Below are 227951 nucleotides of genomic sequence, written 5' to 3'. Positions count from 1 at the left end.
GCTGCTGCATCTGACGACGCGGCCGGACGCGTGGGAACAATGGCTGACGCTGCACGGCGTGGATGCCCATGCCGTCCATGGCATGCTGCTGGACCAGTTCGCCACCGCATCGCAGGCGGCAATTTCCGGGCTGGGCGTCGCGCTGCTTCCCGAATTTCTCATCGAGGAGGAGCTGAGCACCGGCAAGCTGGTACGCGCCCTTGATTTGCCGATGAAAAGCGCCGAGGCCTACTATCTGGTGTGGCCGACGGATCGGGCGTCCCATCCGCCACTTGTTGCCTTCCGGGAATGGCTTCTTTCCGAAACGGCGCCAGACCGCTGAAGGAGTCCTGCCCCGACGAGGTCAGGTCTCCCAGCGCGCCCTCAACCCCCAGCCACTTTGGCCTTGGCCACCAGTCATTCATCGCTGGAATGACTTGTTGAACTTCTATCGTTTGAAAACGCCGGGCTATTGTCCTCCTCTATGCGGATGGGACATCACCTTCAAGGCGCCGCCCCTGAGAACGATCGTAACCTTCTCAAGCCAATCGCTGACAGCAGCCCCTCTGAAATCAACGCGAGCCCTCGGAAAGAGTCCTCATGTCAGACAAACAATCCGCCCAAGCCAAAGACTTCTCGCTCAAGGCCGAGGTCGACGTGCTTTTGGTGGAGCTCGGTGTCGAACCCGCCAGCTATACCGGCGGCACGCTGGTCGCTAAAACCCCGATCACCGGCGAAACCGTGGCGCATGTCAGGGAAGTCGACGCCGCCGGCGCGACTGCGGCCATCGAAAAGGCTCACGCGGCATTCCTCGAATGGCGTCTGGTCCCTGCTCCCAAGCGCGGTGAACTGGTGCGGCTGCTTGGCGAGGAGCTGCGCACCAACAAGCGCGCCCTCGGAAGGTTGGTTTCCATCGAGGCCGGCAAGATCGAGTCCGAAGGACTCGGCGAAGTCCAGGAGATGATCGACATTTGCGACTACGCCGTGGGGCTTTCCCGGCAGCTCTATGGCTTGACGATCGCCACGGAGCGCCACGAGCACCGGATGGCGGAGACCTGGCATCCGCTCGGTGTCACCGGCATCATCTCGGCATTCAATTTCCCGGTCGCGGTGTGGTCATGGAATGCTGCGCTGGCACTGGTCTGCGGCAACAGCATCGTCTGGAAGCCGTCGGAAAAGACACCTCTCACGGCTTTGGCAACGGACGCGCTGTTCGGACGCGCTCTGGGGCGATTCAAGGCCGAAGGCGGCGCTGCACCCGATGGGCTATCCGCCGTGCTGGTCGGAGGACGTGAGATCGGTGAGGCCCTCGTCAACAACGCCAGGGTTCCCCTGGTCTCGGCAACCGGTTCGACCGCGATGGGACGTGCCGTCGCACCGAAGCTCGCCCAGCGCTTCGCCCGTGCCATTCTGGAGCTCGGCGGCAACAACGCGGCGATCGTTACGCCGACCGCCGATCTCGACCTAACGCTGCGCGGCGTCGCCTTTGCGGCCATGGGCACGGCAGGCCAGCGCTGCACCACGCTGCGCCGCCTCTTCGTTCACGAGAGCGTCTATGAAAGCTTCGTGCCGCGTCTGAAGAAGGTCTATCAGTCCGTCTCGGTCGGTAACCCCCTCACCGGCAATCTGGTTGGCCCTCTCATTGACGGCCTCGCTTATGAAGCGATGCAACGTGCCCTCAGCGAAGCCAAGGCCTCGGGTGCTGCCATTGTCGGCGGAGAGCGCGTCGCCGTCGCAGGCGCCGACGAGGCGTTCTATGTCCGCCCCGCGCTGGTCGAGATCAACGGACAGACCGGAACGGTCGAGCGCGAGACTTTTGCGCCGATCCTCTATGTCATCAAATACAGCAACTTCGATGCCGTGATCGAACTGCACAATGCTGTCCCGCAGGGACTGTCGTCTTCGATCTTCACCAATGATCTGCGCGAGGCTGAAGCCTTCCTGTCGGCGCGCGGCTCCGATTGCGGGATCGCCAATGTGAACATCGGCCCCTCGGGCGCCGAGATCGGTGGCGCATTCGGCGGCGAGAAGGAAACTGGCGGCGGCCGTGAATCCGGGGCGGATGCCTGGAAGGCCTACATGCGCCGCGCCACCAACACGATCAATTATGGCAGCACGCTGCCGCTCGCCCAGGGCGTCAAGTTCGACGTGGATTGAACGGAAATCGCCGTGAACGCGCCGCTGCAGACATCATCGCATTTCCGGCCGGCCTCCCGGCTTTCGTCGATCGGGGTATCGGAGATCCTGAAGATTACCGGCCTCGCTACGGATCTGAGACGCCAGGGCAAGGACGTCATCATCCTCGGCACAGGGGAGCCAGATTTCGACACTCCGGCCCACATCAAGGACGCAGCAGCGCGCGCGATGCGCGCGGGAGCCACGAAATACACTGCGCTCGATGGAACGCCCGAACTCAAATCCGCCATCCGCGCCAAGTTCGCGCGCGATAATGGCATTAAGTTCGCCCAGGACGAGATCACGGTTTCAAGCGGTGCGAAGCAGGTTCTCTACAATGCGATGATGGCTTCGCTCGATCCAGGCGACGAGGTCGTCATCCCGACGCCATTTTGGGTGAGCTACGCCGACATCGTCCTCATTGCAGGAGGTAAACCGGTTCTGGTGCCATGTTCGGAAGCCAACGGCTTCCGGCTCACCGCTGGTGATCTCGACGCGGCGATCACGCCGCGCTCGCGCTGGGTTATGCTGAATTCGCCGTCGAATCCCACCGGAGCCGCCTATAGCGAAGCTGACTATCGGCCGCTGTTCGACGTGCTATCGCGACACCAGCACGTCTGGCTGATTGTCGACGACATCTATGAGCATATCGTCTACGACGATTTCCGCTTTCTCACACCGGCCGCCATCGAACCGCGAATTGGTCACCGCATCCTGACAGTCAACGGTGTTTCCAAGGCCTATGCGATGACCGGCTGGCGCATTGGCTACGCCGGCGGGCCAAGCGCGCTAATTCGTGCCATGGCCGTCGTTCAGTGCCAGTCGACGTCCTGCCCATCGTCGATCAGCCAGGCCGCGGCTGTCGAAGCCCTCAACGGTCCACAGGACATCGTGCGGGACCATTGTCGGTCGTTTCAGGCGCGCCGCGATCACGTCGTTTCCGCGTTGAACGGGATCAGCGGTATTACCTGCCGCGTGCCCGAAGGGGCGTTCTACACCTTCGCCAGCTGTGCGGGCTTGATCGGCAAGAAGGAGCCCGACGGCGGTATCATCGCGAGCGATACGGCCTTTGCGGAATATCTGCTGCGGACCGCCGGCGTCGCGGTCGTTCCTGGTTCGGCATTTGGCCTCGCACCGTATTTTCCGCATCTCATATGCAACTTCGACCGCGGAACTCGAAGAGGCCTGCCGGCGCATCGCGGCGGCGTGCGCCCAACTGTCCTAGAACGACTAATCATAGGAAGCGTTCGAAGACACACACCTGCAGAGTTCTGAAGCACGCGGTGGCGCTGCTTCGAAATGGCACTCGAGCCCGCGTTGGTTGTCGCTGGATTTTCTTTGATCTCTCGGTGCACACAACGTGGACAGCCCGCCCTCTAACACATTGAAAAAATTAGACTCTCGCTCCAATCCATCATGGGCGCGATGGAAAATCGATAATGCCGTGACTTCAATGAATTGTCTCATACGGAGTCGCAGGCTCATCCTAACCACGGGAAAGCGGCTCGCTCCTAACTTTCGTCCGAACGGGCTTCTGCTTCAATTGAAATAAACATCAGGGACCGAGAGGGAAAAGCTATGCAGTTCAAAAGTGATGGGCCGAGAAGAATCAGGGTCTAGCGTCAGCGCAGTTGGTCAAAACCTACAACAATCTGTGAGCATCCAGCCTACATTGGGCTAACCGGCACAAACCGATGGACCAAGATAATGAAGCCCGAAAGTCCGGCGGGCAGGCTCAGCTGTGGCGCGCCCGTACAGAGTGGTAGGCGCGGCCAAGGTAGATCAGGTTCTCCGTCGGACCAGTCTGCAGTGCCACAACGCGGCAGAACAATACATCGTGCGTGCCGACCGTGGTGACATTCGCGATCTGGCAGTCGAAGGCAACCGCACAGCCGGCGAGAACGGGGGCACCCGTCTCGAGCGTCGACCACACCGCCGCCGCGAACCGTTCCCTGGCGGGCACCTTGCCGCCGAACAACCGTGACAATGGCTCTTGCTGAGCTGATAGCACGTTTACACACACTACGTTGTTGCCCGTCACGCTTACATACGCCGAGGATGCGCGGTTCATACACACCAGGAGCGTCGGAGAATCGTCGGTAACACTGCAGACGGCGGACGCAGTGAAGCCGGCGCGACCTGCGGGACCATCGGTCGTGACGATGCTGACCGCGGCACCGAGACGTGCCATCGCATCGCGATAGTCCTCTCGGGCAATTTCCGTCATCCTCCCTCCTCACGCCCCGCAGCGAAGGACTGCCTGGTGAACGCAACCTCTCGCAGCACCTGCGCCAGGACAGACGCGCCGGCGGCGACATCAGCCGGCTCGGCCCATTCGTCCTCCACATGGCTCGCACCGTCCCGGCAGGGGATGAATATCATCGACGCCGGACAGACTTTGGCCAAATGGCGCGCGTCGTGACCGGCAGACGACAGGATACGCATGGCCGAAAATTCCTGGTCGCGTGCGGCCTGCGCAATCAGCTCGCGCAGGCGCGGATCGAACTCGTTCGAGGCTGCGTCGACCAGTGGAGTCACCGTAACCAGGCACGGCGGTGCATGCTGGCCGCAGAGCGCCGCGATGCGCGCACCCGCCGCGTCAAGTACGGAATTGTTCGGATGGCGCAGATCGATGCTGAAACTGACGCGCGACGGCACCACCGAAGGCGCGTTGGGCTGGACGGAGAGGCGGCCGATCGTGAATTTGATGTCGGTGTCGATGGTGCCGATCTCACCATGAAGCGCCGTTGCGATGCGCGCAAAGGCCGCGAGCGCATCACGCCTCTCCTGCTGCGCGAGCGTACCTGCGTGTCCCTCCGCACCCTCGACAACCACCTGAAAGGTCTTCTTGCCTTGGATGCCGATGACAACGCCGATCGTGCAGGCGGCCGCCTCCAGCAGCGGTCCCTGCTCGATGTGCAATTCGAAATAGCTCTCCACGGCAAAGCCTAGCGGCCTGTGCGGCAGATCGGGAAAGGCCCGAAAGAGACAATCGAGCGCTTCGCCAACGCTGACGCCGTCTGCATCGCGCGCCGCGCGGATCGCCGCCATGTCACGTTCGCCCGTAAAGGCCTCCGAGCCCATCATGCCCGGCGCGAAGCGCGAGCCTTCCTCGTTCATCCAGGCGACGACGATGACGTCGCGCGCCGGCCTCTCGCCTTGTTCGGCTAGCGAAACCGCCGCCTCGAGTGCCGCCATCACGCCGGCCGCACCGTCGAATTTGCCACCGGTCGGCTGGCTATCGAGATGACTGCCGAGCAAGAGCGGCGGCGCGGCGCGATCTTGGCCCGCCAGCGCCAGAAACAGGTTTCCCGCGGCATCTGTCGACGGCGTCAACCCCGCTTCGAGCGCCCAGCCAATGACGCGGCGCCATGCGGCGATCTCGCCGTCACTCAGCGCCTGACGGTTGACCCCGCCGGCGGGCGTCGCCCCGATCTCGGCAAGCGCCATCAAGCGGGTCCAGAGTCGATCGGCATCGATCAGAGGTCGGGGCATCATCGATCCGCTACTTCGTGCGCATGATCTGGTCCGGCAGCGCACGCGGATCGCGCGGCAGCCAGCGGCCGGCCTCGACCTGGGCGATGAACTCGGCGAGCAGCGCGTTGAACGCCGCCGGCTCTTCCAGATTGAGGGTGTGGCCGGTCTTGGGGAAGACGGAGAGACCGCAGGCTGGAATGGTCTTCTTGAGGAAGATCCCGGGCTGGAGACAGTGGTCGTCCTCGTCGCCGACGACGACCAGCGTCGGCACCATCATCTTCTTCAGACTGTCCTCGAGATCGTAGAACGACGGCCGCCGCGCCTGGACGCCGCGCATGGTGTTGGCCGCCCCTCGATCGGAATGGGTAGCGAGACGATCGGCAAATTCCCGCCAGCCGCGCGGATCCTTGTTCTGGAACTGCACCCGGCTCGCGCCGAGCGCATAGATCTTGGAGAACTCTTTCGCGCCCTGCTTCTCGAAATTATCGGCAACCTCGAGGGAGACGCCGCGAAAATACTCCTCGTGCTCCTTCTCGCAGCCATAGCCGGCGCCCGCAACGGTCAACGACAAGGCACGCTCGGGCGTACGCAGACCGACATGCACCGTGCAAAAGCCTCCCATCGAGAGACCGACGATGTGCGCTTTCTCGATCTTCAGCGCATCGAGCACTGCAACCGCATCGTCCGCAGCAAGCGCCTGCGAATAGGCCTCTACGCTCTCCGGCACATCCGATGGCGGATAGCCACGTGCGGCATAGGTGATGCAGCGATGGCGCCGGCTGAAAAAGCGGAGCTGCGGTTCCCAGCTCGCGTGATTGCCGCCGAATTCATGGATGAAGAGGATCGGTGTGCCCTCGCCGACCTCCTCCACGTAGAGCTTCACACCGTCCCTGGTCGTGATCATCGTCATCGGCATCACCCTAGAATTGCGGCGGCAGGTCGTTGAGCGTGCGCGCCTGCGCAACCATCTCCGGCAACAATGTACAGAGCTTCTCGACCCAGGACTGAGGCACGGAGGTGCTGATCTTCACGAAGCGGTCGCCGAAACGCTGCGTATGGTAAGTGCCCTGGCGGATCATGATGCCCTGCCGACGATAGCATTCGACCAGCGCCTCGGGGCGGATGCCCGCCGCGACGGTTTCGAGCACCAGGAAGTTGCCGTGCGATGGCATGATCGGTAGTGCCAATCCGTCGATCGCGACAGCCGCCTCCTGGATCATCGCCTTGTTGGCCCGGTCGGCGCTGCGAACCTTCTTCATCCATTCGGCCTTGACCGAAAGCCCCGCCTGCGCCGCACGCTGGGCAATGACACTTGCGCCCAGAACACTCGTGGAGGTCTGCGCCAGCTCTTCGAACAGGTTCGGCGCGGCGATGAGAGCGCCGATCCGCAGACCCGCAAGGCCCAGCCATTTCGAAAAGCTGGTCGAGACAACCGAGCCTTCCGGAGCCACGTGAAGAGCAGGCGTGTGCCCATCGGCAAAATCACGGTAGGTGCAGTCGTGCACCAGCAACGCGCCGCAATTCCGCGCGATCGCTGCAAAGCTCTCGATCTCCTCGCGCGTGTAACGAATGCCGAGCGGATTGTTGGGATCGACCAGGTAGATGATCGCTGTGCGCTCGTCGACATGGGCCTTCAGCGCCTCGGGCGTCAGGCGGTAGTTGCAGGCCGGATCATAGATCGGAATCTCGATCACCTCGGCGCCCTGCTGGCGCGCGAACAGGCACGGCCATTTCCAGGTCGGATCGGTAGTCACCAGCGTCGTGCCGGGCTTGCAGCGCGCACGGCAGATCATGGCCAGCGCGTTGACGCCGCCCTCGGTCACCAGCGCCTCTGCACCGGGCGTGCCGAGGTCGGCGACGATCGCGGCGCGCAGCGCCTCGAAGCCGAGCGGCGGAGCATAGGCATTGAACTCGCCGGCCTCGATCGAGCGCAGCATCGCCTCGCGCACGGCGGGATGGCTCTCGACGTGGTTGGTGTTCTGGCCGAGCCAGTAGAGCCCCGGCGTCGCCGAGAGCTCGTCGAAATAGCGGTTGCGCAGGAGCGCCGCGGATTGAGGTCCTGACATCGACGCCTCAGATTACCGAGCCGCGCGCGGCGATGCCGCCGTCGATCGTCACCACGGTGCCGGTAATATAGCCGGACCGGGGCGAGGAGAGGAAAGCAACGAGATCGGCGACTTCCTCTGAGGTCGCGGGCCGCTTGCCCGGGTATTTGTCGAACAGTTCCTCCCAGCGGCCCTCGTCGCCGAGCATGTCGATCGCCTTGCGCTTCATGATCTTGAGCATACGGTCGGTGGCTACCGGCCCCGGATTGACCGCGACGACACGCACCCCGTGATCGAGGCTCCTGCCGCCGAGCGCCTTGGTGAAGGACATCAGCGCCGCATTGCCGGTGCTGCCTGCGATGTAGCTCGCATCCCAGTTCTCGCCGGAATTGCCGATGATATTGATGATGACGCCGTCCTTGCCCTTCATGCGCGGATAATAAAGGCGCGACAGTGTGATGTAGCCGAACACCTTGAGGTCGAAGCCGCGCCGCCACGCAGCGTCATCAAGGACCTCGAGCGAACCGGCCGGGATATCGCCGGCATTGTTGATGAGGATGTCGATGTCACCGACCTCGGCCGCGAGCTTCTCCATCGCAGCTGTGCTCGACAGGTCGAGCGCATGGATCCTGATCTTCACGCCGTGGCGGGCTTCCAGTTCCCGCTTGGCCTGGAGCATGGCCTCGCCGTTGCGGGCGGCCAGATGCAGATGGCCCCCCTCCGCGGCGAAGAGCTCGGCCACCGCAAGTCCAATTCCTTTCGACGCGCCCGTGATCAGAACGGTCTTGTTCGTTAGCTTAAGGTCCACTCCGGATCTCCAGGATGCAAACTCGATATGCAAAGTCTAGCAATTTGCATACCAAGCGACCGGAAGGTCATTCGAAGGCGGCCAGGAAGTCCAGAAGGTTGTCGCCGAGCAGGTTGACGTGATCGCGCATGGCGCTGTGCGCCCGCTCGGGATCGTGGGCCAGGATCGCCTGCATGATCGCCTCGTGCTCGCGGACGGTATCGGCGATCCGGTTCGGCATGCGCGTCACCCGGCGGCGATACGCCGCCACCTGATTGCGCAGCTTGCGGGTCTGCTCGGCCAGGAAGGCGTTGCGCGAGGCCTCGTAGATCGCCTCGTGGAACTCCTGATTGACGTCGTAGAAGACGTCGATGTCGCCAGCATCGCCAGAAGCCACAAGCCGCTGATGAATCTCCCCAATTTCGTTACCCCAGGCCTGCGAGACACGCCGCGCGGCAAGCCGGGCGCAGAGGCCTTCGAGCTCTGCCATGACCTGGAACATCTCGATCAGCGCCTGGGCCTTGATGCTGCGAACCGTTGCTCCCTGTCGCCCGCGCAGTTCGACCAGATGGTTGGCGGCCATCAGACGGAACGCCTCCCGCACCGGTGTGCGCGAGACGCCGAAACGCTGGGCGATCTCCTGCTCGTCAAGCCGGCTGCCCGGCTCGAGATGGCCTGCCGCGATCGCGCCTTCAAGCTTCTGGCGCAAGCTCTCGGCGAGCGTCATGCCGGGGCTTGCCATCAAGGATTCGTGCCCATTTTTCACGCGCCTGCCTCCGCTGTGTGCACTTGCGGCCGCCATTATGTTTCTCCGATATCAATATACGTATACAAAATGACACCGATCTTCCAGCGAAAGAGCGAGTTTTCTTCCGAGAAGCGCACAACGCCGGACCTCTTCTCGCAAGTCTTATGCCTGATTTTCGGGAAAATCGCGCTGGCACACGAGTTGCTAAGAGATTTCGACGCGGTCTGCTTTCGTATGCGAATGACCGTTGCCATTATACAAGGACAATCCCGGTGCAGGCTGCCCGCCTTCCCAATCCCGGACCGACCACCAAAGCCCCGCAGGCGCACCCGAAGCCTGAGCCGCTGCTTGAACTACGTGCGGTGACCAAGACCTTCGGCCCCGTCGCCGCGCTGTCGGGACTTCAGGCGAACATCGCCCCCGGCGAGTTCGTCACCGTCGTCGGCCCGAGCGGCTGCGGCAAGAGCACGCTCTTCAACATCGTCGCCGGATTGGAAGAGCCGGACGCCGGCGGCATCCTGCGCTTCGAGGGCAAGAGCTGCCACGCGGCCGATCTGCTCGGCCGCGTCTCCTTCATGCCGCAGCGCGACCTGCTGTTTCCATGGCGGAACGTGGTCGACAACGCCATTCTCGCGCTCGAGGTCGAGGGCATGCCGCGCGATCAGGCGCGCGCCAAGGCACTGAAGATGCTGCCCGAGTTCGGGCTCGCCGGCTTTGAGAAGCAATATCCCAATCAATTGTCGGGCGGCATGCGCCAGCGCGTGGCCTTGATGCGCACGTTCCTGTTCGAACGCGACCTGATGCTGCTGGACGAGCCGTTCGGCGCGCTCGACGCGCTGACGCGAGCGATGATGCAACGCTGGCTGCTCGACGTATGGCAGAAATACCGTCGCACCATTCTTTTCATCACCCACGACGTCGACGAGGCGATCTTCCTCGGCGATCGCGTGCTCGTCATGACGGCCCGTCCCGGCTCGGTGAAGCTCGAACAGGTCGTCGATCTCCCCCGCCCGCGCCGGCCCGAGATCGTCACCGCCCCCGAATTCGTGCGCCTCAAGCGCACGCTGCTGGATGCGATCGAGGAGGAAAGCATGAAATCATTCCAATCCTCCACCGCGCAGGAGAAGACGCAGTGAACGCGATGTCAGCAAGAGAGCCACACGCCGCGGCGCACGGGATCGAGCCAGCCGAATGGGATGCCCGGGTCAAGCTTGCGGCCTGCTATCGCATGGTCGCAAAGCTCGGGATGGACGACCTGATCTACAATCACATCTCCTTGCGCGTTCCCGGCCACGACGATCAGTTCCTCCTCAATCCCTACGGGCTGCTGTTCGACGAGATCACGGCGTCGAGCCTGGTGAAGATCGATACCAACGGCAACAAGCTCGACGACACACCGCACGCCGTCAACGTCGCGGCCTTCGTCATCCATGCCGCGATCCACACGTCGAACCACGACGCGGCCTGCGTGCTGCACACCCATTCCGACGCGAGCGTCGCGGTGTCTGGGCAGGAGAAGGGCCTGTTGCCGCTCAGCCAGTTCGCGATGCGCTTCTACGACAGGCAGGCCTTCCACGACTACGAAGGCGTCGCCATCGATCTCGATGAGCAGGCGCGTCTGGTGCGGGATCTCGGCCCGCACAAGGTCATGCTGATGCGCAATCACGGCATCCTCACCGTCGGCCGGACGCCCGGTGAGGCCTTCATGCTGCTCTATTATTTCGAGCGCGCCGCCCGGATCCAGCTTCAGATGCAAGCGGCCGCCGCGGCCGGCGCCACTCTCGTGATACCGCCGCACGAGGTGTGCGAGAAGGCAGCCCGCCAGTTCTGGGAATTGCAGGGCGACATCCTCGTGCCCGGCGAACGCGAATGGCCGGCGCTGATGCGCCAGCTCGACCGCACCGATCCATCCTATCGCAATTGATTTTCACCGTCTGGAGTATGACCATGATGAGCCGACGCCACGCCTTCTCAGTCCTCTCCGTCCTCGCGCTGGCGACCGGCTCGCTGATCGCGGCTGCGCCCGCATCGGCCGAGCCGCAGAAGGCGAGCCTTCGCCTGAAATGGCTGCCGCAAGCCCAGTTCGCCGGCTTCTACGTCGCGCAGGCCAAGGGCTACTACAAGGCCGAGGGCATCGACCTCACCATCAATCCCGGTGGCCCCAATCTGCTGACCGAGAATCTGGTCGCGACCGGCGCCGATACGTTTGGCCTGTCCGGTGGCACCGACAGCGTGTTCGCCGCCCGCGACAAGGGACTCCCCATCGTCTGCATCGGCGTGTCGCATCAGGTCACGCCGTTCATCTTCGTCACCCGCAAGGACGGGCCGGTCAAGACGCTGCAGGATTTCAAGGGCAAGACCGTCACCACCTGGTTCACCGGCGCCAACCATGTGCTGAACGGCATGCTGGCCAAGGAAGGCATCAAGCCGGATGAGCTGAAGATCCAGCCGCAACAGGTGTCGGTGACGCCATTCGTTGACGGCAGTGTCGATGTGGTCACGGCGACCTATTACAACGAGTTCTACACCATCCAGTCGCGCATGCCGAAGGACAGCCTGAAGACCTTCGTCGCCGAGGATTACGGCATCACCTTCCCGCGCGACACGCTGATCGTGGCCGAAGCCACCGCCAAGGAGAAGCCGGAACTCGTCAAGGCGTTCCTGCGGGCTTCGCTGAAAGGCTGGAAGGATGCCTTCGCCGATCCGAAGGGCGCCGTCGACACCGTGATGGCCGCAGCCCCCACGCTCGATCGCGCGCAGCAGGAGTTCATGCTGACCGAGGTGAAGCGCCTGATGACGGCCGGCGCAGCGGCGAAGAACGGCAGCTTCTGGATCGATGCCGACGCGGTCAAGACCGCGCACGATTTCTTCCTGAAATACGGCGTGATCTCTAAGCCGCTCGATCTCGCCGCCGCCTATGACGCAAGCTTCATCCAGAGCGTCCCGCTGGCGGACCGGTTGCCGTGAACGATCATGCGGCAACGTCGCTCGGGCAGGGCCAGATGGCGACACGGCCAATCGTAATGCCGGCTTCGCTGCGGAAGCTGATCCGGCTCCTGCTTGGCCTTGCCATCGCGGCGGTGATCTGGGAAGGCGCGGTGCGGCTGTTCGGCATCCGGCCCTACTATCTGCCGCGCCTCAGCACGATCCTGATGGCGATTGCGGCCACGCCTCGCGCCTATGTCGACGGGTTCCTGCGCACGCTTGCCGAGACGCTGATCGGCTTTGCCGCCGGCGGCGCGTTCGGCGTGCTCATAGGCATCGCGTTCTTCCGCATGCGTGCGCTGCGCGAGATGGTGTTTCCGATCTTCGTGGTGTCGCAGACCATTCCGGTCATCGCGTTCGGCGCGCTGGTGGTGCTGTGGTTCGGCAATACACTGCTCGCCAAGGCGATCATCGCGTTCTATCTGACCTTCTTTCCGGTGACGGTGAACACGCTGCTTGGCCTGGAGACGGTCGATTCCAAGCAGGTGGCGCTGATGCGCAGCTTTGGCGCTTCCAATCGCCAGCTTCTGCTGCGCCTGCAGCTTCCGACAGCGTTGCCGCAGATCTTCGTGGCGTTGCGGCTCGCCGCGTCGCTGAGCCTGGTCGGCGCCATCGTCGGCGAATGGTTCGGCGACACCACCGGACTCGGCGTCCTGCTGCTCCAGGCGATGTTTACCGAGAACGTCGTCGCGATCTGGGCCGCCCTGCTCGCCGCCGCCCTGCTCGGCACCGGCTTCTATGCGGTCGTCGCCGCGGTGGAGCGGCGTCTGGTATTCTGGAACGCCGAGCAATGAGCCGCGCGCTCGCCTTCCCTTCGCTCGCCGTCCAGCGCGGCATCCTGGGCGCCATCCTCCTGATCGCGTGCTGGGAAGGCGTGGCGCGCGGACTGCATCTGCCGGCCTACGTTCTCCCTGCCGTCAGCAACATCGTGGCGGGACTCTGGTCCAAGCGCGCAACGCTGGTCGACGCCGCCGGCTATACCCTTGTCGAAGCGCTGGTGGGCTATGGGCTCGGCTGCCTGATCGGTATCGGCCTTGCCGTTGCCATCGCTTTGGTGCCGGCCCTTCGCACCGCAATCCTGCCCCTGGCGACCGCGATCAACTCTGTGCCTGTGGTCGGTTATTCACCGCTGATCCTGCTCTGGTTCGGCATCGGCGTCAGCTCGAAGATCGTGATGGTCGCAATGGCGGTGAGCTTCACCATCCTGCTGTCGATGCTGGCCGGACTCGATCGTGTCGATCGTCGTGCCATCGATCTCATGCGCAGCTTCGGCGCAAGCCGCTTCGGCGTGCTGTGGCGCCTGCGCCTGCCGACCGCCTTGCCGTTGCTGCTCGCCGGAATGCGCGTCTCCACGGTGCGCAGCGTCATCGTCGCGATCGTCACCGAAATGCTCGGCGCGCATGGCGGGCTCGGCTGGGTCATCTACCAGGCCGTGCTTCAGATCGACTTCGTCCAGGTCTGGGCGGCGATCTTCGTGGCGTCCGCGGCGAGCCTCGCCTTCTTCGGCCTGATCGGCTTTCTCGAGCGTAAGATCCTGTTCTGGACATGATGCCATGAAACGACAGATGCATCTCGGCCTGTTCATCCTCGGAACCGGCAGCCACGTCGCAGGCTGGCGCTATCCCGGCGCGGTGGACAGCTTTCAGGATTTCGCGGCGATCCAGGAGATCGGCCGCACCGCCGAGCGCGGCAAGTTCGACCTGATCTTCATGGGCGACAATCTCTATGCCGACGCGGCCGCCCATCCCTCCTACACGCTGCGGCTGGAGCCGCTGACCATGCTGGCTGCGCTCGCGACATCCACCAGCCATATCGGGCTCGGCGCGACCGTCTCCACCACCTACAGCGATCCGTTTTCGGTCGCGCGCGTCTTCGCCTCGCTCGATCACATTTCCAAAGGCCGCGCGGCGTGGAATGCGGTGACGACGGCCAATCCGGCGACCGCTGCGAATTTCGGCACCACCCATCCCGACCATGCTCGCCGCTACGAAATGGCGGGCGAGTTCCTCGACGTCGCCAAGGGCCTGTGGGACGGCTGGGCCGATGACGCCATCGTCGCGGACCGCACGGGCGGCCTCTACATCGATCCGGCCAAGCTGCGTCCGATCGACCATGACGGCACGTTCTTCAAGGTGAAGGGCCCGCTCAACATCGGCCGCAGCCCGCAAGGCCATCCCGTCGTGCTTCAGGCCGGCGGCTCCGAGGCCGGCCAGGCGCTTGCCGCGCGCACCGCGGACATCGTGTTCTCGGTGGTGCAGGATATCGAGGAGGCCAAGACCGGCTATGCCTCGCTGAAGAAGCGCCTGCCGGCGTTCGGCCGCAGGCCGGAAGATGTCACGGTACTGCCTGGCGTGATGCCGGTCGTTGGCCGCTCCGACAAGGAGGCGTTCGAGAAGCTCAACGTGCTCCAGAGCTTCGTCAGCGGCAGCAATGCGCTCGCCATCCTGTCCGACCGCTTTGGCCAGGACATGTCGGCCTACGATCTCGACGGGCCGATCCCCGACATCGCGCCGTCCGACAGCTATCACGGTTTTGCAAGCGTGATGCTTGCCAAGGGCCGCCGCGAGAACATGACGCTGCGCGATCTCTACAATCTCACCGCTGCGGCCCGCGGTCATTGGGTGCTGTGCGGCTCGGCCGAACGCATCGCCGACACGCTACAGCTCTGGTTCGACGAACACGCTGCCGACGGCTTCAACGTCATGCCGCCCTATTTTCACGAAGGGTTCGAAGATTTCGTCCAGCTCGTGGTGCCCCTGTTGCAGGAACGCGGACTGTTCCGCGCGGACTATGAGGGGACGACGCTGCGCGAACATCTTGGTCTCGCGCGGCCGAACAACCCGTTCTTCCAAGCCTAGCCCGCACCTCAATTTGGCTTCATCATTGACCGGCCAGCCGCAGGGCCAGCTCGAGCGCATGAAGCTCGTCCGGCGTCACCGGCGGTTGCGGCGGCCGCACCGCATCGCATGAAAGCCTTCCGAGCAGTTTCAGGCACGCTTTGAGCCGCGCCGTCGCCCGTCCTCCGGGCGCATCGCGATAGATCGCGGCGACCAGCGGATACAGCTTTTCGTTCGCGGCGCGAACCCGCTCCCAGTCGTTGGCTTCGGCTGCATTCCAGAGGCTGACCACGAGCTCCGGCACGACGCAGGCGAGGCTGACCTGGCTGCCCGCCGTGCCAACGAGATAGCTCGTCATGAGATGTTCGTCTCCCGAGCCGAGCACGACGAACTCCGGCCGTAGCTTCCGGATCAGCCTAAAATTCTGTTCGTAGGCTGCGACCTCCCAACTGCCTTCCTTGATCGCGACAAAGCGGCGGTCGGCGACGAGCTGCTCCAACAGCGGCGGTGCATAGGCCATGGCCCCGGCGCCGACGGGTGCCGCGTAGAACATCAGGGGCGTGGTCGTTGCATCGCGGATGCGGCGGTGATGCTCGATGACGCAGCCGTCGGCGTGAGCGAGGGCCCAACTGTTGGGAGGAAACACCAGGAGCCCGTCCGCGCCCGCCTGCTCCAGCGCGGTCGCCTCGCGCGCGGCCTCCAGGCTCGATTCATGATTGACCCCGGAGACGATCAAACAATCCTTCGGAGCATGCGCACGCGCAAGCTCCACCACGCGCCGTTTCTCGGCCAGCGACAGCACGAAGTTCTCTCCGGCGTGGCCGTTGACCAATAGCCCATTGATGCCGGGCACGGACGCCACTGACGCAATATGCGCCGCCAACGCCGGCTCATCGATCTGGAAATCGGACATCATCGGCACGATCGTCGCGGCATGAATGCCGCAGAGCCGATCGCTGAATGACTGCGACGTTGCCATCTCGCCCGACACCGCCGACACGCGAACTAGTGAATGATCTGGTCGAGGAACGTCCTTGCCCGTTCGGACTTCGGATGGCTGAAGAACTCCTCCGGCGCGGCCTGCTCGACGATCTTCCCCTCGTTCATGAACACGATCCGGTCCGCGACCTCGCGGGCGAAACCCATCTCGTGCGTCACGCACAGCATGGTCATGCCCTCTTCCGCGAGCTTCTTCATGGTCTCCAGAACTTCCTTGACCATCTCCGGGTCCAGCGCCGAGGTCGGCTCGTCGAACAGCATGATCTTCGGCCGCATGCACAGCGCGCGTGCGATGGCAACGCGTTGCTGCTGGCCGCCCGACAACTGCCCTGGAAATTTGTCGGCCTGCTCTGGAATACGAACCTTGGCCAGGAAATGCATGGCGAGGTCCTTTGCCTCTGCCTTCGTCATGCCGTTCACAGTCATCGGCGCCAGGACGCAGTTCTCCAGCGTGGTCATGTGCGGAAACAGGTTGAAGCTCTGGAACACCATGCCGGTATCCCGCCTGATCGCATCGATGTTCTTGCGCTGGCGATCGAGCTCGGTGCCGTTGACGTAGATCAGGCCTTCGTCGTGCTTCTCGATGTGATTGATGCAGCGGATCAGGGTCGACTTACCCGAGCCGGAGGGACCGCACACCACGATCTTCTCGCCCTTGGCGACCTTGAGATCGATCTCGTTCAGCGCGGTGAAGTCGCCGTAATGCTTGTAGACGGCCTCCATGCGAACCGCCGGCACGTCGCGCAGCCGCGGCTGCACAATTTCACCCTCGATACTGGCCGCCATCGCTGCGTTCCCCGGTGATGCGCTCATGCTCTGGCCTCGACGCTCGCCTGTGCAACCGGCGCCCTCGCCACAACCCGCCTGGACTTCGCAGCGTTGGATCGACCAAAATGCTTCTCGAGCCGGCGCTGAACCGCATCCCAGACCGAGGTGAGGATCAGGTAATAGGCGGTTGCAGCCGCATAGACTTCGAGGATCTGGAAATGCTCCTGCATCAACATGTCACTGCGGCGCATGATCTCCTCGACCGAGATGACGGAAGCGAGCGAGGTCGCCTTCAGAAGTGAGTTGATGGAATTGCCGAGCGGGGGGATCATCAGCCGAAACGCCTGCGGCAGGGTCACGCGACGGAATGTCACCCATGGCGACAGGCTCAGGGCCCAGGCAGCTTCGCGCTGCCCGGCCGAGACGGCCATGAAGCCGCTGCGCACGATCTCGGCGAGATAGGCCGCCTCGTTGAGGATCAGGCCGACGAGCGCGCAGGTGATCACGCTGAACTTGATCCCCAGTTGCGGCAAGCCGCTGTAGATTACGACCAGCTGGATCAAGAGCGGCGTGCCGCGGAAGAACCAGATGTAGAACCGCGCCGCACCTGATAGCACCGGGTTGGACGACATGCGCATCAACGCGATGCCCATGCCGAGGATCAATCCGCCGATCACAGCAGCCACCGTCAGCCCGATGGTGACGAGCACACCCTTCATCAGGAAGTAGTTGAAGAAGTAGTGGACGGCGGCCGTCGGACTGAAATAGCTCATCAGCTCTTCTCCGTGTCTCAGGCCGGACCTGGGCCGGCAATCGCCAGCGGCTGATCAGCCGGCAGGCTGGTCAGGCCGAACTTGTCGAACAGCGCTTGGTAGCTACCGTCGGCGCGCATTGCGTTCAGCGCCTTGACCACGGCATCGACCACGGGCTTATTGCGAAAACCGAGCGTCGTGCGCGCCGTGCCGAGGCCGCTCAGCACTTCCTTGACGCGGCCGCGCCCGACGAGATCACGTGCAACGCTATCGACGAGCAGCGCATTGTCCACCTGGCCCGCGAGCAGCGCGCTCACGACGTTGGTCGCGGTCGGAAACGTGCGCATCTCGACGGCTGCGCCGCCCTTTGCCACGCTCGCATCGCTGAGCTTCTTGAGCCAGTTCATCTGGTAGGTGCTAACCTCGACGGCAGACGTTTTTCCAATCAAGTCTCCTTCGGTAGCAATTTTTGTGCCGCTATCAGGCGCGACCACGACCGAAATGGCCTGAATGGCGTAGGGCACCATGTACATCAGCTTCGAGCGTTCCTCGGTCCAGAACATGCCGGTATCGATGCCGTCGATACGGCTCGCGGTCATGGCCGGAATCATCGCCGGAAAATCCATCCGGACGAGCTCGACCGGAAGACACAACCGCTTGCCGAGTTCGGCGGCCAGTTCCACGTTGAGGCCCTGCAATTGACCGTCCTTGTCGACGAATTGCTGCGGTGGATTGGTCGGATTGATGGAGAGCTGCAACTTTCCGGGCGCAATCAGATTGTCGTCTGTGATCGCAGGCGTGCATGCGGCATGCACAGCAGTGGATGCGAGAACGAGTGCGGCAGCGGCACTCAAGCGAAGCAGTGTCGAGAGCATGTGATACCTCCAATAAGACGCAAATAACCGATGCAGTCCCTCGCTCGGCCTCCCCTCAATGTTTTTGGATGCGGCCGGCCGGATCTCGCGACGCGGCAGGCTGCATCATCATCGATCCCCTAAAACCGGTCCGGACGACGGCTTGAGCTGAATGCGCATGAAATTCTTCACCAGATTCTCGAACGGACCGAAGCCCCTCACCTTCAAGAACTCCGGCGTCTCGAAAGCCCACCGTCCCGCGACTTCGTACATGGCCGCGTATTTCGGCCCGTCGCCGATCGAGACGAAGCGTTTCGCCGAAAGCCAGCCGGGACAGCCGAGCAGGTCAGGAAAATGCGTGTGCTCGTACCAGGCATTGAAAGCGTCTTCGTGCTCGGGATCGATGTCGACCCGCACGATGTGGAGAACGGCCTCGTCTGGCATGAGCGCCTCCCTCATGCCAGACGAATGTCGCCGGCCGCGCGCGCCGCGCCGACGGTCGTTGCAATGGTGTCGCACAGCGCGGGAAGGACTGGCAGTAGCGGCGGCCGCGGATCCGCATTGCTAATCAGGCCGAGCGCCTTGAGCCCGACTTTCATCCGTGTATGCATGTCCATGATCGGTGCCGGCCCATAGATCGCGCGAACGACCGGATAGAGCCGTTCGTTGACGGCGCGCATCGCCTTGAGATCGTCGGCGAGCGCAGCCTGCCAGAGCGCGATGAACAGGTGCGGCGCGAGACTGACCAGACCGGACAGGATGCCGTCGCCGCCGACGGCAAGCTGCGGCAGGAACCAGTTGAAATTCGACGGCAGGAGCGCGACGGACGGATCGGCCTGCTTCACCGCCCGCCGATTCTCGTCATAGGCAAGGATGGCATCGCTGCCTTCCTTGATGGCGATGACACCGTCAAGCGCCGCGATGTCCGCAAGCGTTTGCGACGAATAGCCGAAGCCGGACGCCAGCGGATACTGGAAGATCGACACCGGAATCCCGATGGCGGAACTGACCGCCCGTACGAAAGCCACCGGCGCGCGCGAGGTGGCCGATGCACCGCCACCAAGCGGCGCCGGCGGGAATAATACCGCGCAGTCCGCGCCGGCAGCCTCGGCGAGCTGCGCCTGATGGATCGCTTCCGCGGTCGAATGCGCGATGATGCCGGCCAGCAGCGGCTTGCCGCCGATATGCCTGCGCGTGCGTTCGATCACCGCCTGGCGCTCGTCGTCCGAGAGCGATCCGCCCTCGCCGGCATGTCCATTGACGAACACAGCCGCGATTCCGTCCGGGCAGGCGCAATAGTCGAGCAGGCGAGCATAGCCGTCCCAGTCGATCGAGAGATCGTCCTTGAAGGGCAGCACGGTCGCGACCGTGACGCCGCGCAGGTTCGGTTTCTTCATCAGCTCGCTCATGACGGTTTGTGTCGGGGGAATTTCAGGCTCGCACGCGCCTTCAGCACCTCGAGGCCGTTCTCGTTGCGGGCGCTCGCCTCCCAGATGATGGTTCGGGTCTCGTCGTGCTGCTCAGCGATCCAGACGTCGAAGGTGAGCGTGTCGCCATAGAACACCGGCCCCGTGAACCAGAAGCGATCCTCCACCGACACGCCGATCGTGCCGACCAGCTCGCTGGTGAGGATGCTGGTGCAGAGACCCGCGACCATGATCCCCGGCGCCAACCGGCGGCCGAAGCGCGTCGCGCCCGCATAGACCTCGTCGACATGGACGGGACCGAAATCGCCGGTGGCGGCGATGTAGAGCGCGCCATCCGCCTCGGTGATGGTCTTGCTGAGGCTGACCCTGTCGTTCACCTTCAGCTCGTCGAAGGACTTTGGTTCGTACATGGCTCAGGCTTTCGCGAAGGGAACGAGCGTCGCGGTGCCATCCACCACGGTCGCGCCGGACGGCGACAGTGTGCAGGTGATCCGGCAAGTCGCTTCGTCGCCGGCGACCGAGACGATCTCGGCCATGGCCTCGACGGAATCGCCGACGATCACGGGCGCTGCAAAATTCAGCGCGATACTGCCGATCCGCCGCGTGGGTCCGCCGAGCTGGCTGAGACAGGTGGTGGCGAGACCGCCGACTGCGAGTTCGAAGGCGACCATGTTGGACGCGCCCGCCTTCTTGGCGCGGACGGCATCGACATAGAGACCACCGAGATTGCCGCTGATGCCGGTGAACATCGCCTGTTCGGCGACCGTCATGGTCTTGCGGAACGCGAAGGCGGCACCGGGCTTGAGAAGTGCGTGAGACATCGACCTTTCCCTAGAGCTGCAAGCCGTTCTTGATGGTGCTGCGCGCGACCAGCATGCGATGAATTTCGGAGGTGCCGTCATAGATGCGAGTGACCCGCGCATCGCGATACATGCGCTCCAGCGGCAGGTCCTTGCTAAAACCCATGCCACCGAACACCTGGATGGCGCGGTCGACCACGCGGCCCTGCATCTCGGACGCTGCGACCTTGATCATCGAGACCTTGTCGCGCGCATCCCGACCCTGATCGATCTCCCAGGCAGCATTCATCACCATCATCTTGACCCCGAATATCTCGGTGGCGGAATCGGCGATCAGCTTCTGCACCATCTGGAAGTCACCGATCGCCTGACCGAACTGGCGCCGCTCGCCGGCGTGCTTGCGCATCATCTCGAGTGCGCGCTGCGCCATACCGACGGCGCGCGCGCCGATATGGGCGAGACGAATCTGGAGCACGCTCTGCATGATCAGCTTGAAGCCGCCACCGACCCCGCCGAGCACGGCCGCCTTCGGAATGCGGCAGTCCTCGAAGGTCAGCTCGGCATGGCCATAGCCTCGATGACCCATCATCGGTTGGGTGCGGGCAACCTTGAAGCCTGGCGTGCCACGGTCGACAAGGAACAGCGTGATGCCGCCGCGCGCACGCTTCTCCTTGTCGGTCAGCGCCATCAGGATCACATAGTCGGCGATATCACCATCGCTGATGAAATGCTTGGTTCCGTTGAGGACCCACGCGTCGCCATCGAGGTGAGCCGTCGTGCTGATCGACGCCGCGTCAGAGCCGGCCCCCGGCTCGGTGATCGCCATGGCGCAGATCTTGTCGCCCTTCACTGTGGGCAAGAGATAGCGGTCGACCTGATCGCCCTTGCAGGCCATCAGCATCGGATAGACTTGGCCGAACACACGGCGGATCAGCGCATCGGAGGTCTTGCCTAATTCCTCCTCGACGAGACAGTGCTCGACGCAGGACAACCCGCCACCGCCGACATCGGCCGGCATGTTCATCGCGTAGAGGCCGAGCTTTTGCGCCTTGGCCTTGGTGACCGCCAGCGCGCCGGCCGGCACGGTCGCCGTTCGCTCCACCTCGTCCTCGAGCGGCTGCACCTCCGTTTCCACGAAGCGGCGGACAGTGTCGACCAGAAGGCGCGTATCCTCGGGCAGCGAAAAATCGATCATCGCGCCACTCCAACAGCTTTGCTGGAAACCATCGCCTCAATGTCCGCAGAGCCGTAACCGATCTCGCCGAGCACCTCGCGCGTTTGCGCGCCAAGCGGCTGCGGCACCAGCCGCACCTCGGGCGTCTGACCGTCATATCGCGCAGGATGCATCACCATCCGGATCGGCACGCCCCCTGCACTCTCGGCGGTCTTGAACACGCCGAGGTGCCTGAGCTGGGGATCGGCCTCGAGGTCGCGATAGTCCTGCACAGGCGCGTGCCAGATCCGCGCGGCTTCAAGCATGGGCAGCCATTCAGCAGTCGATTTCTGCTTCAGCCGCGCCGCAACAATCCGGGTGATTTCCTCGCGCTGCGAGAAGCTGTCGGCATCGCCGAACTGCTTCAACGCGTCGCTGCCAAGCGCCACCGCTAACGCCTTGGGCGAGGCCATCGAGATCGCGAGATGCCCGTCCGCCGTCGCATGAATGCCGTAGGGCCCGGGGCTGAACCATGCCGCGATGCCGGCTGGACCGCGCGACGTCGGCGACGGTGCGCCGTTCAACCAGGCGGTCAATGGCTCGACCTGAAGATCAATCGCGGCCTGATAGAGATTGACCTCGACAAGCTGCCCTTTTCCGGTCTTCGTCCTGGCGAACAGGGCCGCGAGAATGCTCATGGCGTAGAGTGAGGCTGCGTGCTGATCGACGACCACCGCGCCGACCGCGGTCGGCTCGCCGTCGGCTCGTCCAGTCCGCATGGCGAGACCGGACATCGCCTGGAGCAGGAGATCCTGGCCCGGACGGTCCTTGTACGGCCCCTCCGATCCGAACCCGGTTGCGACCGCATAGATCAGGCCCGGGTTGATCGGCTTGAGCGTGTCGTAGCCGAGGCCGAGCTTGGCCATGGTGCCCGGCCGAAAATTCTCCATCACGACATCGGAGGTCGCGACCAGCTTCTTCACCGCGGCGATGCCGTCGGGATGCTTGAGATCGACGGCGAAGCTGCGCTTGTTACGCCCGGTCGCCAGATGATTGACGCTGTCGCCCGCTACGAAATGATTGGCGACCGCCCAATTGCGCTGAAACGCGCCTTCGATCGGCTCGACCGCGATGACGTCGGCGCCGAGATCGGCGAGCGTCTGCGCGGCAAGCGGCCCTGCGAGATAATGATTGAAGCTGAGGATTTTGACGCCGTCGAGCAGGTTCATTCGTTCACACCATGCAATGCAGTCATGCGCTTACCCGTGATGACGTTTTTGCAGTCGGCCAGGCCAGCCCAAACTGCCTGACCAGCGCGAGCGCGGCCGCGTCCTGTGCGGCCGGCAACGGCAGACGCGGCGGGCGCGGATTGCCGACGGCGAAGCCCATGTGGCCGAGCAACGCCTTGCTGCCTGCGACATAGGCCTGACCGCCGACGAATTCGATCACCGGCAGGAATTTCAGGTAGAACTCGCGCGCCTCCTTGATCGCGCCGTGATCGGCGACGAGGCTGAAGATACGTGCCATCTCGGATGGTACCACGTTGGAAGCGACCGCCACCCAGCCCTGCGCACCCTCGACGAAGGATTCGAAGCCGAGGATGCCGCCGAACACCGTCATCCTGTCACCGCAGAGGCGGATGATGTCGCGCACCCGCGTCACCTCCAGCGTCGACTCCTTGATATAGAGACAGTTGTCGATCTCGGCGATGCGCGCCACGAGCGGCGGCTTGAGATCGACATTGGCGGTGGCGGGATTGTTGTAGACCATGATCGGCAGTGAGATTGCATCGGCGACCGTCTTGTAGTGATGGACGAGTTCGTCGTTGGTCGGAGTCGAATAGAACGGCGGAATGATCATCACGCCGTCGGCGCCCAGTTTTTCGGCACGGCGGCTGAGCCGCACCACCTCGCGGGTGTCCTCGGCGCCGGTGCCGATCAGCACGGGCACGCGTCCTGCAGCCTGAGTAATGACGACCTCCGCCACCAGCGCCTTCTCGTCATCATCCAGCGACAGGAATTCTCCGGTCGAGCCGAGCGGGATCAGCCCATGGATTCCTTCGGCAATCTGCCAGTCGACGAACGCGCGCAGCGCCGCGACATCGACGTCGCCCGCCGGCGTGAACGGGGTGATCATGACGGTGTACGTGCCGCGAAACATCTTCATCAGGGAGCTGCCGGGTGATCGGTTGAATTCAGGAAATGACGATGCTCTGCGGAATATCCGCAGTAGTCCTGCAAACGATTGCGTAACTGGCTCTGCATTGAGCACCACCATCCATTTTTTGGGCTTGATCCATGTGGAATTGGCCCATAACGTCCCTGCAATCGTTTGCAGTCTATCGGCAGGTTTGATGAGCGTCACGCTCAAAGATGTGGCACACGCGGCCCGCGTTTCGATCAGCACCGCCTCGCGCGCGCTGACCGGGACGGGCCTGACCAGTGAGCGCACACAGCAGCGCCTGACGCGCATTGCGCGCGAGCTCGGCTATCGGCCCAACCCAATCGCGCGAGGCTTGAAGACCGGGCAGTCGCGTCTCGTGGCGCTGCTGGTTCACAACCTCACCAACGCTTCGTTTCAAGTAATGGCCGAAGTCGTGCAGGCGCGCCTGAAGGCGCTGGGCTATCAGATGCTTCTGTGCATCGGCGGCGATGATCCGCAGCAGGAGAGCGACACCCTCACCACGCTGGTCGACCATCGCATCGACGGGCTGATCGTCGTGCCTACCGGCAAGAACGGCGCGCAGCTCAAGGCATTGGCGAAGGACGTCCCGATCGTCTGCCTGGTACGCCGCGATGACGCGACCGACCTCGAGACCGTGCTCGCCGACGACCCGCAAGGTGCCTATCTCGGCACGCGCCATTTGATCGAGCTCGGGCACAGGCGCATCGGGCTGATCGTCGGCCGCCAGGACACCACGTCGGGCCGCGAGCGACTGTCCGGCTATGTCCGCGCGCTGCGCGAAGCCGGCATCACCCTCGATGGCACATTGATTCATGCCGGTCATTTCGTCCCCGAGACCGGCGCCGCCGGCTGCCGCAGGCTCCTGGATCTCCCTCGCCCGCCGAGCGCGATCTTCGTCGCCAATCATGAGGCGACGCTCGGCGCACTGCGCGTGACGGCGGAGCGGAACATCGCGGTTCCCGACGATCTCTCATTGCTCTGCTACGAGGACATGCCGTGGTTCGAATGGCACCGCCCGGCCATCAGCATCGTCGACAACGGCGCGCGCGATCTCGCCAATCTCGCCGTCGACCGGTTGCTGCAGCGCATGGATGCGAAGGGCAACGGCAATGACGGCGTTCGCGAATATCGCGTGGGAGCCCGGCTGGTGCAGCGCGATTCCTGTCGCAGGATCGAGGCCGCGAGCATCGCCAAGTCCAGCAAACTCAAGCCATCCCTGTCCAAATCGTCTGCGGCCAAGTCCGCGAAGGTCTGATCGATGCCCTATGTCGAAGTGCTCGCCCCGCAAGTTCCGCCCCAACGCAAGGCCGCGCTGGCGAGGTCCGTGACCGACGGCCTGATGTCGGCGTTCGGCGTCGGAGCGGAGACGGTCACACTCTATTTCCTTCCGATCTCGCCAGACGACTTCGCTCATGCCGGCGTGATGGGACCTCAGGACGGCAACCAGCGCATCCTGCTCAAGGTCCATGCGTTTCGCCGCAGCGAGGCCGAGCGCCGCGCCGCAGCCATCGCCCTGACCCGCGGCGTGAGCAGCGCCTACGGCGTGCCGGGCGATGACGTCGCGGTCTATTTCCTCGATCGCGACAAGAGCGAGGTTTCCCACAATTCCAAGCTCGCCAGCGACTGACGAGGGCCACACGCCATGGACCGCTTCTATACCCAAGACCAGAAAGCCCTGCGCGAGACCGCCCGGCGCTTCGCGCAGACGGAAATTCTGCCCCGCGCGGCCGCGATCGATCGCGAGGATCGCTTCGACCGCATGCTCTACAAGGGCATGGCCGATCTCGGCCTGTTCGGCATTTGCCTGCGCGAAGGCGCGGGCGGCGCCGGCCTCGATGCGATCGCGGCCTGCATCGCGATGGAGGAGCTGGCGCGCTGCTCCGGCGCGGTCGCAAATGCATTTGCTATTCCCGTCGAAGCGGTGCTGTTCTTCGACCAGCACGGCACCGACGCGCACAAGGCGTTGATCCCGAAGATTCTCAGCGGCGACATCATTCCCGCCACCGCCGTCTCGGAGCCCGACCACGGCTCCGACGTCGCGGGCATCCGCACCAATGCGGTACGCGAGGGCAATGGCTGGCGGCTCAACGGCACCAAGGCCTGGGTGACGCTCGGCGGCGTCGCCGACCGCATCATGGTATTCGCCCGCACCGGCCCAGATGCTGGCCATCGCGCCATCTCCTGCCTGCTGATCGACGGCGCCCTGCCCGGCATCGCCCGCGGCAAGAACGAAGAGCTTCTGGGCATGCACGGCCTTGAAGACTGTCAGATCACGTTCTCCGACGTGCGGCTGCCCGCGGACAGCCTGATGGGTCCCGAGAACCAGGCCTTCAAGATGGCCATGAGCAATTTCAACTTCAGCCGGCTGATGATGGCCTCGATGGCGCTCGGCATGGCGCAGGCCGCGTTCGAGGACGCCACCACCTATGCCCGCGACCGCAAGCAGTTCGGCCAGGCGATCATCGGCTTCCAGGCGGTGCAATTCATGCTCGCCGACATGTCGACCGACATCGCCGCCGCGCGCCTTCTGATCAATCACGCCGCGCGCCTCCATGATGCCGGCGAGCCGATCGCCAAGGAGGCGGCGCAGGCAAAGCTGTTCACGACCGACATGGCGATGAAGCACGTCTCCAATGCGCTCCAGATCCACGGCGGCAACGGCTATTCGCGCGAGTACCGCATCGAGCGCATCTTCCGCGACGTGCGCCTTGCCCAGATCTACGAAGGTACCAACCAGATCCAGCGGCTCATCATCGCCCGCCAGGTCGAGAAGGAGGCCGCGTGATGGGGTGCGTGCGGTCATGCTGAGCATCATCACCGCGGTACAAGCCGCAGGCCTGATCCGCGACGCCGACACGCTGATTGTCGGCGGCAATGGCGGCACCGGCGCGGCCGAAGCGATCCTCGACGCGCTGGAGCAGCGCTTCCTCAGCGGCCAGGGCCCGCACGGGCTGACGCTGATCAACATCACCGGCGTCGGCGCCGTGACCGAGAAGGGCCTGTGCCATCTCGCCCATGAAGGCCTCATCGCGCGTGTGATCGGCGGCAATTTCGGCCTCCAGGTGCCATTCATGCGCCTGGTCCGCGATGAGTTGATCGACGCCTACAATTTTCCGCAGGGCGTGATGAGCCAGCTCTGCCGTGCCATGGCGGCGAAACATCCGGGCGTGCTCACCCATGTCGGCCTCAACACCTACATGGACCCGCGCCAGGACGGCGGCCGCATGAACACGCGCACCACGGCGCCGCTGGTCGATCTGCTCGAGCTGCACGGCCAGTCGTGGCTGCTCTACCGCGTCCCCGCACCGCCGGACGTCGCCATCATTCGCGGCACCTCCGCCGACGAGGACGGCTATGTCAGCATGGAGCACGAAGGCACGACACGCGAGGATCTCTCGATCGCACAGGCCGTGCACAATGCCGGCGGCACGGTGATCTGCCAGGTGAAGCGGATCGTGAAGCGGGGCTCGATCCATCCGCAGATGGTCAAGATCCCCGGCTTCCTGATCGATCACATCGTGCTCGAACCCGAGCAGATGCAGACCTACGGCACGGCCTATGACCCGGCGCGCTGCGGTGAGACGCGCGTGCCGGTGGCGCTAATCGCGCCCGATCCGCTGACCGAACGGCGGGTGATCGCCCGCCGCGCGGCCTTTGAGCTGCGCCCGCGCGACGTCGTCAATCTCGGCGTGGGAATTTCCGCAATGATTCCCAATGTCGCGGCCGAGGAAGGCATCTCCGACCTGATCACGCTGACGGTGGAATCCGGCGTGGTCGGCGGCGTGCCGGGCCACGCGCGCGAATTCGGCACCGCCATCAATCCGCGTGTCATTCTCGACCAGGCCTATCAGTTCGACTTCTACGACGGCGGAGGGCTGTCCTGTGCGTTCCTCTCTTTCGCCGAGGTCGACGAGGCGGGCAACGTCAACGTCACCCGCTTCGGCGAGCGCCGCGACGGGTCCGGCGGCTTCATCGACATCACCCAGAACGCGCGACGGCTGATCTTCAGCGGCACCATGACCGGCGGCAAGTTCGACATCGGGGTCGAGAACGGCCGCCTCGCGATCCGGCGCGACGGCGCCTTCCGTAAATTCGTGCCACAGGTCGGCCAGATCAGCTTCAGTGCCTCGCTTGCCGCGCAGCGCGGCCAGCAGGTGAGCTACGTGACCGAGCGCGCCGTGTTCGAGCTCGAGAACGGTAGCGTGACACTGACCGAGATCGCGCCGGGTGTCCGCCTCGAGGAGGACATCCTGGCGCATATGGGCTTCCGACCGCGCATCAGCCCGCAACTGAAGGATATGGACGCGCGCATCTTCCGCTCCGGCCCGATGGGGATCGCACAGAGCTTCAAGGCCCTGCCGGCGCGACCGCGCAAGGTTGCCTGAGGGGATACGCCCATGGACACCGCCGCCACCCCCACCAATCTCTGCTACGAGGACATCGCGCTCGGCGCGGAGTTCGAGACCGCCGCGCATACAGTGACGGAGGCCGACATCGCAACCTTCGCCAACGTTACGCGCGACCATCATCCGCTTCATGTCGATGCCGCCTATGCGCACTCGCGTGGTTTCCCCGCGCTGATCGGCCATGGGCTGTTCGGCCTGTCGCTGATGGAGGGACTGAAGTCGGAGCTGAAGCTCTACGAGGAGACCTCTGTCGCCTCACTCGGCTGGGACGAGGTACGATTCAAGGCGCCCATCGTTTCCGGCGACGCCTTGCGCGTGCGCTTCCGTTTCGTCGAGAAGCGGCCGACGCGAAATCCCGAACGCGGCATCGTCATCGAGACGCTCGACCTCGTCAACCAGCGCGACGAAGTGGTGACGGCGGCCCGCCACACCTCGCTGATCCTGACCCGGCAGGCCGATCGCGGCGTGCCGGCCGCCACATGACGCGCCAATGAAGAAGACGTCGGACCGGAGACGGCTCAACTGCCACCCACGATTTGACAGGAGTATTTTGATGCGATTTCTCGAGACCTTCTCCGCCCTCGCTCTGCTAATCGGCCTATCCCAGGCGGCCGATGCCCAGACCTGTACACCGAAGGTGCCGGCGTCGAGCCTGATCGAGGCGCCGAAATGGCAGATGTCGATCAACCCGACGCTGCCGCCGCAGCAATTCGTCGACGACAAGGGCGAGTTGCAGGGGCTCAATGTCGAGCTCGCCAGGGAGATCGCCAAGCGCATCTGCGTCGAGCCGGTGTTCCTGCGCATGGACTTCCCGCCGATGATCCCGGCGCTGCGCTCCGGCCGCTTCGACGCCATCAACACCGGCCTGTTCTGGACCGAGGAGCGCTCGAAGATGCTCTTCCTTGTGCCCTACGCACAGCAGGCGATCAGCATCTACACCGATCCCTCCTCCAGCCTGAAGCTCGAAAAATTCGAGGATCTTGCCGGCCGCGTAGTCGGCGTCGAATCCGCGACCTATACCGAACGCAAGGCGCGCGAATTCAGCGCCGAAATGGTCGCGAAAGGTCTCAAGCCGATCGAACTCCGCACCTTCACCACCGTCACTGCGACCTCGGCGGCGCTGCGCGCCGGCCAGCTCGAGGCGGCGCTCAACATCAACGAGACCGCCAACTCGCTTGAGCAGAAGGGCATCGCCAAGATCTGGGTCCGCGACATCGCCGGCACCGACATCACCTTCGCCTTCCGCGACAAACTGCTGGCGCAGGCCGTGGCGGAGGCGTTGACGGCGATCCGAGCCGACGGCACCTATGACAAGCTGTTCGATAAGTTCGGCATGACCAAGCTGAAGCCCGCAACCTTCGCAATCCGCGGCGATGGGCCCACCAATTGATCCCGCACGCCGTCGCATACCCGCGGCAGCATCCCTGAACTACGGACCCCATGGCATCGCGTGTGAAACCAGATCAGACCAGGCTCGACTTGCCGCGGCTCAACACTTCACCCGCCCCCTTGGGGCCGACGATCTTGCCCCGCTCATAGACGACACGTCCCCGCGCGATGGTCGTGACCGGCCAGCCGGTGACATCAAAACCTTCCCACGGCGTGTAGTCGGAGCCGTGGTGCAGATCGGCTTGCCGGATCGGCTTCGTCAGCTTCGGGTCCCATAGAACGATATCGGCATCGAAGCCAACGCCGATCGAGCCCTTACGCGGGTAGAGACCGTAGATACGCGCATGGTTGGTCGAGGTCAGCTCGACGAATTTCTGGCGAGTGATCCGCCCTTTCGACACACCTTCGGAAAACAGGATCGGCAGCCGCGTCTCGACGCCGGGAATGCCGTTCGGCACCCAGCGGAACGAGGTGCGGGAGTTCGGTGTCAGCTTGCCTTTAGGATCATCATAACGGAACGGGCAGTGGTCGGACGAAAACGTCTGGAACACGCCGGTCGTGATTCCCTCCCAGATCGCCTGCTGGCTTTCGATGTCGCGCGGCGGCGGCGAGCAGACATATTTGGCGCCGCTGATGTCCATGTTCAGGCCCTTCATATCGTCGGCCGTCAGCGTGATGTATTGCGGACAGGTCTCCGCATGCACCGGCAGGCCGCGCTGCTGGGCCCAGCGCACCTGCTCCATCGCCTCGCGCCCGGAGACGTGGACGATCATGATGGGAACGCCGACCACTTCGGCATGGCTGATGGCGCGATGCGTCGCCTCCCGCTCGACGGCCTGGGGCCTGGACACGCCGTGATAGTAGGGGGCGATGTGACCTTCACGTTCGAGCTTCGCGGTGAGGAAACGGATGGCGTCGTAGCCCTCACAATGGACCATGACCAGCGCCTCCTCGCGGCGCGCCACATCGAAGACCTCGAGCAACTGTTGGTCGCTGAGCACGAGGTCGTCATAGGTCATGAACACCTTGAAGGAGGTGTAGCCGTCTTTCACCAACGCCGGCAGCTCCTGACCGAGCACGACCGCGGTCGGATCGGAGATGATGAGATGAAAGGCCGTATCAATGTAGCACTCGCCTTCGGCGAGCTTGAGGAAGTTCTCGACGCAAGCTCGCAGCGAGGTACCCTTCTCCTGGAGCGCGAAGGGCAGCACCATGGTGTTGCCGCCGGCGGCAGCAGAGCGGGTCGCCGAGGCAAAGTCGTCAGCCATGACCACGTCGGGGCCGGAGGGCTGCGAAATGTGGACGTGGCTGTCGATCCCGCCCGGCAAGGCGAGCAGCCCGGTCGCATCGATCTCGCGCGCCGCGCATTCAATGCTGTCCGCTATGCTGACGATCCGGCCGTCGCGAATGCCGACATCGGCACAAAACTCGTCGCTGGCCGTCACGATGGTGCCGCCGCGAATGGCGAGATCGAGCTGTGTCACTTAGGTCTCCATCACTTGACGAGCGCCGATGGCTGGAAGATCCGGCCCCAATCGGCAAGAGCCCCGATGTCGCCACCGGCAAGGTCGAGGGTCCGCCACAACGTGACCGCCACCGAATCGAGCACGGCAATATCCAATTCCTGTTCGAGCGAGGCCGCAAGCGCGGCACCGTCGAGATTGGTGCAGAGGACGACGACGGCATCGGCGCCTTCCGCCGCCACCGCGCGGATCATGCCAATGATCGTCGCAGGCGCAACCTCGCCGAAGGAGAAATTGTCGCGCAGCCCGAGATGCCGCTCGGCATGCGGGGCGATCCCCTCCTCGGCCCAGACGTCTGCGATCCGCCGCTGCACGTCATCCGTATAGGGCGAGACCAGACCGACCCGTCTGGCGCCGAGCGCGCGTACGGCTTCGATGCAGGCGAGCGTCGACGTCGTTGCGGGCACGCCCGTGCGCCCTGTAATCGCCTCGCAAAGGCTCCTGTCGCGATGGACGCCAAGCCAGCTCGCCGAGGTGCCGTTCCAGGCGATAGCATCAACCTTGGCATCCGCCAGCAGATCGGCCGCCGGCAGCATCACGGATGCGTCGAATTGATTCAGCGCCGCGGCGTCGAGTGCAATCTCGGTGACGCGGAAGCGTGAGAAATGCGAGGTAACGCCCTCAACACCGGTCAGCATGGCGCTGGTGACCGGCTCGAGCACAGAGTTGGAGGACGGCGTGATCATGCCGAGACGCTTGCGCATGGCTATACTCTACGACGCCTGCGCAAGGCGCGTCGACTCCTCCCGGATCAGAGCCAGGATGTGGCGCTTTGCGTTGTTGAATTCGGGGCTGGTGATATCTCGCGGGCGCGGCAGGTCGAAATTGACGGCATCGCGGATCCGGCCCGGCCGCTTCGTCATCACGACGATCTTGTTGCCGAGCACCAGCGCCTCGTCGACGCTGTGGGTGACGAACACGATCGTGCAGCGGCGCTTCTGCCAGATCGCGACCAGTTCCTCCTGCATCTCGAGCTTGGTCTGCGCGTCCAGCGCCGCGAACGGCTCGTCCATCAGGATGACACTTGGATTCATCAGAAGCGCACGGGCAATACCGACCCGCTGGTTCATGCCGCCGGACAGCTCCGAGGGATGATGGTGCTCGAAGCCGCGCAGGCCGACGAGATCGATGAACTCCATGGCGCGATGGTGCCGCTCGGCCTTAGAGATGCCCTTGAGCTTGAGATGGAAGGCGACGTTGTCGATGGCCGTCAGCCAGGGCATCAGGGTCGGCTGCTGGAACACCACGCCGCGATCCGACCCCGGCCGCTCCACCTGTTTTCCATCGACCAGCGTGCGCCCTGACGTCGCCTGCTCGAAGCCGGCGATGATGTTGAGTAGGGTCGACTTGCCGCAGCCGGACGGGCCGAGCAGGCAGACGAAATCATTGGCTTCGATGTCAAGATTGATGTTGTCGAGGGTCAAAAGATCGCGGCCGCGCCGCTTGTCTGAAAACACCTTGACGATGTTGCGGAGCTCGATGGCCGCCATCAGCCGGTCCTGCCTTGCACGGTGGTCGTCGTCTGCCAGCGCAGTGCGCGGGCCATGATGGCCTTGAGGCCGAGATCGGAGAGATAGCCGAGCAGCCCGATCGAGATCATCGCCGCGAGCACGATGTCGTAGCGCAGGAAGTAATAAGAGTCCCACAGCACGTAGCCGAGCCCGCTCTTGACCGCGACCATCTCGGCCGTGACCGTCAGCATCCAGGCCGACCCGACCGCGATGCGTAACCCTGCGAAGATCGAGGGCAGCGCCGCCGGCAGCACGATATCGGTGAGCATCTGCCGTTCATTCGCCCCCATCATCGCGCCGGCGCGCACGAGATTATGGTCCACCGTCTTCACACCATGAATGCTGTTCATCAGCACGGGAAAGAAGGCACCCAGGAAGACGAGGAAGATCGCGGGCTTGTCGGCAATGCCGAACCAGATGATCGCGAGCGGTATCCAGGACACCGGCGGAATCGGACGCAGCATCTGGAGCGTCGGCTCCAGCGTCTTCTCGAACAGGCGCGACCAGCCGATGGCAACCCCGGCGAGGATTCCGAGCAGGCTCGCCAGCGCAAAGCCGCCGAAGACGCGCAAGGCGCTGGCGAGCGCGTCGCGCAGCCAGTGCCCCGAATAGGTCTGTGTGGTCTCGTCGAATCCGAACACCCAATCGCCGAGCGCATGCAGCACCGCGCTCGGCGCCGGCAACAGCGCCGGCGGCAGCATGCCGCTACGGGCGACGGCTTCCCAACCCGCGATCAGCAGTGCAGGAACGACGACGCGTTCGAGTCCCTGAAGCGCGCGGGCCAGCCGAAACGCCGGCTTGGCCGGCGAGACGTCAATAGCCGAGGTCATTCTTGGATTTTCCCGTCGCCTGCTCGAGGAACGAATAGTCCATGTTCTTCTCCGCTTCTGCGGAGACGTCCTTCGAGATATATTTGAGGTCGCGCATCATCGCGGCGATCGCGAGCGTCTGCGAACGATGAATCGCCGGGTCTGGCGCGGCATTCTTGAGCGCCTCGGTCGCCACCGTCTTGTCGAGGCCGGTGAGCTTGTTGATGACGTCGATCCACGGCGCCTTGTCGGCGATCAGCTTGTTGTCGAGTTCGACCACGGCGGTGACGACGGCCTGGACGCCAGCGCGCTGACTGGCAATGACATCTGAACGCGTGACGATCAGGTTCGTCAGATTCCCCGCGGCCTGGTCATAGGGTAGCACGAAATGCTTGCCTGCACCGGCAAGCCGGACCTGCGAGGCGAACGGCTCGACCGTGCAGATCATGTCGACCTCACCGCGCTGCAACGCCGCGAGATGGTCGGACGGATTGGGGATGTTGATGAACTGGATGTCCTTGTTGGGATCGACGCCCTGCTTCAGGAAGGCGCCGCGCATGTGAATGTCCTGCGCGTTGCCGCGGGAGGCCGCGACTTTCAGCGGCTGGCCGTCGCTCTTGGCTTTCGCAACGATCGCCTTGAAGGCGGCCCAGTCCTCAGGCGGAAGGTTCAGCTTCGCGGAGGAGAGACATTCCGAGCCACCATTGATTTGGCCGGACACGGCGACGACGTCGAAGCCTTTGTCGAGCGCGGTGATGTAGTGGAGGTAGGTGACCTGCGCGACCTCGATGCTCTTCGACACCAGGGCGGTGAGGACGTCATTGCCCGAGTTGAAGCCGGTGGCATCGACCTCGACGTTCTTGGCCATTCCCGGGATCAGGGACATCGGCAGGCAATGCGCGCATTTGGCGAAACCGAGCTTGATCTTTGCGGTCTGCGCGGAGGCGAGATGGCTCGTGCCCAACGTCGCCGCCATCAACACGAGGCCCAGTCGCAAGGTCGTCCGCATCGCTTACTCCGTTTCGGAAGGCGCGAGGTCTCGCGCGTCTTGCAAGATCATCAGCCGCCATTTGCGGCAGCGCAACGGGGATTTTGCATGCTGCATACAATTTGCGCGTTGTGCTATTGTTTTCAGCCATATACGTCGGTATTTTGGGCAAGTCAAAGGACTGGAAACGGCTAAGATGAAGTCGAGCGGTGAGGCAAGTGTGCAGCAGAAATCCGAAGCGCCGAGAGGACGAAAGTCGCCCAAACTCAAGCGGATGGGTCTGCATGAGCGCGCCGCCGCGCGGATGCGGGCGATGATCATTCGCGGCGAGTTGCCGCCGGGATCCCAGACCCAGGAGACCAAGCTGTCGAAGTCGCTCGGCGTGTCGCGCACCCCGCTGCGCGAGGCGATGAAGGTGCTCGCGGCTGAAGGACTGATCGAGTTGCGCCCCAACCGCAGCCCGCGCATCGCCGATATCGCGGTCGACAGCATCTCGGAATTGTTCGAGGCGCTGGCCGGCATCGAGCGGCTTGCCGCCGAACTCGCCGCGGAGCGCGCGACCGACCGCGATCTCGCCCGCCTGCGCACGCTTCAGACCCGCATGGAGGGTCATCATCGCAACGGCAAGCTCGACGACTATTTCGCCATCAACGGCGAGATCCACAGCATGATCGTCCGCATGGCCCGCAATACGCCGCTGCGGGAGGCGCATGAGACGCTGATCTCCCGCGCCGAACGCGCGCGCTATCTCGCGCTCGGCGCCGATCGCCGCTGGAGCAATTCGGTTGACGAGCATGCCGATATTCTGGCGGCGCTCGAGGCGCGCGATGGCGCGGCGGCCGGACGCCTGCTCGGTGCCCATGTCCGGCGTACCGGCACCGCGCTGCTGGAAATCCTCGCCACCTCCACGCTCAACCGGACGGCGGCGTGGCAATGAAGCTGCTCCTGCTCAACCCCAACACCAGCGCCGGGGTCACCCGGCTGATGATGGATGTCGGGCAGCGCGCGGCTTCGCCCGGCACCGTGCTGGTCCCCTGCACCGCGTCCCGCGGCGTGCCCTACATCGCAACGCGGACCGAGGCTCAGATCGGCGGGGCGATCGCCCTGGAAATGCTGGCCGAGCAGCATCGTGAGGTCGATGCTGCGATCATCGCGGCCTTCGGCGATCCCGGCCTGTTTGCCGCGCGGGAGACGTTCGACATTCCCGTGGTCGGCATGGCGGAAGCCGCGATGCTGACGGCCTGCATGGCCGGACGGCGCTTCGCAATCATCACCTTCGCTCAGGCGCTGGGCCCCTGGTACGAGGAATGCGTTCGCGCCCACGGGCTGTGGGAGCGCTGTGCCGGCATCCGCATGCTCGATACGCCGTTCCAGGCGATCTCCGAAGTCGGCACCGAGAAGGAGGACGTGCTCGTCGCGCTCGCGCAGCGCGCGATCGTCGAGAATGAGGCCGACGTCCTGATCTTCGCCGGCGCGCCGCTCTCGGGCCTTGCCGAGCGGGTTGCCGACCGGATCCCCGTCCCCGTCATCGACCAGGTCGTCGCCGCCGTGAAGCAGGCCGAGGCGCTGCTGGCGCTGCGCCTGCGTAAGGCGACGGGGGGCACGTTCCGCCGCCCCGCGGCCAAGCCCACCACCGGTCTCGCCGAGGCGCTCGCCGCCCGGCTCGAACATCGCGACAGTTGATCAGGCAGGCGGTCGGCGATGCGAAAAACCCAGCGTCTTCTCGATGGTCCGGCCAAAGGCAAACAAGCGGGATTCGCATCCCGGCGGCGCAATAATCTGGATGCCGAACGGCAGCTCATTCGCCTTCCGGCGCGTCGGCACGGTCAGGACCGGAAAACCGACCAGCGAGACAATGAAGGTAACGGCGAGATAGTCGATCGGCGTGTCCGACGTCGTGCCGTCGATTGCCGTGACATCGCTGACCTCGTTCGGCCAGGGGAAGACGGACGCCGCCGGCGCGACCAGGAAATCGGCACCGGTGAACAGGTCGCGGAAGCTGCGGTAGATCGACGTGCGGCGGCGCTCCGCATTGAGATAATCTTCGGCCGAGAGCTTTGCGCCTGCCTCGATATTCCAGATCACGGTGGGCGTGAGCTCGTCGCGACGCGTCTTCAGCAACTCACCAAAACCGTTGGCGATGTGCGCGGCACGCAACGTGCGGAAGGTTTCGATTGCGCCGCCGCAATCGGGCGACGACGGCACAATATCAGCAACGCGCGCGAGCGCCTCGCAGGCCACCGCAAAGCGTGTCCGAACGTCGCGGGCAACCGGTGCCACGCCGAAATCGGGCGTGGCAGCGATCCGGGGACGTCCTGCGCGTGTTCGATCGTCGCCGAGGCCTCCGGTCGAGAGTGGATCATGCGCATCAGGTCCCTCACACACCGACAACGCAAGCTCGAGGTCGTCGATGCTGCGGGCGAGGAAACCGTGGGTGGCCAACATGTCCCAACCCAGCGGGCGGCGCGGCGACGGAATGCGGCCCGGCGTCGGCCGGATCGAGGCGACGTCGCAGAAGCTCGCGGGCGTGCGCACAGATCCGCCGAAATCGGTGCCGTGCGCCAGCGGCACCATACCGGCCGCAACGGCAACTGCGGAGCCGCCCGACGATCCGCCGGAGGTCAGCTCGGGATCGAAGGGATTGCGCGTCGGCCCGCACAGTCGATTGGTACAGACCGCACCGAAGCCGAATTCCGGCGTGTTGGTCTTGCCGAGAATGATCGCGCCGGCGTGACGCAGCCGAGCGACCACGAGATCGTCCTCCACCGGTACGTGGTCGCGAAACAGAACCGATCCATAGGTGGTCGCGAGCCCGCCGGTGTCCGTGAGGTCCTTGATCGCGACGGGCACACCGTGCAGCGGGCCGGTCGGCGCGGGCGCTGCATCGCAGATCTGCGCCGCACGGCGGGCACCCTCCGCATCGAGCGTTACGAACGCCGCCGATTGCGCGTCGCGGCTCGCGATCCGCGCAAGATGCGCCTCGACGACGTCACGCGACGACAGCTCGCCATTGGCAATGGCGCGCGCAAGGGTCGTGGCGGTGAGCTCGCAAACGGATTGATCCGACATCATCGGGCCACAATGCCAAAACTCGCATCGAAAAGCGACCGGCTCGGGCACGAGACTTGCTTTCTCTTTTGGGGCAACGGGAGGCAACACCATGGCTGATGCGCAAAGCGGCCGTTCGCTCGTCGTCGACGCCGTCACCCACCGCTATCCGAGCGGCGCGCTCGCGGTCGAGAATATCAACCTCGACATCAAGGGCGGCGAGATCATCGCGCTGCTCGGCCCCTCCGGCTGCGGCAAGACGACCCTGCTGCGGATCATCGCCGGCTTCATCGCGCAGAGCCAGGGACGGATCATCATCGGCGACGACATCGTCGATGCGCTGCCGCCGAACCGCCGCGCGGTCGGCATCGTGTTCCAGAACTATGCCCTGTTTCCACATCTCACCGTCACCGAGAACGTCGGCTACGGCCTCGCCGCCCGCGGCATCGACAAGGCGACGCGCCAGCGCGAGGCGAAACGGCTGCTCGAGCTGGTGCAACTGCCGTCGATGGCCGAGCGCCTGCCGCGGCAGCTCTCGGGCGGTCAGCAGCAGCGCGTCGCGCTCGCGCGCGCGCTAGCGATCAAGCCGTCGATCCTGCTGCTCGACGAGCCCTTTGCGGCGCTGGACAAGAACCTGCGGCTCGACATGCAGATCGAGGTCAAGCGGCTGCAGCGGGTCTCGGGCATCACCACGCTGATCGTGACGCACGACCAGGAAGAGGCGCTGTCGATGGCCGACCGCGTCGCAGTGCTGAGCCACGGCAAGCTCGAACAGTTCGGATCGCCGTCGGACGTCTACGACCGTCCGCAGACCCTGTTCGTGAATACCTTCGTCGGATCGAGCAACCGCATGCCCGGCGTCGTGATATCGGCGGACCGCACCGCCGCAAAGATACGCCTCGATGCCGGCGCGGAGATCGTCGCACGGCCCGCGAGTGGCACCCTCGCCGAAGGCGGCCGCGTCACCGTATGCATCCGCCCCGAACACCTGCAATTCGTCGGCGACGAAACGGGCTTTGCCGGTGTGGTCGGCATGTCGTTACCGTTAGGTGCCACCGTCGTCCATGAGGTCACGACCGCCGACGGCTCCGGCGTAAAAGTATCCCAGGCGCGTATCGGGGAGACGCGCGCGCTGGAGAACGGCGCCGCGGTGCGCCTCGCACCGCTCGCGCCATCACTCGCCAACGCCTTTCCCGCAACGCTTTAGACCCAGTCATAGTCCACAGGGAGTTTGCCATGATCCTCAACCGCCGAAGCCTGATGACGACCGCACTCACACTCGGCGCCATGAAGGCGTTTCCCGGACTGAGCTTCGCCCAGGCCCGTCCGCTCGTGTTTGCGACCTTCACCGGAAGCTGGGAGGAAGCGCACAAGGCGGTGCTGGTGCCGGCCTTCCGAAAAGCGAACGCCGACGCCGCAATTGTGCTCGATCCGATGCTCTCGGTCGACCAGATCGCAAAAGTGAATGCCGCCAAGGCCAACCCGCCGATCGACGTCATGCTGCACGATCCCGGCCCTGCCCTCGTCGCCATCGGCCAGGATCTCGTCGAGCCTTATCCGGTCGAGAAGAGCGCCCACTACAAGGATCTGATTTCCGAGGCGCAGGAGCCGATGGGCCCCGCCCCGTTCTTCCAGGTCGTCGGCCTCACCTACAATCCCGAGGCGATCAAGACACCGCCGACCTCCTGGGCGGATCTCTGGAAGCCGGAGTTCAAGGGTCGTGTCGGCATCACCAATCTCAACTCGACGCTGGGCACCGGCTGGCTGGTCGAAATCGCCAAGATGCGCGGCGGCTCCGAGGCCAATGTCGATCCCGGCTTCAAGGCGCTGGAAGAGCTCAAGCCCAATCTCGCCGCGGTCGCCGCCAATCCGGGCGCGCTCGCAACCCTGTTCCAGCAGGGCCAGATCGACATCTCCCCGGGCAATTTCAACGCCATCCAGATTCTCAAGGCGCGCGGCGTGCCGGTCGAGTTCGTGGCACCAAAGGAAGGCGCCATCGCCTTCAAGACCACGATCCACATCGTCAAGAATTCGCCGAACCGCGAGCTCGCCTTCAAGCTGATCGAGGCGGCACTGACGGCGGAGGTGCAGACCACCCTGATGAACCCGCCCTACCTGATCGTGCCGACGAATTCCAAGGTGACGATGGGCGGCGAGATCGCACGCGTGCTCGCCAAGGATACGGCCGAGCTGAAGCAGAAGTTCGTGTTCCAGGACTGGACGAAGATCAACGAGCAGCGCTCGGCCTGGATCGAGCGCTTCAACCGCGAGATCAAGATCTAGGCCATGGGCGCAGCACCGGCATCACGGGACGTGACGTCCTACGGAATGGGATTGGCGGCGCCGCTGGCGCTGTTCTTCCTGGTCTTCTTCGTCGCGCCGCTGCTGCAATTGTTCTGGCTCTCGCTGCACAACGACACGGCCGGGCTCCATTGGGGGCTCGGCCAGTACCTGCAGTTCCTGACCGATCCCTTCAGCTTGGGCGTGCTCGGCTCGACGCTGCTGCTCGGCGCCGAGGTGACTGCGGTCTGTCTCGTACTCGGCTTTCCCATTGCGTGGCTCTATCAGAGGGTCGGGCCGCGGCTTCAGACAATTATCATTCTGATCGTGCTGCTACCGCTTCTGACCAGCGTCGTGGTCCGCACCTTCGCCTGGATCGTCATCCTGGGTCGCCAGGGCATCATCAATGCGACGCTGCAATCGCTCGGCATCATCGATACGCCGTTGCGGCTGCTCTACACCCAGTTCGGCGTGGTGATCGCGCTGGCGCAGGTGCAAATGCCGCTGATGACGCTGCCGCTGATCACCGCGCTCGGGCGGATCGATCCCAATCTCGACGATGCCTCGTGCTCGCTCGGCGCTGGAAGCTGGCGCACTTTCTTCAAGATCGTGCTACCGCTATCGCTGCCCGGCGTGATCGCCGGGTGCACGCTGACCTACGCCGCCGCGATCACGGCCTTCATCACCCAGTCGCTGATCGGCGGCGGTCAGATGCTGTTCATGCCGATGTATCTCTATCAGCAGGCGTCGACTCTCCAGAACTGGCCCTTTGCATCCGCGATCTCGATCATCTTCCTGCTCGCCGTGCTCGCGGTGGTGTCCGTCTTCACCACGCTCGGCCGCATGTCGCGCGGCTATGGAGGCGCGTGATGGGCGGACGCAAGCGCACCTTGGAGGCGATCAGCTTCGAAGTCGTTATGACCGTGATCGCGCTGATCGCGCTTATCCTGATCATCGCGCCGTCGCTTGTCGTGCTGATCGTCTCCTTCACCAGCGGCTTCTCGCTCAAATTCCCGCCGCCGGGCTATTCGCTGCGCTGGTACGTCGAACTGTGGAATGCCTGGCAGTTGCACTTTGCCGCACGTAACAGCCTGTTGGTCGCGCTGTGGGCAACGGGGCTGACGATCGTGCTCGGCGTCGCGGCGGCACTGGCGATCTCGCGGTCGCGGACGTTGTCGGCGCGATTGCTCGATTCGCTCTTCATGTCGCCACTCGTGCTTCCTGCGCTCGCTTTCGGGCTTGCAGCGCTGATGTTGTTCTCGTTAGTCGGCCTGCCGGTGTCGCCGCTGACGCTGGTGATCGGCCACACCGTGGTCTGCGTCCCCTATGTCCTGCGCAACACGGTCGCGGCGCTGGCGCAGCTCGAGCCGACCCTGCTTGAGAGTTCGGCGGCACTCGGCGCGAGCCGCCTCTACACGTTCCGCCGCATCGTGCTGCCACTGATCCGGCCGGGCATCATCGCGGGCGCTTTCATCGCCTTCATGTCGTCCTTCGACAACGTGCCGGTCTCGCTGTTCCTGCGCGACGCCGCAACCGATATGCTGCCGATCCGGATGTGGCAGGACCTCGAGGGCAAGCTCGACGTCACCATCGCCGCGCTGTCGGGCGTGCTGATCATCGCTACCGTCGCGCTGGTCGCGGTGATGGAGCGCGTCACCGGACTGTCACGGCGGCTGACCAACTGATCAGGCGCCGCGGAACAGCGAATAGCCCCAGCGTGTGAACTTCAACGGCAGATGAAAATGCTCGTCGATATTGTTGATGCGGAAGCGGAACGGCGTCACGGTGAGAAAGCCGTCATCAGCGAAGAACTCGCCGAGGTGAAACAGCACCTCGTATACGCCCGCCGTGATGCCGACGCCTTGCGCGACGGGATGATCGAGCACGCCGTTGGCGCCGAGCCGTCCCTCGGCGAGGCGCACCGAATCGGGATCGATCCGCCAGATCTCGACCCGCAGGCCCTGCGCCGGGCGTCCGCTCGCCACGTCGACCGCGTGAATGGAAATACCGCCTGCCACCTTGCCGTTCCTCATATGAGCGCGCGGCCATGGTAGACGGAAACACTGCCGTTCGGCCAGCGCCCGCGTTGCTGCCGGCCCTGGGGGCGATGACCTCGCTCCAGGCGCTGGTCGCGCTGGCCTTGTTCGCGCCGGGCGTGGTCGCGCCCCGCGCCCATATCGACGTCTGGCAACTTTCGATGTTCTCATGCGCGGTGTTCGCCGTCTTTCAATTACCCACAATTTCTGCACCGACTATGGCCCCCAGCGCGATGTCGGTCAGGCGCGATAGCCCGCGCCACATGACCGTGTTGCCGGGCGGAGGATCGTGGGCGCGGGCGAGATAGCCGCCGAGCCTGGCGATCTTGGCCAGGTAATGTGAGAGGGTTTTCCGTCGAGCTTGCGGTTTGTCATTCACGAGTCGATCGAGCAGGGCGATTTCAGTTGCGGTCAACGCAAGAGTCGGTAGCGCCCCTGGAGCTGCGCGATTGAGCATCGTCATCCAGAAGACCCGCCAACTGAGGATGCAAAAGACAGAGATCAGGTTGGTCAGACGCTGGGCGGTCCGGAGCTTCGATTCCTCAGCTTTGCAGCCCGATTTGAGGATCTTGTGGAAGACTTCGATTTTCCATCTTAAGGCATACCATTCGAGTTTCTCGATTGCGTCGGCGCGTGAGCCCACAGGCAGATCTGTAATCAGCTTCCACTCGATCTTCTTTCTGTTCTTCGGCGTTACGCGCTCTTCGGCATGGATCACCGTCAAGATCAGCGCAGGATAGCGCTTCTGCTTCCCAATTGGCGGCAGGACGCGAATCTTGCGATATCTGATCTCAAGGACGGCTTCATCGGGATCGCCGTTGTTGTTTCTGACGTCGATGCGATGCAGTCCTTTGACGGCGACCTCGTCCATTTCGTCGGCGATCGTGTGATCCCCATCCCCAGCCAAGCGATTAACGCAAGTCCTGATCACGAAATGCGTTCCAGCTTCGCGAGCCGCGCAGAACAGCTCATAGATGTCGCTCTCGCGATCACCGATATGGATGCATCGTCCCGGATCGCGCAGCAGCTCTGTGGATTGCCGGACATTATCCAGCCATCGGACGCTCTCCTTCTTCTCGATGGGAACGCGCGTCGGGTTGATCTTCTTTTTAAGCGCGGCAGTCCCCTTGAATTTCTTTCGGGTCCAGAATTTGACGGCCGTCAGTCCAAGCGGCAGCCCCTCGGTCGTTACCGCCAGGCTCGAGTGCATCAGGATGCCGCAAACCGTGTGCGATCTCAGGCGGCCGGCCTTGTCCCGGCCGCTGTTTATGCTCTTGGTGATCCCGATCGCGTCTGAGTCCTCCCTTCGATAGCTGAACTCGGTTGTATCATGGAGCACCAGAACAGCACCGCCTGTGGCAATCGTGCGCTCACGCGTCGATTGAAAGTGGCCTGCCAGAATGTCCGCCTCACTGACCCGGTCGTTGGAGAAAAAACGATAGGCAGCCTTTGTGTTGGCCCAATCCTGGCAAACCAGCGGAATGCTTTCTCCCATGGCGCTCCCGATCTGCGCCACCAGTTTGCGGAGCCGCTTGTTCAGGCGCTCGTCGGCAAGGCTGCAGCCCGCGAGCTCACGATCAAACCATGCGCCTGCTTCTCCGTCCATTGGCACCGCCCCCGCGAATCGGTGCCAGACAAGGAATCACGGTCGATTCCTGCGATGCAACAGTTTATGCGCTCCCTCAGCCCACTCGGCTAAATGTGGGTAATTGAAAGGTTCGCCGTCGGCATACCGGCGTCGTTGTGGGGCGGTAGCTTCATCGCGCGCCTCGGCTCCTTGCGAATCGCGAGCCTGTGCGCGGCAGCCATCGCCGCCAGCATGGCGCTGGCGTCACTCGGATCGAGTGCCGCATTGCTGGCGGCGGGCCTCTGCCTCGGCCTTGCCTTTGGACCCGAGACTCCCGCGAGCGCAGCGCTGCTGGCAAGGCTCGTGACGACCGAGCGGCGCGCCTTTGTCTTCTCGGTCCGCCAGACCGGCAACCAGATCGGCGCGGTCTGCGGCTCGCTGGCCCTGCCCGCGATCGCCATCTGGCTTGGACCGGCCTGGTGCTATGCGGCGGTCGGCGCCTGCGCGCTGCTCGCAATCCTGCTCTTCGAACGTCTGAAGCCGGCCTATGCCGGCAAAGTCATCCCTCCTCCGAAGCTCGATCTTCGCGCGCGATTGGCGCTCGTAACTGCGGACCGGCGGATCGCGATGCTGGCGCTGGCCTCGATGCCGTTCAGTGCGATGCAGGTGTCGCTCAACACGGTGTTCGTCATGCTGGGAACGCGCGAACTTGGACTGAGCCACATCGAGGCCGGCATGGCGCTCGCCTGCGCGCAGGCAGGCGGCCTGATCGGTCGGCTCGGCTGGGGCTTTGTCGCCATGCGCCTGGACGCCTCGCGCATGGTGCTCATTGTTATCGGGTTGGGCATGGCGTTCTGCGCCGCTTTGCTTGGCCTCGATGGCGTATCGCTCGGCCGCACCGGACAATTTGCCGTCGCGGCCTTGTTTGGCCTGACGGCGTCGGGGTGGAACGGCGTCTTCATCGCCGAGATCGCGCGCCTTGCTCCGCAGGACAGGATCGGCGAGACCACGGGCGCGGTGCTGACCGCATCCTATGCAGGCCTGCTGGCGGCGCCGGCGCTGATTTCTATCTTGGACACCACCGCCAGCCTCGGCGCAGCCTTCTTCGCCATGGCATGCCTCGCCCTCTGCGGAACATTGGCGTTGATCTGGGGAAGCCATGACAAAGCCGGCACATAGCGCGTCCGACATCGCGGCCAATGTCGCCGCCGGGCGGACGAGCGCTGTCGCGACCGCAAAGGCGGCTCTCGACCGCATCGAGGCAGCGAAAGCCTTGAATGCGGTTGTCTCCATCGATCCTGCGCGCACGCTTGCCGATGCCGCAGCAGTCGACGCTCGCCTGAGCGCCGGGGAGAAAATGCCGCTGGCCGGCGTCCCCGTCGTCGTCAAGGACAACATCTGGGTCGGCGGCTGGCGCGTGACGCAGGGCTCAAAGCTGTTCGCAGACTTCGTCGCACCGCAGGATGCGATTGCCATATCGCGGACCCGCAAGGCCGGCGCCGTTGTCGTCGGCATCGGCGCGACATCCGAATTCGCGTGCAAGGGCGTCACGACCTCTCCCCTGTTCGGTCCCACCCGACATCCCCTCAACCCGAATCTGACCCCGGGCGGCTCTTCGGGCGGACCGGCCACCGCGGTTGCAGCCGGGCTCGTGCCTATTGCGATCGGCACCGACGCGGGCGGCTCCAGCCGGAGGCCGCCGGCCCATGTCGGCGTTGTCGGCTTCAAACCGTCGTACGGAGCCATCCCTTATGGCCCCGGCTTTGCCGAGCCATTCTTCGGGCTGTCCGTCATCGCGCCGATCGCCACTACCGTCGTCGACGTCGCGCTTGCATTCGAGAGCATGGTCGGTCTCGATCCGCGCGACCCGGATTCCGCGGTCATCGCGACCAACGATCGCGAACTCAAGAATTTGCGGATCGCCTATTCTCCCCGCCTCGGACTCGACGTTGCGACCGACCAGGTCGTCGCCGACGGACTGGCTTCGGCCGTCGCGCGTCTGTCAACCGCGGGTCTGCGGATCGAAAATCGCGATCCAGTGTGGCCGCCCGAGGCGACCGAGGAGGCCATCATGCCCTTGCAGCACGCTGGCCTCGCCGCCCTCTATGGCAGCGCCTTCCGTAGCGACCCGACCGTCTTCGATGCGGATATCGCCCGGCAGATTGAGCGCGGCCTTTCCTGGACGGGCGCGGAAGTCGGCGCTGCGTTGGGCGCGAGCACAGCCATCGCCAATACGTTCGCCGCGTTTCTCTGCGATATCAATCTGTTGCTGGCGCCGACCGTCCCTTGCCTCGCCTGGCCGCTGAGCCAGCCTGGCCCGACGACGATTGGCGGTAAGGCCGCGAGCCCGCGCGGGCACGCGGTTTTCACGCCCTTCGTCAATCATGCGCGCGTCGCTGCGATCTCAATTCCGTGTGGTACGAGTCCGGACGGACTTCCATTCGGATTGCAGATTATCGCTCGGCGCGGACAGGACCGAACGCTGCTCCGGGCGGCGCAACAGATAGAGGCGATCCTACAAGCGCCATGATCCAGACCCCATAATATTTGATCATGGGGACACTGGCCTCCCGAATGAAGCGAGTACCGACGTTGCCGCGCGCGGCCTCCGCCAGGCAAAGATCACACGTTCGAATCGTGTCGGGCGCGCCATTTCGGTACAAAGCCGGGCACCCCAAAACCTGCCGTTTTTGCGCTTGAAGCCGCGACCAGCGTGCGCAGGAGCACACTTTTCGCCCAGCGTCGCACGCGGCCTCTTACGCGGTCGTACCGTCGATCGAGCGGCGGATCACCCGCTGCACTTCCGCATTCGATAGAAAAAGATCGTGGTTGATGATGCCCCAGCCTTCCTGGGAAGCATCGACCACGCGCACGCCGAGCCGCTCGATGGCGGCCTTCTCGGCGGCACCGACCCTGGTCATTCCACCTGCGATTTGTCCCGACAGCGCCAGTGCGCGATCGTTCGTCGCGGCGATCACGGTGATCTTGCCGGCAAGCGGACCGATGCGGTGGATCGCCGACGAGAATACGTCCATGTCGATATCAGGGGCGGCAAACACGACCGCGCCGATCTTGCTCGTAACAGTGTCGCCGTATCGCGCATAGAGCTGACGCAGGCTTTCGAGCGTCAGCATGGTTCCCATGCTGTGCGCAACGATGTGCACGCGGCCGCCGCCTGAAGCTGACACGAGGGAAGAGAGCACGCGTTCGAAATCGTCGCGGGACCACATCGCGCTGTCGCGGTCATAGGCATAGTCGAACAGTCCTGCCTTGGAGGGCCAGGAGAACACCATGGTCCGGCCACGGAACTTGATCCCATCGGAGAGATGGGCGGCATCGAGCACCGCCGTCTCGAACGTCTGCTTGAAGCCGTGCACATAGATCAGCACGTCTCCTCCGCCGCCGGCCGCGGCAAGGAGATCGCCAACGTCGCCCGGCACCGGTTCGACCCGATCAAGGCGCCAATCGCCAAGTCCGACCGAGGCGAGAGAAAGACGGCTCTCGTCCGGCGCCACCAGCTTCGCCTGCGCGACCGTCATTGTGGTCGCGCGCTCCGGCCCGAACCAGGGTTTCGTGCGACCGCCGTTCACGGGCTTGCGCGTGGTGGTGACGAGCAATGTCGGGTCAACGGAGAGGGACGAGGCGTCGTAGCGCGCGCCAGTCGCGCCCAAGCCTGCGCATCCGCCGAGCGCGAGCGCGCTGCCTGCCGACGCAAGCCCGCCCAGGAGCGCGCGGCGCGATACGAGAGTCTCATGTTGCAGAAGATGTCGGACGATCACACGGAACCTTCGGGAACACTGCCCACCGTTTGCCCCGCCCTGGTAGCTGCGTGAATGATGATGGCGGCGAGAAAAGGGCGGTCCGGTTCCGCTTCAATCAGAACCGATGAGTGCTGGCGCTGATGCGGGCTCCGGCTCGGGATTCTTGCCATGACGGTGTTGCAGATTGCGGATCAAGGCTTCATCCTTGCCACAACTTCAGGCCGGTTCTTCTCGAGCCAGGCCTGAGCTTCCGGCCCGTCGACGACACACTCGAAGGTCTCCCAGGTTGGGTCCTCCAGGGATTCCGATTGCAGCCGCTTCGCCGCATACTCAACGAGGTCGTGCAAGCGTTCGTATCCTCGTCGGTGCTCGAGGGAATCTGCAATCGCCGTGCTGGTCCATCCTCGTTGGGCCAAATCGATAATGCTCGGAGCATTAGCCTCGCTGAACCAGGGTGTGGCATCGAACTCGATGCAGCGGACATTGTCGGCGGTATGGCAAGTAGCGTGGATCATTGACTTCCTCCGTTCGCCGGTAACGACCTGCGCGGGCATTGCACGTCTTGCATTGCTGCCTCACACGCTCTCAGGCTTTGACCAAGTCCCCAAGCAAGTTCGCCGCCACCATCAGCTTGGCGAGCGTCAGGCCACCAGCGGCAATCTCTTCGACCGCACGGCGAATGCGCGTCGCCTCGGGATGAGCTGCAAGCCAGGTCTCCGCAGCCTGCTGACCGGATTGGCCGATGGTCAGCATATCTGCGGCCAAGCGTCTTTCGGCTGCCGCGATCAGCTCGACGGCGCGGTCGATGGCCAGGCGTTCGAAATGATCGCTGGCCGGCACACTGCGCGCGGCGGCGATGATGCGGTCGAGGCGGAAATTGGCTTCGGCGGCAAAGAACGTCGCGGCGGCATCGCCGATGCTGCGACTGGTGCGCTCGGCGACCGTCACGATGTCCGGCGCCGAGACCAGGGCGTCGAGGTTGGCCAGTTCGCCGGCGAGTTCGGTCGGGACGCCGGCATCGGTCAGGTCCTGCCGGCGCTTGCTGCGCGCGGCATGCAAATCCGGTGGCAGGGCGTTGTCGAGAGAGGTTGAGATCTCGCGGATGGCAGGGCCGAACCGGGCAATCACCGCGTTCAGGCCATCCTTGAAATCGACATTGCGCACATACCAGACCATGCGGGAGAGCAGGAGATCCTGGATCGCCGCGTAAAGGCCGAGTTGCAGCTGTCCGTCGATGCGGGTGTCGAGCGCGTCGATCGCGTCATTGAGTCGCCTGAGCTCGTAGATCGCGTCCACCGCCACCTGCGCCATGACGATGGTCGAGATATCGGCGTCGGTCTCGTCGGTCAGGCGCACTATGCAGGCGGGGCCCCCACGGTTGATGACGGCATTGACGAGACTGGTTGCGATGATCTCGCGTCGGAGGCGATGGAGCTCGACCGCGGTCGGGAATTTGTCGGGAACTTCGCGCGGAAAATACAGGGACAGTCTGCGGGCAAGATAAGGATCATCAGGCACGCCGGTAGCGAGCAGGTCGTTGTAGAGTGTCAATTTGGCGTAGGCGAGCAACACGGCAAGTTCGGGCCGTGTCAGGGACTGCCCGCGTCGTGTGCGCTCGGTGATGGCGGCGTCGTCGGGCAGGAATTCGACGGTGCGGCTGAGCAGGCCGCGCTGCTCGAGCGACTGCATCAGGCGGGTGAGGAAGCCGGTCTCGGCCACGCCCTTGCGTTCGGCGAGCGAGAGCGCCAGCGTCTGCAGATAGTTGTTGCGCAGTACGAGCGCACCAACTTCGTTGGTCATCGCGGCAAGGAGGCTGTTGCGGTCAGCCGGATTGAGGCGTCCCTCGCGCTCGGGGCGCGCCAACGCGATCTTGATGTTGACCTCGACGTCCGAGGTGTTCACGCCAGCCGAATTGTCGATCGCGTCGGTGTTGAGCTTGACACCCTTCTGCGCCGCTTCGATGCGGCCGCGCTGGGTGACGCCGAGATTGGCACCTTCGCCGATCACCCTGGCGCGGACGTCTGCGCCCGCTATACGGATCGGATCATTGGCGCGGTCGCCGGCCTGATCGTCGCTTTCCCCCGACGCGCGGACATAGGTGCCGATGCCGCCGAACCACAAGAAGTCCACGCGCGCCTTGAGGATCGCCGTCATCACCTCGAACGGCGTGGCCTCCGGCTTGTCGAGATCGAGCAGGGTGCGCACTTCCGGTGCGAGCGGAATCGCCTTGAGCGAGCGTGAGAACACGCCGCCGCCCTGCGAGATCAGCGCTTTGTTGTAGTCCTGCCAGCTCGATCGCGGCAGGTCGAACAGACGCTTGCGTTCGGCGAAGCTGATCGCCGGATCGGGGGAGGGATCGATGAAGATGTCGCGGTGATCGAATGCCGCCACGAGCTTCGTCGCCGGCGAGAGCAGCATGCCGTTGCCGAAGACGTCGCCGGACATGTCGCCGACGCCGACCACGGTGAAAGGCATGGTCTGAATGTCGGTGCCGAGCTCGCGGAAGTGGCGCTTGACCGCCTCCCAGGCGCCGCGCGCCGTAATCCCCATCTTCTTGTGGTCGTAGCCTTGGCTGCCGCCGGAGGCGAACGCATCGCCGAGCCAATGGTTCTTCTCGGCCGAAATCGCGTTGGCGACGTCGGAGAAGGTGGCGGTGCCCTTGTCGGCGGCGACGACCAAATAGGGGTCGTCGCCGTCATGCCGCACGGTGGAGTCGGGCGGCACGATGTCGTCGCCGTCGAGATTGTCGGTAAGTTCGAGCAGCGAGCGAACGAAGATGCGATAGGCTTCAGTGCCTTCCGCCATAAAGTGGTCGCGATTGGACGGCGACGGTAGGCGCTTGGGCACGAAGCCGCCTTTGGCGCCGACTGGCACGATCACGGCGTTCTTGACCTGCTGCGCCTTCACGAGGCCGAGGATCTCGGTGCGGAAATCCTGCGGCCGGTCGGACCAGCGCAAGCCACCCCGCGCCACCTTGCCGAAACGCAGGTGAATGCCTTCGACACGGGGCGAATAGACGAAAATCTCGTACAGCGGTCGGGGAGCCGGCAGGTCCTCAATCCCGCGTGCGTCGAACTTGAAGGAGATCACCGGACGCGGATGTCCGTCCTGGCCGACCTGCCACAAATTGGTACGGATGGTCGACTGCACCAGATTGGTGAAACGGCGCAGGATGCGGTCTTCATCGAGCGAGGCGACGGATTTGAGCTGCTCCTCGATCTCGGCAAGGAGGGCCGTCTCGCGTGCCGAGCGCTCGGAATCAGTAACTGCGAGGCGTGGATCAAGGCGACCCTGGAACAGCGCGACGAGATTGGCGGTGATCGCGGCGTTCTTGCGCAAGGTCTCCCACATATAGTCCTGGCTGAACGGGGCGCGGATCTGGTGCAAATAGCGAGACAGCGCCCGGATGGTCGAGACTTCCCGCCAGCCGAGGGCCGTGCGCAGGATCAAGGCATTGTATCCGTCAGATTCGGCGCGATCGGTGACCACCGCCATGATCGAGGCTTCCAGGCGATGGCTGAACTCCGGGCTGATCTCGATCGGCTGGCCGTCGCTGATCTCAATCGTCATGTCGTGCAGCCAGACCGGCGCCAGCCTGGTGCGGGGCACGATCTGATAAGTCCGCTCGTTGACCACGCGCAGGCCGTGATTCTCGATCACCGGCACGCGGTAAGACAGCGACAGCGGTGCGGCGTCCGAGAAGACCTTCAGGCCGAAGCGCCTGGGATCGCCCTCGCCATCGTCGCGGTGAACCGAAATCGTCACCGGACGGGCTGGCGTGAGCTTTTCGATGGTGGTGATATCGGCGATCGCCTGTTCCGCCGTGAAAACCTCGGCATAGCCGCCGCTAAAGGCCTGGGCATAGCGATTGGCGAGCATACGCGCCCGCATGCCGTCGGTAGACGCGGTCAGCGCGGCTTTCAGCTTGTCAGCCCAGGTTGCGGCAATCGCACTGATCCCGGCTTCCAGCGTAGCACGCTCGACGACGGGCGTTTTGCCCTCATAGCGCCCGATGATGTAGTGGACGCGCGCTAGCGCCCCTTCAGGGAATGACACGTAGGAGGCGGACAGGGTCCCCTTGTAGACCTGCGACAGAAGGGCACCGACGCGCGTGCGCACATCGGTGTCGTATTTCTCGCGCGGAATGAAAGCGAGGACGGAGACGAAGCGATCGAACTTGTCCACCCGTGCCAGCGCGCGGACGCGGGGGCGCTCATAGAGGATCAGGATCTCCATGACGAAGTTGTAGAGGGTCTCGACGTCAACCTGGAACAGTTCGTCGCGCGGATATTCTTCGAGAATATGCATCAGCGCTTTGCCAGAATGGCTATTCGGGTCGAAGCCGGCGCGCTGCAGCACCTGCGCCACCTTGTGGCGGACATAAGGGATCTGCCGTGCCGAGCGAGTATAGGCGCCCGAGGTGAACAGGCCGACAAGGCGCAACTCGCCCTCGAGCCGGCCGTCGGGCGTGTAGAGTTTGATGCCCACATAGTCCATCCGGATCCGGCGATGAACGCGGCTGCTGACATTGGCCTTGATGACAATGAGGAGGGTCGGCTCCCGCATAAACTCGCGAATTTCCGACGTCATCACCACCATTTCGCTGCCGCGGCGCAGGACCTTCGCATTAGGATCGCGGAGGATGCCGAGGCCTTCCCCGGTCGTGATGTCGTCTGATGCATCGCTGTCGGGCGAGAACCGGTATTCGCGCAGGCCCAGAAACGTGAAATTGTCCGCGCACAGCCACTGCAGGAACAGGTTGGCTTCGGCGACCTCTTCGATCGGCAGCGGCGGCGGATCGGAAGCGAAGGTCTTGATCGCTTTCTCGACCCGGTCGCGCATGGCTCGCCAGTCGGTGATGCAGGCGCGCACGTCGTTCAACGTCGTGGTAAGGTCGTCGATCAGCTTCTTGCGATCGGCATCGGCGTCCAGGCGGGCGATGTGGAGATGAATCAGGCTCTCCCTCGCGCCCTTTGCCCCTTCCGGCAATGCTTCGCCGTGGAAGCGCAGGAGCTGGCCTTTGTCATCGCGCTCCACCGCGATGACCGGATGCGCAACGAGGGTGACTTCGATGCCTTGCTCGACGAGCTCCGCCATGGTGGAATCAAACAGGAAGGGCATGTTGTCGTTGAGAATTTCGAGCACGGAAATCTCGCGCCCATCCGGCATCATCGGATTGACGACGCGGATATCGGCCCTGCCCGCCGTGCGCTGCTGCACATGCTCCCACGCTTGCTCTGCCAGGAAGGCAAGCGAGGAGGCATCGTGATTGGCGAGGTCCTCGATATTGGTGTAGCCGAACAAAAGCTCGGCGAAAGTTCGAGGGCTCTTGCCCGGTTGAACGCTTCCCGCCGCGTCGCGGATCAGAGCTGCCCGGGCTTTGTCGTCACGCCACGCCATAGCGTCCTCCATGTCCCAGCTGACGAACCGCAAATGCAGTCAGGCATTGTTTTTGGAGTGCATCTCCTCGAGCGCCATCATCCTGACCGCGGTTCAATTGCGTACGCGAAGATCTTCGATCTTGCGGCCCCGACGATACTAGCACCCTGGAGCCGCCAAGGCGCGCAGAGTTGTGAGGCGTGCCTAAGGCCGAAATCCGGTGCCGACCGTCGGGCGGCTTGCAAAATCACAAGGAATTTCAATTGTGTAGGAGTTCGTGGTTTTGTTCTGAAAGGCGCGCCATGATATAAGGTTGCTCCACAAGACACCCCGAAGGACGGCGTCGCCGTAAGGCAACTTTTCACCAGCCGGGTCGATCGACCTCAGGATTTGCCGCCTTTCATCGCGACCTCCGCTACCAGCTTGAGCAGACGGTCAAATCTCTCGCCGGCGACCGACACTTGATCGAGGACGCCAGGATCAAGCTCGTCCTTCAAACGCGTCGTCTCGTCACCGAGTCCGCTTTCCTGCTCGCCGTAGGCCATCCTGCGCTCGGTGGCACGCAGGCGGTCCGATAGAAGAATGGCGAGCGCGCGATAAAAGCGGCTGGCGAAGGCGTGATCTCCCGCGATCTTTCGCAGCAGGACCTGCTTGTCCAGGAACAGCGCAACCGAATCGACCTTCGCCGTCACCGTGGCCGAGGGCGGCGCTGAATCGACCAGCGACATCTCGCCAATGAAGTCGCCCGCCTCGATCTGGGCGATCTCGCCGGCGCGGGACACGCTCACTCCCATTCTTCCCTGCAATAGGAGGATGATCGCGTCGATGGGTATGCCTTCATGGATCAGGACTTCCTGTGTTCTGATTCCGCGGCGGGAGCCGGCACGAGCCATCCAGTCGATGTCCGAGTCGTTCAGCACTCCGAATATGAAGAGGACCTTGCGCATGATGGGTGCCCCTAGATCAATTGACGTTCCGCGAAATCGGCAAAGAGGCCCGGCTGCTCCATCAACTCGGCAAAGGTGCCGGTCTGCACGATCCTCCCGCCGGCCAGGACGACAATCCGGTCCGCAGACCGAACTGTGCTGAGCCGGTGAGCGATAACGATACGGGTCAGGTTGAGCCGTGAGATGGAATCGCTGACGATAGCCTGGGTCCGATTGTCGAGCGCGCTGGTGGCCTCATCCATCAAGAGCAGCCGCGGCCGATGCGCAAGCGCTCGCGCGATCAGCAATCGCTGGCGCTGACCGCCCGAGAGCGTGCTCACGCCCTCGGCGACCAGAGTTTGCATGCCCATGGGCATGGCCTCGATGTCGCGATCGAGTCCCGCCAGCCGGGCGATCTCCCAGGCGCGATCAAGCGACAATTGGGCAGCGCCGCAGATGTTCTCATAGATGCTGCCGGAGGCGGGCCTGGAATTCTGCAGCACGACACCGACTTGTCGGCGCAGCAGGCCAATGTCGATGGTCTCGAGCGACTTGCCGTCGACAAAGATCACGCCGGATTCGGGCTTCTCGAAACCGAGCAGCAGACGGACAAGCGTCGACTTCCCGCCTCCGGACGGGCCGACGATGGCGAGGTACTCTCCATTGCCGACGCTCAGGCTGACGTCATCGAGAATCCGCGGCCCGCTTTCGCCGTAGCGGAACGACACCCTGGCAAACTCGATCGATCCGCTGATGTCGCCAACCGACTTGCGGTCATCGCTGATTTCGGTCGCCGTCGCAATGATCGGCCTGAGCCGCTCGATCCTCGGGATTGCGACGAGCAGTTCGCCGGCGGCCTGCGCCCATTCGCCGACCGCGGCGAGCGACAGCCCGAACGCCGCATAAAATGCCAGGAAGGTGCCAAGGTCGTGTCTGAGGCTGGACACATTCTCAGCCAAGGCAAACACGAGCAGCGTCGCCAACGAAGGAAACGCCGCTTCAAGGCTCTTCTGGAGATTTCCCGCACGCTGCGACGCTGTGAAATTCCGCTTCTGCTCGGCGAAACGCTCGACCCAGATTGCCAGCGCGTGCATGGTCGCATTGGCAATCCGCAGTTTTCCGACGCCAGTGAGGAATTGTAGAACCAACCCATCCAGCCATCCCTGCAGACGAAGGCTCTCCCGTTCGTTCGACAGCCGGGCGAGACTGACCGCCGCCACCATTGCGACGCGCAGCACTCCGAGCGCAGCGGCCAGCATGCCGAGCCTGGCATCGAGATACAGCATCACGGCAAAACTGAACGCGCACGACACCAGGGCCAGAAATCCACGGATGGCGCGGCTGGTCACCACCGTGCGTACCGCTTCGATCCCAAGCGCGCGATCCGCGAGGTCGCCAACGGAAAAGCCGCGGAAAAACGTGGTCGGCATCCGCAGAAGACGATCAACAATGGCCGCCTGTAACAGCCCGTCCAACCGGCTCTCGAGCCGGAGCATGGCAATGCCCTGCATCATCTGAAAACTACCGGCGACCAGCGTGACGACCACGAGCGCGATGGCGCAGATCAGCAGTTGATCGACTTCCGCCCGCGGCAGGACGGAATCGATCAATAGCTTGGTAACTAGCGGTGTGGCGAGCGCAAGGAGGCCAAGGCACAAGGCCGCCAGCATGACCCGCAGGAAATCCGCCCGAACCATCGCGGCGCCGAACCCGAGGAGATCGCGAACCATCAGGGCTCGCGACGGCAGCGGGCGATAGAACATCACCGCCTCGGGGGCCAGTTCGGAGGCGGTTGCCCGCGTCAATTCGCAGCACGTGCCGGCGCCGGGGTCAACGATGATGTGGCGACCGCCTGCACCTGGCAGGACCGCGACCGCCCGTCGGTCTTCGCCACGAAACGCGACGAACGGACCAACACTGTTGGTCCACCAGTCCGCTCGCAGCAGCAGGCGCCGGCCACGCACGCGCGACACCCGTGCGATTGTCATTGCGTTCGCGAGATCGTCGCTGCCGGAGAGCACGCTGGCTGGAGATTCAAGCGAAATGCCCATGGAGGCCCCGACTTCCCGACAGGCGGCGAGCAAGAGGTTGGCGCCAATGGCACCGGGGCGCGACGAACCGGGCTCGGCAGCGATGATGCCGGCAAGACGACCGACAATGCGGCTGGTCCGTAGCCGGTTGAGATCCGAGCGCAGACGAAGGCGGTGGGCCTCCGCGAGGGTTTCCTCATCGATCCTGCCACGTAGGCTCTCCATGACGCGTATGTGGAATCGATCGAGCGTGGCCCATATCTCGGCGAGCGCGAAATCCATACTCCCCCGAACCTCCACCGTCGTGTCCTCACGGGCCACGATCCATGTACCCGGTAGCATCGGCAACGGACACTCCCCGGAGCCGTAGGGCTCCGGCATCTCCATCACGCCGATGGTCCCATATTCGATCCTGATCCAGCCGACCCGCCGGCCGGCCAACCGGAGAGTCTCGCCGGACGCCAGTGTGTATCGCGAACCGATCGCTGCCTGCTGCACGACCGCTCCGTGAGGAGGCGTCGCGATGCTCCCGAACACCTGCGCTGTCCACGCGTCGATCGCGACCCGATCGCCAAAATGGCCGCGGTGGTCGATCAAGACCTCGGTCTCGAGACCACCGACTGCAATGACGGCCATCGAATTCCCGCTCGTATCGCTGACACCAGGCAGGCCGAAGACGACACCGCCTTGCTCGACCCGAAGCAAATGATGCCGCCGGCTCGCCTCGCCGTTCGCGGTCTGCGTGACGGCAAACAGATCGACATAGCCGCGCACGACATGCAGGACGAGATCGATATCATTGACCGGCAAGGGCCGATGGCTCTCGAGCGCGATCGGAACGAACGCCAAGCCCGCGTGCCGGGGCGGGGTTTCGAGCGACGGAGGCTGGTAGGCGCTGCTCATTCGCCCGACACCAACTGGACATATTCGCCGCCCTCGGCAAGCAGCGCGTCATGCGTCCCCCGCTGCACGACCCGCCCGTTATTCATCACGAGGATCTCGTCGCAGTCGCGGATCGTGCTGAGCCGGTGCGCAACGATGATGCAGGTGCATCCCCTGCGACGGAGATTGTCGTCAATCGCCTTTTCGACGATCGGGTCCAATGCCGAGGTGGCCTCGTCGAGAACGACGACAGAAGGATTGCCCGCCAGCGCCCGTGCGATCTCGAGCCGTTGTCGCTGGCCGCCGCTGAAATTCCTGCCGTCCTCGGCCACGTGGCAATCGTAGTTGCCAGCGCGGACGGCGACCTCTTCGTGGATCTGCGCATCCTTAAGCGCCCGGGATATGCCGGCTTCCGGCACCGTATCGTCCCAGAGCGTGAGGTTATCGCGGGCGGTGCCTTCAAACAGCAGGATTTCCTGATCGATATAGGCGACCGAGTTGGCGAAGATCTCCTGGGGAATCTCGGCCATCGACCAGCCGTCAATTCGGATGTCGCCGGACCAGGGCCGGTAGAGTCCGCCGATCAGCCGTCCAACCGTGGATTTGCCGCTGCCCGAAGCCCCGATCAGGGCCACCCGGCGACCGGGTTCGACCACCAGCGAGAAATCCTTGATCAGCGGCGGCTCGAGTACGGAATAGCCGAACGAAATGTCTTTCAGCTCGACCCGGCCCGACAGCTTCGCGGGCAGGCCCGCGGGCGCGCCCTCGATTGGCACGAGGGGACGGGCGGGATAGTTGAAGACGTCTTCGATCCGGAACAGGTTGCCCTTGATGGCAACGAAGGCAGTGGTCTGCTGCACAAGCGCATTGATCGGCTCGACCAGGCCGGCGAGCAGCGCCTGCAAGGCGACAAGGCCGCCGATGGTCAACGCACCATTGACGATCCGCAAGCCACCCACGCCCAGCACCACCGCGGTGGTCAATCCGGTCAGGAAGACGGGACAGGCGTCGAGGAAGGTTGAGTAGACGCCAAGATCACGCTCGGCGTTCAGGACCTTGGCCTGGAAGCCCGCCCAGCGCGCGAAAGCGTCGTCTTCCAGACCGCCGGCCTTGATCGTTTCGATCGTGCGGACGATTTCGATGGTGCTTCCGTTCAGCTTGGCGCGTTCGATGACCAGCTTGCGGTTGAGGTCCTCGCGCTGGCGCGCGACCAGCTTGAGGACGAGTACATTGAGGAGAGCCATGGCGATGCTGATCGCGGCCAGAAGGCTGTCGTAGAACGCCATCGTGACGGCGATAAAGATCACCGAGATCAGGTTCAGCGCATTGGCGGCGACCCCGTTGGAAAGCAGCTGGGCGATTTGTTCGCTGGCGGCAACGCGGTTGGCGAGGTCGCCCGAGTGCCGCTGAGTGAAGAACTCCATCGGAAGGGTGAGGACGTGCCATATCAATTGGCTGACCATCGTCACCGTGAGCTTGGTCTGGACACGCAGGAGCAGCGACTGTTGAAACGCCGTCATCAGCCCCCGCGCCACGGCCGTGATCGCCATGCCGATCAGCAAGGGCGTGAACCAGCCCTCGACACGTTTGATCAGGACGTCATCGACAAAGATCCTTGTGAAGGTCGGAACCAGGATGGTGGGCACGACGAGCGCTATGCTGAGTGCGACGAGCAGCAGCACCGCCCCCAATGAATTCGACAATCGCCGCTGCAGCAGCGGAAAAAAATCGGGCTCGCGTCCGCCTGGTTTGAATTCGCCTCCCGGCTCCATCGCCAAAACAACGCCAGTGAAGGCAGCGTCAAACTCCTCGTGGCCGACCTTGCGACGCCCGACCGAGGGATCGTTGATAAAAGCGTAATCCGAATCCAGTCTTACCAGCACTACGAAGTGGTTGAAGTTCCAGTGGATGATCGAGGGCATGGGGAGCTCATGCAGCGTCGCCGGCTCCTTTCTGAAGCCCTTTGCTGTCAGCCCGAATTGTCGCGCGGCCTTGAGCACGTTGCTGGCCTTGCTGCCGTCCCGGGAAACGCCGCAGGCTTCGCGCAGCTTTTCCAGCGGCACCCAGAGGCCGTGATAGGCCAAAATCATCGCGAGCGAGGCGGCGCCGCATTCCAGCGCTTCCATCTGGAACACCGTGGGCGTGACCCAGTGCCGTCGCCCCGGCAGCGGGACGCGCCCGATCCAGTTGCCAAGGCGATCGAGGAAGGCCGGATGCCCGTCGGTTTGCTGCGATGACGCGGTCATGCGCTGCCGATCCTAGCCGCCGATTCCGCTCAGCCGCTTCATCAGTGGGATCACCAGATCGATCGGCGGCTGCTCGCGCGTCGTCACCTCGGCCCGGGTCAAAGTGCCGCTCGATAGCCTTAGCGGAGGCCCCTTGCCCGAGGTCCAGCGATACCCGCTGACGGTTGACGGATCGCGCTCTAGGGTCACCTTAGCCGCATAGGGCGCGCCGTCCTGCGAGAAGCGTTTGACCAATGCATCGTTGTGAAGGTCCGCCAGCATGCCCTGGGGCGTCACGGGGAAGTCCGACACCGTCACCACATTACCGACAATCGAGCCATACTCTTCCCGCTTGACGCTGGTTGGCTCGACACGAACCTCCATGCCCGGCCTGATGTTCTTGCCGCGGTCCGGCGGCATATAGACGGTCGCCTCCAGAAGCTGCCCCGCGATTTCGATTTCGACAACCGGCGTTCCCATCGCAAGCACGGCGCCGCTGGACACCTTGATCTCGACGACACGGCCGTCAGCGGGGCTGACGATCCGCGATCCTCGCTCCAGATCGGCTGCAAGCTGCTCGACCGTCCGCTTCGCATCGTTGATCTTGAATTCCGACTGCAGCCGATCGCGGTCACGCTGGCTCTGCAGATCCAGCCGTTGCGCATTGAGCTTGAGAATGTCACCCTTCGCATCGGTGATGCGCTCCCGCGCATTGTTGAGCTCGACCCGACGGTCCTCGAGATATCTGCGCGTGACAGTTCCGCTTGCCGCGGCAGGCTCGAGCTTAGCCACCTCGTCCGTGAGATAGGCGGTGCGCCGCTCGGCGGCCGCTATCACATTAGCAAGGCCGGCTTCCTGCGCCGCATAGTTTGCGAGTTTGGCATCGATCTCCCGCGAGATCGCCCCGGTGAGCTCGACATGCTCGCGCTCGCGCTCGCGCAGGACGTCCCTCGCCTGCTGAAGCCGCTGCTCGGTCTCGGTCTGCACGACCCGGGCAATCACCTGATCGCGGCGGACCCCGTCGCCGATACCAACGTCGAGCGAGGCCAGCTTTCCGCTGACCGCGGACACGGCGTCGACCAGGCGACCACCACTGCTCAACAAAATGCCGTCGCCGGATACGCGGGTCGGAATGCGGCCCAGCACGCTCCAGGCCAATAGCACGGCAAGGCCCAGCGCCAGCGTCGCAGCGGCCATCCAGTCAAACGGGCGCGTAACGCCGACGACATGGTCGAGCTGCTCGGGATTCGAAAGCCGCTCGATGGCCGCTTCACGAAAGATTCGCTCCGTGCCCCGTTTCATGCTGCCCCCGCGAACACCGAGCCATCCTCGATCGGGCTCGATTTGGCCGGAACGCTTTCGCTTTTTCAAGCAGATATTGCCTGCCAGCACGGGTAAGATCTTGACGGCTCGCTTTCCACAACACGATTGGATCAAGAGCATGAGCCCCGGGCCTGGCCGGCGCTCATGCAGAAACCACTCACACCGTTCCACGAAGGCTCCCTTCTAGATCAAAAGGCAAAGTCCCGAAAACAGCAACGAGCCAAAGATAACTCGTTTGAAGGCTGATTCGTTGATCCGTCCGAACAGGACGATACCTACGGCCGTTCCAGCAGCTAAGGCGGGCAAAGAGATTCCAAAGTCGATCAAAACTTTTAACGAAAGGCTGTGGTGCGAAAGCATGAGAACGAGGGCGAAAAGCTGCATGACCGCTATGTAGGGTTGGACTACGCCGCGCTGCTGATTTTTCGGGAGACCATGGATATCGCACCAGATCGCAGGAAGTGTACCGGGCATCGCTGTCAACCCGCCGACCAGTCCCCCACCAAACCCTACCAGCGCGTTCCTGCTCCGGCTCTCCATCTGACGCGAGTAGGCAGGCGTTGGCCGGATGAAGGCATATGTCGCGTAAAGAGATAAGAGAGCTCCAAAACCCAGCCTGAAGGTCCCGGTATCCACATTCTGCAGGAGATAGATCGCGATCGGAATCCCTAATAGGCCACCGGCGATGAAACCGACACTCGTCTTCCATTGCATGCTCTTGCGTAGCGCGAACAGATTAGCCGCTTGCACGGCGATGCTGCAAGCCATCATCAGCGGCACAGCTTCTATGGGCGGAAAAACGTGTAGCAGGATAGCGCCGGCGACCGCCGAGAACGCAAACCCTGAAAGACCAGAAACGAACGCGCCGGCAAAAACCGCCCCACTGAGCACAAAATAAGCCGCTATATCTGACATGGCATCGCTTCCTGGAGAATGATGATCGCCGTCAAAAGCCCGACAGCATTGGGTCGTCCGAACTCACGCAAGCGACAACAGCCAATCCATCTAGTCGCCGCCGATCGCCGTTGTTGCCGTCTCGATGGATCGGATACTCGGCGTGTGATGCAGCATGTATCCTCCGACGACGTGCAAAATGCCGAAGCCAACTAGGACAACGATTGTCCACACTTTGAGAGGTGACGATGGTCGCCGGGCGTGGGAGCTTAGCCACAGGAGAAACTCACTGGCCTGCATGCTGCTCACCACTGATACCGCGCCACGCCTTTGCCGGCGTAGGAGCGCGTCACGTTGGAGAACTCGCCCTCGAAGGTCGCCGCGGTGGACCAGCCGTTGACCCATTTCATCTCGGCCGCGCCGGTGACAAGCGCGGAGTCGGACGCCTGTGCGGCGCCGTTGACGACGAAGCTTGCGCCGGGCAGCGTCTGGAAGGTAGCGCCGAGGCTGCGGTCCGGATTGAAATCATGCGCCCAGGCGGCGCGGCCGCGCAGGGTCAGCACGCCGTCCTGCAGGGCAAAGGATTTGTCGGTGCGCAGGCCGAGTTCGCTGCGGGTATCGGTGACGCTCTTTGAATTGTAGGCCAGGGCAAAGATGTTGCTGCCCGCGATGGCGGCTTCGGCGTAAGCAGGCAGATCGAAGGTTGTGAACTGGCCGGCGGCATAAGGCGTGAGGCCAAATCCCTGGCTGACGAAGCGATAGCCACCCTCAAGCCGGCCCGACCAGGCGTTTGCCTTGAACTCGGCGCGCAGGCGGTCGATGCCGGCGACCGTGACCGTGCGATCGGTGGTGATGTCCTGCCACCCATACGCCAGTGCACCGGTCAGATAGGCTGCCCCCATCTCGTGACGAATGAACGCGCCGGCCTGGAACAGGTCCGAGCGACCGCCGCCGAGGTTATTTGCAACAGAGAAATTGGTGCCGCCACCAGCGAGCGCAAAACCGACGAGCGTATCCGGCGAGAAGCGATAATCGGCGCCGACCGCCGTGCCGTAGATGCCGCTTGTGGTGTTGTTCGAGCCGAGGCCCACATTGCCGTCGGTGGTCTGCGACCCGCCAAAGCCTGCCGCCCACACGCTCCAGCGTTGTTCGAACGTGAGCGCGCGCCGTGGCGCCTTGGTGTTGATCGCCGCGAATGCGTCGCCCGACCGGCGCTTTTGCGCATAGGCCAACGCTTTTTCATCGGCGTAACCGGCAGCCGTGCCGCCAGCCGAGACACTGTCGCTGCGCCCAGCGACGAACGGATCGGTCATCACGCCGATGAACTGATTCATCGCATTGAAGGTGGCCTGCTGCGAGCCGGTGCCGGCCTCGCCCGAAAGCTGCGTCAGTCCTGGCGGCGTCAGCGCGCCGAACACGATCGGGATGCCGCCGGTGCTATTGAAGAAGTTGACGATGGCGTTGCCGACGTTCTGCTGGTTGGCGCTAAGACCTGCGCCCGGCGGTGGAATGAAGCTGAGCGCGAGATCGAGATACGCATCGTAGGTCTCATAGCTGAGACTTGCGGTGAAGCCCGACGGCAGATCGGTGTTGACCAGCGACGAAAATGTGCCGTGCACCCCGCTGCCCGCATTGAGGATGGTGTATCGTTTCGCAATATAGGTGCCCGGCGCAAAGCTCGCGTTCACCGTCGCGTCGCCAAGCGTCGCCGCGCCCGTGACGTTGGTGCGGTCCGCGCTGACAGGTGAAACTTGCACCATGTAGCTCGCAGTCGCGGTGAAGACCAGGCTGCCTTGCACGGTGAGCAAGCCGATCGAATTGCCGGGCGCCAGCGCACCGCCATTGATGGTGGTGTTGCCGACAGTGCCGTTTCCGCCCAGCGTTCCGCCGGCATTCACGATCACGTCGCTGACAATTGAACCGTTAACCGACAACAAGCCGCCGTTCACGGTGGTAAGACCGGTATAGGTATTGGTACCGGTCACCGTGGTGGCGCCGCCATTCGCGGTCAGGCTCATGCCGCCGCGGAGGCTGTCCAGCGTGCCCCCGGTCGAGGTCACCGCGCCGTTCAACAAGCCACTCTCAAGCGTCCCGCCTGCCAGCGCCACGGCGTTGATGGTCTGCGCGGTGCCGCCGAGATTGACAGTGCCGCCGATGTTGATCGTCGTCGCGCTGGCCGCGCTGAACGAATTGTCGACGACGCTGAACAGGGTGGCTCCGTTGTTGACCGTGGTGGCGCCGGTATAGGTGTTGCCGAAGAGGAACATGGTGGTGCCACCATTCGCGGTCAGATTCATGCTGCCGCCAACGCTGGCGATGGTGCCGCCGGTCGAGGTCACCGCGCCGGCCAAGAATCCGTTGCTCAGCCTGCCGCCCGCCAGCACCACCGTATTGATCGTCTGCAAAAAGCCGTTGAGGTTGACGACGCCGCCGATGCCGATCGTCGTCGTACTGGCGGCGCTGAAGGCATTGACACCGGAGCCCGTCAGGGTCGAGCCGTTGTTGACCGTGGTGGCGCCGGTATAGGTGTTGGTGCCGCTAACGGTGGTGGTGCCGCTGTTCGTCGTCAGGCTCATGCCGCCGCCGACGTCGACCAGATCGCCATCGATCGAGATCACCGCGCCGGTCAAGGTGCCGAAGGCCAGTGTGCCGCCTGCCAGCGTCACCGAATTGATGGTCTGCGCAAAGCCGCCGAGATCGACCGTGCCGCCGGTGTTGATCGTCGTCGCGCTGACGGCACTGAACCCGTTGACGACGCCGCCGAGCAGGATTGCGCCGTTGTTGACCGTGGTGGCGCCGGTATACCCGCTGCTGAAGCCGCCCACGTTGGTGGTGCCGCTGTTCGCGGTTAGGCTCATGCTGCCGAACATATTGATCAGCGTGCCGCCGGTCGAGGTCACCGCGCCGCTCAGTATGCCCTCCGCCAGCGTCCCGCCTGCCAGTGCCACCGCGTTGACGGTTTGCACGGAGCCGGAGAGAAGGAAGGTGCCGCCGCTGTTGATCGTCACCGCGCTGGCCGCGCTAAACCAATTGTCGCCGGGGGTGAACAGGATGGCACCACTGTTGATGGTGGTTGCGCCCGTATAGGTATTGGGGCCGCTCACTGTGGTGGTGGTGCCGGCATTCACAACCAGGCTCATGCTGCCGCCAAGACCGCCGATCCCGCCGCCGATCGACGTGACTGTGCCGGTCAGAGAACCGTTCTTCAGCGCGCCGCCCGCCAGCGCCACGTTGTTGATGGTCTGCGCAGTGCCGCCGAGGTCGACGGTACCGCCACTGATCGTCATCGCGCTGATGGCGCTGAACGCGCCGGCATTGCCGGCCAGCAGCGTCCCAGCACTGACGAGCGTCGTGCCGCTAAAGGTGTTCGTGCCGGTCAGCGTCCAGGTGCTGGAGCCGGCTTTCGCGAAAATGCCGAAGCCGCGATACTGGGCTGCCGCGCCCATCGTGGACACGTCAAACGTCGCATCCGTGGTACCGCCGAGCCGCAACGTGTCGGCGCTGCTGAACGCCACTACATTGCCGGTGATGGTCGAGCCCGCCTGCAGCGCCAGTATATTGGTGCCACCGGTGAACGTGATGGCAAGGCCGCCGGAGCCGCCGGCAATCGTCCCGCTATTGACGACAGTGACGTTCGCGCCCGAGACTCCGGTGCCGCCGACACCACTTACGCCATTGGCGCCATTGAAAAGCCCCGTTCCGCCAAGTCCGCCTGCGCCGGCCGCACCGCCGGTGATCGTGCCGGCGTTTGTCAGGATGCCGCCATTGACCATCAGCACGCCCGTACCGCCGTTGCCGCCATTGCCACCGTTGCCGGCAACGTCGTTTACCGAGAAACCGGCGGCGCCGCCGGCACCGCCGGCGCCGCCCTGAACCGTTGCCCCCGCATTATTGGTGAAGTTCGCGCCACCGGTTAGCGCCACGCCCAGGCCGCCGGCGCCGCCGCTGCCGCCCGAACCCGAGGTAAAAAAACCGTCGCCGGTATTGCCGCCGTTGCCGCCATTGCCGCCGGCAATGGTCGAAGCGTTCGAGCTTGCGGCGAGTCCCGTAAACAGGACGCCGCCACCGCCTTGGCCGCCACCACCGCCACCGCTACCGACGCCACCGTTCCCGCCGGTACCGCCGACCGTTCCGGATATGGGAATCCCGTTCGGGGCGGATGGTATGACCAAGCCGAAATTGCCGCCGCTGCCGCCATCGCCGCTGGGCGTAGCGCCGCTACCAGACTGGACGGTGCCGCCGGTGCCGCCGGCGCCGCCAGCACCCGTGCTGAGGCTGACGCCGCCGCCGCCACCACCGCCGCCGCCAAATATGGTTATTAGGTCCTCGTCGCTCCCATGACCACCGGTTGGAGCTGTCGCGGTGCCGCCGGCGCCGCCGGAACCGCCGACCGCTGGCGCGCCGCCTTGGCCGCCATCGGCCAACGCGGGCGTTATTGCGAGATGGGCCGCGACCAATGTGCCGGTGAGGGTCAGCCCCGCCACCCCGGCCCGCACGATGGCCGTGCTCGCCAACGCTGCCTTGATCGAAAAACGTCGCTTTCTTTGCCTCAAGGCATAGGGGCGCAAGCGGGGCGCGCGCATCAGCTCATTCATCGCTGTATCAGAACCCCTCAGCGTCACCGCCGTCGTGCGAGACTTCCTGAAGCGAAGCCGCGCGTCTTGATAGCCGCCGTCGACGGCACACCCCTGCTCCCAACGGCCGAATTCAAGATCGGCTGCCGTTCAAGCGCGTCCTGTTGGCGTGAAAGATATCGCCGGGTTCACTCGCGAGCGATACGGCAGATGTCGTATTTCGTCGTCGGTAAGGAGGCTGGGCAGCCACACATCCTTTTAGCAACCGCTATCGATTGCATCCTTGCCGTCAACACAGGCTGCAACGATCGCCTCATGCAATTCCTCGCCGGTGATCGGCTTGTGCAGAATATGATGGCCGCTGGCGGTGGCTTCCTTGATCCGCGACGGCGAAGTATCGCCGGTCACGATAACGGCAGGGACCGACCGGCCGATATGGGCGCAAAGAGCCTCGATTGCGTCCAGGCCTGTAGCACCATCTCCGAGACGGTAGTCGGCGATGATCAGATCGACCGGTGCATCGCCGGCCACCATCGCCTCTGCATGAACCTGCTGCACTTCGGCGGCAGACCGGCCAGCATAGACGCGATGCCCCTGCAGCGTGAGCAACTGCACCATGATGTCGAGAATGGGCCCCTCGTCCTCCACGACCATGATCGCGACGGCGATGCCTGCTGGTGACGTCCTGCTATCGGGCAAGGGAGTTTCCACCGCACTGGCTTTCGGAACCGTAACGGAAAACATAGATCCGCGTCCGGTCACGGAGACCAGCTTTAACGGATGTTGAAGCAGCGCGGCGGTGCGGCGAACGATGGCGAGACCGAGGCCAAGGCCTTGCGTGCGATCCCTCGCCGGGTTCTGCAATTGCACGAATTCCTCGAAGACCATTGCGTGCTGATCTGCGGGGATGCCGGGTCCGGTATCCCATATCTGGATTTCCACCGAAGCGCCGCGCCTGCGGCAGCCGAGCAGAACGCCGCCGGATCTCGTGTATCGAAAGGCGTTCGACAGCAGATTGCCCAAGACCCGTTTCAGCATCATGGGATCGCTGTCCACCTGCAAACGGCTTTCGACAACACGCCAATCAAGGCCGCGATCACTCGCCGTTGGAGCGAATTCGTTGCTGAGATGGTAGAACAGTTGGGACAGATTCACCGTCTCCCTCGCGACAGTGACGACGCCGGCATCAAGCCGGGAGATGTCGAGCAGACCATTCAGAAGGCCGCTGAGGTTGCCGACAATGGATTTTGCCTTGCCGGCCAGATCGCGTGCATCGCCGGATTGGACAGCGCCGCGGTGACCCAGCGCCGCGAGCGTGGCGATCAGCAGACTCAAGGCATGGATCGGCTGGCGCAGGTCGTGACTGGCGGCCGCAAGGAAACGCGTTTTCGCACGATCGGCGGCTTGTGCGCGGTCGCGTTCTTCCTGCAGATGGCTGACCAGTTCGACATTTTCCAGGCGCAATCTGATGGCCTCGCGCAGCATGCGGTACGTTGTGCGGCAGTAGTAGAGATTGATGGTCACAAGCCCGGCAAGCAGGGCGAGATATGCGCCGGAGATATCGCCTCCATTGGTAATGGAGCGTACCGTGATCGGCAGCACCGTTGCGATGATCGAGCCGACGAGAGCAGGCGGAAAGGCCGAGAGCGACGGAACCGTGCCGCAGATCAGACCGGTCAAAACAATGACAGTGAATGAAAAAAGAACGGGCTCCTCAGGAAGGAACCCAACCCAGCCGAGCATTCCCCAGAGCAGGCCTGACACGCAGGAAAACGCAGCCGCAAGCCAGGCCCATCGCAACACGGACGCCGGCTCTCTATGCCGAATGATGAAGAACTGGCGCGCCGCCAGGACGCGTATGGCGGTGAGCAGATATAACGCGCCGAGCCATACGATCAGCCAGCTCGCCGATACAGTGCTCCTCAGCACGTACGCTGCCGCCAGCGAGATGAGGATGTTGGCAACCACCACGCCATAGGAATTGCGATACAAAAGCTCGACGAGCGCCGCGCGTATCTTGTCTTCCTGCATCGAAACCTCTCCGCGCGCCGTTAGGTGCGGCGGCTTCGTTCGCGAGTTGCCGCTAGCCCGCTGGAAGGCCGAGACGAACCGCGTAGGCTGTCAATTCGGCGCCGCTGTGCAGATCAAGCTTCCGCATGAGATTCTCGCGATGTTTGCGGGCGGTAAGCGGGCTAATGCCGAGACGGTTGGCGATGTCGCGGCTGGTGACGCCGAGAGGGATCATCCCGAGGATTTGCCGCTCGCGCCTTGTAAGCGTGACCGGAGATATTATCGCAGCCGTGGGCTCCGGGGTTTCGTTGGGGCCGTCATGCTGGTCCACCGCAAAGCGAACCTCCTCCGCCACATAGGTGTTGCCTTTTCTGATGGCATCGATCGCAGCGATGAGTTCGGATGGATCGCCGCTCTTGGTCAAATAGCCATTCGCGCCAGCGGAAAACGCTGCCCGAACGGACCGCGGCTCGACATTGGCGGTGACGACAAGAATCCGCAGCCCCGGCCATGCGGTTCTCAGGTTAGCTATGAACTGAAACCCGCTCACACCCGGCATGCCGAGATCGAGTATGAGAAGATCGGCGGAGCTTTCGTTCAGCAGCCGGTAAACAGCTTCACCGTCCGCCGCTTCGCCACTGACAGTAAGCTCGTCCACGGTCGACAGAAGCTGTTTCAGACCTTCCCGAACGATGGCGTGATCGTCAGCAATGATCGTCCTCACCAGTCCACCCATACATCGCACCCGTCCATGACGGTAAGATATCAATCAACTCCAATCAAGGATTTGGATCCACAAATCTATTTGCTGGAAATACGCCACTTGCCGTATTTTTTGCTTGTGGTCGCTCCGGTAATCTTGCGGCGGTTACCCAGCGCATGGTTGCAACGTCGGGTCTAACCGATCGGCATTGAGGAAAATGGAGATTGAATATGATCAATAGGCAGGACACGAATTCGAAGGTGGAAGCCGAATCGCTCGATAGCCTCAAGGATGCTGCTCAGAACAAGGCATCCCAAATCTCGACGACAGAAAAGGATGCACTCGGCGATAGCTCGCTGGACGATGTGTCCGGTGGTCGCGTGCCTCCTACCCACGGGTTCTGACGTCCGGGCGTAGTTGCTTGGCTTTGATCAAAGCCGGAGATTGGCATGTCCGCTTTGCTCCATACCCGGTGAAGCGGACATGATTAATTTTTGAGCGCATCGCTCAGAGATTGCGGTTCCTTATCGCCGAGCTCCCACGACACAAGAGGGTGAAGCCACGAAACCGTTTTCAATAGCTCTCGACATGTCCCAGAAATGAGCCAAGCGCAGGATTTTAACGTCGGGTTTAACTGATCAACATAGATGAAGATGGAGATTGAAGATGACCAATGGGCAGGATGGGAATTCAACGGCGACGGCCGAGTCTCTCGGGAGCACCAACGAGGCCGCTCAGAACAACGCCTCCCAAATCTCGACGGCGCCTGACAAGGATGCGCTCGGCGACGGTTCGCTGGACGCAGTGTCAGGCGGAAGCTGGCCGTACGCAACCATGGGCTCCGCTCACGTCGGTCCGACCATCTAACCCTGAGCGATGGCGGGATCGGTTTAGATCTTGTCGAGCCTTTACAATGACCAATGCTCCTGCCGGCGGGGCATCGGTCATTTCGTTTTTGCTTGCTGCTGCACTTGGCGCAAACCGACTCTGTCAAACGTCAAACTGCCGTGGATGGACCTTGCGATAGAGGTGACGCCAGTCCACGCAACGCACTCTTCGGATGACTACGGGGTGACCGTCGTTGCCGATTTCCAGCGGTAGGCAGTCGGCAGTTCGATGTTCTGAGTTTCACGCGCTGCACTTCGCGACGAGCATGCTGGGCCCGGGCATCCTATCGTGAGAGCCAGCAGAGATGTTCGATCATGGGGCGCTGCGCATGTGCGTGTAAATGGCTCGGCCAAGCGCATGTCTGCTGATACCGGCGTACGCACGGCAGGATTGCGGAACGGTCGAATTGGCGCCTTTGAACATCTGAACTGTCAGAAGCTGCTGCCCAGAATGAAGACGATCGCGCCGAAGACGCCGAGCATTGCTGCGGGAGCGCTTCGCGGAGCTCTATCCGGCCAAGATCGACTAGATTGAACGGCCGTCCCGAAGGTCCGCGGCCACTTTCGACGGCAGAACATCCATGGACTGGAATTAAAAATCTGCAAAACAACCCCATGCAAAGTAGCGGACGCTCGCAGGCATGCCGTAGCGCTTCGGCAAACATCCTTTGACTCGTCGGGCAAAACACCGGCAACATTCCATCATCGCGGCCGTCGTCCCGAATATCCAGCGACCGGCTGCCTTCTCGGCAGTCGGAATTCAGAGTGTTTGTCACTCACTTCGTTGCGTCTATCCATATCCCCGGCTCCGAACGCTCGCGGATGTAAGTCACCAGGAAGTCGGAAAAGACCCTGATCTTGGCGGGCAGCCCCGCACGATTCTGATATGCGACGTTCATGGTGAGCAGAGGCAGCTCCCAATCCATCAGGACCGGGACAAGGCGGCCCGCTGCGATGTCGCTCTGAACGATGTAGAGCGGCTGGATGAGAATGCCGAGACCTGCGAGCGCCGCTCCACGGATGATTTGACCATCATTGCTCTCGAGTGTCGGCGTGATGCGAACCGTTTGCGCGCCATTGCCCTTTCGCAGACGCAGGGAATACGGGTCGTTCGCAAGATTGTAGACCAGCATGTTGTGACGCGCGAGATCGGCGGGCTGTTCCGGTTGGCCGTGGCTCACGAGATATGACGGCGCGGCTGCCAGCACGCGGCGCATCTGGCCGATACGGCGGACGATGATGTTGGAGTCCGGCTCCTGCTCCCGCGTGCGGATCGCAACATCGATGCCGGCCTCGATGAAATCAGGATAGCGGTTGGCGGCTATGATCTGCACGCTCAGATTCGGATAGAGCGCGCGGAAGGCGGGCAGCATCGGCGCCAGGTAGATCATTGCAAACGACAGCGAACTCGTGACGCGCAACATTCCCTTGGGCGACAGCGCGCGGTCGCTGACGGCGGCCTCGGCCTCGGCGAGCTCGTTCAGAAGCGTACCGCAGCGCTGCAACAGCTCCTGCCCGGCTTCGGTCAGCCATTGCCGACGCGTGTTGCGCTCGATCAGACGGACCGCGAGCCGCTCCTCCAGCGCGCTGAGATGCCGGCTTGCCGCCGCATTCGACATTCGCAAGATCTCGGCGGCCTTGGAGAGGCTGCCGAGTTCGGCCGTTCTGGAGAAAACCTCGAGTTGGAGCAGCCTGTCCATTTTTGCCAAAATCGGAAAAGAGACTTGCAAAATTTGACCTTTATTTCCGATTTCTGCAAGGCAAAATGCCACCAACAAGCAAGATAGCAGGCGAGGAAATCTGGGAAATGTCGGGACCGATCAAGCACATCGTAATGTGGCGGCTGCGCGGGGACACGCCCGCGGAGCGCGCGGCAGCCCGAACCAAGGTCAAAACCCTGTTCGAAGGCCTCAAGGGCCTGATCGACGGCCTCACTCATATTGAGGTCGGCGTCGACGTCAGCGATGTCGATTATGCCTGCGACGTCGTCCTGGTCTCCGAATTCGCCGACAACGCGGCCCTGAAGGCCTATGCCACCCACCCGGAACATCTGCGCGTGCGCGAGGCGCTGGGCGACTTGCGAACCGGGCGCTTCCAGGTCGATTATCCCATCAAAGAGACCGGCGCATGATCGGTTCGTTCACCTTTGAAAACCTGCCTTGCCGCGTCGTGTTCGGCAGCGGAACCTTGGCTTCGGCCAAAGCCGAGATCGAGCGGCTCGGCGGCAAGCGCGCGCTGGTGCTGACGACGCCGCAGCAGGAGGCGCAAGGCAAGAGCCTTGGTGAGGCTCTCGGCCCGCTCTATGCCGGGCTTTTCCCGGGCGCCACCATGCATACGCCGGTCGACGTCACGGAGCGCGCGCTCACAGCGATGAAGGCGTGCGATGCCGACTGCGTCGTGTCACTCGGCGGCGGATCGACGACTGGCCTTGGCAAGGCGCTGGCCTTGCGCACTGGCGTCAACCAGCTCTGCATTCCGACCACCTATGCCGGCTCCGAGATGACACCGATCGTCGGCCAGACCGAGAACGGCCTGAAGACCACGGTGCGCGATGCGGCGGTGCTGCCGGAGACCGTGATCTACGACGTCGATCTCACCCTGACGCTGCCGGCGAGCCTGGCTGCGACCTCCGGCATCAACGCGATTGCGCATGCGGTGGAAGCGCTTTACGCGCGCGACGCCAATCCCGTCACCGCGCTGATGGCGGAAGAAGGCATCCGGGCGCTGGCCCGCGCCCTGCCCGCCATTGCGGCCAAGAGCGACGACCGCGAGGCCCGCACCGAAGCGCTCTATGGCGCCTGGCTGTGCGGCGTGTGCCTCGGCACCGTCGGCATGGCGCTGCATCACAAGCTCTGCCACACGCTCGGCGGCACGTTCGATCTGCCGCACGCCGAGACCCACACCATCGTGCTGCCGCATGCGCTGGCCTACAACGCACCCGCCGTGCCCGACGCGATGGTGCGCATCTCGCGCGCGATCGGTGTTACCGATGCCTCGCAGGGGCTCTACGACCTCGCGAAGCGGCTGGATGCAAAGCTTGCCTTGCGCGATATCGGCATGCCCGAGAGCGGCATCGACAAGGCGGCCGATCTCGCCGTCACCAACGCCTACTGGAATCCGCGCCCGCTCGAGCGCAACGCCATCGGTGACCTGATCGCGCGCGCCTGGGCCGGCGAGCCGCCGGTCGCAATCGAAGCGGCGGCCTGAGGCGATGCGGCGCACGCTGATCAAATCCGCGGTCGTCATCAGCATGGATGACAGGATTGGCGACCTGCGCACCGGCGATGTGCTGGTCGAAGGGAAGCGAATCATCGACGTGCGCCCCGGCATCGACCTCGGTAGCGGCGCGGCCGAAACCGAGATCGTGGACGGCACGGGGCGCATCGTCATCCCGGGCCTGATCAACGCGCATATGCACACCTGGCAAACTGCGCTACGCGGCTATGCCGCGAACTGGACGTTGCTCGAATATTTCCGCCGCATGCATGCCGGCCTTGCAACCGTGTTCCGGCCGGAGGACGTCTACATCGCGACGCTGGTCGGCGCGTTGAACCAGATCAATTGCGGCACCACCACCCTGGTCGACTGGTGCCACAACAATCCGACACCTGAGCATACCGATGCCGCCGTGCGCGGCCTGATCGAGAGCGGCATTCGCGCCGCGTTCTTCCACGGCTCGCCGAAGCCCGAACCGAAGCCGGGCGAGCCGCATTTCTCGGAAGTCCCCCATCTGCGCCGCGAAGTCGAGCGGCTGTTGGCGGGCTCCCTCGCCAACCGCGACGGCCTCGTCACGCTCGGGCTTGCGATTCTCGGTCCGCACTATTCGACGCTCGATGTCGCCATGCATGATTTCCGCATGGCGCAGGAGCTGAAGCTGATCGCATCGATGCATCAGGGCGGCGGCCCGGCGAAGACGCCGGGCGGCTGGGAGAAGCTGATCGAGGCCGGCCTCGTCGGTGCCGGCGTCAACATCGTCCATGGCAACGATCTGCCTGACGATCTCCTCGATCGTCTGGTCGACCTCGGCGTGTCGTTCTCGGTGACGCCGGAGAACGAGATGATCCAGGGGCACGGCTTTCCGATTACCGGGCGGCTCTTGAAGCGGGGCGTTCGGCCGACGGTCGGCATCGATCTAGAATCCGTGCTGGCCGGCGATCTCTTCTCCGCCGCACGGGTCGCGCTCTCGATGCAGCGGGCGCTGGATAACGCGGAGGCGCGCAAGGCCAGCGGCACCATCCCGGCGACGACCACGATTCCCGTGCGCGAGGCGCTGCGCTGGATCACGACGGAGGGCGCGCGCATGCTCGGCCGCGAGGACCAGATCGGCTCGCTGACGCCGGGCAAACTCGCCGACCTCGTCGTCATCAACGCCAGCGATCTCAACCTCTTCCCGGTGCACGATTCCGTTTCCACCGTGGTGATGCAGACGAGCCTCGCCAATATCGAGGCTGTCATGATCGATGGCGTCTGGAAGAAACGGAACGGCCGGCTGCTGGCTGAGGGGCTGGAGCCAAAGAAAGTATTGCTGGCGCAATCCGGCCAGCGGCTGGTGCAGGACATCGAACGACAGGGACGCGCCGCCTGAAGGCGCCAACGGACGAGAACAATGACAGACGCTTCGAAGAATGTAGCCTTCATCGGGATCGGCAAGATGGGCCTGCCGATGTCGGTGCTCATCGCCAAAGCCGGCTACGCCGTGATCGCCTTCGATCAGAACGGGGCACGGCTCAACGATGCGCGCGCGCAAGGCATCGGCATCGCCGCCTCGCCGGCCGAAGCGGTTGCCGGACGCGCCGTGATCGTCACGTCCCTGCCCGATGATACGGTCTTGCGCGCCGTGATGCTCGGCCCCACCGGTCTCATCGGCGCGATGACCCCTGGAGCCGTCCTGATCGAGACCAGCACCGTGAGCGCCGAGGCTTCCGCTGAAGTCGGCGCCGCCGCGGAGGCCCGCGGTGTTGCCTATCTGCGCGCGCCGGTCTCCGGCAATGCCAGCATCGTCCACACCGGCGCGCTGACGTGCTTCGTCTCGGGCCCCAAGGACGCCTTCGAAACCGCAAAACCGTTGTTCGCCGCCTTCACGCGCGCGCAGACCTATCTCGGCGCCGGTGAGGAAGCCCGCTACGCCAAGCTTTCCGTCAATCTGATGATCGCAGTGTCGGCGGCGATGATGGCCGAGAGCCTGGCGCTGGCGCGCAAGGGCGGCATCGCCTGGCAGGACATTCTGAAGGTGCTCGACGACAGCGCGGTCGCCTCGCCGATGGTGAAGTACAAGACCGCCCCGCTCAGGACGCGCGATTTCGAATCCAGTTTCTCCTGCAAGCAGATGGCCAAGGACCTCGATCTCATCCTCGGGGCCGGCCACGCCGTGGGGGTACCCTTGCAGCTCGCCGCGCAGGTACGCGAGACCTACGGCTCGCTGGTCGCGCAAGGCGACGGCGACACCGACTTCATCGCGACCGTCAAGCACATCGAGCGGCTGTCAGGCCTCGGCGAGCCCTAACTCTGATCAAAGGAGGCGCATATGCGAAACTTCAATGAGAATACGATCACGGATGCGGTGCTGGAACGGATCCAGGGCGCGACCGATCCGCGGATCAAGCAGGTCAGTGAAGCGTTGGTACGGCACCTTCATGCCTTCGTCCGCGAGGTCCGCCCGACCCAGAAGGAATGGGAATACGGCATCGACTTCCTGACCCGCACCGGTCACATGTGCGACGACAAGCGCCAGGAGTTCATCCTGCTGTCCGACACGGTCGGCGTCTCCATGCTGGTCGACGCGATCAACCATCCGGTGCCGGAAGGGGCCACCGAGACCACGGTGCTGGGACCGTTCTTCGTCCAGGCTGCGCCGGAGAAGAACAGGGGCGACGACATCTCCGGGCCGATGGAGGGGGACCCGATGCTGGTCACCGGCTCGGTGTCGACCGTCGACGGACGGCCGCTTGCCGGCGCGGTCGTGGACGTCTGGCATTCCGACGATGACGGCTATTACGACGTGCAGCAGCTCGACAAGATCGGCGATCTCGCGATGCGCGCCCGCTTCCACACCGACCAGAATGGCCGCTTCCATTTTTGGTCGATCAAGCCTGCCGCCTATCCCATTCCGCATGACGGTCCGGTCGGCGAGATGCTGGAGGTGCAGGGCCGTCATCCCTGGCGTCCGGCGCATGTGCATTTCATGATTTCCGCGCCCGGCTTCGAGCAGCTCGTGACACATGTGTTCGTCGCCGGCGACCGATATCTCGACAGCGACGTGGTGTTCGGCGTCAAGGACAGCCTGATCCGCGAGTTCGTCCGCCACCCGGCCGGCCGTGCGCCGGATGGTCGCACGGTGGACAGCGAGTATTTCCACCTCAACTATGATTTTGGCTTGAAGCAGGTTGCGAGCAGCGCGCAAGCTGCCTAAGCCAAATGAAGCCGAACCAACAAGAATCCGGCAGCAGACAGGGAGCGAGGATGGGACCGCGGGTCAGCACAGCAACATTGGCCGATCGCCTCACAGGCCTGATCGGTCCACGCGCAAGCGTTGCGCGCGGCGTGCTCGATCAGCATGGGCAGAGCGAATCGCACTACCGCAACCTGCCGCCGGACATCGTTGTCTTCCCCGAGACGACGATGGAGGTGGCCGAGATCGTCAAGCTGTGCGCCGGCGCGAATATGCCGATCGTGCCGTTCGGCGCCGGCACCTCGCTTGAAGGCAACGCAGCATCCGTCGCGGGCGGCGTCTGCTTCGATTTCGCGCGCATGAACAAGGTGCTGACGGTGCACGAGAGTGACATGGACGTCGTCGTGCAGCCCGGCATCACCCGAAAGCAGCTCAACGCCGAGCTCCGTGGCACCGGCCTGTTCTTCCCGATCGATCCCGGCGCGGATGCCTCGATCGGCGGCATGACATCCACGCGCGCTTCCGGCACCATGGCGGTGCGCTACGGCACCATGAAGGACAATGTCATGGCGCTCGAGGTGGTGCTGGTCGACGGGCGCGTGATCCGCACCTCGCAGCGCGCGCGGAAATCGGCCGCCGGCTACGATCTGACGCGGCTGTTCGTCGGGGCGGAAGGCACCCTCGGCATCGTCACCGAGATCACGCTGAAGCTGCATCCCGTGCCGCAGGCGATCTCGGCCGCCGTTTGCAGCTTCGACACCCTGAACGATGCCGTCGACACCGCGATCTCCGTGATCCAGTCCGCAATTCCCGTGGCGCGCATCGAACTGCTCGACGACGTCATGATGCGCGGCATCAATGCCCATGCAAAGCTCGGCTATCGCGAGGCCCCGACCCTGTTCTTCGAATTCCATGGCTCCGAGACGTCCGCGGCCGAGCAGGCCGAAGCCGCGGAGACAATCGCCGCCGATCATGGCGGTCACGGCTTTGCCTGGGCAAAGGCTGCCGAGGACCGCAGCCGGCTCTGGCACGCGCGCGACAACACCCTCTACGCCGGCCTCGGCTTAAGGCCCGGCGCCCGCGCCGTGATCACGGACGTCTGCGTGCCGATCTCGCGGCTCGCGGAGTGCCTGATGGAGACGCGACGAGACGCGGACGAGCACGGCTTTACCGCTCCGATCGTCGGCCATGTCGGCGACGGCAATTTCCACATGCTGATCCTGATCGATCCGGCAAAACCGGACGAGATCGAAGGCGCCAAGGCGCTCCAGGCCCGCATGGTCGCCCGCGCGATCGCCATGGACGGCACCTGCACCGGCGAGCACGGCATCGGGCTCGGCAAGATCGATTATCTCGCTGACGAGCTCGGCGACGCCGTCGACGTGATGCGGTCGATCAAGAGCGCGCTCGACCCGAACGGCCTGATGAATCCGGGAAAGATCTTTGCAAGCGGAGCGCACGCATGAGCACCACGGCACCGGCCGTTGAGCCTTCCTCGCCTATCCCGCTGCTCGAGCTGCGCGGCATCAGCAAGGAGTTTCCCGGCGTCAAGGCGCTCGACGATGTGTCCTTTGCCGTCTTCCCCGGGGAAATCCACATGCTGCTCGGCGAGAACGGCGCCGGCAAGTCGAGCCTGATGAAGGTACTGTGCGGCGCCTATCGCGCCGATGCCGGCGAGTTTCACTACAAGGGCGAGAAGGTCGCGATCACCTCGACCGCGGACGCGCAAAAGCTCGGCATCGCCGTGATCTTCCAGGAATTCTCGCTGGTCCCCCATCTCGATATCGCGCAGAACGTCTTCCTCGGCCGCGAACCAAAGGGCCGCATTCCCGGCACGATCGACCGCCGCAAAATCCTGGCCGACGCCAAGCGCGTGCTCGATATGATCGGCTTCGAAATCGATCCTTCGACCACCGTCGACAAGCTCGGCGTGGCGCAACAGCAGATGGTCGAAATCGCGAAAGCGATCAGCCAGAACGCACGCATCCTGGTGATGGACGAGCCGACCGCGGCGCTGTCCGACCGCGAGACAGAGCTCCTGTTCGCGCTGATCGCGCGGCTCAAGGCCGATGGCGTTTCCATCGTCTACATCTCGCATCGCATGGCGGAGGTGTTTGCGCTCGGCGACCGCATCACCGTCCTGCGCGACGGCCGCCGCATCGATGGCGTTCGTCCGGCCGACGTCACCCCGGACCAGCTCGTCCGCATGATGGTCGGCCGCACCGTGGACATGACTTATCCGCGCAATTTTGCCGACAAGCCCGGCGAGGTGCTGCTCGAGGTCAAGGGCCTGACCTCGTCGAGCGGTATCTCCGATATCAACATCGAGGTGCGCCGGGGCGAGATCGTCGGCCTGTGCGGCCTGGTCGGCTCGGGTCGCAGCGAGGTCGCGCGTGCCATCTTCGGCGCCGATCCCGTGAATTCCGGCGAGATCATCTTTGACGGCAAGGCCATTTCCGGCGAGCCCGATCTCGCCGCACGCCGCGGCATCGCACTGATCCCGGAGAGCCGCAAGAGCGAAGGCCTCGCCCTGCTGCGCTCGGTCGGCGACAATCTCGTGGTCTCGGCACTGCGAAAACTGTTCCCGCGCGGCCTGTTCGACCAGCGCCGCGCGCAGCGCACGTCCGACGGCCTGATCCGGCAGCTCAGGATCGCTACCCCGAGCGCGCGGCAGACCGTCGGCCTGCTCTCCGGCGGTAACCAGCAGAAGGTCGTGATCGGCAAGTGGCTCGCCGCCGGTTCAAAACTCTTCATCTTCGACGAGCCCACACGAGGTATCGACATCGGCGCCAAGTCCGAGATCTTCGCGCTGATCGACCGGCTGGTGGCCGAAGGCGCGGCTGCTCTGATGATCTCGTCCGAGCAGGTCGAGATCTGCCATGTCTGCGACCGCGCCTATGTGATGCGCGAAGGCCGCATTGCCGGGCATCTGACGCGTAGCGAGTTGACGGAGGAGAACATCGTGCGACTGGGGATGCATCATGCGTGAGGCCGCGGTCGTTTCACAGCCAAATCCGCTGCAACGCATTCCCGGCGTTGCCATCGTGCTGGTGCTCCTGATCGCGCTGTTCGGCGCAATCGCGCCCGGATTCCTGTCGGTCGCCAACCTCTCCAACGTGCTGGTGCAGTCGACGATCCTGACCATGCTCGCTCTGCCGATGACGCTGATCATCATGACCGAGGGGCTGGACCTGTCGATGGGCGCTGTGCTGACGCTGACCTCGCTCTGCGTCGCGATCGTATCGCTCGCGACCAAGTCGATGCTGCTTGGGCTGGGCGCCGGCTTGCTGGTCGGCGCGGCCTTCGGCACCCTCAACGGCTGGCTGGTCGCGATGTCAGGCATTCCGCCGTTCGTCGCGACGCTCGGCACGCTCGGCATGGCACAGGGCCTGTCGTTGATCGTCAGCGACGGTCAAAGCGTGGTCGGCATCCCTCACAGCGTGCGCGATATCTATTCGGCGACCCTCCTGGGCGTGCCCGTCCCGATCGTGATGGCGTTCGTGAGCTACGCGGCGTTCCACGGCCTGCTCTATCATACCCGCTTCGGCACCTACATCTTCGCGCTCGGCGGCAACCGCGAGGCGCTGCGCTATGCCGGCCTCTCGCCGAACCGGCTCTTGATCGTCGTCTATGCGATCGGCGGCGCCATGGCCGGCATCGCCGGCCTGCTGATGACCGCGCGGATGAATTCCGGCCATCCGACCGCGGGCCTCGGCCTTGAATTCGATGCGATCGCCGCCGTGGCGGTCGGCGGCACCTCTTTCGAGCGCGGCAATGGCTGGCTGCTCGGCACGGTGCTAGGCGTGATCGCGGTTGGTGTACTGCGCAACGGACTCAATCTGATCTCGTTGCCGTCCTCGGTGCAGGTCGCAAGCGTCGGTGTCCTCGTCATTGTCGCACTGTTCCTGGATGGCCTTCGGAGTCGCGCATGACCGACATCACCAAAGAGGCCATCGCGCCACCCCGCTCCTTCCTGTCGCAGGATGCGACCCAGGTCTTCTACCGCCTGCTCGCCGCACTCCTGATCTGCGCGGTGCTGGCGGTGCTCAGCGATTCCTTCCTGAGCCTCGGCAACATCCTCAACGTACTGCGGCAGGCGAGCCTGACCTTCTTCATCGCCTCGGGCTTGACACTCGTGGTGCTGACCGCGGGCCTCGATCTCTCCGTCGGCGCCAATGTCGCGCTGTCCGCCTGTATCGCCGGGACCGTGATCCACAAGACCGGCTCGCCGGCGCTCGGCATCCTCGCGGGGCTCGCCTGCGGCGGCATCGTCGGGCTCCTCAACGGCGTGATGGTCACCGCGCTGCGCATCCCCTCCTTCATCGCCACCTACGGCATGCTCTGGGTTCTGAACGGCCTGACCTACTGGTACATGGCGGGCGAGACCCTTCACGGCTTCCCGGCAGGCTTCCGCCAGATCGGCAGCGGCTATTTGTTCGGCCTGCCGATCCCGGTCTATCTGCTGCTGGTGTTCCTTGGGATCGGAACGCTGTTTGCCCAGCGAACGATCTGGGGCCAGGAGATCTATGCGATCGGCGCCAATCCCGTCGCGGCCCGACTCTCCGGCATCCCGGTGGCACGTCGCCTGCTGCTGGTCTACGCCGTCTCCGGCACCATGGCGGGACTTGCGTCGATCATCTTCCTGTCGCGGCTCAATTCGGCGGAGGCCGACATCGGCGAAAGCCTGACGCTGCCGGCGATCGCGGCCGTGCTGATCGGCGGCACCTCGCTGTTCGGCGGTGTCGGCACCGTGTTCGGCACCTTCATCGGCGCGTTGATCCTGACGCTGGTCCTGAACGGAATGAACCTCTTGTCGGTCAGCGCCAATTGGCAGCCGCTCGTCACCGGAATCATCGTCATTCTCGCGGTCTGGCTCGACATGAAGACCCGCCGCCGCACGCAATGAGCACTTGAAGATCCAACAAGCAAAACGAGGGATGGAGGCAACATGAGACAACAGAAACTGGGTTACCTGACGCTGCCGCTGCTGATCGCCGCCGCATTCACCACACAGGCCCGTGCGGACGGCGAGACCATCGCCGTTTTCACCAAGAACCAGACCAATCCGTTCTTCCAGACGGTACGGGTCGGCGCTGACAACATGGCGAAGGTGCTGAACGCCAAGACGCTGCAATACATTCCGACCAAGCCGGACTCGATTCCCGAACAGCTCAGCCAGATCGAAGACGTCGTGGTGAAGAAGCCAAGCGCCATCGTCTTTACGCCGGTCGACTACAAGGCGATGGTGCCGGGGGTCGAAAAAATCAACGAAGCCAAGATCCCCGTCGTCAACATCACCGACCGCTCCGCGGGCGGCAAGTTCGTCTCCTTCATCGGTGCCGACGATTACAGCCTCGGGCTCGAAACTGCGCGCCATCTCCTGAAGACACTCGGCGGCAAGGGCAACATCGTCATCATCGAGGGCGTCAAGGGCTCGCTGACCAATGTCGACCGGGTCCGCGGCTTCAACGATGCGCTGAAGGAAAACGCCGGTGCAAAACTCCTGGCCTCGCAGCCCGGTAACTACCAGCGGCTCCAGGCGCTCCAAGTGATGGAGAACCTGATGCAATCGAACGCGCAGATCGACGGCGTGCTCGCCGCCAACGACGCCATGGCGGTCGGCGCGATCGAGGCCCTCGACGGCGCCAACCGTAAGGCGCAGGTGATCGGCATCAACGGCACCAAGGAGGCGATCGACGCGATCAAGTCAGGCAAGCTACTCGCAAGCGGCGACTATAACGGATTTGCGCAGGGTTGCCTCGGCACCATGATGGCGATCCGCGCCCTGCGCGACCAGCCGGTCATCAACGAGATCGTGCTGAAGCCCACCGTCATCACCAAGGATAATTACCAGCCGTTCGACGTGCCACTGGAGCAGCGGAGCTGCCCGACATTCGAGGAAGCCAGCAAGCTTGGCGGCAAATAGGCTTACCAATCGCGACAAGCTCGGGCGGCCGTCCGGTACGGCCGCCCAAAAAACGGAGACACCATGCTGTTTGCAATTCATGCCCTCGACCGCGCCGGCGCGCTCTCGACCCGGCTCGCCAACTACGATGCCCACAAGGCTTTCCTGAGCGACACCTCGCAGTTTGGCGTCAAGATCGTGATGTCGGGGCCGCTCGTGTCGGATGACGGCGCGACAATGATCGGCAGCCTTTTCCTGATCGAGGCCCCCGGTCGCGCGGAGGTCGAAGCCTTCAACCGGGCAGACCCCTTTGCCGCAGCCGGGATCTGGGAAAAGGTCACGATCACCGGCTTTCTGCGCCGTCAGGGTTGAAGGTCGCGAACCGGTTTGAGGCCCCACTCGTGCGATGCTGGAGGATGCAGCGTTGATCCGCTGACGACTAGCGGCGGATGGAGCTGGCCGCATGGGAAGATGCTGCCTCACCTCTCGTCCGGTTCGCTTCGTACCGCATCTAACAGCCGCCCGAGCCTGACCTCGGCCTGCAAGCCATTGATCTCATTGGCTGAATTTACGCATTTGCGACATGCGGTCGCACTTGGCACGCTTGCAAGTTCTAACAACCCTTAAGCATCTCTAACGAGCTTCGAGACGGGACCAGCCATATCGTTTGAGCATCGACTTGCTGCATTCGGCAGTCCGGCGCAACCGGCTCGGCTGCAGCGACACTCAAGAAGCGAGACGAACGATGCTCACCGATATGCAAATGGCCGGCGCATGGCTCAGCCATGAAGCCAGCCAGCGCGAACCGGACTCCCCCCTGGCGACGAGCGCCTTTCCCGACGAACGAAGATGGCGCCAGCCGGAGCAAAATGCCGGTATTGCAGCCGAGGACATCACGATCTCGCGCTGGACCTGCGCGCAACCTGCCGCAAGGCGCGAAGAAGCGACAACGCCCCCCGACAAATACTTCATATCGATCGCCTTGAAGACGACTCGTCTCAAGCTAACCAGGGGCAATCACGTCATTTTCGATGGCATCATGCCGGGGGGCACGCTGTATGTCGGCGCACCCTCGAAGCAGCTCAGCGCGCAGTTCGACGCGCCGTGCGATTTCCTGCACTTCCACGTCTCCGCCAGTTGCTTACGATCCCTCCAATCGGGAACGGAGGTTTCCGCCTCCGAAAGCCTGAACGACCTTGTCCTGCTGCGCGACCCGTTCGCCGAGCAGCTTGCAAAGGCGCTGACCGAACACGGCGACTCGACTGACCAGGAATTCGCGCGCTGCATCGGCCAGACGCTGGTACGGCATGTTGCCCGGCGTGAACTGCCACGCGCGAAGGTGAACGCTCTGCCGAAATGGCGCCTGCGACGCGTCGAGGAGTATGTCGGGACGCACTTCGATCACTGCATCAGCCTGTCCGATCTTGCCAAGGTCGCGGGACTGTCCCGCATGCACTTTGCGGCACAGTTTCGCGCTGCGACCGGATACCGGCCGCGCGAGTACCTTCTGCACCAGCGCATCGAACATGCGAAATCGCTGTTGTCGAATTCCAAGACGTCTCTGGCCGAGGTTGCGCTGGCCGTCGGTTTCTGCACGCAGGCCCATTTCTCGACCGTCTTCAAGCGCATCACGGCCGATACTCCTGCGCGCTGGCGTTGCGCCCGGCGGAACGAACGATCTTCGAGCACGACGCTCGGCGGTGAACCGGCTCCCGCGCGCAACACGTTGTCGCGTACCGCCGCAAGGGAACCGCGTGAATCATGCGAAATGAGAAACGTCCTCGGTTCGTGAAATATTTTATCCGCCAGATCGGCGATGCTGCAAATGTAAGTGACTGAGCCCCCCACCAGTCACGGCTCGTGCCTCTCCTCCCTGGCATACGGGCCTCAGGGCCGTCCTCCCCCAAAAGGACGGCCCCTTTTTTCGTCGCCACCGCGCGCGATCGACGGCGTTGGGGCGCGTTCTTCAATCCCGCTTCAGTCCGATCGACTTGATGATGGGAGCCAGACGCCTCAGTTCGTCCTCCACCAACCACTGAAATTTGTCCGCGCTGGAATCGGCATCCGGCTCCATGCCTTGCGAACGATAGGTTTCCTGCAGCGCCGGATCGGCCATGGCGGTACGGCTCGCCGCAGATATGCGGTTCACGATCTCATCCGGGGTCGCCTGTGGCGCAAACAGGCCGAACCATCCGGCATAGCTGAGATCCGGCATGCCAGCCTCGGTGACGGTGGGAATTTCCGGCGCGCCGCTCAAGCGATTCCCGCTCGTCACGGCGAGCATGCGCAGCTTGCCGGCGCGGTGCAATTGCACGAGGTTGCTCGATACGACGGCGATCATCGCGGGGATCTGGCCGCTGACAAGGTCGTTGGTCGCGGGTGCCATGCCGCGATAGGGAATGTGGACGATATCCACTGCGGTGGCCGATTGCCGCCTGAACATCTCGCCGACGAGATGATTGCCGGTGCCGACTCCGGGAGTGCCATAAGAAATCTTGCCGGGATTGTCGTTCGCGTAAGCAGCCAACTCTTGCAGGTCCCTGACCGGGAGCGAGGGATTCACGACGAAGGCAAGCGTGCTGGTGATGAGGCGATATACGGCCCGGAAATCACGCACCGGATCGTAGGCGGGACGCGCCGAAGACAACGGGATCATGACTTGCGTACTGCCATTACCGAGCAGGAGCGAATAGCCGTCGGGCGCACTCTGGGCCACCACGGCGGAGCCGACCGCCCCGCCGGCACCTCCCATGTTCTCGACGTAGATCGGGCCGAGCAGCGAGGCGATCCTGTCAGCCCAGGGTCGGCCGATCTGATCGCCCGCGGCGCCCGCCGCATACGGGATCACCAGCCGGATCGGGCGAGAGGGATAGTCGTTGGCGCTTGCGCCGCCGAGCCGTGTGGCCAGCACGGCAGCAGACGCGACCGTTCCGAGGACTTCCCGCCGTGACAGAAGGTTCATTTTGCGTACAATTCAGCGGACCTGCACCGTCGTTCTTACAGCAGCAAAGCACGCGGAGATACCGCCCAAGGCGGTGAGCTGCCATCTCCATATTTCTTCAAGGACGCAGCGCAGCGGAGTCGCGATCCCCGCATCGTTCAATGGGTTCGGCCAAGCCCTCGACGCTATGCAGCAGCCCTGGCCGGCCGGCGTCGATCAGGATATCCGAGCCGCCGCAAAGGCATTCGCGCAGCCGTCACTTCGAGTCCTTGCTCAGCTCTATTGCGACCTGCGAGACCCAGGCACCGGGCGCATCCATGACGAACGACTGGTGATTGCCCTTGGTCCGGATTGTCACCAGCGCCGCGACGGTGTTGCCTTCAATTCTTGCCTCGATCAGCCCATCCTCCACGCTCGTTCCGTAGATCTTGCCACCCTGGCGGTATTCGCTCTCGAACCAATTCCCCGAGAAATCCGCCCCGTTCTGCTCCATGTTTGCGGACAAGACCATCTTGTAGGCCTCGCTTGCACATCGCAGATTCAGAGTAATCGATCGGCCCGGCTTCGTGACGTTGTAGGCGACCTTGCAGCGCACCTTCTCGCGGGGTCCATCGGCGGGCTTCATCGAACCCATCCCGGACCACGAGCCGGCCAGACTGTCCAGGGTCGCTTCCGCATAGGACGAGCTCAAGGTCACCAGCGCGAGGCAGGCGACACCGAGACTCCTTTGCTTCACGGACAATTTCAAGGACATCGCGGCGGGCTCCGATTCGTAGGGTTGGAACCGATCCTACCCGCGGTCACCCGATCAAAATTTGGCGAAGATGTTGAGATATGTTGCGGAACATGACTGAAGCCCGCGATGCAGATCCGCTTGCGCGTTCATATGCCACGAAGAAGATGACAGTCTACCCCTGCGGCAGTGCGTCGAGATGGCACGCCACCCACTGGTCGCTACCGTTCGAACGAAGTTCCGGCTCTTCTGTCCGGCAGCGGTCGAAGACGTACGGACAACGGGTGTGGAAGCGGCATCCGCTCGGCGGGTGGATCGGGCTTGGCACGTCACCGCCAAGGATAATGGGATTGCGCTGGGCACCAGGCTCGGGCACCGGCACCGCGGAGAGCAGCGCCTTGGTATAGGGATGTCTCGGCGCGGCAAAGATCTCCCGACGCGGCGCCACCTCGACGATCTTGCCGAGATACATCACCGCAACGCGATGGGTCATGTGCTCGACGATCGCGAGATCATGGCTGATGAAGAGCAGCGCCAGGCCGAACTCGCGCTGGAGATCCTGCAACAAATTGACGATCTGCGCCTTGACCGAGACGTCGAGCGCGGAGACGGCCTCGTCGCAGACGATCAGTTCGGGCTCGACCGCAAGCGCCCGTGCAATGCCGATACGTTGACGCTGGCCGCCCGAGAACTCGTGCGGCCTGCGGCTCAGCGCCTCGCGCGGCAGGCGCACGGTGTCCATCAGCGCCGCGACACGCGCCTCGAGGTCGGCTGCGGACTTCGCGAGGCCGAAATTGCGGATCGGTTCGGCCACAATATCGCGCACGCGCATGCGCGGATTGAGGCTGGAGAACGGATCCTGGAACACGACCTGCACGCGGCGACGCATCTGACGCATCGTGCTCGGCGCGGCGTCGTCAATACGCTGGCCATCGAGGATCACCTGGCCCGAGGTAATGTCGAACAGCCGCAGGACGGCGCGGCCGACCGTCGACTTGCCACAACCGGACTCGCCGACCAGCGACAGCGTCTCGCCGCGAGCGATCTCAAAGGACACGCCGTCCACCGCATAGACCCATTCAGACTTGCGGCCGAACAAGCCGGTCTTGACCGGAAAATGCTTCTTGAGGTCGTTGACCTGGAGCAGCGGAGGGCTCATGCAGCAGCGGCTCCCTTGGCGGCGTAATGGCAGGCGGCGACGTGACGGGGCCCCTTCTCTTCGAGGCCTGGCGCATATTGGCGACAGAGATCGGTGGCGAGTGAGCAGCGCCCTGCGAAGACGCAGCCGGTGATCGGCTTCCTGAGATCGGGCACCTGGCCGGGAATCTCGGCCAGCCGCCTCGCGGTGCCGGTCAGCGAGGAGCCGAGCCTTGGTACGGCGCCGAGCAGGCCTTGCGTATAGGGATGACGCGGCGAACGAAACAGCTCGGCCACCGGCGCCTCCTCGACCTTGCGCCCGGCATACATCACCATGACGCGTTCGGCGATTTCGGCGACCACGCCGAGATCGTGGGTGATCAGGATGATTGCCGCGCCGACGCGGCGCTTCAGATCCAGCATCAATTTCAGGATTTGTGCCTGAATGGTCACGTCGAGCGCGGTGGTCGGCTCGTCCGCAATCAGGAGTTTTGGATTGCAGGCAAGCGCAATCGCGATCATCACGCGCTGGCGCATGCCGCCGGAAAGTTGGTGCGGATATTCGCGCACGCGCCGCTTCGGTTCCGGAATGCCAACGAGGGTCAGCATCTCGATCGCGTGTGTTTCGGCGGCCTGCTTGTCCAGGCCCTGATGTATCATCAGCGTCTCGCGGATTTGGCGGCCGACCGTCAGGACCGGATTGAGGCTCGTCATGGGCTCCTGAAAGATCATCGAGATGTCGTTGCCACGGATCGCACGCATCTCGCGGTCGGAGAGTTGCAGGAGGTCCCTGCCCGCGAAGCGGATGGCGCCTGCGATCTTGCCCGGCGGCTCCGGGATCAGCCGCATCAGCGACATCGACGTCACCGACTTGCCGCAGCCGGACTCGCCGACAATCGCCAGCGTCTCGCCCTCGTTGACATGGAAGGACACGCCGTCGACCGCACGGTTGATGCCTCCGGGCGTACGAAAGTGGGTTTGCAGGTTCTCGACTTCGAGCAGCGCCATCGCGATCAGGCCCTTGACACTAGAGGCTCTTGGCCATGCGCGGATCGAGCGCATCGCGAAGACCGTCGCCGAGCAGATTCACCGCGAGAACGGTGACGGACAGGAAGGCTGCCGGAAAGAACACGATGTAGGGCTTGACCTGCCACAGCGCGCGGCCTTCGGCCATGATATTGCCCCAGGACGGAATAGTGGGCGGCGTGCCGGCACCGATGAAGGACAGGATCGCCTCCGTGATCATGGCGCTGGCGCAGATATAGGTCGCCTGGACCAACATGGGTGCGAGCGTGTTGGGCAGGATGTGGCGCAGGATGATCATCGGCGTGCGCGTGCCGCAGGCCACGGCCGCGTCCACATAGGGCTGCTCGCGCAGCGACAGCACCACGCTGCGCACGAGGCGGGAGACACGCGGGATTTCCGCTATGGTGATCGCCAGGATGACGTTGCCGACGCTACCGCGCGTCAACGCCATCAGCGCGATCGCCAGCAGGATCGGCGGGATCGACATCAAGCCGTCCATGAATCGCATCAGGATGCCGTCCGCCCAGCGGATGAAGCCGGAGACGATGCCGATGGCAAGACCGGCAAACGAGGCGAACGTCGCGACCGACAGGCCGACCGTGAGCGAGACCCGCGCGCCGTAAAGCACGCGGGAATAGATGTCGCGGCCGAGCACGTCGGAGCCGAACCAGAAATCGGCCGACGGCGCGCGGGTGCGCCTGGCGGGCGCAAGCGCGGTCGGATCGACCGTTCCGAGATAGGGCGCCAAGATCGCGACGAGGACGAGGGTCAGCAGCAGCGCGCCGCCGATCGCGACCGTCGGATGGCCCCGGAACAAGCCGACCAGACCACGACGGATCACGACCGGCCGGAGGATCTCAGGCAGTTGCGGCGCGACGACGAGACCGGCCGGAAGCGGTTGCTGATTGATGGTCGTGTCGGTCAATAGCGGATCCTCGGATCGACCAGGGTGTAGGTGACGTCGATCATCAGATTGACGAGCACGTAGACGAAGCTGAACAGCAGCACGATACCCTGGATGACGGGATAGTCGCGGCGCAAGATCGCATCGATCGTGAGCCGGCCGAGGCCGGGAATCGCGAACACGCTTTCAGTCACGACCGCCCCGCCGATCAGGAGCGCGATGCCGATCCCGATCACCGTGACGATCGGCACCGCCGCGTTCTTCAGCGCGTGAATGAACAGGATGCCGCCCTGCCCGAGGCCCTTGGCACGCGCGGTGCGAATATAGTCCTGCTGCAAGACTTCGAGCATGGTAGCGCGGGTGATCCGCGCGACCAGCGCGATGTAGACGCAGCCGAGCGCGATCGCCGGCAGGATCAAATTCTCCAGCCATGGCCAAAAACCTTGGGTGAGCGGCGTGTAGCCCTGCACCGGAAGCCATTCCAATTCGAGTGCGAAGATGTAGGCGAGCACGTAGCCGACCACAAAGACGGGCAGCGAGAACCCGAACACGGCGAACGCCATGATGGCGCGGTCGATCAGGCTGCCGGCCTTCCACGCCGCCACCACGCCGAGCGGCACCGCGACCACGATCGTGAGCAGAAGCGTGACCATCATCAGCGACAGCGTCGGTCCGAGACGCTGCCCGATCATCACCGAGACCGGCAGGTTGGTGAAGATCGAGGTGCCGAGATCGCCGTGCAGGATGCGCCAGACCCAGCTTCCGAACTGAATCAGGAATGGACGGTCGAGGCCGAGGCTCTGGCGGATGCGCTCCACATCCTCCGGGCTCGCTTGGTCGCCGGCGATCACCACGGCCGGATCACCCGGCGCGATGTAAAGCAGGCTGAACACAAACAGCGCGACGATTGCCATGACCGGCAAGGTCGCGACGATGCGCCGGAGGATATAGGAGAGCATATGGCCTCAGCGCAGGATCATGCGGACTTCGATACGCCCCAGAAGAAGGGCAACGGCCCCTTCCCGACGCCGGACACGTTCTTGCGCCACGCGGTGTAGCTCAGGAAGAAGCCGGTTGGCGCGTAGACAACATCTTCGAGCGCCGCCTTGTTGAGGCGACCGGCCGCAGCCTTCTCCTCGTCGAGGTTCTTGGCTTCGAACCACGCCGTGACTTCCTTCTCGGTGCCGGGGCTGTTGGGCCAGCCAAACCACGCCTTGTCGCCATTGGCGCGGATGGCGGTGTAGGGCGCCGGATTGATGCAGTCCGCGCCCGCATGCCAGGTGTGGAACATGTTCCAGCCGCCCTGCCCCGGCGGCGTCTTTGCCGCACGACGGGAGCCGACCGTGCCCCAATCGGTCGCGACGAAGTCGACATTCATGCCGAGCTTCTTCAGGAGGTCCGCGGTCACGTCACCTTGCGCCTTGGTGATCGGCTGATCCTGTGCCACGAGGCAGGTGACCGGCTGGCCGGCATAGCCGCTCTCGGCGAGCAGCTTCTTGGCGGCGTCGAAATCACGCTTGCCCTTCAGGATCTCGCCGCCCGCCTCGGAATAGAGCGGCGTATCCGGTGTGAAGTAGCCGGGCAGCGGCTTCCAGAGCGCAGTGTCGTCGCCGACGATCGCACGCATATAGTCTTCCTGGCTGAGTGCCATCAGCACGGCCCGCCGCGCCCGCACGTCGTTGAAGGGCGGATACAGGAAATTCATGCGGAACGAGCCGACGTTACCGAGGGGATCGCCGATATCGACGTTGATGTTCTTGTTCTTCTTCATGACCGGAACGAGATCCGCGATCGGGTTCTCCCACCAGTCGACCTCGCCGTTCTGCAACGCGGCGGCCGCGGTCGCGGGATCCGGCATCACGATCCATTCGATACGGTCAATCAGCATTTGCTTGCCGCCGGCAAGCCAGGACGACTTCTCCTGCCGCGGCGAATAGTCGGCGAACTTCTCGAACACGGCTTTGGCACCGGGGACCCATTCGCCCTTGGCGAACTTCATCGGCCCGGAACCGACATAGTCGCCGATCTGCTTGAACGGATCGGTCTGCGCGATGCGCTCCGGCATGATGAAGGCGCAAGGTGAGTTGTTCTTGGCCAGCGCGTAGAGCAGCTTCGGGAAGGGCTGCTTCAACACCCATTTGAAGGTGCGGTCGTCGACCGCCGTCAGCTCCTGCTGGAGCGCCTTGATCATCAGGCCCATCGGATCGCGCGCCGACCAGCGCGTGAGGCTGGCGACGACGTCCTTGCTCAGCACAGGCTCGCCGTCGTGGAACTTAAGCCCCGAACGCAGCTTGAACGTCCAGGTCGTGCCGTCGTCGGTTACTTCTTCGGACTCGACCATCTGCCGTTGCGGCCGGAGCGAGGAGTCGATGCCGTAGAGGGTATCCCAGACCATCGCGGCCGCATTACGCACGACGTATTGCGTGCCCCAGATCGGATCGAAATTGGCCAGGTTGGCCTGGGGCACAAAACGCAGGGTGCGCGCCGCCGCGCCTTGCGCGATCGCCGGGGCCGAGAGGCCACCTGTCAATGCCAGGCCGCCCGCGCCAGCCAGTCCCTTCAATACGGTCCTGCGATCCATGAAGTCCTCCCAGTAATGCCGCGATGCCGGCCGTTCGTTGGCCAAGGGCAGGTGAAACTGAAGCCATTAGCGTGCAAATGGTATGCCAGTAACCGTGCTTCGCCAGCGGAATCTCATCGGCTTTTGGGTCGCTCAGACATCAAAGTGCGGCCGCCAGCACCGGCCCGGTCTCGATATGCGGGATCGCCTCGATCAGCTTGCGCGTGTAGTCGGTCTTCGGATTATCGAACAGCGCCCGGCTCTCCCCCTGCTCCACGATACCGCCGTTGCGCAGCACGATGGTGCGGTCGCAGAGCATGCGCACGACGTTGAGATCGTGGCTGACGAAGAGCAACGCGATGTCGTTCTCGCGCCGCAGCCGGTCGAGCAGCTGCAGCACCACAGCCTGCACCGAGACGTCGAGCGCGGCGGTCGGCTCGTCCAGCACCAGGAGCCGCGGCCGGCAGGCGATGGCGCGCGCGATCCCGACGCGGGCCTTCTGGCCGCCCGAAAGCTGGTGCGGAAAGCGCGGCAACAGATCGAGCGGCAAGCCCACCCGCTCCGCGCACTCTTCCACCCGCTGGCGCAGCCCATCACCCGCACGCATGCCGTCGAGCCGCATCAGGGGATGGGCGATGCAGTCGAAGGCGGTGAAACGCGGATTGAGGCTATCGTTCGGGTCCTGGAAGACCATCTGAATGTCTTTGCGGAGCGGAGAGCGGTGGAAATCGCGCGCCGCGACGTGGCCGATCGACTGCCCGTCGAACACGATGTCGCCTTCGCTCGGGTCGATCAGGCGGCAGATCATCCGCGACGTCGTGCTCTTGCCGGAGCCGGATTCGCCGACGAGCCCGACGCTCTCGCCGCCGGCCATCGTCATCGAGAAATCCGCAACCGCCGCAGCGCCCTGGTCGAAACGTTTTGCGAGCTTGCGCACCTCCAGGAGGGGCGGAGTTCCGTGCGCGAGCTCCTGCCTCGGCTTGCTGATCGTCGTCGCATAGCGCTCCCTGTCCTCCTTCGTCACGAGATCCTCGATCCGAGAGGTCGCGGTCGGCGACGCCGCAACCAGGCGCTTGGTATAGGCGTGATGCGGCGCGCTGAAGAGCGTTCTTGGACTTGCCTCCTCAACAATGCGGCCGCGCTCCATCACGGCGATGCGGCGGCAATAGCGCGCCGCAAGCCCGAGATCGTGCGTGATCAGCACCGTCGCCATGCCGCGTGCGGCGGCAATGTCTGCGAGCAGATCCATCACCACCTTCTGCGTGGTGACATCGAGGCCGGTGGTCGGCTCGTCGGCAATCAAGAGCGCGGGATTGCAGGAGATCGCGATCGCGATCATGACACGCTGGCACATGCCGCCGGAGAGCTCGTGCGGGTAGGCGTTCACCCGCGTCTCGGGATCGCGGATCTGGACGGCGCGCAGCAAGTCCAGCGCTTCGGCGCGCGCGGCGTCCTTCGATATCCGCTTGTGTGTGAGGATCGCATCCGCGATCTGCAAGCCGATGGCGCGGATCGGGTTGAGCGCCGCCCGTGGATTTTGGAAGATCATCGACATCGCGGCGCCCTGGAGATGACGAAGGTCGTCGCCCCTGAGTTTTGTGACGTCCTGCCCACAAAAAAGGATCTTCCCGGCAGTGACACGCCCGGCCGCATCGAGCAGCCGCGTGGTTGCAAAACCGGTGACCGACTTGCCCGAGCCGCTCTCGCCGACGAGGCCGAGCATCTCGCCGGCCTCGACCGAGAGCGTGACGCCGCGCACGGCCTCGACCATTCCACGCCGCGTCGAGAACGCGACGTGGAGGTCGTCGATGCTGAGCAGCGCCTGGCTCATGTCCGCATACGCGGGTCGAGAATGTCCCGCATCCCGTCACCGAGGAGATTGAAGCACAGCACGGCCATCATCAGTGCAAGGCCCGGAAAGGCCACCAACCACCACCTGCCGGTCGAGATGAAGCGCGCGCCTTCGGCAACCATGATGCCCCATTCCGGCGTCGGTGGCTTGACGCCGAGGCCGATGAAGGACAGGCCGGCCGCGTTCAGGATGGCCCAACCAAGATTGAGCGAGATCTGCACCGCCATCGCCGGCAGGATGTTCGGCAGCAGGAAGCGCAGCACCACAGAGAAATGGCTCTCGCCGCAGGCGCGTGCGGCTTCCACCCAGCCGACATTGCGCCTGACGTTGACCTCGGCGCGTGCAAAGCGGATGTAGAAGGGCAGATTGATGATCGCGGTCGCGATCACGATGTTCTCGATCCGGTTGCCCAACGCAGCGACCATCGCCATCGCCAGCACGAACAGCGGAAAGGCCATCATCACGTCGACGAAGCGGCCGACGCCGCGATCAAGCCTGCCGCCGGCATAGCCGCAGAACGCGCCGACGACCGCGCCGATCACGAAGGAGATGCCAACCGCGGAGAAGGCAATCGCCAGATCGAGGCGTGCTGCAATGACGAGGCGGCTGAACACGTCGCGCCCGAGCTGGTCCGTGCCGGCGATGTGGGCTGCGCTCGGCGGCAGCAGCGCCTCCGAAACATTCGAGACCACGGGATCATACGGCACGATCCACGGCCCGAAGATCGCGACCAGGACGAACAGGAGAACACCGGCCGCGGCAACGCCGGTGAGCGGATTGCCGCGCAGGATCCAGATCGAGTGGCGGAGGGTTGCGCTGGTCATCCGATCGACACCCTGGGATCGGCGATGCCGTAGCAGATATCGACGACCAGATTGACCAGCACGAAGACGCTCGCCATCAGCAGCACGAATCCCTGCACGGGCGCATAGTCGGAGGACAGCAGCGCATCGAGCGCATAGGAGGCGACGCCCGGCCAGGAGAACACCTTCTCCACCAGAACGTTGGCGCCAAGCATGGTCGAGAACACGATGCCCGCGATGGTAATGATGGGCAGGATCGCGTTGCGCAGCGCGTAGGTCACCACCACCTTGCGCCAGGACAGCCCGACCGAGCGCGCGGTGCGCACGAAATCACTGCCGAGCGAGACCAGCATCGAGGCGCGTGTGATCCGCGCCAGCGGCGCGATCACGAACAGGGCCATGCTCACCGCCGGCAGGATCAACTGCTTGCAGGCCGCCCACCAGCCCTCGACATCTCCGGCCAGCAGGAAATCGATCGACAGGAAGCCGGTGCGCTGCGGCGGCAGCGAGGTGAAGACGTCGATCCGTCCGGTCGGATCAGGCGCCAGCCCGAGCAGATAATAGAAGACATAGATCAACAGCAGGCCCGAGACGAAAGTCGGCACGCAAACGCCGAGCGCGCAGAACAGCCGTACGCCGTGATCGACGATCGACCCCGGCCTCAGCGCCGCAACCACGCCGAGCGGTACCGCCGCAATGAGTGCGATCAGCAGTGCCGCGAAGGTGAGCTCCAGCGAGGCCGGGAGCCGCTCGCGCAGATCCTTCAGCACCGGCTGCCCCGTCATCATGGAGCGGCCGAGATTGCCGTGGCCGATGTCGGAGAGATAGAACACGAGCTGCTCCGGCACCGACTTGTTGAGCCCCATCTGCTTACGGATCTGCTCGATCTCTTCCTTGCCGGCGTTGGGTCCCGAGGCAAAGAACACCGCGGGGTCCCCGGGCAGGACGCGCATCAACAGAAAGGTGAAGACCAGCACACCGAACAATGCCGGCAGCGACGACAGAAGCCGCCTGCCCGCCCGCACCATCGTTGCACCAAGACCGGTCATCACCTTTCAGTATCCTTCTCGCTTAGGCTTTTCACTTGCGGCTCACGTCGCGATAGTCGACCTGCCGGTGAAACTCGTAGGTGTAGCCTTCGATCGACGAGGCCATGACCGCGTCCTGGTTGGGCTGCCACAACGGGATCTGCGGCATCTCGCTGAAATGAATCGCGTTGAGCTTGCGGCCGTCCTCCTCGTACTTGGCCTTGTCCGCCTCGAAGCGAGCTTCCTGCGCGATCGCGGCCAGCTCGGGATTGTTGATCGAGCTGTAGTTCCAGCGCTGATTGCCGGTGTAGAAGTTACGGTAGAAATAATCCGTCGAGGGCAGCCAGGCGACGATGCCTTCGGTAAACAGAGGCAGCTTCTTCTCGTTGATCTGCGTCGACATCTGCGCGTCCGGCAGTTTCTGGATATCGACCTTGATCCCGATCTTGGCGAGTGATTCCTTCACCAAAGCGGCCATCGGCTCGGCGGTCGAGGCCTGGCCGACATTGAAGCTGAAGGTGGTCGAGAAGCCTTCGGGAAGCCCCGCGGCCTTGAGATATTCACGGGCCTTGTCGAGATCGATCTTCACCGGCGCCTGGAACGGATAGATGCCGTTCAGCGGCTTGCCATCCGGCCAGTTTGCGCCAAACAGCGGCGCGCCGCGGCCAAACAAGGCGGCCTTGAACATGTCGTCATAGGGCAGAGCGAAGGCGATGGCGCGGCGGACGTTGACGTTGTCGAAGGGCGGCATCTGGTTGTTCATCGAGACGAAGGTGATCGCGTTGTACTGCGGTGTCGAGACCACCTTGAGCTTGCCCTTGGCCTCGAGCGACTGCACGTCGCTCGCCTGGAGATCGACGACAATATCGGCATCGCCGCGTTCGACCAGATTGGCGCGGGTCGCCGGCTCCGGCACGGACTGCACGATCACGCGCTTGAAGAACGCGGGCTTGTCGGGCGAGCCGCGATTCCAGTCCTCGCTGCGCTTGAGGATCACCTGCTCGCCGGGCTTGAAGGTTTCGACCACATAGGCGCCGCTGCCGGCGGTGTGCTCCTTCAGCCAGGCCGTGGCCCAGGGATCATCCGCCGTCGCATGCTCCTTCGCCATCTTCGAGTTGATGATCATCGGATATACGGTGGCGAGGTTGGGCAGCGCCAGCTTGTCGGGCTTCGGCAACGTCACCTCGATGGTGAAGGGATCGATCACCTTGAACTGGTCGGCCGAGGTCAACGATCCCGTCAAGAGTTGCGCCTTGCCGAGGATCGGCGCGGTGACGCAGCGATCGAGCGACCACTTCACGTCTTCTGCCGTGACCGGCGAGCCGTCCTGGAACTTGGCGTCCTTGCGCAGGCGGAAGGTGAGCTTCAGACCGTCGGGACTGACGTCGTAGGATTCGGCGAGCTCGCCCGTAATCTTGTCGAGATCGAACACCCATTTGCCGTTGAGCTGCTTGCGGCCAAATGCCACCAGCCGGTCGTAGGTGCTCATGCTCAGCGCGAAGGACTCGCGGGTCGAGCCTGGAATGTTGGGATCGAGCGTGTTGACGGATGCGCCGGTCACATAGCGCAGCGTTTCCGCTCTGGTTTGCGCCTGCGAAGGCGCGTTGGCGACGAGCAGCAGCGCGACGGTGGCAATGACAGAGGACGCCGGCCTGAAAGACACAAAACGCATTCGTTTTCCCTTGAATTTCGACAAGAACGCCAGCAAGGCAGGTTAAGAAGCAAGCAAGTTACGCGCCAATCCGAGGGGGACGCTTCGTCGCGGCGGAGCATGGACAATCATCAGGATTCTCCCACGTTTTGCGCCGGCCGCGCGATCACGGCCTGCGGCACGTCATATGCGTTCAGCGAAGCCCAGTGGTGCCCGACATCGGCGCGGAACAAGCCGCGCGTGAGCCCATGAAGCAGCTTGGGCACGGCGGTCGTCATCGCGTTGATCGACGATCCCGACGGACCGAAGCTCATGGTCGAGGCGATGGCGAAGAGGTGAATGTCAGAGATCCACGGTGTCTCGCCCGGCATGCGCTCGGTGAAGGCGTAATCGTCGGCGAGATAGGGGAAGCGGCCGAGCCGCTCGTTTCGTTCGCCCTCCGGCGGCTGGTAGCGATCGGCCCAGGTCGCGATATTGCCGGCAAATTGGCGCAGCTCGCCGCGCTTCGCAAAGTTCATGTCGATGCCGGTGCCGCAGATGACGAAATCCGCCGTGATGGCGCCGCGCGGCGTCTGCAATTCGATTGCCTCGCCGGTTTGCCGGGCCGCCTCGACCGGCGCGCCTTCGTGCAGCATGAAATTGGCGTAGCGCGCGCAGCGATCGTAGGTCGGCTGCGGAAATCCCTCCCGCATCTCAAGGATGGTGCGCATGAAGCGCCAGCGCCAGGCATCATCGAGATCGCTGAGATGACGCAAGAAGCCGCGAAAAGTCAGCCAGCGGTAGGGCTGGATCACCTGAATGTGCGCCCGGCGGCAAAGCAGATGCACCTCGGCGGCGCCCGCCTCTAGCGCGGTTGCCGCATTGTCGAACGCGGACGCGCCGGCACCGATCACGGCGACGCACTTGCCGCGAAGGCCTTCGAAATCGATGTTGTCGGCGACAGTCGCGACCGAACCGGCGGGCAGGTGATGAAGCGGTTCCGGAATCATCCAGCCACCCATCCCTTCCTGCCCCGTTGCCAGCACGATCTTGCGCGCATAAAGCGTCTCGACGCCATCGGCACGTTTCACGTGTGCGGCGAGCAAGCCACCGGCTGCCGGCGCAATCTCAAGAAGCTCGCAGCCGTTGCGCACCGGCAATCCGATCGTGCGGCGCAGCCACAGCAGATACTCGGCCCAATGGCCGCGCGAGATCAGGTCGAGCGTCTGCCAGCTCTCCTTGCCGAAGCGTGCTTCGTGCCAGGATTGATAGGTCAGGCTCGGGATGTCGAGGTCCGGGCCGGTATAGTCCTTCGGGCTGCGCAGCGTCGGCATGCGGGCATAGCTGAGCCATGGGCCCTCCATCCCCTCCTCGGCCTTGTCGAGCAGCAGGATGTTGCTGACGCGGGAGCGCATCAGACCGAAGCCGATGGCGACGCCGGATTGGCCGGCGCCGACGACGAGCACATCCAGCGTCGACTTGCCGTCCGGCCCCGGTTTTGGAGGAAGCCATGCGGCGCCCGGATGCGCGATCCGCGTGAGATCGGCGCGGACATTCGCCTCGAGGTCTGTCAGCGCATCACTCATGCCGCAAGCCAGCCGCCGTCAACCACCATCACGGTGCCGGTCGTGAACAAGGATGCGTCGCTCGCCAGATGCAGCGCGGCCTGCGCGATCTCCTCCGCCCGACCAAATCGCTTCATGGCATGGCGGTTGCGGGACGCATCGCGCACCTCGTCCGCATTGGCGTGCCGAGCAAAACTGCGGCGAAGCATCGGCGTGTCGATCGCTCCGGGTGCGATCGCATTGACGCGAATGCCGTCCATCGCGAAATCCACCGCCATCGTCCGCGTCAGGCTGACGATCGCCCCCTTGGCGGCAATATAGGCGCTGTTGCCCTTGCCGCCGGCAATGGCGAGTTGCGACGCGAGCGTGATGATCGAGCCGCTACCCTGCCGCTGCATCTGCGGCACGGCCGCCCGCGCCCACAGCCAGGTGCCGCCGACATTGGTGCGAAACACAGCGTCCCAATCGGCAGGGTCCGTGGTCAGCACCGTGCCGCCGCAGGAAAAGCCCGCGGCAGTCATCAGGATATCGAGCCGTCCATGTCGCGCCACGACGTCGCCTGCGACGGTCTCGGCGAAATTGGCATCACCGACGTCGCCGACATGTGTCGTTGCCTCGCGCACCAGGCTCAAGGTCTCCTCAAGCCCTAAGGCATCGCGGTCGACAAGAGCGAGACGCGCGCCTTCCCCTGCGAACAGCTTTGCGCTGGCGCGGCCGATGCCCGAGCCCGCACCGGTGATGATGGCCGTACGCCCTTGCAGCCGCATGTCAGATCGCCTCCCGGTGCTGGATCCACCAAGCGCTCATCGCGGCTGCGGACTCAGCGCAGCCGAACCGCGCGCACCAGCCGAATTCATCCGCCATCCGCGCCACCGACAGCGGCGCACGATCCGGCCCATATAGCTTGATGAAGGTCTTTTCGCCCGGCGCCGCCAACCGGCACTCCAAGCCGGGATGCAGCGCCGCAAACGCCTCACCCCATTGCAGCGCCGACCACGCCGCGCCGCTTGAGATGTTGTAGAGCCGGTGCCGCGGCCGCTCGGCCTCGATCAGCACTGCCACGGCTTCGGCGGCGTCGACCGCATAGATCCAGTCCTTGATGCCTGGACCCGGCATGATCGCCGGCGCGCCGCGGCTGAACTCGGCCAACATCTGGAACTGAAGGCTCGGCGTGTCGCGCACTTTGCCGATCCGCTCCCACGGACCGAACACGGCGCTCAGTCGCACGCTCAGGAAATCGCCGCCAAACAGCTCAGCATGGCGCGCCACCGATCGTTCCGAGGTGAATTTGCTGATCGCGTAGAACGAGATCGGATCGCAGGGCGTGTCCTCATCCAGCACCTGATGGCGCTGGCCCGCGGCACCGTAGGCCGACGCCGACGAGAGATTGACGACGCGGCGAACCCCATGACGGATCGCAGCTTGCAGGATCGGAATCTGCGCCAGCACGTTGATCTCGAGAATGCGCGAGGTCGACGCTCTCTCGAGATCATCGCCGGCGGTGATCGCCGCGCCCAGCACGATCGCATCGCAGCCCTCGGCAATGAGGGCGTCGATACCTTCCGCGTCGGTGATCTCGCCCTCAACGATCCTGAGCCGCTCTCGATAATCAGCCAGCAATCGCCGTGCGGATGGCGGGAGCGGCACGCGGTCATACAGACTCACGTGATGCCCCCGTGCAAGCAATACCTCTGCGAGATTGAGGCCGACAAAGCCCGTGCCGCCGAAGATGACGATCTTCATCGGGAGCAACCCATCGTCACAGCAGCTTCGCCCCAAAATTCCGTTCCGGATCCATGTCGGCAACAAGCCGGCCGGTCGGCTTCGCCGCCTCACCGCCGCTGCGCGCAAGGAACTTGCCGCTGCCGGCGTCCGCCAGGCACTTGTTGCCATCGACAATGACGCGCCCGCGCGAGAGCACGGTGATGGGCCAGCCCTTCAGCTTGCGACCTGCAAACGGTGTGTAGCCGGTCAAGTCATGCATCATTTCGTCGGCGAGGGTGACCTCGCGATTTGGATCCCAGATCGCGATATCGGCGTCGGCTCCGACCGCGATCGAGCCCTTGCGCGGATGCAGATTGTAGATTTTGGCCGGCGCCGTCGCGGTCAGCTCGACGAACTTTTCAAGTCCCAGCCGTCCCTTCGACACCATTGCGTCGAACAGCAGCGGCAGCCGCGCTTCCAGTCCCGGCAGCCCATTCGCAACTTGCTTGAAGTTGGGATTGGACCCGGCGCGCAGTTTGCCGGTTTCGTCGAAGCGATAGGGTGCGTGATCCGATGAGATCGTCTGGAGATCGCCGAGCGCGAGCGCTTTCCAGAGCGCCTCCTGGTCCGAATGCGTGCGCGGCGGCGGGCTACACATCCATTTGGCGCCGTCGGCGCCGGGCTTGTCGAGATCGCCGGCGGTGAGAAACAGATATTGCGGACAGGTCTCGGCAAAGACCTTGAGCCCTTGCCCACGCGCGTCTCGGATCACCTTGGCGCCTTCGGCCGTAGAGACGTGGAAGATCATGATCGGCTGATCGATCAGCGCCGCCATGCCGATCAGCCGGGTGAACGCTTCCGCCTCCGACACGCGGGCGTGACTGACGGCGTGATATTTCGGCAGCGTGTAGCCGCGCGCGAGCAGCCGTTTCACCATCCAGGCGATGATGCCGTGGTTTTCGGCATGCGCGCACAACATCGCGCCGGACTGGCGCGCCGCGAGCAGGATGTCGAGCAGCGGCTCGTCGTCGACCTTGAGCCGGTCGTAGGTCATGAAGATCTTGATCGAGCCATGACCCTGCTTCACCAGCGCCGGAATGTGCTCTTCGACCGTTTCCTTGGTCGCGTCGGCGATGATCATATGGAAGGCGTAGTCGATCACGGCGCCCCTCTTCGCCAGCGCGTGATAGTCCTCCACCACCTGCGGCAGCTTCATGCCGACATGCTGGGCGGCGAACGGGATCACGGTGGTCGTGCCGCCGAACGCCGCGGAGACGGTCGCGCTCTCGAACGTATCGGCGTTCATGATGCCGGCGGCGGACAATTGCTCGATATGGGCATGACTGTCGACGCCGCCGGGCAGCACCAGCTTGCCGCGCGCGTCGAACTCGCGCCTTGCGGCCGGGAGCCCGCGGCCGATGGCCACGATGGTCTCGCCGGAGATGGCGACGTCGGCTTCGAACACATCGGTCGTGGTGGCGACGCGCCCGCCGCGGATGATCAGGTCGTAAATAGGTTCAGTCATGAGGCACTCCATGATATGCCTGAGGCAAGTGATCGCCATTTCGCAGGGAAGATCGTCATGTCCCGGCCGCGCATTCTCGTCATCAATCCGAACTCCAATCACAAGGTCACGCAAGGGCTGGAGGACGCGCTGAAGCCGCTCGATTTCGCGAGCGGGCCGGACGTGATCTGCCAGACGCTGGCCGAGGGTCCGTTCGGCATTGAAAGCCAGGCCGACGTCGAGAGCGTGGCGATGCCGCTGCGCCGACTGATAGAAGGCGACAACAGCTCCGCCGCTTTCGTCATTGCCTGCTACAGCGATCCCGGGCTTCAGGTCTGCCGCGAAGGCACCGACCGCCCGGTGTTTGGCATCGCCGAGTGCGGCGTGCTGACGGCTTTGGCCCGCGCTGAGACTTTTGGCGTCATCGCCATCGCGCAGCGCTCGATCCAGCGGCACATGCGTTACTTGCGGCAGATGGGACTGACCGAACGCCTCGCTGGCGAGCGGCCGCTCAACATGAGCGTTGCCGAAACCACCTCGGGCGAAGGAACGCTGGCCAAGATGATCGAAATCGGCCGCGCGCTGCGCGACGAGGACGGCGCCCGCGCCATCGTGATGGGGTGCGCCGGCATGGCGCGTCACCGTCGTCCGCTGGAAGACGCGCTCGGCATTCCCGTGATCGACCCGACACAGGCGGCCGTCACCATGGCGCTGGGTACGGTGCAGTTCTCGCTTCACTAGGCGTCCTTCAACTCTTTAGCGTCCCGGTGCGCGAGCCACTGTGCGTGGCTCTCGCGCGTCAGCGCAAACGTATCCCGTTGCGTCGTATAAAGATTGCCAAACATGCGGCCGATCGGCCGATAGGCGTCGAGATTGACATACATGTTGGCCTCGTCGACCAGACCGTCGCGGGCGTGAACCCTGAGGACTTCACCGACCAGGAGCTCGCGATCGGGCGAGAACGTCAGCACGATCTGGCGCCGGCATTCGAGCGCGAACGGCGCGGCGGCCAGGCGCGGCACCTTCACGTCGACTGACGCAAGTGTAGCAAGCCCCGTCGCCGCAACCTCGCTGTCACCGGAGGGGAAATCGACCGCGCAATCGTTCATCGCCGCCGACAGCGCCTCGTCCACCATGTGAACCACGAACTCGCCATTGCGATGGATGTTACGGGTCGTGTCCTTCGGGCTGTGATCCGGCTTGTGTTGGAGCCCCAGCACGATCAGCGCCGGACTTTCGGAGAAGACGTTGAAGAAGCTGAAGGGCGCGGCATTGACCGCCCCATTCTCGTCCAGCGTCGTCACCAGCGCGATCGGCCGCGGTACAATCACGCCGCAGAGCAGCTTGTAGCGGTCGCGCGGATCGAGCTCGCGCAAGGAAATGCCTGACGTGTCCTTGTCTGCCATCGTTCCTATACTTCCGGCGGCGGCACCGCGCCGGTGCGGCTGGTGATCAGGCCATAATGCTCGATGCGACGGTGCTGCGCGAAGTTGAAGATCGTGGTCTTGCCGAAAATGGTGGCATCGAGATCGCAAGGATGAACCAGGACTTCATCCTCTTCCGTCTTCGCCTCGGCAACGATTTCGCCGTTGGGGTCGACGATCAGGCTGCCGCCGAACAGCGGGTGTCCATCCTCGACGCCGGCCTTGGCCACCGCGATGACCCAGGTCGCATTCTGATAGGCGCCGGCCTGCACGGAGAGGCGGTTGTGAAACAGGCGTTTCTCGACGCCCTCCTCGCTCTTCTCCGCGTTGACGGACGGCGTGTTGTAGCCGATCACCACCATCTCGACGCCCTGCAAGCCCATGACGCGATAGGTCTCGGGCCAGCGCCGGTCGTTGCAGATGGCCATGCCGATGATGCCGCCCAGCGCGCGCCAGACCTTGAAGCCGAGATCGCCCGGCTCGAAATAGCGTTTTTCCAGGTGCTGGTGCGAGCGCTTGGTGTCGAACTCCACATGACCTGGAAGGTGAATCTTGCGATATTTGCCGACGATCTTGCCGGACTTGTCGGTGAGGATCGAGGAGTTGAAGTGATGGCCGTCCGGCGTCAGCTCCGCATAGCCGAAATTCATCGCCATCTGGTGCTGCGCCGCGCGCTCGAACAGCGGTTTCGTCGCCGCGTTCGGCATCTCGCGCTCGAACCAGGTGTCAGCCTCTGCCCGGTCCTCCATGTACCAGCGCGGGAAGAACGTCGTCAGTGCCAGTTCCGGATAGACGATCAGGTCGGCGCCTTTGGCCTTGGCCTCGTCCATCAGCGCGATCATGCGTTTGACCACGGCCTCGCGGCTGTCGGCTTTCTGAATCGGGCCCATCTGGGCGGCGGCAGCATTGACGATACGCATCAGCGGTTTCCTGGTGATCCCTTGGGCGAAGTCATAGATTCAACGACGTGCTGGCGCCGGCAGCATAACGCAGCCTCGAACCGCTTTTCCAGTCCGACAGCTCTCATGCCGTCCGTCCCCATTCGGCGTCCTGCAAAAGCCGCCAATTGATCTTGTTGCTCGCGGTCCGCGGCAACTGATCGACGAAGACGACAGCGCGCGGCGCCTTGTAGCTCGCCATCGCGCCGCGCGCCCAACTCATGACATCGTCCGGAGACGTCGTCGCTCGCGCCGCATCATCCAGCACCACCAGCGCCTTGACGGTCTCGCCGCGATAATTATCCGGCGCCGAGACGATGCAGCATTCCCTGATGGCGCGGTTCTGGTACATGGCCGTCTCCACCTCGGCGGGCCACACCTTGAAGCCGCTGACATTGATCATCCGCTTCAGCCGGTCGACCGCGAAGAAATAACCGTCAGCATCGCGGTAGCCGAGATCACCCGTGCGCAGGAACCGCTTGCCCGCGATCTCGATGAACGCCTCGGCATCGGCTTGCGGCCTGTTCCAGTAGCCTTGCAGCACCTGCGGACCATGCACGACGATCTCGCCGACGACGTTGTCGTCGAGCTCAGCCAGACTCTCCGCATCGATGATCCTCGCGTCGGTCTCATGCACGGCAATGCCAAGGCATTGCCGCTTCGGTGCAGCCATGGGGTTAAGGTGTGTGGGCGACATGGTCTCGGTCATGCCGTAACCCTCGACGAAATCGAGGCCGAACCGTCCTTTCAGCCGCTCAGCCACGGCCGTCGGCATCGCGGCACCGCCACCCGTCAAAACTTTGAGCCTGGCAAAGCACCGATTGCGGAACCGGGCGCTTGCGAGGACGTCCACGATCATGGTCGGCGCGGCATTCCAGAACGTCACGCCATAGGTCTCGAACAGATCCGGCAGCAGATCCTTGTCCCAGCGCGCCATCAACAGCAACGTTGCGCCGGCCACGACCGCCGCATTCATCGAACCCTGCATGCCCGCGACGTGAAACAGCGGCATGAAGCCCGTCATCACGTCGCTGCCGTCGAGCCTGTACCAGCGCGCCTGCAAGACCGCGGTGAACAACGCGCTGCGATGGCTGTGCATGCACGCCTTGGGTTTCCCGGTCGTCCCCGAGGTATAGGGCAGGATCATCAGATCTCCCGGCCCCGCGCTCATCGCACCAGGCCGCAAGCCCTGCGCGATCGAGGATGACCAGGAATGCCAGCCCGGCAATGACGACACGTCAGACGGCGCTTCGTTCACGCACGGCGGCAGCGTATAGGGCGTGGCGGCCGGAACTTCGTCGCGATACTGCGCAACGATTGCGTGGGCGATGGCCCCGCCCACCAGCGGGGCCATCACCGTATTCAGCTCGCTGCCGATGATCGCGGTCCGGGCGCCGCTGTCTGCGGCTAGATACGCGATCTCGGCCGTCTTGTTCATGGGGTTGACGGGCACGATCACGGCGTCCGCCCGCATCACCGCATAATAGGCGATGACATATTGCGGTGAATTCTGAAGGGCGATCATGACGCGATCGCCGCGCTTTACTCCGCAAACGCTTTGCAGGAAGCCGGCCATGGCATCGACCCGGTCGCGCAGCTCGGAATAGCTCAGGCTCGCGCCGTAAAACACCGTCGCCGGATGCGTGGGCCGATCACGTGCGGCCCGCGCTAGCGCGTCGTAGAGGGTTCCCTCCGGCAGCGCGAGATGCCAGGGTTCGTTCGGCGGCCAATTCGGTGACCGGCGCAGCGTTGCGTTCGTTACGTGGTCCGCGCTCACCCGTGCTCCTCGTCGGCAATGTCCAGGCCGTGGTCGAGTGCGTCCAGAAGCCATTCAGCCTCATGCTCGGAGATCACGAGCGGCGGCGCGAGGAACAGCGACGTCTGTTCTCCGCTGGTCCCGATCACCACGCCGGCCTCCAGCGCCCGCGTCGCGACGCGAGATGCAATCGGCACCTCGGTCGTGTCGGCATGCCAGGAGCGCCAATCCGGACCGTGCAGTTCCACCGTCCAGTGCAGCCCCTGCCCGGCCACGCGCTGCACGCTCGGATGCTTCTGCGCGATCGCAAGCAAACGACGGGTGAACAGCTTTTCGAGACTGCGGACGTGCTCCAGAATCTTCTCTTCGGTGACGACCTTCAGGTAAGCGCTGACGGCGGCCATGCTAATGGGATGGCCGCGCAGCGTGCCGTAATTCTGCCAGCTTGTACCGTTGAGCCGATCGACGATCGACTTCGAGACCACAACTGCAGCGACCGCGGCCGCGCCACCGCCGAGCGACTTTCCGAGCGTCACGATATCGGGGCGGCTCGTGGTCCCTTGAAATGCGAACCAGCGGCCAGCGCGGCCTGCGCCGGTGACGACCTCGTCCGCGATCCAATATGAGCCGGCCTGCCGCGCGCAACGCGCCACCTCGTCCTGATACGTGCCGTCGTAATAGATTCCGCCTTGCGTGTAGTCGATGATCGTCGCAGCCGTGTCCGAGAGCAGATGCGTGGCGTCCGCCAGATATTCGCTTGGGGGCGCATTGTTGGCCGGCGCGCCATAGATCGCGCCGTCCGGCGCCGGCAGGATTCGCACCGGCGCCATCGGCGCCGGCCGCTGCGAACCGCCGGCATGTACCGCAAGCCCACCATGCCATTGCGGTTGGACGGTCATGCAGCGCGACAGGCCCGTGAGGCCGTGATAGGCGCGTTCGCGCGTCGCAAGCGCGGGCCGCTGCGTCAAAGCCTGGCACAGCGACAACGCCATGTCGTTGGCCTCGCTGCCGCTGATGCAGAAACGGACTGCGCCGACCCAATCTTCTTCGCCCTTGAACGCGGTGGCCATCAGATCGTCGGCGGCCTGCTCGCGCCCGACCCAGGTCCAGCCTTCGTTCACGACTGGCGTATCCGCCGCGCGACGGATCGCCTCCACCATCGCGGGATGACGATGTCCCAAGCCACCGCCAGTGTTGCTGCCGTCGATGAGCCGGCGGCCGTCCGCAAGGTGAAAGTAGACGCCCTCGCCGCCGACCACGGTCATTGGCGCACTTTCGCCCGCATTCAGCCCGGTTCGCAACAAATTGCTCATCGCAGTCCCTTCATTCCGTGGCCTCGGCGCCGTAACCGCCACCGCCGCAGCTCTCGATGGTGACGAGATCGCCGTGCTGCAACACGAGGTTCGATTTGCCGTCTATCGCCACGTTCGCGCCCTGCCTGATCAACGACACGCGGCAAGGCTTGCCGGGCTCGCCGCCCTGCATCCCGAACGGCGGAATCACCATCCGCTCGATGCAGGTCGTCAGGTGCATCGATGGTGCCAGAATGCGGTAGGCGCGAACCACGCCGTCGCCGCCCCTATGTGCCCCCGCCCCGCCCGAATGGCGGCGAATGGCCTGCTGCTCGACACGGATTGCGTAGTTCGCCTCGATCACTTCGGCGGGCGTGTTCGAGGTGTTGGCCAGATGCACCCGGGTCGCCGATACGCCCGGCCGATCATGCCGCGCGCCTTCGCCGCCGCCGTGAACCTCGTAGAGCATCTTCCACGAACCATCTTGCCGGGGCTCGGCGAAGAACAGCACGCCCGCAGTGGTCGCGCCGCCCGCCGACAGGCGCTGCGGAATTGTGTGCTGCATGGCGCGGAAGATCGCATCGACGATCCGCATCGAGGTCTCGTGGTTGCCGGCGGCAACCGAAGCATTCCAGCCCGGCTCAAGGATCGAGCCGGGGCGCGTGACGATGGTCAAAGGCCGCAGCGCGCCCGCGTTCTGCTGCATGTCGCGGCCGCTCATGATGCGCGCAGCATAGGCCACCGCCGAGCGCGCGATGAACGGCGTCGTGTTGCAGAAATTGGAGACGCGATCGCAGCTTCCGGACAGGTCGAAGGTCGCCTCGTCGCCGACGATGGTGATCTTGACGTGGATCCGCGCCGGCGCGTCGTTGGCGCTGCCGTCGTCGAGAAAATCCTCACCCTCGTAGACGCCGTCCGGCAGCGCGCGGAGCGCCTCGCGCATCTCGATTTCCGAGAGATCATGCAGGCGCGACTGCGCTGCCATGAGGACCGGCTTGCCGTGCTCGCGGCAGAGCTCGACGATGCGCCGCTCGCCGGCTTTGGTCGCCGCGATCTGGGCGAGGAGATCGCCCTCACAGGCCTCGGGATCCCTGACATTGGCCTTGAGGAGCTGCATGATCGGCGCGCTGACGCCGGCGGCTGTCGCGATCAGCACTGGCGGAATGCGCATCGCTTCCTGGAACGTGTCGATGGCCTTGGCAAAATAACTGCCGGGCCAGGTGCCGCCGATGTCGGGCCAGTGCGCCAGGCTGACCGCAAAAGCCACGATCTCGCCGTCGACGAAGACGGGACGCACGACCTTGACGTCGTTGAGATGATTACCGCCGAGCGCGCCGAGATTGTAGATCAGCACGTCGCCGTCGTTCAGGCTGTCGGCCGGCACCACCTTCAGCAGTTCGGGAATCGTGTAGGCCATCGCGCCGAGATGGATCGGGATGTCGCGGCCCTGCCCGACCAGACCGCCGCGACCGTCGGTGATGGCCGACAAGAGATCGCCAGCCTCCCGCAGCAGCGGCGAACGCGCCGAGCGTGTCATCACCAGGCTCATCTCCTCGGCCGCGGCGGAGAGCCCGTGCCGGATCACTTCGACGACAAACGGATCGAGCTTCATGTCGTCCCCCGCGTCAGGAACCGATTACCGCCGACATCGGGCTTCGCCTGCCAGCCGGGCGGCACCACCACCGTCGACCATGCGTCTTCGATGATCGCGGGACCGTTGACCACGTCGGACACCGCGGCGCGGTCGATGATCGCAGTCGCAATCTCGTGAAATCCGTCGAATGAGCAGACGCGGCGGCCCGTAGATGTCGTCCTCACTGCTGTCGCCGGCCGACTCACGACCGTCGTCGATGGGCGGCGCGCCTGCACTCGCACCGATTCGATGACGCAGCTCTCGTTGGTCGCATAGCCGAAGAGTTCGTGATGCCGCGCCAAAAAGTCCTTCTTCAGCCGGTTCAGGTCGAGCGGCAGCGTGAACGGCACCGGAATGGCGTCGTTCTGCGCCGCGTAGCGCATCAGCGCCACCAGTTCGACCTCGATCTCCGCCTTCGCGACACCGTTGGCAATGAGCGGCGCCGACGCATCGTCGATCAATGTCCAGATCCGGTCGGATACGCGAGCGAGATCGATGCCGTCGAGGGCGGCGCGCAAGGTATTTTGTTGGAGGAAACTGAAATCGGCGGTGAGGCAGCCGAGCGCAGAAAACGCGCTCGATGCGCTCGGCACTACGATCGATTCAATCCCGTAGAGATCGGCAAGGCCCGCGGCATGCATGGGGCCGCCACCGCCGAAGGCCAGCAGCGTGCAATCGCGCCCGTCGACACCACGCTCGACCGTAACGCGCCGGAGCGCGCGGGCCATCGTCGCGTTCGCCACCTTGATGATGCCGAGCGCCATTTCGGTCAAACTCAGTCCCAAGGCACGAGCGATCGGCTCGATTACGCGCGTAGCGGCCTTGATGTCGATCCCGATCCGAGCGCCGAGCCTGGTCTCGGGGTTGAGATAACCGAGCACGGCGTTGGCGTCGGTGATCGTCGGCTCGGTCCCTCCGCCGCCGTAGCAGGCCGGCCCCGGCTCGGAACCTGCGCTCTCAGGCCCGACCGTCAGGCCGCCGGGGCCATTGCGCACGATCGATCCACCGCCCGCCCCGATGGAATGAACCGCGAGCATCGGCTGGCGCAGCGGCTTGTCGCCGAGCATGCGGCCATCGGTCATCTCGGCCTGGCCGTCGACGATCAGGCACACGTCGGTCGTGGTGCCCCCCATGTCGAAGGTCAGTATCCGCGACGCGCCGAGCTGGCGTGCGACGCTGACGGACGCCGAGACGCCGGCCGCCGGACCCGACATCGCCATCACCAGCGGTCGCCGCTTCACGGCCGAGATCGGGATCATGGCGCCAGCCGAATGAAATACCTGCAAGCCGGGGCCGATTGGCAGCCGCTGCTCCAGCTCGCTGAGATATTCCACCGCGATCGGCATGGCGGCCGCGTTGAACACAGTCGCCGAGGTTCGTTCGTATTCGCGCGCCTCGGGATTGACCTCGTGCGACAGCGAGACGTGGGCCACGACGTCGTTGAGGCGCTCGTGGAGCATTTTTTCGTGCACCGGATTGGCATAGGCGTGAAGCAGGGCCACCGCGACGCTCTGCACGCCGGTCTGCTTCAGCCACGCCACCAGACGCTCGATTTCCGCCGTATCCAGCGCCTTCAGCACCCGCCCCTCGTGATCGAGACGCTCGGCGAGGCCGAAGCATAGGTCCGGCGGCACCAGCGGAGGCGATTTCGGCGGGATGTCGAGACGGTAGAGATCGCGGCGGCGATAGCGCGCGATCTCGAGCACATCGGCAAATCCTTCGGTCGCGACCAGCGCCACCTTCGGCAGCCGGCCCTCGACGATGGCGTTGGTGACACGCGTGGTGCCGTGGACGAAGCGCTTGACCTCGCTCTTGCGCAAGCCCACCGCCTCGATGGCTTCGAGCATCGCCTGAACGGGAGCCTGCGGGCGTGACGGCACCTTCGCGATCCGCGCCTCCGAGGAATCACGCCGGATCGCGATGATGTCGGTGAAGGTGCCGCCGATATCGGTGCCGACTTCCCAGTGACTGTCGGAATCGCTCATGTGCAGGATCAGCTACGCATGACGTCCGAACCGGACGCGGGGTCGTCCCCCTCCACCGCGACTTCCAACGTCGAACCGAAAGCGATCATCATGCATCCCCTGTCATGCCACCATTGGAGAGCGTGCGACAGAGCGGTCGGCTCGGGATAGAGCCAGACTTGTCGCAAACCTCTAGACCAGCAAGCGGCCGACGTCGCACGGCGCGGCATAGACTGCACGTTTTTGTGCAGCCATGCCCGCGCAAAGGGCACACGAACGAAAAACGGTTTCACGCGAGATAAGTGCACTGCAGCGCAGTTTTTTCGGTGCAAGTCATCATCAAGTCGCATCATCTGCTGCAGTGCGATCGAGGACATCCAGATCGTTTGGCTAATTTGCAGGCGCTCTCGGGTCCTCTGAAACTATTCGGATGCCTATGAGCTATGCACAGACGTCGGCTCAGCCTCTCTTTATTGTGCGAGCACCGCCTGGGACTATTGCCGCATCGGTTGATGCATTGTGGGAGCCGCTGCCGATACAAGCCGCGATTCTCGCAAGCAGTGAAGCCGCATCCTCCACGCGCAGCCGTCCGTAGCCGAACACCAGACCTTGCCGCGTCGGCTGCTCCAGGAAATTCTGCGACAATGGCTGCACATGGATGTCGGCCAGCTTCAGGACTCCGGCCGCCTCGCGGTCGCTCATCCGCGCCTGCATTGCGTCGGTAAACAGCGCTACCAGGTGCAGCCCGGTGACGGCGGAGGACACGGTCAGATCGTCCGGCATCAGCGCTGCGATCGCATCGATCAGCGCCTTTCGACGCGCGGCGTAGATCCGCCGCATTCCCCGCAGATGCCGCAGCAGGTGCCCCTCGCGCATGAATTCGGCCAAAGCGAGTTGTCCGATGCCGGAAGTGTGCACGTCAATCCGCGCGCGGCCCTTCGAGAACCCATCGATGAAGTGCCAGTTGGCGACGATGTAGCCGAGCCGCAGGCTCGGCATCATGATCTTCGAGAAGGTGCCGAAATAGATCACCCGTCCCTCGCGATCGAGCGAACGTAACGACGCGATCATGCTGTCCTGATGCCTGAACTCCGAATTGTAGTCGTCCTCGATCACCCAGACGTCGTTCTTGTTGGCCCAGTCGAGAAGCTCGAGACGCCGCTCCAGCCTCATGCTGACCCCGAGCGGATATTGATGCGACGGCGTGACCACGATCAGCCTAGCGCCTGGCGCGCGCCGGATTCCCTCCGAGACGACCAGCCCCTTGTCATCGACGGGAACAGGAACCAGCTTCGCGCCGGCCGCCGTGAGTGCCCAGCGGGCCTCGACGAAGCCAGGCTCCTCGACCCAGACCTCGTCGCCGGGATCGAGGATCATCCGGCTGCAAAAATCCAGCGCGCCCGAAGTACCGGATGTGACGACAACCTCCTCCGGAGAGCAAACGAGCCCGCGCACCGCGCCGAGGAAGTTCGCGATCTCACTACGCAGCCGCGGATGGCCTTCAGGGGCAAGATCGAGGCACTCCTGTTCTCTCGGGTTCTGCCAGCTCTGACGCAGCAAGCGCGACCAATCCTTGAACGGAAAGCTCGAAATGTCGGGCGCGCCCGGGCTGAACTCCGATGGCCAGTTGGTCTCGTAGCTCGAGGCGAGCAGCGAGCGCCAGCGTTCCGACATGTGGGCCGGTTCGACGCCCAGCGATACGGTCGAAGGCGGCTCCGCATGCGGCGCCGCGACGGATGCCACCATGACGCTGCCGCGCGGCGTCGATTCAAGGTACCCCTCCGCGTAGAGCAGATCCCAGGCGGTCAACACCACCGTGCGCGAGCAGCCCAATTCCCGCGCAACCTCGCGCGAGCCCAGAAATTGCGTTCCGGCCGGAAAGATGCCGCGCAAAATGCAGTCCCGAATATGGGCCGCAATCTGCAAGTGCAGCGGCACAGCCGACGTCCGGTCGATACGCATCCCGGCAAGGGATACGCGCTTGCTTGGGGGATGATCTCTGTCCATTGTCTAGAGGTGAGCTGTTGGATGGCCGGCGAAGGTCGCCGGTGTCAGCTTAAGATGGGCCAAGAGCGGATTCGGGTCCAGCCTTGGTAGGACTGGTCCGAGCTTTCGATCAAGAAACTACGCCAAGGCGCACCCAAGGGAGCTGAACTACGGCACGGTCGGCGTCGGCTCTCGTAGCACCTGGCGGCTGCCTATTTCGAGCAGCTCACGGGCACCGAGATTACCCACGTGCGCGTCCTCTTCGTCGAGCAGGGCGTCGAGCCGCTGGTGCTCGACCCGCAGAGCCTGAAGGACTTCATGGCCTCGGAAACCACGAAATGGGCCGGGATCATCAGGAAGATCGGCATCGAGCCGATGTGATCACTCATGTCGTCCCGGTCGGACGAAATCGCGGCTCACGAGGGCGCACCTAGAACTGCACCCCGCGCGTCAAGGCACCGTCGACGACGAGATTTGTCCCCGTGATGAAGCTCGCCGCGCGGCTGGCGAGAAACACCGCTGCGTTAGCCATCTCCTGCGGCGTACCCATCCGCCCCGTCGGATTGAGCGCCAGCGCGGTCTTATAGAGTTCGGGATTGTTGTCCTTGATCACGTTCCAGACCCCGCCCTCAAAATAGGTATTGCCCGGCGAGACTGTGTTGGCGCGGATACCTTTGCCGGCAAGCTGGTTGGCGAGGCCCTGGGTGTAGTGGATGATCGCCGCCTTGAAGGTACCGTAGGGACCGGCCGCGAAATCGACCTCGCGCCCTGAGACGCTCGATATGGTGACGATTGCGCCGGCACCGCTCTTCTCCAGATAAGGCATGGCAGCGTTCACCAACCGGACCGTGCCCATCATATCGGTCGAGAATTCCTTTTCCCAGCTTTCGTCGTCCTGCCCTATCGCGAGCGCACTGACATTGGCGACGACGACGTCGATGCCACCAAGCTTGGCCGCCATATCGCCGACCCAAGCCTTCAGCCCGGCTGCGTCGGAGACATCGACCGAACCGCCATAGGCCGCGACGCCCTTGGCCTCCAGCGCGGCGACCGTGCTCTCAACCTCGGCCTGATTGCGGGAGCACACACCAACGTTGGCGCCTTCTGCCGCAAACGTTTCAGCGATCGCGCGGCCGATGCCCTTGGTGCTGCCGGTGACGAGAACTTTGGCGCCCTTGAGTCCGAGATCCATGGTCGGTTTCCTCTTCTTTGTTTAGCTCCGTCGATCGCATTCGCCGCCGGATCAGTAGTTGCTCGCAGCCGCCTTGACCAGGCCGCGATAGCTGTGCGGCATGCGCATCGAGACCAGGTCCTTTCGCCGCACCACGTTGGTCGGATAGACGCTGTCGAGATTGCCGGTGTCGACCAGCGCCGTGGCAAGGCCTGTGCCGTTGGCGACGATCGCTTCCCGGCGCGGAAATTCGAATGTGTCCGGCCCGAACACGCCGCTCAGACCGGGATAGCCGCGCTCGGGATCGATGACATTGGCGAAGGCGAGGAAGACGTTGTTCTCGCCAGCGCGCACCCGGAAGTGATGCCAGTGGTGCGGATCGGCTCCCGTCGGAATAAAGACCGGCTGGATTACCTCCGTGCCCGCGTGCGACGAGCTGAAGCGCCCCTTGATCGCCGCGGGGCAGACGATGAGATCGCAGCCGCGAAGTGCGAGCACCCGCCCCGCTTCCGGAAACGATGCGTCGTGGCCGATCAACAGCCCGATGCGGCCGATCGGCGTGTCGACGACGGTCCATCCGTCACCGGCGGTTGCCCAGCTTCTCTCGTCAGCCGCGAGGTGCGTCTTGCGATAAACCGATATCTTTCCGTCAGGCGCGACGAGGCATGCGCTGTTGTGGAGCACATCTCCGTCACGCTCAGCCAGACCACAGACAAGATAGATACCGAACTCGCCTGCGATGCTGCGCAGGCTGTCTGTCGCGGGTCCCGGTATCGGCTGCGCCGATTTCGCGGGATCGGCCAGGCCCGTCACCGCCAGTTCCGGGAAGACGACAAGTTCGGCGCCTTCTTCCTTGGCCGCCCGCGCCTGCGCTTCGATCTGCCGTAGATTTTGAACGACGTCATCGACAGGTGCAAATTGCGCGACGCTGACCCGCGAGGTCTTTCCGGGCGGCCAGGGCTCGTGCTCGTAGAGGCCGAAGAAGTCGCGTGGATTCCAGCTGAAGGTGTCGGTGAGCAGTTCCGGATAGAGCTCCGGCCGTCGCTGCGCGAACACGGCCTCGCCGAGCACACGGCGCGCGCGCGCGGCATCGAGATCGATCTCGGAGAGCAAGATTCCATCGCCCTTGTCGAGCACGGCAATCACCTGCCCGTCCGGCGCGATCACACAGCTCCCACCGCTGAACTGCACCGTGCGCTCGAGCCCCCATCGATTGCTTTCGATGACATAGCAGCCGTTCTCGAAGGCTCGGCTGATCCAGTAAGGCGCCGGCGTGCGCTCGGCCAGCCAGTTCGAGATGTGGCAAATGACGTCGGCGCCGCCGAGTGCCATCAGCCGTGCCGTTTCCACGAAGTGGACGTCCATGCAGATCAGCAGCGCAATGCGCCCGACCGGCGTCTCGAATACCTGATTGTGCAGATCGCCCGCCGCCGCCCATTTTGGCTCGGAGATATAAGGATGCGTCTTGCGGTGACGACCGACGATGCCGTCGGGCCCTATCAGGACGGCCGCGTTGAAGTAGATGCCATCCTCGTCGACCTCGGGCATGCCGACAACGATGTAGCAATCATGCTTGCGGGCCAGCGCCGCAAAGCGGTCGGTGGTCGGCCCCGGGATCTTCTCGACGAAGGGCGCGACCTCGGCACGGTCGTACCAGCAATAGCCGGTCGTCCCCATTTCCGGCGTGACGATGAGCCTCGCACCGGCGGCCGCGGCCTGCTCGCAGAGTTCGAGCAGGCGCGCGACGTTGCGTTCCTTCTCGAACATGGTCGGCTCGAACTGGACGGCGGCGACCTTGTGGATCCCTGACATGACCTGACCGGTCCTCAAACCAGATAGGACTTCTTGATGGAGGCGCCCAGCGTGTATTTGGGATCGACCATGTTGCCGAGGCGGACGCGTCCGGCCTGGGTCAGAAGCATATAGGCGTCGATCTCCTCGAAACCATAATCCGCTGCCATCCAGCGGCAGAGCTCGCGATAGGCGATGCGGGCCGCATCCTCCATCGGCCGGGCCGAGCCGATGGTCATGATGAAGTCCTTGGTCTCGAGCCGCGGCCAGGCAATGGTCCAGTTCTTGATCAGGTCGATCTGCACCGTGGTCAAGGTCGGATGCTCGATGGCGACGCCGCAGAGCTCGCCGTCACCCTGCGCGGCATGGCAGTCGCCGAGATAGAGCAGCGCGCCCTTGGTGTTGACCGGCAGATAGATGACAGCACCGACGCCGACGTCCGGCAAATCCATGTTGCCTCCGTAGTAGTCCGGAACCAATGAGGAAATCGCCTCGATCTCCGGCGAGGTGCCGATGGTGCCGATGAACGGCTCATAAGGCAGCGTGATCTTGTCGTTCCACTTGGTCCCGGTCTTCGCATCGATCACGAGCTTCTTCACCCGCTCCGGCAGCGCCGGGTTGAGCAGCGCGGTCTGTCCCGTGCTGACCAGCCCGCCGAAGTCCGGCATGACCACGGTCGTACCGCACGGCTGCGGCCCGCGCGGCACGATGCTCTCGATATAGACGGCGAGCACATCGCCCTTCTCGGCGCCGTTGACGTGGATCGGCCCGTTCTGCGGATTGAGGAACGGAAAATTGAGAATCTTCGATGGACTGTCGCTCTCGTTCTTGATGGCACCCTCGAAAGCGTCATGGGTTTCGGCAGCGACGACGGCGCCGGGATCAACCGTCAGCACCGGATTCACATAGGGGCCGTAGACATAGTGGTACTTGCCCTGCTCGCTTTCCGTGATGGTGTACTGGGTACCGCGCTCGCCCTTGGCAACGCCCTTGCGTGCCATAATGGAATCGTTTTGCCAGGCCATTGCTGTTCTCCTTGGTTGTGGGCGCCGCTTTCAAACTGCGAGGTGTCGGCGCATCTCCGCTTCGTCGTCGAGCGCCGAGCGATCGAGGCTTGCGACGATGCGACCCTTGTCCATGACGTAGCAGCGCTGCGCCATGGCGCGGATCATGTCGAGATTCTGCTCAACCAGGATGATGGTCACGCCGGTCCTGCGATTGAGCTCGACCATATTGCGCGCGATGTCCTGGACGATGTTGGGCTGGATGCCCTCCGACGGCTCGTCGAGCAGAATCAGGTTGGGATCGGCGATCAGGACCCGTCCGATCGCGAGCTGTTGCTGCTGGCCGCCGGACATGGTGCCGGCTCGCTGATTCCAGCGCTCGGCGAGGATCGGGAACGCCTCGACGATCTTGCGCCGGCCTGCCTCGGGAATCCCACCACCCTTGATCGCGGCGCCGACTGCAACATTCTCGCCGACGGTCAGGCGCGGAAACACGTCGCGCCCCTGCGGCACATACCCCATGCCGAGGCGCGCCCGCTTGTGCGCAGGCAGCGAATCCACCGCCTCGCCGCGATAGACGATCGAGCCGCTCATCGCCGGCACGAGCCCGATCAGACTCTTCATCAGGGTGGACTTGCCGACGCCGTTGCGTCCGATGACGGCGACGATCTCGCCTTCGCGTACCTCGATCTCGAGGCCCTGGAGCACCGGCTTGCCGCCATAGCCGGCGCGCAGGCCCAGCGTGGAGAGGATCACTTCCTTACGTGGCATATCAAGCATGGGCCTGCCCCAGATAGATCGCCGCCACGCGTTCGTCGGCGACGATCTGGTCAATCGTGCCCTGCGCAAAGACCTGGCCGAGATGCAAGACTGTGACGCGCTGGGCGACCTGGCGCACGAATGCCATGTCGTGCTCGATCGCCAGCACCGTCATGCCGTCGGCATTGAGCCGCTGCACCATCGCGCCGGTCATGTGCGTTTCCTCCAGCGACATGCCGGCAGTCGGCTCGTCGAGCAACAGAAGGCGCGGCTTCAGGCTGATCGCCATGCCGATCTCGAGCCATTGCTTCTGGCCATGGCTGAGATTGCCGGCGGTCTGGGCCTGCTCGCTCTCCAGTCCGAGGAAGACGAGCAGCCGGCCGATCTCCGCTTCGAGGTCCGCGCCGCGATGGCGGCTCTGCAATGCGATCTCGAGATTCTGGCGAACCGACAGGCCCTTAAAGACGCCGGGCACCTGGAACTTGACGGAGAGGCCGCGGTGAATACGCGCAAAGGACTTCAGCGCCGTGATGTTCTCCCCTGCAAAGAGAATGTCGCCGCTGCCGGGATAATGCTCGCCAAGGATCAGGCGGAACAACGTGCTCTTGCCGGCGCCGTTCGGGCCGATCAGACAGTGGATTTCGCCGGCTTCAAGCGTGAGGTCCACGGCGTTGGTGACGTGGAGGCCGCCAAAATGCTTGTTCAGATTGCGAAGCTCGAGCAGCGACATCAGCCTGCCCTCTGCGTGAGGCGGATGGCGAGCCGTCCGAGCCAGTTCATCACGCCGAGCACGAGGCCATTCGGGGCGATCAGGACGGTGAGCACCAGCAGCACGCCCATGAAGACGAGCGCATACTGGCTGCCATAGATGGTCAGCGCCTGGAACGCGGCAAGCACCACCAGCGTGCCGATCACGGTCGATGTCAGATCGCTGCGGCCGCCGACTGCGACCCAGATCAGGGGCAACGCCGCCGCCGTCATGCCCATGCTCGAGGGCGTGATGTATTGTCCCCACACCGTGTAGAGCACACCGGATACCCCTGCGAGCGCGGCGCCAATGACGAAGGTGATGAGCTGGTACTTGCGCACGTCGTACCCCAGCATCTCCGCCCGCTCCGGGTTCTCGCGGATCGCGACGATGACGTTGCCGAACGACGAGTTCATCAGAATGCGCAGCCCGAGATAGACGAAGACGAGGAGGCCGAGCACGAGGTAATAGAGACCGATGTCGGCGAACAGCACGATCGGCTCGCCCGGCCACGGGATGGTCAAGGGCGGCATCGCGCTCATGCCGTTGAAGCCGTTCAGCCGCGCGCTGCCGATGTGCCACTCCGGTCCCGCGGTCTGGGCCATGAAGCGCTCCAGCATCAGGGTCACGGCGAGCGTGACGATGCCGAGGAAGACGCCGGCGATACGGCCGAAGAACATGAAGTAACCGAGCAGGACGGCGAACAGCGCGGCAATAGCGACAGCGACCACCATCGCGATCAGCGTGAAGCCATAGGCCGCGCCGAAATTGATGGTCAGGATGCCGTAGCTGTAGCCGGCGATTCCGAAGAACGCGGTCTGGCCGAAGGAGAGCGAGCCGCCATAACCCCAGATCAGGCACAGGCTGAGCGCGATGAATACCCAGACGAAGAAGTAGACGGTGTTGCCGACGGTGTAGCCGTCGCTGAACAGCGGATAGGCCAGCGCGGCCACCAGCACAATGGCGAATAGACCCCAGAAGGCCCGGCCGCGACCGACGGTCTGCGGGCCTTCGAGACGGCGGAACAAGGACAGGAAACCGCTCACGACGCCATCACTCCGTCAGGTGCGCTCACGCAGCACGAAGCCGGAGATGCCTTTCGGCAGAACCCGGACGACGATGATGACGGCGACCAACAGGCCGATCTGGCCGAACAACTGCCCCTGCCACGACGTCATCACCGATTTCACCACTGCAAGCACGCCGCCAGCCGGCGCCGTGCCGAGGAAGACGTCGGCGCCACCTATCACGACCGTGACGAACGCTTCCATGATGAAGGTGGCGCCCATGGTCGGCACCAGCGTCATGGTCGGCGCGTACAGGCCGCCGGCAAGGCCGGCGAGCCCTGCCCCGCAGGCGAAGGTGAGGCTGTAGATCAGCCGCGTGTCGACGCCGAGGGCCGCCGCCATATGCGGCACCTGAATGGTGGCGCGCGCCAACACGCCGAATCGCGTCCAGTTGAACAGGGCATAGAGACCCGCCAGGACGCCGAGCGCGGCGCAGAACAGCACGATGCGATAAATCGAATAGGAGTAGTCACCGACCTGAAAACTCCCGAACGGCGTGCCGACGCCCGCCATGGTGGAACCGACCATGATCAGCGTGCCCTGCGTCGCGATCAGGCTGAGCCCCCAGGTCGCGACGATGGTGTCGAGAGGCCGGTCGTAGAGATGACGGATCACCGCGAGTTCGACCAGCACGCCGACGAGCGCGGATACGATAGTTCCAGCCAGAATCCCCAGCGGCAATGGCAGACCGGCATGCACGGTCGCAGCCGTCACATAGGCGCCGCACATGATGAACTCGCCATGGGCGAGATTGATCACACCCATCATGCCGAAGATCACCGCGAGCCCGCAGGCCGACAGCACCAGGAACGCGAAGGCGTCGCCGAATTGATAGAGCGCCGAGAATGCAAGGGTCGCGATGTCCATAGACCTACCAGACTGGTGAGAGAAGCGACGTTGCCGCCGCGGATGTCCGTGATCGCCCCGGCGTGCCGGACTTGCCGGGGCGACCAACCGCCGTCAGGGTTTCGGCGGCGGATTCGACGGCGTGTACTGGGCCATCGGATCTTTCTTCGTCAGGTCGCAGCCGGCGTCACCGAGCCAATAGGGCTTGATGTCTTCCCAGGTCTTCGGAAAGGAGATCGCGTGATCGGCCCCGACCTTCGCCAGATAGATTGTGTGCGACATGTGCTGGCTCTTCGGGTCGATGCAGACCTTGCCCTCCGGTGCGTCCATGCAAACGTCACCCATCGCGATCACCTTGCGGATGTCCTCGCGCTTGGTCGACTTCGCCCGCTCCACCATCTGCTTGTAGAGATAGACGGCGAGGTAGGAGTTTTCCGCCTCCTGGTTCACATAGGGCTCGCTCGGGAATTTCGCCTTGAACTTGGCGTAGAACTCCTTGCTCTTGGGCGAGTCGATTTCCTCGATGTAGTTGGTGGTGACGTACATGTCCTTCAGGCTCGGCGGCTTGAAGCGCTTGTGCTCGTAGCCCTGACCGACGTTGACCGAGGACGCCATCGGCAGGTTGACGTTGGCGGACGCGGCCTGCTCGTAATAGGAAGCCTGCGCGGTGCCGACCAGCAGCGTGACCACGAAGTCCGGCTTGGCTTTCTGGATGTTCTGGATGCTCTGCGAGAACTGCGACACGCCGAGCGGGATGAACTCCTCGCCGGCCATCTTGCCGCCGTTCTCCTTGACGATCTTGCGCACCCATTCCGCCGAGATCTGGCCGAAATTGTAGTCGGCTGCGAGCGTGTAGACGTTCTTGCCGTACTTCTCCATCATGTAGGGAATGAGCGTGGAGAACTGCTGCTCGGGCACCGCGCCGGTGACGATCATGTGGCCGTCGCAGACGCCGCCTTCATACTGGTTGTTGTAGAAGGCGAAACCGTTGAACTGGTCGACGATCGGACGATACGCCTCGCGCGAAGCCGAAGAGAAACCCGCGAACACGACATCGACCTTGTCGCGCTGGAGCACGCGGCGCATGAACTCCTGGTAGCGGGTGTTGTCGGACTGCGTGTCGTAGGGCACGAGCTCCAGCGGCCGGCCCATGATGCCGCCGGCCTTGTTGATCTCGTCGGCGGCGAGCTGGATGGCGTGGACCTTGCCGATGGTGGCGGCGGCGAAATCGCCCGACTGATCCTCCAGTACGCCGAGCTTGATCGGGTTTTCCGCTGCGAGCGCCAGGTGTGATCCGAAGACAAGCGTCCCCGTGAGGGCTGCGGCGCGCAGCCCCCGCAATACAGACTTGGGCATATTTGGTTCTCCTAGATGGCCTGCTTGTTGCCGCCTTGCAGCGTGATGCCGGTTGTGCGGCCGGACGTGTCGGGCGGCTTCGCCCGCTTGCTCAGAAACTCCTCGCAATAGAGTTCCATATTCTGCCGCGCGCGCATGCTGTCGCGGCGGAGCTGGCAATAGGCCCCCTCCTCGTCGAGGCCATCCTGCTGCATTAGCAGGATGACGGCCCGAATCACCGCGCGGCGCCCGCGGCGACGCTCCTCGAGGCCCTGCAAGCGCTCGTACATTTCAGCGCGCAGCAGGAACTGGTTGATGCCCATGAACAGAGACGTGTAGACCGCGCCGCCATGCACCGGCTTGCGCAGGAACGAGGTCGCGCCGAGATTGACGAGCGCCTTGAGCCGGCTCGGCGCCTCGACACCGACCAGGCCGATCACCGGCACCGGCGGCAGGCGCGAGGCCGGGTTGACCTCGATCGCAACCGCGCCTTCGAGATCGCCGTCGACGAACAGGATGTCACGGTCGGCCTGAAGGCCCGCGACGTCGATCTGCGCGTGGCCGTCGATGATCTCAGGATATTCCGTCGAGACGCCGAGCTTGGCGAGCGTCGTTTCGAGCGCGCTCTCCCATCCCCCTCGCCGGGTGACGACGATCGCGCGGCCGCCCTTGAAGTTCTGTAACAGTCGGGAGCTCATGATTGCACCACTTTCAACAGCGGAGAGCGCATTGCGCTGGCAAAGCGCGGCGACGACTGGACGAGATAGGGATCGGGCGCGATCGGCTCGCGGGATTCCAGCAGCACCTCGAACTGCCCGTTGGCAGCCGAGCGGCCGATGCGCGGCGTAAGCCAGGCGTGAAAGGTCTGCCGGTCGATGCGGACCTCGCCTTGCGGAGCGCGTAGCCGCTGATCGGCCACGGCGGCGCGCACCGTGCGGGCATCGTCGGTGCCGGCCTGCGACAATGCTGCCGCGAGCAATTTGACGGCGATGTAAGAGGATTCAGCATCTGCCGACGAGACCGGTCCGTCCGGAAAGGATGTCGTGTAGGCGCGAATGAAGGCACCGTTTTCTGGCGAATTCAGGGAGGAGAAATAGACACTCGAGGACAGATGTCCGTCGACCGCGTCCGGGCCGATCTCCGGCAATTCCGGTTCCGACAGCGTGCAGCTAGCGACCGGAATCTCCGCAGCCTGATCGATGCCGCGCGCCCGGCAAGCGGCCCGGAACGCCCGAAAAAAGGCATAGGCGCTGGTGCCGATCAAATTGTTGAAGACGAAGTCGGGACGCTGATCGATGATCGCCGTGATGACCTGGTCGACCTCGGTATCGCCGACCGAGAGATAGCGCTCGGCGAGCACGGTGCCGCCCCGCGCGGTCAGCGCCTCGCGGAAGATGCGGTTGTTCTCCCAGGCCCAGATGTAGTTCGAGCCGACGCAGAAGGCGCGCGAGCCGACGCGGGAGGCCAGATAGTCCACCAGCGGCAGCACGTGCTGGTTGGGCGCGGCGCCGGTGTAGATGACGTTATCGGAGCTCTCGAAGCCCTCGTAGTGAGACGGATACCACAACAGTCCGTCGAACTTCTCGAAGCACGGGATCACCTCCTTGCGGCTCGACGAAGTGTAGCAGCCGACCACGTGCCGGATGCCGGAACCGAGGAGCTCGAGGCTGAGCGAACGATAGCGCGCGAGGTCGCCGGACGGGTTGACCACCACCGGCTCAAGCGCAATGTCGTCGTGGCTCGCATTGACTTCCCTTAACGCGAGCAATGCACCGTTGAGGATCGAACGTGCGACGACGCTGTAGGAGCCCGTCGTCGAGAACATCACGCCGATCCGATACTGTTTCCGCGTCATCACTCGATCCAAAAACAAAAAAGCGCCCGTCGGCTGTGAAGCCGAGGGCGCCCTCGCCGCCAACCGAACACGCGACGAACGCGTGGTGTTGGAAATGGTTGAACTTATCGCGTCGATGGGCCGTCTTGCCCTACGCTTGCACATTACGGTCGTTGAGATCGGATACGATGTCAAGCGCGTTGTTAAAGCGAGAACTGCCGCAATTCGTGTCGCCGTGTAGCAAATCTGTGCAGCCCGCGCTCAGAGCTGAACTGTCGCGGGTTTCAAACCCGTCGGGCAATGAAGGAGGACCGCAAGCGGCGCCAGCCGATGACGATACCCGTGACGGAGAACAGCATCCCGAGGGCACAAAGGCTCACGATCAGAACGTCGCGCAAAAGCGGATGCGTCACGAGAATTGGAAAGTCGAGCGTGTGCAGCGCGCTATAGAACCAGCGATAGGCCCGCCGCGACGCATCCAGCCTTTGCAGCACGCTGCCGTTGGCGCTGTCGATGTCGAACCAGAGGTCGCCGCATCGGGAACGGTAGGCGGGCGCTGCCGCAACGATGGACCGAGCGGGATAGTCGTCGTTGACCGCAAGCACGGACGGTGCGTCGCAGCCAGCCGCAAGGCGCGTCGTCAAATCCTGGACCTCGTGTGCGCTCAGCAATCCCGTCTGCCTATCGCGGCCAGCGTCTCCTGCCCTGACCAAAATCTGGCTGCCAAGGGCGACCCGGTCACGACGATAAACATCGCCGTTGAAGGCGAACCATTCGACTTCGCGGGCCGAGGACGATATCGGCTGCCGAACGAATGATGAAACGACCGGCCAGTCCGGCCAAGCGTTCATTATGTCGGATTCAGCCGGGGTCAACTGCCCGCGCGAGAACAGCCGGCCGTGATCCATGGAGAGCCACCCGCTGAAAATCCAGGTCAACACGAAGACCGTCGCAACGAGGCCGATGAGGTGATGCAGCGCATGCCAGCCACGGTATGGCGAGATTTGACGCCCTCGAATTCCGATCCGGCTGATCCCGAGCAACGCTCCCAGCAGCGCTGCGATCGACGCCAGTAGCGACAATGTCCAGACCACGCTGTCCCATAGCGCCCAGTTGCTTCGCAGGACCGTCGGATAGATCCAGTGCAGGACACTACCGACCAGGTTCCATGCACGCTCGTTTCGCGTCGTATCAAGGACAACTTCGCCGGTGAGCGACGAGACATAGACCTCCGTCCCGGCGGCATCGCCGAGGGCCACGCGAAACAGCGGCCGGTGGCGATCAAAACCGTTCGGGACGGTCCATTGATCATAGTCCGCGCGCGCGACGATCACGGCGCCCGCGGCATCGAACCCGCGATTGCGGGCATGCTCCTGCGCGATGGCGAGCGCGATATCAGGAGACGTCACCGATGCGTCGCCTCTGCCCGAGGCGCGGATTGCGCGCAAATGCGATGGTCCCGAGACGATGTAGACCGGTCCGTCGCTCCGCTGGATCAGGCGAACGCGCGTGGCATCCGCAACCCCGCTGGCGGCCACCGCGTCAGAAGCAGGGATAGTGACCTGAGCATGGTCCACCGGCGCAAGCCCGGCAACGCGTTCCGCTTCCGTCAGCGACGGAAACGGAACGAAGTGCATCACGATCCCCGTCGCGAACCACATCGCGAACAGCAGGCAGAACGCGATCCCGAGCCAACGGTGCAACAGGATGATCGCGCCCATGGTCTCAACGCCCTACCATTTGAACGCAGCCGAAATCTCATAGGTGCGCGGCGCGCCCAGCAGGATCTGATCGGGATAGAACGGATCGCCCCAGATCGCGTAGCGCTTGTCGGTGATGTTGCGCACACGGAACGTCAGGCGGGCCTGGTCAACCGCATTGAACACCGTCCTGGGGATGTCGACGAAGGCATAGACATCGGCCACAGTGTAGGCCTTCAGCGTCACCGTGTTCGCGTCCGTGTTGTAGCGGTCGCCGACATGACGGCTGACGATTCCGAGCTCCACCGGCCAGGGCGTGAAGAAACGGTAGGAGGCGCTGGCGTTGGCAACGATGCGCGGCACGTTCGGCGGCGTATTGCCGGAGAACGAGCCGCCGACGAAATTGTAGTCGGCATAGCGCGCATCGACGTAGGCGATATTGCCCCACAGCCGCAACGCCTCGATCGGGCGGACCGAAGCGGCGAGCTCGACGCCCTTGGATTCCTGCCGCCCGGCGATATTGAGCTGCATGCCGCCAGCGGCCGCATAGACGTTCTTGCGCTGGATGTCGTAGGCCGAGAACGACCACTCCGCCCTGTTGTCCCACAACAGATGCTTGACGCCCGTCTCGTAGGTGCGCGAGGTCGTGAGGTCGAGCGGCTGGGTAGGCCCAAGCAGGAAGATGTTGTTGGCCGAGATATCGGCGCCCGTGGCGTACTGGCTGAAGAAGGTCAGGCCGGGAACGGCCTCCCAGGTGTAGCCGATGCGGCCCGTCACCGGCGCCCAGGATTTCGAGAACGGAAAATTAGCCTTCTCCAGCCCGTTCACGTCGGTCGAATTGCGGTCGAGCCCGATATGCTCGACGCGCAGGCCGCCGATCAGCGCAAAGCTGCGCGTCAGTTTTAACCGGTCCTCGAATGACAGCGCCTCGTTGTCGATGCGCGCAGTCTGCTGCTGCGTCGTGAGCAGGCCGTAATAGCCGCGCGCGGGATCGACCAACGAGACGTAGTCGTCAGGGAAGTTGGCCGCGCCCGGCCTGACAAAATCGAGATAGCTTGAGGAAAGCGTCGTGACCATGCGGTTGTCGAAGCCCGCGATATTCGCATCCCAAATCAGGTCGGTGATGTTCCCGACGAGGCGCTGGCTGTGCGCGACGTAGAAGCGCTCGCGATCCACCATGTTCGAGTTGGGGAGGCCCGAACTGGCATTGAACGCCTCGACCTCATTGTTGAACCACGTGCGCTCCGCGCTATAGCCATAGGCCTGGCTCTTCAGCGTCAAGTCAGGTGCCAATTTCAGCTCAAAGCCGCCGCGCAGCCACACCTCCTGGGCGACGTTGCGATTGTCGAGGACGTTGTAGTTGGTGTTGAAAGTGCGGTCATCAATCGTGACCGGTCCGAGATTCGTTTTGTTGAAGTTCGAGATGTAGTTGCCCGAGACGATTCCAGTCGTGGCATGCGAGCCGCTGAAGGCGATCGGCACCAGAGGCGCGCCCCAATAGGCCTTTCCGCGGTCCTCCCTATACTCGATCGCACCCCAGATCTTCAGGTTGTCCGAGATGCGGTAGTTGAGCTGGCCCGACACGTCGAGCGTCTTGGTGTTGGTGTCGTCGGCAAAGCCGTTGAGCAAGGAGCGGCTGATATCGAAGCGGTAGTCCAGCCCCTGAACATTGGTGCTGCCGCCGGAGCCGTAATGCGCGCGGAACGAATTTAGAGAGTCATAGGAAAAGTCCGCCTCGTTCCGGATCGGTCCGGTGTGCGGCTGTTTGGTGACGAAGTTGATCGCGCCGCCGGCGGCGCCCTCGCCCGAGATCAGCGAGGCCGGACCTTTCAAGAATTCCACGGCCTCCAGATTGGCCGTATCTGTGATCCGCGAGGTCATGTTCTGCGGGCCGATCTTGATGCCGTTGTAGAGCGTGTTGATCTGGCTGTTGGTGAAGCCGCGCATCGAAAAGGCCGAGGGCTCGGCCGGGTTGTCGCCCGAGGTGACGCCCACCGCGCCCTGCGCGACGTCTGACACGGTGCGATAGCCTTGCTCACGCATGGTTTCGGCCGAGATCACCTCGAGGGTCGCCGGTATTTCGCGCACCGTCAGGCCGAGGCGCGAGGCGCTCTCGGCGACCGTATTGGTATTGAGCGGCGTCTGCACCGTCGCAGCCGGCACGACCGGCTTTGGCGGGAGCGGCGCGGGCGCGGAACGGCGCGCTGCTGTGCGGCGCGCGCCCTGCCCCTCGCGTCCCGCGGGCCTGGCAGGCTTGCGGGACTGTTGCGGGGCGATCTCGATCGGCGGCAGCGGTTCGCGGGCCTGCTGCGCCAAGGCTACGGGTAGATCGATGGCAGCAAACGATGTGAGAGCGGCGGACGCGAGCAAAAACGCGCGCGGTCGCACAAGACGGACGGAAGACATGGTTTAGGACCTCGGTATGACGTCAGTGGCACGTCACAGCGAACGAGGTCTCACCCTGGGCCTTTCAGCCTTCCGATGAAGCCGAATGTCTGTACTCCCCGACCGACATCTTCGCGTGTGACCACGGCTGACGGCAGGTCTCCTGGCTCGCGGGTCATCACCTTGCGTCGCCTTCCCGGGACCGAGATACCCAGTGGCTTGTGACGCAAGATTCGCCGCTTACAGTTGCGGGGGCAGCCGCGGCATTGGGGACAACGTCCCCGCACCGCATTCCCTTTTCATCCCCGGATGGGGAAACCGTCCTGACCATCTAGGATTACGATCAAGACAGAGTCAATGTACCTGTTGCGGCGTCTTTGCTACAGCGACCAACTTTCCCTGGAGATTTTCGCATGGAAGGCGAGACCTTCCTCTGGCTGATACGGCATGCGACCGTCGACGGCGTCGCGGGAACGATCCATGCGGCCGATGCTCCGGCCAATCTCGGCGATCGCGCGCAATTGGAGGCAGTGCGGCAGCACCTGCCGCGGGACGCGGTGAGCTATGCGAGCCCGTCACGGCGCACGGTCGAGACGGCGCGCGCGCTGGGGCTCGATCCGGTGCTCGTGGGTGAATTCAGCGAGCAGGATTTTGGTGACTGGACCGGCCGGCGGCACGACGAACTCGCCGCGACGGGCGGCGATGCCTATGCGCAGTTCTGGAGCGATCCGGCCCGCGCGCGGCCGCCGGGCGGTGAGAGCTTCGAGGATCAGGTCGCGCGCGTCCGGCTGGGCCTGTCGCGGATCGGGGCGGATTCGTCCACCCTCGTGGTCCATTCCGGCACGATCCGCGCCGCGCTGTGCATCGCGCTGGGTCTCGAGCCGCAAGCCGCCTTGCGCTTCGTGATTGATCCGCTCTCCCTCACCCGGATCGATCGGCTCGCGAGCGGCTGGCGCGTCGTCTCCGTCAATCACCGCGTGGCTTGAGCCTGATCAGACTGGCCGATCCGGCACATTGGCCTGCGCAAACGTCGCCATGTCATTGTGAAGGCTACAGGCCAGCCGCACCAGCGGCAGCGCGATCGCCGCGCCCGATCCCTCGCCGAGCCTGAGATCGAGGCTGATCAGCGGTTGGACGTTCAGGGCACGAAGCACCAGCCGATGCCCCTGCTCCGCCGATTGATGCGACGACAGCAGGAACGGCTGGCACGAGGGATTCAGCCGCACGGCCGCCAGCGCCGCGACCGATACGATGAAGCCGTCGATCAACACGGGAATGCGGCGCTGCGCAGCCGCAATGATCGCGCCGCAGATGGCTGCGATTTCGAGGCCGCCGATGGCGCACAGGATCTTTTCGGCCGAGGCACCGGCAACCCCATGACGCGCGATCGCGGCATCGATCACGCGCGCCTTGTGCGCCCGGCCGACCGCATCGATGCCGGTGCCGCTGCCTGCGATCTCCTCGGCGCGCAGGCCGAGCAGGCCCGCGGCTATCGCCGCTGATGTCGTGGTGTTGCCGATGCCCATCTCGCCAAAGATCAGCAGATCGGGCTGGGCGGCCTCCGCGCGCGCGACCGCGCGCTGGCCGGCTTCGAAGGCAACTGCCAGCTCCGCGGGCGCAAGCGCTGCCTCAACGCTGAAATCGCGCGTGCCGTTGCGCGGCTTGTCCGTGACGATATCGGCGACCTCCGATGGCGCCAGCGTGCCCGCGTCGACGACCTCCAGGCTCGAGCCAAGCTCGCGCGCCAGCACCGAGATCGCGGCGCCGCCCGAGGCAAAATTCGCCATCATCGCAATCGTTACCTCCTGCGGATAGGCCGACACGCCCTGCGCGACGATGCCGTGATCGCCGGCGAAGATGACGATCGGCACCCGCGCGGCACGGGGTTGCTCGGTTGCTTGCAGACCCGCAAGCTCGATCGCGAGTTGCTCGAGCCGGCCAAGCGCGCCGGTCGGCTTCGTCAGTTGCGCCTGCCGCGCGATCGCCGCCTCGCGATGGACCGCGGAGATATCTGGGCATTTCCGGTAGACCCATTCGGGGAGCATGCTGCCTCGCTTGCCTCACGGCCTGCGCTTGAGAATGTAGCTGTCCATGATCCAGCCGTGCCGCTCGCGCGCTTCCTGCCGCACGGCGACAATGTGCGGGCCGACCTCGGCAAGCGCGCCGGACATGACGATCTGATCAGGCATGCCGAGATAGGCGCCCCACCAGATGTGCAGCCCCGCCGGATCGAGCGACTGGAATGCGGTTTCGCCGTCGAGCATCACGACCACGGTGTCGGTGCCTTGCGGCCAACCGCCCTCGCGCAAGCGCCGCCCGGTCGTGACCAGGAACGGCTCGCCGATATCGTTGAGCGGCAGCGCGTGTGCCGCACAGAGCGCCTGGATCGATGTGATGCCGGGGATGACTTCGATCTTCGGCAACGGATCGAGCCGACGCGCAATGCGCAGCGAGGAGTCGTAGAGCGAGGGATCGCCCCAGATCAGCAGCGCGACCTTGCCCTCGCGCCCGAGATGGTTCGCGATCGTTTGCGACCAGGTCGCGGCGACTGCATCATGCCAATCGTCCACGCCCTTGCGGTAATCTGCCTCGCCCGCGTCGCGCACCGGAAGATCGAACTCGACGATGCCTGTCTTGTCGCTGGTGAGCACGTCCGCGCAGATCGTCCGTCGCAGATCGGCGAGATCGGATTTCGCAGTCCCCTTGCGCGGGATCAGGACGAGATCGGCAGCGTTGATGGCACGGATCGCGGCGCGCGTGAGCTGCTCGGGATCGCCGCAACCGATGCCTATCAGGGAGAGCGTGAGCATCTTACCTGCGAAGGGCGGCCGCAACGGCCGCCCATTCGCTTGTCTCTAGGCCGCGTTGTGCAAACGCGGGGTGACGAGGCCGGGCGCGGTAACCCCACGCAACGACTTCGCCAGCGCCAGTACCGCGAGATCAGCCAGCGGCTCGATCACGATAACGAGCGCATAGGACGCTGCGAAGGTTGCGATGTTGGCGAGGTTGGCCGCACCAAAGCCGGAACCATAGAGCGCCCAGAACGCCACCCAGGCGATGACGCCGGACTGATACGTGGTCGAGAGCGCCAGCGCCTGGCGATATTGCAGATCGACATAGGCGGTGTTGCGCGGAATGATCCGCGTGGCGATCGCCTGGATCGCGAACAGCGGCACCAGGATCGTGGTGACGTTCATGCCATATTGCGGCAGATCGGTCGGCACGAAGAACACGCCCTGGAGCAGCAGGCCGAGCGCGAGGCCGAAGGCCGCCGGTGCTGCGCCGAACAGCAGGAACAAGGTCGAGCCGAGGATGAAGTGCACTTCGGACACCCCGACCGGGTAGTGCGGCAGGATCTCGAAGAAGGTGAACACAAGGCCCGTGGTGGCGAGCGTCCGCGCCGCGAACGAACCGATGCCTTGCTCGCGCATCGTCTCGACCGCTAGTTTAAGGGCAACGCCGCCTGCGGCGATGCCCGTTGCATAACTCAACACGAGCTTGGCGCCCGTCACGACTCCGGGTTCGACATGCATGGCTCAAATCCTTCCTGCCGTCACACCCGACGGCCTTGACGTCAAAACACGCACGGCCGGTCTCCTGGCTCGCGGTTCACTGGGGTTCTCCGGCCTTCCCGAACCTTGCGGCCCAGTGGCGGATCGGAGTCCCTCACCGCTTACAGTCGCGGGGGCGGCTGGGGTTTGGGGCGCCGCAACTGGGTCCGCCCATCCCCATTCCCGATTATGCTCCGGCGCTTTGCGCCACGTCGAGCACCATGCGTCTCCTGTGTGCCCCTTTCGCAAGCCGGGCGTCAAGGGGCGACGGGCGGCCGAGGGCATCATGACGGATATTCTCCCGCGAGCGCGCCGAACAGGATGACAGCCGCCGTGGAGGCCGCGCCACCCCGCGCAAGCTGCTCGGCCAGTTCGGCGATGGTGGTGCGGACCAGCCGCTCGTCGGAACGCCCGAGGGATTCGGCGAACAGCGCCGGCGTGCTTGGGGCGAGCCCGTGCCCGATCAATTTTGCGGCAAGCGCCGGAAAGGTCCGCCGGCCCATATAGACCACGGTCGTCGCCTCCGGATCGGCCAGTGCCGCCCAATTCAGGTTCTGCGGCAGTTCGCCGGTGACATCGGCCCCGGTTACGAATTGCACCCGGCGTGAGGTGTGGCGCCGGGTCAGGGGAATGCCAGCTTGCGCGGCCGCAACGCAAGCCGAGGTGACGCCGGGAATGATCTCGTAGCCGATGCCGGCGTCGCGGAGCGTCTCGAGTTCCTCCTCGAGCCGCCCGAAAATGCCTGCATCGCCCGACTTCAGGCGCACGACGCGCAACCCGGTCGCGGCATAGTCGACCAGCAGGCGGTTGACATGGTGCTGCTTGGTCGAGGGCCGCCCGGCCCTTTTCCCCACCGCGACGAGATTGGCGCCGGGCCGTGCCAGATCCAGGATCGCGCCGGATGCGAGGTCATCATAAAGCACGACGTCGGCCTGGCGCAGGCGTGCCGCGCCTTTGAGCGTGAGAAGCTCGGGGTCGCCGGGACCGGCGGAGATGAAAGTGACAAAACCGCTCACCGGTCCTCCGCGATCAGATGGAAGAACGTGCCGGTGGCTTGGCCGCGCCGCGAGCCGGTCTCGGCGATGACCGCACCGGTCGCGTCGTGCACGACCGCTAGCGGCGTATCCGGCTGCGCGACGATGGTCGAATAGTGAAACTCGTGGCCGCGCAGGCGCGCACCGGCCTGATGTCCCGGCATCGGCGCGGCGAGTTCGGCCAGACGGTAGCCCAGATGCATGCGGCGTTTGGCAAAGCTCGTCTCCAGGCCGAGCAGACCCGTCATCTCATGGTGTATGCCGTCGGCATCGGTGAGGCCTGCACCCAGCACCATATAACCTCCGCACTCGCCGTGCACCGGGCGCGTTTCGGCGAAGGCGCGTAGGCCGCCACGAAAGTGCGCATTGGCGGCAATCTTCCCTGCGTGAAGCTCGGGATAGCCGCCGGGCAGCCAGCAGACGTCGGCGCTCGCGTCGGGCGTTTCGTCGGCGAGCGGTGAGAACGGCAGGATTTCGGCGCCGGCTGCACGCCAGGCTTCCAGCATGTGCGGGTAGACGAATGAGAACGCGGCATCACGGGCGAGCGCGATGCGCTGCCCGGGCGGCGTCACGTTCAGGCCCTTCACCGCAGGCTCCGGCGACCAGGCCGCGGCCGATCGCAGCACGGCATCGAGATCGACATGCTCGGCGACGAAGCGCGCGGCCTCGTCGATCAGGCCGCCGATCTCGGCCTGCTCCTCGGCCTGCACCAGGCCGAGATGCCGCTTCGGCAGGCTGATCTCGGCATGACGTGGCAGCGCGCCGAACACGGCAATGCCTGCGTCCGCGAGCGCCCGCCGCACCAGATCTTCGTGGCGCGGGCTTGCGACGCGGTTGAGCACGACGCCGGCAAGACGCAGGCCGGCGCGATAGTCGCGAAGGCCGGCGGCAATGGCCGCAGCTGTCTGCGCCTGCCCGGAGGGATCGATCACCAGCAGCACCGGCCAGCCCAGCATCTCCGCAATGTCGGCGGTGGCACCGGTACCACAGACGCCGCGCGCGGCGACGCCGTCGAACAGGCCCATCGAGCCTTCGGCGAGCACGACATCGGCATCGGTGCCGCGGCCGACGAGATGCACGATCGTCGCGCGGTCCATCGCCCAGCTGTCGACGTTGACGGAGGCGCGCCCTGTGGCAGCGGCGTGGAAGGCGGGATCGATATAGTCAGGCCCGCTCTTGAAGCATTGCACCTTCAGTCCGCGATTACGCCATGCGCGCGCGAGCGCCAGCGTCAGCGTCGTCTTGCCGACGCCGGAGGCCGGCGCGGAGATGACGAGGCTTGCGGCCATCACGACGCCTCCGGAAAGCGCGGCTCGGGGCCAACCGGCCGATAGCGGCGATCGTAGTCGGCGGCGTAGAGGCGGCTCTCGGAAAAATCCGCCGCGCCCAGCGTCTTGCCGACCAGGATGAGAGCGGTACGTTCGAGCTCGGCACCAACCGCAGCATCGAGAGTTGCAAGCGTCGCGCGGACGATGCGCTGATCCGGCCAGCTCGCGCGCCAGACGATGGCGACTGGACAGTCCGCGCCGTAATGCGGCGTGAGCTCCGCAACGACCTTGTCGAGCAGATGGATCGACAGGTGGATGGCGAGCACCGCACCGGTCGCAGCAAATGCACCGAGCTTCTCGCCTTCCGGCATCGCGCTGGCGCGGCCCGGCGTGCGCGTCAGCACCACGGTCTGTGCGAGGCCGGGCAGTGTCAGCTCGGCTTCGAGTGCCGCGGCGGCGGCCGAGAAGGCCGGCACGCCCGGCGTCACGGTGCAAGGAATGCCGAGCGCGCGCAGGCGGCGCAGTTGCTCACCCATCGCCGACCAGATCGAGAGATCGCCGGAATGCAGCCGCGCGACGTCTTTACCTACCGCATGCGCAGCGGCAATCTCGGCAACGATCTCGTCGAGCGACAGCGGCGCGGTGTTGACGATCCGCGCGCCGGGCGGGCAATGCGCCAACACGCCTTCCGGCACGAGCGAGCCGGCATAGAGGCAGACCGGACAGGCGGCGATCAGATCGCGGCCGCGCAACGTGAGCAAATCGGGAGCCCCCGGCCCTGCACCGATGAAGTGCACCGTCATGCGTCGTCTCCTTCCGCGATCGCCGCAGTCGCGGTCCGATCCTGCGAGACCGTCCGCGTCGCAATCAACCGGGCGCGAGGACCGGCCGCCGCAAGTGCAGCAGCTTCGGCAACAGATCCTGTGCCGAACTTTTCGACGATGAGCTCTGACCGGGTCGGCGTCGTGATGCCTGCGAGCACATCGTGCGGAACAGCCTTGATCGGCACGCCGCATTCGCGCGCCAGAAGTTTCAGCGCCTCGGCGTCGGCCTTGTCGCTGACCGTTGCCACCGCCGCGAGGCCTGCGGGACCGCCAGCCGCCAGAAGCGCCTCGCGCAACGACGCTAAGGTGACATCGCGCTTGAACCCGAGCCCGGCGACCTTCATCGGACTGTACTCCACTGCACCACCGGCCGCGCCGCCTCCCAGGACCGATAGCGGCCGAGCGGACCGGCATGGGAGATCTCGACCCGCATCAGCTCGCCGCCGTGGCGCTGATGCAGCTCGCCGAGCACCGCTTCCGTTTCCAGCGTCACCGCATGCGCAACCAGCCGCGTACCCGGCGCGATGCGCGACCAGACCGCATCGAACATCGCAATGTCGAGGCCGCCGCCGATGAAGACGGCATCCGGCGCTTCCAGCCTCGCGAGAGATTCGGGCGCTTTCCCTGCGATGACGGTGATCCGATGCGCTAATCCGAACTCGGCAGCATTGCTGCGGATGTTGGCGGCGCGATCCTCGCGCGCCTCGACGGCGATCGCCGTCCCGCCGCACAATGCCCACTCCACCGAAATCGAGCCTGAACCCGCGCCGATGTCCCATAGCCTCTTGCCGGGAGAGGGCGCCAGTGTCGAGAGCGCCAACGCGCGCACCGGCCGCTTGGTGATCTGGCCGTCGTGAGCGAAGAGATCGTCCGGCAGGCCCGAGCTGCGAGACAAACCGTGCGCCCCCTTCGCCTCCAGCGCCACCGCGACCAGCTTTCCGGCGGAAGCGCGCGTATAGCTCTCAGCGCGACACTCACCGACGCTTTCATGTGGCCCGCCAAGCGCGGCGAGAGTCCAGAATGCCGAGGCGCCCCATCTGCGCTCGGTCAGCCATCTCGCGAGATCGCCGGCAGCCTTGCCATCGCGCACCAGACAAATGATCCGCGCGCCATGCGCGAGATGCGGCACAAGGCGCTCGAATGGCGCGGCGTGAAGACCCACGCACACGACGGATTCGAGCCGCCAGCCCAGCCGCGCGGCGGCAAGCGAGAAGGTCGACGGCGCGGAATGCGCAATCCACTCGCCGGCATCGAGCTTCTCGGCCAGGCTTGCGCCGACGCCATACCAAAACGGATCGCCGGAGGCGAGCACCGCGGTCGGCCGGCCGCGGCAGCTCAGCACGGCATCTGCATCGAATGGCACCGGCCACGCGCGGCCGCGACTGGTCACGCCCGCCAGCACGAGATGACGCTCGCCGCCGAATATCGTTTCTGCATTGGCAAGCGCCTTTCGGCTTGCTTCCGACAGCCCTGCGAGTCCATCTTCGCCGATGCCGATGATAGTCAGCCAGGGATCAGCCATGACGCGCGCCCTCATTCTGGGCGGAACAGCCGATGCGAGCCTGCTCGCGGCGGCAATCGCGCGCGCGGGCATCGCGGCCGTCTATTCCTATGGCGGCCGCACCCGTGCGCCCGCCGATCAGCCGCTGCCGACCCGGATTGGCGGCTTCGGCGGCGTGGTCGGGCTTGCCGACTACATTCATCGCGAAGCCATCACGCATGTGATCGATGCGACGCATCCCTTTGCCGCCGAGATAAGCCGCAACGCGGTTGCGGCTTGCGCGGAAACCGGGACGCCACTGATTGCACTGGAGCGAGCGCCTTGGGACAAGTCGCCCGTCGACAACTGGATCGAGGTCGCTGACGTCAACGCTGCGGTCGCTGCTCTTCCCGAATCCCCGGCGCGCGTCTTCCTCGCTATCGGGCGCCAGCACATTGCGCCATTCGCGACCAGGCCGCAGCACACCTACACGCTGAGATTCGTCGATCCACCGGAAGCGCCCCTGCCCTTCGCGGCTGACGTAATCGTGTCGCGCGGACCGTTCACGCTTGATCGCGAGTTGGAGATGATGCGCGCGCGAGGCATCGCGTGGATCGTCGCCCGCAATTCCGGCGGCGATGGCGCGCGCGCCAAGATCGACGCCGCCCGTGCGCTGGGCCTGCCCGTGATCATGATCTCGCGGCCGGAACTGCCCGAGCGACAGCGGATCGAAAGCGTAGCCGGAATCATGCAATGGCTCGGTCATCGGATCTGCCTCGGCGCATAGACCCAGCGGCCAACGCGGCGCGTCTGCGAGTTGCCGACGATCACGAGCGTGCGCATATCGGCCATCTCGGGCCGCGCGTCGTTCAGTGTCACCGTTTCGATCCGCTCGTCGGGCGCGCTCACCGCGCGCGCAAAGATCACGAGGCGTTCGCCGCAGCCGGCTTCTTTCAGCACGGCAAGCGCGCGGCCAAATCCCTCCGGCCGGCTTGTCGAGCGCGGATTGTACATCGCGATGGCAAAATCGGCTTCCGCCGCCAGCCGCAGGCGCTTCTCGATCACCGCCCACGGCTTGAGATTGTCCGAGAGATTGATCGCGCAGAAATCATGGCCGAGCGGCGCACCGGCGCGCGCGGCAGCAGCCAGCATCGCGGTAATGCCGGGTAGCACACGGATCGGAAGCTCCCGCCATTGCGGCGCCTGTTCGAGCGCCTCGAACACGGCGGACGCCATCGCGAACACGCCGGGGTCCCCCGAGGACACGACGACAACTTGCCCGCCTTCGGCGGCAAGCCGCAAGGCTTCGCTAGCGCGCTGCAACTCCTCGCGGTTGTCGGACGGACGGAGGTTAAGCCCCACCCGCGGCGGCACGCGCGCGACATAGGGCGCATAACCCAGAATGTCGGTCGCAGCCGCGAGTGCGGCAGAGACCTCAGGCGTCACCAGTGTGTCGCTGCCCGGCCCAAGGCCTGCGATGGTCAGCGTGCCCGTCATTCGGCGGCGTCCAGATGCCGGCCCTTGCCGTGCACGAGCACGATCGCGAAATAGGGACACTCGGCGGCATCGATATCTGCGAGCCGCACCACACGCTCGCCCGGCATGGTGCCGCGCTCGACCAGCCAGGCATCGTCTAGCCTTCCGGCGGCAGCGAGCGCGCGGCGCACTTTCTCAAGATTGCGGCCGGTCTTCATGATGACGAGCGCATCGGAATCGCGCATGCGCCGTTCGAGTTGTTTCTCGTCCAACGTGCCCATCAACACCGTCGTGACGTCGTCGCCAAGCGCGATCGGCTGCCCGACCGCATTCCAGCAGCCGGCCATGCCGGGAATGCCGGCGATCACCTCGAGTTCGACGCGGCCTTGCAGGCGCGCGTGCAGATGCATGAAGGAGCCGTAGAAATAGGGATCGCCCTCGCAGAGCACGATGACATCAACCGCGCGCGCCAGCCGTGCCAGGCGCTCCGCCCACTCGTCGTAGAAGCCGGCGAGCAGGCGGACATAGTCGGGACTGTCGAAGGCGATCTCCGTGGTGACCGGATATTCCATCGGATATTCGGTGACGTCGCCTGCGAGCATGCCTTCGACGATGCGGCGCGCCTGGCCCGGCCTGCCCTTCTTGCGGAAATAAGCGACGTGCTTTGCGCCACGCACCGTCCGGTCCGCGCGCACGCTCATCAGGTCGGGATCACCGGGGCCGAGACCGCAGCAGATGATGCGTCCCATCGCTATTCGCTCCGGCTCGCCAGCGCGTTGACGGCGGCAACGGTGATCGCGGAGCCGCCGAGACGTCCCTCGACCGTCAGCGCCGGCACCGGCGGATCGGCCATCAGCGCGGCCTTGGATTCGGCGGCACCGACAAAGCCGACGGGGCAACCGATCACCGCCGCCGGCCGCGGGCAGTTGCCGTCCTCAAGCATGTTGAGGAGATGAAACAGCGCGGTCGGCGCGTTGCCGATCGCAACGATTGCGCCGTCGAGATGCGGCCGCCACAACTCCAGCGCTGCGGCCGAGCGCGTGTTGCGCATGGATTGCGCAAGCGCAGGAACGGCCGCGTCGCCGAGCGTACAGATGACGGCGTTGCCGGACGGCAACCGCGCGCGCGTAATTCCCTCCGAGACCATGCGTGCATCACACAGGATCGGCGCGCCTCTCTGCAGTGCGTCGCGCGCAGCGGTCGCCATGCCGGGCGTGAAGCGGATATGCGCCTCCAGGCCCACCAGGCCGGCGGCATGGATCATCCGGACCACGACCTGCTCCTCGTCGGGCGTGAAGCGCGACAGATCAGCTTCGGCCCGGATGGTCGCGAAGGACTGCCGGTAGATCGCGGCGCCATCGGTCTCGTAGACGTGCGGCATCAGTGCCCTCCCACAAGGATAGAGGGATCGCTGACGATGTCGGCGCCGTTCAGGCCGCGCAACACCGGCTCATCGCGCGTCGAGCCGTCGCGGACGAGATCGAAGCCGCCGCTGGTCGCGACCAACGTCACCGCAGACGCCCCGGAACGAGCACAGCCCTTGGCGCAACCGGAAACGTGCAGCCGCGTATCGGCGGTGATGCGCGGCGCAAGTGCTGCCGCCAGCGCCCGCGCGTCGGCATGCGCCTCGCGGCAGCGCGGGGCGCCGCTACAGGCGATGACGCGCAACGCGGGATCGTAAGGCTCCGTGATGAGGCCTGCCACCCTCGGCATCTCCCGCTTGCCCTCGCTCAGAACCATCCGCCATGGCGTCATGCGCAGCGCATGTCCGCAACCCGCGAATTGATGGAGCGTCGAGTGCAGCATCTGTCCGAACGCGACGCCAACCATTGCCCCCTGCGGGTAATGCCCGGGCCGCAACGCGGCCATCACCGGGGCAGGCTCGGTCTCAGCGCGCAAGCTCTCAGGCAATGCCGCGCCAGCCGCAATGTGGGCCGCCATGCGCCCTCGCCCGCCCTTGGCTCCTCCGGAGACGATGAACCAGTTTGCGAGCGCGAGCGCCGCGCTCACCGCCTCTCCGCGTGCGACGGAGCGGCCGAGCCTCGCGCCATCAGCCCGCACCAGAAGCCGGCCTCCGCGATCGCGCTCAATGCGTACGTCAGCGGAATCGCCGGCCAGCACGCGCGACTTTCCGTCATCGATGGCGAAGCCGAATTTGGTCGGAAGCGCCAGCGCGCTATCAGCAAGCGCTTCTTCGAGCTCCGCGGCAAGTGACTGGGTTTCGTCGCCGCCGATCCAGAACGGCGTCACCAGGATGTTGCGCCGGGCTTCGGTATCAGCGTCGTGGTCAAGCAGCCCCAGATGCGCAAGTCCGTCGAGCAAGAGCCGATGGCCCTGTTCGTCGACACCCCTGATCTGGAGATTCGCGCGGCTCGTCACATCAAGGAGGCCGTTGCCGAAGCGTTCAGCCAGCTCAGCAAGTCCGGCAACCTGGGTTGCTTCAAGACGCCCGCCGAAAGGACGCACCCGGACGACGAGCCCATCGCCCGATTGCATCGGCCGCAGCGCGCCGGGACACCAGCCCTTGACCGCAATTGCACTCATGACGCCTCCCGGAGCCGAGCGGCAATCGAATTGCGGCGGGTTTGCCAGAGAGAGGCCTCATGCAGTCGTGTGAAGCAGATTTCCATCGCGGCGAGCGCCGCCGGATTATCGCGTCCCATGAAGGCGCGGACGTCGTCATTGCCCAGCGTCGCATCGTAGTAGAGATCAAAGAGATGCGGCGGGACGGCGCCGGCCAGATGGGCGAAGGCGGCCATGTGCTCGAGCGTCGCGGTGATCTCGGCGGCCCCACGAAACCCGTGGCGCATCATGCCGGCGATCCAGTCAGGATTGGCCGCGCGCGCGCGAACGACACGCGAAATCTCTTCCGTCAGCGTTCGCGCATGCGGCTGGTCCGGCCGCGTCGCATCGAGATGATAGAGCGACGGTGCGGCTGCGCCGAGATGTGCCGCAGCAGCCGCGACGCCGGCCTCATGCGCGGCGTAGTCGGCGGCGAGCAGCAGATCCGTTTCAGGCAAATCCTGGACATGGACGAAAGCGTCGGCAGATGCGAGCCGCGATTCGATGCCGGCACGATCGGGCTTGATCGCGCCGTCGGCGGAGAATGCCCAGGACGATGCCGACAGCCAGGCTTCGCCGGCCGCTTCGCGCGTATCGGGTGTGAAGGCATCCGGGATCGCCGACAGGCCAACGCCGTATTGTCCGGGACGCGGCGCGAACACCCGGGACGCGCGATGACGGTACGGATTCTCGTCGCCCTCATCCTCGCGCGTCGATAGCGCCTCGGCCGCCGCCTCGAACAATTGCGCAAGGCCGGAGAAGACATCACGGAACAGGCCCGACACGCGCAGCGTAACGTCGATGCGGGGGCGGCCGAGTTCGGCCGGCGCGACGATGTCGTAACCGGTCACACGCCCCGAGGCGTGATCCCAGCGCGGCGCGAGGCCGGCCAGATGCAGCGCCATGGCAAACTCTTCGCCTGCGGTGCGCATGGTCGCCGAGCCCCAGAGGTCGATCACGAGGCCTTTCGGCCAGTCGCCGTGATCCTGCAAGTGGCGGCGCAACAACTCTTCCGCGAGCTCGATTCCCTGCGCATGCGCCGATGGCGTCGGCACGGCGCGCGGATCGACCGCAAAGAGATTGCGTCCCGTGGGCAGCACATCACGGCGCCCGCGATAGGGCGAACCTGACGGCCCTGGCGCGACGCGCCGGCCCGCGAGCGCGGCACGCAGAGCGTCGCGCTCCGCCTCGCCGCAGGCGCCGCGGCCGAACACGTGCAGGCCGTCGCCGAACTGGCTTTCCTTGAGGTCGCAGACGAAGCGATCGATCCGCGGGATGGCTTCAACCGGCGCGGCCGATGCATCGAGGCCGAGATCGCCCTCCAACCCCGCTACGCGCGCCTCGTCGCGGATCGCGGCGATCAGGCGCAGGCGACGTGCGGGATCGAGGCCGTCGGCGGTCGAATATTCGTCGAGGAGCTGTTCGAGCCGGCGCAAGCCTTCAGGCACGGCGGAGGCTGCAAGTGGCGGCGGCAGATGGCCGATCGTGACGGCAGAGGTCCGCCGCTTGGCCTGCGCGGCCTCGCCGGGATCGTTGACGATGAAGGGATAGATCACCGGCAACTCGCCAGTCAGCGCTTCCGGCCAGCAGCTCGATGACAGCGCCACGGATTTTCCGGGCAGCCATTCCAGCGTGCCATGCGCGCCCATGTGGACGACGGCGTCGATGCCCTGCCCTCGGAGCCAGAGATAGAAGGCCACGTAAGCGTGGCGCGGCGTGCGGGCGAGATCGTGATAGTCGGCATCGCGCATGGCCGTGTCGCCGCGCTCAGGCTGGACGGCCACGAGCGACTTGCCACATCGGATCGCAGCGAACTGGAACGCGCCGTCGCGGTAATTCGGATCATCCTCCGGCGTGCCCCAGGCTTGCGCGAGATCGTCCTGCAACGCTTGTGGAAGACGCGACAGCGCCGCGCGATAATCGGCGACGCTCCAGGTCAATTGCTGCTTCAGCATCGTCTCGCCGAGCGCATGGACCGGCGCAACATCGAAACCGGCTTCAGCGCAGTCAGACAGCAGTGCTTCGACCGAGGCCAGCGCATCGAGACCAACCGCATGCGCGATCTGGTGCGGGCGTCCCGGATAGTTCGAGAGCACAATCGCCAGCCGCTTTTCACCGGCTGGCTTCTCCGCGAGCCGCCGCCACGCCGCAACGCGCGCAGCGACGGCCTTCACGCGCTCTTCATCCGGGCGATGAGCAAGATGCGAGAATTGCAGATCGGGATCACGCTCGGCGGCCGATTTGAAGCTCACCACGCCCGCGAACAGGCGGCCGTCGACCTCCGGCAGCACCACATGCATCGCGAGATCGCCGGGCGAAAGGCCGCGCAGCGACTCCGTCCAGTCCTCGCGCCGTGCGGTCGAGAGCGCGACCTGAAACACGGGGCACTGAACGGCATCGAACGGCGTCGCGCCGTCGTCGCCGATCGCGGAGAACGCCGTTGCATTGACGATCACGGCGGGAGGCGTTTGCTCAAGATAAGCTTGCAGCCAATCCGTGACGCCGGCGGCCTTCAGCGACGTGACGAACACGCCGTAAGCATCGAAGCCCCTCCCGCGCAGCGCTGCGATCAAGGCGTCGACCGGACCGGTATCGGCAGCAGTGAGATACGAGCGATAGAAGGTCACAAGCGCGCTTGGCTTCCCCTCGCTCGCCGCGGGCGCTGCGACCACACCGCGTGCGGGATCGTAAAAACCCATCTCCGGAACCGTCATCTCGCCGACGACCGGCCCGGCATAGAGCCCTGAGGCCAGCGCGAGCTGCGCGATCGCGGCTTGGGCCGCGACCGGGCCGCCGGTGTCGCAGAGCACCTTGAGCCGCCGCAGCGTCGAGACCGGCAAGGTCGAGTACGCGTCTAACCGCGTGTCGTCACGACCATCTGCCGGCAGCACAGCCAGCACGATGTTACGGTCCTTCGCCAGTTGATGGAGGGCCGCGAGCCCGTAGGCCCAGTAGGACTCGCCGCCGATCAGGCGCACCAGAATGCCGCGCGCCTGCGAAAGGGTGCGCTCGATATAGGTATCGACCGAGAGCGGATGACGCAGTTCCGCAAGGTTCGCCAGCCGCAGCGAGGGCAGGCAGTCGCGGCCGCGCCGCCAGCCGGCCGCGAAGGCCGCCAAATCAGAATCTGAGAACGAGAGCACCACGAGATCGGCCGGATCCTGGCCGATGTCCCTTGGCGTCGCGGTCTCCTCGAGACCGCGGCTCTCGCGGAAGACGACGTGCATCAGATACCAAGTCCTGAGATCCCAAGTCCCGCCTTGATCGCGGCCTCGTCGATATCGCCGTGCTCGCCGATCACGACGAGCTTTGATTGCCGCGCGCCGACGCCCCAGGGCTTGTCGAATTGGTGCCGCACCCGCTCGCCGACCGCCTGGAGCAGCAGGCGCATCGGCTTGCCGGCCACCGCGATATAACCCTTGGCGCGCAGCACGTTCTGCTCGCGTGCGAGACGCTGGACCGATGCGACCAGCGCGTCGACATCCGCAACTTCCGGAAGATCAATCACCACGGAGGCAAAGTCGTCATGCTCGTGATCCTCCTCGCCGTCATGATGCGAGGGACGCGCGGCGAGATCATTCTCCGCGGCAGCACCCAGGCCCAGAATGAGGCGCGCGTCGATCGCGCCGTCGGTGACCGGCAGCATCGGTACGCGCCGCGGCATCTCGGCGGTGATGGCAGCCTTTGCCGCTTCGAGCCCCGCCGCGCCGGCAAGATCGGCCTTGGTCAGGAGCACGATGTCGGCGCAGGCGATCTGATCCTCGAACACTTCCGACAACGGCGTCTCGTGATCGAGATTTTTGTCCGCTGCCCGCTGCGCTTCGACCGCGTCCGGGTCCGGCGCGAAGCGGCCGGCGGCCACAGCCTCGGCATCGGCGAGCGCGATCACGCCGTCGACCGTAATGCGCGAGCGGATTTCGGGCCAATCAAATGCCTTGAGCAGCGGCTTTGGCAGCGCCAGACCCGAGGTCTCGATCAGGATGTGGTCGGGCCTCACGGGCCGCGACAGCAACTTCTCCATGGTCGGAATGAAATCATCCGCGACGGTGCAGCAGATGCAGCCATTGGCGAGCTCGACGATGTTTTCTTCCGGGCAATTGGCATCGGCGCAGGACTTCAGGATCTCGCCATCGACGCCCTCGCTGCCGAACTCGTTGACGAGCACCGCGAGCTTCTTGCCGTTGGCGTTGGCGAGGAGATGCTGGATCAGCGTCGTCTTGCCGGACCCCAGGAAACCGGTGACGACCGTGACCGGGACTTTTGCGAGCGAATTCATTCGGCGGCCTCCGGCACGACGGCAATGGGGGGAATGCGGGCAAGCGATTGCTTGCGGAATATCTCCGGGCGGCTGCGCCAGGGCACGATGCCGTCGGGCGCGCCGGCGTAGGCCGCAGCACCAGCGATCACGTCGCCCGCATGGGCCTCCGACAGGCGGCCATAGACATAGGACCAGCGGCCGGGCGCGCTCAGCGCAACGGAGCAGCCCTGGCTGCACGCCGACAGGCATTCGACGGGAACAACGGTGACGCCCTCAGGCACGCCGGCGTCGAGGATCGCGCCATGCAGCCGCGCGCCGGGCGCGACCTCGCCCTCCGCGAGCGTCTGGCCGGCACGGCAGGTGATGCAGACATGAAGTGTGACGGTCATCGCCCTTCCAGGATAAACAACGGGAGGCGATGAGGCGCACGAACCCTGACTTGCGAAGGTCCGCTTCCCCGTCGCGGAACACCCCGTCCGCCGGTCCAAATCGTCCGCGCTGGCAGGTCTCCCGGCTTGCGGAGCAGGGTTTTGCCCTTCGATCCCCGCCTTCCCGATCCCCGCAGGGGTCAGTGGCTTCGGGCATCTCTCCGGTCACGGTCGCGGGGGCGGCTGCATTTTGGACCCAAATCTTGCCGATTCGGACCCTATCGCATTCCCTCTTCGCCTGTCATAGGACAGGAACCAACGTCGGCCCACCATTTGCCCCCGACCGCCACTTGTCAAGCCGAAGGACCCGTCCGATGACGCCTGAACCGGATCCCCAAACGGCCGAGGAAACCGACACCCGGCATGCCGCGAAAATGGCGAAGAAGAAGGTCGCCCGCGACAAGATCATGGCGACCAAGAGCGGCGAAAAGGGCCTCATCATCGTCCACACCGGCGCCGGCAAGGGCAAGTCGTCCTCCGCCTTCGGCATGATCGTCCGCTGCGTCGCCCATGGCTTGCCCTGCGCGGTGGTGCAGTTCATCAAGGGCACTTGGGATACCGGCGAGCGGCGCCTGCTCACCGGCCATTTCGGAGATCTCTGCCAGTTCCACGCGATGGGCGAAGGCTTTACCTGGGAGACGCAGGACCGCGCCCGCGACATCGCAGCCGCGCGCGCCGGCTGGGAGAAGGCCAAGGAGCTGATCCTCGATCCGAACTTGCGCATGGTCGTGCTCGACGAGATCAACATCGCGCTACGCTACGACTATCTCGACGTCGCCGAGGTCGTCGATTTCCTGACGACGCACAAGCCGCCGATGACGCATGTCGTGCTCACCGGACGCAACGCCAAGGACGAGCTGATCGAGATCGCCGACCTCGTCACCGAGATGACATTGGTCAAGCACCCCTTCCGCTCCGGCATCAAGGCGCAGGCCGGCGTAGAGTTCTGAGACAATCTCGCGATGGCACGCGCATTGATGATCCAGGGAGCGGGCTCGGACGTGGGCAAATCGCTCATCGTCGCCGGCCTTGCGCGCGCCTTTACGCGGCGCGGCCTGCGCGTGCTCCCTTTCAAGCCGCAAAACATGTCGAACAATGCGGCCGTGACCGCCGACGGCGGCGAGATCGGACGTGCGCAGGCGTTGCAGGCACTTGCCGCGGGCGTCGAGCCGCACACCGACATGAACCCGGTGCTCTTGAAGCCCGAGACCGATGTCGGCGCACAGGTCGTGGTGCAGGGAAAGCGCATCGCGACCGTGCGTGCGCGCGAGTATGCGGCGATGAAACCATCGTTGATGAGCGCGGTGCTGGAGAGTTTCGAGCGGCTGAAGGCGCGCGCCGACCTCGTGCTGGTCGAAGGCGCCGGCAGTCCCGCCGAGGTCAATCTGCGCAAGGCCGACATCGCCAATATGGGCTTTGCCCGCAAGGCCGATGTCCCCGTCGTGCTCGTCGGTGACATCGATCGCGGCGGCGTCATCGCCCAGCTCGTCGGCATCAAGACGGTGATCGACCCGGATGACGCCACGATGATCCGGGGTTTTGTCATCAACAAGTTCCGCGGTGATCCCACGCTGTTCGCCGACGGCTACCGGCTGATCGAGCAGAAAACAGCCTGGCGCGGCCTTGGCGTGCTGCCCTGGTTCGCACGCGCCGGCGAGCTGCCGGCCGAGGATGCGCTGGGCCTAAGCGACGCGCGCAAGCCGGGCCAATGCAAGATCGCCTGCCTTGCGCTGTCGCGGATCGCCAATTTCGACGATCTCGACCCGCTCAAGCTTGAGCCTGGTGTCGATCTGGTGATGGTGCGTCCAGGCGAGGCGATTCCCGGCGATGTGCGTCTCGTCATCATCCCCGGCTCCAAATCGACGCGCGGCGACCTCGCCTTCCTGCGCGCACAAGGCTGGGACATCGATCTGCTGGCGCATCATCGTAGAGGCGGCCATGTGCTCGGCCTCTGTGGCGGCTATCAGATGCTCGGACGCAGCGTCGCCGACCCTGATGGAATCGAGGGACCCGCGGGCGAAACGCTGGGCCTCGGGCTTCTGGATGTCACGACAGTGATGAACGCACAGAAGACCCTGACGCGCGTCTCGGCCGTGCACGCGGCTACGGATCAACCGATCCAGGCCTACGAAATCCACATCGGCCGCACCGACGGGCCGGATCGCGCCCGCCCCTTCGCGAGGCTCGACGGCGCTCCGGAAGGCGCCATCTCAACCGACGGGCGCGTGCAGGGTAGCTATCTGCACGGCCTCTTCACTTCGGACGATTTTCGCAGAGCGTTTCTCGCAAAGCTCAATATTCCCGCAGGCAACGAGCCGTATCACGCCAGGGTCGAGAGCGCGCTCGATGCGCTCGCCGATCACATCGAGACCCATCTCAACGTCGAAGGCCTGCTCGCGCTTGCGCGCTGAGCGCTCAGCGTACAAGAACCTCGGCGAGGCGCGTCCATTCGGACTCGATGCCTGGCAGTCCCAGGCGCAGCCATGTCGGCTTCTTCGTGAAGACGCGCGACCAGATCTGGCTGCGCGCCAGTTTTTCCTGCGCGTCTAACGCGTCGCCGGTCTCGTAGAGACGAAACAGCGGCGTTCCCCCAACCAGTCTCCAGCCCTGCGATTGCACCATGGCGTCGAGCCGAACACCGTCGCGCGCGAGACGTGCTGATGTTGCCGTGGCCCAGGCGTCGTCAAGCAAAGCGCGGCAACCGATCGCGATCGCCGCTCCCGATATCGGCCATGGGCCGGACATCGCCGCGAGCGTGGCGATGTCGGTTGCATTGCCGAGCGCAAAGCCGAGTCGCAGGCCGGCGAGCCCGTAGAACTTTCCAAAGGAACGCAGGATCAACAGCTCCGGCCGCTCCGCTTCCGAAGCGAGCGACAGATGCGGAACGGCGTCGGCAAAACTCTCGTCGATCACGAGGCGGCCGACGCGCGACTGCAGCGCGAGCAAGTCCTCAGGTTCATGACACCGGCCGTCAGGATTGTTGGGATTGACGACGATAGCAAGGTCCGCGCCTGCCAGCGCATCAAGGTCCCTGACGTCTTCGACGTCCCAACCGGCGTCCGATAGGACTGCGGCATATTCGTTGTACGTTGGCGCCAGGATGCGCGCCCGGCCGGGCGGCGCGAGACGCGGCAGAAGCTGAATGGCAGCTTGCGCGCCGCCGATCGCGACGACCGGTGCGCTCGTGCCATAGGCGTGCTGGGCCGCCTGATGCAAGGTTTCGATCTCGGATCGTGACGGCAAAGCACTCCAGGAGTGCGAGTCGATCTCGCCCACCGGATAAGGCAGCCGGTTGATCCCCGTCGAGAGATCGATCCAGTCCTCCCCGCATCCGCCAAAACGCTGCTGGGCCTGATCGAGATTTCCGCCGTGCTCACGCATGCCCTGTTCTTTCACGCGAAAGCCAGGATCGCAAGCAGACCGGCGAGCAGCAGCATGGCGCGGCGGTAGATCGTCAACCCTTGAGTGATATCGGCGGCGAGCGGATCGCGCGCGCCTTCGTTCAGCCAGGGCTCATTCGTGACGCTGCCGTGATAGATGCGCGGACCGCTGAGCCGCACGCCGAGCGCGCCGGCCATCGCCGCTTCCGGCCAGCCGGCGTTGATCGAGCGGTGGCGGCGCGCATGCCGCGTCATGCACGACAAAGCCTGCGACCGCCGCGGCGCGAGCAGCACGAACAGAAAACCGGTCAGCCGCGCCGGAATGAAATTGGCGACATCGTCGATGCGCGCAGCCGCCCAGCCGAAGGCCTCGTGGCGTTCGGTGCGATGGCCAATCATGGAGTCCAGCGTGTTGATCGCCTTGTAGCCGAAGATGCCGGGCAGACCGAACAGCGCGCCCCAGAACACGGGCGCCACGACACCGTCGGAGGCGTTTTCCGCGAGGCTCTCGATCGCCGCACGCGCGATGCCGGCTTCGTCGAGCACCGCGGGATCGCGACCGACAATGCGCGAGACAGCCACGCGCGCGCCGGCGATGTCGCCGGCCTGCAAGGGGTTCGCGACGGCGGCGACATGGTCATGTAACGAGCGCAACGCGACCAGAGGCCAGGCCAGGAGGCCGACCAGCACGACTTGAATCCATCCCAGCGCGAGCATGGACTGAAGCACCCAGCCAAGCGCGGCCGCCAGTGCGATCACAACGAACGCACCGGCAACGCCCGCTGCGCGGCGAACCGCCGGCGGATCGGACGAGCGATTCCAGGCGGCATCGACGACCGCGATCAGCCGGCCGAGCCAGGTCACGGGGTGGCCGATCCACGCGAACAGCGGGGATGGCCAGCCCAACAGGGCATCCACCGCCATCGCCACCACCATTGCGCCCGCAAAGCCCACGCACGTCTCCTGTCCCGCCTGCCCCTGTTGCGCAAAGCTCAGGCCGAGCGCAAGCCCCTCGGCGGCGGATTTCGGCTTTGTCTTTGGCTGCGTTTGGTGATTAGTGCTGGCCGGCAGGAGACTTTTATGGCCGTCATCTTGATCACGGGCGGAGCGCGATCGGGCAAGAGCAGGCGTGCGGAAACGCGTGCGCGCGCCTTTCCCGGGCGGCCCGTCTATGTCGCGACGGCCGAGGCGCTCGATTCGGAAATGGAGGCGCGCATCGCAACGCACCGTGCGCGGCGCGGAACCGACTGGATCGAGCGCGAGGTGCCGCTCGATCTCGTGCAGGCGCTGCTCGCCACCGATGGCGGCGGAGCCCGGCTCGTCGACTGCCTGACGCTGTGGCTCTCCAACCTGCTACACGCGGAACGCGATTGGGAGCGCGAAGTTAAAGAACTCGCCGGCGCTCTGCCTCGCCTGAACAGTCCGGTCGTCCTCGTCACCAATGAGGTCGGTCTCGGTATCGTTCCGGACAACGCGCTGGCGCGCACCTTTCGCGACGCCGCCGGAATCATGAACCAGACCATTGCGGCTGTTGCCGACGAGGTCGAGTTCGTCGTCGCGGGCCTACCGATGAAGCTGAAATGATGCCTGGCGCCGAACTTGTGAAAGACGTCATTGCCGATCTCAGAATCGCGGCGTCATTCGTCACGATCCTGCCGGTGACATCGTCAAAGCCCAGCGCTGCTGGCGCAATCGCGCGCGCGACCTGGGCGCTTCCTGTCGCCGGACTGGTGGTCGGCCTCGCAGGCGCTGCGGCCTATGCGATCGCGAGCAAGCTGGGATTGCCGCCGGGTCCGTCCGCCCTGCTCGCTCTGGCCACAACCGCCCTCGTTACCGGCGCACTGCACGAGGACGGGCTTGCCGATACCGCCGACGGGCTCGGGGGCGGGCGAACGCGCGAGCGCAAGCTTGAGATCATGCGCGACAGCCGGATCGGCACCTATGGCGTCTGCGCGCTGATCCTGTCGTTCGGCTTGCGCTGGAGCGCGCTCGCCGCGATCGCCAATCCATGGGCAGTCGCGCTTGCGCTGTGCTCTGCGCATGCCGCGGCCCGCGCGGGCGTGCCGGCCTTCATGTCGCTTGTGCCGCCGGCGCGGCCCGACGGGCTGTCGGCGAGCGCCGGATCGCCGCCGGGACCAAGCGTGGCCATCGCCTTCGCTCTCGGGACGCTCTGTCTTGCCCTAGCGCTTGGGCCGGGCAAGGCGTTGGTCGGCCTGATCCTGCTGTCGCTCGCCGGGCTGGTTCTGGCCCGGCTTGCCATCCGCCAGATCGGCGGGCAGACCGGCGACATCCTCGGCGCGTTCGAGCAGACCGGCGAGATCCTGATCCTCCTGGTGGCCGCGGCCTTCCAGATGGGGCTATGACCTCATGGTCGAGTTCGACGACATTTTTCGCCGGCAATTGCGCGAGCTGTTCGTGTGGCGCCGCGACGTGCGTCGCTTTCGCACCGATCCGCTGCCGGACGGCGCCATCGCGCGGCTGATCGAGACGGCTTGCCTGTCGCCCTCGGTCGGCCTCAGCCAGCCCTGGCGCTTCGTCACCGTCGATGATGCTGCACGGCGCCGCGCCGTCATCGAGGATTTCAAGGCGTGCAACGCCGATGCGCTAAATGCCTATGCCGGCGAGCGTGCCGCGCGCTATGCCGCGCTAAAGCTCTCGGGCCTCGAACAGGCCCCTAGCCACCTCGCCGTCTTCGCCGACAAGGCGAGCGATATCGGTCACGGCCTCGGCCGCGCGACCATGCCGGAGACAACGGAATATTCCGTGGTCGCCGCGATCACCGCGATGTGGCTCGCCGCGCGCGCCGACGGCATCGGGCTCGGCTGGGTATCGATCCTCAATCCGGATCGTATCCACGACACTCTCGACGTCCCGCAGTCCTGGAAATTCATCGCCTATCTCTGCATCGGTTATCCCGAGGCCGAATGCGACCAGCCGGAGCTCGAGCAGGCGAAGTGGGAATATCGGCGGGGAGCTAACGAATTCACGCTGCGGCGCTAGCGCGGCCGCATATTGCGACTTGCAAGGCTGCGAATGAACATTCACACGCGCTTTTTTTCATCAATTGTGGATGCCGGGCTTTCGCGCTAAGCATCCGGCTTGGGACAAGCCATTGAAACGAATTCCATGACCGAACGGCCTTCCGCTGCGGTGGCGGTCGATCGCCGCGACTTCATTCGCCTCGCGGGCACAACGGCCGCAGGATGGCTTGCGCTCGGCGCAACGCCGGATCGTATCCGGATCGTCGCCTCGCTGACCGGATTGCCGCTCGACGATGAACTGACCCGCAGGAACTTCTCCGACAACATGAACTCGCGCCTGGGTGGGCTCATCGGAGGCTTGAGGCAGCGCGGCTGGGTTGAAGGCGTCAATATCCGCTTCGAGATCCGTTCGACTTTCGGTGGACCGGCCAAGCTCCAGGCCGCGATCCAGGAGATCATCGACCTCAAACCGGACGTCATCCTGACCGGCTCGACGGTCGAAACCGCCGCCGTCATGGCGACCACCAGGACGATCCCGATCGTTTTCGCGACTGCAAACGATCCCGTCGGCAATGGCTTCGTCGAAAGCCTCGCGCATCCCGGCGGCAACGTCACCGGCTTCACCAACAGCTCCGCCGAGATGGGCGGCAAATGGCTTCAGCTCGTCCGGGAGGTTGTACCGGATCTCGCGCGCGTCGGCGTCCTGTTCAATCCGGTGACCACGCCGCGCGCCGGGCGCTTCTTCCTCGACTCCATCGAACAAGAGGCGGCGGCGTCCGGAGTGTCCGTAGTCCCCGCGCCCGTCAACGCGGCAGCTGAGATCGACGCGGCGATAGGCCGCTTTTCCGAAGCGCCGAGGGCGGCGATGATCGCGCTGGTCGACAGCTTCCTGGTGATCAACCGGCAGGCGGTCGTCGCGGCAACCGCCAAATATCGCGTCCCCATGATCTATCCGTTCCATTATTTCATCGATGCGGGCGGGTTGATGAGCTACGGGCCAACGTTGGAGGTGCGCTCGGCCGACTATGTCGACCTCATCCTGCGCGGCACCAAGGCCGGCGATCTCCCGGTGCAATCGCCGCGAAAATACGAGCTCCTGATCAACCGCACGGTCGCTGGGGCGCTCGGGTTGAAGCTGCCGTTCACGCTGCTCGCGCGCGCCGACGAGATCCGCGAGTGAACGAAGCGATCGACCAGGGACATTTGCGAACGCCTCCCGGCCGGCTGTTCCGCAAATATCTCTACTCGATCGTCGCACTCGCCTTTGCCGCGCTTGCCATCAACACCGCCTTCGACGTCTGGTTCTCTTACCGCGAGCAGAAGCAGCTTCTCGCGGCAACCCAGCGCGAGCAGGCTGCGTCCGCAGCCATTCAGATCGGACAGTTTATCGGCCAGATCGAGAACCAGATCAGATGGCTCGCGCGCCTGCCTGCGGAGCTTTCGACCAATGAAGACGAACGCCTGAACGCCATCCGCCTCCTGCGCCTCTCGCCTGCGATCGCGGAAATTGCCGAGCTCGACTCGCAGGGCCGCGAGCAGGTGCGCGTATCGCGCCGCGTCGCGGACAGGATCGGCAGCAAAGCCGATCTCTCCATGGCCTTCCGCGGCGCGAACGAAAGCCGGACCTATTACGGGCCGGTCTACTTCTTGGGCGACACCGAGCCGTTCATGACGCTCGCCGCGCGCAACGTCGGCCGCGATCCCAATGTGATCGTCGCCGAAGTCAATCTGCGTTTCATCTGGGACCTCGTCGCCGGCATCAGGGTGGGTAGTACCGGCAAGGCCTACGCGGTCGACCGCATGGGGCTGTTGATCGCGCATCCCGATTTGTGGCCGGCGCTGCGCCGCACCGATCTCTCCGGGCATCCGGACGTCCGCGCCGCGCTCGATGGCGTGGCGCCGCCGGCAGGCGGGCTGGTGAGGGAGGATTTGTCGGGTCAGCGCGTGCTGTCGACCTATGCGACCGTCCCCTCGCTCGGCTGGGTGGTGTTCGTCGAGCTTCCGCTCAGCGAGGCCTACGCCCCGATCTACGCATCGATCGGACGGTCGACGTTTCTGCTGATCGTCCTGCTCGCCTTCGCGGTCCTGGTCTCCCTCCTGCTCAGCCGGCGCATGACCGTGCCGATCCAGATGTTGACGCAAGGCGCGCGGCGAATCGAAAGCGGCGATCTCGGCCTGCGCCTCGCGATCAAGACCGGTGACGAGCTGGAAGCGCTTGGCGACCAGTTCAACCGGATGGCCGCACATCTTCGCGACTCCTATGCGACCCTCGAGCGCAAGGTTGCCGAGCGGACCGCCGAACTCGAAAAGACCCGCGATCAGGCCCTTGCCGAGCATGACGCCGCCGAGCGCGCGCGCAGCGCGGCTGTCGTGGCCAACGAGACCAAATCTCGCTTTCTTGCCGTGGTCAGCCACGAGTTGCGCACGCCCCTCAACGGCGTCATGGGCGTGCTGCAACTGCTTGACGACGGCAGCCTCGGCGAGGTCCAGCGCCGCCACCTCGCCACCGCGGCCGCATCGGGGGAAACGCTGATCGCGCTGGTCGATGCCATTCTCGAATACGCACGCTTGGAGGCCAGCACCGAAACGCTGGAGACGCGCGACTTCCGCCTCGACCAGCTCATCGAGGCGGCCGCCGACCTGATGCGTCCCCAGGCTTTCGGCAAGGGACTGATCTTCGACCTCGTCTGCGATGCGACGGTTAGCACGTCCGTGCACGGCGACCCGGTACGGCTCAATCGCATCCTGCTCAACCTGATCGGTAACGCGATCAAATTCACCCCGCGCGGCGGGATCGGCTTGATCGCGACGGCGGCGCGGCATGACGATCATGTCCTGCTTCGCATCACGATTCGCGACACCGGCATCGGCATCGCGCCCGACATGCACGAGCGGATCTTTGAGGATTTCGTGCAAGCCGACGATAGCATCGCACGGCGGTTCGGCGGCACCGGCCTCGGACTTGCGATCGCGCGCCGCCTGACGCGCCTGATGCGCGGCGAGCTGACGGTAGAAAGCACGCCGGGCGCGGGCAGCTTGTTCATGCTCACCGTCCCGCTCGCTCTCGCGGCGAGCGGAATCGCTCAGGGTGCCGTCCAGGCGCCATCGCGGCAGCTTCGCGTGCTGCTGGTGGATGACGATCCCGTCAACTGCGAGGTCGGCGAAGCGATCCTGAACCGGCTCGGCCATCGCCCCATGATCGCAAGGAACGGTGCGTCGGCCGTGGAGCTTGCCCGGGATCAATCGTTCGACGTCATCCTGATGGATCTGCACATGCCCGACATGGATGGCGTCGAGGCCGCGTCGCGGATCAGGGAGCTTGGCCTGCAGCGGATGCCCCGCATCATCGCGGTGACCGCCGACGTGTCGCGCAGCGCTCGCGAACGGCTCGCCGGCGCGGGGATCACCAAGGTCGTCAGCAAGCCGATCCTGATCAACGCGCTTCGCGAGGCAATCGAGGACGATCCCCAGGACGAACCGGCCGCGACGCAACTCGCCGCTGGCGCATTGATCGACCTGCACTTTCTCGACGACCAGAAAGAACTCCTGGGCGCCGCGCAAATCGCGAAGCTTCACCAATTGCTGGAAGAGACCGGCGAAAAACTGATCGAAGACATCGTGAAGGCCGCGGCAGCCGGCGATCGCGCGCAGCTCGCGCGGTCCGCGCACCAGCTCGGCAGCGCTGCAAGCGCACTCGGCCTGGTCCGGCTGTTCGAGCACTGCCGTGAAGTGGAGCTGGCGACGGCCTCGATGTCCCCCGCCGAGTGCCAGAGTGCCGCCCGCGAACTCGCCGCACTTCGGCAGGCATCGATGAGCGCACTGGACGACCTGCATCTGCCTGCCGAGCAGCGTTCGGTCACCTAGCTGCGGAGCGTCCGCGCGCGCCTGCGTCGTCGCCGGCGCTGAAACGCTCAACGAGGAAATCGATGAAGAGTCTGACCTTCACCGAAAGATGCCGCGTCGGCGGATAGACCGCGTAGAGCGCGAGCGGCGGTGCAAAGTAGTCTTCGAGCACGGCGCGCAGCTCGCCTTTCCTCAAGGCGTCGGCGGCGATGAATTCGGGGAGCAGTGCAAGCCCCCTGCCCTTGATCGCGACATCGCGCAGCACTTCGGCATTGTTGACGCAGAGCGACCAGGCCGGCTGGATCCAGTGATCGCCGTCCGCACCGGTGAGCTTCCATTGATTGCCGGTGAGCAGGAAGCCATAAGTCAGCGATGCGTGCTCGCGCAAATCCTGCGGATGTTTCGGCGTGCCGTGACGCGCAAGATAGTCCGGCGAGGCGCAAATCATGCGCGCGACTGGCACGATCTTCCGCGCGATCAGGCTTGAAGATTCCAGCTCCGCGATTCGCAGCGTCACGTCAAAGCCGTCCTGGACGGGATCGAGCAGATCGTCGCTCAGCACAAGCTGAAGCTGAAGCTCGGGATATCGCGCCATGAAATCGGCAAGCACCGGCCCGAGCCGCAGGGTGCCGAACGACATCGGCGCATTCACGCGCAACAGGCCGCGCGGTGCCGACTGGAGCTGCGTCACCGCCTGATCGGCTGCCTCGATCTCGGAGAGGATCACGACCGCGCGCTCGAAATATCGCTGGCCGCTCTCGGTCGGGCTCGCGTGCCGGGTGGTGCGGTTCAGCAATTGCACGTCGAGGCTCTCCTCGAGGTCGGCGATGTATTTGCTGATCGCGGAGCGCGAGAGCCGCAATTGGCGACCGGCCTCGGCAAAACTGCCGCTTTCGACCACCTTCACGAAGGCGCGCAGGCTGGCGACCTTATCCAAGGGCCGGCCCCGGCGATTGTTTCCAAATCGTAGACATAGACGTCATATTTGCATGGATTGTCTCCAATTCAAAGCCATCCGATATTCCCACCCAGAGCAAGACCGCTCCACGAGCTTTTGGAGGACGAGCATGTCTGGACTGCACCATGTCACCGCGATCGCCGGCGACCCCATCAGGAATTTTGGCTTCTACACGCGGGATCTCGGGCTGCGCTTCGTCAAGAAGACGGTCAATTTCGACGATCCCGGTACCTATCACTTCTATTATGGCGATGAGACCGGCCGGCCCGGCACCATCCTGACCTTCTTCCCTTGGGCTGGCGTGCCTGCGGGCCGCCGCGGCGTCGGCGAGACGCATCAGACTGCTTTCCGTGTGCCGCAGCGCTCGCTCGGTTACTGGACGCAGCGCCTCACCGAGAAGGGCGTCGCTTACGAAGCACTTGAAAAGCGCTTCGGCGAATCCGTGCTGCCGTTCACCGATCCGGACGGCATGGCGCTGGCGCTGGTCGGCGTGCCCGGCGCCGAGAATGAGCCGGGCTGGAGCAACGGCGACGTGCCGGCCGAGCATGCGATCCGCGGCTTCCACGGCGTGACGCTGCTGCTCGACAGCGCAGCGAAGACGGCGGCCGTCCTCACCGACGTGTTCGGCTTCAAGGAGACGGCGCGCGAAGGCTCCGTGATCCGCTTCAAGGCGCCCGGCGATGTCGAGGGCAGCGTCGTCGATATCTATGAGGCCAAGGGCTTTTTGCGCGGCCATCAGGGCGGCGGCTCCGTGCACCATATCGCCTTCCGCGCGGCCGATGATGCCGAGCAGGGCCGAATGGCGCAGAAGCTCGTCAGCAATCACGGCCTGCACCCGACCGAGCAGAGGGACCGCAACTACTTCCGCTCAATCTACTTCCGCGAGCCCGGCGGCGTGCTGTTCGAGATCGCAACCGATATCCCCGGCTTCGCCGTCGACGAACCCGTCGCGACGTTGGGCCGCGACCTGAAGCTGCCGGGCTTCCTCGAACAGAATCGCAAGCAGATCGAGGACGTCCTGCCGAATTTGGAAGAGAGCGTATCATGACCGAGAGTTCATTCGTCCATCGCTTCGAGCCCGCGAGCAGCGCGGGCTCCACCCCGCTCCTGCTGCTGCACGGTACCGGAGGCGACGAGAACGACCTGCTCGGGCTCGGCAAAATGATCTCGCCGGGCTCCGCCCTGCTCTCGCCGCGCGGGCGCGTGCTCGAGCACGGTATGCCGCGCTTCTTCCGCCGCCTCGCCGAAGGCGTGTTCGACGAGGAGGACGTGCGCCGGCGTGCAATCGAGCTCGGCGAGTTCGTCGAGGACGCGCGGCAACGATACGGCCTCGCGGCGCCGGTCGCGGTCGGCTTCTCCAACGGCGCCAACATCGCGGCGGCGCTGTTGCTGCTGAGGCCGCACGCGCTGGCCGGCGCGATCCTGCTGCGCGCCATGGTGCCGCTGTCGGATCCGCCGAAGGCTGAACTCGACGGCAAGCCGGTTCTGCTCCTGTCCGGGCAGGCCGATCCGATCGTGCCGGCGAGCAACGCGGCACGGCTGGCGGCCCTGCTGTCGGAGGCGGGCGCGAGTGTGAGCCACAGAATCCTGCCGGCGGGCCATCAATTGTCGCAGGCCGACGTGACGCTGGCCCGCGACTGGATCAGCAACGTCGCCGCCGAGGCTGCCTGATTTGGAAGGGGCGCTCCGCTTGATCGTGGTGCGCCCCCTCTCGTGTCCGCGACCTCCCTGCGCCGTGCGCAATCCGGCGCCAATCTTTGCGCGAAATTTCCGCTTGCCCGTTTCCACGCCAGGCTTAGAATTTGGGACATGGTTCCGAATTATGGAACTGACGTGGACAAGGCCCATGAGCGCCCTCACCAACGCCATCGAGATCCTGCGCTGCTTTTCCAGCGCGCGGCCCGATTTGTCGTTCGCCGACGTGATGGCGTTGACCGGCAAACCGAAGAGCTCGACCTCGCGGCTGCTGCGCTCTTTGCGCGATTGCGGGCTGCTCGAGCAGGATCCTCACACCCGCCGCTATCGACCGGGCCTCCTCACCTTCGAGCTCGGCCGGCTGCATCGTGCCCATGACGATTTGATCAGCATGGCCGAGCGCGAGCTGCGCGAGGTCTGCGCGCGCACCGGACATACCGGTTACATCGCCGTGCTCGACGGCTACGAGCAGGTCGTGCTCAGGATCGTGCCGGGCTCCAATCCCTTGCGCGTCGTCAATCCGCCGGGCCAGCGCACGCCGGCGGTTGCCACTTCGAACGGCCGCGCCATGCTCGCACGCCTCTCAGACGACGACGTCCGCGCACGGGTGCCCGCGACCTATCCAAAACTGCCGCGCAACTCGCCGCAGAATTTCAAGCAGTTGATGGCGCGCCTGGATGAAATCCGCCGCACCGGCGTATCCGAGGCGGCCGATGAATCCATCGAGGGTGTGGGCTCGCAGGGCTTTGCGTTGAAGAGCGGCGAGACCGGCGAGATGATCGGGATCGCGGTGTCCTATTCGGTGCAGGCGACCACCGTCGCCGAGCGCGCCAATGTCCGGCGCGAGCTGACGGCGATGGCCGCAAAGCTGCGCCGGCTGACCGGCGATCAACTCGACCAGGTTGTCACCCGCGCTCAGGCGGGGACGCGATGAGCGACGCCGCCACCCAACGCCCCAACGGCCTTGCGCTCTTCATTCTGCCGAGCGTGCTGCTGTTTGCGCTGTTCTTCTTCCTGCCGATCGGATTGATGGCGCTCATGAGCGTGCTCACCGGCAATCCGGTGGTGGCGCCGAAGGTCGCCTTCACCACGCGCCACTATGGCCGCATCATCGACGACCCCTATTATCTCGAGGTGATCTGGACCACGATCCGGATCGGCCTCGTGACCACGCTGGTTGCGCTCGCGATCGGCTATCCGCTGGCGCACTGGATGGCGCGCATCCGGAGCCGCACCGGGCACGCGCTGCTGCTGATGGCAGTGCTGGCGCCGATGCTGACCGGCATCGTGGTCCGCACCTTCGCCTGGATGACGCTGCTGTCGGACAAGGGCGTGATCAACCAGACCCTGATCTCGCTCGGTATCATCAGCCAGCCGTTGAAGCTGATGTACACGGAGACCGGCATCGTGGTCGGGCTCGTCCACATCTACGTCCCCTTCATGGTGCTGACGCTCACCGGCGTGATCGGCCGCATCGACGAACGGCTGGAGCAGGCCGCGGAAAATCTCGGCGCCAGCCCCTTGCGCGCCTTCATCGAGGTGACGCTGCCCCTGAGCCTGCCTGGCATCCTGGCCGGCTCGCTGCTGGTGTTCGCGCTCGCGATCAGCGCCTATGTCACGCCGATCCTGCTCGGCGGCTTCCAGATCATGACGCTGCCGATTCTCATCTATCAGCAGATCTCGGCGAACTTCAACGTCGGCTTCGCGGCGGCGCTCGGCATCGTCCTGCTCTTGATCTCGCTGATGCTCGTCATCGCCTATAACCACGCGCTCGGCCTCGTCTCGGGCCAGCGCGAATTGCAGTGAGGCCGATGATGGGACCCTCGGCCTCGCACAGCCCATCGCTCGTGTCCGATCGAGAGGCCGCGCCTCGCCCCGCGACGGCGCCAATGCGTGCGATCGCAAGCCGACCGCACTATGGCCGATACCTCTATCTCGCCGTCAACATCTCCATACTGACGTTCCTGCTGGCGCCGATCGCCGTCGTCGTCGTGTTCGCCCTGAACCCGACGCCCTTCATCCAGTTTCCGCCGGTCGGCGTGTCCTTGCGCTGGTTCGAAAAATTCTTCGCCTCGCGCGACTTCATGCATGCGCTCGGCTTCAGTCTCGAAATCGCGCTCCTCACCACGGTGTCCGCGACCCTGCTCGGCGCGTCCGCGGCGCTGGCGCTCGCCCGCGGCAATTTGCCGGGCACGCGGCTGATCGTAGCGACCATGCTCTCGCCTTTGATGCTGCCGGCGATCCTGACTGGTCTCGCGCTGTTCCAGACCTATGTGCTGCTTGACGTCGGCCGCCCGACCTGGGGCCTGGTCGCCGGCCATACCCTGGTGACGTTGCCCTATGTGGTGCGCACGACGCTCGCGGTGCTGCATAATTTCGACCTGCGCCTCGAGGAAGCCGCGCGCAATCTCGGCGCAAGCCCGCTGCGCACCTTCTTCGAGGTCACGCTGCCGCTGATCAAGCCGGGCGTGCTTGCGGGCGCGATCTTCGCCTTCATCGTCTCGTTCGACCAGTTCCCGGTGTCGTTGTTCCTGGTCAGCCCGGGCAACGAGACGCTGCCGGTCACGCTGTTCAATTATCTCAAGTTCGATCTGGACGGCACCATCGGCGCCGCGTCGGTGGTTTCGATCGTCCTCGCTTTTGTCGTCGTCATCGGGCTCGACCGCACCGTCGGCCTGCGCTCCTACGTCAAATTGTAACCGCTCATTGGACCCGAAGGGATTCGAGACATGATGAAAGTTCTGGGATCGTTACGGCTCAGCCGCCGCCGCTTTCTGACCGCGAGTGCCTCGTTCGGAATCGGCACGATTGCCGCGCCCTACGTCGCGCGCGCCGACGATCCCACGCTGCGCATCACCGGCTGGGGCGGCAAGTGGGGCGAGGTCATGAAGGCCGAGATCGGGCCGGCCTTCGAGACCGAGTTCAAGTGCAAGCTCCAGACCGATTCCGCCTTCCCCTATCTGCCGAAGCTCCAGGCGAGCTCACGTTCTGCGCCGATCTATGACGTGCTGCACACCAATTCCAACGAGCAGTGGGCGGCGGCCGAGATGGGCCTGGTCGAGCCGAAGATCGACGCCAAGCTCGTGCCGAACCTCGCCGACGTCTATCCCTACGCCATCAGCGACAAGATCGTCGGCGTCTCGATCTTCACCAGTGCCATCGGGCTCGGCCTGCGCACCGACAAGGGCTATGGCAACATCAGCTCCTGGAAGGAGCTGTGGGACGCGAAATACAACGGTGTCCGCGGCGGCTACGTCATTCCCGTCAACAGCCTCGGCCAGGCCTTCCTGATGATGTGCGGCACGCTGTTCGGCAAGGGCCAGACCGATCTCGACGCGGCCTATGCGGCGCTGGAGAAGCTGAAGCCGATCAAGATCGTCGATTTCACCGGTGCGATGGAGAAGATGCTGCTGTCGGGCGAAGTCGGCCTCTGCGTCATCCACGATTCCGGCATCTACCGCTATGACGGGCAGAACCAGCCGATCGATTTCGTCGCGCCAAGCGAAGGCGTCCTGTCGCTCGAGCAAGTCCTGACCATCACCCCCGGCAGCAAGATGAAGGAGCTCGCCAACGCCTATGTGAATTACATGCTGCGCCCGGAGGTGCAGAAGCGCCTCGCGGAAACCGTGTGGTACTCGCCGGCCAACAGGAAGGTCAAGCTCGACGCCAAATACGACGCCAAGCTGCTCACCACGCCGGAAAAAGTCTCGAAGCTGATCCAGGTCGACTGGAAGTGGTACAACGAGCGCAAGGACGAGATCGACCAGCGCGTCAATCGGATCTTCCGCGCATGAGCGCATCGATCGAGATCGCCGGCGTCAGCAAGATCTACGACGGCGGCGTGCGCGCCGTGGACGCGGTCGCCATGGACATCCGGCAGGGTGAGTTCTTCTCCCTGCTCGGCCCGTCAGGCTGCGGCAAGACCACCACGCTGCGCATGATCGCCGGATTCGAAACGCCGAGCTCGGGCGCGATCTGCGTCGACGGTGCCGACATCACCCATGTGCCGGCGCATAAGCGCGACATGGGCATGGTGTTCCAGAACTACGCGCTGTTCCCGCATCGCACCGTCGCCGAGAACGTCGCCTTCGGCTTGCGCATGCGCGGGCTCGACAAGGCAAGCATCGCGACCAAGGTGAAGGCGGCGCTCGCCATGGTCGAGCTGTCCGGCCTGGAGAACCGCCGGCCTGCCCAGCTCTCCGGCGGCCAGCAGCAGCGCGTCGCGCTCGCCCGCGCCATCGTGATCGCCCCGCGCGTCCTGCTCTGCGACGAGCCGCTGGGGGCACTGGACAAGAAGCTGCGCCAGCAGATGCAGTTCGAGCTCAAGCAGCTCCAGAAGAAGCTCGGCCTGACCCTGGTCTTCGTCACCCACGACCAGGAGGAGGCGCTGGCAATGTCCGACCGCATCGCCGTGATGAACGGCGGCCGCGTCGAGCAGGTCGGCACGCCGGCCGAGATCTACAACCGGCCCACGACCCGCTTCGTCGCGGACTTCATCGGCGACACCAACATTTTTCGGGGCGAGCGCATCGCCACAAGCAACGGCGAGTTGGCTCTCGACGTGGGCAAGGGCCTGATCCTGGCGCTGCCGCCTTCCGCGGACATGCCAGGCAGCGGCGTGCTCTCGGTGGCGCTGCGTCCCGAGAAAATCCGGCTCTCGCCGCGCGCCGAGGCCGCAGACGGCGCGTCCGGCGTCACCGCGCATGGTGTCGTCGAAAACACCAACTTTCTCGGCGGCGCGGTACTCTATCGCATCGTGCTCGAGGGCGGACATCGCGTCCTCGTGCAGCAGCCCAATGCAGGCACGAGTTGCCTGTTCGCTCCCGGCAACGGTGTCACGCTCGACTGGACGCCGGCCGATCTCGTCGTATTGAAGGACTAGACCAGACATGAACATGCCATTGAAGCATCAGCGCATCGGGGTGGTGGTGATCGGCCAAAGCCCACGTCCCACCGTCGCGTCAGAGATCGCCGCCGTGCTGTCGCCGGGCATCCAGATCGAGCTGCGCGGTGCGCTCGACGGCATGAGCCGCGCCGAGATCGACGCCATCCCGCCGATGGACGGCTACGACACGCTATTCACTCTGCTGCCGAACGGCGATGGCGTCACCATCAGCAAGAAGGAAGTCGAGCGGCGGGCGAGCCAGCAGATCACCCGTTTCAAGCACGAGGGCGTCGGCGTGACACTGATGGCCTGCACCGGCAAATTTCCCAATCTCGCGGCCGATGGCCTCGTCATACTGCCTTCGGCCATCCTGCATAACCTCGTCGAAGCCGTGCTGCCCCATGGCCGCCTCGGCGTGTTCTCGCCGTTGGTCGAACAGACCGCACTGATCGACAAGAAATGGCAGCGCGAGGGCGTCGAGGTGGTCGGCGTTACGCTTCGCCCCGGCTCGGACGAGGCCGCGGTCGACGAGGCCGCACGCACGATGGCGGAGCTCGAACCCGATCTCGTGGTGATGGATTGCATCAGCTACACCAGCGCCAACAAGGCGCGCGTGCGCACTGCCTATCCCGGTCCGGTTATCCTCGGCATTGCCGCTGCGGCCCGCATCGTCGAGGAGCTGGTGTCGTGAGCAAGCCGGAATTGAAGACGATCAGCCTCGAGGAAATCGAAGCGCTCGCGGTCGGCGCCTGGATCCTCGGCACCGGCGGCGGCGGCAGCCCCTATCTCGGCCTGCTCAATCTGCGCCGGCTCTATGCCGAGGGCCACCGCGTGCAACTGATGTCGCCGCTCGACCTCGATGACGACGACTGGGTCGCGGTGGTCTCCAACATGGGCGCGCCGCTGGTCGGACAGGAACGCCTCGCCGACAGCCGCAACATCGCGCGCGCGGTGCGGATGCAGGAGGAGATCAACGGCATCAAGTTCCGGGCCGTGATGTCGGTGGAGATCGGCGGCGGCAACGGCGTGCAGGCGCTGATGGCGGCCGCCCATCTCGGCATTCCCGTGGTCGACGCCGACTGCATGGGCCGCGCCTTCCCGGAGGCGCAGATGACGTCAGTCGCGATCGGGGGCCTGCGCCCCTACCCCTGCACGCTCTATGATCCGCGCGGCATCGAAGCCGTCGTCACCAAAGTGCCGAGCTGGAAATGGATGGAGCGGGCGAGCCGCAAGATCTGCGTCGAGATGGGCTCGATCGCCTCTACCAGCAAGGCCCCGCGCACGGGGCGCGAGGTGAAGGACTGGGGCATCCATTTCACGACCACCAAGGCGATCCGCATCGGCCGCGCCGTGCAGGAGGCAAATCGCCGTCACGAGGACCCGATCGCCGCCTTGCTTGCAACTGAGGGAGGCAAGAAGCTGTTCACCGGCAAGATCGTCGACGTGGCCCGGCGCACGACGGAAGGATTCTTGCGCGGCTCGACCATGATCGAGGGCAGCGATGCCGACCGCGGCAGCCGGCTCAAGCTCTCGTTCCAGAACGAATGGATCGTGGCCTGGCGCGGCGAGGAGGCGATCGCGACGTCGCCCGACCTGATCTGCGTGCTCGACAGCGTCGACGGCCATGGCGTCGGCACCGAGACGATACGCTACGGCCAGCGCGTCACCGTCGTGGCTCTGCCGGCGCCACCCGTGCTCACGAGCCCCCGGGGCCTCGAATTCGTCGGCCCGCGCGCCTTCGGCTACGACCTCGACTACCGTTCCCTCTTCGCGCCCGCTGAGGCAGGAGCTTAAGATCTCATGAAACGTATTGGCATCGATGTCGGCGGCACCAACACGGACGCCGTGCTGATCGTCGACGAGAAGGTCGTCCATTCCGTCAAGCGCCCGACCACCGCCGACGTGACCTCGGGCATCCTGGACGCGCTGAAGGCGTTGCGCGCCAATCCGGCCGCCGCGGTGAAGGTCGATGCGGTCGTTATCGGCACCACCCATTTCATTAACGCGGTGGTGCAGCGCCGCCACGTCCAGAAGATCGCCGCGATCCGCATCGGCATGCCAGCGAGCGCCTCGCTGCCGCCGTTCTGCGACTGGCCTGCCGACCTCGCCGCGCTCGTCAACGGCGACATCTTCATGCTGGAGGGCGGCCACGATTACGACGGTCGCCCGTTCATGCCGCTCGACATCGCCGCCCTCAAGGAGGCCGCGCGAAAAATCAGGGACAAGGGCCTGCGCTCGGTCGCGGTGTGCTCGAGCTTCTCGCCGCTGGATCCCTCCTGCGAGACCACCGCGCGTGACATTCTCGGCGAAATCTGCCCTGACGTCGCCGTGACGCTGTCGCACGATCTCGGCCGCATCGGCTTGCTGGAGCGGGAGAATGCCGCGCTACTCAATGCTTCCTTGCACGATCTCGCCATCACCACGGTCGCGGCCTTTCGCAAGGCAATCGCCGACAGCGGCATCGATGCGCCGCTGTTCCTGACCCAGAACGACGGCACGGTCATGCAGGCCGAGATCGCCACCGCCTTCCCGGTGATGAGCTTTGCGTCCGGCGCCACCAATTCCATGCGCGGCGCCGCCCACCTCTCCGGCCTCGACGACGCCATGGTCGTCGACGTCGGCGGCACCACCTCCGACATCGGCCAGCTTCGTCACGGCTTTCCGCGCGAGGCCAACGCCGTGGTCGAAGTCGGCGGCGTCCGCACGCTGTTCCGGATGCCCGACCTGCTGTCGATCGGGCTCGGCGGCGGCAGCCATGTCGACGAGGATCCGGTCCGCGTCGGCCCGCTCAGCGTCGGCTACCGGCTGACATCGGACGCGCTGGTGTTCGGCGGCGCGCGCCTCACCGCGACCGACATTGCGGTCGCCGCCGGTCTCATCGAGATCGGCGACCGCTCCCGCGTCGCCAAATTGCCCAAACGCCTGATCGAGGCCGCGCTTCGCGATGCCTGGCGCAAGCTGGAGGAAGACATCGACCGCATGAAGACCGAGGCCGGCGACGTGCCGCTGCTCGCGGTCGGTGGCGGCGCCTTCCTGGTGCCGGATCGCCTGCCCGGCATCTCCGAGATCGTCCGCGTGCCGCACGGCGACTGCGCCAATGCGGTGGGCGCTGCGATCGCGCAGGTCAGCGGCGAAGCCGATCAGGTGTTCCGCGATCTCAGCCGCGAGGATGCGATTGCGGCGGCGCGCGATATCGCGGCCGACCGTGCCGTCCAGGCTGGAGCAGCACGCGACAGCCTCAAGACCGTCGATGTCGAGGACATGCCGATCGCTTATCTGCCCGGCAATGCGCTGCGCGTGCGGGTTCGCGTCGCCGGCGCCATCGCCGATCCGGATTTGCCTGCGGCGGCGTAGCGGGATCATCCCCAGCGTCATGGCCGGGCCTCGTCCCGGCCATCCACGCCTTAATCACGCGGCACGAAGAACGTGGATGCCCGGGACAAGCCCACGGCTGTCCGGTTCAGGCAAAACGGTTGCAACGAGACGCATCGACTCGTAATGAGCGCAAAATTCATTGATGTGACTCACGATTTTTGCGCTCTCGTTTTAGCCGAGCGACCCGCAGCGGAGTATGCTGAGGTCCGCAATGAAGAAAATTTGCGGTGTTCTCGCGAACAACAAGTATTCGCAGCTATGCCCCGACGCCATTAATTGACTCTAGCGACTCGCTTTTTGACGCCGAAGCCTGAACCGGACAGCCGTGGGACAAGCCCGGGCATGACGACCTCCGGTCAAACAAAAAGCGCGAAAACAACCCCATGCACAGTAGCCGGTAATAGCAGAATCAACGGCTTACGCGGGCAGGCAACGAGGCGGTTTGACTCGTCGGGCAAAACAGGGGCATAATGCTATTATTCCGAAATCGACAAGTTCTCCTCCCGTTTGTGGGAAAAGTATTACATTGATATCATTAGCGTTTCGCGGCGGTGTACGGCGGGTGTCAAAAACAGAAATATTTGCTGACACCGCCGCGAGATGCGCTTTGCGGGACAATAGGTCAGTCCCTGACCTGCTCACCGAGCCTTGCTGAGTCTCGTGCCGTGCGCCCCGCGCGCTGCGCGGCTTCTTCCTTGCTACCCGCGTGAGTGATTTCCTTCAGAACGTGGTTCACTGCACGCGGGTTGATCACATAAGCCGCTGCGATCTCGTGCTGGAACTGCCCGCTCCAGCGGCGCAGCCAAACGTCAACAGCTTCTTCGAATGTGAACTTGGTCTTGCGGGGGTGGTTGTCTTGAATGACAGGACTAGCCAAGCTAGGGTCTCCTCCGTGGTAACGGACATGCGAAAGCATCTCCTGTGAGAAACGCCACGGAAAGCCGAGCCCGCCTGCAAAGTGTGCTCGGCTTTTCCATGCGTGATACGGGGATCACGTCGCCCATTAGGCCAAAGCCGTTGGGGTCGCGCAAGGTGGCGCGGACAGTCCCCGGATTCAAGGGATTGAGGGTCAGTTCCCCCACGATTTACAGGCAAAACTGGACGGTCGCCCCTGACGCGATGATGGCGGGAGGACGGAATGTCGGAAGTGTTCTCACCACGAATTGCAAAGCAAATTACCACGCAAGGTAAAAAGCTGGGTCGCGCCGAGGCGATGCTAACGAGGCGCGGCAACCACGCTGCGCCGAAAGGGGGAACGCAATGAAGCCATTCCAAAGACTAAGCCACGGCGACGAGCGGACGGTAACGCTGCAGCTAAGCGGAATTGATACGGTCGAGCTTTTGGATTTTCTAAAATACGTTGGCGAGCATTTCACCGAATGCGCCGACGAGCACCGAAGAAACGGCGAACATGACATGCGAACGGAAAGCACCGAACTCGCAGCAATCGCTGCGAAACACTGGCTGGAAATAAATCACCAGTTCGTTTTCAAAAAGCCGTCAGGGTTTAAGCTGCCGCCTCGTTAGATGAGTTTAGTGCCGTGGTCAGCGGTGTTCGTCGATCCAATCATTTGGCAGCGGGCGCGCGGAGATGCCCGATGGCATTGCCTCGGCGCGACCACCTGACGATTTGCCCTGCGCGGTAATTCGTCGGGCGTTCGACTTCGGCACCTTGGCGACTCCTCGCCAATGCGAGCCAGCAGAGAGGTGCGCTAGAAGCGGGCGATAGGTTTACCGGGTCAAAAGGTGTCGCGCTCGCGCGGATGGATCGGCGCGGCGGCCTCCATGATGGCGGCGAGTTCGGAATCGGAGAGCGAGAGCGGCATTGGGCGGAAATCCTTTCCCGCCAACTAAGGGTTCAACCTTCCGGTTTCCACGATAGCCGCGAGGCTCTCAAGTTGGTGCGATAGCGCTGTCCAGCTACGTGAAATGCTCGTCAGCACGGCGGATCGGCGGGCCGAATTCGCTGGATCAGCTCCGAGGGTATCTTCTCCCCTTGTGGGAGAAGGGTGTTCATATATTTTCTTGATGGTTCAATGGCTTACATCGTTGGCGTCCCTGTGGTGTCCCTAAGGGCTTTCCTCGGTTCACCTGTTTATAACAGCGCTCCACCGGGTCCACACGGATTGATCCAGTATTTCCGAACACGCCATAGTTGCGCGGTATGGCGACTCAAATCCCAGAGCCTTACTACGTCGCTTACATTGATGAGGCGGGCGACGCAGGACTGAAGAAAGTGCGCCCGATTGACGCTGTGGGCGCGACGGAATGGCTGTGCCTTGGCGCGGTGCTAATCAAAGTTAAGTACGAACCCGAAGTGAACAACTGGGTTCGAGCGATCTTGTCAAAGGCTGGGAGCAACCGCGCCGACCTTCACTACAGGCACTTGTCCGCCTCTCAGAAACGGGTTGCTTTGAGCGAGATCGCTCAGCTCCCTTTGCGTGGCTTTGTTCTTGCGTCGAACAAGAAGAACATGCGGGGTCACCGAAATGAGCGAGCCGAGCGTGCTGGAGCCCAGCAATGGTTCTACAACTACTGTCTGCGCCTACTTTTGGAACGCGTAACTGACTTCTGCTACCAGCATGCAGCCAAAGAGCACGCAAAGGATCGTTTCGTGAAGATCCTATACAGCGAACGCAGTATTCATTCTTACGCCCAAACAGCGGCCTACCATGAGCTTCTGAAGATGCAGGCAAGAGCCGGGGCTCTCGTCCTTACGAATCGACGAATTATGTGGGAAGTGTTGGATTGGCGGCTTGCCCAACCAGTATCGCACTCAGCAAGTCCGGGCGCGCAGCTTGCGGATGTTGTAACGAGCGCTTTCTATCAAGCTATGGATACGCTTCCCCACTGTAGCGCGCGCGTGATCTCAAACATGGACGCGGCGGCCGAGATGACGCCGATGCGCTGGGCGCCACCTACGCCGCGCACAGGCCTTATTAGTGCAGTCGCTGATCAGGAAGACGGACCCCGCTCATAAGCGCCAGCTCCTGCTCTAGCTGCTCATTGAGGAGCATGAGCGCTCGAAGCGCATCGTGCAGATCACCGTCACAAGCGGCGACGATCTCATCGACCGTCAGCTCGTACTGATCCAGAGCAGAGTTGGTGCGTTGGCGTGGCATAGCAACAACATACAAACAGAAACCTAAGTTGATCGTGCCGATCCGCTGCTGATTTCCCCACAATTCACAGCCCGCCGGGCTTCCCTCAGTTCGCCCTCATTTGGATGCTGCGAGCCAAAAAACCGTGCGCGTTGCAGATTTACAACCCGCACCGTCATTCGAGATACTAACCTCGTCCATGGAGACGACCAAAATATATTTCATGCTTACTTCAACATAATCGCGGGGGCGAAATGTATGATGTCTATCGCAATGACAAGCGCGACTTGCTCGTTCTAAGTACAGGGTCCGCCGTGCCCGTGCTTTACTCCGCACATAAGTGTCTGTCCGGGAACATCTTGAATCATCGGAATCATTTGTGATTCAAGGGTGGCGGTCCGATTCGAAGGGGCGCCCATGTGGACGAAGGAGAACCGCGGTCGTTACGACCGAAGCCGGCTACGCTATCCAAGCGATTTGACTGATGAGGAATGGGCGTTGGTGGAGCCGCTGATTGCGCCAGCCAAGCGAGGCGGCAACAAGCGCACGGTCGATGTGCGCGAGGTGATCAATGGCCTGATGTATGTGCTGAGCACCGGTTGCCAATGGCGAGCGATCCCGAAGGACCTGCCGCCACGCAGCACGGTGCACGACTATTTTGACTTGTGGGCTTGGAACGGCACGCTCGATCGCATCCATCACGCGCTCTATGTACAATGTCGAGAATTGGCTAACCGAGAACCCAGCCCGAGCGCCGCCATCATCGACAGTCAAAGCGTCAAGAGCGCGGAAAAAGGGGGGCGTGGATCGACCCGCATGGCTACGATGCGGGCAAGAAGATCAAGGGCAAGAAGCGCCACATCCTAGTCGATACTCAAGGCTTGCTGCTCCACGCCCTCGTGCATTCGGCGGACATCCAGGATCGTGACGGTGGGGTGCTGGTGATGGCCACGCTGTTTGGCCTGCATCCATTCCTGCTGAAGCTCTATGCTGACGGCGGCTATCAGGGGCCGATCTTTCAGTCCGCCGTTCGCAAAATCCTCCGGCAAATCGACGTCGAGATCGTCAAGCGCTCCGATACAGCAAAGAGTTTTGCGATCTTGCCCAAGCGATGGATCGTCGAACGCACCATCGCCTGGCTCAACCGCTGCCGCCGTTTGGCCAAGGATTGGGAGTGCCTCAACCGAAAGGCATTGGCGTTCTTGCGCCTCGCCTCAATCCGCCTCATGCTGCGAAAGCTCTGCCAAAAAACAGCATGATCCCGGACAGACTCTAAGTGGCACAAGAGCAGAAAAAGAATTGTCAAGGTCAGCGACGAAATCAAGTCAGCCGTTCAGGCACAAGGCTATTGCGGGCCACCAAGGAGCGAATGATCGAGGTCGAGTAGGCCGGCGGCCGGTGTTCTCGATTTGCAATCTCTACAGCCATCACCACAAGCCGAGCCGCCAGCCTCGTATCAATACTTAGGCTTCAGTGTAGGGGGCTGCGCCTGCTGAACGCTTCCCTGTCTCGCCGCCTTCGAGGGTCGGCTAGTGACGGCTTCAAACACCGCAATACGCCGGTCGAGTTGCCATAGCTCGATGTCGTTGGCATCAACTAGCTGCTGAGCACGTTCCCGTGCTTCCTGCTCGTCGGCACACTGCAAATTGGCCACGCTTATAACGTGGCGGTCGTGATCCAAAAGATAAGCTCGGTAGTGCGCCATCCCACCCCCCAAGGTCCGCGCTCATCCATCAGTGTCCGGTCGACGTGCTCGGCTTGTTCCTTGTCACCAGACCCTAACTGGCTTGATCATCGAACCATCACCTCAATCCTTCAATGAGCGTTCTCCAGCCGAGCGCATCGTTCGCCGTTAGCAGCGAAGCGCCAAGCGTTGCCAAGTAGTTTGGCAACTCGCAATCGGGACGCGCGTTCATATTGCCGACCAACGAGACGACCGAGTTCTTGAGATCGCCTCCGTCGAGATGATCGAAGGCCCGTTGCTTGCACCGCTCGACATATTTGTCGCGCGTCATCTCAATTAACAGGGAACGTTCCATTTCGCCTCCCCAACCGATGACTGCTTCCAATAGTGGAGTTGGAACGGAGTGGATTTGGCCTGTCTGTTCGAAAGGTGACAAACGGATGCCCTTTTGGTCGCAAGTGTGGGAATTGGGACACAGACACACATCGCGACCGCGCCTGTCCGCGCCGGGCGCACGGCAGAAGGCTCTTTGTCTTCACACTCAGTCTGGCTTGGTCAGATGTTTCAGTACGGCGTTACAGGCTTCCTCGGCCTCCGCGAACGTCTTGAATGGAGAGCCGCCGATCTTGATCGCGCCACGGCTCTGATAAACCGGGCGCCATGATGCCACATAGCCGGAGCGCCCGTGAAATCCGGGACCGGCGGGGCTCTCATATGTGATCACGAACGAAAAGTCGTCGCTGCTTGCGCTCCATATTTCCATGCCCTCGACGGCACGGTGGAATTGCAGGGACATCACCAGTCGTTCACTTGTAGCTACGGCCGGAATAGAAACGGCCCGCGGTGTGCCGAGCCGTTGGGGATCGTCGTTGTCGTAAAGTTCGCGCCATGACAGCAACGCAACACGGCGTGCCCCGCACCGGCGCCCCGACAGGAACCTCAGCCTAGAGGGCGCGCAACTAACGCGGCCAGCCGCCTCTGAAATCCGTCGATCTCCCTGATTGCATTCTGTCGCTCTGGTCCCTCGGGGAGTCGTTGCGCGGCTTCGCATAGGCTCGCCAGCATCTGCGTCATCTCTTGCAATTCGTGCTCGGATCTTCCAACCGCGCGTCGGCTCAACGTTGTGCCCTCACAGATCGAATTCAGTTGCCGCGCCCACACTTGTCACGGATAATATTCTCAACGTTAAGTAGCGCCAATTTCCGGCTCTTACAAATGTCGAATATGAGGGTCAGCCTCCGGTTTGCAGCATAGATCTACGGAGGAGTTTAGCTCTGCACGATATGACGCGAAGGAACCGCCCCAGTCTGCGCTATGGTTGCCTCATTTGGCCGCGCCCTTCGCAACTGACCTGCCATGCAGTCGCGCCGCTCGCTTCTTCCTTGTCCGCCGCGCACCGAGCCCAACGCGGTTGTCGCGCCGATCCATCCCAACGCCATGCCAGTGATCCTGACGACAATGAGGAGCGCGATATGTGGATGCGCGCGCCATGGGATGAGGCCACGGCGTTGCCACGGCCGTTGCCGGATCACGCGCTCAAGATCGTGATGCGTGGGGCGGAGAAGGAAGATCGAGCGGCAAGTTGAACGCGACAGGTTTGGCTGGTTAGCCCGTCGTCACCCATCCAAGCGCGCCAACCCAGCCTCAATCACGGTGATGTCTTCCTCAACCTGCCGGATCGTGCCGGTGCAGTCGATGCCGGCGCACGCGTTGAGCGTTTCAACGAGCTTCCGGCGCTGCACGAGTAGATCGTCAAGAGCCTTTCGATCGTTCAAGAAAACATAACCGTTCACAATCGACTGAATTGCGTCTGCCATTTCGGACCTACTAGCGGCAATGCTTGCCCTTCGGCAAAGTCTAGGTTTCGAAGCGCTCGAACAGAGTTACATTACGCGATCGCGCGCCCTGAGTTCGTCCAAAACAACGCCCCTCCGCAACTCGTGCGCAGCGGCCGTCAAATGAGAGCCTACGATCATCCCGAGCCGCCTCAAAGTCAGGAGTGCAACGGGCTCACACAGCTCGATAGAAAGTCCGGCTCCCAATATCGCAATGGCGCGTTGCTCATCCGCGTCGAGATCAGCCCATGAAATGCCTTCCATCACGCGCCTCAAAGTTATCCCCGAGGGACATCTCAAAACCCAAACGCATGCCTGATTTGCCGCAGCATGATCATTGCCGCGTCGGTATACCGTCCGTTGGTTAGGTATTGATCCAGTTGCGCCGTACTAATCAGCGCCACAACTGCCACCGTGAAGCCCTTAAACATTGGGTCCCTCCTGCAAGAGACCGCCAACCGGGCGTATCGAAGTATTAGCTGTTCTCAGAATGCGCTGCCGCACAATGCGACCTATATGTAAATGGTGACAGTGACCAGTAACCAATCCCTTAACCGGCGCGGACGTTTGGATGCGCGTGCCGTGGGATGAGGCGAAGGCGCTGCAACGGCCGTGCCAGAACTATGTGTTCAAGATCGTGATGCGTGGGGCGGAGAAGGAAGACCGAGCAGCGGCGTAGGCACGGACTGAACGTATTGCCCCAGGCTGATCGGCAAAACTCGATTTTGCTCGCCGCTGTCAGCGGCGCTCCGCCACGGTCCGGGCAGCCAATGCATTTCGAGTTACGCCACCTATTAGCCGCCAGACCGCATCAGAAACGGATCCACAGACAGAGCTAATCGGTCCGCCACTTGCGTCGCGCCCGACGTGGATTGCTTTTCGGGCGACAGCGAACGGAAAGAATTGACGGTCAGCCCAGTACAAGCGGCAAGAACAGCTATCGCAATCGCAGCGAGATATTTGGTCCTCATGGCGATGGTCCCCTTTATCACCCCTGAATTAACCGGGCACTCTCAGAAATAGTTCCCGAGTGCTGTTTGTGTGTCAGTTGGGCCGAAATGCATGGCTGCAAGTGGATGCGTCGAACGCCGCACTTCGGGTTCCTCGTCCGGATGGAACATCGCGTCGCGATGAGAGGTCCAACGGAACGAAAACACCTGCCAGGCTTTGAAAAAACATGAGACCGTCGCTCGCCGGTACTAACACGGCGCATGTCGCGGATAGCCAAAGGTCGTTGCCAGCGACCCGCTGCTCTGAATACAAGCGCTCGCGCAGATAGCCAAAAGCGGCGGTCTCCAGTTTCATTCAAAAGCGTCAGCCGTGCCTCGATTGGGTCGCGGGGAGCAGTGTTGGGCCGCCGATATCGGCCAGCCGGACGGCGTTTTTGCCAACCGAAGGCTCCGTTATGCTCAACCATATCGACATTGACTACCTACACAGCCGGGCCATCGTTCGAGAGATCGGCGAGAGGCTACGCGCGTTGCTGAAGCCAGAGCCGAAACTGCCGGCGCGCCTCAAAACGCAAATCGACCGGCTTCGCGAATTGGAGCGCACACCGTCAATCGTTCCCGATGCGGAGCATTGGAATAAACGTCGCCGTTGAGCCGCAGATGGGCCGGCCGAATATGGACGAGCAATGCCATCGGAGAAACGTCGTGCGTCAAAGATTTTGAGCGAGTACGGTAAGGCGCAATCTGAATTGATCGGCAAAGCCGTCGTCCTCACCGATGGAAAGGCAGGTACGGTGGAGAACGTTTGGCTGGATGAATTGCACGGGCTTCGGATTTCGATCAAAGGCCATGACGGAAGATGGCCGGTCTCAACCATCAAGTTCGAGGAAAACTAGACCTTCGCACCCGCTGCGCACCACCCCAATAGCGCGCTATTTCAGAACATTCCGATCAGGATGAAAAACCCGATCTCAATCAGGAACGTCGTGCTCATAACCGCGACCGTAAGGAACACGTCGCTCGCCGAAAGAGGGTTCATGAATGCCTCGCATCTTGCGAAGCCCCAGGGCGGGAGCTGGCGTATCGAAGATAGCAGCCGGCGTCCCGAAGGTGTGTTCGTTAATCCATTCGAACGTGGCGAGCTTGGGCCTGATCTATTCCGCGCCGCGTGCAAGATGGGTCTTGAGGGACTGGTGTCAAAACGCCGCGACCGGCCGTATGAAGCGGGCCGTTGCCGCTATTGGATCAAGGTGAAGAACCGCTCTCATCCATCGATTGATCGCGTCAAAGAGGCATTTGCCTGAAAATTTTCGCGCCTTGGCTTAATCCCGGACCTAGCATAGCATTGGTCAGGTTTTTGTGTCTCAGCGGATAAAACAAATGCACCGCTTCCTGCTGATCTGCGTTGCCATTACCTGCTTTGCAGCGGCCCTTCTTTTCCGTTCCTCAGAAGCGAATGCAGTCTTCTGGCGCGGCATCACCGCGCCGACGAACATCGACATTCACGGATGGCCCATCATCAAGGAGCCACCGCCCAGCCGGTGCCAATGGATACGAGTAAGCGGCGGCTATTGGGTCCGGCAGTGCATTAATTAGGGCGCGTACTCATAGGACCGCCAGGCTGACGGTCCAGCCACAAGGATTTCCGCTTTACGCTCGAAAGCGGTCATCGGAGGCGCAGGCCCTATGCCCGCCTTGGGCACATGAGCCGACGTCGCTCCAATCCAGCGCGATACTTGTCAGGCTTCTTAGCGGCCGTAAGGGAAGCAGCGGTGGCGATCGAGTGTGAGACCGAAATGCGCTCCCAGCGCAGCGATGGCCGCGTCCTGCTCAGGATAAGGATCGGCATTGGATGCGGCAACGATGATGATCCGGAACCTGCCGCGATCCTTGCCACCCGGTGGCAGCATCGCTGTAGCCAGTGCATTGCCCTCCCTGTCGCGCAACGTGAGGAAAACCGGCATCTCTCGCTGTACATGGGCCTCGAGGCCGATGTCGCGCTCGATCGCGTTGGGCCGCTCCGGACGCCAGGACTGGACTGCCTTCTCCCGCTCGTTGCGGAAATATTTCTCGACTGTGTGGTTCATCAGGCGCGACTCATACATCGCTTCACCTTCCGTCTCGATACGGAACCAGGTCTTGCCCTTCGGCGCGTCGCAAACATACTGCATTTCGCCCGTCCTGCGATCGCCGCAATTCTAGGGCGGTGGGCCTGCAAAGCCAATATGAGACTAGCTCCCGTGTATAGCGCTGCACGATCAGAGGGGCTAAGAGTATTTGATTGGACGTTGAAGTTCTAGTGAGCCCAAACAATACTAGTCGACCGGAATAATCCTCTTCAAGGAGCGTCCCGATGCCTGACGTAAGGGAAAAGCAACGCGAAGCCCGCCGGAAGATCATTCGCCAATGGGCGAAGCTTCCGAAGGATAAACGGCAGTCTATGGAGGGGATTTCTGAATTCGCCAGGACCGCCGCTCAGCAGAACGAGAACGCATTCGTCCGCAGTCGTCGCGATCCGTATCAGAAGATCATGGGATGGCTATTGCCGCGTGCTCATCTCTGAACGATTGAGTCCTCTGCACATCCTTCGAAGGCGACACCGAAATTTCGGCAAAGTCATCGAATGTCCTGCCGTGTCCGAACCCCCGGCAGGGCCGTCACAAAGCGACAAGATAACTGTGAAGCTGAAAGCAACAATCATCGTCGTAGCGCTGCTAGCTGCAGCGGCTGCACATGCCGAGACGATCGATCTGAAATGCTGGGCGCGGGGCCTTACGGGCGGCGAGCGCAACTCGGTCTACATAAACGGGGAACAGGTCACCGTTAATCTGGACGAGGGGACGATGCACTCTCGGACATTCGGAAGCAATTTGGCCGTCCACGTCACGGATACGCACTTGTTCTTTGAGACGGCGCTTACGCTCGGCAACATTTGGCAACATCTGTTCGACCCGACCGCTGTCTGGCAAGGTTTCATCAAACGCGTCGACGGCACGCTTAAGGCGCATAAACGCGACGGTACTGTCATCGGCGGGCACTGCCAGCTGGTCGGCTGAACCTGCCCATGTCGCAGATGGGCCAGAGATCGGGATAGGGGGGAGCCTTGCGGCTCCACCCCTCCCACACCACCGTACGTACGGGTCCGTATACGGCGGTTCGAGAAGTTACGCTAACGCGCTTCGATCAAGGACAGGAACCCGAGCGATTTGAAGTGGGCATTGGAGAGTCCAACAGAGAGGGCTTTGCTCCGGGCGAGGTGCCAGGGTCCACGGCCGCTACCGGCCATGTTGCGCAATTCCCCCGAGACTCCCAGCGCGATGAGTGCTGCTCGACGACGTCCTGGTGTTTTCCATTGGCGCCAAAGAGCGGCCCGCAATCGCAAGCGGACCCAACGAGTGAGGGCGATCAACACCTCGGGCGTTTCGCAGAAGCCGAAATAGCCACGCCAGCCCCGCATATACTTGGCCAGTTCCTCCATTGTCGTCTTGATGCTGACGCCCTTGGCCCTTCGCGTAGTATCTCGGATTCGCTGCTTGAACCGTTCCAGCGATTTCGGCGCGATCGTGCGCTTGATGCATGGACCAGCCGTGAAGCTGAACCCGAGGAACTTTCGTTCCTGCGGTCGTGCCACCGCACTCTTCGCCTCATTCACCTTGAGCTTGAGCTTTTGTGTGCTCTCCATCACCCGCTGACCCGCGCGTTCGCTGCGAACGTAGATGTTGCAGTCGTCCGCATAACGGACAAAGCGGTGTCCCCGGTGCTCCAGTTCGCGGTCGAGTTCGTCGAGTACGAGGTTACTTAGCAGTGGCGAAAGCGGTCCTCCTTGCGGAGTTCCTTCCACGCTGGGGCTGACCAGTCCGTTCTCCATCACCCCGGCATTCAGGAATGCCCGGATGAGCTTCAACAGCCGCTTGTCCCCGACGCGCTTGGCGATCTGGCCCATCAGTTTGTCGTGATTGACTCGATCAAAGAACTTTTCCAAATCGAGATCGATCACCCATCCGTAGCCTTGCGCGATGTACTGCTGCGCTTGAGCCACGGCGTGATGAGCCGACCGACGCGGTCGGAACCCATAGCTGTATTGGGAGAACGTCGGATTCCATTGCCGCTGCAGAACCTGCATCACCGCTTGCTGGACAAAGCGGTCCAGCACGGTTGGGATGCCAAGCTTTCGCATCCCTCCGCCATCCGGCTTCGGGATTTCCACCCGTCTCACCGGTTTCGGTTCGTAGGTCCTGTTCAGCAATTGCTCCCGAATGACCGGCCAGTGCTGCTTCAGGTAGTCACCGAGTTTATCAACGGTCATCCCATCGACGCCGGCGCTGCCCTTGTTGCTCCTCACTTGCCGCAATGCTTCCTTCAGGTTCTTTCGCTCACATACCTCCTCCATGATCCGACGCGTGTCGGCTGGGCGTTCGGGCTCATTCGCCACCGAGAGCGATTCGATGTCTCCCCCTCCCGCCTGCCGGGCTTCACCCGTCGGCGCCGATGAGAAGTCCAGTCTCAACTGGATGTTCAGCCGCTTGTCGCTCTCGAGATTCATGTCCTACTTGCCTCTCCTCTCGTTCGGGCCTTCAGCCATCGTTCCCGGCTCAGCCTATCTGTTGCCTCCACCTTTCGGCGACGGAGTGCCTCACTAGCCTTGCCGACGACATGACCTAATACGCCCTCTGCTGACTTCTGCCCCGCGGTCAGGATGCCTCGCGGCATTCTCAGTCGCCGAAGCGACACAGAGCAGATCTCCTGGGGTAAGTTCAGTTACTTTCCGTGCACAGGTCGCCGGATCTACGCTTCGCATCCTTGATGGATATGGACTTCGCGGTAAGTGGCCCGCTCGTCCGACGCTCGCGCCTTGTATCCGGTTCTTGTCCATCGACTCGCACGTTTGCTCTACGCTTCCTTCAGACCTCGCCTCGCGGCGATAGCCCTTGCGTTGTCACTAACCCTTCACCTCCATCAGGTTGGGTAGAGGACTTTCACCTCCAAGTTACTGAACATGCCCAGCACACCACTAAATCGCTGCGCGATAGCCCGCTGAAGCGGGGGGCTTAGCCGAGGGTGCGGGAACCTATGAGAGATCATCGGTAGCCGGCCGGTCGGCCTGTCTTGAAGATCGAGGGTGTCGTCAACCTCATCCAAGACAGGAGTTGCCCATGAGTACGGTTACGGTCAGCCCGTTGCGCCAGCGCATGATCGAGGACATGAATGCACGCAAGCTCTGCGCGGGGACGCAGAGGGGTCATATTCACAGCTGCAAGCGGTTTGCTAGGTTTCTCAAGCAGTCCCCGGACACGGCCACGGCGGAGGATATCCGCCGGTTTCAACTGCATCTTTGCCGAGACGGGCGCGAGCATCTGCAATCGCAACCGCATCATGACCGGGTTGCGGTTCTTGTTTCGCGTGACGTTGCGGCGACTGGATCTTGCGGCCGAGATTTATCACCTCCGTGAGCCGCAGAAGATTCCGCTGGTGATGAGCCAGGACGAGACCCGGCGCCTGCTCGCGGTCGCGAGTAGCCTCAAGGTGCGCGTGCTGCTCAGTCTCGGCTATGGCTGCGGCCTGCGCGCCGGCGAGGTGGTCAGGCTGAAGGTCAAGCACATCGATAGCGCGCAGAGGATCATTCGGGTCGAGCAGTCCAAGAGCCGCAAGGACCGCAATGTCATGCTGTCGCCCGACACGCTCGACCTGCTGCGCCAATGGTGGAAGACGCGCCCGCCGAGTTACGATTCCACAACGCCCGTGGCGGAACGCTGGCTGTTTCCCGGCCGCAAGCCCGGTAAGCCGGTGACAACCCGCCAACTCAACCGCCTGTTCCATGAGGCGGCCGATGCGGCCGGAATCCGCAAGGGCGTAACGCTCCATGCGCTTCGACACTCCTTTGCCACCCATCTCCTTGAACGTGGCACCGATATTCGCGTCATCCAGGCGCTGCTCGGAAGGGCGACATACTGCCCGCGAACAACAGGCTGAAGCACGCATCACTTACCGATTTCATCCTCGCTTCGGGGAGACGGTAGGTGTCAGGCGGCGGCTTGAGCGAGGTGGCGCCGCGTTTCTCGTTGTTCACCAACTTGACGGCACCTTTGCCTGCCTTCCGGCGTGGATGACTGACGAGGCTGCGTCCCGATTCGAGATCAGCGTTGAGCCGCATTTTCCCCTGAATGTTCTTCGCTCCCTACGCAACGAGGTCGATGCGCTTCTAGGCTTTCTGGCGTCCGAATCAAAAACGGAGCGACTAGAGAATGACGCAGCGATCCGAGAATTTCCAGCCAAGCCTGTTCGAGGCCGAGCGACCGTGCGTCGAACTGCGTGCAGCTCAAAAGAGCGAGCTCGCGATGGTCATCGAGGTGCTGCTGCGCGAGATCGCGGCGGCGCTGGCAAAGGCGGCAAGCGGGGGGAGCGGCGATGACCAAAATCACGACTGAGCATCTCGCCCGCAACGCCTGCGTCTACATCCGGCAATCGACAGCAGACCAGCTCGCGCATAATCATGAGAGCCGACGGCGCCAATACGGCCTCGTCGATCGCGCCAAGCAGCTTGGCTGGAGCAACGTCGAAGTCATCGACGACGACCTCGGCCGGTCCGGCGGCGGCATCGCGCGTCCCGGCTTCGAGCGGCTGCTTGCAACGATCTGCGACGGCCGTGTCGGCGCTGTGCTCGCGATCGAGGCGTCGCGTCTTGCCCGTAATGGCCGCGACTGGCATACGCTGATCGAGTTCTGTGGATTGGTCGGCACGCTCATCGTCGACGAGGACGGAATCTACGATCCTCGCCATCCCAACGATCGGCTGCTGCTTGGCATGAAGGGCACGATGAGCGAGCTTGAACTCTCGATGTTCCGCCACCGCTCGCAGGAAGCGCTGAAGCAGAAGGCGCGCCGCGGCGCGCTGGTCCTCGGTGTCGCCGCCGGCTATGTGAAGATCGGTCGCGATCGCATAGAGAAGAATCCGGACAAACGCGTGCAGGACGCCCTGCAGCTGGTCTTCACCAAGTTCGCCGAGCTGCAAAGTGCTAGACAGGTGCACATCTGGCTGAGAGAGGAGGGCATCGAGCTGCCGGTCAAGTCGCGCCAAGGAGAGGCGCACGGCGTCGTGTGGCGACTGCCGGCCTACAACATCGTGCACAACATCCTGACCAATCCGATCTATGCAGGTGCCTACGCGTTCGGGCGCACGACGAGCCGTGTGAGTGTCAAAGGTGGACGCAAGCATGTCCGGCGTGGTGTGCAAAAGCCCATGGCGGAATGGGATGTCTTGATCAAGGATCACCACGCGGCCTACATCACCTGGGACGAGTTCGAGCACAACCTCGAGGTGATCGCCAACAATGCGACCGGCATGAGCAGCGCACTCGCTCGCGGAGCAGCTCGTAAAGGCGAGTTGCTGCTGCCCGGACTGCTGCGATGCGGCCACTGCGGCCGCAAGCTCCATGTGCACTACAGCGGCAAGATCGGCCGCTACAATTGCTACGGTGCGCGTACGAACCACGGTGCCGCGCGCTGCATTTCGATCAGCGGCTTGAGCATCGACGCAGCGATCAGTAACGAGGTCCTGCGCGTGCTGAAGCCGCTCGGCGCCGAGGCAGCACTCAAAGCGATCAAGGCGCAATCGAGCACGACGACCGCGGCCGAGCGCCAGCTGGAGCTGTCGCTGCAGCAGGCGCGCTACGAAGCCGCGCACGCGCGCCGACAGTACGACGCCGTCGACCCGGCAAACCGGCTGGTCGCCGGCGAGCTGGAGCGCCGCTGGAACGAGGCATTGCAGGCTGTCGCAAAGCTTGAAGGAGAGATCGCCGCCCTGATTGCGCGCCGTCCGCCGCCGTTCGGTGAGCCGGAGCGCCAGCAATTGGTGGCGCTCGGTGCTGATCTGGAGCGCGCCTGGTTGCATCCCGCTGCAACCGCCGCAACGCGCAAGCGTATCCTTCGCGCGGCACTCACGGAGATCGTCGTGCGCAGGGACGGCGCAATCATCCATGCGGTCCTGCACTGGCAAGGCGGCGATCATACCCAACTGCAAGTCAAACAGCGACTGAATGCGGCCGGCCGGCACAATCCACGCATCCCCGACGACACGATCGCACTCGTGCGTGAGCTGGCGCGGCTGATGCCCGATCGGCAGATCGCGCGCCTGCTCAATCGCGCTGGCGTGGAGACCGGGCACGGCAATGCCTGGACGCAAGAGCGCGTGTGCGGCTTCCGCAATCACCACGACATCGCCGTCTTCCGCGACGGCGAGTGGGCGGAGCGCGGCGAAATTACGCTCGAAGCGGCAGCAAAACTCATCGGCGTCTGCAACATGACGGCCTTGCGTATGCTCCGCCGCGGCGACATCAAAGGCCGACAAGCTTGCGCGGGCGCGCCTTGGGTGATCAGGGCCGAGGACTTGGCAGGTTTCGCCAAGGGAAAGCGTCGGAAGCCTCCGCTAACACAAAATACCACGCAGCGGGTCCTTGACTTTCAATGAGTTAGCCGAGGTGCATTATGAATCGTGACTACTGGGGCACGACAAATTGGACACGACGGCGCGCTACGCCCGCGTCGCCACCGGCATGATCGCTGGCATCAAGAGCCCGCTCGACCTGCTGTCGCAGCCTTGCAAGAAGCCGAAGAAGAACAGGAAAGACCAGCCGCCGACGTAGCGGCCAGCGGTCATGTCTCGCCCGGTGCTGGAGGTCGCGGATATCTTCCGCGACCACGGAGCGGCGTGGCGTCGTGCCAATGTCGGTCACGTCAGCCTCGACCAGATGAAGGTGATGTCGGCCATCGAGCGCTGCCGCACGGCGGCGCTCGGCGGCCATGTGGCGCGCTGCGAAGATTGCCCGCACACGGTCATCGCTTACAACAGCTGTCGTAATCGCCATTGTCCGAAGTGTCAGGGCACCGCTGCCAAGGAATGGCTCGCCGCGCGCGAGGCCGATCTGTTGCCGGTGCCGTACTTTCATGTGGTGTTCACGCTGCCGGCCGCCATCGCGGACATCGCCTATCAGAACAAGGCCGTGATCTACGACATCCTGTTCACGACCTCGGCCGAGACCATGACTACCATCGCGGCCGATCCCAAGCACCTCGGCGCCCGCATCGGCATCACCTCGGTGCTTCACACCTGGGGCTCGGCGCTGACGCATCATCCCCATGTCCACATGATCGTGCCGGGCGGCGGCATCTCCATTGATGGCACGCGGTGGGTACCGTGCAGGACAGACTTTATCCTGCCCGTGAAGGTTCTCTCGTGCCTGTTCCGGGGATTGTTCCTGGCCAAGCTCGTCGCCGCCCACCGGGCCGGACGTCTCAAGTTTTTCGGCGTCCACGCCCGCCTCGATAACATCAGAGCCTTCAAGGCGTATCTGGCGCCGCTGCGCAAGATCGATGGGGTGGTCTATGCCAAGCGGCCATTCGGCGGCCCCAGGGCCGTGCTCGCCTATCTGTCGCGCTACACCCACCGGGTCGCCATCTCCAATCGCCGCCTGATCGCGGCCGACCACACCGGCGTCACCTTCCGGTGGAAGAATTACCGGATCGAGGGGCCTGGCCGCTATCAGACCATGACGCTGTCGACCCGCGAGTTCATCCGACGCTTCCTGATGCACGTGCTGCCCGGGGGCTTCCACCGCATCCGGCACTACGGACTGCTGGCCAGTGGCAGCCGCGCCGCCAACATCGCGCGGGCGCGCGAACTGCTCGCCGTGCCGATCCGCTCCGAACAGCAAAATGCCTCAGAGGCCCCAGCGGCCGACGAACCCCGCATGCTGCCACGACCGTGCCCCTGCTGCGGCGGACGCATGTTCGTCATCGAGACCTTCGCGCGCGGCAGCGAGCCAAAGCACCGACCCACGCCCACGCCGGCCGCGATCAGGATCGACACCTCATGATGCTGTCATCGCTGATCCAGCACCGCACCGAAGCGCACCATTTTGGCCGGCTCTCGCCCGGCAGCACATCCACTTGCGCCGATCAGCAAGACTGGCCCGTGATCGCGCCGCAAATCCTGTCGAGCAACCTGCGATCCGCTCGCTCGCGCCAGCACGCACGCCCAAGATTCGAGCTAAAGCGATCCGATCGCCACCATCAGCTCAACTTCCGCAACACTCACGCCGAAGCCAAATCCCCATAGCACCCGCTGCACAGTCGGTGCCCCACATCCCGCGATTTCGTGCCTTGCCGCTTTTCGGGCGCCGGCTGTCCGAGCGTGGGGATGGTCTCGGCATGCCGGCATCCGAAAACCTGCACAACAGCCGACATCGCGCCTGTGCCGGAATGACGAAAGAGGCCGCCGATTGAGGCGGCCTCTTTTTATGCTTCGGCGCTTCGTTTTTACTTCTTGCGCGGATCGTCGGCTGGATCGATGAACACGATGCCCCCCGGCCCGGTGAATACAATTTGGACCATCGTTTCTTCGTTTGTCGTCCAAACATAATGGGGGTGCTTCGCCGGCAGCGCGAAGACGGAGCCCGGCTTCAATATCTCGCCTTTCGAGGGATCAAACTTTTCCCCCATGGCGTTCCCAAAGCTGCCACTCATCACGGTGACGACCTCGGCATAGGGATGAGTGTGCGGCGGAACTTTATAATTCGGCGGGAATTTCACCCGCTGGACGATCGTCTCGGCCTTTGCTGGGTCACCGATCAAGATGGCGGTTTGCACGCCCCTGAAGACCGGATGCTCTATCCACGTCAGCCCATCGGGCTTGACCACCTTCATCGCATCTTGAGCCATCGCAGAACTTGCCAACGCGATCAAAGTGGCGGCGACAGAGGACTTGTTCATCCTAACCTCCTCCCAAATGTTGCGGAGCTCGAAGGCCCAATAGGATACAGCAAAAACTCAGACTGAAGCGCTTAAATTCATTTTCGGATCGCCATCGCGAACCAAGTCCGAATTGGGTCATCAGCGGTCGTCCCACGCTCGCACGAGACAGGTCCGGTGCACTGCTGACAGCGGACCTTTCCCCACCCACGAGGCCCAGCAGTCCAGCGCTGACCCGATCCCAATACATTAGCATTATCCCGCGGCATCGCCCGGCGCTTTCATTGGGCCATGCCACATTTTACCGGCCGTCGGGACCGTAACGCTCGTCAGAAAAGCTGGCCGATCTGCTACGGCGATACCCACGTCGGGAGCATCAGCATCCGCAGCGGTAATCCGGCCGAGAGCGATCCATGGCAATGGCGGTGCGGCTTCTATCCCGGATCACGTCCCGGCGAATGCACGTCCGGCACGGCCGCCAGCTTCGAGAGCGCGCGCGCTGCGTTCTCGGCGGCGTGGGTTGTGTTTCTATCCAAGCGAACCGGCAGATTTTGAGGCGTGGCGGCAACAGAGCGATTGGACGGCGCGGAAATACGACGCACGGAGATGCGGAGAGAGGGCGGCCGCCCGATGAACACCAACAGGCAGGACAAGTCCGAGGCTGCACCTAGTGTAAGGTGACGACTCAGCATATCCACAGTCCCATGAAGTATGCCGACAAACGTCCTTACGCAGACCCCGAAACCGCCGCCAGCAAGCTCGTCGAACTCACCGCTACCACCGACCCCGTACAAAACGGCCGCATCCATATCGAGAAGATCAACGCGCCCTTCATGTACCAGCACGGCGGCAGCGGCCCGGAGTTCGGCGCCGGCATCAAGATGGCGGTCGAGCGCGGCTGGCTTGAGCTGCACGAGAGCGGGACATACGTGCGGCTGATCAAGAAAGAGGCCGCCAACTGAGGCGGCCTTACAATTGAGAAACTAACAAGGTGACGCACGCGATCAGCGTTGCTGTACTGAACGTCACGACCACGAGAGCCTGTTCACTGCGGGCTTGCAGCTCTTTGTCATCCATATGGCCCAACGCCCGTTCGCGCCGTCGGTTTCAGGTCGGCGGTCTTAAACCCGGCGAATTCAGCCACTCGAACATGTGGGAGGCTGCTTCGTCCAAACTGGCCTTTCGGAGCATAACATCTCGCTCATGCCCTGGCGGTAGCTTCTCGGCTTGTTCCCGCAATCGCGTCGCCGCGTCGGCAAATCGCTCTTCAGCGGTTGTAACGTGGGGAGGTTGCTTCATGTCGCGCTCCTTTCCCCTTATGCAGGCGGGAGCGCGATTGGTCTCTCAGCCACCGACGCCTACAAAGAATGCCATCGGCCGGTGATGATGGAACAATAATTCCTTTCCGGAGCAGTTCCAATTCTAGAGGGAAGCTGGCGGAGTGATTAGCGCGCTTCGCACTGGGCCCGTTCCTTAACATATGTTGGGCTGGGAACCTCGGGCTTTATCTTGGGGACCTTTTGAGCGGGAGCGCAGGCATCGAGCAGCTTAAGGAAAGGATCGCCGAGCAGGTCGAGCTCGTCGCGGCGCTGATTTGCGAAGGAAAGAATGCGGCCGACGCGCTTGCCAAACTGGAGGTGATGACGAGGAAACTCGTGCTGTTGGAGCATCTACTCTCAACGTCCCTGACATCGACCGCAATTGCGAGGTCCGCCGGGCGAAGCTCCGGGGGACACGAGCATGAGCATCACCACCGGGGTGGCGACTAAGGTCGCTCAATGGAATTTCGTGGACGGATGCTTATCTGCGCCCCATGCGTCGCACCTTTGAGTTCTGCCTGCCGATTAGGGGCACAACGGTCCCGGCGGCCCGGACTGGCTCCACGAAGTGAAGTATGATGGTTATCGCCTCCGTTTGGAGCGCGATGGCGACCGCGTCCGCCTGATCACGCGCGGCGGCTACAGTTGGGCCAACCGCTATCCCTGGATCGCCGAGGCCGTCTGCAAGGTCCGCCAGAAGCACTTCGTGCTCGATGGCGAAGCGGTTGTGCTTGGCGTCGATGGCATCTCCGACTTCAACGCGCTGCACTCGCGCAAGCATGATGAGCAAGTGCAGTTCTGCGCCTTCGACATCCTCGCCGAAGGTGGCGACGATCTGCGGAAGCTGCACATTTATCTTCGCAAGGCAATCTGGAACGGCTGCTTGCGCGGCGGCCGGAGGGCGTCTTCGTCAATCCGTTCGAACGGGGCGAGATCAGCCCCGATCTCTTTCGCGCCGCGTGCCGGATGGGCTAAGAACCGGCTGCATCCGGCGATGGAGCGCGAGCTATGACAGGGAGAGCATGTTCGCGCCGCCGCGAGATTTCAGCTGTTCCAAATTCGAAACCCGGTGTCTGGAGAGATGATCCGTTGCAGCACCAACGGCCCGTATAAATACTGTAATCTCATTTAGGCTTTTGGGTTACTTACGTTTCGCCTTAAGTTCGCTGAACTGGAAGTTGGGAGCGCGGTCGCGCTCCGCTGGTGAAATCTCCGTCAGCCTTACGGTGTCCGGCTGGCCGTTCGAGAGGCTTCCTGACATGACCAATTATTCATACGCCACCAATCGATAATCCCTCGGCGCCGGAAGCACCCGGCCGAGGAGTCAGCAATTGAGGGTGCATCCCTCGATACTGTATGCGCCAACCCAAGAGAGGAGGTTTCCATGCGCATTATTCAAGCATCAGCATTAGCCTTTTGTCTGCTCACCGCCGCTCCGGCGATAGCGCTCGGCGCAGACGCCAAGACCGACGTCGAGAAAGCCTACGCCACCTTTGATGCCGCATTCAACAAACAGGACGCGAAGGCCGTCGCTGCCAACTATGTCCCGACCGCCAAGGTGCTGCCGCCGACGCACGAAGTCGCGTCAGGCCCAGCGGAGATCGAAAAGTTCTTTGCCGGGTTTTTCGCGAATGGTGTGACTGGCCACAAGCTGGAGGTTATCGACGCGGGCGGAAACGACAAGGTCGTCGTCGGCACAGCCAAGTGGAGCGCTACGGGCAAGGACAAGGACGGCAAACCGGCTCCCTTTAGTGGACTTGCCATGCACGTCTTTGAACGCCAAGCGGATGGTTCGTTAAAGCTGAGGTTTCATACCTTCAATTGAGTTGGTCGTCTGATCAAAGCCCCAAGGATGGCAAGTAGGCCAGCGATCAGTCGTCGCGCTGCAAGTCTCAGTTGGAGCTTGATGGCCCTGGGCACGACAATAGCCCCGACGCATTGCACGTCGGGGCCCTTCAAGATCATCAGGCCGGGTACCTCCGCCGCGCCATCCGATCGAAATGTCGCCGATCACGGCATCCGATCTGGTACAGACGATGACAAGGCTGCGGCAGCGATATGAACACATTGCGCCCGGAAGCGCTCGGCCTCCACCTCGGCCTTGCGCCAGTCTGCGCGCCGCCGGTGTTCAGCCGCCAACGCCTTGTGCGCCTCAAAGTCCCAGATGATCTTGTCGATCTCGGTACCGTCCAGCGTGCGACGAATGCGCAACGCGGCCGCAAGTGCACCGAGAACATCCCTGTGAGGCCGCAACAGATCATCGGCCATGGTCTCGCAGAGGCGGATAAACCGCTCGACCGCTTCTGCCGACCGACAAATCATCGACGCGTACTTGATCGTATGTTCGATGTCACTGACGGAAGGCACAGGTTCGCCGTCAAGCAGCATGCGCTCGGCGACCGAGGCCGCGACAAGTTCGATGCAACGGTTCAACACGTGCAGGTAGACATCGGCGGCAGCATCGCGCGGTTCGCCGTCTTGCGGCATCAGATCGCGCAACGTATCGCAAAGCTCCGGCACATCATCCCGATCATCATGCTTTCCATACGCAACACGGTGGCGCGGCCCCCAAACAAGGCCGCCATAGTTGCCGTTCGGATCGGGGGCGATGGTCGCTCCGCCGAGCGGCTTCCCGAGCAGCCGAGCGGCGAGAGCATGACCGCTTTCGTGGACGCTGATTCTTTTATCGTCCTCCGCCGAGCGCCCGATCGCCGCAAGCAGTTCGCCGTACTCCTCGATCTCCACATCGAGGCCGCCGCCGTTGTCGGTCGTGCCTCCGACGCCGGCAGCGGCCTCCGACCCGCCGAGAGAAGTCGCAGGTTGCGCATTGCCTTCCTCGGCGATGCGTTTGATCCGATGCCCGGCCTTCGCCGCTTCCTCTCGCCATCGATGCAGCAACTTCAGCAATGCGCTCTCGTCGACCGCGAGCTTCTTCAATGGCTGGCGCTCGACGCCAGGCACGATGCCGGCGACGAGCCAGCTCGACAGGCTCAGTTCGATAACGGCGATCAGCGTGCCATTCGGGTCGAGGGGGCTCGGGGATCGGCTCAGATCGTTCAACTTCTGCATGGGGCGCTCCATCGGTTCATCAGCAACAATGGATGCAATATCCTCGTCGCCGCCCCATAGCATCTCCCTTGGAGGCTTTCGGACGCCGGCCCCGTGCGCGCGGCCCCACCGTCATGGGGCCGGCATCCGAAACCCTTCACAATAGGCGACATGCAGTGGCATATTACTCTATGAACAGCAGCCCCCGCTTCTTATCGCCGTCGAACGTATTTACAGCGTCGAACAGCCGCTTCCGCTCGACCAGCCATGGCTGGAAGTTGAAATTGACGTCGAGCACGAAAACGAAGGTCCTCGGCTTCGAAATAGCCCCCAATTGGGGAATGATGTCCGCTACCAGCACCAAAAATTTGAGCGCGATCGAAATTCACGATGAAGCGTCGGCCCGGATCGTTGGAGCGACGCAGATGCTCCAGAAACTGGTTCTCGCTGAGATCGCGTAAGACCGTGACTTTCCGGCTCGTGTTGGTCCTGGGCGACTTTGGCAAGCTCGTCGATCGTGAGACCCATGATGCATACGCCTGTCCAGCAGCTCCATGTACCGGCCAACACCTCGCCCTCCGTCCTTGCCGCCTCGCCAAGCGAGCGGTAGGCATTCGCAACAGCTGCAGGTCCGCAGCGAGAGCCATTTGACTGCCAGTCAACGTGCCTTTGGAATGTAGCTGCCGCGGGCAGTTGCCACGCACGCTCCATAAGCTCCGGAGTACGCGTTACCGATGACGCTATGGCGTCTGACGGCACGTGCGATCGACCGACCACCAGGGCCCCGGCACACACCAGACCCACGGCGATAACCATGCTGCTGATACTGACGTAGCGCCATCGCTTCATGGCTCAGAACCTTAGCGGCAATGACGACATTGGCCGGCAGGATTATATTTTCAAGCTAACTGGCGGGAGGGAGATTTCATGTGAGCGTCCCGTGGACGGCAACGGCTGCTCTCGATGGCGGCAGTCAGCCTGTCCCGCTGACGGCCAATAAGCGAGACGAGAAAGAAGCCGCCGAGATGAAGAGCTTCGCTGGCACGTAGTGGGACCACCGGATGGAATTAAAATCAGGACTTGTCGTGCGCGTACTTCTCCAAAAGCAGCCGATTATATTCATCTCTCACGGCTCTTCGCGAAATATGCCTTTTTCGGTCTTTGGCAATCTTCAGAAGATCAGGATCTGTCGGTGCCCGTGATTTCCGCCTAAATCTCCCAAAGAGTCGGGTAGCAGGCGCCGACGTCCTTCCAAACAGCCGGTCAAACCATCCCATTGTGTCCTCCCGGACAGACCGCGGTTACGACACTATCATCATGAATTTGGGGGTCAAAGGGACAGTACCACTGCATTTTTTTGAAACGCTTGCCACCACATGGCTCGCGCGATGCAGTTCGAATGTCGGTAAAGGGCCGATATTGTTGCAAATGTCGAAAATCGAGCGACCCCAAAAATCTCGCCAAAGTCGATCTTGAGACCTCTCTGCTGCTGCGCCGCTTTTCAGCGCCACTACGGAGGTCCGTGATCGATTTTGGATGAAACGATATGGTCCCCTCACATCGCCGCGCACAAATCGCATCAGCGGCCCTAAGAATTTTCGTTCGCCACCCCAAAAAGACTTTTGCAACAATATCGGCCACAAGCAGAGTTTTCGGAGACCTTGTGCCGGTTGGTCATATCGGCCAGCACAGGTATAACTTTCTCATTCCTTTTCTGGCATTGCTTTTCTGGCGTTTTCACCCTGGGCATTTTCGGAAGTTGTCATGGCAGCGCGTGAACATTGGCAGATGGATGCCAGCGCCCCTGAGCTCTATGAGCGCTATCTCGTCCCCGCCATCACGTCGATTTGGGCCAAGGATCTGCTTGACCGTACCAGACCGACAAAGGGGGAAAGCGTACTCGATGTCGCCTGCGGAACCGGCGTCGTGGTGCGGCTATTGGATGAACGGGGGCACGTCGGGAGGTTGGTTGGCATAGACCTGTGGCTCGGACGAAATCGACCAAGGTCGAGTGGATCGAAGGGAGTGCGTTGGACTTGCCATTCGAGGCGCATAGTTTCGATGTCGTGCTCTGCCAACTCGGACTGCAGTTTTTCCCTGATCGACCGCTGGCTCTCAGAGAGATGGCCCGGGTCCTCAAGCCGCGAGGTCGCGTCGGGCTCAGCGTCTACAGCGCCATTGAGCAAACGCCCGCCGCGCATGCTTTCGTGCAGGCACTCGACAGTTTTCTCGGACCTCAGTCCTCACGGACGAAACGCTCCGAGCATCTTTCCTGCGCTGCCGAAGACCTCGGCGACTGGGTGCGGCAGGCTGGCTTTGAGGACGTCAATGTTGCGACTGTATCCAAGCAAATTAGCTTTCCTTCAGCGCTGGATTACGTCCGCTTCCAGCTCACGGCGACCCCGATGGCTGCGCTTTTAAAGAGCGAGGATGGTCCTGGGCGTGAACGCATGATTGCCGCCGTCGCCGATGACGCGGCGGCTCGCCTCGATCCCGCTATGCTGGCGAACGGCGAGCTGACATTCCCGCAGCAATCTTTCGTGGTGACGGCTTCGCTTCACTGAGGCCCGCTATGGGTCAAAAGCGTCGGCCCGCTCAAGGGCCGGTGACTTCTGGCCTACCCCGACAAGCCGACCTTCTCAGCGCCGCGTCAAGCTTCGGATTCGGGCCAACAGGCGACCAAAAACATTTGTCCGGACGTGAACCAATTCACATATGGCGAAGCCGCCCGGCTGCAGTATGAAAGCGAGTACGCTTATTAGAAGCGCGGGGGGCCGGAGCGATGATTTACTTTTTCGCTGTACTCGCCGTTTTGTGTGCCGCCGCAACGAGAGCCGCCGCCGAGACACCGATCGAGCGCGGCAGCTACCTTGTCAACGCGGTCATGGCCTGCGATGGCTGCCATACGCCGCGCGGGCCCGGCGGTCTCATCATGGAGCGGCGGTTTTCCGGCGGATCTATTGTCTGGGACGGACCGGCCTACACTGTCCACGGGTCAAACATCACGCCCGACTGCGACACAGGCATTGGAGCCTGGAGCGAGGACGATATCAAGCGACTGCTGATCAGCGGTGTGCGACCGAACGGCGTGTCGGTTGCGCCGCAGATGCCCTACGGCTTCTACAGGATTCTGACGCCAAGCGATCTCGATGCGATCGCGGCCTACCTGAAGACCGTCAAGCCGGTAAGCAACGAGATGCCGCCGTCGGTCTATAAAGCCGCGGCGTATCCCGTGCCACTGCCAGGCGCCGAAACATCAATCGGTGACGCGGTCCCTCAAGATCAAGTCAAGCGCGGCTTCTATCTCGCCACCCTCGCGCATTGCATGGAATGCCACTCCCGCAAACCCGATGGCACTCAAGACTTTAAGAACTGGTGGGGCAAGGGCGGTCACGAGATGAAGGGCCCCTTCGGCTCCGTTGTCGTCGCCAACATCTCCTCCCACAAAGAGAGGGGTGTGGGCGCGTGGACGGACGGCGAGCTCAAGCGCGCGCTGACCGAGGGCATCAGCCGCGACGGCCGCGTGCTCAAGCTGCCGATGGCCCGGCAACGCTATTTCAGCAGGATGACTGAGCAGGATCTCGACGCTATCGTCGCCTGGGTCCGCACCATTCCGCCGATCGAATAGTTCATGATCATTCTTTCGAATTGTCGAATGTCGCAGATGGGTCAAAAGCGGCGGTCCGGCGCTCGCATACGGCGGGTCCGATCTACCCTTAATAGCGGACCTATCCACACCCACGCGCCAACTATCCCTACGCCGATCCGATCCAAACCGCACAACAGATCAGGACGCGCGCACGGCCATCTCGCGAGCAGCTACAGCCGCCGCCACCGGTTGAACCTCGTGGTGGTTCGTCAGCGTCGGAAGTTACCTTCGTGATTGTGGAAAGGCACCACCCGTAAATTTCCCAAGTGTTGGCAATCAGGCGCACTGGTTTAAGTGGTCGGCGGGTTGTGAGCGCCGCACCATGAAAACACCGAAGCCAAAGCAATGGGCCGAGCGCGAAGTCCAGCAATTGTTCAAGCTGGCCCGGGTAGGAGCTGGCGTATCGAAGATAGCAGCCGAGCTGGGCCGTCACGCCGGATCAGTAAGGCGAATGGCGCGAACGATGGGGATACTGTTGAAGAAGTAGCGCCGCGCCTCCCTGCCCGCGGACCAGCTCGACAGACTAAAAAGCGCGCACGCGACACATCATCCCGTTTGTGCGGCGCGAAAGTTTTCCCACCTCGCGTTGTCCGTAATCTTACGGACGTTGTGCGTCCGCTATCTTTAGCATCTACTCCAGATTGAATTTGATGACGACCTGATGTTCAGTCGAGCTCCCCGTGAGCGTTAAAGCCATGATGGCGACGATCCTCCAGAACCAACTGACGTTACGCGGCGTGCATTCACTGACGCCATCTGACTACGAGCAGATTGTAGAGCGGCTGATCGAGCACCTCAGAGAGCTGGAGCTTAGTTTGGCTGCGCGAGAGATAGCGGACACGCACGAGCCGTAAGTGGCCCAATGAACGGGACCGCTCCAGCTCCAATGCCCAGTGCTATCAGTCCCTCCATACGTCCCTACCCCCTTTGCGCCACGTTTGGGCTTGATTTGATAGACATCACTACTAACCTTGCAATCGAGACAAATGATTGCGGCGACCGAATTTATCGCCAGTTCATAGTGGGGCCACCTCTTTATTTTTGAGGAAGTGATTGCAACGCGCCCGTCGGGAGATGGACGATGACCGAAGAAAGAATTGCTCGTTTACGGACCCATAGAAACAACATTGATCGGTATCGGCGCCTGCTCAAAACGAAGCTAAGTGAGATTGAACGGCAATACCTCGAAAAGCGACTGTCCGAAGAGCAAGCCGCAATGGAATTGAACTTGAGCGCGGGCGAGCCGTCACCGATTATGGTCGGGCCTAAATGACCGCTCGGCTACCATCGGCGGTATGCCCAATCGCAGTGTTGGATGACCAATCTCGGTGCCGGCCAACGTCGGCTTGTTGGGCGACACGGTCGATAACGCGATGACGAAAGTCGCACGAGCAGTCCGGTGCTCGCAGGGGGGCTGCGGTTCTTTACCTTGATCCAATTGTGAGACCTGCCGCCCTGATAGGGCCGGTCGCGATGTTTGGACACCAGCCCCTCTAGACCCATCCGACAGGCGGCGTGAAACAGCTCAGGACCGATCTCGCCGCGCTCAAACGGATCTACAAGAACCCCCTCCAGCCTGTGCGCGAGCCGGGCAATGGGAGTTTTGCCATATCGGTCCGCCGAACGGCGTCGCCATGGTGTTCCAGTCGTTCGCGCTGTTTCCCTGGCTGACGGTGCTTCAGAACGTCGAGCTGGGGCTTGAAGCGCTCGGGATCGATGCCGCCGAACGGCGCAAGCGCGCGCTGGCGGCGATCGATCTGATCGGCCTCGACGGCTTCGAATCCGCCTTCCCCAAGGAATTGTCGGGCGGAATGCGCCAGCGCGTCGGCTTTGCCCGTGCGCTGGTCGTGCATCCCGACCTGCTGCTGATGGACGAGCCGTTCTCTGCGCTCGATGTGCTCACGGCAGAGACCTTGCGCACCGACCTGATCGATCTCTGGATCGAGGGCCGGCTACCGATCAAGTCGGTGCTGATGGTGACGCACAATATCGAGGAGGCGGTCTTGATGTGCGACCGCATCTTGGTGTTCTCGTCCAATCCGGGCCGCGTCGCCGCCGAGATCAAGGTCGAGCTGTCGCATCCGCGCAACCGGCTCGATCCCTATTTCCGGCAGCTCGTCGACAATATCTATGCCCGCATGACCCAGCGCGCCGAGCCGAGGGCGCCATCGATCGAGGGCATCCCCGGCACCGGCATCGGCATGACGCTGCATCATGTCTCGTCCAACGTGCTGTCGGGCATGATCGAGACGCTTGCCGCGCCGCCCTATCATGGGCATGCCGACCTGCCGGTTCTTGCGAGCCAGCTCCAGTTCGAGGCAGACGAGATCCTCCATCTTGGCGAGTCGCTGCAGCTGCTGCGATTTGCCCAGCTCAGCGATGGCGACCTGATGCTCACCGAGGCGGGCAAGCGCTTTGCCCATCTTGAGACCGACGCGCGCAAGAAGCTGTTCGCCGAGCATCTCGTCACTTACGTGCCGGTGATGGGGCTGATCCGCCGCGTGCTCGACGAGCGCCCCTCGCACACGGCGCCTGCGGCGCGTTTCCGCAATGAGCTCGAGGACTACATGTCCGAGGAGAATGCAGATGATACGATCAAGACGATCGTGTCTTGGGCCCGCTATGGCGAGCTATTCGCCTATGACGAACAGTCCGAGACGTTCAGCCTCGAAAATCCGGGCTGAGCCTCCAATCCTAGCGACCCCAGCGATCCTGCCAGATCTTCTCGCCGATCGTGCAGCTTACGCGCGGCTCCTTCTCCGCGACCGGCACCAACCGACGTCCCGGCGTCCTGCCTGCCACCTCGAGCAGGAGTTTCGTGCGGATCGCTTCCTTGAATTTGTCGCGATCCGTGATCGTCACGACGAAGGAACCTGGCCCTCCTACGACGCAGTCTTCGTAGTACCAGTCGAGATTCTCGATATCCATCGAGGAATAGGATGGCTCCTTCACCATGATCGGCAGGCCGTTGATGACGATGCCCTTTCCGAGTGCTTCGTCGCGGGCGGGCGTGATCGGCGGGCCGTTGTTGTTGGGACCGTCGCCTGAAATGTCGATCACGCGCCGGAAACCTCGGTTCGGGTTCTCGTCGAAGAGGGGCATCGCGTACAAGATGGCGCCGGAGATCGATGTGCGCGACCCTCGCCGGACGGGCGTCCGCATGATTTCGTTGGCGACGGCATCGGCCGTCTCGGGACCGTCGATCATCCGCCAAGGAATAATCAGCTTCTGATCACTGGACGCCGACCACTCGAAATACGTGATCGAAATCTTACCGTTCGGACCGCCCCTCAGCGCCTGGAGGAACTCCTTCGATACGATGGCCTGGGCATAACCCTCCCGCTGGATTGCCAGTTCGTCGAGATCCATCGAGTAGGAGACATCGACCGCGATGACCAGTTCGACGTCGACCGTTGGCGTCGTCTGTTTGTCTGTGGACTCCTGCCGTCCGCCGACACCGGCGATGCTGCTCCCCGCGAGTAACCCCGCAACGAAAAACGATCCAATGGAGACGCCCCACCGAATCTGCATGTGTGGACCTCCGCGTCACAAGTGCAATGTTGACATGCAGCGGCTGTCGCCGAAAGCGGAAAGGCGTATCTCGTCAATTCACGTTCCCGGGATAGGCTTTCGCCGGACACATGAGGGTGGCCGTTCGGGAGAGGCATGGCAGGGCTCACCATACCAGGGCGGCGTGTCTCGGAGACTGGGCAGACCTTGCCAGGATCGCCCTTCAAAGTGATCAAGCCCGAGTTCCTCTTTCAACTGCTGATGGGCCTGTTCGCAAATCCATCGTGCCTTGATGATGGCAGCTAACGTGCGCAGATCTGTCGCGGCGGGCAGGTTGGCGAGATAGTATTTCTTTTCCCCCGACGTCCGGTGCTCGCCCATCAGCCAAGCCTCCTCGCCGGGAAGATGCTGCTGGCCCTTATCCTTGATCCGCTGGGGCGGCCCATCGGCAATCCGCGCCCAAACCGCGGCAAAACGGGCTTTCAATCGACCCTTGGTCCCGTTTCGCCAGCTTACAGTTTGCCACTTTGAATCGGCGACCATGTCTTCGGCTGCCCTCGACAGAATGTCCGGAATGTATCGCTTGCGGGGGCGGCCCGCATTGCAACTGGCCAGATCAGCTTGACGCCGAATGGGTACACCTTGAGATGACGGGGGACGCCAACGGCCCAGGTAAGCCCGCGTGCCGTGAGCCCTTGTCGAAACGGCGCACTGAGGCCGTAGCCCGCGTCCGCCAGCACACAGCCGAAGCGCACGCCAGCTGCCATCGCACGATCAATCTCCGCCAAAGCGATCTCTGGCTTGGATCGTGGCGTTCGGTATTCGATCATCACCGGCACTTCACCGTGCGCGTTCGGCACCGCGGTGTCGTCGATAGCCAGCACCGCATCATCGCCGCCGACGAGCCGGTCGGCCTCCTTGAGCAGCTCTGTCTCCAGCAGTGTCGCATCCCAGACGCCATCGGCGATGAAATGGTGCAGCTGATCGTAATCGCCCGCGGCAAAGCGCTCCGCCATCGGTTGAATGCTCTTGCGCTCACCAGGGCCGATCAGCCCCGCAATGTAACGCGGACACATCCGCCGCCGGGCCTTATGACCCAAGCGATCCCGGAATGGCTTCAGCCAACGCTCGAGCTGGTCTTCCCAATCCGACGTCGCGTTCGCCATGGTCGGCCCTCCAAAAGCCGCCCTCCATGAATCATTGAAAAATCGATTCGGGAATCCTGATTGTCTCACCAGACCGACAAATCTGCCAAAGTAGTGCTAGTCGGTCATCACTCCCGGCAGGCCAATGGCGCTTTGGCACGTCAATATTCTCAGCGGAGAGATAAAAAATCTCACGGTGACCACAGTTGCCAGCAGCAGAAAAGGGTCTCGGCGGTAGCGTGGCCCTAATGTGCTGGTGACTCCGCCAAAGCCATACGAGCCATGCGCGGCACCGGGGACCGGGGACAAGAGTATGATCAGACACGGTTAGCTTGCTTCTCCACGGGACGTCAGTACGCACTTAGCCGCAAAGGACAGTGTTTAGCTCGGAAAGCACGCCTGTGCAGTCAGAGTCAGTGGCGAGAGATTGAGCACTTGCGGAAACTGAAATGCATAACTTGCGCTGACCAGACTGCCACACGTCGGCGTGGAGTAGGTGAACGTTTGCGCTGGGAGATCCAGGCCGAATGCCTGCTGGGCAGCATAGCTCGTGATTTCGTTGCTGCCTGGGCAGAGCTTCGGATTGACGCTGGCGCAGCGTGCCGCCATTTCGGTCCCGTGTTGCAGACCGAGCTGGGTCCAAAACAGCAGTCCGAACTCGATGATCCCAAATACGAAAAGAAAAAAGACCGGAGCGGTCATCGCGAATTCGAGCGCCGACGCTCCGCGATCGTCTCGCCATAGCGCTGTGACTTTCACTGCAGCCTCGCGGTGGATTGAGCGTTGTAGGTGTAGGTGGCACCGACAATCTGATAGTTGATCAGGGTATAGTACGTCGCCTGCGCCGAGACCGTCGCATACGTGCCGGCCTGCGCACCGCCCGTGCAAACCGTCCCGCAACTAACTGAGCTAACTCCCGTGCTCGTGGGGCAACCGCAAAACTGAACAGGGCTCGGTGACGCAGTGATGGCTGTGGAATTCGTAGCGCTCGTTACCGCGCTCGAAATGCCGCTCATATCAAAGCCGTGCACAATGGCGTATTGAGCTCCCGCTTGCGCCGCATCCTCCACTTGCATTTTGCGATATACGGCAAGCCCAATATCGCTTACTGAGACCACCATCAGGGATAGCAGCGGGATCATGAATGCGAACTCGATTGCAGCTGCGCCGCTTTTATCGGCGACAGCGACATGAACGAGATCCCGTACTTTGCCAAACCATCGGACTTGGTTTTTGAGTGATAGAGTTTGTTTCAAGAGGCCAACCTCATTCGATGAGCTGCGCGGTTTGGCCGCCGATCGTGGCGGTGCCGAGCGCAGAGCAGTTAACCTGAACGTTCGATGTGCCAGTGAATGTCAAGGTATCCGCGATGATCTTGGTGCAGGAGGTGCTCGTCCCATTACCGCCGCTGAAGCTCAGATTGGCCTTTGGCAGGTAGATGGCGCCGCCAAAATTTTGCGTGCCACCACCGGTCAGATTGAAGGCAGTTCCTGCGGGCATTTTTCGGTCGCCATAGATGACGATGCCCTTGGTGGATCCTTAAAGGGGCGACACCGGCCGGTGGAGCACCTAATACCTTCGAGCTCGTCGTCAATCTCAAGACCGCGAAGGCGCTTGGGCTGACAATTCTGCAGACGCCTATTGCGCGACGAGGAGATCGAATAGCCTCTTCCTACCGTACGTGAGTCCAGACTTTGGCCGATCGTGTTGAAAAAGTCCTTTCTCGCTGATGAGTGAAAATTCTCAGGACCGCTGGTGCGTCTCTCTCGCCGCAAAAACGATCGCTGGCCCTCGTATCGATTCTACGGAGCCTTGCAGCGGCTGAAATCGCCAATGCGCTACATTTGCGAGATTTTTGGAGCCCCGCGACTTTCGAGTTTTTCAACACAATCGGTCCCACCAGTCGCCGGGATTGCAGCCGGCAACGGCAGGGGCCGCGCATGCAGACGCCGCGCTCTTCATCGGTCGTCAGGATCACCGGCATCGCCTTGGGATGAGGGGGAGCGCTCCAGCGGCCATTGCCGGATGACGCGCTCAAGATTGTGATGCGAGGCGAGGACGAGCAAGATCGGACAGCGGCATAGCTGAACCAAGGAACAACTCTCCTCAGCCCGGAATTGGCTGTTTGGGCCACAAGTAAGATTGGCCGACGGCCCCGCCCTAGTACCTCCCGAAGGCGGGACCTGCGCTCTCGGAGAATTCATCATGGCTCACCCAACAGAAGAGCAGATACGGAAACGCGCGTTCGAACTGTGGGAGCAAGCGGGCAAACCCGAAGGACGCGAAGACGAGTTCTGGCACCAAGCGCAGAGGGAATTGCAGGGCGCAGAAGAGCGTGGCGACCAAAACAAAGGTGCCGACATTTAACTCCGCATCCGCTCGGTGGCTTGACTCAACCGGGCCAACTGGCAGCGTCCGACCGATGTGCCCTAGGGCGGCGGTGACCGAAACCGATCTTCACCCAGCGCCGAGCAGAAACCCTGGAACGACCACCATCGTCAACCGCTGGAGCTGACCGCAAGTCTTGAGGATGATTAAGCCATGATAAAAACAGTTGATGTAATTGGCGCTCTGCCGCTTGCCACGTCAGCCTCCGCTCAAACGGATACGAAGGACTCGCCGGGAGCTTCGCAGTATGCACCCGGCCAACAGATGCAGGAACCCAACGCCAAGTCCACGGCACCTGGCGTTTCAGAGTATGCTCCAGGTCACCAGAAGAACACCACGGCCGCTCCCGGTCATTCTGAAAGCGCGCCTGGTCAGCAGACGACCACAGGATCGAGTTCGAAGCCGGATACCAGCAGTACAAAGAAATAAGGGGCAGAAAACCAACTATGCTATACCCGCCCGTGCGCGGCCGCGGCTGCATCCTGATGAGATATGTCCTGCGCGCGATCACCGCTTCGGGCTCAATAGAAAGGTACGGGTGTAGCCGTTCCGCAGCAGCGCGATCCGCCCTAAGCTCTCATCAGTCTTCAAGCGCTCAGAAGTGGGATGACGGTGCGGTACTTTCCGGCGGAAGACGGAACTGGCGGTTCGGCGGCCAACTCAACAGAGACGTGACTAAGCCCATGCGCATTCAACAGCTTGGTCAATTCGGAATGCACCGCCCGCCAAACCCGGTTTGGATCGGCGTCGGGTGCGGGATGTAGGCGAACGCGCAATTGTGTTGGCGCGGTCTGCACGATCTGAAACAACTCCACACCGGGAACGTGATCGATCTCAAGCGCGAGCCGTGGCACTGCGACTTTCTCTCCGCGTTCGGTTGGAAAGGCGAGAATGTCGGCAGTGCGGCCGCGTACACGGATCGCCGGAAGCGGGTTGCCGCAAGGGCAAGGATCAGGTCGTTGCAGGATGCGGTCGCCTAGATCATAGCGGAGGATCGGCTGCACGCGATTGGCGAGATTGCTCACAAGGACCGTATGGGACTCCTCGCCAGGCGCAACCGGCCGATAGCTCGCATCGACGGGTTCGAGAATCACCCAATCGCTGTTGACATGATACCAACCGTGTTCACAACCGATGGCCATGAACAAGCATTCCGTCGCGGCGTAAAAGGTCCGGACCTTGGCGTGGAATGCCCTCGCGATCCGGTCGCATCCGTCCTGCGAAAGCCCTTCGGAAGTCGGAAGAACCAGCACCGGCTGAATATGCAGGCGGCCGGCATCCTGCTCGGCGGCCAATAGGGCCATGACGCTGGCGTATCCGATGAGCAGAGCGGGGCGGTACCGATTGAACTCCGCAACCAGATTGCGCAACGACGCCTGCGCTGGAAGCGCCCGTAAGCGTTCCGCCGACCATTTTGTGCGGATTGCAGCAAAGCTGGTTGCGCCGATGTAATGGCCGCCCATCGCCAGCACCGACGCCGCGCGGCCGCCGCGGACGAGGAGACGAAATATGTCGCTGGCGCTAAGCCAACCCATTATCATGCGCAGCGAGAAAGCGAGAGTGACCGTCCAATTGTGTGCGTCCAACAGAATTATTCCAGGTGTCCCGGTGCTCCCCGAAGTGATTGCCACGGAATACTTGCCAAGGAGGCGTTGCCCGATCAGCTCAGGGTTATCGACGAATGCTCGGACGGCCGCGAAACTAACCTCGCGGTCGGTGACCCAATCGTCAAAATGATGCATGAGCTCTTGCTTATTGGCCACCGGTAGCACGGACGAGCCCTCAATCCGCTCCGGTAGGCTCTGATAGAGGTCGTGATAATAGGGCGAATTGGCGCGAGCAAAGGCGACGGCCTCGCCAAGCCGCGCGCGTTGTCGCTGCGCGATGGCGTTGAGACCTTGCCTTCTTGCGCAATGCGCATCGAGCAATACCGACGAGATGCTTTCGCTCATGACCCGTGAACCTACAGCAGGCGAGCGCGTGGCGATGATATTCGCGCTCCTCTCGTGGCGAGGCCCAACGCTTGCGCGCAGCTACCTTGCTGTGCATCTCCGCGCGATGCTTAACTGATGATCTAACAAGCTGACATTACTTGGTCTTTTGCTCAACGCAGAGCACGAGTGTGAATTTGAGGGGGAGGTCCCGCTTCGATCCGATCCGACACCGCCGAAACCCAGCCTTCAGTCAATTGGTCGCCTCTCGCGTCTGTGGAACCGCCCTCTCCTTCTCCCCTTGTGGGAGAAGGTGGCGCGAAGCGCCGGATGAGGGGTCTCTCTCCGCGAATTCAACTCGCGAGATTCGTGTGCGGAGGGAGAGCCCTCACCCCTGCGAGTCCGTGTCTATGAGCGGAGCTGCCCTCTCCCACAAGGGGAGAGGGCACAGCAACGGACGGCGCGCCTCTCGTCACGCGTGCGCAGGCACCTGATCCAAAAATCCCATCACGCTCTTGATGCGGCCGTCCATGAGCACCGCGAAATCGGGCCCCGTGCTGCCCCCTACTCCCAATACCAAGCCGAGAAGTCGTTCTCGAATTGCGGGACTTCCTTCCAGACGCCTTTCAGCTTCTTGTTGGTGATGGTGATCAGCTGCGGCTGGAACAGGTAGCCGGAGACCGCGTCGGTTGCCAGCATGCGCTGGGCGTCGCCGAGAAGCTTTGCACGGGCAGCTTCATCCGGCGTTGACACGATCTGCTTGTAGAGCGCGTTGAACGCCTCGTTGTTGTAGCCGAGATAGTAGTCCGGCTCGGTGATCTTGACGAGATCGAACGGCTCGACATGGCTGACGATGGTGAGGTCGAAATTGTGCGGACCATTGCCGGCGAACACCTGCGACAGCCATTGCGCCCATTCGACGTTCTCGATCTTGGCGATGATGCCGACCTTGGCAAGCTGGGCCGCGAGGATCTCGCCGCCCTGCCGCGCGTAGGACGGCGGCGGCAGCTTCAGCGACAGCTCGAGCGGCGTGGTGACGCCGGCCTCCGCGAGCAGCTTCTTGGCCTTCTCGGGGTCGTAGGGGTTGATGCCGGTGGTGTCGACATAGCCGAGCGCGCTCGGCACGTAGAAGCTGCCGATCGGCGTGCCGAAACCGTCGACCGCGCCGTCGATCATCGCCTTGCGATCGATCGCGGCGAGGATGGCACGGCGCACGCGGACGTCATCGAGCGGTTTCTTGCGCTCGTTGATGGCGACGATGGTCTTGGCGCGGGAGCCGCCGACCTGGACGTTGAAGCGCGGATCGGCCTTGAACTGCGCGATGGTGCGCTGGGCCGCGACGCGCGGAAACGCGTCGACATCGCCCGAAAGCAGCGCCGCGGTCTGCGCCGCCGGATCGGAGATGAAGCGGATCGTCACCTTCGAGAGCTTGATCGCGGCGGCGTTGCGATAGTCGGCCCATTTGGTCAGCGTCATCGAGGAGCCCTTGGCCCAGGCGCCGAGCTGATAGGGCCCGGTCCCGACCGGCTGCGTGGCATTGGTCGGTGCGCTCTTCGGCTCCACAATCGATCCGCTCGCCTGCCCCAGCAGGAACGGCAGGTTCGGCTCGGAATTTTTCAGGGTGATCACGACCGTGTCGGCATCGGGCGCGGCAACGGACTCGAAGCTCTGGAACAGGCTCTTGTCCTTGTTGGTGCTGGTCGGCACAGCATTGCGCTCGAACGAGAACTTCACCGCGGCGGAGTCGAACGGCTCGCCATTGTGGAATTTGACGCCCTTGCGCAGCTTGAACGTATAGGTCTTCAGATCGGGCGAGGCGGTCCAGCTCTCGGCCAGCAGGGGCGAGGTGGTGCCGTCCTCGTTGATCTTGGTCAGCGTCTCATAGATGTTGTAGAGCGTGACTTCGGCGATCGCGGCGGCGGCCGCATTGGTGGGATCGAGCCCCGGCGGCTCCAGCGCCATCGCCATGACGACGCTGTCCTTCTTGCCTTGTGCCAGCACCGGCAGAGGCGCCGCGGCGAACGCGGCGGCGAGTGCGACGATGGATAGTTTCCTGAACATGCGTAACTCCCCTGCCTTCTCTAGTCCCAGTCTACGCCAATCCTGTCCGCGAGACTAACCCTCCGCGGCCGGCGTGGGCAACGCCATCACGGCCTCCGCCTTGTGGCAGGCCGCGAGATGCGCCTCGCCCACCTTGCGTAACTCAGGCAGGGCCTCGCGGCAATGCTGGTCGGCCAGCGCACAGCGCGAGACGTAGGGACATCCGGTCGCGGCCGCCGATTGCGAGGCGATTGCCTGGGCCCCGCGCCGCCGCCGTCCGCCGCCGGCACGCGCCCACGGCACGGCGTCCAGCAGCGCCCGCGTATAAGGATGGGCGCAGTGCTCGAACAGGTCCTCAGGCCGCCCCTGCTCGACGATCCGGCCGAGATACATCACCGCGACCTCATCGCAGAGATAGTCGACGACGGCGAGATCGTGGCTGATCAGGATGTAGCTCAGGCCGAACTGCTCCTGGAGGTCCTGCATCAGGTTGAGCACCTGCGCCTGCACGGAGACGTCGAGCGCGGAGACCGGCTCGTCGGCGACGATCAGCTTCGGCTGGGTGATCAGCGCGCGCGCGATCGCGATGCGCTGGCGCTGGCCGCCGGAGAACTCGTGCGGATACTTGTCCATGTCGGCATCGCGCAGGCCGACCTGCCGCAACACTGCGGCGACGCGTGCGCGAAACGTGGTGCGATCGGCTCCCTCCAGCACGGTCAGCGGTTCGGCAACGATACGCGCGATGGTCTGGCGCGGGTCGAGCGAGCCATAGGGGTCCTGGAAAACCATCTGGAAGTCGCGGCGGGCGCGGCGCAGCTCGTCGGCGGAGATATGGTTGAGGTCGCGCCCGAGCAGCGCGACATGCCCCGATGTCGGCCGCTCCAGCGCCATCACCACCCGCGCGAAGGTCGACTTGCCCGAACCGGACTCACCGACGATGCCGAGGCTCTTGCCCGCGTGAACCCGCAGGCTCACGCCGTTGAGCGCGCGCACCTGCCCCGGCGGGCGGAACAGGCTTTCCCGCGGCAGCATGTAGCGCTGCACGATATCCTTCACGTCGAGGAGAGGCTCCGCTGCGGCGGTCATGCGGACAGCGCTCCGACGCGATCAGCCATCGATACGTCCGTCCTGATGCAGCGAACGCCATGGCCAGGTCCGACATCGACTACGGGTGGAAGCGCGGCGCGACATTGATCGATCACAAGCGGACATCGATCCGAAAAAGTGCAGCCAGAAGGCAGATCGGCGAGCTCCGGCACCGTGCCTGAAATCGTCGTCAGCCGCGTCCCCTTGCGCGCGCCGAGCCGCGGGCGGGCGCGGAACAAGCCTTGCGTGTAGGGATGCCCCATGCGCCGGAACACCTCGTCGGTCGGCCCGCTCTCGACGACGGTGCCGCCATACATCACCATCATGCGCTGCACGTTCTCGGCGATGACGCCGAGATCGTGCGAGATCAGGATCATCGACATGCCCCGCTCTTCGACGAGGTCGGCGATGAGATCGAGGATCTGGCCCTGGATGGTGACGTCGAGCGCGGTGGTCGGCTCGTCCGCGATCAGGAGGTCGGGCTCGCAGGCGAGCGCCATCGCGATCGTGACGCGCTGGCGCTGACCGCCGGAAAACTGGTGCGGATAGGCATCGATGCGCCGTGCCGGATCGGGCAGCCCGACGCGGTCGAGCAAGGCGATCGCTTCTCGCCGCGCCTGCGACGCCGAATATTTCTTGTGACGGCGCAGGGGCTCGGAGACCTGGTGCCCGATCGTGTGCATCGGGTTGAGCGCGGTCATCGGCTCCTGGAAGATCATGCTGATGCGGTTGCCGCGCAGCCCGCAATACTCCGCATCCGAAAGTCCGGCGAGCTCGCGTCCGTCGAGCCGGATGCTGCCGGTGACGACGGCGCTGTCCGGCAACAGCCCCATCAGGGACAGCGCGGTGACCGACTTGCCGCAGCCGGATTCGCCGACCAGCCCGAGCGTCTCGCCGCGCTTCAAGGCGAAGCTGACGCCGCGCACGGCCTGTGCAGGCCCTCGGCTGGTGTTGAGGCGGACGCCGAGATTGTCGGCCTCGATCAGTGGCATGGTCGCGGGATCAGCCATCGTCACCGCTCCCGCGCCAGTCTTGGATCGAGCAGATCACGCAGTCCGTCGCCAAGGAGATTGAGGCCGAGCACGGCGACCGCGATCGCCGCACCTGGATAGACCGCCAGCATCGGCGACTGGAACAGCAGCGTCTGCGCATCGTTCAGCATGCGGCCCCAGGACGGCTGCGGCGGCTGCGTGCCGAGGCCGAGATAGGACAAGGCGGCTTCGGCAAGAATCGCAAGCGCAAACTGGATGGTCGCCTGCACGATCAGGATCGACAGGATGTTGGGCAACACGTGCTCGATGGTGATGCGAAAGGTCCCCTTGCCCGCGGCACGCGCGGCCAGCACGAACTCACGCGCCCAGATCGCGTTGGCCGAGCCGCGCGTCAGCCGCGTCAGCGTCGGAATCTGAAAAATGCCGATCGCGACGATCGAGGTCACCATGCCCGGCCCCACGACGGCGGCCAGCATGATCGCGGAGAGCACGGCCGGAAACGCGAAGGTGAAGTCGGTGAAGCGCATGATGATCTCTTCGGTCCAACCGCGCCGCGCCGATGCGATCAAGCCGAGGCAGACGCCGAAACTGAGACCTATGCTCACCGCGATGATGCCGACCATGATGGTGGAGCGGGCGCCCGCCAGCAGCAGCGAGACGATGTCGCGGCCGAAGGAATCGGTGCCGAGCCAGTGCGCCGCCGAGGGCGGCCTGAGTTTTGAGGCGATGTCGATCTCGTAGGGCGACCACGGCGTCCACACTAGCGACAGCAGCGCCGAGGCCAGCACCAAAAGGCTGAGCGCGCCGCCCAGCACAAAACTGCGATGGCGTAGCGCGCGGCGCCAGAACGTCCGGACCGGCAGGGCACGCGTTGCGGCCGGCGCGTCAACCAGGGTGGTCAGCGGCGCGCTCACAGGTCGTGCACCTTGATGCGGGGATCGACGAAGGCATAGAGCACGTCGACCACGAAATTGACGATGACAACCATGGTCGCGAGCAGCATCACGCAATTGCGCACCACGATGAGGTCGCGGTTGGCGATCGACTGGAAGATCAGGCGGCCGAGGCCCGGCAGATAGAATACGTTCTCGATCACGATGGTGCCGGCCAGCAGATTGGCGAATTGCAGCCCCATCACCGTCATCACCGGGATCATGGCGTTGCGCAGCACGTGGCTCCACAGCACCTCGCGCCTGCCGAGCCCCTTCGCGCGCGCCGTGCGGACGAAGTCTTCACGCAGCACTTCCAGCACCGCAGAGCGCGTGACGCGCGCGAGGATCGCGGCCTGCACCACCGCGAGCGAGACTGCCGGCAACAGCAGCGACTTGAGCCCTAGCCAGATGCCGTCCTCCCAGCCGGGAAAACCGCCGGCGGACAGCCATTGCAGCCGCACCGAGAACAGCAGGATCAGGAGGATCGCGAACCAGAAGTTCGGCAGCGCGATGCCCACCTGCGTCAGCGACATCACGCCGACGTCGCCGAGCTTGTTGTGGTTGGCGGCGGTATAGATGCCGGCGAAGAGCGCCAGCGTCACCGTGATCAGCATGGACATGATCGCGAGCGGGATGGTCAGCACCAGCCGCTCGGCGATCAAGCTAGCTACCGGCGTGCCGTAGACATAGCTGTTGCCGAGATCGCCGATCAGGAGTCCCTTGATCCAGTGCAAATAGCGGATGGCCAGCGGCTGATCGAGCCCGAGCTTGACGGTGAGCGCGCGCACCGCATCAGGTGAGGCGTCGGCGCCCATCAGCATCTGCGCGGCGTTGCCGGGAAGAGCGTCCAGCACCAGGAAAATGATCAAGGATGCGCCGACCAGCGTCGCCAGCAAGGTCAGGAGACGTCGGAGGACAAATACGCTCATGCGATCACGAGCTCCGACGTCGTCCTGGCGAAGGCCAGAACCCATAGCCCCAGGGAGCGGTTTGGCGAAGACTGGTCGTTCGGTACTGGCACCGCCCGTCACCGATAAATTCCGCGGTATGGGTCCTGGCTTTCGCCAGGACGACACCGAGGGGATTGCGGGCGCCATGCCGCATTGGGACAAATACGCTCATGCGCGCTCGGTTTCGGGGCTCATCCGTGGCACGATCAACATGTCCGGGCGCCGGACGCAAGCCCCTTGCCGCATGCGCATCTCCTCAAGCAGGCCGGCGGGACAGAAGGTCGTGCGAGGCCTCGAACAGCGCGCTCACGCGCAGCAGGTCGGCATCGGCGCGGAAGCGGCCGACGAGCTGAAGCCCGATCGGCAGGCCGTCGCGACCGAAGCCGCAGGGCAGGCTGACGGCAGGATGCCCGGTCATGTTGAACGGCATGGTCCAGGGGAACCAGTGCGGCCGGACGCTGTCAAAGTGCTTGCCGTCGATCTCGATGGTGCCGAACAGGTCCTGCTCGATCGGCAGCGCGGTACGGGTGATGGTCGGCATCGCCAGAAGATGCCCGCGCGCAAGCAGGGATTGCACACGGTGGAACAGCGCGGTGCGCGCGAACATCGCCTCCTGATAGGCAACGCCGCTGACGTTGGTCGCGAGCGCCAGCTGCTTGAAGAACGCCTCGCTCAGGTCGTCCTTGTGCTCGGCTGCGAGCTTGGCAAAGCGGGTGCGCCAGACCGTGTGGTTGATGGCGCGCCAGATCGGCTCGACGTCAAAACCCTCGCCGGAGAATTCCGCGAGCTCGGCGCCGAGACTGGCCAGCCGATCGAGGCTTGCCTTGAAGGCGGTGGCGACATCTGAGGACGCCGGGCGCCCGGGCGGCGAGGCACAGAACAGGATTTTCTGCCCGCGCAGATCGCCGCGCGGGATGGCGGTGCCGATGAAATCGGGCACGGGAACGCCGATCGACCAGGGATCGCAGGCGTCTTCGCCGGCCATCGCCTGCATCATCAGCGCGGTATCGGCGACATCGCGCGTCATCGGCGTGACATAGGTCTGGTTGCCGAAAGCATCCAGCGCCTGGCTGTGCGCGATGACGCCGTTGCTCTGCTTCAGCCCGACCACGCCGTTGCAGGCGGCGGGAATGCGCGTCGAGCCGCCGCCATCGGTCGCGATCGCGAGCGGCGCGATGCCGCTCGCAACAGCCACCGCCGCGCCGCCGCTGGAGCCGCCCGACGAGCGCTCCGCGCTCCACGCGTTGCGGGTGCGGCCGAACAGCGGCGAGTCGGTCAGGCACTTGCTGCCGAATTCGGGTGTGGTGGTCTTGCCGATCAGAATCGCGCCTTCCGCGCGCAGCTTTGCGACCGCGACGGCATCCTCGGCCGGCACATTGTCCTTGTAGGGAACGGCGCCGAAGGTGGTCTTCACGCCCCTGGTGTTGACGATGTCCTTGACGGTGACAGGGATGCCGTGCAGCAGGCCGAGCGGCTCGCCCGCCATCACCTTGCGCTCGGCCTCGCGCGCCTGCGCCATCGCCTCGTCGCCACAGAGCGTGATGAAGCAGTTCAATTCGCCCTGGAGCGCCTCGGCGCGGGCGAGCACGGCGCTGACAATTTCGACCGGAGATATCCGTTTTTCGGCAATGAGGCCGCGCAGTTCGGTTGCGGACAGCAGGCAGGGATCGCCGTTCATCGTCAAATCACGCTCCGAAGCCGGCCGCCGTTGGCCCAAGACATTGACATGGCATTGACAGCCAGAATGACAGTTTTGTTAACTCGCCGTCCAATACGATTTTGATGATCAACCCATACATTTTCGGTATGCCTATGGATCTTCGCCGGCTTCGCTACTTCGTCGCTGTGGCCGAGGCGCGCAGCGTCGGCAAGGCCGCCGAGCGGCTGCGGATGGCGCAGCCTCCCCTCTCGGTCCAGATCCGCAAGCTCGAGGCCGAGATCGGCACGCCGCTGTTCCGCCGCGGCACGCGCGGCATGGATCTGACCGAGGCGGGCCAGGCGCTGCTGGCGCGCGCCAGCGAGGCGCTCGCGCTTGCGGCCGACGGCGCCGAAGCCGCGCGCGCAGTTGCCTCGGGGCGGCGCGGCCGGCTGTCGGTCGGCTACATGTTCGTGCTGGCGAACGCGGTGCTGCCGCGGCTGATCCCCGAATTGCGCCGGTCCGTTCCCGGTGTCGACCTCGACTTCGCCGAGCTCAGCGCATCGACGCGCGAGGCGCGGCTGCTCGACCGCAGCGTCACGGTTGCCCTGTGCATGCCGGCGATCCATCATCCCGAGATCCAGGTGGCGCGGATCGGTGCGCAACCTTTCATGCTGGCGATGCCGATCCGCTCGCCGCTCGCCCGCCTGACCTCAGTGCCCATGGCCCGATTGCAGGGCCGTCCCCTGATTGCGCTGCCTTGGCCTGACGAAGACCCCGCCTCCTCCGCCGTCGCGGCCCTGCTGCGGCGGCATCAAATCGTGATGCCGATCGCGAGCCGGGTGGAGACGGTGCATTCGGCGATGAGCCTCGTTCTCGCCGGTGAAGGTCTCGCAATCCTGCCGGCCTGCGCCAAGCTCGGCGCGCCGCGCGGCATCGTGTTCAGGCCGCTGCGCGACGCCGCCGACTCCATCGACATCGCGGTGTGCTGGCGGCGCGATTCCCAGAGCCCGCTGATCCGCACCTTCCTCAAATGCGCCGAGAAAGTCGTGGCGCGGCTGTGATGCGATGCGGAGCTACCAGCTCCAATTGATCTCGTGACTCCAGGGCGGATCGGCGCCCGGGCGGGTGCAGGTAAGCCCGGCACAATTGGCCGCGAACGACAACGCGCGGCGGAGCTCCTCAGCGCTGATGTCCTTCAGTTGGTCTCGGACGAGGCGTCCCTGCTTGTGCAGGGCGAACAGCAGCGCCGCCTGAAAACTGTCGCCGGCGCCGATGGTGTCGGCGACCTCGACCTCCGGCGCTACGACTTCGACCTGCCCTGCGTGCGCATGCCATGCGATGGCACCGTTGTTGCCACGGGTGATGACGACGAGGCTCGTCCCCTGCCCCAGCAGCGCGTTTGCCCGTTGTTCATAGGGCTCGTCACCATGGAGATAGGCGAAGTCGACATCGGACATCTTGATCAGGTCGGCGCCGCCTGCGAACTCGGCGATGCGCGCAAGATAGGCCGGCTTGTCCTTGACCAGATTGGGCCGGCAGTTCGGATCAAAGGAGATCGTCGAGGATGCCCGCGCATCCGTGATCAGGGCTTTGGTTTCCACCGCGCCCTGGTCGTTGACCAGCGTGGTCGAGCCGACATGGATCGCTTCGACCGTCGCGAACGGAATGGACCCGCGCCGGTAAGTCCAGTTCCGCGTCGCGGTCTCGGCATCATAAAAGGCATAGCTCGACTCGCCCGCGACGATGCGCACGAAGGCGAGCGTGGTCTGGTGGTCGCTGCGGGTGGCGAGACCAAGCTCGACATGCGAGGCGGCGGCGTGGTCGGCGATCATCCGTCCGAACATGTCGGTCGAGATGCCGCCGACGAAGCCCGTCGCTGCGCCGAGGCGCGCCAGGCCGATCGCGACGTTGAGGCAGGAGCCGCCAACGGCCGGCATCACCGCTTCACGACCATCGGCCGTTCGCGTCGGCACGAAATCGATCAGCGCATCGCCGCAGGCAATCAGCATCGGTTTCAGCCTCTCGCGATTTCGCGCATCGCCGCGCGGCTGCCGCGATCGACCTCGCGCAGCAGCTTGTAGACGTCGCGCTTGCGGTCGTGAAAGGCGGCCATGTCGGGCGCGGTCGGCTCGCTCAGGCGTCCCAGCGCCGACATCTTTGCCATGGTCTCCCCGATCGAGGCATAGGCGCCACCGGCCACCGCGCCGAGCATCGCGGCGCCCAACAGCACCGGCTCCTTGGTCTGCGGCAGCGCGACGGTGAGACCGGTGGTATCCGCCATGATCTGTCGCACCAGCGGGCTGCGGCTCGCGCCGCCGCCCATGATCATGATGCTGGAATGAACGCCATGCGCGGCAAAGGCCTCGATCACCTCGGCGAGCCCATAGGCGAGCCCGCAGAGGCCGGCGATGAACAGCCGTTCCATCGCGCCGATGTCGGTGTCGAGATCGAGGCCGGCGATCACCGCGCGCGTGTCGGGATCGGCGTATGGCGAACGATTGCCGATGAATTCGGGGAGGACATGGACGTCGCGGGCCAGCAGCGCGGCACGACTGGCATCACCGGCATGCGCGATGATGCGCCGTTCGAGGAACTCGATAATGTCGAGCCCTTCCGCGCGCGCCGCCGCGCTCGCCTCAGCATGGCCTGGATGCGACTTGAGGAGATGATCGATCGCCGCGCCCGCGGCGGACTGCCCACCCTCGTTGAGCCAGAAATTTGGTACCATGCCGGAGTAATAAGGGCCCCACACGCCGGGCACGAAGCACGGCTCTCTCGTCGTCGCCATGATGCAGGCCGACGTTCCCATGATGTAGGCAAGGCGATCGCAAACGTCAGTCGCGCCGCCCGATCCGTCGCGGCCACCGATCGCGCCGATGCCGCCGGCATGGGCATCAATCAACGACGCGCCGACCGGCGTGCCCGGTGACAGGCCGAGGTCGACCGCCGCCGCACGGGTGAGACCTGCGCCGAGCCGCGTGCCGGGCGCGACGATCTCGGTGCCGATGCGGGCGTATTTTTCCGCGACGAAGTCCGACAAGCCAATGCGCCGGAAGAATTGCGCGCTCCAGCCGCCGCCGTCATGGGCGAGATAGTTCCATTTGCAGGTGACGGTGCAAGTTGAGCGTTGCAGCGATCCGGTCGCGCGCCAGGTCAGGTAGTCTGCCAGGTCGAAGAAGTGGCCGGCAGCATCGAAACTCGCTCGCATGTGCCGCTTCAGCCACAACAGCTTCGGCATCTCCATCTCGGGCGAGATCGAGCCGCCGACATAGCGCAGCACCGCATCCTCGGTCTCGTTGATCAGCCGCGCCTCGGCCGTGGCGCGATGATCCATCCAGACGATCACGTTGCGCTGCTTGTCGCCGGATCCGCTGACGGTGACTGGCTCGCCCTGGGGATCGAGCACCACGAGGGAACAGGTGGCGTCAAAACCGATGCCGCCGACGCTGTCGGGCGCAATGCCGGCTTCCGCCATCGCCGCCCGCACCGATCTCGCAGAGGCATCCCAGATGTTTTGGGAGGACTGCTCGACGATATCCCCCGCCTCGTGCCAGATCCTGATCGGATACCGGGCGGTTGCAAGCAGGGTGCCTGCCTCGTCGAAGACCCCTGCCCGCGTGCTCGTGGTCCCCACGTCGACGCCGATATACGCTCGCGGCATTGTCGCTCCCGGTCGCTCTCGTCAATTTTGACGCAAGCCTACCAGCAAGTGTAGCCGCCATCCACCAGCACGATGCTGCCGGTCATCAGGCTCGCGGCCTCGGAGCTAAGGAACAGCACGACGGAGGCGATCTCGTCCACCCGCCCCATCCGCGCCATCGGGGTTCCACCGATCCAGGCGTCGTACATCCTCGGGTTGCTCTTGACGAAGGCGTTGAGGGGCGTCTCGATATAGGTCGGCGCCACCGCGTTGACCCGGACGCCGCGCGCGCCCCACTCGGCGGCGAGCGACTTGGTGAGATGGTGGACCCCGGCCTTGGAGGCGTTGTAGAAGCTCTGCTCCTGCGGCTTGTTGACGATGAAGCCGGACATCGAGCCGACATTGACGATGGCACCGCTCTTGGCCTTCAGCATGTGCTTGCCGAATTCGCGGCAGCACCAGAAGGTGCCGTTGAGATTGACGTCGATGACATTGAGCCAGTGCTCGTCGGTCACGGTCTCGGCCGGCGTCTCGCTGCGCGCAATGCCGGCATTGTTGACGAGGATATCGACCTTGCCGTGGCGGGCGACGAGGTCGCTCGCGACCTCCGCCACGCGCTTGGTGTCGGTGACGTCCATGATCGCGGTCTCGGCGTCGTAGCCCTTCGCCTTCAGGCTGGCTTTCGCGCTGTCGGCGACCTTGCTGTCCCGGTCGCCGATGATGACCCTGGCGCCGGCTTCTACGAGCGCCTCGGCGCAGGCCAGGCCAATGCCCTGCCCGCCGCCGGTGATGAACGCGGTCTTGCCGTTCAGCTTGAATTTTTCCAGGTACATGTTGGTCTTTCCGTTTCTTTGCCGTTTCTTGCCGTTTCTTGTCAGCCCCGAATGGCGTTGCCGCTCTGGTCGAAGCGATGGATACGCGCGGGGTCCGGCACCAGCGACACGCGATCGCCGGCATGCAGGCTCAATTCGCCGATGTAGCGCGCCGTCAGCATGCCGAGCGGGCCGGCATCGACGTAGAGAAAGGTGTCGCTGCCGAGATGTTCGGCGACCGCGATCGTTCCTTGCCAACCGCCAGCGCCGTCGCGCTCGATCTTGAGGTGCTCCGGCCGCACGCCCATGGTGGTCGCGCCTTGCTGCTTGGCGGGCTCGCCGGCGACGAGATTCATTTTGGGCGAGCCGATGAAGCCGGCGACGAAGAGATTGGCGGGCTTCTCGTAGAGGTCCAAAGGTGAGCCATATTGCTCGATCTTGCCGCCGTTGAGCACGACGATCTTGTCGGCCATGGTCATGGCTTCGACTTGGTCGTGGGTGACGTAGATCGCGGTGGTGCCAAGCTGCTTCTGGAGCCGCGTCACTTCGATCCGCATCTGCACGCGCAAGGCCGCGTCGAGGTTCGACAACGGCTCGTCGAACAGGAACGCCTTGGGCTCGCGGACGATGGCACGCCCGATCGCGACGCGCTGGCGCTGGCCGCCGGAGAGCTCGCGCGGCTTGCGATCGAGATAGGGCGTGAGGTTCAGCGTCGCAGCTGCGGCCTCGACCTTGCGGTTGATCTCGTCCTTTGGAAGCCCCACCATCTTCAGGCCGAAGCCGATATTGCCGCGCACGCTCATATGCGGATAGAGGGCGTAGGACTGGAACACCATCGACAGCCCGCGCTTGGCGGGCGGCGTATCGACGACGTTCTTGCCGTCGATCAGAATCTTGCCGCCGCTGACATCCTCGAGCCCGGCGATCAGCCGCAGCAGCGTGGTCTTGCCGCAGCCGGACGGGCCTACGAACACCACGAAGGAGCCGTCCGCGATGTCGAGATCGGCGCCCTTGATGATGTGCACGGGGCCGAACGATTTTTGAACGTCCTGAAGTGTGATCTGACCCATGATCCGGCAGCCCCTTTACTTCACTGCGCCGAAGGTGAGCCCGCGCACGAGCTGCTTCTGGCTGAACCAACCGAGGACGAGAATGGGCGCGATCGCCAACGTCGAGGCCGCCGACAGCTTTGCCCAGAACAGTCCTTCGGGACTTGAATAGGAGGCGATGAACACCGTCAGCGGCGCGGCCGACGAAGTGGACAGATTGAGCGTCCAGAACGCCTCGTTCCAAGCCAGGATCAGATTGAGCAGCATGGTCGACGCCAGGCCCGGGATCGCCATCGGAGTCAGCACGTAGACGAGCTCGCGGCCAATGGTGGCGCCATCCATCCGCGCGGCTTCCAGGATGTCGCGCGGGATCTCCTTGAAATAGGTGAAGAGCATCCAGATCACGATCGGCAGATTGCCGAGGCAGAGGATAAAGACGAGGCCGATGCGGGAGTCGAGCAGGCCGAAACTCTTGTAGATCAGGTAGATCGGCACGAGCACGCCGACCGGCGGCATCATCTTGGTCGAGAGCATCCAGAGCAGAATGTCCTTGGTGCGCTTGGTCGGCGAGAACGCCATCGACCACGCCGCGGGAATGGCTATCAAGAGCGCAATGAGCGTCGAGCCGCCGGCGATGATGATCGAGTTCAGCGCATGGTGCAGATAGTCGCTGCGCTCCTGCACGGTCGCATAGTTTTCCGTGGTCCAGTGGAAGAACAGGAAGGACGGCGGAATGGAAAAGGCTTCCAGCTCGGTCTTGAAGCTCGCCAGCACCATCCACAGGATCGGGAAGAAGATCAGGAAGCCAACCAGCCAGGCCGCCGCCGTCGATATCGCCACCCGCCGCGTCGTTGCCATCCGCGCCATGACCTATGCCTCCAGATTCCGGCCGACGATGCGGACGAGGAAGAAGGCGACGATGTTGGCGATCACGACCGCAACGAGGCCGCCCGCGGACGCGCTGCCGACATCGAACTGGATCAGTGCCTGCGAATAGATCAGGAACGCGATGTTGGTGGTCTGAAGGCCTGGTCCGCCGCCCGTGGTGACGAAGATTTCCGCGAACACCGTGAGCAGAAAGATGGTTTCGATCAGGATCACCACCGTGATGGGACGCGCGAGATGCGGCAGTGTGATGTAGATGAACGCCGAGAGCGCGCTGGCGCCGTCCATCTCGGCGGCCTCCTTCTGCTCCTCGTCGAGTGATTGCAGCGCGGTGAGCAGGATCAGCGTCGCAAACGGCAGCCATTGCCACGCGACAATCAGGATCACCGCAAAGAGCGGCACGTCGTTGAACCAGTCGATCGACGTCAGCCCGAACAGCGAGGCGATCCAGGCGAACAGCCCGGAGACCGGATGCATCAGCAGGTTCTTCCAGACCAGCGCGCTCACTGTCGGCATCACGAAGAACGGCGCGATCACCATCAGCCGCACGATGTTGAGGCCGATCACGGGTTGATCGAGCAGCAGCGCCAAGGGAATGCCGAGCAGGATGGTCAGCGCCAGCACCGAGCCGACCAGCACCAGCGTGTTCTGAAGTGAGGCGAGGAAGGCGGGATCGGTCAGGAAGTAGCGGAAGTTCTCCAGCCCGACGAACGCTTCGGAGCCGGGATCGAGCAGGCTGTAATGCAGGGTCGAGAAGTAGAGCGTCAGCGCCAGCGGGACGATCATCCAGATGAACAACAGCCCGACGGCCGGCGTCAAAAGCGACCGTGCAAGTAATTGCGTCTGCCGGGTTGCCATCCACGCTTCTCCGCTGGGGAAGAAGGCGGCCATCCATCCGCGATGGTGGATGGCCGCTAGTCTGAGCTCAGGAGGGAGAGCCCGGGTTCACTTGATGTAGCCGGCGCGCTTCATCTCGCGCTCGGTCACGGATTGCGCCGCGGTGAGCGCAGCATCGACCGTCATCGAGCCGGCGAGCGCCGCGGAGAATTGCTGCCCCACCTGCGTGCCGATGCCCTGAAATTCCGGGATCGCGGCGTATTGCACGCCGACATAGGGCACCGGCTTCACGGTCGGCTTGTTCGGATCGGCCGCGTCGATCGAGGCCAGCGTCAGCTTGGCGAACGGCGCGACCTTGAGGTAATCAGCGTTCTGATAGAGCGAGGTCCGCGTGCCCGGCGGCACGTTGGCCCAGCCCTCCTTCGCCGCCACGAGCTTGGTGTAGTCCTTGCTGGTCGCCCATGCGACGAACTTCTCGGCGGCTTCCGACTTCTTCGAGCCGGCGGGGATTGCGAGACTCCAGGCCCACAGCCAGTTGGCGTTCTTGCCGAGCCCGGTATTGGGCGCCAGCGCGAAGCCGACCTTGTCGGCGACCTTGGAGTCCTTCGGGTTGGTGACGAAGGACGCCGCCACCGTCGCGTCGATCCACATCGCACACTTGCCGGCGTTGAACAGCGCCAAATTCTCGTTGAAACCATTCGAGCTCGCGCCGGGAGGGCCGGCCTGCTTCATCAGGTCGACATAGGTCGACAGCGTCGCCTTCCATTCCGGCGTGTTGAACTGCGGCTGCCACTTCTCGTCGAACCAGCGTGCGCCATAGGAATTGGCCATGGCGGAGAGGAACGCCATGTTCTCGCCCCAGCCGGCCTTGCCGCGCAGGCAGATGCCGTAGACACCCCCGCTCTTGTCGGTCAGCTTCTTGGCCGCGTCGATCACGAAGTCCCATGTCGGCTTTTCCGGCATCTTCAGGCCGGCCTTCTCGAACAGGTCGGTGCGGTACATCACCATCGAGCTCTCGCCGTAAAACGGCGCGGCGTACAGCTTGCCGTCGACGGAGACCGCGTCCTTGATCTTCGGCAGGAGGTCGGCGACATCGTAGTCGGCGCCGAGATTGGCGAGCGGCACCAGCCAGCCCTTCTTGGCCCAGATCGGCACCTCGTAGGTGCCGATGGTGAGCACGTCGAACTGGCCGCCCTTGGTGGCGATGTCGGTGGTGACGCGCTGACGGAGCACGTTCTCCTCCAGCGTCACCCATTTCACGGTGATGTCGGGATTTTTCGCAGTGAATTCGCTGGTCAGCCCCTGCATGCGGATCATGTCGCCGTTGTTCACGGTGGCGATCGTCAGGGTCGTTTCGGCCATCGCGGGGACGGCCAGCAGCAGGACAGACGCGCCGCAAACGGCGCCGAGGACGTGTTTCACGGTGACCTCCCTAAGCTCGCGCTTTTGGGCATATGCCCACGCGTTGGGCGTATGTTCAACTTCGGGAGTGCCGTTGTCAAGCAGGCGTGCGCGTATTCCCGCAACTTCCGAGTGCTGCGGTGCGGGAGTGGGTGGGGTTGATGGTCTCGAGTGAGTGCCGCGGGCGTTCTTACCTCTCCCGCTTGCGGGAGAGGTCGCATCGCATCGAAGATGCGATGCGGGTGAGGGCTTTTTCCTCCTGGGGAGCGTCGCGCGCGGAGACACTCTCTCCCCACCCCTCTCCCGCAAGCGGGAGAGGGAGCCGAGTCCCGTTGCCGCGCTAGCTTCGCCTCACCGCTCCAGAATCGCCCGCGCGGTCGTCTCATCCGTAATCAGGCCGTTGATCAGGCGCCCGTTCAACGCGGCCGCGATCGCCGGGACCTTGGCCGAACCGACCGCGGCGCCGATCGTCGTGGTCTTCGCCGGCACTTCCGGCGGAATGCTGGTCAGGCGTTTGTTGGTGCCGGCCTTGAGCAAGCGGCCTTTGGCGTCATAGGCCCAGCCTGTGATCTCACCGATCGCCCCCTGCCGCATCATCTCGAACAATTCGTCACGGGTAACGAAGCCGTCGACATGCACCTGCGCCTTCTGGTCCATTTGGCCGATGCCGACGAGGCGCAGATCCGCCTTGGCCGCAACCGCCTTCACCTTGGCGATCGGTTCGATCCGGACCATCTTGTTGCGCTCGTCCTCCGACGACATCAGGAACGGCAGCGGCATCGGATAATGCCGCGCGCCGGTGCGGTCGGCGAGCCTGCCGACGGTATCGTAGAAGCTCGCCGAGCCGTCGGCGGAGATGTTGCCGACCAGCGAGACGATCTGATGATTGGGGCGGTCGATCGGCGTGACGCGCTCGACCGCGGCGCGGACCGCCCGCCCCGTCCCGAGTGCGACGATGACGGGCGTCTCCGAGCGCAGCGTCGCGTCCAGCAGGTTGGCGCAGCGTTCGGCAATTCCCGCGGTAGCCTGCGGCGCCGCAGGATCGGCCGGCACCACCTCGCAATGGGCGAGATCAAAACGCTGCTTCAGCCGCGACGCCAGTTCCATGCATGCGGCAATGGGATGTTCGAGCCGGAAGGTGATGAGCCGCTCGGCAAGGCACAGCGAGACCAACCGCTGCGCCGACGCTCGCGACACCTGGAGCATTTTGGCGATCTCGTCCTGGGTGTGACCGGCAATGAAATAGAGCCAGCCGGCGCGCGCGGCGTCGTCGAGCCTGGATTTTTCGTTCTCGGCGGCCATCGCTGAAGTCACGCCTCCCAGAAATCACTCATGCGCGCGAAGACCCGATCGGCCCCGGCGACGGTCAATATAGCGTGGCCATCGCGTTCCCGATAATGGCTGCCGCCGACAAATCCCCAGACCGTCATGCCGGCAGCCTTGGCGGCCTGCACGCCGCTGACACTGTCCTCGATCACGAGGGTGCGCGAAGGATGGGCTTGCATCTTCGCGGCGGCGTACAGAAAGAGGTCGGGCGCTGGCTTGCCGTGCTTCACCATCTGCGCGGTGTAGAGGCGGTCGCCGAAATGCGTCCGGAGGCGGGTGATATCAAGCGAGAGCGAGACGCGATCGATGTCGCTGGACGAAGCCACGCAAAACGGCACGCGCAATTCGGACATCACGGCGGCAATGTCGGGGATCGGTTGGAGTGAGCCCGCGAAGGTCTTCAGCACATGCGACTTCAATCGCAGCAGGAAGTCGTCCGGCACGACCTGTCCGAGATTACGATAATGCTGCTCGATCGCCTTCGTGCTGCGTCCGAGAAAGAGCTCGAGCGCCTGGTCTTCGCTGAGCGCGATCCCGAACTCGGCCAACACCTCGGACAAGCAACGGCAACTCAACAGCTCGCTGTCGACGAGCACGCCGTCACAGTCGAAAATGATCAGATCGGGCTTGAGCCGGGCTCGGTGCATCCAGCCATTCGATCATATACCCAACTCGTGAGCAATAGTTCACTCGCGACCATGACACCGCATCTTTTCCGCATCAACAGCCGCTGGTCACCAGGACAATCGTGCCGAGTAGGACGCAGTAGAGGCGAGCCGCAAACTGTTAGATCGGCCGGGCGCTACGAAGGCTTAACGCCATCTTTAGGTTGTGCCTATGATCTATTCCCAGCAACGAGGCGGGGAGCATTTCATGCTCAAGGACGGCACATACCGGGCGTGGTTCAAGACACCGACGGGTCAAGGCACCGGCATCGCCCATGTCGCGGACGGGATTGTCTGGGGCTGCGACGGGGTCATGAGTTACAGCGGCTCCATCGACGTCAGCGGCGATCGATTTACCGCGACCGTTTTGACCAAAAGGCATACCGAACGGCTGCCTACGGTTTTCGGAACCGACGACGAGCTCAAGCTTACGCTGGAAGGAACGTGCTCCGGCAAGGTCGCTCGATACACCGGCACGGCTGAACAGTTCCCGGGCGTGCTCCTCGAGGGCACACTTATTCTCAGTGAAGAACAGTCGCCCGCGCCGGCGGCGCAACAGCCGACACCGAAATTCGACCCAGCCAAACTCCAGAAACTGCCAAAGCGCTCCCGTTGACGGGGCGATAGACATCGACCCGGCACAAGCGATCCATACCAATTTGAGATCAAGCTGCTGGGCGAATTGGCCGCCGCCCTATCTCCGCTGATTGTACACGTCGATGCACACCGCCCCGAGCAGCACCAGGCCCTTGATCACCTGCTGGTAGTCGATGCCGATGCCGAGGATCGACATGCCGTTGTTCATCACGCCCATGATCATGGCGCCGACCACGGCGCCGCCGACGCGCCCGACGCCGCCATAGGCCGAGGCGCCGCCGATGAAGCAGGCGGCGATGACGTCGAGCTCGAAACCGAGACCGGCCTTCGGGGTCGCGGTGTTGAGGCGCGCGGCGAAGACGAGGCCGGCGAGGGCTGCGAGCACGCCCATGTTGACGAAGGTCAGGAAGGTCAGCCGCTCGGTCTTGATGCCCGAGAGCTTTGCCGCCTTGGCGTTGCCGCCCACCGCGTAGATCTGCCGGCCGATCACGGTGCGGCGGGTGACGAAGCCGTAGAGCGCGATCAGCGCGCTCATGATCACCAGCACGTTGGGCAGGCCGCGATAGGTCGCGATCAGATAGGTGGCGTAGAGCACCGCGCAGGCCAGCACGACGCTCTTGCCCAGGAAGAACGCATAAGGCTCGACCTCGATGCCATGCGACTGCTCGCGCGTGCGGCTCTTGGCGCTGGCGTAGACCAGCCCAAGCGCCAGCACGGCGCCGATCAGCATCGACGTCGGATGCAGCGTCCCGGCCTCAGGGAGCATTTCCGGAATAAAGCCCGACGACAATTTCTGGAAGGTCGGTGGGAACGGTCCGAGCGATTGGCCCTGCAACACCGCGAGCGCGAGCCCCTTGAACACCAGCATGCCGGCCAGCGTCACGATGAAGGATGGGATCTTGAAATAGGCGACCCAGTAGCCCTGCGCGGCGCCGATTCCTGCCCCGAGCACGAGGCAGGCGATGAAGGCGAGCATATAGTCGATCTTGTACGTCACCATCAGCACGGCGGCCACCGCGCCGACGAAGCCTGCGACCGAGCCAACCGAGAGGTCGATATGGCCTGTGACGATCACCAAGAGCATGCCGAGCGCCATGATGACGATATAGCTGTTCTGAAGCACCAGATTGGTGAGATTGAGCGGCTGGAGCAGCGTGCCGCCGGTCATGACCTGGAAGAACAGCATGATCGCGATCAGCGACATCAACATGCCATAGTTGCGCAGATTGTTCTTGATGAAGCTGCCGTGCCGGCGCTCCTCGGGCAGCGAAACCGTCTTGTCGGTCATGGCTGCGATCCTCCCATCTCCGCGGCAACAGGCGTGCCGCTACCAAAGTTTCTATCGTTGCGCATGATGGCGCGCATGATCTTTTCCTGCGTCGCATCAGTGCCCGTAAACTCGCCGACGAAGGCGCCGTCGTTCATGACGCAGATGCGGTCGCAGATACCGAGCAGCTCGGGCATTTCCGAGGAAATCACTACGACGCCGCGGCCGGCCTCCGCGAGCTCGTTGATGATACAGTAAATCTCGTATTTCGCACCGACGTCGATGCCCCGCGTCGGCTCGTCCAGGATCAGCACCTTGGGATCGGTCATCAGCCATTTCGACAGCACCACCTTCTGCTGGTTGCCGCCGGAGAGCTGGCCGGTCTCCTGGTAGACGTCGGAGCAGCGGATGCGCATGCGATTTCGATAGTCGCTGGCGACCTTGAGCTCGGCGATGTCGTCGATCACCCGGCGCGGGGCGACCTGATCGAGGCTTGCCAGCGTGATGTTCTTGCGGACGTCGTCGGCGAGGATCAGCCCGAGCTGCTTGCGGTCCTCGGTGACATAGGCAAGGCCGGCATCGATGGCGGCTGCGACGTTCGGCAGCACGATCTCATTACCTTCGAGCCGGATCGACCCGCTGACATTGGCGCCCCAGGAGCGGCCGAACAGGCTCATGGCGAATTCGGTGCGGCCCGCGCCCATCAGCCCGGCGATGCCGACGACCTCGCCGCGCTTCACGCTGAAATCGACGTTCTTGATCACCTGCCGCTCGGAATGGATCGGATGATAGACCGACCAGTTCCCCACGGTGAGGACGGGTTCGCCGATCTTCGCGCGACGCTCCGGAAAGCGGTGGGCGAGATCGCGGTTGACCATGCTGCGGATGATGCGGTCCTCCTCGACCGGTTCCGTGCGGCAGTCGATGCCGTCGACGGTGCGGCCGTCGCGCAGCACCGTGATATGATCGGCGACGCGCGCGACTTCGTTGAGCTTGTGCGAGATCAGGATCGAGGCGATGCCCTGCTCGCGAAACTTCATGAGGCGCTTGAGCAGCGCAGCGCTGTCGGCCTCGTTCAGGCTCGCGGTCGGCTCGTCCAGGATCAGCATCCGCACCCGTTTGGACAGCGCTTTCGCAATCTCGACAAGCTGCTGCTTGCCGACACCGAGATCGGTGATCAGCGTATCCGGCGATTCCTTCAGGCCGACCTGCGCCAGGAGCTCTCGCGTACGCCGGTACACCTCGTCGCGATCGATGACGCCGAGCTTCGACGGCGGATGCGACAGAAAGATGTTTTCCGCGATCGACATCAGCGGGATCAGCGCCAGCTCCTGGTGGATGATGATGATGCCGAGCGCCTCGGAATCGTTGATGTCGCGGAAGCGGCGCTCCTCGCCGTCGAAGACGATGGTGCCCTCATAGCTGCCGAAGGAATAGACCCCGCTCAGCACCTTCATCAGCGTGGACTTGCCGGCGCCGTTCTCGCCGACGAGGGCGTGGATCTGCCCGGCCTCAATCGAGAAGTTGACGTCGCGCAGCGCCTGTACGCCTGCAAAGCTCTTGCTGACGTTGCGCATTTCCAGCATTGCGGTCATTGGCGTCGTGTCCCTGTCTGCGAGCTTACCTCGCCCCGCCTGCGGGGAGAGGTCGGATCGCATCGCAAGATGCGATCCGGGTGAGGGGGAGCTTCCGCGAGGGCAACTTTCACCGTCCCCGCTGAAGCAGCCCCTCACCCCAACCCTCTCCCCGTAAGAACGGGGCGAGGGAGAAGAGAGATTCCTACTGAAACTGCGACTTCTTGTAGTAGCCGCTGTCGACCAGGAGTTTCTCCCAATTGTCCTTGTAGACCGCCACCGGCTTCAGCAAATAGGACGGCACGGTCTTGGCGCCATTCTCGTAGGTCTTGGCGTCGTTGACGGTGACCTGCTTGCCGGCGAGCGCAGCGTCGACCATGTCGGCGGTCACCTTGGCGAGGTCGCGGGTGTCCTTGAAGATGGTCGAATACTGATCGCCACGCAGCATCGCCTTGATCGAGGGCACCTCGGCATCCTGGCCGCTGATGACAGGCATCGGCTGACCGGCGCTGCCGTAGCCCACGCCCTTCAGCGAGGAGATGATGCCGATCGAGAGGCCGTCATAGGGCGACAGCACGGCGTTGACCTTCTTGTTGCCGTAGTAGGCGCTGAGCAGATTGTCCATGCGGGCCTGCGCGGTGGCGCCGTCCCAGCGCAGCGTCGCGACCTTGTCCATGCCCATCTGGCCGGAGACGACGACGAGCTTGCCGCTGTCGATGTACGGCTTCAGCACACTCATCGCGCCGTTGTAGAAGAAGTAGGCGTTGTTATCGTCGGGCGAACCGCCGAACAGCTCGATGTTGAAGGGCCCCTTGCCTTCCTTCAGTCCGAGCCCCTGCTCGATCGACTGCGCCTGGAGCACGCCGACCTGGAAGTTGTCGAAGGTCGCATAATAGTCGACATTCGGCGTGCCGCGGATCAGCCGGTCATAGGCGATGATGATGATGCCCTTCGCCTTGGCCTGCTTGAGCACGTCCGAGAGCGTGGTACCGTCGATCGCGGCAATCACCAGCGCTTTCGCGCCCTTGGTCACCATGTTCTCGACCTGCGAGAGCTGGTTCGGGATGTCGTCCTCGGCATATTGCAGATCGGTGTTGTAGCCACGCTCCTTCAGCACCTTGACCATGTTGTTGCCGTCGTCGATCCAGCGCGCCGAGGATTTGGTCGGCATGGCGATGCCGACGGTCGCCTTGTCCTGGGCGGAGGCGGGAACGCCCGCGGCCAACGCGGCGGCGCCTGCCATGGCGAGCGCGAGGAATGTCGTCTTCAGTTTCAGCATGTTTCACTCCCTTATGTGTCAGACTGTTTTTCGTTTGGTCGAGAACGCGGTATGTGCTGGCTCTGGTCTCCTATCCAAGCTTGACGTCTGGTTCCGCACGACCGCGCGCGGAGGCCTCCAACAGAAAGGTGCAGCCGGCTTGCGGATCGGCGGCGCGCGCCGCATCGTCCAGGTCCTGCCAGGCGGAAGTGACCAGGAGGCGCGACAGATCGGGTCCAACGAAGGCGGGACAGCTCGCCTGCCGTGCCGGCACACGCAGCGAGCGCAGGCGCTCGCCCTGCGGACTGTAGATGTCGATGCGGCCTGCACCCCAGCAGGCGTTCCAGATTTGCCCATCGGCGTCGACCACCGAGCCGTCGAGGCCGCCGATGCCGGTGTGGCGCAACAGCACCTCCGGCTCGCCGCGCGGCAGACCGGTCGCGGGATTGAGCGGGACGGCATAGAGCACGTTGCGCGCGGTGTCGGCGAAGTAGCCGGTTGCGCCATCGGGCGAGAAGCAGATCGAATTGGCAATGCTGATGCCGGGGAACAGCATCGAGATCTTGCCGCGATGGAGCGCATAGATCGCGCCGGCATTCGGCTCAGCCTTGCGCCCCATGGTGCCGATCCAGAACGTGCCGGACTGATGCACGCGGCAATCGTTGGAGCGGGTGGCGGGATTGTCGGCTTCGAGCGGGCAGAACAGCGTCATGGCGCCATCGGCGAGCTGACGGATGTAGAGACCGTCTTCCGCCACGATCAACTGGCGCTTAGCGTCGATACGCCCGAGCGCGCTCGCCATCCGGCCGAGCGCGTGGACCCGGATGTTGCCGCTGGCCAAGCGCGCCTCGAACAGCCGCCCTTCGCGGATGTCGAACCACCAGGCGGTATCTGTAGCCACGTCATAGGTCGGTCCCTCGCCGAGATGGCAAGGCTCGGCGGAGAGGACCGAGGTCCGCACCTCTTCCGTCATGGCGTCCTCACTGCGAACCGATAGACCGTGTGATGGCGATAGACCTCGCCGGGCGCGAGGCGCGGGCTCGGAAAGTCCGGCCGGTTCGGCGCGTTCGGCCAGATATGCGGCTCCAGACACATGGCGTCCGATTGCCGGATCAGCTTGCCGCCCTTCCCGGAGACCGTGCCGTCGAGGTAATTGCCCGAATAGACCTGAAGGCCCGGCTGATCGGTGAACAGCTCCATGATCCGTCCCGAGCGCGGTGCTTCCAGCCGTGCCGCGAGAGCCAGCTCGCCGTTACGCTGGAGACAGTAAGTGTGGTCGTAGCCCCTTCCGTTGCGCAATTGCTGATCGCTTTCGCGGATCCGTTCGCCCACCGGCCTTGCAGTCCGGAAGTCGAACGGCGTGCCGGCTACCGCGCGCGGCGGCTCCGGCAGCGGAATGGCAGTCGGGTCGATGGCGAGAAACTGCTCGGCGGCGACCGTCAGCCGGTGATTGAGGATGGGCGTCCCTGACGTGGCGCCTTCCAGATTGAAGAAGCTGTGATTGGTCAGGTTGACGATGGTTGCCCGATCGGTCCGCGCCTCCATGCTCAGCGACAACTCGGTCGGGCCGGTGACGCGATAGGTCAGGCGCACGTCGAGCCGGCCGGGATAATTCTCTTCGCCATGCGGGCTCGTATAGGTGAGCGTCACCGCGGGCTCCGCGCCATGGTCGATCTCGGCGATCTGCCAGAGCTTTCGATCAAATCCGTCCAGGCCGCCATGCAGCGCATTGGGGCCGTTGTTGACGAGAAGCTGCACCGCCTCGCCGTCCAGCGAAAATTGCCCGTTGGCGATGCGGTTGGCGTAGCGGCCGACGGTGGCGCCGAAAAACTTCCGTTCTGCGAGATAGCCGGCGAACGCGTCATGGCCGAGCACGACGTCGTCATAGCCACCCTTCGCGTCCGGCGCGATCAGCGCCTGCAACACCGCGCCATGGGTGATGATGCTCGCTTCGAACCCGCCCGCCCCGCGCAGCACGATACGCTCCACCACGCGGCCATCCGGCAGCGTTCCGAAAACGTCTTTTTCTAGTTTTGAGCCAGCCATGTCTAGTCCATAAACGGTTCGACGATGGTGCGCCTGCCGAGCAGGAAAGCATCGGCGACGAGACGAAGCGGTGTCAGGTCGACGTCGCTCGCGCCGGTCGCGGCGAGCGCGACGAAGCGGCGATAGAGCCCGCGATATTCCTCATCGGGCGCCTCGGCAAGCACCTTGCCGTCGATGGCCATGCGCCGCCCCCCACCCGACAATGTCATCCGGCCCCGATCGGTTTCCACGACGATATCCCAGCTCTGCGGGCCGGTCTGGCGGAAATCGAACTCGGCCGTGACCGGCAGTCCGCTGATGTCGGTCAGCGTCAGGTTCGCCGCGATCGGCGCCTGGCAATTGGCGGGAAAGGCAAGCTCGGCCGCCGTGACGAACACCGGTTGCGGCACGATACGGGTCAGGATCGAGAGCGCGTTGATGCCGGGATCGAACACCCCGAGCCCGCCCGGCTCCCAGATCCAGCCCTGCCCGGGATGCCAGACGCGGACATCCTCCTTCCAGCTGATGTGCACAGACGCGATCCGGCATTTCGCGAGCCATTCGCGCGCGGGCTCGACCGCGGGCGCGTAACGTGAATGCCACGTCGCAAACAGCGTCCGCTTTGCCGCTGCCGCCATCGCGATGAGCGGATCGAGCTCGGCGACGCCGGTGCCGGGCGGTTTCTCCAGCATCACATGCTTACCGGCGGCGAGCGCTGCCGCAGCCTGTGCACGCCGCACTTGCGGCGGCGTGCACAGCGATACTGCGTCGATCGCCGGCCCCTTCTCAAGGAGTTCTTCAATCGTGGCAAAATGCGGCAGCCCCGGCAGCGAGGCGTTGCGGCTCGCAACAGCCGCGAGGGTCGCGCCCGGTGTTGCTGCGATCGCGCCGACATGCTGGTCGCGCGCGATCTTGCCGAAGCCGACGATGGCGATACGAAGTTCGGTCACGATCTCTCTCCAGCTTCCACCGACGGCAGCGCCTCGGCCGGCGCGGTCTCGATGACCGTGCCTTCATGGCGGCTCATACCGTTGTGAATGACATAGACCATCGCCTCGGACGCCGTGTTGGCGTCACCTGCCGCGATCGCATCGACGATCTTCTGGTGCCAGAGCAGCACGGTGTCACGGTCCTCCGGCTCGACCGGGGCACTCAGCAGGAACGAAGCGCGCAGCGCGGCCTCGATCACGTGGCCGATCGAGCGCATGAACAGATTGCCGGACGCGCGCGCCACCGCGACGTGAAGCGCAAGGTCCGCGTCGGCAAAGCCGACCGAGTCGGACGCTTCAAGCCGCATGCGGTCCATGCAACGATGGAGCACGGCGAGATCCTCTTCCGACCGCCGCGCCGCCGCCAGCACCGCCGCCCGCGGCTCGACCGCGAGACGGATCTCGGCGAGGTCGTTGAGGAAGCGCTTGTCGATGCCGGCATCCAGATGCCAGGCCAGCACATCCGCATCGAACATGTTCCAGGCCGTGCGCTCGCGCACGACGGTGCCGACCCGCGCCTTGGTGGTGAGAAGACCCTTGGCGACCAGCGTCTTCACGCTCTCCCGCAACACCGGCCGCGATACGCCGAACATCGCGGTCAGCTCGGCATCGCCGGGCAGCCGCGTCTCTTCGGCATATCGGCCGGCGATGATGTCGACGCCGATCGAGCGGGCTACCTCCGCGTGATTGGAGTGAGCCCGCCGCGTCGGGATGACGAGGATGCGCGAGGTCATGAGGCCGCTCCTGCGCTCTTCGCCATCGGCCGGCGCGCGAGCGCGACCAGCGCCTGCTGCAAGGCGATGAAGGCGAACAACAGCACCCCGGTCGCGATCTTGGTCCACCAGCTCGACAGCGTCCCGTCAAAATTGATGTAGGTCTGGATCAGGCCCTGGATCAGCACGCCGAGGAACGTGCCGACCACCGAGCCCTGCCCACCCGTCAGCAGCGTGCCGCCGATCACGACGGCGGCGATGGTGTCGAGCTCGACGCCGACGGCGGAGAGCGAGTAGCCGGCGCTGGTGTAGAACGAGAAGACGATGCCTGCAATGCCTGCGAGCAGGCTCGACAGCATGTAGATCTTCACCGTCATCTTGCCGACGGCAACGCCCATCAGGCTTGCAGCGACCCGGCTGCCGCCGAGCGCGTAGACGTTGGCGCCAAAACGGGTGAGATTCAACAGCAATGCGCCGCCGATCACGATGACGAGCATGATGATCGCGATTGCCGTCAATCGTCCACCGCCGGGTAGCCGCAATGCGAAGTCCGACACGGTCGAATAAATCGGCGCGGTGATCGGCACCGATTCCGTCGAGAGCAGGAAACTGGCGCCGCGGGCGAGGAACATCCCGGCCAGCGTCACGATAAAGGGCGGCAGATCGAAGGCATGAATGACGGCGCCCATCGCCGCCCCAAAGGCCGCCGAAAGCGCCAGGATAGTGACGAAGGCGACCAGCGGCGGCATGCCCCAGCGCTCGATCGCCAGCGCGACGAATACGGTGGTGAAGCCGATCACCGAGCCGACCGAGAGATCGATGCCGCCGGAAACGATGACAAAGGTCATCCCGGTCGCGACGATGCCGAGGAAAGCGTTGTCGGTCAGGAGATTGCCGACCACGCGGGTCGAGGCGATGTTGGGAAATTGCACCGCGCAGAGCGCGAAGCCCAAGACGAGCACGATGGCCGTGATGAGGACGGGCGACAGGCCTTTCATGCTTTCGTCCTCCGCAGCCGCGCCATGATCCCGGAGAAGCCAGACAGCTTCGGCGATTGCAGCAGCAGCACCGCGAGCACCACGACCGCCTTGACCAGCAGGTTGAACTCCGGCGGGTAGCCCGACAGCAGAATGCCGGTGTTCATGGTCTGGATGATCAGCGCACCGAGCACCGCCAGCACGAGGCTGAAGCGGCCGCCGAACAGCGAGGTGCCGCCAATCACCACGGCCAGGATCGCGTCGAGCTCGAGCCAGAGGCCGGCATTGTTGGCGTCCGCCCCCATGATGTCGGCGGCCGCGATCACGCCGGCAAGGGCGGCGCAGACGCCGCACCAGACATAGACCGCCAAGATCATCGCGCGCGTACCGACGCCGGCAAGCTCGCTCGCCCTTGCATTGCCGCCGGTCGCCTCGATCAGCAGCCCTAGCGCCGAGCCGCGCACCATCGCGCCGGTGAGGATCAGCATGCCGAGCGCAATCGCGACCGGTAGCGGCAGGCCGAGGATGGAACCATTGCCGAGCCAGACCAGGTCGGGCGAGCT

General features: G+C 63.8%; 213 protein-coding genes, 5 pseudogenes and 3 riboswitches (2 of these 221 cut by a window edge). Of the genes and pseudogenes, 86 read left to right on the top strand and 132 right to left on the bottom strand.

The genetic code is table 11. The features are described from left to right. The 3 genes and pseudogenes from IVB18_RS19835 to IVB18_RS19825 all read left to right on the top strand — a co-directional run. A protein-coding gene (locus IVB18_RS19835) for a LysR substrate-binding domain-containing protein (RefSeq protein WP_247991676.1) crosses the window boundary here: on the top strand, positions 1-322 show its 3' end. It extends 575 nt beyond the left edge of the window; 322 of the gene's 897 nt are visible here — the last part of the coding sequence; the start codon falls outside the window, past its left edge; its stop codon occupies positions 320-322. A gap of 257 nt (positions 323-579) precedes the next feature. Then, on the top strand, positions 580-2136 hold the full coding sequence (locus IVB18_RS19830; protein WP_247990680.1) for an aldehyde dehydrogenase family protein: 1557 nt from the start codon (positions 580-582) through the stop codon (positions 2134-2136). A 6-nt stretch (positions 2137-2142) separates the two neighbouring features. Next, a pseudogene (locus IVB18_RS19825) lies at positions 2143-3379 on the top strand (pyridoxal phosphate-dependent aminotransferase). Between the two features lie 510 nt (positions 3380-3889). On the opposite strand, the gene IVB18_RS19820 reads toward IVB18_RS19825, so the two are convergent. The 6 genes from IVB18_RS19820 to IVB18_RS19795 form a co-directional block, all read right to left on the bottom strand. Next, a complete protein-coding gene (locus IVB18_RS19820; protein WP_247990679.1) occupies positions 3890-4381 on the bottom strand; it encodes a flavin reductase in 492 nt (163 codons plus the stop codon). Next, the gene (locus tag IVB18_RS19815) at positions 4378-5649 is read right to left on the bottom strand and encodes a Zn-dependent hydrolase (protein WP_247990678.1); all 1272 of its coding nucleotides are present in this window, start codon (positions 5647-5649) and stop codon (positions 4378-4380) included. The genes IVB18_RS19820 and IVB18_RS19815 overlap by 4 nt, the downstream gene beginning before the upstream one ends. A 10-nt stretch (positions 5650-5659) precedes the next feature. Then, entirely contained in the window at positions 5660-6541 is an 882-nt protein-coding gene (locus IVB18_RS19810; protein WP_247990677.1) for an alpha/beta hydrolase, read from the bottom strand. A 10-nt stretch (positions 6542-6551) separates the two neighbouring features. Continuing rightward, on the bottom strand, positions 6552-7697 hold the full coding sequence (locus tag IVB18_RS19805; RefSeq protein ID WP_247990676.1) for a pyridoxal phosphate-dependent aminotransferase: 1146 nt from the start codon (positions 7695-7697) through the stop codon (positions 6552-6554). Positions 7698-7704: 7 nt separating this feature from the next. After that, entirely contained in the window at positions 7705-8484 is a 780-nt protein-coding gene (locus tag IVB18_RS19800) for an SDR family oxidoreductase (RefSeq protein ID WP_247990675.1), read from the bottom strand. A 67-nt stretch (positions 8485-8551) separates the two neighbouring features. Beyond that, positions 8552-9229, bottom strand: coding sequence for a GntR family transcriptional regulator (locus IVB18_RS19795; protein ID WP_247990674.1), 678 nt, complete (start codon positions 9227-9229; stop codon positions 8552-8554). Between the two features lie 254 nt (positions 9230-9483). Here IVB18_RS19795 and IVB18_RS19790 point away from each other — a divergent pair, with 254 nt between their 5' ends. Genes IVB18_RS19790 through IVB18_RS19765 form a run of 6 tightly spaced genes read left to right on the top strand, consistent with a single transcriptional unit; the run spans position 9484 to position 15054 of the window. After that, positions 9484-10347, top strand: coding sequence for an ABC transporter ATP-binding protein (locus tag IVB18_RS19790; protein ID WP_247990673.1), 864 nt, complete (start codon positions 9484-9486; stop codon positions 10345-10347). Continuing rightward, positions 10344-11135 carry a class II aldolase/adducin family protein gene (locus IVB18_RS19785; RefSeq protein ID WP_247990672.1) on the top strand — a complete coding sequence of 264 codons (792 nt, stop codon included), beginning with the start codon at positions 10344-10346 and terminating at the stop codon, positions 11133-11135. The genes IVB18_RS19790 and IVB18_RS19785 overlap by 4 nt, the downstream gene beginning before the upstream one ends. Positions 11136-11158: 23 nt before the next feature. After that, entirely contained in the window at positions 11159-12178 is a 1020-nt protein-coding gene (locus IVB18_RS19780; RefSeq protein ID WP_247990671.1) for an ABC transporter substrate-binding protein, read from the top strand. Then, positions 12175-12990 (top strand): ABC transporter permease, encoded by an 816-nt coding sequence (locus IVB18_RS19775; RefSeq protein ID WP_247990670.1) that lies wholly within the window; start codon positions 12175-12177, stop codon positions 12988-12990. Before IVB18_RS19780 ends, IVB18_RS19775 begins: the two co-directional genes overlap by 4 nt. After that, positions 12987-13745 carry an ABC transporter permease subunit gene (locus IVB18_RS19770; protein WP_247990669.1) on the top strand — a complete coding sequence of 253 codons (759 nt, stop codon included), beginning with the start codon at positions 12987-12989 and terminating at the stop codon, positions 13743-13745. The genes IVB18_RS19775 and IVB18_RS19770 overlap by 4 nt, the downstream gene beginning before the upstream one ends. 4 nt (positions 13746-13749) lie before the next feature. Beyond that, complete coding sequence (locus IVB18_RS19765) at positions 13750-15054, top strand: LLM class flavin-dependent oxidoreductase (protein ID WP_247990668.1); 1305 nt, start codon at positions 13750-13752, stop codon at positions 15052-15054. A gap of 22 nt (positions 15055-15076) precedes the next feature. Here the strand turns inward: IVB18_RS19765 and IVB18_RS19760 are convergent, their stop codons facing one another. The 11 genes from IVB18_RS19760 to dapA all read right to left on the bottom strand — a co-directional run bounded on the left by IVB18_RS19760 (position 15077) and on the right by dapA (position 23955). Next, on the bottom strand, positions 15077-16012 hold the full coding sequence (locus IVB18_RS19760) for a dihydrodipicolinate synthase family protein (RefSeq protein ID WP_247990667.1): 936 nt from the start codon (positions 16010-16012) through the stop codon (positions 15077-15079). 26 nt (positions 16013-16038) lie between these two features. Next, complete coding sequence (locus IVB18_RS19755) at positions 16039-16818, bottom strand: amino acid ABC transporter ATP-binding protein (RefSeq protein WP_247990666.1); 780 nt, start codon at positions 16816-16818, stop codon at positions 16039-16041. Positions 16819-16841: 23 nt separating this feature from the next. Continuing rightward, positions 16842-17573 carry an amino acid ABC transporter permease gene (locus IVB18_RS19750; RefSeq protein WP_247990665.1) on the bottom strand — a complete coding sequence of 244 codons (732 nt, stop codon included), beginning with the start codon at positions 17571-17573 and terminating at the stop codon, positions 16842-16844. Between the two features lie 17 nt (positions 17574-17590). After that, a complete protein-coding gene (locus IVB18_RS19745; RefSeq protein WP_247990664.1) occupies positions 17591-18427 on the bottom strand; it encodes an ABC transporter substrate-binding protein in 837 nt (278 codons plus the stop codon). A 108-nt stretch (positions 18428-18535) separates the two neighbouring features. Further along, positions 18536-18850: a DUF4286 family protein gene (locus IVB18_RS19740; protein WP_247990663.1), complete on the bottom strand. Its 315-nt coding sequence runs from the start codon at positions 18848-18850 to the stop codon at positions 18536-18538. Positions 18851-18861: 11 nt separating this feature from the next. Further along, entirely contained in the window at positions 18862-19803 is a 942-nt protein-coding gene (locus IVB18_RS19735) for a dihydrodipicolinate synthase family protein (RefSeq protein ID WP_247990662.1), read from the bottom strand. Between the two features lie 8 nt (positions 19804-19811). After that, positions 19812-20243 (bottom strand): MaoC/PaaZ C-terminal domain-containing protein, encoded by a 432-nt coding sequence (locus IVB18_RS19730; RefSeq protein ID WP_247990661.1) that lies wholly within the window; start codon positions 20241-20243, stop codon positions 19812-19814. Positions 20244-20246: 3 nt separating this feature from the next. Next, positions 20247-20654 carry a MaoC/PaaZ C-terminal domain-containing protein gene (locus tag IVB18_RS19725; protein WP_247990660.1) on the bottom strand — a complete coding sequence of 136 codons (408 nt, stop codon included), beginning with the start codon at positions 20652-20654 and terminating at the stop codon, positions 20247-20249. Positions 20655-20664: 10 nt separating this feature from the next. Beyond that, positions 20665-21828, bottom strand: a complete 1164-nt coding sequence (locus IVB18_RS19720) for an acyl-CoA dehydrogenase family protein (RefSeq protein WP_247990659.1) — start codon at positions 21826-21828, stop codon at positions 20665-20667. Beyond that, positions 21825-23015: a CoA transferase gene (locus tag IVB18_RS19715; protein WP_247990658.1), complete on the bottom strand. Its 1191-nt coding sequence runs from the start codon at positions 23013-23015 to the stop codon at positions 21825-21827. The genes IVB18_RS19720 and IVB18_RS19715 overlap by 4 nt, the downstream gene beginning before the upstream one ends. A 22-nt stretch (positions 23016-23037) precedes the next feature. Beyond that, positions 23038-23955 (bottom strand): 4-hydroxy-tetrahydrodipicolinate synthase, encoded by a 918-nt coding sequence (dapA, locus tag IVB18_RS19710; RefSeq protein WP_247991675.1) that lies wholly within the window; start codon positions 23953-23955, stop codon positions 23038-23040. A 184-nt stretch (positions 23956-24139) separates the two neighbouring features. On the opposite strand from dapA, the gene IVB18_RS19705 reads away from it, so the two are divergent. From IVB18_RS19705 to IVB18_RS19680, 6 genes are all read left to right on the top strand, one after another. After that, the gene (locus tag IVB18_RS19705; protein ID WP_247990657.1) at positions 24140-25225 is read left to right on the top strand and encodes a LacI family DNA-binding transcriptional regulator; all 1086 of its coding nucleotides are present in this window, start codon (positions 24140-24142) and stop codon (positions 25223-25225) included. A gap of 3 nt (positions 25226-25228) precedes the next feature. Then, positions 25229-25597 (top strand): hypothetical protein, encoded by a 369-nt coding sequence (locus IVB18_RS19700; RefSeq protein ID WP_247990656.1) that lies wholly within the window; start codon positions 25229-25231, stop codon positions 25595-25597. Positions 25598-25612: 15 nt separating this feature from the next. Next, positions 25613-26755, top strand: coding sequence for an acyl-CoA dehydrogenase family protein (locus IVB18_RS19695; protein WP_247990655.1), 1143 nt, complete (start codon positions 25613-25615; stop codon positions 26753-26755). A gap of 16 nt (positions 26756-26771) precedes the next feature. Beyond that, positions 26772-28355: a CoA-transferase gene (locus tag IVB18_RS19690; RefSeq protein ID WP_247990654.1), complete on the top strand. Its 1584-nt coding sequence runs from the start codon at positions 26772-26774 to the stop codon at positions 28353-28355. Positions 28356-28367: 12 nt separating this feature from the next. After that, entirely contained in the window at positions 28368-28859 is a 492-nt protein-coding gene (locus IVB18_RS19685) for a MaoC/PaaZ C-terminal domain-containing protein (protein ID WP_247990653.1), read from the top strand. 70 nt (positions 28860-28929) lie between these two features. Continuing rightward, positions 28930-29766, top strand: a complete 837-nt coding sequence (locus tag IVB18_RS19680) for an ABC transporter substrate-binding protein (RefSeq protein WP_247990652.1) — start codon at positions 28930-28932, stop codon at positions 29764-29766. Between the two features lie 73 nt (positions 29767-29839). Here the strand turns inward: IVB18_RS19680 and hydA (IVB18_RS19675) are convergent, their stop codons facing one another. Genes hydA (IVB18_RS19675) through IVB18_RS19655 form a run of 5 tightly spaced genes read right to left on the bottom strand, consistent with a single transcriptional unit; the run spans position 29840 to position 34617 of the window. Next, positions 29840-31249: a dihydropyrimidinase gene (gene hydA / locus IVB18_RS19675; protein WP_247990651.1), complete on the bottom strand. Its 1410-nt coding sequence runs from the start codon at positions 31247-31249 to the stop codon at positions 29840-29842. Between the two features lie 11 nt (positions 31250-31260). Further along, on the bottom strand, positions 31261-31992 hold the full coding sequence (locus IVB18_RS19670; RefSeq protein ID WP_247990650.1) for an aspartate/glutamate racemase family protein: 732 nt from the start codon (positions 31990-31992) through the stop codon (positions 31261-31263). Between the two features lie 9 nt (positions 31993-32001). Continuing rightward, positions 32002-32778, bottom strand: coding sequence for an ABC transporter ATP-binding protein (locus IVB18_RS19665; RefSeq protein ID WP_247990649.1), 777 nt, complete (start codon positions 32776-32778; stop codon positions 32002-32004). Then, a complete protein-coding gene (locus tag IVB18_RS19660; RefSeq protein WP_247990648.1) occupies positions 32778-33629 on the bottom strand; it encodes an ABC transporter permease in 852 nt (283 codons plus the stop codon). The genes IVB18_RS19665 and IVB18_RS19660 overlap by 1 nt, the downstream gene beginning before the upstream one ends. Further along, positions 33613-34617, bottom strand: coding sequence for an ABC transporter substrate-binding protein (locus IVB18_RS19655; RefSeq protein ID WP_247990647.1), 1005 nt, complete (start codon positions 34615-34617; stop codon positions 33613-33615). Before IVB18_RS19655 ends, IVB18_RS19660 begins: the two co-directional genes overlap by 17 nt. Positions 34618-34792: 175 nt before the next feature. Here IVB18_RS19655 and IVB18_RS19650 point away from each other — a divergent pair, with 175 nt between their 5' ends. Then, positions 34793-35533 (top strand): GntR family transcriptional regulator, encoded by a 741-nt coding sequence (locus IVB18_RS19650; RefSeq protein WP_247990646.1) that lies wholly within the window; start codon positions 34793-34795, stop codon positions 35531-35533. Further along, a complete protein-coding gene (locus IVB18_RS19645; protein ID WP_247991674.1) occupies positions 35530-36279 on the top strand; it encodes an aspartate/glutamate racemase family protein in 750 nt (249 codons plus the stop codon). The genes IVB18_RS19650 and IVB18_RS19645 overlap by 4 nt, the downstream gene beginning before the upstream one ends. Here the strand turns inward: IVB18_RS19645 and IVB18_RS19640 are convergent, their stop codons facing one another. Next, a complete protein-coding gene (locus tag IVB18_RS19640) occupies positions 36280-37665 on the bottom strand; it encodes an amidase family protein (protein WP_247990645.1) in 1386 nt (461 codons plus the stop codon). A 91-nt stretch (positions 37666-37756) separates the two neighbouring features. On the opposite strand from IVB18_RS19640, the gene IVB18_RS19635 reads away from it, so the two are divergent. From IVB18_RS19635 to IVB18_RS19620, 4 genes are read left to right on the top strand one after another with little or no spacing between them, the layout of a single operon-like run. Further along, positions 37757-38851 carry an ABC transporter ATP-binding protein gene (locus IVB18_RS19635; protein ID WP_247990644.1) on the top strand — a complete coding sequence of 365 codons (1095 nt, stop codon included), beginning with the start codon at positions 37757-37759 and terminating at the stop codon, positions 38849-38851. Positions 38852-38880: 29 nt separating this feature from the next. Continuing rightward, positions 38881-39927 carry an ABC transporter substrate-binding protein gene (locus IVB18_RS19630; RefSeq protein WP_247990643.1) on the top strand — a complete coding sequence of 349 codons (1047 nt, stop codon included), beginning with the start codon at positions 38881-38883 and terminating at the stop codon, positions 39925-39927. Positions 39928-39930: 3 nt separating this feature from the next. Further along, on the top strand, positions 39931-40794 hold the full coding sequence (locus IVB18_RS19625) for an ABC transporter permease (RefSeq protein WP_247990642.1): 864 nt from the start codon (positions 39931-39933) through the stop codon (positions 40792-40794). Beyond that, positions 40794-41609, top strand: coding sequence for an ABC transporter permease (locus tag IVB18_RS19620; RefSeq protein ID WP_247990641.1), 816 nt, complete (start codon positions 40794-40796; stop codon positions 41607-41609). Before IVB18_RS19625 ends, IVB18_RS19620 begins: the two co-directional genes overlap by 1 nt. Here the strand turns inward: IVB18_RS19620 and IVB18_RS19615 are convergent, their stop codons facing one another. Continuing rightward, the gene (locus IVB18_RS19615) at positions 41610-41942 is read right to left on the bottom strand and encodes a hydroxyisourate hydrolase (protein ID WP_247990640.1); all 333 of its coding nucleotides are present in this window, start codon (positions 41940-41942) and stop codon (positions 41610-41612) included. A gap of 29 nt (positions 41943-41971) precedes the next feature. On the opposite strand from IVB18_RS19615, the pseudogene IVB18_RS19610 reads away from it, so the two are divergent. Then, positions 41972-42148, top strand: a pseudogene (locus IVB18_RS19610) (MFS transporter); the annotation flags it as partial. 2 nt (positions 42149-42150) lie between these two features. On the opposite strand, the gene IVB18_RS19605 reads toward IVB18_RS19610, so the two are convergent. Next, positions 42151-43566 carry an IS4 family transposase gene (locus IVB18_RS19605; protein ID WP_247983252.1) on the bottom strand — a complete coding sequence of 472 codons (1416 nt, stop codon included), beginning with the start codon at positions 43564-43566 and terminating at the stop codon, positions 42151-42153. 93 nt (positions 43567-43659) lie between these two features. On the opposite strand from IVB18_RS19605, the gene IVB18_RS19600 reads away from it, so the two are divergent. Both IVB18_RS19600 and IVB18_RS19595 read left to right on the top strand, forming a co-directional pair. Then, complete coding sequence (locus IVB18_RS19600) at positions 43660-44706, top strand: MFS transporter (RefSeq protein WP_247990639.1); 1047 nt, start codon at positions 43660-43662, stop codon at positions 44704-44706. Next, the gene (locus IVB18_RS19595; protein ID WP_247990638.1) at positions 44687-46057 is read left to right on the top strand and encodes an amidase; all 1371 of its coding nucleotides are present in this window, start codon (positions 44687-44689) and stop codon (positions 46055-46057) included. Before IVB18_RS19600 ends, IVB18_RS19595 begins: the two co-directional genes overlap by 20 nt. A 226-nt stretch (positions 46058-46283) precedes the next feature. Here IVB18_RS19595 and IVB18_RS19590 read toward each other — a convergent pair whose 3' ends face one another. The 11 genes from IVB18_RS19590 to IVB18_RS19540 all read right to left on the bottom strand — a co-directional run bounded on the left by IVB18_RS19590 (position 46284) and on the right by IVB18_RS19540 (position 68255). After that, positions 46284-47306, bottom strand: a complete 1023-nt coding sequence (locus tag IVB18_RS19590) for an alpha/beta fold hydrolase (protein ID WP_247990637.1) — start codon at positions 47304-47306, stop codon at positions 46284-46286. A 173-nt stretch (positions 47307-47479) separates the two neighbouring features. Beyond that, the gene (locus IVB18_RS19585; RefSeq protein ID WP_247990636.1) at positions 47480-47842 is read right to left on the bottom strand and encodes a hypothetical protein; all 363 of its coding nucleotides are present in this window, start codon (positions 47840-47842) and stop codon (positions 47480-47482) included. A gap of 31 nt (positions 47843-47873) precedes the next feature. Then, positions 47874-52700 (bottom strand): NAD-glutamate dehydrogenase, encoded by a 4827-nt coding sequence (locus IVB18_RS19580; RefSeq protein ID WP_247990635.1) that lies wholly within the window; start codon positions 52698-52700, stop codon positions 47874-47876. Between the two features lie 350 nt (positions 52701-53050). After that, positions 53051-53614 (bottom strand): cyclic nucleotide-binding domain-containing protein, encoded by a 564-nt coding sequence (locus IVB18_RS19575; protein WP_247990634.1) that lies wholly within the window; start codon positions 53612-53614, stop codon positions 53051-53053. An 11-nt stretch (positions 53615-53625) separates the two neighbouring features. Beyond that, positions 53626-56526 (bottom strand): NHLP bacteriocin export ABC transporter permease/ATPase subunit, encoded by a 2901-nt coding sequence (locus IVB18_RS19570; protein ID WP_247990633.1) that lies wholly within the window; start codon positions 56524-56526, stop codon positions 53626-53628. Continuing rightward, positions 56523-58751 (bottom strand): NHLP family bacteriocin export ABC transporter peptidase/permease/ATPase subunit, encoded by a 2229-nt coding sequence (locus IVB18_RS19565; RefSeq protein WP_247990632.1) that lies wholly within the window; start codon positions 58749-58751, stop codon positions 56523-56525. The genes IVB18_RS19570 and IVB18_RS19565 overlap by 4 nt, the downstream gene beginning before the upstream one ends. Positions 58752-58763: 12 nt before the next feature. After that, complete coding sequence (locus IVB18_RS19560; protein ID WP_247990631.1) at positions 58764-60032, bottom strand: NHLP bacteriocin system secretion protein; 1269 nt, start codon at positions 60030-60032, stop codon at positions 58764-58766. Between the two features lie 204 nt (positions 60033-60236). Beyond that, complete coding sequence (locus IVB18_RS19555; RefSeq protein WP_247990630.1) at positions 60237-60968, bottom strand: sulfite exporter TauE/SafE family protein; 732 nt, start codon at positions 60966-60968, stop codon at positions 60237-60239. A 284-nt stretch (positions 60969-61252) separates the two neighbouring features. Then, on the bottom strand, positions 61253-65461 hold the full coding sequence (locus IVB18_RS19550; protein ID WP_247990629.1) for an autotransporter domain-containing protein: 4209 nt from the start codon (positions 65459-65461) through the stop codon (positions 61253-61255). Between the two features lie 318 nt (positions 65462-65779). Continuing rightward, on the bottom strand, positions 65780-67552 hold the full coding sequence (locus IVB18_RS19545) for an ATP-binding protein (protein ID WP_247990628.1): 1773 nt from the start codon (positions 67550-67552) through the stop codon (positions 65780-65782). 52 nt (positions 67553-67604) lie between these two features. Further along, on the bottom strand, positions 67605-68255 hold the full coding sequence (locus tag IVB18_RS19540; protein WP_247990627.1) for a response regulator transcription factor: 651 nt from the start codon (positions 68253-68255) through the stop codon (positions 67605-67607). Between the two features lie 209 nt (positions 68256-68464). Here IVB18_RS19540 and IVB18_RS19535 point away from each other — a divergent pair, with 209 nt between their 5' ends. Both IVB18_RS19535 and IVB18_RS19530 read left to right on the top strand, forming a co-directional pair. After that, a complete protein-coding gene (locus tag IVB18_RS19535; protein WP_247990626.1) occupies positions 68465-68638 on the top strand; it encodes a hypothetical protein in 174 nt (57 codons plus the stop codon). A 262-nt stretch (positions 68639-68900) separates the two neighbouring features. Further along, entirely contained in the window at positions 68901-69101 is a 201-nt protein-coding gene (locus IVB18_RS19530) for a hypothetical protein (RefSeq protein ID WP_247990625.1), read from the top strand. A gap of 796 nt (positions 69102-69897) precedes the next feature. Here the strand turns inward: IVB18_RS19530 and IVB18_RS19525 are convergent. Continuing rightward, positions 69898-70821 (bottom strand): LysR family transcriptional regulator, encoded by a 924-nt coding sequence (locus IVB18_RS19525; protein ID WP_247990624.1) that lies wholly within the window; start codon positions 70819-70821, stop codon positions 69898-69900. Between the two features lie 107 nt (positions 70822-70928). Between IVB18_RS19525 and IVB18_RS19520 the strand changes: the two genes are divergently transcribed. The 12 genes from IVB18_RS19520 to IVB18_RS19465 all read left to right on the top strand — a co-directional run bounded on the left by IVB18_RS19520 (position 70929) and on the right by IVB18_RS19465 (position 83206). Next, positions 70929-71252 carry a Dabb family protein gene (locus tag IVB18_RS19520; protein WP_247990623.1) on the top strand — a complete coding sequence of 108 codons (324 nt, stop codon included), beginning with the start codon at positions 70929-70931 and terminating at the stop codon, positions 71250-71252. Next, the gene (locus IVB18_RS19515) at positions 71249-72328 is read left to right on the top strand and encodes a maleylacetate reductase (RefSeq protein ID WP_247990622.1); all 1080 of its coding nucleotides are present in this window, start codon (positions 71249-71251) and stop codon (positions 72326-72328) included. Before IVB18_RS19520 ends, IVB18_RS19515 begins: the two co-directional genes overlap by 4 nt. Positions 72329-72332: 4 nt before the next feature. After that, complete coding sequence (locus IVB18_RS19510; protein ID WP_247990621.1) at positions 72333-73706, top strand: amidohydrolase family protein; 1374 nt, start codon at positions 72333-72335, stop codon at positions 73704-73706. A gap of 21 nt (positions 73707-73727) precedes the next feature. After that, entirely contained in the window at positions 73728-74624 is an 897-nt protein-coding gene (locus tag IVB18_RS19505) for an NAD(P)-dependent oxidoreductase (RefSeq protein WP_247990620.1), read from the top strand. Positions 74625-74645: 21 nt separating this feature from the next. Next, on the top strand, positions 74646-75530 hold the full coding sequence (locus tag IVB18_RS19500; RefSeq protein ID WP_247990619.1) for an intradiol ring-cleavage dioxygenase: 885 nt from the start codon (positions 74646-74648) through the stop codon (positions 75528-75530). Positions 75531-75580: 50 nt separating this feature from the next. Beyond that, positions 75581-76975: an FAD-linked oxidase C-terminal domain-containing protein gene (locus IVB18_RS19495; protein WP_247990618.1), complete on the top strand. Its 1395-nt coding sequence runs from the start codon at positions 75581-75583 to the stop codon at positions 76973-76975. Beyond that, positions 76972-78498 carry a sugar ABC transporter ATP-binding protein gene (locus IVB18_RS19490; RefSeq protein WP_247990617.1) on the top strand — a complete coding sequence of 509 codons (1527 nt, stop codon included), beginning with the start codon at positions 76972-76974 and terminating at the stop codon, positions 78496-78498. Before IVB18_RS19495 ends, IVB18_RS19490 begins: the two co-directional genes overlap by 4 nt. Further along, positions 78491-79441 carry an ABC transporter permease gene (locus IVB18_RS19485; protein ID WP_247990616.1) on the top strand — a complete coding sequence of 317 codons (951 nt, stop codon included), beginning with the start codon at positions 78491-78493 and terminating at the stop codon, positions 79439-79441. The genes IVB18_RS19490 and IVB18_RS19485 overlap by 8 nt, the downstream gene beginning before the upstream one ends. Next, a complete protein-coding gene (locus IVB18_RS19480) occupies positions 79438-80415 on the top strand; it encodes an ABC transporter permease (RefSeq protein ID WP_247990615.1) in 978 nt (325 codons plus the stop codon). The genes IVB18_RS19485 and IVB18_RS19480 overlap by 4 nt, the downstream gene beginning before the upstream one ends. A 42-nt stretch (positions 80416-80457) precedes the next feature. Next, complete coding sequence (locus IVB18_RS19475; protein ID WP_247990614.1) at positions 80458-81435, top strand: sugar ABC transporter substrate-binding protein; 978 nt, start codon at positions 80458-80460, stop codon at positions 81433-81435. Between the two features lie 63 nt (positions 81436-81498). Beyond that, complete coding sequence (locus tag IVB18_RS19470; protein ID WP_247990613.1) at positions 81499-81786, top strand: YciI family protein; 288 nt, start codon at positions 81499-81501, stop codon at positions 81784-81786. 373 nt (positions 81787-82159) lie between these two features. Further along, entirely contained in the window at positions 82160-83206 is a 1047-nt protein-coding gene (locus IVB18_RS19465) for an AraC family transcriptional regulator (RefSeq protein WP_247990612.1), read from the top strand. A 174-nt stretch (positions 83207-83380) separates the two neighbouring features. Here the strand turns inward: IVB18_RS19465 and IVB18_RS19460 are convergent, their stop codons facing one another. From IVB18_RS19460 to hydA (IVB18_RS19390), 15 genes are all read right to left on the bottom strand, one after another. Next, complete coding sequence (locus tag IVB18_RS19460; protein WP_247990611.1) at positions 83381-84376, bottom strand: tripartite tricarboxylate transporter substrate binding protein; 996 nt, start codon at positions 84374-84376, stop codon at positions 83381-83383. Positions 84377-84611: 235 nt separating this feature from the next. Then, the gene (locus IVB18_RS19455; RefSeq protein ID WP_247990610.1) at positions 84612-85109 is read right to left on the bottom strand and encodes a hypothetical protein; all 498 of its coding nucleotides are present in this window, start codon (positions 85107-85109) and stop codon (positions 84612-84614) included. Between the two features lie 154 nt (positions 85110-85263). Further along, the gene (locus IVB18_RS19450; protein ID WP_247990609.1) at positions 85264-86247 is read right to left on the bottom strand and encodes an oligopeptide/dipeptide ABC transporter ATP-binding protein; all 984 of its coding nucleotides are present in this window, start codon (positions 86245-86247) and stop codon (positions 85264-85266) included. Beyond that, positions 86244-87233 carry an ABC transporter ATP-binding protein gene (locus IVB18_RS19445; RefSeq protein ID WP_247990608.1) on the bottom strand — a complete coding sequence of 330 codons (990 nt, stop codon included), beginning with the start codon at positions 87231-87233 and terminating at the stop codon, positions 86244-86246. Before IVB18_RS19445 ends, IVB18_RS19450 begins: the two co-directional genes overlap by 4 nt. Positions 87234-87252: 19 nt before the next feature. Further along, positions 87253-88176 (bottom strand): ABC transporter permease, encoded by a 924-nt coding sequence (locus tag IVB18_RS19440; RefSeq protein WP_247990607.1) that lies wholly within the window; start codon positions 88174-88176, stop codon positions 87253-87255. Further along, positions 88173-89114, bottom strand: a complete 942-nt coding sequence (locus IVB18_RS19435; RefSeq protein ID WP_247990606.1) for an ABC transporter permease — start codon at positions 89112-89114, stop codon at positions 88173-88175. The genes IVB18_RS19440 and IVB18_RS19435 overlap by 4 nt, the downstream gene beginning before the upstream one ends. Positions 89115-89131: 17 nt before the next feature. Then, positions 89132-90736 carry an ABC transporter substrate-binding protein gene (locus IVB18_RS19430; RefSeq protein ID WP_247990605.1) on the bottom strand — a complete coding sequence of 535 codons (1605 nt, stop codon included), beginning with the start codon at positions 90734-90736 and terminating at the stop codon, positions 89132-89134. A gap of 139 nt (positions 90737-90875) precedes the next feature. Beyond that, complete coding sequence (locus tag IVB18_RS19425; protein WP_247990604.1) at positions 90876-92546, bottom strand: ABC transporter ATP-binding protein; 1671 nt, start codon at positions 92544-92546, stop codon at positions 90876-90878. Then, on the bottom strand, positions 92543-93391 hold the full coding sequence (locus IVB18_RS19420) for an ABC transporter permease (RefSeq protein WP_247990603.1): 849 nt from the start codon (positions 93389-93391) through the stop codon (positions 92543-92545). Before IVB18_RS19420 ends, IVB18_RS19425 begins: the two co-directional genes overlap by 4 nt. Next, on the bottom strand, positions 93388-94419 hold the full coding sequence (locus IVB18_RS19415) for an ABC transporter permease (RefSeq protein WP_247990602.1): 1032 nt from the start codon (positions 94417-94419) through the stop codon (positions 93388-93390). Before IVB18_RS19415 ends, IVB18_RS19420 begins: the two co-directional genes overlap by 4 nt. Positions 94420-94450: 31 nt before the next feature. After that, entirely contained in the window at positions 94451-96070 is a 1620-nt protein-coding gene (locus IVB18_RS19410; RefSeq protein WP_247990601.1) for an ABC transporter substrate-binding protein, read from the bottom strand. A gap of 110 nt (positions 96071-96180) precedes the next feature. After that, positions 96181-97614 (bottom strand): NAD(P)/FAD-dependent oxidoreductase, encoded by a 1434-nt coding sequence (locus tag IVB18_RS19405; RefSeq protein WP_247990600.1) that lies wholly within the window; start codon positions 97612-97614, stop codon positions 96181-96183. Beyond that, entirely contained in the window at positions 97611-98360 is a 750-nt protein-coding gene (locus IVB18_RS19400) for an SDR family oxidoreductase (protein ID WP_247990599.1), read from the bottom strand. The genes IVB18_RS19405 and IVB18_RS19400 overlap by 4 nt, the downstream gene beginning before the upstream one ends. Position 98361: 1 nt before the next feature. Then, positions 98362-99336, bottom strand: a complete 975-nt coding sequence (locus IVB18_RS19395; RefSeq protein WP_247990598.1) for an NAD(P)-dependent oxidoreductase — start codon at positions 99334-99336, stop codon at positions 98362-98364. Between the two features lie 16 nt (positions 99337-99352). Continuing rightward, complete coding sequence (hydA, locus tag IVB18_RS19390) at positions 99353-100822, bottom strand: dihydropyrimidinase (protein WP_247990597.1); 1470 nt, start codon at positions 100820-100822, stop codon at positions 99353-99355. A 57-nt stretch (positions 100823-100879) separates the two neighbouring features. Here hydA (IVB18_RS19390) and IVB18_RS19385 point away from each other — a divergent pair, with 57 nt between their 5' ends. Continuing rightward, positions 100880-101542, top strand: coding sequence for an aspartate/glutamate racemase family protein (locus tag IVB18_RS19385; RefSeq protein WP_247990596.1), 663 nt, complete (start codon positions 100880-100882; stop codon positions 101540-101542). Here IVB18_RS19385 and IVB18_RS19380 read toward each other — a convergent pair. The 7 genes from IVB18_RS19380 to IVB18_RS19350 form a co-directional block, all read right to left on the bottom strand. After that, positions 101539-102207 (bottom strand): flavin reductase family protein, encoded by a 669-nt coding sequence (locus tag IVB18_RS19380; protein WP_247990595.1) that lies wholly within the window; start codon positions 102205-102207, stop codon positions 101539-101541. The genes IVB18_RS19385 and IVB18_RS19380 overlap by 4 nt on opposite strands. 5 nt (positions 102208-102212) lie before the next feature. Next, entirely contained in the window at positions 102213-103145 is a 933-nt protein-coding gene (locus tag IVB18_RS19375) for an N-carbamoyl-D-amino-acid hydrolase (protein WP_247990594.1), read from the bottom strand. Between the two features lie 103 nt (positions 103146-103248). Continuing rightward, complete coding sequence (locus IVB18_RS19370; protein ID WP_247990593.1) at positions 103249-104940, bottom strand: long-chain-fatty-acid--CoA ligase; 1692 nt, start codon at positions 104938-104940, stop codon at positions 103249-103251. After that, complete coding sequence (locus tag IVB18_RS19365; RefSeq protein WP_247990592.1) at positions 104937-106232, bottom strand: aminotransferase class III-fold pyridoxal phosphate-dependent enzyme; 1296 nt, start codon at positions 106230-106232, stop codon at positions 104937-104939. The genes IVB18_RS19370 and IVB18_RS19365 overlap by 4 nt, the downstream gene beginning before the upstream one ends. A 10-nt stretch (positions 106233-106242) precedes the next feature. Next, entirely contained in the window at positions 106243-107823 is a 1581-nt protein-coding gene (locus IVB18_RS19360) for a hydantoinase B/oxoprolinase family protein (RefSeq protein ID WP_247990591.1), read from the bottom strand. Then, positions 107820-109829: a hydantoinase/oxoprolinase family protein gene (locus IVB18_RS19355; protein ID WP_247990590.1), complete on the bottom strand. Its 2010-nt coding sequence runs from the start codon at positions 109827-109829 to the stop codon at positions 107820-107822. The genes IVB18_RS19360 and IVB18_RS19355 overlap by 4 nt, the downstream gene beginning before the upstream one ends. Before the next feature lie 438 nt (positions 109830-110267). Continuing rightward, positions 110268-111746, bottom strand: coding sequence for a PLP-dependent aminotransferase family protein (locus IVB18_RS19350; RefSeq protein ID WP_247990589.1), 1479 nt, complete (start codon positions 111744-111746; stop codon positions 110268-110270). Positions 111747-112043: 297 nt separating this feature from the next. Here IVB18_RS19350 and IVB18_RS19345 point away from each other — a divergent pair, with 297 nt between their 5' ends. After that, positions 112044-112175 carry a tripartite tricarboxylate transporter substrate binding protein gene (locus tag IVB18_RS19345; RefSeq protein ID WP_247990588.1) on the top strand — a complete coding sequence of 44 codons (132 nt, stop codon included), beginning with the start codon at positions 112044-112046 and terminating at the stop codon, positions 112173-112175. A gap of 49 nt (positions 112176-112224) precedes the next feature. Here the strand turns inward: IVB18_RS19345 and IVB18_RS19340 are convergent, their stop codons facing one another. The 12 genes from IVB18_RS19340 to IVB18_RS19285 form a co-directional block, all read right to left on the bottom strand. Beyond that, positions 112225-112986 (bottom strand): SDR family NAD(P)-dependent oxidoreductase, encoded by a 762-nt coding sequence (locus IVB18_RS19340; RefSeq protein WP_247990587.1) that lies wholly within the window; start codon positions 112984-112986, stop codon positions 112225-112227. A 51-nt stretch (positions 112987-113037) separates the two neighbouring features. Then, complete coding sequence (locus tag IVB18_RS19335) at positions 113038-114777, bottom strand: nitrilase-related carbon-nitrogen hydrolase (RefSeq protein WP_247990586.1); 1740 nt, start codon at positions 114775-114777, stop codon at positions 113038-113040. A 14-nt stretch (positions 114778-114791) separates the two neighbouring features. After that, positions 114792-115781 carry an acetamidase/formamidase family protein gene (locus IVB18_RS19330; RefSeq protein ID WP_247990585.1) on the bottom strand — a complete coding sequence of 330 codons (990 nt, stop codon included), beginning with the start codon at positions 115779-115781 and terminating at the stop codon, positions 114792-114794. 30 nt (positions 115782-115811) lie between these two features. Continuing rightward, entirely contained in the window at positions 115812-116531 is a 720-nt protein-coding gene (locus IVB18_RS19325) for an ABC transporter ATP-binding protein (RefSeq protein ID WP_247991673.1), read from the bottom strand. A 1-nt stretch (position 116532) separates the two neighbouring features. Further along, positions 116533-117249 carry an ABC transporter ATP-binding protein gene (locus IVB18_RS19320; RefSeq protein WP_247990584.1) on the bottom strand — a complete coding sequence of 239 codons (717 nt, stop codon included), beginning with the start codon at positions 117247-117249 and terminating at the stop codon, positions 116533-116535. Continuing rightward, positions 117249-118313: a branched-chain amino acid ABC transporter permease gene (locus IVB18_RS19315; protein ID WP_247990583.1), complete on the bottom strand. Its 1065-nt coding sequence runs from the start codon at positions 118311-118313 to the stop codon at positions 117249-117251. Before IVB18_RS19315 ends, IVB18_RS19320 begins: the two co-directional genes overlap by 1 nt. Positions 118314-118328: 15 nt before the next feature. Next, positions 118329-119201 (bottom strand): branched-chain amino acid ABC transporter permease, encoded by an 873-nt coding sequence (locus IVB18_RS19310; RefSeq protein WP_247990582.1) that lies wholly within the window; start codon positions 119199-119201, stop codon positions 118329-118331. 93 nt (positions 119202-119294) lie between these two features. Beyond that, positions 119295-120536 (bottom strand): urea ABC transporter substrate-binding protein, encoded by a 1242-nt coding sequence (locus IVB18_RS19305; RefSeq protein WP_247990581.1) that lies wholly within the window; start codon positions 120534-120536, stop codon positions 119295-119297. An 11-nt stretch (positions 120537-120547) separates the two neighbouring features. Then, positions 120548-121213, bottom strand: coding sequence for an ANTAR domain-containing protein (locus tag IVB18_RS19300; RefSeq protein WP_247990580.1), 666 nt, complete (start codon positions 121211-121213; stop codon positions 120548-120550). After that, positions 121210-122370 carry a transporter substrate-binding domain-containing protein gene (locus tag IVB18_RS19295; protein WP_247990579.1) on the bottom strand — a complete coding sequence of 387 codons (1161 nt, stop codon included), beginning with the start codon at positions 122368-122370 and terminating at the stop codon, positions 121210-121212. The genes IVB18_RS19300 and IVB18_RS19295 overlap by 4 nt, the downstream gene beginning before the upstream one ends. 263 nt (positions 122371-122633) lie before the next feature. Further along, entirely contained in the window at positions 122634-124070 is a 1437-nt protein-coding gene (locus IVB18_RS19290; RefSeq protein ID WP_247990578.1) for a PepSY domain-containing protein, read from the bottom strand. A 12-nt stretch (positions 124071-124082) separates the two neighbouring features. Further along, positions 124083-126455 (bottom strand): TonB-dependent receptor, encoded by a 2373-nt coding sequence (locus IVB18_RS19285; RefSeq protein WP_247990577.1) that lies wholly within the window; start codon positions 126453-126455, stop codon positions 124083-124085. 114 nt (positions 126456-126569) lie between these two features. After that, positions 126570-126772, bottom strand: a riboswitch (cobalamin riboswitch). A 75-nt stretch (positions 126773-126847) separates the two neighbouring features. Between IVB18_RS19285 and IVB18_RS19280 the strand changes: the two genes are divergently transcribed. After that, a complete protein-coding gene (locus IVB18_RS19280) occupies positions 126848-127420 on the top strand; it encodes a histidine phosphatase family protein (protein ID WP_247990576.1) in 573 nt (190 codons plus the stop codon). 6 nt (positions 127421-127426) lie between these two features. Here the strand turns inward: IVB18_RS19280 and cobT are convergent, their stop codons facing one another. The 8 genes from cobT to cbiE form a co-directional block, all read right to left on the bottom strand. Then, a complete protein-coding gene (gene cobT / locus IVB18_RS19275; RefSeq protein WP_247990575.1) occupies positions 127427-128479 on the bottom strand; it encodes a nicotinate-nucleotide--dimethylbenzimidazole phosphoribosyltransferase in 1053 nt (350 codons plus the stop codon). 15 nt (positions 128480-128494) lie between these two features. Then, a complete protein-coding gene (gene cobF, locus IVB18_RS19270) occupies positions 128495-129244 on the bottom strand; it encodes a precorrin-6A synthase (deacetylating) (protein ID WP_247990574.1) in 750 nt (249 codons plus the stop codon). 45 nt (positions 129245-129289) lie between these two features. Next, positions 129290-129967: an energy-coupling factor ABC transporter permease gene (locus IVB18_RS19265; RefSeq protein WP_247990573.1), complete on the bottom strand. Its 678-nt coding sequence runs from the start codon at positions 129965-129967 to the stop codon at positions 129290-129292. A gap of 36 nt (positions 129968-130003) precedes the next feature. Continuing rightward, positions 130004-130224: riboswitch (cobalamin riboswitch) on the bottom strand. Positions 130225-130269: 45 nt separating this feature from the next. After that, positions 130270-131001: a uroporphyrinogen-III C-methyltransferase gene (gene cobA / locus IVB18_RS19260; protein ID WP_247990572.1), complete on the bottom strand. Its 732-nt coding sequence runs from the start codon at positions 130999-131001 to the stop codon at positions 130270-130272. Beyond that, entirely contained in the window at positions 130998-132308 is a 1311-nt protein-coding gene (locus IVB18_RS19255; protein WP_247990571.1) for a cobyrinate a,c-diamide synthase, read from the bottom strand. The genes cobA and IVB18_RS19255 overlap by 4 nt, the downstream gene beginning before the upstream one ends. Further along, positions 132308-133090 carry a precorrin-4 C(11)-methyltransferase gene (cobM, locus tag IVB18_RS19250; protein WP_247990570.1) on the bottom strand — a complete coding sequence of 261 codons (783 nt, stop codon included), beginning with the start codon at positions 133088-133090 and terminating at the stop codon, positions 132308-132310. The genes IVB18_RS19255 and cobM overlap by 1 nt, the downstream gene beginning before the upstream one ends. Next, the gene (locus IVB18_RS19245; RefSeq protein WP_247990569.1) at positions 133087-133455 is read right to left on the bottom strand and encodes a cobalamin biosynthesis protein; all 369 of its coding nucleotides are present in this window, start codon (positions 133453-133455) and stop codon (positions 133087-133089) included. The genes cobM and IVB18_RS19245 overlap by 4 nt, the downstream gene beginning before the upstream one ends. Beyond that, positions 133452-134633, bottom strand: coding sequence for a precorrin-6y C5,15-methyltransferase (decarboxylating) subunit CbiE (cbiE, locus tag IVB18_RS19240; protein WP_247990568.1), 1182 nt, complete (start codon positions 134631-134633; stop codon positions 133452-133454). The genes IVB18_RS19245 and cbiE overlap by 4 nt, the downstream gene beginning before the upstream one ends. Between cbiE and IVB18_RS19235 the strand changes: the two genes are divergently transcribed. Further along, positions 134632-135378 (top strand): cobalt-precorrin-6A reductase, encoded by a 747-nt coding sequence (locus tag IVB18_RS19235; protein WP_247990567.1) that lies wholly within the window; start codon positions 134632-134634, stop codon positions 135376-135378. The genes cbiE and IVB18_RS19235 overlap by 2 nt on opposite strands. On the opposite strand, the gene cobJ is transcribed toward IVB18_RS19235, so the two are convergent. The 7 genes from cobJ to IVB18_RS19200 are packed head-to-tail and all read right to left on the bottom strand — an operon-like array spanning position 135354 to position 143276. Next, a complete protein-coding gene (gene cobJ, locus IVB18_RS19230) occupies positions 135354-136088 on the bottom strand; it encodes a precorrin-3B C(17)-methyltransferase (RefSeq protein WP_247990566.1) in 735 nt (244 codons plus the stop codon). The two genes, IVB18_RS19235 and cobJ, sit on opposite strands and share 25 nt — an antisense overlap. After that, on the bottom strand, positions 136085-136816 hold the full coding sequence (locus IVB18_RS19225) for a precorrin-2 C(20)-methyltransferase (RefSeq protein ID WP_247990565.1): 732 nt from the start codon (positions 136814-136816) through the stop codon (positions 136085-136087). Before IVB18_RS19225 ends, cobJ begins: the two co-directional genes overlap by 4 nt. 2 nt (positions 136817-136818) lie before the next feature. Next, the gene (locus IVB18_RS19220; RefSeq protein ID WP_247990564.1) at positions 136819-137448 is read right to left on the bottom strand and encodes a precorrin-8X methylmutase; all 630 of its coding nucleotides are present in this window, start codon (positions 137446-137448) and stop codon (positions 136819-136821) included. Next, positions 137448-138611, bottom strand: coding sequence for a precorrin-3B synthase (gene cobG / locus IVB18_RS19215; RefSeq protein WP_247990563.1), 1164 nt, complete (start codon positions 138609-138611; stop codon positions 137448-137450). The genes IVB18_RS19220 and cobG overlap by 1 nt, the downstream gene beginning before the upstream one ends. Beyond that, positions 138608-141856 carry a cobaltochelatase subunit CobN gene (gene cobN / locus IVB18_RS19210; protein WP_247990562.1) on the bottom strand — a complete coding sequence of 1083 codons (3249 nt, stop codon included), beginning with the start codon at positions 141854-141856 and terminating at the stop codon, positions 138608-138610. Before cobN ends, cobG begins: the two co-directional genes overlap by 4 nt. Continuing rightward, complete coding sequence (cobW, locus tag IVB18_RS19205; RefSeq protein ID WP_247990561.1) at positions 141856-142905, bottom strand: cobalamin biosynthesis protein CobW; 1050 nt, start codon at positions 142903-142905, stop codon at positions 141856-141858. Before cobW ends, cobN begins: the two co-directional genes overlap by 1 nt. Further along, a complete protein-coding gene (locus IVB18_RS19200) occupies positions 142902-143276 on the bottom strand; it encodes a DUF1636 domain-containing protein (RefSeq protein WP_247990560.1) in 375 nt (124 codons plus the stop codon). The genes cobW and IVB18_RS19200 overlap by 4 nt, the downstream gene beginning before the upstream one ends. A gap of 93 nt (positions 143277-143369) precedes the next feature. Further along, positions 143370-143590: riboswitch (cobalamin riboswitch) on the bottom strand. 39 nt (positions 143591-143629) lie between these two features. Here IVB18_RS19200 and cobO point away from each other — a divergent pair. Both cobO and IVB18_RS19190 read left to right on the top strand, forming a co-directional pair. Continuing rightward, positions 143630-144265, top strand: a complete 636-nt coding sequence (cobO, locus tag IVB18_RS19195) for a cob(I)yrinic acid a,c-diamide adenosyltransferase (RefSeq protein WP_247990559.1) — start codon at positions 143630-143632, stop codon at positions 144263-144265. A gap of 12 nt (positions 144266-144277) precedes the next feature. Beyond that, entirely contained in the window at positions 144278-145726 is a 1449-nt protein-coding gene (locus IVB18_RS19190) for a cobyric acid synthase (protein ID WP_247990558.1), read from the top strand. 4 nt (positions 145727-145730) lie between these two features. Here the strand turns inward: IVB18_RS19190 and cobD are convergent, their stop codons facing one another. Both cobD and cbiB read right to left on the bottom strand, forming a co-directional pair. After that, the gene (cobD, locus tag IVB18_RS19185) at positions 145731-146696 is read right to left on the bottom strand and encodes a threonine-phosphate decarboxylase CobD (RefSeq protein ID WP_247990557.1); all 966 of its coding nucleotides are present in this window, start codon (positions 146694-146696) and stop codon (positions 145731-145733) included. An 11-nt stretch (positions 146697-146707) separates the two neighbouring features. Further along, entirely contained in the window at positions 146708-147649 is a 942-nt protein-coding gene (gene cbiB / locus IVB18_RS19180; RefSeq protein ID WP_247990556.1) for an adenosylcobinamide-phosphate synthase CbiB, read from the bottom strand. 126 nt (positions 147650-147775) lie between these two features. Between cbiB and cobU the strand changes: the two genes are divergently transcribed. From cobU to IVB18_RS19155, 5 genes are all read left to right on the top strand, one after another. Next, positions 147776-148279 carry a bifunctional adenosylcobinamide kinase/adenosylcobinamide-phosphate guanylyltransferase gene (gene cobU, locus IVB18_RS19175; protein WP_247990555.1) on the top strand — a complete coding sequence of 168 codons (504 nt, stop codon included), beginning with the start codon at positions 147776-147778 and terminating at the stop codon, positions 148277-148279. Beyond that, positions 148276-149058, top strand: a complete 783-nt coding sequence (gene cobS / locus IVB18_RS19170) for an adenosylcobinamide-GDP ribazoletransferase (protein ID WP_247990554.1) — start codon at positions 148276-148278, stop codon at positions 149056-149058. Before cobU ends, cobS begins: the two co-directional genes overlap by 4 nt. 4 nt (positions 149059-149062) lie before the next feature. After that, the gene (gene bluB / locus IVB18_RS19165; protein ID WP_247990553.1) at positions 149063-149695 is read left to right on the top strand and encodes a 5,6-dimethylbenzimidazole synthase; all 633 of its coding nucleotides are present in this window, start codon (positions 149063-149065) and stop codon (positions 149693-149695) included. A 126-nt stretch (positions 149696-149821) separates the two neighbouring features. Next, complete coding sequence (locus IVB18_RS19160) at positions 149822-150856, top strand: ABC transporter substrate-binding protein (protein ID WP_247990552.1); 1035 nt, start codon at positions 149822-149824, stop codon at positions 150854-150856. Continuing rightward, positions 150853-153540: a hybrid sensor histidine kinase/response regulator gene (locus tag IVB18_RS19155; RefSeq protein WP_247990551.1), complete on the top strand. Its 2688-nt coding sequence runs from the start codon at positions 150853-150855 to the stop codon at positions 153538-153540. The genes IVB18_RS19160 and IVB18_RS19155 overlap by 4 nt, the downstream gene beginning before the upstream one ends. Here IVB18_RS19155 and IVB18_RS19150 read toward each other — a convergent pair. Continuing rightward, positions 153533-154456, bottom strand: coding sequence for a LysR family transcriptional regulator (locus IVB18_RS19150; protein ID WP_247990550.1), 924 nt, complete (start codon positions 154454-154456; stop codon positions 153533-153535). The genes IVB18_RS19155 and IVB18_RS19150 overlap by 8 nt on opposite strands. Before the next feature lie 130 nt (positions 154457-154586). On the opposite strand from IVB18_RS19150, the gene IVB18_RS19145 reads away from it, so the two are divergent. The 10 genes from IVB18_RS19145 (at position 154587) to IVB18_RS19100 (ending at position 164411) form a co-directional block, all read left to right on the top strand. After that, on the top strand, positions 154587-155525 hold the full coding sequence (locus tag IVB18_RS19145; protein WP_247990549.1) for a ring-cleaving dioxygenase: 939 nt from the start codon (positions 154587-154589) through the stop codon (positions 155523-155525). Further along, on the top strand, positions 155522-156148 hold the full coding sequence (locus tag IVB18_RS19140) for an alpha/beta hydrolase (protein ID WP_247990548.1): 627 nt from the start codon (positions 155522-155524) through the stop codon (positions 156146-156148). Before IVB18_RS19145 ends, IVB18_RS19140 begins: the two co-directional genes overlap by 4 nt. 175 nt (positions 156149-156323) lie before the next feature. Then, positions 156324-157106, top strand: a complete 783-nt coding sequence (locus IVB18_RS19135; RefSeq protein ID WP_247990547.1) for an IclR family transcriptional regulator — start codon at positions 156324-156326, stop codon at positions 157104-157106. After that, positions 157103-157978: an ABC transporter permease gene (locus IVB18_RS19130; protein ID WP_247990546.1), complete on the top strand. Its 876-nt coding sequence runs from the start codon at positions 157103-157105 to the stop codon at positions 157976-157978. Before IVB18_RS19135 ends, IVB18_RS19130 begins: the two co-directional genes overlap by 4 nt. A gap of 83 nt (positions 157979-158061) precedes the next feature. Then, positions 158062-158871 (top strand): ABC transporter permease, encoded by an 810-nt coding sequence (locus IVB18_RS19125; protein WP_247990545.1) that lies wholly within the window; start codon positions 158062-158064, stop codon positions 158869-158871. Positions 158872-158901: 30 nt separating this feature from the next. Next, on the top strand, positions 158902-159966 hold the full coding sequence (locus tag IVB18_RS19120) for an ABC transporter substrate-binding protein (protein WP_247990544.1): 1065 nt from the start codon (positions 158902-158904) through the stop codon (positions 159964-159966). After that, entirely contained in the window at positions 159963-161054 is a 1092-nt protein-coding gene (locus IVB18_RS19115; RefSeq protein ID WP_247990543.1) for an ABC transporter ATP-binding protein, read from the top strand. The genes IVB18_RS19120 and IVB18_RS19115 overlap by 4 nt, the downstream gene beginning before the upstream one ends. A gap of 7 nt (positions 161055-161061) precedes the next feature. Then, complete coding sequence (locus tag IVB18_RS19110; protein WP_247990542.1) at positions 161062-161748, top strand: AroM family protein; 687 nt, start codon at positions 161062-161064, stop codon at positions 161746-161748. Beyond that, complete coding sequence (locus tag IVB18_RS19105; RefSeq protein WP_247990541.1) at positions 161745-162851, top strand: DUF917 domain-containing protein; 1107 nt, start codon at positions 161745-161747, stop codon at positions 162849-162851. Before IVB18_RS19110 ends, IVB18_RS19105 begins: the two co-directional genes overlap by 4 nt. A gap of 6 nt (positions 162852-162857) precedes the next feature. Further along, the gene (locus IVB18_RS19100; RefSeq protein WP_247990540.1) at positions 162858-164411 is read left to right on the top strand and encodes a hydantoinase/oxoprolinase family protein; all 1554 of its coding nucleotides are present in this window, start codon (positions 162858-162860) and stop codon (positions 164409-164411) included. 643 nt (positions 164412-165054) lie between these two features. Here the strand turns inward: IVB18_RS19100 and IVB18_RS19095 are convergent. Beyond that, positions 165055-165309: a hypothetical protein gene (locus IVB18_RS19095; protein ID WP_247990539.1), complete on the bottom strand. Its 255-nt coding sequence runs from the start codon at positions 165307-165309 to the stop codon at positions 165055-165057. A 261-nt stretch (positions 165310-165570) separates the two neighbouring features. Between IVB18_RS19095 and IVB18_RS51640 the strand changes: the two genes are divergently transcribed. From IVB18_RS51640 to IVB18_RS19085, 3 genes are all read left to right on the top strand, one after another. Then, positions 165571-165696 carry a hypothetical protein gene (locus IVB18_RS51640; protein ID WP_256476966.1) on the top strand — a complete coding sequence of 42 codons (126 nt, stop codon included), beginning with the start codon at positions 165571-165573 and terminating at the stop codon, positions 165694-165696. Beyond that, entirely contained in the window at positions 165693-165959 is a 267-nt protein-coding gene (locus tag IVB18_RS19090) for a hypothetical protein (RefSeq protein WP_247990538.1), read from the top strand. Before IVB18_RS51640 ends, IVB18_RS19090 begins: the two co-directional genes overlap by 4 nt. Before the next feature lie 637 nt (positions 165960-166596). Further along, entirely contained in the window at positions 166597-167412 is an 816-nt protein-coding gene (locus tag IVB18_RS19085; protein ID WP_247990537.1) for a DUF3800 domain-containing protein, read from the top strand. Here IVB18_RS19085 and IVB18_RS19080 read toward each other — a convergent pair. Continuing rightward, the gene (locus tag IVB18_RS19080; RefSeq protein ID WP_247991672.1) at positions 167372-167554 is read right to left on the bottom strand and encodes a hypothetical protein; all 183 of its coding nucleotides are present in this window, start codon (positions 167552-167554) and stop codon (positions 167372-167374) included. The two genes, IVB18_RS19085 and IVB18_RS19080, sit on opposite strands and share 41 nt — an antisense overlap. Before the next feature lie 396 nt (positions 167555-167950). Between IVB18_RS19080 and IVB18_RS19075 the strand changes: the two genes are divergently transcribed. After that, a protein-coding gene (locus tag IVB18_RS19075) for an IS5 family transposase (protein ID WP_247801096.1) occupies positions 167951-168792 on the top strand; the annotation gives its coding sequence in 2 pieces (ribosomal slippage) (positions 167951-168323 and positions 168323-168792; 843 coding nt in all). A gap of 543 nt (positions 168793-169335) precedes the next feature. On the opposite strand, the gene IVB18_RS19070 is transcribed toward IVB18_RS19075, so the two are convergent. Next, the gene (locus IVB18_RS19070) at positions 169336-169653 is read right to left on the bottom strand and encodes a hypothetical protein (protein WP_247990536.1); all 318 of its coding nucleotides are present in this window, start codon (positions 169651-169653) and stop codon (positions 169336-169338) included. A gap of 105 nt (positions 169654-169758) precedes the next feature. Beyond that, on the bottom strand, positions 169759-170013 hold the full coding sequence (locus IVB18_RS19065; protein ID WP_247991671.1) for a hypothetical protein: 255 nt from the start codon (positions 170011-170013) through the stop codon (positions 169759-169761). Between the two features lie 599 nt (positions 170014-170612). Here IVB18_RS19065 and IVB18_RS19060 point away from each other — a divergent pair. Continuing rightward, positions 170613-170803: pseudogene (locus IVB18_RS19060) on the top strand (SOS response-associated peptidase); the annotation flags it as partial. A 30-nt stretch (positions 170804-170833) separates the two neighbouring features. On the opposite strand, the gene IVB18_RS19055 reads toward IVB18_RS19060, so the two are convergent. Both IVB18_RS19055 and IVB18_RS51635 read right to left on the bottom strand, forming a co-directional pair. Further along, the gene (locus IVB18_RS19055; protein ID WP_247990535.1) at positions 170834-171034 is read right to left on the bottom strand and encodes a hypothetical protein; all 201 of its coding nucleotides are present in this window, start codon (positions 171032-171034) and stop codon (positions 170834-170836) included. Positions 171035-171348: 314 nt separating this feature from the next. Beyond that, entirely contained in the window at positions 171349-171483 is a 135-nt protein-coding gene (locus tag IVB18_RS51635) for a hypothetical protein (protein WP_256476965.1), read from the bottom strand. 974 nt (positions 171484-172457) lie between these two features. Here IVB18_RS51635 and IVB18_RS19050 point away from each other — a divergent pair. The 4 genes from IVB18_RS19050 to IVB18_RS19035 all read left to right on the top strand — a co-directional run bounded on the left by IVB18_RS19050 (position 172458) and on the right by IVB18_RS19035 (position 173598). Beyond that, positions 172458-172655, top strand: coding sequence for a hypothetical protein (locus IVB18_RS19050; protein WP_247990534.1), 198 nt, complete (start codon positions 172458-172460; stop codon positions 172653-172655). Positions 172656-172688: 33 nt separating this feature from the next. Beyond that, positions 172689-172898 (top strand): PRC-barrel domain-containing protein, encoded by a 210-nt coding sequence (locus IVB18_RS19045; RefSeq protein WP_247990533.1) that lies wholly within the window; start codon positions 172689-172691, stop codon positions 172896-172898. Between the two features lie 141 nt (positions 172899-173039). Continuing rightward, positions 173040-173306, top strand: a complete 267-nt coding sequence (locus tag IVB18_RS19040) for a hypothetical protein (RefSeq protein ID WP_346732643.1) — start codon at positions 173040-173042, stop codon at positions 173304-173306. 76 nt (positions 173307-173382) lie between these two features. After that, positions 173383-173598, top strand: a complete 216-nt coding sequence (locus tag IVB18_RS19035) for a hypothetical protein (protein WP_247990532.1) — start codon at positions 173383-173385, stop codon at positions 173596-173598. A gap of 152 nt (positions 173599-173750) precedes the next feature. On the opposite strand, the gene IVB18_RS19030 is transcribed toward IVB18_RS19035, so the two are convergent. Continuing rightward, positions 173751-174173, bottom strand: a complete 423-nt coding sequence (locus IVB18_RS19030) for a hypothetical protein (protein ID WP_247990531.1) — start codon at positions 174171-174173, stop codon at positions 173751-173753. A 182-nt stretch (positions 174174-174355) separates the two neighbouring features. Here IVB18_RS19030 and IVB18_RS19025 point away from each other — a divergent pair, with 182 nt between their 5' ends. Both IVB18_RS19025 and IVB18_RS19020 read left to right on the top strand, forming a co-directional pair. Next, on the top strand, positions 174356-174565 hold the full coding sequence (locus tag IVB18_RS19025; protein ID WP_063707793.1) for a hypothetical protein: 210 nt from the start codon (positions 174356-174358) through the stop codon (positions 174563-174565). 115 nt (positions 174566-174680) lie between these two features. Further along, positions 174681-175058, top strand: coding sequence for a hypothetical protein (locus IVB18_RS19020; protein ID WP_247990530.1), 378 nt, complete (start codon positions 174681-174683; stop codon positions 175056-175058). Between the two features lie 113 nt (positions 175059-175171). Here the strand turns inward: IVB18_RS19020 and ltrA are convergent, their stop codons facing one another. Continuing rightward, positions 175172-176545, bottom strand: a complete 1374-nt coding sequence (gene ltrA, locus IVB18_RS19015; RefSeq protein WP_247983828.1) for a group II intron reverse transcriptase/maturase — start codon at positions 176543-176545, stop codon at positions 175172-175174. Positions 176546-177375: 830 nt separating this feature from the next. Between ltrA and IVB18_RS19010 the strand changes: the two genes are divergently transcribed. The 5 genes from IVB18_RS19010 (at position 177376) to IVB18_RS18995 (ending at position 181870) form a co-directional block, all read left to right on the top strand. Beyond that, positions 177376-177972 carry a tyrosine-type recombinase/integrase gene (locus IVB18_RS19010; RefSeq protein WP_247990529.1) on the top strand — a complete coding sequence of 199 codons (597 nt, stop codon included), beginning with the start codon at positions 177376-177378 and terminating at the stop codon, positions 177970-177972. A 272-nt stretch (positions 177973-178244) separates the two neighbouring features. Continuing rightward, positions 178245-178427: a hypothetical protein gene (locus IVB18_RS19005; protein ID WP_247531465.1), complete on the top strand. Its 183-nt coding sequence runs from the start codon at positions 178245-178247 to the stop codon at positions 178425-178427. Beyond that, complete coding sequence (locus IVB18_RS19000) at positions 178408-180465, top strand: recombinase family protein (protein WP_247986026.1); 2058 nt, start codon at positions 178408-178410, stop codon at positions 180463-180465. The genes IVB18_RS19005 and IVB18_RS19000 overlap by 20 nt, the downstream gene beginning before the upstream one ends. Before the next feature lie 46 nt (positions 180466-180511). Continuing rightward, positions 180512-180640: a hypothetical protein gene (locus IVB18_RS51630; protein WP_256476955.1), complete on the top strand. Its 129-nt coding sequence runs from the start codon at positions 180512-180514 to the stop codon at positions 180638-180640. Positions 180641-180652: 12 nt separating this feature from the next. Further along, positions 180653-181870, top strand: a complete 1218-nt coding sequence (locus IVB18_RS18995; RefSeq protein WP_247990350.1) for an IS91 family transposase — start codon at positions 180653-180655, stop codon at positions 181868-181870. A 442-nt stretch (positions 181871-182312) separates the two neighbouring features. Here the strand turns inward: IVB18_RS18995 and IVB18_RS18990 are convergent, their stop codons facing one another. Then, a complete protein-coding gene (locus tag IVB18_RS18990; RefSeq protein WP_247990528.1) occupies positions 182313-182765 on the bottom strand; it encodes a cupin domain-containing protein in 453 nt (150 codons plus the stop codon). Positions 182766-183448: 683 nt separating this feature from the next. Between IVB18_RS18990 and IVB18_RS18985 the strand changes: the two genes are divergently transcribed. Further along, entirely contained in the window at positions 183449-183706 is a 258-nt protein-coding gene (locus IVB18_RS18985; RefSeq protein WP_247990527.1) for a hypothetical protein, read from the top strand. A gap of 483 nt (positions 183707-184189) precedes the next feature. Here the strand turns inward: IVB18_RS18985 and IVB18_RS18975 are convergent, their stop codons facing one another. Next, positions 184190-184414 carry a hypothetical protein gene (locus tag IVB18_RS18975; RefSeq protein ID WP_247990525.1) on the bottom strand — a complete coding sequence of 75 codons (225 nt, stop codon included), beginning with the start codon at positions 184412-184414 and terminating at the stop codon, positions 184190-184192. A gap of 217 nt (positions 184415-184631) precedes the next feature. Here IVB18_RS18975 and IVB18_RS18970 point away from each other — a divergent pair, with 217 nt between their 5' ends. Next, entirely contained in the window at positions 184632-185075 is a 444-nt protein-coding gene (locus tag IVB18_RS18970) for a DNA ligase (RefSeq protein WP_247990524.1), read from the top strand. A 372-nt stretch (positions 185076-185447) separates the two neighbouring features. Next, entirely contained in the window at positions 185448-185888 is a 441-nt protein-coding gene (locus tag IVB18_RS18965; RefSeq protein WP_247990523.1) for a nuclear transport factor 2 family protein, read from the top strand. 185 nt (positions 185889-186073) lie between these two features. Here the strand turns inward: IVB18_RS18965 and IVB18_RS18960 are convergent, their stop codons facing one another. Together IVB18_RS18960 and IVB18_RS51485 are read right to left on the bottom strand one after the other, a co-directional pair. Then, a complete protein-coding gene (locus IVB18_RS18960) occupies positions 186074-187195 on the bottom strand; it encodes a hypothetical protein (protein WP_247990522.1) in 1122 nt (373 codons plus the stop codon). Between the two features lie 100 nt (positions 187196-187295). Continuing rightward, a pseudogene (locus IVB18_RS51485) lies at positions 187296-187960 on the bottom strand (phytochelatin synthase family protein). A 1133-nt stretch (positions 187961-189093) separates the two neighbouring features. Here IVB18_RS51485 and IVB18_RS18950 point away from each other — a divergent pair. From IVB18_RS18950 to IVB18_RS18925, 5 genes and pseudogenes are all read left to right on the top strand, one after another. Then, entirely contained in the window at positions 189094-189675 is a 582-nt protein-coding gene (locus IVB18_RS18950) for a methyltransferase domain-containing protein (protein WP_247990521.1), read from the top strand. Between the two features lie 218 nt (positions 189676-189893). Continuing rightward, positions 189894-190739: a c-type cytochrome gene (locus IVB18_RS18945; RefSeq protein ID WP_247990520.1), complete on the top strand. Its 846-nt coding sequence runs from the start codon at positions 189894-189896 to the stop codon at positions 190737-190739. Positions 190740-191440: 701 nt separating this feature from the next. After that, positions 191441-191614: a hypothetical protein gene (locus IVB18_RS18940; RefSeq protein WP_247990519.1), complete on the top strand. Its 174-nt coding sequence runs from the start codon at positions 191441-191443 to the stop codon at positions 191612-191614. Positions 191615-191841: 227 nt separating this feature from the next. After that, positions 191842-192033: a hypothetical protein gene (locus IVB18_RS18935; RefSeq protein WP_247990518.1), complete on the top strand. Its 192-nt coding sequence runs from the start codon at positions 191842-191844 to the stop codon at positions 192031-192033. Between the two features lie 340 nt (positions 192034-192373). Further along, positions 192374-193444: pseudogene (locus IVB18_RS18925) on the top strand (nitrate/sulfonate/bicarbonate ABC transporter ATP-binding protein); the annotation flags it as partial. Positions 193445-193454: 10 nt separating this feature from the next. Here the strand turns inward: IVB18_RS18925 and IVB18_RS18920 are convergent. From IVB18_RS18920 to IVB18_RS18895, 6 genes are all read right to left on the bottom strand, one after another. Beyond that, a complete protein-coding gene (locus tag IVB18_RS18920; RefSeq protein ID WP_247991670.1) occupies positions 193455-194285 on the bottom strand; it encodes a DUF1194 domain-containing protein in 831 nt (276 codons plus the stop codon). An 84-nt stretch (positions 194286-194369) separates the two neighbouring features. Further along, positions 194370-194813 (bottom strand): hypothetical protein, encoded by a 444-nt coding sequence (locus IVB18_RS18915; protein ID WP_247990517.1) that lies wholly within the window; start codon positions 194811-194813, stop codon positions 194370-194372. Further along, the gene (locus tag IVB18_RS18910) at positions 194783-195436 is read right to left on the bottom strand and encodes a transposase (RefSeq protein ID WP_247990516.1); all 654 of its coding nucleotides are present in this window, start codon (positions 195434-195436) and stop codon (positions 194783-194785) included. Before IVB18_RS18910 ends, IVB18_RS18915 begins: the two co-directional genes overlap by 31 nt. A gap of 360 nt (positions 195437-195796) precedes the next feature. Next, positions 195797-196174, bottom strand: a complete 378-nt coding sequence (locus IVB18_RS18905; protein ID WP_247990515.1) for a TadE/TadG family type IV pilus assembly protein — start codon at positions 196172-196174, stop codon at positions 195797-195799. Then, a complete protein-coding gene (locus tag IVB18_RS18900) occupies positions 196171-196671 on the bottom strand; it encodes a TadE/TadG family type IV pilus assembly protein (protein WP_247990514.1) in 501 nt (166 codons plus the stop codon). Before IVB18_RS18900 ends, IVB18_RS18905 begins: the two co-directional genes overlap by 4 nt. Before the next feature lie 10 nt (positions 196672-196681). Beyond that, the gene (locus IVB18_RS18895) at positions 196682-196915 is read right to left on the bottom strand and encodes a hypothetical protein (RefSeq protein WP_247990513.1); all 234 of its coding nucleotides are present in this window, start codon (positions 196913-196915) and stop codon (positions 196682-196684) included. A gap of 705 nt (positions 196916-197620) precedes the next feature. On the opposite strand from IVB18_RS18895, the gene IVB18_RS18890 reads away from it, so the two are divergent. Then, a complete protein-coding gene (locus tag IVB18_RS18890) occupies positions 197621-197782 on the top strand; it encodes a DUF2934 domain-containing protein (protein WP_247990512.1) in 162 nt (53 codons plus the stop codon). A gap of 608 nt (positions 197783-198390) precedes the next feature. On the opposite strand, the gene IVB18_RS18885 is transcribed toward IVB18_RS18890, so the two are convergent. The 7 genes from IVB18_RS18885 to IVB18_RS18855 form a co-directional block, all read right to left on the bottom strand. Continuing rightward, positions 198391-199755, bottom strand: a complete 1365-nt coding sequence (locus IVB18_RS18885) for a phenylacetate--CoA ligase family protein (protein ID WP_247990511.1) — start codon at positions 199753-199755, stop codon at positions 198391-198393. Between the two features lie 543 nt (positions 199756-200298). Beyond that, positions 200299-201795: an ABC transporter substrate-binding protein gene (locus tag IVB18_RS18880; RefSeq protein ID WP_247990510.1), complete on the bottom strand. Its 1497-nt coding sequence runs from the start codon at positions 201793-201795 to the stop codon at positions 200299-200301. Between the two features lie 54 nt (positions 201796-201849). Then, positions 201850-202860: an oligopeptide/dipeptide ABC transporter ATP-binding protein gene (locus IVB18_RS18875; RefSeq protein WP_247990509.1), complete on the bottom strand. Its 1011-nt coding sequence runs from the start codon at positions 202858-202860 to the stop codon at positions 201850-201852. Beyond that, positions 202857-203870 carry an ABC transporter ATP-binding protein gene (locus IVB18_RS18870; RefSeq protein ID WP_247990508.1) on the bottom strand — a complete coding sequence of 338 codons (1014 nt, stop codon included), beginning with the start codon at positions 203868-203870 and terminating at the stop codon, positions 202857-202859. The genes IVB18_RS18875 and IVB18_RS18870 overlap by 4 nt, the downstream gene beginning before the upstream one ends. 2 nt (positions 203871-203872) lie before the next feature. Next, positions 203873-204766, bottom strand: coding sequence for an ABC transporter permease (locus IVB18_RS18865; RefSeq protein ID WP_247990507.1), 894 nt, complete (start codon positions 204764-204766; stop codon positions 203873-203875). Further along, positions 204763-205713 carry an ABC transporter permease gene (locus tag IVB18_RS18860; protein WP_247990506.1) on the bottom strand — a complete coding sequence of 317 codons (951 nt, stop codon included), beginning with the start codon at positions 205711-205713 and terminating at the stop codon, positions 204763-204765. The genes IVB18_RS18865 and IVB18_RS18860 overlap by 4 nt, the downstream gene beginning before the upstream one ends. 277 nt (positions 205714-205990) lie before the next feature. Then, positions 205991-207412 carry an amidase gene (locus IVB18_RS18855; protein WP_247990505.1) on the bottom strand — a complete coding sequence of 474 codons (1422 nt, stop codon included), beginning with the start codon at positions 207410-207412 and terminating at the stop codon, positions 205991-205993. Between the two features lie 134 nt (positions 207413-207546). On the opposite strand from IVB18_RS18855, the gene IVB18_RS18850 reads away from it, so the two are divergent. Further along, positions 207547-208434, top strand: coding sequence for a LysR substrate-binding domain-containing protein (locus IVB18_RS18850; RefSeq protein WP_247990504.1), 888 nt, complete (start codon positions 207547-207549; stop codon positions 208432-208434). 12 nt (positions 208435-208446) lie between these two features. Here IVB18_RS18850 and IVB18_RS18845 read toward each other — a convergent pair whose 3' ends face one another. The 9 genes from IVB18_RS18845 to IVB18_RS18805 all read right to left on the bottom strand — a co-directional run bounded on the left by IVB18_RS18845 (position 208447) and on the right by IVB18_RS18805 (position 217970). Then, on the bottom strand, positions 208447-209382 hold the full coding sequence (locus tag IVB18_RS18845) for a carbohydrate kinase (RefSeq protein WP_247990503.1): 936 nt from the start codon (positions 209380-209382) through the stop codon (positions 208447-208449). Between the two features lie 5 nt (positions 209383-209387). Further along, positions 209388-211034 (bottom strand): FGGY-family carbohydrate kinase, encoded by a 1647-nt coding sequence (locus IVB18_RS18840; RefSeq protein WP_247990502.1) that lies wholly within the window; start codon positions 211032-211034, stop codon positions 209388-209390. 38 nt (positions 211035-211072) lie between these two features. Next, the gene (locus IVB18_RS18835) at positions 211073-211846 is read right to left on the bottom strand and encodes an SDR family oxidoreductase (RefSeq protein WP_247990501.1); all 774 of its coding nucleotides are present in this window, start codon (positions 211844-211846) and stop codon (positions 211073-211075) included. A gap of 41 nt (positions 211847-211887) precedes the next feature. Then, positions 211888-212895 carry an ABC transporter ATP-binding protein gene (locus IVB18_RS18830; protein WP_247990500.1) on the bottom strand — a complete coding sequence of 336 codons (1008 nt, stop codon included), beginning with the start codon at positions 212893-212895 and terminating at the stop codon, positions 211888-211890. Positions 212896-212910: 15 nt separating this feature from the next. Beyond that, complete coding sequence (locus IVB18_RS18825) at positions 212911-213741, bottom strand: carbohydrate ABC transporter permease (protein WP_247990499.1); 831 nt, start codon at positions 213739-213741, stop codon at positions 212911-212913. Between the two features lie 3 nt (positions 213742-213744). After that, positions 213745-214617: a sugar ABC transporter permease gene (locus tag IVB18_RS18820; protein ID WP_247990498.1), complete on the bottom strand. Its 873-nt coding sequence runs from the start codon at positions 214615-214617 to the stop codon at positions 213745-213747. An 87-nt stretch (positions 214618-214704) separates the two neighbouring features. Continuing rightward, entirely contained in the window at positions 214705-215958 is a 1254-nt protein-coding gene (locus IVB18_RS18815; protein ID WP_247991669.1) for a sugar ABC transporter substrate-binding protein, read from the bottom strand. A gap of 390 nt (positions 215959-216348) precedes the next feature. Beyond that, the gene (locus tag IVB18_RS18810; RefSeq protein ID WP_247990497.1) at positions 216349-217299 is read right to left on the bottom strand and encodes a sugar-binding transcriptional regulator; all 951 of its coding nucleotides are present in this window, start codon (positions 217297-217299) and stop codon (positions 216349-216351) included. Between the two features lie 8 nt (positions 217300-217307). Next, a complete protein-coding gene (locus IVB18_RS18805) occupies positions 217308-217970 on the bottom strand; it encodes an HAD family hydrolase (protein WP_247990496.1) in 663 nt (220 codons plus the stop codon). A 226-nt stretch (positions 217971-218196) separates the two neighbouring features. On the opposite strand from IVB18_RS18805, the gene IVB18_RS18800 reads away from it, so the two are divergent. Further along, complete coding sequence (locus tag IVB18_RS18800; RefSeq protein WP_247990495.1) at positions 218197-218604, top strand: hypothetical protein; 408 nt, start codon at positions 218197-218199, stop codon at positions 218602-218604. A gap of 78 nt (positions 218605-218682) precedes the next feature. On the opposite strand, the gene mmsB is transcribed toward IVB18_RS18800, so the two are convergent. From mmsB to IVB18_RS18755, 9 genes are all read right to left on the bottom strand, one after another. Further along, positions 218683-219873, bottom strand: coding sequence for a multiple monosaccharide ABC transporter permease (mmsB, locus tag IVB18_RS18795; RefSeq protein WP_247990494.1), 1191 nt, complete (start codon positions 219871-219873; stop codon positions 218683-218685). After that, a complete protein-coding gene (mmsA, locus tag IVB18_RS18790) occupies positions 219870-221447 on the bottom strand; it encodes a multiple monosaccharide ABC transporter ATP-binding protein (RefSeq protein ID WP_247990493.1) in 1578 nt (525 codons plus the stop codon). The genes mmsB and mmsA overlap by 4 nt, the downstream gene beginning before the upstream one ends. Positions 221448-221631: 184 nt before the next feature. Continuing rightward, a complete protein-coding gene (gene chvE / locus IVB18_RS18785; RefSeq protein ID WP_247990492.1) occupies positions 221632-222705 on the bottom strand; it encodes a multiple monosaccharide ABC transporter substrate-binding protein in 1074 nt (357 codons plus the stop codon). Positions 222706-222775: 70 nt separating this feature from the next. Further along, positions 222776-223657 carry an SMP-30/gluconolactonase/LRE family protein gene (locus IVB18_RS18780; protein ID WP_247990491.1) on the bottom strand — a complete coding sequence of 294 codons (882 nt, stop codon included), beginning with the start codon at positions 223655-223657 and terminating at the stop codon, positions 222776-222778. Next, positions 223654-224730 carry an aldose epimerase family protein gene (locus tag IVB18_RS18775; RefSeq protein WP_247990490.1) on the bottom strand — a complete coding sequence of 359 codons (1077 nt, stop codon included), beginning with the start codon at positions 224728-224730 and terminating at the stop codon, positions 223654-223656. Before IVB18_RS18775 ends, IVB18_RS18780 begins: the two co-directional genes overlap by 4 nt. A gap of 2 nt (positions 224731-224732) precedes the next feature. Then, on the bottom strand, positions 224733-225659 hold the full coding sequence (locus tag IVB18_RS18770; protein ID WP_247990489.1) for a Gfo/Idh/MocA family oxidoreductase: 927 nt from the start codon (positions 225657-225659) through the stop codon (positions 224733-224735). After that, a complete protein-coding gene (locus IVB18_RS18765; protein ID WP_247990488.1) occupies positions 225656-226432 on the bottom strand; it encodes a FadR/GntR family transcriptional regulator in 777 nt (258 codons plus the stop codon). Before IVB18_RS18765 ends, IVB18_RS18770 begins: the two co-directional genes overlap by 4 nt. Continuing rightward, positions 226429-227409, bottom strand: a complete 981-nt coding sequence (gene yjfF, locus IVB18_RS18760) for a galactofuranose ABC transporter, permease protein YjfF (RefSeq protein ID WP_247990487.1) — start codon at positions 227407-227409, stop codon at positions 226429-226431. Before yjfF ends, IVB18_RS18765 begins: the two co-directional genes overlap by 4 nt. After that, on the bottom strand, positions 227406-227951 hold the 3' portion of the coding sequence (locus tag IVB18_RS18755) for an ABC transporter permease (protein ID WP_247990486.1). It continues 447 nt past the right edge of the window; the window shows 546 of its 993 coding nt (coding positions 448-993); its start codon lies beyond the right edge, outside the window — the gene reads right to left on this strand; the stop codon is at positions 227406-227408. The genes yjfF and IVB18_RS18755 overlap by 4 nt, the downstream gene beginning before the upstream one ends.

This window comes from Bradyrhizobium sp. 186, assembly GCF_023101685.1.
In the GTDB taxonomy this organism is placed as follows: domain Bacteria; phylum Pseudomonadota; class Alphaproteobacteria; order Rhizobiales; family Xanthobacteraceae; genus Bradyrhizobium.
Note: the sequence above shows the minus strand (reverse complement) of the source record. Positions and strands in the feature narration are given on the sequence as shown.

Bases quoted from the DNA above. Each gene is read 5' to 3' on its own strand.
- IVB18_RS19720 (WP_247990659.1), bottom strand. From the start codon at position 21,828: ATGATCGATTTTTCGCTGCCCGAGGATACGCGCCTTCTGGTCGACACT.
- IVB18_RS19810 (WP_247990677.1), bottom strand. From the start codon at position 6,541: ATGACGATGATCACGACCAGGGACGGTGTGAAGCTCTACGTGGAGGAG.
- IVB18_RS19730 (WP_247990661.1), bottom strand. From the start codon at position 20,243: ATGTACGAACCAAAGTCCTTCGACGAGCTGAAGGTGAACGACAGGGTC.
- cobG (WP_247990563.1), bottom strand. From the start codon at position 138,611: ATGAGTGCAATTGCGGTCAAGGGCTGGTGTCCCGGCGCGCTGCGGCCG.
- IVB18_RS19570 (WP_247990633.1), bottom strand. From the start codon at position 56,526: ATGAGCAGCGCCTACCAGCCTCCGTCGCTCGAAACCCCGCCCCGGCAC.
- IVB18_RS19360 (WP_247990591.1), bottom strand. From the start codon at position 107,823: ATGAAGCTCGATCCGTTTGTCGTCGAAGTGATCCGGCACGGGCTCTCC.
- IVB18_RS19770 (WP_247990669.1), top strand. From the start codon at position 12,987: ATGAGCCGCGCGCTCGCCTTCCCTTCGCTCGCCGTCCAGCGCGGCATC.
- IVB18_RS19465 (WP_247990612.1), top strand. From the start codon at position 82,160: ATGCTCACCGATATGCAAATGGCCGGCGCATGGCTCAGCCATGAAGCC.
- IVB18_RS19515 (WP_247990622.1), top strand. From the start codon at position 71,249: ATGATCGGTTCGTTCACCTTTGAAAACCTGCCTTGCCGCGTCGTGTTC.
- IVB18_RS19385 (WP_247990596.1), top strand. From the start codon at position 100,880: ATGTCCCGGCCGCGCATTCTCGTCATCAATCCGAACTCCAATCACAAG.
- IVB18_RS18885 (WP_247990511.1), bottom strand. From the start codon at position 199,755: ATGAGCGAAAGCATCTCGTCGGTATTGCTCGATGCGCATTGCGCAAGA.
- IVB18_RS19705 (WP_247990657.1), top strand. From the start codon at position 24,140: ATGAGCGTCACGCTCAAAGATGTGGCACACGCGGCCCGCGTTTCGATC.
- IVB18_RS19405 (WP_247990600.1), bottom strand. From the start codon at position 97,614: ATGAGTGATGCGCTGACAGACCTCGAGGCGAATGTCCGCGCCGATCTC.
- IVB18_RS19605 (WP_247983252.1), bottom strand. From the start codon at position 43,566: ATGGACGGAGAAGCAGGCGCATGGTTTGATCGTGAGCTCGCGGGCTGC.
- IVB18_RS19285 (WP_247990577.1), bottom strand. From the start codon at position 126,455: ATGTCTTCCGTCCGTCTTGTGCGACCGCGCGCGTTTTTGCTCGCGTCC.
- IVB18_RS19555 (WP_247990630.1), bottom strand. From the start codon at position 60,968: ATGTCAGATATAGCGGCTTATTTTGTGCTCAGTGGGGCGGTTTTTGCC.
- cobM (WP_247990570.1), bottom strand. From the start codon at position 133,090: ATGACGGTGCACTTCATCGGTGCAGGGCCGGGGGCTCCCGATTTGCTC.
- IVB18_RS19685 (WP_247990653.1), top strand. From the start codon at position 28,368: ATGGACACCGCCGCCACCCCCACCAATCTCTGCTACGAGGACATCGCG.
- IVB18_RS19620 (WP_247990641.1), top strand. From the start codon at position 40,794: ATGGGCGGACGCAAGCGCACCTTGGAGGCGATCAGCTTCGAAGTCGTT.
- IVB18_RS18910 (WP_247990516.1), bottom strand. From the start codon at position 195,436: ATGGCGAACGCGACGTCGGATTGGGAAGACCAGCTCGAGCGTTGGCTG.
- IVB18_RS19830 (WP_247990680.1), top strand. From the start codon at position 580: ATGTCAGACAAACAATCCGCCCAAGCCAAAGACTTCTCGCTCAAGGCC.
- IVB18_RS18850 (WP_247990504.1), top strand. From the start codon at position 207,547: ATGGATCTTCGCCGGCTTCGCTACTTCGTCGCTGTGGCCGAGGCGCGC.
- IVB18_RS19010 (WP_247990529.1), top strand. From the start codon at position 177,376: ATGACCGGGTTGCGGTTCTTGTTTCGCGTGACGTTGCGGCGACTGGAT.
- IVB18_RS19670 (WP_247990650.1), bottom strand. From the start codon at position 31,992: ATGCGCAAGCGTCTCGGCATGATCACGCCGTCCTCCAACTCTGTGCTC.
- IVB18_RS19740 (WP_247990663.1), bottom strand. From the start codon at position 18,850: ATGCCAGACGAGGCCGTTCTCCACATCGTGCGGGTCGACATCGATCCC.
- IVB18_RS18815 (WP_247991669.1), bottom strand. From the start codon at position 215,958: ATGGCCGAAACGACCCTGACGATCGCCACCGTGAACAACGGCGACATG.
- IVB18_RS19475 (WP_247990614.1), top strand. From the start codon at position 80,458: ATGAGACAACAGAAACTGGGTTACCTGACGCTGCCGCTGCTGATCGCC.
- IVB18_RS19355 (WP_247990590.1), bottom strand. From the start codon at position 109,829: ATGAGCGATTCCGACAGTCACTGGGAAGTCGGCACCGATATCGGCGGC.
- IVB18_RS18975 (WP_247990525.1), bottom strand. From the start codon at position 184,414: ATGCTCCAACAGCACGAGTTTCCTCGTCATCACCTCCAGTTTGGCAAG.
- IVB18_RS19450 (WP_247990609.1), bottom strand. From the start codon at position 86,247: ATGAGCCCTCCGCTGCTCCAGGTCAACGACCTCAAGAAGCATTTTCCG.
- IVB18_RS19700 (WP_247990656.1), top strand. From the start codon at position 25,229: ATGCCCTATGTCGAAGTGCTCGCCCCGCAAGTTCCGCCCCAACGCAAG.
- IVB18_RS19005 (WP_247531465.1), top strand. From the start codon at position 178,245: ATGACGCAGCGATCCGAGAATTTCCAGCCAAGCCTGTTCGAGGCCGAG.
- IVB18_RS18830 (WP_247990500.1), bottom strand. From the start codon at position 212,895: ATGGGTCAGATCACACTTCAGGACGTTCAAAAATCGTTCGGCCCCGTG.
- IVB18_RS19050 (WP_247990534.1), top strand. From the start codon at position 172,458: ATGCTCAACCATATCGACATTGACTACCTACACAGCCGGGCCATCGTT.
- IVB18_RS19665 (WP_247990649.1), bottom strand. From the start codon at position 32,778: ATGGCGGCCATCGAGCTCCGCAACATCGTCAAGGTGTTTTCAGACAAG.
- IVB18_RS19035 (WP_247990532.1), top strand. From the start codon at position 173,383: ATGCACCGCTTCCTGCTGATCTGCGTTGCCATTACCTGCTTTGCAGCG.
- IVB18_RS19505 (WP_247990620.1), top strand. From the start codon at position 73,728: ATGACAGACGCTTCGAAGAATGTAGCCTTCATCGGGATCGGCAAGATG.
- IVB18_RS19420 (WP_247990603.1), bottom strand. From the start codon at position 93,391: ATGACCAGCGCAACCCTCCGCCACTCGATCTGGATCCTGCGCGGCAAT.
- IVB18_RS19480 (WP_247990615.1), top strand. From the start codon at position 79,438: ATGACCGACATCACCAAAGAGGCCATCGCGCCACCCCGCTCCTTCCTG.
- IVB18_RS18935 (WP_247990518.1), top strand. From the start codon at position 191,842: ATGACCGAAGAAAGAATTGCTCGTTTACGGACCCATAGAAACAACATT.
- IVB18_RS18855 (WP_247990505.1), bottom strand. From the start codon at position 207,412: ATGAACGGCGATCCCTGCCTGCTGTCCGCAACCGAACTGCGCGGCCTC.
- IVB18_RS19655 (WP_247990647.1), bottom strand. From the start codon at position 34,617: ATGCGGACGACCTTGCGACTGGGCCTCGTGTTGATGGCGGCGACGTTG.
- IVB18_RS18820 (WP_247990498.1), bottom strand. From the start codon at position 214,617: ATGGCAACCCGGCAGACGCAATTACTTGCACGGTCGCTTTTGACGCCG.
- IVB18_RS19415 (WP_247990602.1), bottom strand. From the start codon at position 94,419: ATGACCGGTCTTGGTGCAACGATGGTGCGGGCGGGCAGGCGGCTTCTG.
- hydA (WP_247990597.1), bottom strand. From the start codon at position 100,822: ATGACTGAACCTATTTACGACCTGATCATCCGCGGCGGGCGCGTCGCC.
- IVB18_RS19265 (WP_247990573.1), bottom strand. From the start codon at position 129,967: ATGCATGTCGAACCCGGAGTCGTGACGGGCGCCAAGCTCGTGTTGAGT.
- IVB18_RS19380 (WP_247990595.1), bottom strand. From the start codon at position 102,207: ATGGCAGACAAGGACACGTCAGGCATTTCCTTGCGCGAGCTCGATCCG.
- chvE (WP_247990492.1), bottom strand. From the start codon at position 222,705: ATGCTGAAACTGAAGACGACATTCCTCGCGCTCGCCATGGCAGGCGCC.
- IVB18_RS19815 (WP_247990678.1), bottom strand. From the start codon at position 5,649: ATGCCCCGACCTCTGATCGATGCCGATCGACTCTGGACCCGCTTGATG.
- IVB18_RS18880 (WP_247990510.1), bottom strand. From the start codon at position 201,795: ATGTTCAGGAAACTATCCATCGTCGCACTCGCCGCCGCGTTCGCCGCG.
- IVB18_RS19235 (WP_247990567.1), top strand. From the start codon at position 134,632: ATGACGCGCGCCCTCATTCTGGGCGGAACAGCCGATGCGAGCCTGCTC.
- IVB18_RS19735 (WP_247990662.1), bottom strand. From the start codon at position 19,803: ATGAAGAAACCGAACCTGCGCGGCGTCACGGTCGCGACCGTGCTGCCC.
- IVB18_RS19190 (WP_247990558.1), top strand. From the start codon at position 144,278: ATGGCACGCGCATTGATGATCCAGGGAGCGGGCTCGGACGTGGGCAAA.
- IVB18_RS19635 (WP_247990644.1), top strand. From the start codon at position 37,757: ATGGCTGATGCGCAAAGCGGCCGTTCGCTCGTCGTCGACGCCGTCACC.
- cbiE (WP_247990568.1), bottom strand. From the start codon at position 134,633: ATGGCTGATCCCTGGCTGACTATCATCGGCATCGGCGAAGATGGACTC.
- IVB18_RS19090 (WP_247990538.1), top strand. From the start codon at position 165,693: ATGAAGCCATTCCAAAGACTAAGCCACGGCGACGAGCGGACGGTAACG.
- IVB18_RS19115 (WP_247990543.1), top strand. From the start codon at position 159,963: ATGAGCGCATCGATCGAGATCGCCGGCGTCAGCAAGATCTACGACGGC.
- IVB18_RS19445 (WP_247990608.1), bottom strand. From the start codon at position 87,233: ATGGCGCTGCTCGAAGTCGAGAACCTGCAAACCCACTTTCGTACGCCC.
- IVB18_RS19535 (WP_247990626.1), top strand. From the start codon at position 68,465: ATGATCAATAGGCAGGACACGAATTCGAAGGTGGAAGCCGAATCGCTC.
- IVB18_RS19435 (WP_247990606.1), bottom strand. From the start codon at position 89,114: ATGCTCTCCTATATCCTCCGGCGCATCGTCGCGACCTTGCCGGTCATG.
- IVB18_RS19780 (WP_247990671.1), top strand. From the start codon at position 11,159: ATGATGAGCCGACGCCACGCCTTCTCAGTCCTCTCCGTCCTCGCGCTG.
- IVB18_RS19510 (WP_247990621.1), top strand. From the start codon at position 72,333: ATGCGGCGCACGCTGATCAAATCCGCGGTCGTCATCAGCATGGATGAC.
- IVB18_RS19290 (WP_247990578.1), bottom strand. From the start codon at position 124,070: ATGGGCGCGATCATCCTGTTGCACCGTTGGCTCGGGATCGCGTTCTGC.
- IVB18_RS19080 (WP_247991672.1), bottom strand. From the start codon at position 167,554: ATGCCACGCCAACGCACCAACTCTGCTCTGGATCAGTACGAGCTGACG.
- cobO (WP_247990559.1), top strand. From the start codon at position 143,630: ATGACGCCTGAACCGGATCCCCAAACGGCCGAGGAAACCGACACCCGG.
- cobS (WP_247990554.1), top strand. From the start codon at position 148,276: ATGATGCCTGGCGCCGAACTTGTGAAAGACGTCATTGCCGATCTCAGA.
- IVB18_RS19565 (WP_247990632.1), bottom strand. From the start codon at position 58,751: ATGACCGCGTCATCGCAGCAAACCGACGGGCATCCGGCCTTCCTCGAT.
- IVB18_RS19430 (WP_247990605.1), bottom strand. From the start codon at position 90,736: ATGGATCGCAGGACCGTATTGAAGGGACTGGCTGGCGCGGGCGGCCTG.
- IVB18_RS18945 (WP_247990520.1), top strand. From the start codon at position 189,894: ATGATTTACTTTTTCGCTGTACTCGCCGTTTTGTGTGCCGCCGCAACG.
- IVB18_RS18780 (WP_247990491.1), bottom strand. From the start codon at position 223,657: ATGACGGAAGAGGTGCGGACCTCGGTCCTCTCCGCCGAGCCTTGCCAT.
- IVB18_RS19245 (WP_247990569.1), bottom strand. From the start codon at position 133,455: ATGAAGGTCGCCGGGCTCGGGTTCAAGCGCGATGTCACCTTAGCGTCG.
- IVB18_RS18800 (WP_247990495.1), top strand. From the start codon at position 218,197: ATGCTCAAGGACGGCACATACCGGGCGTGGTTCAAGACACCGACGGGT.
- IVB18_RS18845 (WP_247990503.1), bottom strand. From the start codon at position 209,382: ATGCTGATTGCCTGCGGCGATGCGCTGATCGATTTCGTGCCGACGCGA.
- IVB18_RS18810 (WP_247990497.1), bottom strand. From the start codon at position 217,299: ATGGCCGCCGAGAACGAAAAATCCAGGCTCGACGACGCCGCGCGCGCC.
- IVB18_RS19340 (WP_247990587.1), bottom strand. From the start codon at position 112,986: ATGGATCTCGGACTCAAGGGCGCCAAAGTTCTCGTCACCGGCAGCACC.
- IVB18_RS19100 (WP_247990540.1), top strand. From the start codon at position 162,858: ATGAAACGTATTGGCATCGATGTCGGCGGCACCAACACGGACGCCGTG.
- IVB18_RS19765 (WP_247990668.1), top strand. From the start codon at position 13,750: ATGAAACGACAGATGCATCTCGGCCTGTTCATCCTCGGAACCGGCAGC.
- IVB18_RS19040 (WP_346732643.1), top strand. From the start codon at position 173,040: ATGAATGCCTCGCATCTTGCGAAGCCCCAGGGCGGGAGCTGGCGTATC.
- IVB18_RS18775 (WP_247990490.1), bottom strand. From the start codon at position 224,730: ATGGCTGGCTCAAAACTAGAAAAAGACGTTTTCGGAACGCTGCCGGAT.
- IVB18_RS19295 (WP_247990579.1), bottom strand. From the start codon at position 122,370: ATGACGCGGAAACAGTATCGGATCGGCGTGATGTTCTCGACGACGGGC.
- IVB18_RS18915 (WP_247990517.1), bottom strand. From the start codon at position 194,813: ATGGTCGCCGATTCAAAGTGGCAAACTGTAAGCTGGCGAAACGGGACC.
- IVB18_RS18890 (WP_247990512.1), top strand. From the start codon at position 197,621: ATGGCTCACCCAACAGAAGAGCAGATACGGAAACGCGCGTTCGAACTG.
- IVB18_RS19660 (WP_247990648.1), bottom strand. From the start codon at position 33,629: ATGACCTCGGCTATTGACGTCTCGCCGGCCAAGCCGGCGTTTCGGCTG.
- IVB18_RS18825 (WP_247990499.1), bottom strand. From the start codon at position 213,741: ATGGCGCGGATGGCAACGACGCGGCGGGTGGCGATATCGACGGCGGCG.
- IVB18_RS19280 (WP_247990576.1), top strand. From the start codon at position 126,848: ATGGAAGGCGAGACCTTCCTCTGGCTGATACGGCATGCGACCGTCGAC.
- mmsA (WP_247990493.1), bottom strand. From the start codon at position 221,447: ATGACCGCAATGCTGGAAATGCGCAACGTCAGCAAGAGCTTTGCAGGC.
- IVB18_RS19530 (WP_247990625.1), top strand. From the start codon at position 68,901: ATGACCAATGGGCAGGATGGGAATTCAACGGCGACGGCCGAGTCTCTC.
- IVB18_RS19325 (WP_247991673.1), bottom strand. From the start codon at position 116,531: ATGCCACGTAAGGAAGTGATCCTCTCCACGCTGGGCCTGCGCGCCGGC.
- IVB18_RS19585 (WP_247990636.1), bottom strand. From the start codon at position 47,842: ATGCCCGCGCAGGTCGTTACCGGCGAACGGAGGAAGTCAATGATCCAC.
- IVB18_RS19330 (WP_247990585.1), bottom strand. From the start codon at position 115,781: ATGGCCTGGCAAAACGATTCCATTATGGCACGCAAGGGCGTTGCCAAG.
- cobT (WP_247990575.1), bottom strand. From the start codon at position 128,479: ATGCTCCCCGAATGGGTCTACCGGAAATGCCCAGATATCTCCGCGGTC.
- IVB18_RS19045 (WP_247990533.1), top strand. From the start codon at position 172,689: ATGCCATCGGAGAAACGTCGTGCGTCAAAGATTTTGAGCGAGTACGGT.
- IVB18_RS19365 (WP_247990592.1), bottom strand. From the start codon at position 106,232: ATGAGCAATTTGTTGCGAACCGGGCTGAATGCGGGCGAAAGTGCGCCA.
- IVB18_RS19145 (WP_247990549.1), top strand. From the start codon at position 154,587: ATGTCTGGACTGCACCATGTCACCGCGATCGCCGGCGACCCCATCAGG.
- IVB18_RS18990 (WP_247990528.1), bottom strand. From the start codon at position 182,765: ATGAACAAGTCCTCTGTCGCCGCCACTTTGATCGCGTTGGCAAGTTCT.
- IVB18_RS19065 (WP_247991671.1), bottom strand. From the start codon at position 170,013: ATGTCCCTGCAATTCCACCGTGCCGTCGAGGGCATGGAAATATGGAGC.
- IVB18_RS19425 (WP_247990604.1), bottom strand. From the start codon at position 92,546: ATGAGCCAGGCGCTGCTCAGCATCGACGACCTCCACGTCGCGTTCTCG.
- IVB18_RS19200 (WP_247990560.1), bottom strand. From the start codon at position 143,276: ATGACCGTCACACTTCATGTCTGCATCACCTGCCGTGCCGGCCAGACG.
- IVB18_RS18985 (WP_247990527.1), top strand. From the start codon at position 183,449: ATGAAGTATGCCGACAAACGTCCTTACGCAGACCCCGAAACCGCCGCC.
- cobD (WP_247990557.1), bottom strand. From the start codon at position 146,696: ATGCGTGAGCACGGCGGAAATCTCGATCAGGCCCAGCAGCGTTTTGGC.
- IVB18_RS18765 (WP_247990488.1), bottom strand. From the start codon at position 226,432: ATGACCTCGCGCATCCTCGTCATCCCGACGCGGCGGGCTCACTCCAAT.
- IVB18_RS19680 (WP_247990652.1), top strand. From the start codon at position 28,930: ATGCGATTTCTCGAGACCTTCTCCGCCCTCGCTCTGCTAATCGGCCTA.
- IVB18_RS19410 (WP_247990601.1), bottom strand. From the start codon at position 96,070: ATGCGTTTTGTGTCTTTCAGGCCGGCGTCCTCTGTCATTGCCACCGTC.
- IVB18_RS19575 (WP_247990634.1), bottom strand. From the start codon at position 53,614: ATGCGCAAGGTCCTCTTCATATTCGGAGTGCTGAACGACTCGGACATC.
- IVB18_RS19805 (WP_247990676.1), bottom strand. From the start codon at position 7,697: ATGTCAGGACCTCAATCCGCGGCGCTCCTGCGCAACCGCTATTTCGAC.
- cobW (WP_247990561.1), bottom strand. From the start codon at position 142,905: ATGAATTCGCTCGCAAAAGTCCCGGTCACGGTCGTCACCGGTTTCCTG.
- IVB18_RS19395 (WP_247990598.1), bottom strand. From the start codon at position 99,336: ATGAAGATCGTCATCTTCGGCGGCACGGGCTTTGTCGGCCTCAATCTC.
- cobN (WP_247990562.1), bottom strand. From the start codon at position 141,856: ATGCACGTCGTCTTCCGCGAGAGCCGCGGTCTCGAGGAGACCGCGACG.
- IVB18_RS18995 (WP_247990350.1), top strand. From the start codon at position 180,653: ATGTCTCGCCCGGTGCTGGAGGTCGCGGATATCTTCCGCGACCACGGA.
- IVB18_RS19745 (WP_247990664.1), bottom strand. From the start codon at position 18,427: ATGCTCTCGACACTGCTTCGCTTGAGTGCCGCTGCCGCACTCGTTCTC.
- IVB18_RS19110 (WP_247990542.1), top strand. From the start codon at position 161,062: ATGAACATGCCATTGAAGCATCAGCGCATCGGGGTGGTGGTGATCGGC.
- IVB18_RS19640 (WP_247990645.1), bottom strand. From the start codon at position 37,665: ATGTCGGATCAATCCGTTTGCGAGCTCACCGCCACGACCCTTGCGCGC.
- IVB18_RS19725 (WP_247990660.1), bottom strand. From the start codon at position 20,654: ATGTCTCACGCACTTCTCAAGCCCGGTGCCGCCTTCGCGTTCCGCAAG.
- IVB18_RS18835 (WP_247990501.1), bottom strand. From the start codon at position 211,846: ATGTACCTGGAAAAATTCAAGCTGAACGGCAAGACCGCGTTCATCACC.
- IVB18_RS19820 (WP_247990679.1), bottom strand. From the start codon at position 4,381: ATGACGGAAATTGCCCGAGAGGACTATCGCGATGCGATGGCACGTCTC.
- IVB18_RS18895 (WP_247990513.1), bottom strand. From the start codon at position 196,915: ATGCCCGCAGGAACTGCCTTCAATCTGACCGGTGGTGGCACGCAAAAT.
- IVB18_RS19520 (WP_247990623.1), top strand. From the start codon at position 70,929: ATGTCGGGACCGATCAAGCACATCGTAATGTGGCGGCTGCGCGGGGAC.
- bluB (WP_247990553.1), top strand. From the start codon at position 149,063: ATGGTCGAGTTCGACGACATTTTTCGCCGGCAATTGCGCGAGCTGTTC.
- IVB18_RS19690 (WP_247990654.1), top strand. From the start codon at position 26,772: ATGCTGAGCATCATCACCGCGGTACAAGCCGCAGGCCTGATCCGCGAC.
- IVB18_RS18870 (WP_247990508.1), bottom strand. From the start codon at position 203,870: ATGGCTGATCCCGCGACCATGCCACTGATCGAGGCCGACAATCTCGGC.
- IVB18_RS19470 (WP_247990613.1), top strand. From the start codon at position 81,499: ATGCTGTTTGCAATTCATGCCCTCGACCGCGCCGGCGCGCTCTCGACC.
- ltrA (WP_247983828.1), bottom strand. From the start codon at position 176,545: ATGAATCTCGAGAGCGACAAGCGGCTGAACATCCAGTTGAGACTGGAC.
- cobU (WP_247990555.1), top strand. From the start codon at position 147,776: ATGGCCGTCATCTTGATCACGGGCGGAGCGCGATCGGGCAAGAGCAGG.
- IVB18_RS19525 (WP_247990624.1), bottom strand. From the start codon at position 70,821: ATGGACAGGCTGCTCCAACTCGAGGTTTTCTCCAGAACGGCCGAACTC.
- IVB18_RS19600 (WP_247990639.1), top strand. From the start codon at position 43,660: ATGTGGGTAATTGAAAGGTTCGCCGTCGGCATACCGGCGTCGTTGTGG.
- IVB18_RS19335 (WP_247990586.1), bottom strand. From the start codon at position 114,777: ATGTCAGGGATCCACAAGGTCGCCGCCGTCCAGTTCGAGCCGACCATG.
- mmsB (WP_247990494.1), bottom strand. From the start codon at position 219,873: ATGACCGACAAGACGGTTTCGCTGCCCGAGGAGCGCCGGCACGGCAGC.
- IVB18_RS19490 (WP_247990617.1), top strand. From the start codon at position 76,972: ATGAGCACCACGGCACCGGCCGTTGAGCCTTCCTCGCCTATCCCGCTG.
- IVB18_RS19485 (WP_247990616.1), top strand. From the start codon at position 78,491: ATGCGTGAGGCCGCGGTCGTTTCACAGCCAAATCCGCTGCAACGCATT.
- IVB18_RS19055 (WP_247990535.1), bottom strand. From the start codon at position 171,034: ATGGCAGACGCAATTCAGTCGATTGTGAACGGTTATGTTTTCTTGAAC.
- IVB18_RS19625 (WP_247990642.1), top strand. From the start codon at position 39,931: ATGGGCGCAGCACCGGCATCACGGGACGTGACGTCCTACGGAATGGGA.
- IVB18_RS19500 (WP_247990619.1), top strand. From the start codon at position 74,646: ATGCGAAACTTCAATGAGAATACGATCACGGATGCGGTGCTGGAACGG.
- IVB18_RS19695 (WP_247990655.1), top strand. From the start codon at position 25,613: ATGGACCGCTTCTATACCCAAGACCAGAAAGCCCTGCGCGAGACCGCC.
- IVB18_RS19580 (WP_247990635.1), bottom strand. From the start codon at position 52,700: ATGGAGGACGCTATGGCGTGGCGTGACGACAAAGCCCGGGCAGCTCTG.
- IVB18_RS19650 (WP_247990646.1), top strand. From the start codon at position 34,793: ATGAAGTCGAGCGGTGAGGCAAGTGTGCAGCAGAAATCCGAAGCGCCG.
- IVB18_RS19225 (WP_247990565.1), bottom strand. From the start codon at position 136,816: ATGGGACGCATCATCTGCTGCGGTCTCGGCCCCGGTGATCCCGACCTG.
- IVB18_RS19495 (WP_247990618.1), top strand. From the start codon at position 75,581: ATGGGACCGCGGGTCAGCACAGCAACATTGGCCGATCGCCTCACAGGC.
- IVB18_RS19300 (WP_247990580.1), bottom strand. From the start codon at position 121,213: ATGAGCTCCCGACTGTTACAGAACTTCAAGGGCGGCCGCGCGATCGTC.
- IVB18_RS19375 (WP_247990594.1), bottom strand. From the start codon at position 103,145: ATGCGTATCGTCAATGCTGCCGCCGCCCAGATGGGCCCGATTCAGAAA.
- IVB18_RS18875 (WP_247990509.1), bottom strand. From the start codon at position 202,860: ATGACCGCCGCAGCGGAGCCTCTCCTCGACGTGAAGGATATCGTGCAG.
- IVB18_RS19085 (WP_247990537.1), top strand. From the start codon at position 166,597: ATGGCGACTCAAATCCCAGAGCCTTACTACGTCGCTTACATTGATGAG.
- IVB18_RS19030 (WP_247990531.1), bottom strand. From the start codon at position 174,173: ATGCAGTATGTTTGCGACGCGCCGAAGGGCAAGACCTGGTTCCGTATC.
- IVB18_RS19125 (WP_247990545.1), top strand. From the start codon at position 158,062: ATGCGTGCGATCGCAAGCCGACCGCACTATGGCCGATACCTCTATCTC.
- IVB18_RS18960 (WP_247990522.1), bottom strand. From the start codon at position 187,195: ATGCTATGGGGCGGCGACGAGGATATTGCATCCATTGTTGCTGATGAA.
- IVB18_RS19305 (WP_247990581.1), bottom strand. From the start codon at position 120,536: ATGCCCAAGTCTGTATTGCGGGGGCTGCGCGCCGCAGCCCTCACGGGG.
- IVB18_RS19455 (WP_247990610.1), bottom strand. From the start codon at position 85,109: ATGTCCTTGAAATTGTCCGTGAAGCAAAGGAGTCTCGGTGTCGCCTGC.
- IVB18_RS18965 (WP_247990523.1), top strand. From the start codon at position 185,448: ATGCGCATTATTCAAGCATCAGCATTAGCCTTTTGTCTGCTCACCGCC.
- IVB18_RS19160 (WP_247990552.1), top strand. From the start codon at position 149,822: ATGACCGAACGGCCTTCCGCTGCGGTGGCGGTCGATCGCCGCGACTTC.
- IVB18_RS19760 (WP_247990667.1), bottom strand. From the start codon at position 16,012: ATGGCAACGTCGCAGTCATTCAGCGATCGGCTCTGCGGCATTCATGCC.
- IVB18_RS19255 (WP_247990571.1), bottom strand. From the start codon at position 132,308: ATGGCCGCAAGCCTCGTCATCTCCGCGCCGGCCTCCGGCGTCGGCAAG.
- IVB18_RS18860 (WP_247990506.1), bottom strand. From the start codon at position 205,713: ATGAGCGTATTTGTCCTCCGACGTCTCCTGACCTTGCTGGCGACGCTG.
- IVB18_RS51640 (WP_256476966.1), top strand. From the start codon at position 165,571: ATGTCGGAAGTGTTCTCACCACGAATTGCAAAGCAAATTACCACGCAA.
- IVB18_RS19715 (WP_247990658.1), bottom strand. From the start codon at position 23,015: ATGAACCTGCTCGACGGCGTCAAAATCCTCAGCTTCAATCATTATCTC.
- IVB18_RS19120 (WP_247990544.1), top strand. From the start codon at position 158,902: ATGATGAAAGTTCTGGGATCGTTACGGCTCAGCCGCCGCCGCTTTCTG.
- IVB18_RS19320 (WP_247990584.1), bottom strand. From the start codon at position 117,249: ATGTCGCTGCTCGAGCTTCGCAATCTGAACAAGCATTTTGGCGGCCTC.
- IVB18_RS19460 (WP_247990611.1), bottom strand. From the start codon at position 84,376: ATGAACCTTCTGTCACGGCGGGAAGTCCTCGGAACGGTCGCGTCTGCT.
- IVB18_RS19630 (WP_247990643.1), top strand. From the start codon at position 38,881: ATGATCCTCAACCGCCGAAGCCTGATGACGACCGCACTCACACTCGGC.
- IVB18_RS18805 (WP_247990496.1), bottom strand. From the start codon at position 217,970: ATGCACCGAGCCCGGCTCAAGCCCGATCTGATCATTTTCGACTGTGAC.
- IVB18_RS19025 (WP_063707793.1), top strand. From the start codon at position 174,356: ATGCCTGACGTAAGGGAAAAGCAACGCGAAGCCCGCCGGAAGATCATT.
- IVB18_RS19130 (WP_247990546.1), top strand. From the start codon at position 157,103: ATGAGCGACGCCGCCACCCAACGCCCCAACGGCCTTGCGCTCTTCATT.
- cobJ (WP_247990566.1), bottom strand. From the start codon at position 136,088: ATGACGGGCACGCTGACCATCGCAGGCCTTGGGCCGGGCAGCGACACA.
- IVB18_RS19220 (WP_247990564.1), bottom strand. From the start codon at position 137,448: ATGCCGCACGTCTACGAGACCGATGGCGCCGCGATCTACCGGCAGTCC.
- IVB18_RS19310 (WP_247990582.1), bottom strand. From the start codon at position 119,201: ATGGACATCGCGACCCTTGCATTCTCGGCGCTCTATCAATTCGGCGAC.
- IVB18_RS19000 (WP_247986026.1), top strand. From the start codon at position 178,408: ATGACCAAAATCACGACTGAGCATCTCGCCCGCAACGCCTGCGTCTAC.
- IVB18_RS51635 (WP_256476965.1), bottom strand. From the start codon at position 171,483: ATGTTTAAGGGCTTCACGGTGGCAGTTGTGGCGCTGATTAGTACGGCG.
- IVB18_RS19400 (WP_247990599.1), bottom strand. From the start codon at position 98,360: ATGCGGCTGCAAGGGCGTACGGCCATCATCACCGGTGCGGGCTCGGGC.
- cobF (WP_247990574.1), bottom strand. From the start codon at position 129,244: ATGCTCACGCTCTCCCTGATAGGCATCGGTTGCGGCGATCCCGAGCAG.
- IVB18_RS19560 (WP_247990631.1), bottom strand. From the start codon at position 60,032: ATGAAACGGGGCACGGAGCGAATCTTTCGTGAAGCGGCCATCGAGCGG.
- IVB18_RS19140 (WP_247990548.1), top strand. From the start codon at position 155,522: ATGACCGAGAGTTCATTCGTCCATCGCTTCGAGCCCGCGAGCAGCGCG.
- IVB18_RS19135 (WP_247990547.1), top strand. From the start codon at position 156,324: ATGAGCGCCCTCACCAACGCCATCGAGATCCTGCGCTGCTTTTCCAGC.
- IVB18_RS19545 (WP_247990628.1), bottom strand. From the start codon at position 67,552: ATGCAGGAAGACAAGATACGCGCGGCGCTCGTCGAGCTTTTGTATCGC.
- IVB18_RS19645 (WP_247991674.1), top strand. From the start codon at position 35,530: ATGAAGCTGCTCCTGCTCAACCCCAACACCAGCGCCGGGGTCACCCGG.
- IVB18_RS18840 (WP_247990502.1), bottom strand. From the start codon at position 211,034: ATGCCGCGAGCGTATATCGGCGTCGACGTGGGGACCACGAGCACGCGG.
- IVB18_RS19750 (WP_247990665.1), bottom strand. From the start codon at position 17,573: ATGAGCTATTTCAGTCCGACGGCCGCCGTCCACTACTTCTTCAACTAC.
- yjfF (WP_247990487.1), bottom strand. From the start codon at position 227,409: ATGAAAGGCCTGTCGCCCGTCCTCATCACGGCCATCGTGCTCGTCTTG.
- IVB18_RS19755 (WP_247990666.1), bottom strand. From the start codon at position 16,818: ATGGCGGCCAGTATCGAGGGTGAAATTGTGCAGCCGCGGCTGCGCGAC.
- IVB18_RS19595 (WP_247990638.1), top strand. From the start codon at position 44,687: ATGACAAAGCCGGCACATAGCGCGTCCGACATCGCGGCCAATGTCGCC.